The sequence below is a fragment of the Kineothrix alysoides genome (assembly GCF_000732725.1).
In the GTDB taxonomy this organism is placed as follows: Bacteria; Bacillota; Clostridia; order Lachnospirales; family Lachnospiraceae; genus Kineothrix; species Kineothrix alysoides.
The window spans coordinates 115344-346029 of the sequence record NZ_JPNB01000002.1 but is presented as its reverse complement, the minus strand read 5'-3'; the positions used below and the strand labels follow the sequence as shown (position 1 = coordinate 346029).

Annotated in this window: 222 protein-coding genes, 2 pseudogenes and 2 other annotated features (2 of these 226 only partly in view); of the genes and pseudogenes, 203 read left to right on the top strand and 21 right to left on the bottom strand. The window is 41.3% G+C overall.

Annotation, left to right across the window (positions count from 1 at the left end; translation table 11 throughout):
- The 26 genes and pseudogenes from CC90_RS0112610 to CC90_RS23745 all read left to right on the top strand — a co-directional run.
- A protein-coding gene (locus CC90_RS0112610) for a DUF6145 family protein (protein WP_031391126.1) crosses the window boundary here: on the top strand, positions 1–268 show its 3' portion. 107 nt of this gene lie to the left of the window's left edge; 268 of the gene's 375 nt are visible here — the last part of the coding sequence; its start codon lies beyond the left edge, outside the window; it ends in the stop codon at positions 266–268.
- Positions 252–1022 carry a type III pantothenate kinase gene (locus tag CC90_RS0112605; RefSeq protein ID WP_031391125.1) on the top strand — a complete coding sequence of 257 codons (771 nt, stop codon included), beginning with the start codon at positions 252–254 and terminating at the stop codon, positions 1020–1022. The genes CC90_RS0112610 and CC90_RS0112605 overlap by 17 nt, the downstream gene beginning before the upstream one ends.
- Before the next feature lie 47 nt (positions 1023–1069).
- On the top strand, positions 1070–2047 hold the full coding sequence (gene dusB / locus CC90_RS0112600; RefSeq protein WP_031391124.1) for a tRNA dihydrouridine synthase DusB: 978 nt from the start codon (positions 1070–1072) through the stop codon (positions 2045–2047).
- Between the two features lie 165 nt (positions 2048–2212).
- On the top strand, positions 2213–3031 hold the full coding sequence (locus tag CC90_RS0112595; protein ID WP_132038486.1) for a hypothetical protein: 819 nt from the start codon (positions 2213–2215) through the stop codon (positions 3029–3031).
- 109 nt (positions 3032–3140) lie between these two features.
- A complete protein-coding gene (greA, locus tag CC90_RS0112590; protein WP_031391122.1) occupies positions 3141–3626 on the top strand; it encodes a transcription elongation factor GreA in 486 nt (161 codons plus the stop codon).
- A gap of 48 nt (positions 3627–3674) precedes the next feature.
- A pseudogene (lysS, locus tag CC90_RS0112585) lies at positions 3675–5165 on the top strand (lysine--tRNA ligase); the annotation flags it as partial.
- A gap of 498 nt (positions 5166–5663) precedes the next feature.
- Positions 5664–6041 carry a TnpV protein gene (locus tag CC90_RS0112575; RefSeq protein WP_031391120.1) on the top strand — a complete coding sequence of 126 codons (378 nt, stop codon included), beginning with the start codon at positions 5664–5666 and terminating at the stop codon, positions 6039–6041.
- A gap of 169 nt (positions 6042–6210) precedes the next feature.
- Complete coding sequence (locus CC90_RS0112570; protein WP_031391119.1) at positions 6211–6543, top strand: nucleotidyltransferase family protein; 333 nt, start codon at positions 6211–6213, stop codon at positions 6541–6543.
- Positions 6524–6937: a HepT-like ribonuclease domain-containing protein gene (locus tag CC90_RS0112565; protein WP_031391118.1), complete on the top strand. Its 414-nt coding sequence runs from the start codon at positions 6524–6526 to the stop codon at positions 6935–6937. The genes CC90_RS0112570 and CC90_RS0112565 overlap by 20 nt, the downstream gene beginning before the upstream one ends.
- A gap of 644 nt (positions 6938–7581) precedes the next feature.
- Positions 7582–7776 (top strand): MazG-like family protein, encoded by a 195-nt coding sequence (locus CC90_RS0112560; protein ID WP_334291782.1) that lies wholly within the window; start codon positions 7582–7584, stop codon positions 7774–7776.
- 6 nt (positions 7777–7782) lie between these two features.
- Positions 7783–8379: a class I SAM-dependent methyltransferase gene (locus CC90_RS0112555; protein WP_031391116.1), complete on the top strand. Its 597-nt coding sequence runs from the start codon at positions 7783–7785 to the stop codon at positions 8377–8379.
- Positions 8340–9509, top strand: a complete 1170-nt coding sequence (locus tag CC90_RS24410; protein WP_031391115.1) for an HNH endonuclease domain-containing protein — start codon at positions 8340–8342, stop codon at positions 9507–9509. The genes CC90_RS0112555 and CC90_RS24410 overlap by 40 nt, the downstream gene beginning before the upstream one ends.
- Positions 9510–9524: 15 nt before the next feature.
- Positions 9525–12536: pseudogene (locus CC90_RS22380) on the top strand (DUF3427 domain-containing protein).
- Positions 12533–12934: a (deoxy)nucleoside triphosphate pyrophosphohydrolase gene (locus tag CC90_RS0112540; RefSeq protein WP_031391114.1), complete on the top strand. Its 402-nt coding sequence runs from the start codon at positions 12533–12535 to the stop codon at positions 12932–12934. Before CC90_RS22380 ends, CC90_RS0112540 begins: the two are co-directional and overlap by 4 nt.
- Positions 12935–13082: 148 nt before the next feature.
- Positions 13083–13991, top strand: coding sequence for an AraC family transcriptional regulator (locus CC90_RS0112535; RefSeq protein WP_031391113.1), 909 nt, complete (start codon positions 13083–13085; stop codon positions 13989–13991).
- A 58-nt stretch (positions 13992–14049) separates the two neighbouring features.
- Positions 14050–14523: a pyridoxamine 5'-phosphate oxidase family protein gene (locus tag CC90_RS0112530; RefSeq protein WP_031391112.1), complete on the top strand. Its 474-nt coding sequence runs from the start codon at positions 14050–14052 to the stop codon at positions 14521–14523.
- 522 nt (positions 14524–15045) lie between these two features.
- Positions 15046–15651, top strand: a complete 606-nt coding sequence (locus CC90_RS0112525; protein ID WP_031391111.1) for a class I SAM-dependent methyltransferase — start codon at positions 15046–15048, stop codon at positions 15649–15651.
- A 54-nt stretch (positions 15652–15705) separates the two neighbouring features.
- Entirely contained in the window at positions 15706–16071 is a 366-nt protein-coding gene (locus CC90_RS0112520) for a class Ib ribonucleoside-diphosphate reductase assembly flavoprotein NrdI (protein WP_035315701.1), read from the top strand.
- Positions 16071–16757, top strand: a complete 687-nt coding sequence (locus CC90_RS0112515; protein WP_031391109.1) for a DUF6796 family protein — start codon at positions 16071–16073, stop codon at positions 16755–16757. The genes CC90_RS0112520 and CC90_RS0112515 overlap by 1 nt, the downstream gene beginning before the upstream one ends.
- Positions 16758–16993: 236 nt before the next feature.
- Positions 16994–17317 carry a PadR family transcriptional regulator gene (locus tag CC90_RS0112510; RefSeq protein WP_330373228.1) on the top strand — a complete coding sequence of 108 codons (324 nt, stop codon included), beginning with the start codon at positions 16994–16996 and terminating at the stop codon, positions 17315–17317.
- Positions 17314–17943: a DUF2812 domain-containing protein gene (locus CC90_RS0112505; RefSeq protein ID WP_035315699.1), complete on the top strand. Its 630-nt coding sequence runs from the start codon at positions 17314–17316 to the stop codon at positions 17941–17943. Before CC90_RS0112510 ends, CC90_RS0112505 begins: the two co-directional genes overlap by 4 nt.
- A 4-nt stretch (positions 17944–17947) precedes the next feature.
- Entirely contained in the window at positions 17948–19222 is a 1275-nt protein-coding gene (locus CC90_RS0112500) for an erythromycin esterase family protein (RefSeq protein ID WP_051869536.1), read from the top strand.
- A gap of 267 nt (positions 19223–19489) precedes the next feature.
- Complete coding sequence (locus CC90_RS23200; protein ID WP_031391105.1) at positions 19490–20179, top strand: YARHG domain-containing protein; 690 nt, start codon at positions 19490–19492, stop codon at positions 20177–20179.
- Between the two features lie 10 nt (positions 20180–20189).
- Complete coding sequence (locus CC90_RS0112485) at positions 20190–21539, top strand: zinc-ribbon domain-containing protein (protein ID WP_031391104.1); 1350 nt, start codon at positions 20190–20192, stop codon at positions 21537–21539.
- 20 nt (positions 21540–21559) lie between these two features.
- Positions 21560–22360 carry a YIP1 family protein gene (locus tag CC90_RS0112480; RefSeq protein WP_132038487.1) on the top strand — a complete coding sequence of 267 codons (801 nt, stop codon included), beginning with the start codon at positions 21560–21562 and terminating at the stop codon, positions 22358–22360.
- A 21-nt stretch (positions 22361–22381) separates the two neighbouring features.
- Positions 22382–23482 carry an N-acetylmuramoyl-L-alanine amidase gene (locus CC90_RS23745; RefSeq protein WP_035315697.1) on the top strand — a complete coding sequence of 367 codons (1101 nt, stop codon included), beginning with the start codon at positions 22382–22384 and terminating at the stop codon, positions 23480–23482.
- Between the two features lie 152 nt (positions 23483–23634).
- Here CC90_RS23745 and CC90_RS0112470 read toward each other — a convergent pair whose 3' ends face one another.
- Entirely contained in the window at positions 23635–24510 is an 876-nt protein-coding gene (locus tag CC90_RS0112470; RefSeq protein ID WP_031391101.1) for a LysR family transcriptional regulator, read from the bottom strand.
- A gap of 154 nt (positions 24511–24664) precedes the next feature.
- Here CC90_RS0112470 and CC90_RS0112465 point away from each other — a divergent pair, with 154 nt between their 5' ends.
- From CC90_RS0112465 to CC90_RS0112415, 11 genes are all read left to right on the top strand, one after another.
- Positions 24665–25561 carry an alpha/beta hydrolase gene (locus CC90_RS0112465; RefSeq protein ID WP_051869534.1) on the top strand — a complete coding sequence of 299 codons (897 nt, stop codon included), beginning with the start codon at positions 24665–24667 and terminating at the stop codon, positions 25559–25561.
- Between the two features lie 42 nt (positions 25562–25603).
- Positions 25604–26071, top strand: coding sequence for a DUF2798 domain-containing protein (locus CC90_RS0112460; protein WP_031391099.1), 468 nt, complete (start codon positions 25604–25606; stop codon positions 26069–26071).
- A gap of 251 nt (positions 26072–26322) precedes the next feature.
- Positions 26323–27366, top strand: coding sequence for an amidohydrolase family protein (locus tag CC90_RS0112455; RefSeq protein ID WP_031391098.1), 1044 nt, complete (start codon positions 26323–26325; stop codon positions 27364–27366).
- A gap of 13 nt (positions 27367–27379) precedes the next feature.
- The gene (locus CC90_RS0112450) at positions 27380–28666 is read left to right on the top strand and encodes an alpha/beta hydrolase family protein (RefSeq protein WP_051869530.1); all 1287 of its coding nucleotides are present in this window, start codon (positions 27380–27382) and stop codon (positions 28664–28666) included.
- Between the two features lie 32 nt (positions 28667–28698).
- Positions 28699–29481, top strand: coding sequence for an SDR family NAD(P)-dependent oxidoreductase (locus CC90_RS23190; protein WP_081906068.1), 783 nt, complete (start codon positions 28699–28701; stop codon positions 29479–29481).
- A gap of 44 nt (positions 29482–29525) precedes the next feature.
- Positions 29526–31202 (top strand): ABC transporter substrate-binding protein, encoded by a 1677-nt coding sequence (locus tag CC90_RS0112440; protein ID WP_031391095.1) that lies wholly within the window; start codon positions 29526–29528, stop codon positions 31200–31202.
- Between the two features lie 90 nt (positions 31203–31292).
- Positions 31293–32243 (top strand): ABC transporter permease, encoded by a 951-nt coding sequence (locus CC90_RS0112435; RefSeq protein ID WP_031391094.1) that lies wholly within the window; start codon positions 31293–31295, stop codon positions 32241–32243.
- Positions 32243–33100 (top strand): ABC transporter permease, encoded by an 858-nt coding sequence (locus CC90_RS0112430; RefSeq protein WP_031391093.1) that lies wholly within the window; start codon positions 32243–32245, stop codon positions 33098–33100. Before CC90_RS0112435 ends, CC90_RS0112430 begins: the two co-directional genes overlap by 1 nt.
- Before the next feature lie 13 nt (positions 33101–33113).
- Positions 33114–34103, top strand: a complete 990-nt coding sequence (locus CC90_RS0112425; RefSeq protein WP_031391092.1) for an ABC transporter ATP-binding protein — start codon at positions 33114–33116, stop codon at positions 34101–34103.
- Positions 34094–35044 (top strand): ABC transporter ATP-binding protein, encoded by a 951-nt coding sequence (locus CC90_RS0112420; RefSeq protein WP_031391091.1) that lies wholly within the window; start codon positions 34094–34096, stop codon positions 35042–35044. Before CC90_RS0112425 ends, CC90_RS0112420 begins: the two co-directional genes overlap by 10 nt.
- A 661-nt stretch (positions 35045–35705) precedes the next feature.
- Positions 35706–37862, top strand: coding sequence for a methyl-accepting chemotaxis protein (locus tag CC90_RS0112415; protein ID WP_031391090.1), 2157 nt, complete (start codon positions 35706–35708; stop codon positions 37860–37862).
- A 686-nt stretch (positions 37863–38548) separates the two neighbouring features.
- Here the strand turns inward: CC90_RS0112415 and CC90_RS0112410 are convergent.
- On the bottom strand, positions 38549–39763 hold the full coding sequence (locus tag CC90_RS0112410) for an IS256 family transposase (protein ID WP_031390389.1): 1215 nt from the start codon (positions 39761–39763) through the stop codon (positions 38549–38551).
- 103 nt (positions 39764–39866) lie between these two features.
- Entirely contained in the window at positions 39867–40445 is a 579-nt protein-coding gene (locus CC90_RS23185; RefSeq protein ID WP_051869526.1) for a PadR family transcriptional regulator, read from the bottom strand.
- A gap of 316 nt (positions 40446–40761) precedes the next feature.
- Between CC90_RS23185 and CC90_RS0112400 the strand changes: the two genes are divergently transcribed.
- The 4 genes from CC90_RS0112400 (at position 40762) to CC90_RS0112385 (ending at position 45003) form a co-directional block, all read left to right on the top strand.
- Complete coding sequence (locus CC90_RS0112400) at positions 40762–42180, top strand: extracellular solute-binding protein (protein ID WP_031391088.1); 1419 nt, start codon at positions 40762–40764, stop codon at positions 42178–42180.
- Positions 42181–42317: 137 nt separating this feature from the next.
- Positions 42318–43214, top strand: a complete 897-nt coding sequence (locus tag CC90_RS0112395; RefSeq protein ID WP_031391087.1) for a carbohydrate ABC transporter permease — start codon at positions 42318–42320, stop codon at positions 43212–43214.
- 1 nt (position 43215) lies between these two features.
- Positions 43216–44091, top strand: coding sequence for a carbohydrate ABC transporter permease (locus tag CC90_RS0112390; protein ID WP_081905992.1), 876 nt, complete (start codon positions 43216–43218; stop codon positions 44089–44091).
- Positions 44092–44622: 531 nt separating this feature from the next.
- The gene (locus CC90_RS0112385) at positions 44623–45003 is read left to right on the top strand and encodes a phosphatase PAP2 family protein (protein ID WP_242843302.1); all 381 of its coding nucleotides are present in this window, start codon (positions 44623–44625) and stop codon (positions 45001–45003) included.
- Between the two features lie 163 nt (positions 45004–45166).
- Here CC90_RS0112385 and CC90_RS0112380 read toward each other — a convergent pair whose 3' ends face one another.
- Entirely contained in the window at positions 45167–46162 is a 996-nt protein-coding gene (locus CC90_RS0112380) for a YeiH family protein (RefSeq protein ID WP_031391084.1), read from the bottom strand.
- A gap of 675 nt (positions 46163–46837) precedes the next feature.
- Here CC90_RS0112380 and CC90_RS0112375 point away from each other — a divergent pair.
- Positions 46838–47716: a LysR family transcriptional regulator gene (locus CC90_RS0112375; RefSeq protein ID WP_031391083.1), complete on the top strand. Its 879-nt coding sequence runs from the start codon at positions 46838–46840 to the stop codon at positions 47714–47716.
- Positions 47717–47847: 131 nt separating this feature from the next.
- Here the strand turns inward: CC90_RS0112375 and CC90_RS0112370 are convergent, their stop codons facing one another.
- The gene (locus CC90_RS0112370) at positions 47848–48588 is read right to left on the bottom strand and encodes a hypothetical protein (protein ID WP_031391082.1); all 741 of its coding nucleotides are present in this window, start codon (positions 48586–48588) and stop codon (positions 47848–47850) included.
- Positions 48589–48837: 249 nt separating this feature from the next.
- On the opposite strand from CC90_RS0112370, the gene CC90_RS0112365 reads away from it, so the two are divergent.
- From CC90_RS0112365 to CC90_RS0112345, 5 genes are all read left to right on the top strand, one after another.
- Positions 48838–49206, top strand: coding sequence for a hypothetical protein (locus tag CC90_RS0112365; RefSeq protein WP_031391081.1), 369 nt, complete (start codon positions 48838–48840; stop codon positions 49204–49206).
- A complete protein-coding gene (locus CC90_RS0112360) occupies positions 49196–49993 on the top strand; it encodes a class I SAM-dependent methyltransferase (protein WP_051869524.1) in 798 nt (265 codons plus the stop codon). The genes CC90_RS0112365 and CC90_RS0112360 overlap by 11 nt, the downstream gene beginning before the upstream one ends.
- A 100-nt stretch (positions 49994–50093) precedes the next feature.
- Positions 50094–50684, top strand: a complete 591-nt coding sequence (locus CC90_RS0112355) for a TetR/AcrR family transcriptional regulator (protein ID WP_031391079.1) — start codon at positions 50094–50096, stop codon at positions 50682–50684.
- A 525-nt stretch (positions 50685–51209) separates the two neighbouring features.
- Entirely contained in the window at positions 51210–53789 is a 2580-nt protein-coding gene (locus CC90_RS23180) for an EAL domain-containing protein (RefSeq protein ID WP_051869522.1), read from the top strand.
- A gap of 547 nt (positions 53790–54336) precedes the next feature.
- The gene (locus tag CC90_RS0112345; RefSeq protein ID WP_031391077.1) at positions 54337–56193 is read left to right on the top strand and encodes a methyl-accepting chemotaxis protein; all 1857 of its coding nucleotides are present in this window, start codon (positions 54337–54339) and stop codon (positions 56191–56193) included.
- A gap of 135 nt (positions 56194–56328) precedes the next feature.
- On the opposite strand, the gene CC90_RS0112340 is transcribed toward CC90_RS0112345, so the two are convergent.
- Both CC90_RS0112340 and motA read right to left on the bottom strand, forming a co-directional pair.
- The gene (locus tag CC90_RS0112340; protein WP_035315691.1) at positions 56329–57204 is read right to left on the bottom strand and encodes an OmpA family protein; all 876 of its coding nucleotides are present in this window, start codon (positions 57202–57204) and stop codon (positions 56329–56331) included.
- 47 nt (positions 57205–57251) lie between these two features.
- Positions 57252–58037, bottom strand: a complete 786-nt coding sequence (gene motA, locus CC90_RS0112335; protein WP_031391075.1) for a flagellar motor stator protein MotA — start codon at positions 58035–58037, stop codon at positions 57252–57254.
- 237 nt (positions 58038–58274) lie between these two features.
- Between motA and asnB the strand changes: the two genes are divergently transcribed.
- The 18 genes from asnB (at position 58275) to CC90_RS0112245 (ending at position 76719) form a co-directional block, all read left to right on the top strand.
- Complete coding sequence (gene asnB, locus CC90_RS0112330; protein WP_031391074.1) at positions 58275–60128, top strand: asparagine synthase (glutamine-hydrolyzing); 1854 nt, start codon at positions 58275–58277, stop codon at positions 60126–60128.
- Positions 60129–60196: 68 nt separating this feature from the next.
- Positions 60197–61105 carry a dipicolinate synthase subunit DpsA gene (locus tag CC90_RS0112325; protein ID WP_051869519.1) on the top strand — a complete coding sequence of 303 codons (909 nt, stop codon included), beginning with the start codon at positions 60197–60199 and terminating at the stop codon, positions 61103–61105.
- On the top strand, positions 61102–61686 hold the full coding sequence (locus CC90_RS0112320) for a dipicolinate synthase subunit B (RefSeq protein WP_031391072.1): 585 nt from the start codon (positions 61102–61104) through the stop codon (positions 61684–61686). Before CC90_RS0112325 ends, CC90_RS0112320 begins: the two co-directional genes overlap by 4 nt.
- A 69-nt stretch (positions 61687–61755) precedes the next feature.
- The gene (flgM, locus tag CC90_RS0112315) at positions 61756–62031 is read left to right on the top strand and encodes a flagellar biosynthesis anti-sigma factor FlgM (RefSeq protein WP_031391071.1); all 276 of its coding nucleotides are present in this window, start codon (positions 61756–61758) and stop codon (positions 62029–62031) included.
- A 4-nt stretch (positions 62032–62035) separates the two neighbouring features.
- Positions 62036–62554, top strand: a complete 519-nt coding sequence (locus CC90_RS0112310; protein WP_242843301.1) for a flagellar protein FlgN — start codon at positions 62036–62038, stop codon at positions 62552–62554.
- A gap of 22 nt (positions 62555–62576) precedes the next feature.
- Positions 62577–64202 carry a flagellar hook-associated protein FlgK gene (gene flgK, locus CC90_RS0112305; protein WP_031391069.1) on the top strand — a complete coding sequence of 542 codons (1626 nt, stop codon included), beginning with the start codon at positions 62577–62579 and terminating at the stop codon, positions 64200–64202.
- 11 nt (positions 64203–64213) lie between these two features.
- Entirely contained in the window at positions 64214–66058 is a 1845-nt protein-coding gene (gene flgK / locus CC90_RS22370; protein WP_035315689.1) for a flagellar hook-associated protein FlgK, read from the top strand.
- Positions 66059–66080: 22 nt separating this feature from the next.
- Entirely contained in the window at positions 66081–67643 is a 1563-nt protein-coding gene (locus CC90_RS23175; protein WP_051869516.1) for a flagellin N-terminal helical domain-containing protein, read from the top strand.
- A gap of 89 nt (positions 67644–67732) precedes the next feature.
- Entirely contained in the window at positions 67733–68188 is a 456-nt protein-coding gene (gene fliW, locus CC90_RS0112290; RefSeq protein ID WP_031391066.1) for a flagellar assembly protein FliW, read from the top strand.
- Positions 68189–68407 carry a carbon storage regulator CsrA gene (gene csrA / locus CC90_RS0112285; protein ID WP_031391065.1) on the top strand — a complete coding sequence of 73 codons (219 nt, stop codon included), beginning with the start codon at positions 68189–68191 and terminating at the stop codon, positions 68405–68407.
- Between the two features lie 302 nt (positions 68408–68709).
- Complete coding sequence (locus tag CC90_RS0112280) at positions 68710–69120, top strand: flagellar protein FlaG (RefSeq protein ID WP_031391064.1); 411 nt, start codon at positions 68710–68712, stop codon at positions 69118–69120.
- Between the two features lie 12 nt (positions 69121–69132).
- Positions 69133–71139, top strand: a complete 2007-nt coding sequence (gene fliD, locus CC90_RS0112275) for a flagellar filament capping protein FliD (protein ID WP_031391063.1) — start codon at positions 69133–69135, stop codon at positions 71137–71139.
- A 6-nt stretch (positions 71140–71145) separates the two neighbouring features.
- Positions 71146–71532, top strand: a complete 387-nt coding sequence (gene fliS, locus CC90_RS0112270; protein WP_031391062.1) for a flagellar export chaperone FliS — start codon at positions 71146–71148, stop codon at positions 71530–71532.
- Complete coding sequence (locus CC90_RS0112265; RefSeq protein WP_031391061.1) at positions 71529–72002, top strand: hypothetical protein; 474 nt, start codon at positions 71529–71531, stop codon at positions 72000–72002. The genes fliS and CC90_RS0112265 overlap by 4 nt, the downstream gene beginning before the upstream one ends.
- A 178-nt stretch (positions 72003–72180) precedes the next feature.
- Positions 72181–73008, top strand: a complete 828-nt coding sequence (locus CC90_RS0112260) for a flagellin N-terminal helical domain-containing protein (RefSeq protein ID WP_031391060.1) — start codon at positions 72181–72183, stop codon at positions 73006–73008.
- A gap of 81 nt (positions 73009–73089) precedes the next feature.
- Entirely contained in the window at positions 73090–74889 is a 1800-nt protein-coding gene (locus CC90_RS23170; RefSeq protein WP_165919335.1) for a CgeB family protein, read from the top strand.
- The gene (locus CC90_RS0112250; protein WP_031391058.1) at positions 74870–75553 is read left to right on the top strand and encodes a glycosyltransferase family protein; all 684 of its coding nucleotides are present in this window, start codon (positions 74870–74872) and stop codon (positions 75551–75553) included. The genes CC90_RS23170 and CC90_RS0112250 overlap by 20 nt, the downstream gene beginning before the upstream one ends.
- Entirely contained in the window at positions 75550–76719 is a 1170-nt protein-coding gene (locus tag CC90_RS0112245) for a CgeB family protein (RefSeq protein WP_031391057.1), read from the top strand. Before CC90_RS0112250 ends, CC90_RS0112245 begins: the two co-directional genes overlap by 4 nt.
- Before the next feature lie 6 nt (positions 76720–76725).
- Here CC90_RS0112245 and CC90_RS0112240 read toward each other — a convergent pair whose 3' ends face one another.
- The gene (locus CC90_RS0112240) at positions 76726–77604 is read right to left on the bottom strand and encodes an alpha-1,2-fucosyltransferase (protein ID WP_031391056.1); all 879 of its coding nucleotides are present in this window, start codon (positions 77602–77604) and stop codon (positions 76726–76728) included.
- 173 nt (positions 77605–77777) lie between these two features.
- On the opposite strand from CC90_RS0112240, the gene CC90_RS0112235 reads away from it, so the two are divergent.
- A complete protein-coding gene (locus CC90_RS0112235) occupies positions 77778–78956 on the top strand; it encodes a glycosyltransferase family protein (RefSeq protein WP_051869512.1) in 1179 nt (392 codons plus the stop codon).
- Positions 78957–79065: 109 nt separating this feature from the next.
- Here CC90_RS0112235 and CC90_RS0112230 read toward each other — a convergent pair whose 3' ends face one another.
- Positions 79066–80241, bottom strand: a complete 1176-nt coding sequence (locus CC90_RS0112230) for an IS110 family RNA-guided transposase (RefSeq protein ID WP_031391054.1) — start codon at positions 80239–80241, stop codon at positions 79066–79068.
- 282 nt (positions 80242–80523) lie between these two features.
- On the opposite strand from CC90_RS0112230, the gene CC90_RS0112225 reads away from it, so the two are divergent.
- Genes CC90_RS0112225 through fliB form a run of 3 tightly spaced genes read left to right on the top strand, consistent with a single transcriptional unit; the run spans position 80524 to position 85139 of the window.
- Positions 80524–83010: a glycosyltransferase family protein gene (locus tag CC90_RS0112225; protein ID WP_081905990.1), complete on the top strand. Its 2487-nt coding sequence runs from the start codon at positions 80524–80526 to the stop codon at positions 83008–83010.
- Between the two features lie 49 nt (positions 83011–83059).
- Complete coding sequence (locus CC90_RS0112220; RefSeq protein WP_051869510.1) at positions 83060–83962, top strand: class I SAM-dependent methyltransferase; 903 nt, start codon at positions 83060–83062, stop codon at positions 83960–83962.
- A gap of 4 nt (positions 83963–83966) precedes the next feature.
- Positions 83967–85139, top strand: a complete 1173-nt coding sequence (fliB, locus tag CC90_RS0112215) for a flagellin lysine-N-methylase (RefSeq protein WP_031391051.1) — start codon at positions 83967–83969, stop codon at positions 85137–85139.
- Between the two features lie 13 nt (positions 85140–85152).
- Here fliB and CC90_RS0112210 read toward each other — a convergent pair whose 3' ends face one another.
- Positions 85153–86229, bottom strand: a complete 1077-nt coding sequence (locus CC90_RS0112210; RefSeq protein ID WP_031391050.1) for a tetratricopeptide repeat-containing glycosyltransferase family 2 protein — start codon at positions 86227–86229, stop codon at positions 85153–85155.
- Positions 86230–86401: 172 nt separating this feature from the next.
- On the opposite strand from CC90_RS0112210, the gene CC90_RS0112205 reads away from it, so the two are divergent.
- The 20 genes from CC90_RS0112205 (at position 86402) to CC90_RS0112095 (ending at position 108330) form a co-directional block, all read left to right on the top strand.
- The gene (locus tag CC90_RS0112205) at positions 86402–86644 is read left to right on the top strand and encodes a glycosyltransferase family 2 protein (protein ID WP_031391049.1); all 243 of its coding nucleotides are present in this window, start codon (positions 86402–86404) and stop codon (positions 86642–86644) included.
- A 263-nt stretch (positions 86645–86907) separates the two neighbouring features.
- Positions 86908–87072 carry a hypothetical protein gene (locus tag CC90_RS24225; RefSeq protein WP_157837552.1) on the top strand — a complete coding sequence of 55 codons (165 nt, stop codon included), beginning with the start codon at positions 86908–86910 and terminating at the stop codon, positions 87070–87072.
- Positions 87073–87691: 619 nt separating this feature from the next.
- Positions 87692–90184, top strand: a complete 2493-nt coding sequence (locus CC90_RS25005; RefSeq protein WP_330373226.1) for an NHL repeat-containing protein — start codon at positions 87692–87694, stop codon at positions 90182–90184.
- Positions 90185–90329: 145 nt separating this feature from the next.
- Positions 90330–91196 carry an aldo/keto reductase family protein gene (locus tag CC90_RS0112185; protein ID WP_031391047.1) on the top strand — a complete coding sequence of 289 codons (867 nt, stop codon included), beginning with the start codon at positions 90330–90332 and terminating at the stop codon, positions 91194–91196.
- Between the two features lie 22 nt (positions 91197–91218).
- A complete protein-coding gene (locus CC90_RS23165) occupies positions 91219–93318 on the top strand; it encodes a Coenzyme F420 hydrogenase/dehydrogenase, beta subunit C-terminal domain (protein WP_051869508.1) in 2100 nt (699 codons plus the stop codon).
- A 3-nt stretch (positions 93319–93321) separates the two neighbouring features.
- Positions 93322–94407 (top strand): polysaccharide pyruvyl transferase family protein, encoded by a 1086-nt coding sequence (locus CC90_RS0112175; RefSeq protein ID WP_031391045.1) that lies wholly within the window; start codon positions 93322–93324, stop codon positions 94405–94407.
- Positions 94408–94822: 415 nt separating this feature from the next.
- Positions 94823–95917 carry a radical SAM protein gene (locus CC90_RS0112165; protein ID WP_031391044.1) on the top strand — a complete coding sequence of 365 codons (1095 nt, stop codon included), beginning with the start codon at positions 94823–94825 and terminating at the stop codon, positions 95915–95917.
- 328 nt (positions 95918–96245) lie between these two features.
- Complete coding sequence (locus CC90_RS0112155; RefSeq protein ID WP_031391043.1) at positions 96246–96755, top strand: hypothetical protein; 510 nt, start codon at positions 96246–96248, stop codon at positions 96753–96755.
- Positions 96749–97267: a glycosyltransferase family 2 protein gene (locus tag CC90_RS22365; RefSeq protein WP_051869506.1), complete on the top strand. Its 519-nt coding sequence runs from the start codon at positions 96749–96751 to the stop codon at positions 97265–97267. The genes CC90_RS0112155 and CC90_RS22365 overlap by 7 nt, the downstream gene beginning before the upstream one ends.
- Complete coding sequence (locus tag CC90_RS23160; RefSeq protein ID WP_031391041.1) at positions 97216–97911, top strand: hypothetical protein; 696 nt, start codon at positions 97216–97218, stop codon at positions 97909–97911. The genes CC90_RS22365 and CC90_RS23160 overlap by 52 nt, the downstream gene beginning before the upstream one ends.
- A gap of 40 nt (positions 97912–97951) precedes the next feature.
- Entirely contained in the window at positions 97952–99034 is a 1083-nt protein-coding gene (locus tag CC90_RS23155) for an FkbM family methyltransferase (RefSeq protein WP_051869505.1), read from the top strand.
- 53 nt (positions 99035–99087) lie between these two features.
- On the top strand, positions 99088–100650 hold the full coding sequence (locus CC90_RS0112135) for a glycoside hydrolase family 99-like domain-containing protein (RefSeq protein WP_051869503.1): 1563 nt from the start codon (positions 99088–99090) through the stop codon (positions 100648–100650).
- 1 nt (position 100651) lies between these two features.
- On the top strand, positions 100652–101806 hold the full coding sequence (locus CC90_RS0112130; protein ID WP_031391038.1) for a glycosyltransferase family 2 protein: 1155 nt from the start codon (positions 100652–100654) through the stop codon (positions 101804–101806).
- 55 nt (positions 101807–101861) lie between these two features.
- Positions 101862–102899: an FkbM family methyltransferase gene (locus tag CC90_RS23735; protein ID WP_081905986.1), complete on the top strand. Its 1038-nt coding sequence runs from the start codon at positions 101862–101864 to the stop codon at positions 102897–102899.
- Positions 102900–102935: 36 nt separating this feature from the next.
- The gene (locus CC90_RS23150; protein WP_051869501.1) at positions 102936–104114 is read left to right on the top strand and encodes a glycosyltransferase family 2 protein; all 1179 of its coding nucleotides are present in this window, start codon (positions 102936–102938) and stop codon (positions 104112–104114) included.
- Between the two features lie 17 nt (positions 104115–104131).
- Positions 104132–105184, top strand: coding sequence for a DUF4422 domain-containing protein (locus CC90_RS0112115; protein ID WP_031391035.1), 1053 nt, complete (start codon positions 104132–104134; stop codon positions 105182–105184).
- Between the two features lie 39 nt (positions 105185–105223).
- Positions 105224–105904 (top strand): ribulose-phosphate 3-epimerase, encoded by a 681-nt coding sequence (locus tag CC90_RS0112110; protein WP_031391034.1) that lies wholly within the window; start codon positions 105224–105226, stop codon positions 105902–105904.
- Entirely contained in the window at positions 105904–106602 is a 699-nt protein-coding gene (locus CC90_RS0112105; RefSeq protein ID WP_031391033.1) for an IspD/TarI family cytidylyltransferase, read from the top strand. The genes CC90_RS0112110 and CC90_RS0112105 overlap by 1 nt, the downstream gene beginning before the upstream one ends.
- Entirely contained in the window at positions 106599–107651 is a 1053-nt protein-coding gene (locus tag CC90_RS0112100; RefSeq protein WP_330373225.1) for a galactitol-1-phosphate 5-dehydrogenase, read from the top strand. Before CC90_RS0112105 ends, CC90_RS0112100 begins: the two co-directional genes overlap by 4 nt.
- A 316-nt stretch (positions 107652–107967) precedes the next feature.
- Entirely contained in the window at positions 107968–108330 is a 363-nt protein-coding gene (locus tag CC90_RS0112095) for a hypothetical protein (protein WP_031391031.1), read from the top strand.
- A gap of 462 nt (positions 108331–108792) precedes the next feature.
- Here CC90_RS0112095 and CC90_RS0112090 read toward each other — a convergent pair whose 3' ends face one another.
- Positions 108793–109482 (bottom strand): hypothetical protein, encoded by a 690-nt coding sequence (locus CC90_RS0112090; RefSeq protein WP_031391030.1) that lies wholly within the window; start codon positions 109480–109482, stop codon positions 108793–108795.
- A gap of 225 nt (positions 109483–109707) precedes the next feature.
- On the opposite strand from CC90_RS0112090, the gene CC90_RS0112085 reads away from it, so the two are divergent.
- The 15 genes from CC90_RS0112085 to glf all read left to right on the top strand — a co-directional run bounded on the left by CC90_RS0112085 (position 109708) and on the right by glf (position 130342).
- On the top strand, positions 109708–111885 hold the full coding sequence (locus CC90_RS0112085) for a sugar nucleotide-binding protein (RefSeq protein ID WP_031391029.1): 2178 nt from the start codon (positions 109708–109710) through the stop codon (positions 111883–111885).
- Between the two features lie 85 nt (positions 111886–111970).
- Entirely contained in the window at positions 111971–112900 is a 930-nt protein-coding gene (locus CC90_RS0112080) for a hypothetical protein (protein WP_031391028.1), read from the top strand.
- Positions 112897–114723 carry a DUF2194 domain-containing protein gene (locus CC90_RS0112075; RefSeq protein WP_031391027.1) on the top strand — a complete coding sequence of 609 codons (1827 nt, stop codon included), beginning with the start codon at positions 112897–112899 and terminating at the stop codon, positions 114721–114723. The genes CC90_RS0112080 and CC90_RS0112075 overlap by 4 nt, the downstream gene beginning before the upstream one ends.
- Positions 114724–114743: 20 nt before the next feature.
- Complete coding sequence (gene pelF / locus CC90_RS0112070; protein ID WP_031391026.1) at positions 114744–116228, top strand: GT4 family glycosyltransferase PelF; 1485 nt, start codon at positions 114744–114746, stop codon at positions 116226–116228.
- Between the two features lie 23 nt (positions 116229–116251).
- The gene (gene pelG / locus CC90_RS0112065; protein WP_035315685.1) at positions 116252–117727 is read left to right on the top strand and encodes an exopolysaccharide Pel transporter PelG; all 1476 of its coding nucleotides are present in this window, start codon (positions 116252–116254) and stop codon (positions 117725–117727) included.
- Between the two features lie 14 nt (positions 117728–117741).
- Positions 117742–118224, top strand: a complete 483-nt coding sequence (locus tag CC90_RS0112060; RefSeq protein ID WP_031391024.1) for a DUF2304 domain-containing protein — start codon at positions 117742–117744, stop codon at positions 118222–118224.
- Positions 118221–119453 (top strand): glycosyltransferase, encoded by a 1233-nt coding sequence (locus CC90_RS0112055; protein ID WP_031391023.1) that lies wholly within the window; start codon positions 118221–118223, stop codon positions 119451–119453. Before CC90_RS0112060 ends, CC90_RS0112055 begins: the two co-directional genes overlap by 4 nt.
- A gap of 31 nt (positions 119454–119484) precedes the next feature.
- Complete coding sequence (locus CC90_RS0112050) at positions 119485–120228, top strand: glycosyltransferase family 2 protein (protein ID WP_031391022.1); 744 nt, start codon at positions 119485–119487, stop codon at positions 120226–120228.
- Between the two features lie 40 nt (positions 120229–120268).
- Positions 120269–121636, top strand: coding sequence for a DUF4832 domain-containing protein (locus CC90_RS0112045; protein ID WP_031391021.1), 1368 nt, complete (start codon positions 120269–120271; stop codon positions 121634–121636).
- A gap of 177 nt (positions 121637–121813) precedes the next feature.
- The gene (locus CC90_RS0112040) at positions 121814–123766 is read left to right on the top strand and encodes a leucine-rich repeat protein (protein ID WP_031391020.1); all 1953 of its coding nucleotides are present in this window, start codon (positions 121814–121816) and stop codon (positions 123764–123766) included.
- Positions 123767–123778: 12 nt separating this feature from the next.
- The gene (locus CC90_RS0112035; RefSeq protein ID WP_051869499.1) at positions 123779–125224 is read left to right on the top strand and encodes a flippase; all 1446 of its coding nucleotides are present in this window, start codon (positions 123779–123781) and stop codon (positions 125222–125224) included.
- Positions 125225–125286: 62 nt separating this feature from the next.
- A complete protein-coding gene (locus CC90_RS0112030; protein WP_031391018.1) occupies positions 125287–127617 on the top strand; it encodes a hypothetical protein in 2331 nt (776 codons plus the stop codon).
- 33 nt (positions 127618–127650) lie between these two features.
- Positions 127651–128637, top strand: a complete 987-nt coding sequence (locus tag CC90_RS0112025; protein ID WP_051869497.1) for a glycosyltransferase family 8 protein — start codon at positions 127651–127653, stop codon at positions 128635–128637.
- A gap of 207 nt (positions 128638–128844) precedes the next feature.
- On the top strand, positions 128845–129183 hold the full coding sequence (locus CC90_RS0112020; protein WP_031391016.1) for a hypothetical protein: 339 nt from the start codon (positions 128845–128847) through the stop codon (positions 129181–129183).
- Between the two features lie 31 nt (positions 129184–129214).
- Positions 129215–130342, top strand: coding sequence for a UDP-galactopyranose mutase (gene glf, locus CC90_RS0112015; RefSeq protein WP_031391015.1), 1128 nt, complete (start codon positions 129215–129217; stop codon positions 130340–130342).
- Positions 130343–130442: 100 nt separating this feature from the next.
- On the opposite strand, the gene CC90_RS0112010 is transcribed toward glf, so the two are convergent.
- On the bottom strand, positions 130443–131468 hold the full coding sequence (locus CC90_RS0112010) for a LacI family DNA-binding transcriptional regulator (protein WP_031391014.1): 1026 nt from the start codon (positions 131466–131468) through the stop codon (positions 130443–130445).
- 241 nt (positions 131469–131709) lie between these two features.
- Here CC90_RS0112010 and CC90_RS0112005 point away from each other — a divergent pair, with 241 nt between their 5' ends.
- From CC90_RS0112005 to CC90_RS0111980, 5 genes are all read left to right on the top strand, one after another.
- Positions 131710–133029, top strand: a complete 1320-nt coding sequence (locus CC90_RS0112005; RefSeq protein ID WP_031391013.1) for an extracellular solute-binding protein — start codon at positions 131710–131712, stop codon at positions 133027–133029.
- A gap of 67 nt (positions 133030–133096) precedes the next feature.
- Entirely contained in the window at positions 133097–133984 is an 888-nt protein-coding gene (locus CC90_RS0112000; RefSeq protein ID WP_031391012.1) for a carbohydrate ABC transporter permease, read from the top strand.
- A gap of 51 nt (positions 133985–134035) precedes the next feature.
- Complete coding sequence (locus tag CC90_RS0111995; protein WP_031391011.1) at positions 134036–134890, top strand: sugar ABC transporter permease; 855 nt, start codon at positions 134036–134038, stop codon at positions 134888–134890.
- Positions 134891–134908: 18 nt separating this feature from the next.
- Positions 134909–136582, top strand: a complete 1674-nt coding sequence (locus tag CC90_RS0111990) for a glycoside hydrolase family 13 protein (protein ID WP_051869495.1) — start codon at positions 134909–134911, stop codon at positions 136580–136582.
- A 343-nt stretch (positions 136583–136925) separates the two neighbouring features.
- Entirely contained in the window at positions 136926–138560 is a 1635-nt protein-coding gene (locus tag CC90_RS0111980; protein ID WP_031391009.1) for an acyl-CoA carboxylase subunit beta, read from the top strand.
- An 80-nt stretch (positions 138561–138640) separates the two neighbouring features.
- Here the strand turns inward: CC90_RS0111980 and fliD (CC90_RS0111975) are convergent, their stop codons facing one another.
- The gene (fliD, locus tag CC90_RS0111975) at positions 138641–139957 is read right to left on the bottom strand and encodes a flagellar filament capping protein FliD (RefSeq protein WP_031391008.1); all 1317 of its coding nucleotides are present in this window, start codon (positions 139955–139957) and stop codon (positions 138641–138643) included.
- A gap of 398 nt (positions 139958–140355) precedes the next feature.
- Between fliD (CC90_RS0111975) and rpmG the strand changes: the two genes are divergently transcribed.
- The 29 genes from rpmG (at position 140356) to CC90_RS0111830 (ending at position 172096) form a co-directional block, all read left to right on the top strand.
- The gene (rpmG, locus tag CC90_RS0111970) at positions 140356–140505 is read left to right on the top strand and encodes a 50S ribosomal protein L33 (protein ID WP_031391007.1); all 150 of its coding nucleotides are present in this window, start codon (positions 140356–140358) and stop codon (positions 140503–140505) included.
- A 30-nt stretch (positions 140506–140535) separates the two neighbouring features.
- Positions 140536–140745 carry a preprotein translocase subunit SecE gene (gene secE / locus CC90_RS0111965; protein ID WP_031391006.1) on the top strand — a complete coding sequence of 70 codons (210 nt, stop codon included), beginning with the start codon at positions 140536–140538 and terminating at the stop codon, positions 140743–140745.
- Positions 140746–140760: 15 nt separating this feature from the next.
- Positions 140761–141276, top strand: coding sequence for a transcription termination/antitermination protein NusG (nusG, locus tag CC90_RS0111960; protein ID WP_031391005.1), 516 nt, complete (start codon positions 140761–140763; stop codon positions 141274–141276).
- Positions 141277–141431: 155 nt separating this feature from the next.
- Positions 141432–141857 (top strand): 50S ribosomal protein L11, encoded by a 426-nt coding sequence (gene rplK, locus CC90_RS0111955; RefSeq protein WP_031391004.1) that lies wholly within the window; start codon positions 141432–141434, stop codon positions 141855–141857.
- Between the two features lie 59 nt (positions 141858–141916).
- A complete protein-coding gene (gene rplA / locus CC90_RS0111950) occupies positions 141917–142606 on the top strand; it encodes a 50S ribosomal protein L1 (protein ID WP_031391003.1) in 690 nt (229 codons plus the stop codon).
- A gap of 316 nt (positions 142607–142922) precedes the next feature.
- A complete protein-coding gene (locus CC90_RS0111945) occupies positions 142923–144188 on the top strand; it encodes a CapA family protein (RefSeq protein WP_031391002.1) in 1266 nt (421 codons plus the stop codon).
- A gap of 176 nt (positions 144189–144364) precedes the next feature.
- Positions 144365–144517, top strand: a sequence feature (ribosomal protein L10 leader region).
- A 60-nt stretch (positions 144518–144577) separates the two neighbouring features.
- The gene (gene rplJ / locus CC90_RS0111940) at positions 144578–145234 is read left to right on the top strand and encodes a 50S ribosomal protein L10 (protein ID WP_031391001.1); all 657 of its coding nucleotides are present in this window, start codon (positions 144578–144580) and stop codon (positions 145232–145234) included.
- A 63-nt stretch (positions 145235–145297) separates the two neighbouring features.
- A complete protein-coding gene (gene rplL / locus CC90_RS0111935) occupies positions 145298–145675 on the top strand; it encodes a 50S ribosomal protein L7/L12 (protein ID WP_031391000.1) in 378 nt (125 codons plus the stop codon).
- A 234-nt stretch (positions 145676–145909) separates the two neighbouring features.
- A complete protein-coding gene (rpoB, locus tag CC90_RS0111930; protein ID WP_031390999.1) occupies positions 145910–149779 on the top strand; it encodes a DNA-directed RNA polymerase subunit beta in 3870 nt (1289 codons plus the stop codon).
- Between the two features lie 80 nt (positions 149780–149859).
- A complete protein-coding gene (gene rpoC / locus CC90_RS0111925; RefSeq protein WP_031390998.1) occupies positions 149860–153516 on the top strand; it encodes a DNA-directed RNA polymerase subunit beta' in 3657 nt (1218 codons plus the stop codon).
- A gap of 181 nt (positions 153517–153697) precedes the next feature.
- On the top strand, positions 153698–154117 hold the full coding sequence (rpsL, locus tag CC90_RS0111920) for a 30S ribosomal protein S12 (RefSeq protein WP_031390997.1): 420 nt from the start codon (positions 153698–153700) through the stop codon (positions 154115–154117).
- Positions 154118–154283: 166 nt separating this feature from the next.
- Positions 154284–154754 (top strand): 30S ribosomal protein S7, encoded by a 471-nt coding sequence (gene rpsG / locus CC90_RS0111915; RefSeq protein WP_031390996.1) that lies wholly within the window; start codon positions 154284–154286, stop codon positions 154752–154754.
- A 14-nt stretch (positions 154755–154768) separates the two neighbouring features.
- Positions 154769–156886: an elongation factor G gene (fusA, locus tag CC90_RS0111910; RefSeq protein ID WP_031390995.1), complete on the top strand. Its 2118-nt coding sequence runs from the start codon at positions 154769–154771 to the stop codon at positions 156884–156886.
- A 229-nt stretch (positions 156887–157115) separates the two neighbouring features.
- Positions 157116–158309 carry an elongation factor Tu gene (gene tuf, locus CC90_RS0111905; RefSeq protein WP_031390994.1) on the top strand — a complete coding sequence of 398 codons (1194 nt, stop codon included), beginning with the start codon at positions 157116–157118 and terminating at the stop codon, positions 158307–158309.
- 202 nt (positions 158310–158511) lie between these two features.
- The gene (locus tag CC90_RS0111895; RefSeq protein ID WP_031390993.1) at positions 158512–159273 is read left to right on the top strand and encodes a class I SAM-dependent methyltransferase; all 762 of its coding nucleotides are present in this window, start codon (positions 158512–158514) and stop codon (positions 159271–159273) included.
- Positions 159274–159398: 125 nt separating this feature from the next.
- Positions 159399–159878, top strand: coding sequence for an MGMT family protein (locus CC90_RS0111890; RefSeq protein WP_031390992.1), 480 nt, complete (start codon positions 159399–159401; stop codon positions 159876–159878).
- A gap of 90 nt (positions 159879–159968) precedes the next feature.
- Complete coding sequence (locus CC90_RS0111885; RefSeq protein ID WP_051869493.1) at positions 159969–160439, top strand: GNAT family N-acetyltransferase; 471 nt, start codon at positions 159969–159971, stop codon at positions 160437–160439.
- Positions 160440–160504: 65 nt separating this feature from the next.
- Entirely contained in the window at positions 160505–160828 is a 324-nt protein-coding gene (locus CC90_RS0111880) for a hypothetical protein (RefSeq protein WP_031390990.1), read from the top strand.
- 6 nt (positions 160829–160834) lie between these two features.
- Positions 160835–161416 carry an acyl-CoA thioester hydrolase/BAAT C-terminal domain-containing protein gene (locus tag CC90_RS0111875; RefSeq protein ID WP_081905982.1) on the top strand — a complete coding sequence of 194 codons (582 nt, stop codon included), beginning with the start codon at positions 160835–160837 and terminating at the stop codon, positions 161414–161416.
- A 244-nt stretch (positions 161417–161660) separates the two neighbouring features.
- Positions 161661–161840: a hypothetical protein gene (locus CC90_RS24405; RefSeq protein ID WP_165919310.1), complete on the top strand. Its 180-nt coding sequence runs from the start codon at positions 161661–161663 to the stop codon at positions 161838–161840.
- Positions 161779–162576 (top strand): DUF3788 domain-containing protein, encoded by a 798-nt coding sequence (locus CC90_RS23145; protein ID WP_051869491.1) that lies wholly within the window; start codon positions 161779–161781, stop codon positions 162574–162576. Before CC90_RS24405 ends, CC90_RS23145 begins: the two co-directional genes overlap by 62 nt.
- 116 nt (positions 162577–162692) lie before the next feature.
- Positions 162693–163175 (top strand): RNA polymerase sigma factor, encoded by a 483-nt coding sequence (locus CC90_RS0111865; protein ID WP_031390987.1) that lies wholly within the window; start codon positions 162693–162695, stop codon positions 163173–163175.
- On the top strand, positions 163172–163876 hold the full coding sequence (locus CC90_RS0111860; RefSeq protein WP_031390986.1) for a hypothetical protein: 705 nt from the start codon (positions 163172–163174) through the stop codon (positions 163874–163876). The genes CC90_RS0111865 and CC90_RS0111860 overlap by 4 nt, the downstream gene beginning before the upstream one ends.
- A 16-nt stretch (positions 163877–163892) precedes the next feature.
- A complete protein-coding gene (locus CC90_RS0111855; RefSeq protein ID WP_031390985.1) occupies positions 163893–164600 on the top strand; it encodes an ABC transporter ATP-binding protein in 708 nt (235 codons plus the stop codon).
- Entirely contained in the window at positions 164593–165804 is a 1212-nt protein-coding gene (locus CC90_RS0111850) for an ABC transporter permease (RefSeq protein ID WP_031390984.1), read from the top strand. Before CC90_RS0111855 ends, CC90_RS0111850 begins: the two co-directional genes overlap by 8 nt.
- A gap of 98 nt (positions 165805–165902) precedes the next feature.
- Entirely contained in the window at positions 165903–167369 is a 1467-nt protein-coding gene (locus CC90_RS0111845; RefSeq protein ID WP_031390983.1) for an extracellular solute-binding protein, read from the top strand.
- Positions 167370–167385: 16 nt separating this feature from the next.
- Positions 167386–170394: an EAL domain-containing protein gene (locus CC90_RS0111840; protein WP_035315681.1), complete on the top strand. Its 3009-nt coding sequence runs from the start codon at positions 167386–167388 to the stop codon at positions 170392–170394.
- A 29-nt stretch (positions 170395–170423) separates the two neighbouring features.
- Positions 170424–171005: a DNA-3-methyladenine glycosylase I gene (locus CC90_RS0111835; RefSeq protein ID WP_031390981.1), complete on the top strand. Its 582-nt coding sequence runs from the start codon at positions 170424–170426 to the stop codon at positions 171003–171005.
- A gap of 155 nt (positions 171006–171160) precedes the next feature.
- Positions 171161–172096, top strand: coding sequence for a hypothetical protein (locus tag CC90_RS0111830; RefSeq protein ID WP_031390980.1), 936 nt, complete (start codon positions 171161–171163; stop codon positions 172094–172096).
- On the opposite strand, the gene CC90_RS0111825 is transcribed toward CC90_RS0111830, so the two are convergent.
- Entirely contained in the window at positions 172089–173309 is a 1221-nt protein-coding gene (locus CC90_RS0111825) for a chloride channel protein (RefSeq protein WP_031390979.1), read from the bottom strand. The two genes, CC90_RS0111830 and CC90_RS0111825, sit on opposite strands and share 8 nt — an antisense overlap.
- Before the next feature lie 393 nt (positions 173310–173702).
- Between CC90_RS0111825 and CC90_RS0111820 the strand changes: the two genes are divergently transcribed.
- Positions 173703–174176: a MarR family winged helix-turn-helix transcriptional regulator gene (locus CC90_RS0111820; RefSeq protein ID WP_198528780.1), complete on the top strand. Its 474-nt coding sequence runs from the start codon at positions 173703–173705 to the stop codon at positions 174174–174176.
- The gene (locus CC90_RS0111815; protein WP_031390977.1) at positions 174173–174697 is read left to right on the top strand and encodes a flavodoxin domain-containing protein; all 525 of its coding nucleotides are present in this window, start codon (positions 174173–174175) and stop codon (positions 174695–174697) included. Before CC90_RS0111820 ends, CC90_RS0111815 begins: the two co-directional genes overlap by 4 nt.
- Before the next feature lie 191 nt (positions 174698–174888).
- Here CC90_RS0111815 and CC90_RS0111810 read toward each other — a convergent pair whose 3' ends face one another.
- On the bottom strand, positions 174889–175383 hold the full coding sequence (locus CC90_RS0111810; protein ID WP_031390976.1) for an HD domain-containing protein: 495 nt from the start codon (positions 175381–175383) through the stop codon (positions 174889–174891).
- Between the two features lie 305 nt (positions 175384–175688).
- On the opposite strand from CC90_RS0111810, the gene CC90_RS0111805 reads away from it, so the two are divergent.
- The 6 genes from CC90_RS0111805 (at position 175689) to CC90_RS24400 (ending at position 180816) form a co-directional block, all read left to right on the top strand.
- Complete coding sequence (locus tag CC90_RS0111805) at positions 175689–176129, top strand: YaiI/YqxD family protein (RefSeq protein WP_031390975.1); 441 nt, start codon at positions 175689–175691, stop codon at positions 176127–176129.
- 131 nt (positions 176130–176260) lie between these two features.
- The gene (locus CC90_RS0111800; protein ID WP_031390974.1) at positions 176261–177112 is read left to right on the top strand and encodes a DUF5685 family protein; all 852 of its coding nucleotides are present in this window, start codon (positions 176261–176263) and stop codon (positions 177110–177112) included.
- Positions 177109–177822 carry a J domain-containing protein gene (locus tag CC90_RS0111795; RefSeq protein WP_031390973.1) on the top strand — a complete coding sequence of 238 codons (714 nt, stop codon included), beginning with the start codon at positions 177109–177111 and terminating at the stop codon, positions 177820–177822. Before CC90_RS0111800 ends, CC90_RS0111795 begins: the two co-directional genes overlap by 4 nt.
- A 14-nt stretch (positions 177823–177836) precedes the next feature.
- Positions 177837–179717, top strand: coding sequence for an ABC-F family ATP-binding cassette domain-containing protein (locus CC90_RS0111790; protein WP_031390972.1), 1881 nt, complete (start codon positions 177837–177839; stop codon positions 179715–179717).
- Between the two features lie 80 nt (positions 179718–179797).
- Positions 179798–180268, top strand: a complete 471-nt coding sequence (locus tag CC90_RS0111785) for a DUF2752 domain-containing protein (RefSeq protein WP_051869489.1) — start codon at positions 179798–179800, stop codon at positions 180266–180268.
- A 62-nt stretch (positions 180269–180330) separates the two neighbouring features.
- Positions 180331–180816 (top strand): hypothetical protein, encoded by a 486-nt coding sequence (locus CC90_RS24400; protein WP_051869485.1) that lies wholly within the window; start codon positions 180331–180333, stop codon positions 180814–180816.
- Positions 180817–180875: 59 nt separating this feature from the next.
- On the opposite strand, the gene CC90_RS0111775 is transcribed toward CC90_RS24400, so the two are convergent.
- Positions 180876–181742, bottom strand: a complete 867-nt coding sequence (locus CC90_RS0111775; protein ID WP_031390969.1) for a class I SAM-dependent methyltransferase — start codon at positions 181740–181742, stop codon at positions 180876–180878.
- Positions 181743–182120: 378 nt separating this feature from the next.
- Between CC90_RS0111775 and CC90_RS0111770 the strand changes: the two genes are divergently transcribed.
- From CC90_RS0111770 to CC90_RS0111760, 3 genes are all read left to right on the top strand, one after another.
- Positions 182121–183086: an ABC transporter permease gene (locus CC90_RS0111770; RefSeq protein WP_031390968.1), complete on the top strand. Its 966-nt coding sequence runs from the start codon at positions 182121–182123 to the stop codon at positions 183084–183086.
- Between the two features lie 14 nt (positions 183087–183100).
- Positions 183101–184039: a carbohydrate ABC transporter permease gene (locus tag CC90_RS0111765; RefSeq protein ID WP_242843300.1), complete on the top strand. Its 939-nt coding sequence runs from the start codon at positions 183101–183103 to the stop codon at positions 184037–184039.
- Between the two features lie 74 nt (positions 184040–184113).
- Positions 184114–185742, top strand: coding sequence for an ABC transporter substrate-binding protein (locus CC90_RS0111760; protein ID WP_031390966.1), 1629 nt, complete (start codon positions 184114–184116; stop codon positions 185740–185742).
- 104 nt (positions 185743–185846) lie between these two features.
- On the opposite strand, the gene CC90_RS0111755 is transcribed toward CC90_RS0111760, so the two are convergent.
- The 3 genes from CC90_RS0111755 to CC90_RS0111745 form a co-directional block, all read right to left on the bottom strand.
- The gene (locus tag CC90_RS0111755; protein WP_031390965.1) at positions 185847–186101 is read right to left on the bottom strand and encodes a CD3324 family protein; all 255 of its coding nucleotides are present in this window, start codon (positions 186099–186101) and stop codon (positions 185847–185849) included.
- Complete coding sequence (locus tag CC90_RS0111750) at positions 186091–186294, bottom strand: hypothetical protein (protein ID WP_031390964.1); 204 nt, start codon at positions 186292–186294, stop codon at positions 186091–186093. The genes CC90_RS0111755 and CC90_RS0111750 overlap by 11 nt, the downstream gene beginning before the upstream one ends.
- Before the next feature lie 214 nt (positions 186295–186508).
- Positions 186509–187837 (bottom strand): MATE family efflux transporter, encoded by a 1329-nt coding sequence (locus tag CC90_RS0111745; protein WP_051869481.1) that lies wholly within the window; start codon positions 187835–187837, stop codon positions 186509–186511.
- Between the two features lie 120 nt (positions 187838–187957).
- On the opposite strand from CC90_RS0111745, the gene CC90_RS0111740 reads away from it, so the two are divergent.
- From CC90_RS0111740 to rhaD, 6 genes are all read left to right on the top strand, one after another.
- On the top strand, positions 187958–188782 hold the full coding sequence (locus CC90_RS0111740) for a MerR family transcriptional regulator (RefSeq protein WP_031390962.1): 825 nt from the start codon (positions 187958–187960) through the stop codon (positions 188780–188782).
- A gap of 298 nt (positions 188783–189080) precedes the next feature.
- The gene (locus CC90_RS0111730) at positions 189081–189830 is read left to right on the top strand and encodes a polysaccharide deacetylase family protein (protein ID WP_051869478.1); all 750 of its coding nucleotides are present in this window, start codon (positions 189081–189083) and stop codon (positions 189828–189830) included.
- A gap of 193 nt (positions 189831–190023) precedes the next feature.
- Entirely contained in the window at positions 190024–190986 is a 963-nt protein-coding gene (locus CC90_RS0111725; protein WP_031390960.1) for an AraC family transcriptional regulator, read from the top strand.
- A 107-nt stretch (positions 190987–191093) separates the two neighbouring features.
- On the top strand, positions 191094–192494 hold the full coding sequence (gene rhaB, locus CC90_RS0111720) for a rhamnulokinase (protein WP_031390959.1): 1401 nt from the start codon (positions 191094–191096) through the stop codon (positions 192492–192494).
- A gap of 141 nt (positions 192495–192635) precedes the next feature.
- Positions 192636–193892: an L-rhamnose isomerase gene (locus tag CC90_RS0111715; protein ID WP_031390958.1), complete on the top strand. Its 1257-nt coding sequence runs from the start codon at positions 192636–192638 to the stop codon at positions 193890–193892.
- A 216-nt stretch (positions 193893–194108) separates the two neighbouring features.
- Entirely contained in the window at positions 194109–194933 is an 825-nt protein-coding gene (rhaD, locus tag CC90_RS0111710; RefSeq protein ID WP_031390957.1) for a rhamnulose-1-phosphate aldolase, read from the top strand.
- Between the two features lie 302 nt (positions 194934–195235).
- Here the strand turns inward: rhaD and CC90_RS0111705 are convergent, their stop codons facing one another.
- The gene (locus tag CC90_RS0111705; RefSeq protein WP_165919309.1) at positions 195236–196468 is read right to left on the bottom strand and encodes a GNAT family N-acetyltransferase; all 1233 of its coding nucleotides are present in this window, start codon (positions 196466–196468) and stop codon (positions 195236–195238) included.
- A gap of 449 nt (positions 196469–196917) precedes the next feature.
- Here CC90_RS0111705 and rpsJ point away from each other — a divergent pair, with 449 nt between their 5' ends.
- The 34 genes from rpsJ (at position 196918) to CC90_RS0111530 (ending at position 216672) form a co-directional block, all read left to right on the top strand.
- Positions 196918–197235 (top strand): 30S ribosomal protein S10, encoded by a 318-nt coding sequence (gene rpsJ / locus CC90_RS0111695; RefSeq protein WP_031390955.1) that lies wholly within the window; start codon positions 196918–196920, stop codon positions 197233–197235.
- 91 nt (positions 197236–197326) lie between these two features.
- On the top strand, positions 197327–198010 hold the full coding sequence (rplC, locus tag CC90_RS0111690; protein ID WP_031390954.1) for a 50S ribosomal protein L3: 684 nt from the start codon (positions 197327–197329) through the stop codon (positions 198008–198010).
- Positions 198011–198041: 31 nt separating this feature from the next.
- Positions 198042–198698 (top strand): 50S ribosomal protein L4, encoded by a 657-nt coding sequence (rplD, locus tag CC90_RS0111685; RefSeq protein ID WP_031390953.1) that lies wholly within the window; start codon positions 198042–198044, stop codon positions 198696–198698.
- On the top strand, positions 198698–198997 hold the full coding sequence (rplW, locus tag CC90_RS0111680; protein WP_031390952.1) for a 50S ribosomal protein L23: 300 nt from the start codon (positions 198698–198700) through the stop codon (positions 198995–198997). Before rplD ends, rplW begins: the two co-directional genes overlap by 1 nt.
- A 227-nt stretch (positions 198998–199224) precedes the next feature.
- A complete protein-coding gene (rplB, locus tag CC90_RS0111675) occupies positions 199225–200067 on the top strand; it encodes a 50S ribosomal protein L2 (protein ID WP_031390951.1) in 843 nt (280 codons plus the stop codon).
- 40 nt (positions 200068–200107) lie between these two features.
- Positions 200108–200389, top strand: coding sequence for a 30S ribosomal protein S19 (gene rpsS / locus CC90_RS0111670; RefSeq protein WP_031390950.1), 282 nt, complete (start codon positions 200108–200110; stop codon positions 200387–200389).
- Positions 200390–200405: 16 nt separating this feature from the next.
- The gene (gene rplV / locus CC90_RS0111665; RefSeq protein WP_035315677.1) at positions 200406–200810 is read left to right on the top strand and encodes a 50S ribosomal protein L22; all 405 of its coding nucleotides are present in this window, start codon (positions 200406–200408) and stop codon (positions 200808–200810) included.
- A gap of 12 nt (positions 200811–200822) precedes the next feature.
- Entirely contained in the window at positions 200823–201500 is a 678-nt protein-coding gene (gene rpsC, locus CC90_RS0111660) for a 30S ribosomal protein S3 (protein WP_031390948.1), read from the top strand.
- Positions 201500–201940 (top strand): 50S ribosomal protein L16, encoded by a 441-nt coding sequence (gene rplP / locus CC90_RS0111655; RefSeq protein WP_031390947.1) that lies wholly within the window; start codon positions 201500–201502, stop codon positions 201938–201940. Before rpsC ends, rplP begins: the two co-directional genes overlap by 1 nt.
- Complete coding sequence (gene rpmC, locus CC90_RS0111650) at positions 201927–202136, top strand: 50S ribosomal protein L29 (RefSeq protein WP_031390946.1); 210 nt, start codon at positions 201927–201929, stop codon at positions 202134–202136. Before rplP ends, rpmC begins: the two co-directional genes overlap by 14 nt.
- A 37-nt stretch (positions 202137–202173) precedes the next feature.
- Positions 202174–202428, top strand: a complete 255-nt coding sequence (gene rpsQ / locus CC90_RS0111645; protein ID WP_031390945.1) for a 30S ribosomal protein S17 — start codon at positions 202174–202176, stop codon at positions 202426–202428.
- A gap of 51 nt (positions 202429–202479) precedes the next feature.
- On the top strand, positions 202480–202848 hold the full coding sequence (gene rplN / locus CC90_RS0111640) for a 50S ribosomal protein L14 (RefSeq protein ID WP_031390944.1): 369 nt from the start codon (positions 202480–202482) through the stop codon (positions 202846–202848).
- Positions 202849–202859: 11 nt separating this feature from the next.
- Positions 202860–203192, top strand: coding sequence for a 50S ribosomal protein L24 (gene rplX, locus CC90_RS0111635; RefSeq protein ID WP_031390943.1), 333 nt, complete (start codon positions 202860–202862; stop codon positions 203190–203192).
- Positions 203193–203216: 24 nt separating this feature from the next.
- On the top strand, positions 203217–203756 hold the full coding sequence (gene rplE / locus CC90_RS0111630) for a 50S ribosomal protein L5 (protein WP_031390942.1): 540 nt from the start codon (positions 203217–203219) through the stop codon (positions 203754–203756).
- A 13-nt stretch (positions 203757–203769) separates the two neighbouring features.
- Positions 203770–203955 (top strand): type Z 30S ribosomal protein S14, encoded by a 186-nt coding sequence (locus CC90_RS0111625; protein WP_031390941.1) that lies wholly within the window; start codon positions 203770–203772, stop codon positions 203953–203955.
- 16 nt (positions 203956–203971) lie between these two features.
- Positions 203972–204373: a 30S ribosomal protein S8 gene (gene rpsH, locus CC90_RS0111620; protein ID WP_031390940.1), complete on the top strand. Its 402-nt coding sequence runs from the start codon at positions 203972–203974 to the stop codon at positions 204371–204373.
- A 102-nt stretch (positions 204374–204475) separates the two neighbouring features.
- Entirely contained in the window at positions 204476–205018 is a 543-nt protein-coding gene (rplF, locus tag CC90_RS0111615; RefSeq protein WP_031390939.1) for a 50S ribosomal protein L6, read from the top strand.
- A gap of 17 nt (positions 205019–205035) precedes the next feature.
- Positions 205036–205404, top strand: a complete 369-nt coding sequence (gene rplR / locus CC90_RS0111610) for a 50S ribosomal protein L18 (RefSeq protein ID WP_031390938.1) — start codon at positions 205036–205038, stop codon at positions 205402–205404.
- A gap of 18 nt (positions 205405–205422) precedes the next feature.
- Positions 205423–205932 carry a 30S ribosomal protein S5 gene (gene rpsE / locus CC90_RS0111605; protein ID WP_031390937.1) on the top strand — a complete coding sequence of 170 codons (510 nt, stop codon included), beginning with the start codon at positions 205423–205425 and terminating at the stop codon, positions 205930–205932.
- Between the two features lie 55 nt (positions 205933–205987).
- Positions 205988–206185, top strand: a complete 198-nt coding sequence (gene rpmD / locus CC90_RS0111600; RefSeq protein WP_031390936.1) for a 50S ribosomal protein L30 — start codon at positions 205988–205990, stop codon at positions 206183–206185.
- Positions 206186–206206: 21 nt separating this feature from the next.
- A complete protein-coding gene (gene rplO / locus CC90_RS0111595; protein ID WP_031390935.1) occupies positions 206207–206647 on the top strand; it encodes a 50S ribosomal protein L15 in 441 nt (146 codons plus the stop codon).
- Positions 206647–207960 carry a preprotein translocase subunit SecY gene (gene secY / locus CC90_RS0111590; protein WP_031390934.1) on the top strand — a complete coding sequence of 438 codons (1314 nt, stop codon included), beginning with the start codon at positions 206647–206649 and terminating at the stop codon, positions 207958–207960. The genes rplO and secY overlap by 1 nt, the downstream gene beginning before the upstream one ends.
- A gap of 221 nt (positions 207961–208181) precedes the next feature.
- Positions 208182–208826 carry an adenylate kinase gene (locus CC90_RS0111585; protein WP_031390933.1) on the top strand — a complete coding sequence of 215 codons (645 nt, stop codon included), beginning with the start codon at positions 208182–208184 and terminating at the stop codon, positions 208824–208826.
- 36 nt (positions 208827–208862) lie between these two features.
- Complete coding sequence (gene map, locus CC90_RS0111580; protein ID WP_031390932.1) at positions 208863–209615, top strand: type I methionyl aminopeptidase; 753 nt, start codon at positions 208863–208865, stop codon at positions 209613–209615.
- 42 nt (positions 209616–209657) lie between these two features.
- Positions 209658–209924 carry a KOW domain-containing RNA-binding protein gene (locus CC90_RS0111575; protein WP_242843299.1) on the top strand — a complete coding sequence of 89 codons (267 nt, stop codon included), beginning with the start codon at positions 209658–209660 and terminating at the stop codon, positions 209922–209924.
- Positions 209906–210124 carry a translation initiation factor IF-1 gene (infA, locus tag CC90_RS0111570; RefSeq protein ID WP_022122604.1) on the top strand — a complete coding sequence of 73 codons (219 nt, stop codon included), beginning with the start codon at positions 209906–209908 and terminating at the stop codon, positions 210122–210124. The genes CC90_RS0111575 and infA overlap by 19 nt, the downstream gene beginning before the upstream one ends.
- 177 nt (positions 210125–210301) lie before the next feature.
- On the top strand, positions 210302–210415 hold the full coding sequence (gene rpmJ, locus CC90_RS0111565) for a 50S ribosomal protein L36 (RefSeq protein WP_031271335.1): 114 nt from the start codon (positions 210302–210304) through the stop codon (positions 210413–210415).
- A 409-nt stretch (positions 210416–210824) separates the two neighbouring features.
- A complete protein-coding gene (gene rpsM, locus CC90_RS0111560; protein ID WP_031390930.1) occupies positions 210825–211193 on the top strand; it encodes a 30S ribosomal protein S13 in 369 nt (122 codons plus the stop codon).
- Between the two features lie 101 nt (positions 211194–211294).
- Positions 211295–211690, top strand: coding sequence for a 30S ribosomal protein S11 (rpsK, locus tag CC90_RS0111555; RefSeq protein ID WP_031390929.1), 396 nt, complete (start codon positions 211295–211297; stop codon positions 211688–211690).
- Between the two features lie 178 nt (positions 211691–211868).
- On the top strand, positions 211869–212462 hold the full coding sequence (gene rpsD / locus CC90_RS0111550) for a 30S ribosomal protein S4 (RefSeq protein ID WP_031390928.1): 594 nt from the start codon (positions 211869–211871) through the stop codon (positions 212460–212462).
- A gap of 101 nt (positions 212463–212563) precedes the next feature.
- Positions 212564–213520: a DNA-directed RNA polymerase subunit alpha gene (locus CC90_RS0111545; protein WP_031390927.1), complete on the top strand. Its 957-nt coding sequence runs from the start codon at positions 212564–212566 to the stop codon at positions 213518–213520.
- A 194-nt stretch (positions 213521–213714) separates the two neighbouring features.
- A complete protein-coding gene (locus CC90_RS0111540) occupies positions 213715–214320 on the top strand; it encodes a bL17 family ribosomal protein (protein ID WP_031390926.1) in 606 nt (201 codons plus the stop codon).
- Positions 214321–214578: 258 nt separating this feature from the next.
- The gene (locus CC90_RS0111535) at positions 214579–215571 is read left to right on the top strand and encodes an aldose 1-epimerase family protein (protein ID WP_031390925.1); all 993 of its coding nucleotides are present in this window, start codon (positions 214579–214581) and stop codon (positions 215569–215571) included.
- A 174-nt stretch (positions 215572–215745) separates the two neighbouring features.
- Positions 215746–216672, top strand: coding sequence for a DUF7916 family protein (locus tag CC90_RS0111530; protein WP_031390924.1), 927 nt, complete (start codon positions 215746–215748; stop codon positions 216670–216672).
- A gap of 2 nt (positions 216673–216674) precedes the next feature.
- On the opposite strand, the gene CC90_RS22355 is transcribed toward CC90_RS0111530, so the two are convergent.
- Positions 216675–217652 carry a M15 family metallopeptidase gene (locus CC90_RS22355; protein ID WP_035315670.1) on the bottom strand — a complete coding sequence of 326 codons (978 nt, stop codon included), beginning with the start codon at positions 217650–217652 and terminating at the stop codon, positions 216675–216677.
- A 171-nt stretch (positions 217653–217823) separates the two neighbouring features.
- Here CC90_RS22355 and CC90_RS0111520 point away from each other — a divergent pair, with 171 nt between their 5' ends.
- The 14 genes from CC90_RS0111520 to CC90_RS0111450 all read left to right on the top strand — a co-directional run.
- Positions 217824–218669 carry an energy-coupling factor transporter ATPase gene (locus CC90_RS0111520; RefSeq protein WP_031390922.1) on the top strand — a complete coding sequence of 282 codons (846 nt, stop codon included), beginning with the start codon at positions 217824–217826 and terminating at the stop codon, positions 218667–218669.
- Between the two features lie 60 nt (positions 218670–218729).
- Positions 218730–219578, top strand: coding sequence for an energy-coupling factor transporter ATPase (locus CC90_RS0111515; RefSeq protein WP_031390921.1), 849 nt, complete (start codon positions 218730–218732; stop codon positions 219576–219578).
- A 47-nt stretch (positions 219579–219625) separates the two neighbouring features.
- Positions 219626–220432, top strand: a complete 807-nt coding sequence (locus tag CC90_RS0111510) for an energy-coupling factor transporter transmembrane component T family protein (protein ID WP_031390920.1) — start codon at positions 219626–219628, stop codon at positions 220430–220432.
- Complete coding sequence (gene truA / locus CC90_RS0111505) at positions 220429–221166, top strand: tRNA pseudouridine(38-40) synthase TruA (RefSeq protein ID WP_031390919.1); 738 nt, start codon at positions 220429–220431, stop codon at positions 221164–221166. Before CC90_RS0111510 ends, truA begins: the two co-directional genes overlap by 4 nt.
- Before the next feature lie 387 nt (positions 221167–221553).
- Positions 221554–221982, top strand: a complete 429-nt coding sequence (rplM, locus tag CC90_RS0111500; RefSeq protein WP_031390918.1) for a 50S ribosomal protein L13 — start codon at positions 221554–221556, stop codon at positions 221980–221982.
- Between the two features lie 28 nt (positions 221983–222010).
- Complete coding sequence (gene rpsI / locus CC90_RS0111495) at positions 222011–222406, top strand: 30S ribosomal protein S9 (protein WP_031390917.1); 396 nt, start codon at positions 222011–222013, stop codon at positions 222404–222406.
- 715 nt (positions 222407–223121) lie between these two features.
- The gene (locus CC90_RS0111485; protein WP_031390915.1) at positions 223122–223388 is read left to right on the top strand and encodes a CD3324 family protein; all 267 of its coding nucleotides are present in this window, start codon (positions 223122–223124) and stop codon (positions 223386–223388) included.
- A 241-nt stretch (positions 223389–223629) separates the two neighbouring features.
- Positions 223630–224241 (top strand): DUF1062 domain-containing protein, encoded by a 612-nt coding sequence (locus CC90_RS0111480; RefSeq protein ID WP_051869477.1) that lies wholly within the window; start codon positions 223630–223632, stop codon positions 224239–224241.
- Positions 224242–224763: 522 nt separating this feature from the next.
- On the top strand, positions 224764–226089 hold the full coding sequence (aspS, locus tag CC90_RS0111475; protein ID WP_031390913.1) for an aspartate--tRNA(Asn) ligase: 1326 nt from the start codon (positions 224764–224766) through the stop codon (positions 226087–226089).
- Between the two features lie 709 nt (positions 226090–226798).
- Positions 226799–227809 carry a ribosome small subunit-dependent GTPase A gene (gene rsgA / locus CC90_RS0111470; protein ID WP_108702641.1) on the top strand — a complete coding sequence of 337 codons (1011 nt, stop codon included), beginning with the start codon at positions 226799–226801 and terminating at the stop codon, positions 227807–227809.
- The gene (locus CC90_RS24215; protein ID WP_031390911.1) at positions 227810–228148 is read left to right on the top strand and encodes a hypothetical protein; all 339 of its coding nucleotides are present in this window, start codon (positions 227810–227812) and stop codon (positions 228146–228148) included.
- A gap of 107 nt (positions 228149–228255) precedes the next feature.
- Entirely contained in the window at positions 228256–228669 is a 414-nt protein-coding gene (locus CC90_RS24210; RefSeq protein WP_157837550.1) for a GNAT family N-acetyltransferase, read from the top strand.
- Between the two features lie 121 nt (positions 228670–228790).
- On the top strand, positions 228791–229402 hold the full coding sequence (locus CC90_RS0111455; protein WP_031390909.1) for a GNAT family N-acetyltransferase: 612 nt from the start codon (positions 228791–228793) through the stop codon (positions 229400–229402).
- 156 nt (positions 229403–229558) lie between these two features.
- Positions 229559–229802, top strand: a binding site (T-box leader).
- A gap of 61 nt (positions 229803–229863) precedes the next feature.
- On the top strand, positions 229864–230686 hold the start of the coding sequence (locus tag CC90_RS0111450; protein WP_031390908.1) for an alanine--tRNA ligase. 956 nt of this gene lie beyond the right edge of the window; 823 of the gene's 1779 nt are visible here — the first part of the coding sequence; the start codon lies at positions 229864–229866; the stop codon falls past the right edge of the window.

Genomic DNA, 230686 nt, shown 5'->3' with positions numbered 1-230686 from the left:
TATTATCTGTGTGCTTTTTACCGAAGAGGTAGGAGGGATTTTCACGGTGGTATTCGAAGAGGACGGCACGGTTTCTCTGGAAACGAATTTTGCAGACGACGACTTTCTGTATGATGAGATAAGCAGCGGGCTGATGGTGAGTAAGATAAGAGGCAGCAGGCAGGAGTTATTCGAATCGTTAAGTCTGTACTACCGTATTTTTGTTCTGCATGAGAAGCCCGATTTGGAAGAAGACTATGGAGGAAAGAAACATGATACTTGTAATTGACGCAGGAAACACGAATATAACTTTTGGAGTATATAACGGTAAGGAGCTTGCGACTACTTTCCGCATGACCACGAGGATGGAGCGTACTTCGGATGAATATGGCATGAGCATCACGGAGCTTCTTAGAATTAACAATATAGGCAAAGAAGATTTGGAGGGAACGATCATAGCCAGTGTCGTTCCCAATATCATGCACGCGCTGATTGGCGGAGTATCCAGATATCTGGGAACAGTACCGGTTATCGTGGGCCCGGGAGTGAAGACCGGAATCAAGATCATTACCGAGAATCCGCGGGAAATAGGACCGGACCGGATTGTGGATGCGGTAGCGGCATATGAAATTTACGGCGGGCCGGTGCTTGTGGTGGACTTCGGTACGGCAACCACCTACGACCTCGTGACGGAGGATGGCTGTTTTGCGGCGGGAATCACGGCGCCGGGTATTCGTATCAGTGCGAAAGCCTTGTGGGAGCATACGGCAAAGCTGCCCGAGGTAGAAATTAAAAAGCCCAAGTCCATTCTGGCGCAGGAAACCATATCCAGTATGCAGGCCGGACTGGTATACGGGCAAATCGGACAGACGGAATATATCGTGGGTCAGGTCAAGAAGGAAAGCGGATTTGATAACTTGAAAACGGTGGCGACAGGAGGGCTTGGCCGGTTGATCTCAGAGGAGGCGGAGAGCATCGATATTTACTGCAGCACGCTTACTTTGGACGGACTGAGGATAATCTATGATAAGAACAGGAAGTAGGTTAAAGGAAGGGCATCTTACCGGCAAAGCGGACATGGGGTATAAAAATGGAAAGTAAATTAAGACCCCTGCGGATAGGAGATGCCATACTGGAAAATAATATCATATTAGCTCCCATGGCAGGCGTTACCGACCTGCCGTTTCGATTGCTATGCAAGGAACAGGGAGCCGGGCTCATATGTATGGAAATGGTCAGTGCCAAAGCGATTATGTATAATAATAAGAATACGGAGGAGCTTCTTGCAATCCACCCGGAGGAGCGTCCCGTTTCCTTACAGCTTTTCGGTTCCGATCCGTACATTATAAGCGAAATGGCGAAACGAATCGAGGAGCGGCCGTTTGCCGTGCTGGACATCAATATGGGATGTCCGATGCCTAAGATTGTAAATAACGGTGAGGGCTCGGCTCTCATGAAAGACTCGTCACTGGTAGAAAAAATCGTAGCGGAGACGGTAAAAGCAATTAAAAAGCCGGTTACCGTAAAAATAAGAAAAGGCTTTGACGAGGAGCATGTGAATGCGGTGGAAATCGCCAAGGCAGCGGAGGCGGCAGGAGCCGCAGCGGTAACGGTGCACGGACGGACGAGAGAGCAATATTATGCGGGAAAGGCAGATTGGGATATTATCGCTAAGGTAAAGGAAAGTGTCCGCATTCCAGTCATCGGAAACGGCGATGTGACTGACGGAGAATCGGCTGCGAGATTGATGGAGCAAACAGGCTGCGATGGTGTGATGGTAGGTCGTGCAGTCAGAGGAAATCCTTGGATTTTCAGGGAAATTAAGACGTATTTGCAAACCGGAGAGAAGATTGCTTCTCCTGAGGCTGCACAGGTAAAGGAAATGATTTTACGCCATGCAAAGCTTCAGCTTAAATACAAGGGAGAATATATAGGCATCCGTGAGATGCGCAAGCACGTTGCCTGGTATGTCACCGGATTTCCCTATGCTGCGAGATTCAGACAGAAGGTGAATGAGATGGAAACTTTCGACGATCTGATGAAAGGCGTAGAGGCCATTTTTATGTAACCGGAAAAGCACGCTTTAGCTATGATGGGAAATTATGAACGGTAAAGCTGTGAACAGTAACAATTCACCGACAAATGTAATAAGGGTAAGTTGGCTCTCATATGCTGTTTAAAAGCATGAAACGCCGCGATGAGAATTTAGTAAGGGCGTTTGACTGGGACAGATATGGAATCGGATAGGAAGACAATCGTGTATTTCCATTTGGAAAGAGGACAGAATGCGAAGAAGCATTTCTGGAACACCTTCCGGATGTCTTGCGTAAATATAGATATGGGAGAGGAGTACGAACTTTTATTTTACAAGGTGCCGGAATTCTACGGAGGAGGACAGCCTTGGGATAAGCAAAGGCTCCTCGAAGTATTGAGTGCGCAGTTGGAGCAAACGGAGGCTTGGGATTATTATTTGCAGCCGGATTTAAGCAGCCTGTTGGAAATAAAAGAAAAGCTTCCGCCGGAAATTTTACTCCATAAGGTTGTGAAGCAAAATTTATGCTGGGAGTATCTGTTCCTGATTGGATGGAATGCGGCGGACGACGAGTTTGGCGAGGAGGGCTCCTTTCAGAGAATCGATGCGATGGAGGAGCAGAAAAATATCTTCGCTGTATTGCTGCAAAAATATCTGCCCCGTATCAATCATTTTACGGTAGTTACCGACCGGCCGGAGATGTACATGGATTTTACGGATTATGTATATGAGGAATACGGAATCCCCGCAGCTTACGTAAACAAGCTGGAAAAACGCCTCGGCAAGAACAAAAAGACGGTGATTCTGGATGGAAGGCGACGATATGTTCCTCCCTATGCCGCTATTCCTGAAGAAGCATCATACATTGACTTTTGGTCGGAGAACGAAAAGCGGAGGGTGCTGGAGACGAAGCGAAAGGATGTAAGGTATCTGTCAACAGTGAAATTCCTTGACACTCTCGCAAAAAATGGGTACAATACTAGAGTTAATCAGACCCATATTCAGGCAGAGAATAAGTAAAAATTGGTGGAAAACGAGTAAAGAACATTCGTAACGAGTAAAAAACATTCATAACGAGTAAAGAAAGCTCGTAACGAGTAAAGAACACTCGTAGGAAGGGTGACCCAAAATGGAAGAGAAGAAGAATATTTTGACTTATGAAGGTCTCAAAAAATATGAAGATGAGCTTCATGATTTAAAAGTAGTTAAAAGACAAGAAGTAGCGCAGAAAATTAAGGAAGCCAGAGAACAGGGCGATTTATCGGAAAATGCGGAATACGATGCGGCGAAAGACGAGCAGCGCGATATCGAAGCCAGAATCGAAGAATTGGAAAAAATCTTGAAAAATGCCGAGGTTGTAGTAGAAGACGAAGTGGATCTGGATAAGATTAACATCGGCTGTAAAGTAAGGATTATGGATATGGAATATAAAGAAGAATTGGAATATAAAATCGTAGGTTCCACCGAGGCGAACAGCCTTAAGGGGAAAATATCTAACGAATCGCCGGTAGGGAAGGCATTGATCGGTGCAAAGGCAGGGGCATTAGTCAGCGTAGAAACGCAGGTCGGCGTATTGAAATATAAAGTGCTCGAGATTCAGCGCTCCAGCAATTAAAAAATGTAGGGGCTGACAGGGAAAGTCGGGAGAAAAGGAGTGTCGGTAGTGGAAGAAACACAGAACGTACAAGGACAGCAGCAGGAACAGGATATTAACCAGCTATTGAAGGTAAGAAGAGAGAAGCTTGCGGTGTTGCAGGAAAGCGGAAAGGATCCTTTCCAGATCATGAAATATGATGTGACCCATCATAGCCTTGAGGTGAAAAATAATTTCGATGCATTGGAAGGCAAGATAGTATTCATAGCAGGACGCATTATGTCCAAACGAGTTATGGGAAAAGCTTCGTTTTGCAATGTGCAGGATTTACAAGGCAATATCCAGTCATATGTAGCCAGAGACAGCATCGGGGAAGAGCCTTATGCGGATTTCAAGAAATATGATGTGGGCGATATTGTCGGTATAGAGGGTGAGGTTTTCAAAACCAAAACAGGAGAAATATCCATACATGCGGCCAAAATTACGTTACTTTCCAAGAGTCTTCAGATACTCCCGGAAAAATATCACGGACTTGTAAATACGGATATCCGTTACCGTCAAAGATATACGGACCTCATCATGAACGAGGACGTAAAAAATACCTTCGTAAAGAGGTCTCAGATTATCAGCTCCATTCGCCGCTATTTGGACAGCCAGGGCTTTCTTGAAGTAGAGACACCTATGCTCGTGGCTAATGCAGGCGGTGCGGCTGCCAGACCTTTTGAAACCCATTACAATGCGCTGGATGAAGAAGTGAAGCTTAGAATCTCCTTGGAACTTTATTTAAAGAGGCTGATTGTCGGCGGAATGGAAAGAGTGTATGAAATTGGAAGGGTATTCCGCAACGAGGGCCTTGATACAAGACACAATCCCGAATTTACATTGATGGAGCTGTATCAGGCATATACCGATTATAACGGAATGATGGATCTGAGTGAGAATCTATACCGCCATGTGGCGAAAGAGGTTCTTGGAACGACGAAGATACAGTACGGCGATGTGGAAATCGATTTAGGCAAGCCGTTTGAAAGAATTACGATGGTGGATGCTGTGAAGAAATATACAGGTATCGACTTTGATCAGATAGAGACCACGGAGGAAGCCCGGAAGATAGCGGATGAAAAGGGCGTTCACTATGAGAAGAGACATAAAAAGGGCGATATTTTAAGCTTGTTCTTCGAGGACTTCGTAGAAGAGCATCTGGTACAGCCTACTTTCGTTATGGATCATCCGATAGAAATATCGCCGCTCACCAAGAAAAAGCCGGACAAGCCGGAATATACGGAGCGTTTTGAGCTGTTCATTACCTGCCGCGAGATGGCAAATGCATATTCTGAGCTGAACGACCCTATCGATCAGCGTGAGCGCTTTATCGCGCAGGAAGAGCTGATAGCTCAGGGAGATGAAGAAGCGAACAGTATCGACGAGGACTTCCTGAACGCCCTCGAAGTCGGAATGCCGCCTACAGGCGGAATCGGATTCGGTATTGACCGCATGGTTATGCTGCTTACGGATTCGCCGGCGATTAGGGATGTTTTGTTGTTCCCGACGATGAAAACATTGGACAAATAAAGTCAGTAAAATCAAGGGTTTGAGGACTTTCTGATTGTATTTTACAACATTTTTGCAACAAATTTGCAACGCATCATACGTGATAATATGACTTATCGGAAGGAAATCAAGCGGCTGCAAAGCAGACATTTGATTTCACCTGATAAGTCAGCGACAAACTGAAAGTTTGGAGCATTATGAGAAGAAGTTTTATGCTTCTCATAATACGGGATATTAGTGGAAAGTAAGGGTTATAGGTTTTCACTAGTATACCGAAAGGAATCGAAGATTCTTAATAGTATGGCAGTTGCTTTGATAAGTGGTACTTTATGGACATTTCCTGAAAGGGAAGTGTCCTTTTGTTATGGTCAAAACAAATGGAATGGGAGTAAGGAACTTGTAAACCCGCATGAAATCTGGCAAGATTTATCTTTTTGAAAAACCAAAAAATTATATGGAGAAAAAGACGGTAAGATGTGCGGACTTAGAAGAAAAGGAGCCATAAATATGAGTAGAGAACCACTGATAAAAATGGAATATATGAAAGGAAAAGACGGGATGTTATATCCGAATCTACAGATATCGGAGAATAAGGAATACGATCAAAGGAGTATCGGAGTGTTTGGGAAAGGATGGAAGGATTATATGCTGGAGTATTATCCTCATAGGCTGTCGGAACTGATTGCACAAGGTAAAATCAACGAAACAATCTACAAGGTGGAAGAGGAAGCAGAAGAAAAGAAAGAAAAGCTGATACAAGATCTCCTGCGTATACAGCCGATGCCGAAAGCAGAGAGTATATTGGAGAGAGCAGCACATATGAAGATGATAACCATGCAGGCAGAAGAAATTATTCTGCATGAAGTGTCGCATCAATTCCGATAAAAAGCGGTAAAGCGTATAGAGCACCCAAAGGAGAGGCTTCTTAAAAGTATTTTTCCGCTTTTAATTTAAAAAGAGCAGATTATGATTCTATGTTGAATGTAATTGAAACAAGAAAGGGGGAATGCTATAATAAAGGTGAAAAAGGATGATAAAGAAAGGTGGGAAGAAGATGAACAAGATTTATGCAGAGCATGAAATAAGCGGTATCGTTGGACCAATCTTAAAAGCATATGATGTGAATCGTGCATGGCTGTTCGGTTCTTACGCCCGTGGAGATGCATCCGAAGAGAGCGATATAGATTTGCGGATTGAAGGCGGACAGATAAAGGGAATGTTTGGCTTGGGCAGGCTGTACGATGAATTGACAAGCGCATTGAAAAAGCCAGTGGATTTGGTGACGACAGAGGCGCTGAGCCATAAAGCAAATGTGCATAGAGTAAGTAGGTTCCGTTCCAATATTGAGGAGGAAGAAAAGCTGATATATGAGAAACAGGAATATTGATATTCTAGAACATATAAGAGATTACTGTATTGATATCGGTAATACAATGCAGAGGTTTGGAAATGAAAAGGCGGTATTTGAAACAGATATGGACTATCGCAATTCGGTATGCATGAGTCTGCTTCAGATAGGAGAACTGACGGGGCACTTGACGGAGGAGTTCAGGGATAGCACAAAAGAAAGAATGTACTGGCCAGCCATCAAGGGTATGCGGAATCTTTTCGCACATAACTATGGAGCGGTGGACATTGATAAGGTATGGGACACAACAATTTCCGATATTCCACAGCTATTCGCTTTTTGTGAAGAAAATATTCAAAGGTGTCGGGTTATGATGCAGGAGGAAGTGCTTCCGGAGCGGGAAGATGACTTGGAGGAAGATCAGGAGCGTTAAAGAATATTTATTGGAGCATCATGAGAAAAATCTCATGGTGCTCTTACATTTTCAAGAAATATTAAAATAACATTTTCTAATCAAGCAATAAACCAACAAAAAATTCTGAAAAATCTACATTATATATCTGCTTCGAGGCAAGGAAGTTACTTATGCGTATATCAGTTTCTATCTTGGAATAGGTACTGCTGACATATTACTGCCCATAAGGTGTAGTTTAGTTACTAATTCTGATTGAGAATAACTGAATTTCTCTCTTAAGTTCAGTAAATGTTCACCTATTTTTATATCCTGAAAGAGTGAAAGCATAAATAATAACTGTGCGAAAATAAATTCTATTAGGAAATGAGTGGAATTTAAAAACACATTTTTGTGATAGATCAGAAATACTTGAAATTTGTTGAAAATGTTCGTATATAATAATATACTAAAAAAGTACATATTGCAGCTTTTGTGGATGTTTAATATGGAATATGTTACTACAGCAGAAAAGTGGCACATTTCTTGAGAAGCACTTCTTGCAGTATCACAAAGGAGTTATGAATTATGACAGATGAAACAATAAAACAGATAATATAATTTCGTGATGATCGAAACTAGAAGTAGCTGAATTACTGGAAGTCTTCCAATGGAGTGGTGAAGATGTGAACTGTATAGGGAAAATGGACAAGATAAAAGAAGAACTTGCGGATGCTGTGAATTATTGTATGCTTATGGCAGATGCCTGTGGATTAGACCTTGATAAAATTGTTCAGAAGAAGGTTAATAGAAACAATGAGAAGTATCCCGTAGATATTTCTAAGGATAGTAAAGAAAAATACGATCAGTTTAGAAGGTGATGGAGTATGGATAAAACTCTTCAGTATTACAACAGCAAAGCAAATGAATTTGTGAATAACACCGTAGATGTGATATTTTCGGATATGCAGGATCAGTTTCTTGAGTTTTTACCGACTGATGGAATGATTCTTGATTTTGGTTGTGGTTCTGGTAGAGATACAAAGTATTTCATAGACAAGGGCTACAAGGTTGACGCTATTGATGGGTCAGAAGAACTTTGTAAAATTGCAAGTGGATTTTCTGGAATAAAAGTTAAATATATGCTGTTTCAAGAATTGAATGAGAAAGAGAAATATGATGGAATATGGGCGTGTTCATCCATATTACATCTTTCAAAATCTGAGCTTACGGATGTGTTTAGGAAAATGATTAAGGCGTTAAAAAGAAATGGCATTATTTATACATCTTTTAAATATGGGAATTTTGAAGGAGTGAGAAACGGAAGATTTTTTAGTGATTTTACAGAAGAATCTTTTCAAGAATATGTTGTGGACTTAGAAGGTATTGATATAGAAAAACAATGGATGACAGCAGATGCAAGACCAGGCAGGGGTGAAGATAAATGGCTCAACTTGATACTGAGAAAATTGGATATCAATTAAATATGGATGGCAAATATTATAACAGCCTTGATATAGAAGCATTCTCTCATATGATGAAGAATCCGTCATACTGTTATAAATTTTATTGGCTTGAAGCAGTCGTTTCTCTTATTTCTGAAGATATAAAAGAGACCAACTTTAATGAGATTATTGATGAAATGATTGCCAATGCATGGTATTCAGTTTTAGAATTCCATATTCATCTCAGTGGTATAATAGATGGTCAGGTCAAAGATGGATTGGAAAGAGCTGTTCTAACTTTACAGGAATTAAGTGGGCTTCCGGGAAATGCATCAAAAGTTGAAATAAAGAATAAGATTAAAGAGTATGATAAAGAACTAAAAACTTATAAGGAACAACTTACCAATATGGTTCCGTATAGAGCACTTGCAGGATTTTTTGATAAATGTGAGGAACGTGCAGATTGGGAGAGTGCTCGTAGAATGGTTGCCTATATTGAAAGAGTCAATCAGGTGACATTATTGCCATATACACTTGGTACAGGAAGTAAGCTTAAGAAAGAAGTCTATTTTAATGAATTCTGGATAAAGATGATACAAGATCATACGGTTTCAATTCTTGGATGGATTCAGTATGAAAAAGTTAAGTGGCTTCAAAATAATAATCCTGAAGTTCCGGGACTTGTTTATAAACTTGCGCCAATGGATGAAAAGATGCGCAAACTAAACAACGTAAGAAAACTGTGGGAAGTAGTTTTGGACAATCGGCCTATCGTAGATGTATTTGAAAATTTGCCTATTGTTAAAGGTAATTATGACGTGGATCATTTTATTCCGTGGTCTTTTGTAATGAATGATGAACTATGGAATTTAATGCCGATGGATTCCTCACTAAATTCATCAAAAAGTAATAAACTTCCAAAATGGGATCCGTTTTTCAAACGATTCGCAGGTAACCAGTTTATTCTGTATGGCATGATTCATGATGACAGAAAGCCAGAGTTCAGAAGGAAGTACGAGGCTTGCTATCGAGACAATCTGCATTCCATATGGGCAAATCAGGAGCTCTATAGAAAAGGAAATTCAGAAGAGGAATTTTATAATATACTAGAAAAAAACATGCAGCCGGTCTATGATTCGGCAAGAAGACAAGGGTACCAGATTTGGTAAAAGGGGACTAGATACATGACAAATGAAAAATTAGCTGAAATAAGGAATGGTTTTGAAACGGCATACATAGATGGAACATTTTCGTCTAATCTGGCTTACAAGCCACAGTTTGTTTCAAACAATCATAGAGAAGGAAAGAAAGTACTCTCATCCATTGAGGATGAGCTTTTGGCATGCAATCAGTTCCAGATCAGTGTGGCATTTATTACAATGAGCGGAATTACACCTTTGCTTCAGACTCTTAGGGTACTTGAGAAGAAAAACATTCATGGAGAGATTCTCACTACTAATTATTTGAATTTTAGTGAGCCTAAAGCATTAGAAAAATTAAATAGGCTAAAGAATATTACGCTTAAGATGTACGATGTAGAAGCTGCTGATGAAGGTTTTCATACTAAGGGATACATTTTTAAGAAGGAAGAAATCTATCGGATTATAATCGGTAGTTCTAATATTACAAGTGCAGCATTGACAAGTAATCGGGAGTGGAATACAAAACTAGTATCGACTGAGCAGGGAGAGATGGCACAGGAGATTATTGCGGAATTTAAAGAACTTTGGAAATCTAGGTATGCACTGGGATTTGATGAATTTTATGAGGTTTATTTAGAACAATACAAAACGATCAAGCGTCAGCGTGAGATTGCAAAGTTAGATGAGATTACATCTATTGAAAAATATCGATTAAAACCAAACAGTATGCAGGTTGGATTTATTACAAATCTAAGAAAAATATTAGAGTCTGGTGAGAAAAAAGCTCTTCTGATTTCAGCAACGGGAACAGGTAAAACTTATGCTTCAGCCTTTGCCATGCGTGAGCTTGGCTTTAAGAGGGTGTTGTTTTTAGTTCATAGAGGACAGCTTGCACGTCAGACAAAGAAATCCTACGAAAAGGTATTTGCAAAGTCAGTATCGATGGGATTAGTTGGGGCAGGATATCATGAATACGATTGTGATTATGTGTTTGCAACAGTTCAAACATTAAATAGAGATGAGTATTTATTAGAATATGCTTCGGAAGAATTTGATTGTATTATTTTGGATGAAGCTCATCATACATCTGCAGATACTTATCAGAAGGTAATGAATTATTTTAAACCCAAGCTTTGGCTTGGTATGACGGCAACACCTGATAAGAGAGATGATAATATTGAGAGTAAAAATATCTACGAAATTTTCAATTATCAGATTGCATATGAGATCCGTCTTCAGCAAGCTATGGAAGAAAATATGCTTTGCCCATTCCATTATTTTGGAATCAGCGATATTTCAATGATAAGTGATAAGCAGATGAAAGCAAAGAATATTTCAGAAAGAGATTTTAACAAGATAACCGGTGATGAACGTGTACGGCATATTATCGACCAATCGAATTATTACGGGTATAGTGGAGATAGAGTAAAGGGTTTAATATTCTGTAGCCGGATAGATGAATCTGAAAGACTTTCTGAAAAATTTAATCACATTATGAATCCGGCAACTGGGAAATTATATAGAACAATTGCGCTGAATGGCAATGCTTCGGAGGGCGAACGCCAAGAAGCATTTGAAAGATTAGCAATGGATGAAGATAAAGTTTGTGATAAGATAGAACCATTGGATTTTATTTTTTCTGTTGAAATTTTGAATGAAGGTGTAGATATTGTTGAGGTCAATCAGGTAATTATGCTTCGCCCTACGCAGTCACCAATTGTATTTATTCAGCAGTTAGGAAGAGGTCTTAGAAAAGCGGAGGGAAAAGAATATGTTGTAATTTTGGATTTTATTGGTAATTACAATAATAATTTTATGATACCAATTGCTTTATCAGGAGATCGTTCTTATAATCCAGACACCATTCGTAAATATGTTATTAGTGGTAATAGTACAATTCCTGGAGCTTCTACGATTCATTTCGATGAGATTTCTAAAGATAAGATTTTTTCGTCCATTGATAAGATTAAGGGGATGAAATCGATTATCAAAGAAAGCTATATTTCTCTGAAAAATTGATTGGGCAGAGTGCCTTATCTTTTCGACTTTTATGAAAATGGAGAAATAGATCCACTTGTAATTATCCGGGAATATAAAACCTACCAAAGTTTCTTGGAGTCTGTAGAGAAGGAAATATATATGGGAAAGGTAACGAAGCAGGAACTGGTTACCTTAGAATATCTATCAAAGACAATTCTTAGCGGATCAAGGCCATATGAGCTTGAAATATTAAAGCATTTTTTAAATAGTGAAGTAATCTATGTAGACCAGATGAAACAAGAGTTTCAAGAGGTATACGGTTATGAGGTTGACCTGATGTCTTTTGAAAATGCGATAGAAGTTCTGAAGGGAAAATTTGTAAGCAAAGAAGATGAGTACAAAAAGTATTGTCATATTGACATTATAGATTACGATGAAAAGAGAACATTACAAAGGCTTAAGAGTTTTGCGGAACGTCTTCAGCATATTGAGTTTAACAAACAGATCAATGATATTATTGAAGTAGGACTTAAAAGATATAGGGAAAAGTATTCCATTAACCAAGTTGAGAATATTCCATTTGTTTTGTATGAAAAATATTCCAGACGTGATGTGAGTCTTTTGATGAATTGTGGTAAGGATCTATCATCAACAATGTATGGAATGAAGCGAATAGATGACGATGTATTTATTTTTGTGACTTATCATAAAGAAGAAAGCTCTGATGATAAGAATTATGTAGATGGGAAGCCTGATTATGCAGATGCTTTTGAAGATAATATGATTTTTAGATGGGATTCTCAGATGGGACGAGGAATTGATAGTTCCTATGTTGCGGATGTATTGACAGCACCACGAAAACATCTTTTTGTCAAGAAAAGTGATGCAGAAGCCTATTTCTATTATATGGGACAGTTTAACGTAATAGAAGTAGAGCCAGCTCGTAAGAAAGATAATAACGGAAAAGAACGTGATATAGTGAAATTCCAGATGAAGATGCATCATACAGTTAGAGAAGATTTGTTACGTTATTTGCAGAGTAAGATTAAGAAAGAGAAAGTGAAGGCAGGATGAAAATAGTTAGAGTAGTGGCTGCAGTGATTAAATCTGCTAATGAAAAGGGAGAACCAATAATTTTTGCTACACAGCGTGGTTATGGAGAATTCAAAGGTGGCTGGGAATTTCCGGGTGGCAAGATTGAAGAGGGGGAAACGCCTCATGAGGCTCTAAAAAGAGAAATAAAGGAAGAACTAGATACAGAGATATCAGTAGGAGACTTGATTGATACGATAGAATATGATTATCCTAAATTTCATCTCTCGATGGATTGTTTTTGGGCAGAGATAATCGCTGGTGATTTAGTGCTTAAAGAACATGATGCAGCAAAGTGGCTGATAAAAGAAGACTTGGATTCTGTGGAATGGCTTCCGGCGGATATTTCATTAATACATTCTATTGAGAAAAAAATGTAAATACTACGATAAGTGGATGATAATAAGCTTATTTGTTTTCCACGCCACTACTGCCTCCGTAAAATCTTTTTCTGCCCAAAAAGAGCAGACACGGTCAAGCATTTGTTTTTCGTCCGTGGTATACTATTTTTGTAGAGAGGAAAATTATATGCATGCATGGGAAGCCATACAGAAAACGCTGAACCACATCGAGAAGCATATTGGCGAGGAAATGCAAATCGAAGAACTGGCAGAAATTGCCTCACTTTCACTGTTTTATTATCAGCGATTATTTACACGACTGGTAAAAACATCGGTCCGAGATTATATTAAGTTGCGTCGATTGGCAAGAGCTGTCGTTCCGTTGCGTGATAAGAAAAAAAATATTATCGATATTGCAATGGAATACGGTTTTGGCAGTCACGAAACGTTTACGCGAGCTTTTAAGGAAACATATGGCATTACCCCATCGCAGTACCGAGATAAACCTGTTAGCTTACAGAATTTTGACAAACCTGATTTACTGCTTGGCTACATCATAATAGATGAGGGCGTGCCGCTGATTAGTGAAGGCTTGGTTCTGGAAATGAACCGCAGATTTCTTGATGAGCCGATTCGTTTTCTTGGTGTGATAGGATATTACCCATTCAAATATGGTAAAATGGTTGGCGAAAGAACCGGTGTCGATACGGTTAGTGAGATTTGGGACAGATTTTTCAGGGAACTTCCTGATATTCCGCATATTTCCAAAGGACGTTTGATCGGTGTTTCTTATCACGGCGATGCCCCCGACGGTTATTCGAGTTATTTTATTGGTGCAGAAGTCGAGAAAGATAAGGAAAGCCATAACTTTGCCAATTGGGAACTGCCTGTACGAGAATATGTAGTCTGTGGCTTTGAGGCAGAGAATAACGGACAGATGATGATTGGTATGGGAAAAGCGATGAAATATACTAGATTTTGGCTGAAAGAACACGACTTGATTGCCGATGGATTTTTTCCCGAGATGTATTATCAAAGAACGTCCGGTATCGCTTATGTAGAGCTGTGGATTCCGTTTAAGAAACGGGAAAAATGATAAAGTTAATAAATTAATAAAATTAATAAATTAATAAATTAATTAGGAGGAAAAATAAATGAGTATGTATGAAGAGGGATTAAAATTAATGGAGGAGAAATTCGGCAACGGCAAGGATAACAATATCTCGCTGGCGACAATTGCGCTTGAGTCGAGTGCCGACGGAAAACCTTGCCCTAACGTTCGAGTTGTGGATGCTTATTATGAAGATGGTACATTTTATGCTGTTACATATGGAAAATCAAACAAAATGCAGGAAATTGCACAAAACTCGGAAGTTTCGATTGCGGCTTGTCATGAGATGTTTACTGCTTGTGGTGTAGGTGAAAATCTTGGTTGGGTGCTTGCCCCCCAAAATGCTGAAATAAGAAACAAGCTTCGCAAAGCGTTTTCCGATTGGTACGACATGGCCAATAATGAAAAGGATGAAAATTGTGTTTTTTTAGCAATTCACCTCACAAAGGGAATTTTAAATATAAACCATTGGGAAAAACTATATCACATGGATTTTATCAATAAATATTGCGATTAAGACAGAATTTGAGCATTGATAACCCGGCGTTATAAGCATTAAATTCTACAATCCTGGTAGTAATGGCAATCAGCAATAACTAAGATTATCGATCAAAACTAAATAAGCACGCATAATCCCCCCTAAACGGCAAGACGTCCCGTTTAGGGATTTTTATATACAATCAAATTTTCAAGGAGTGTTCCAACTGCAAGAAATTAAATTATTGCCTGCCATAGACGGTGAAAGTCTGTTAGATTTTGATGTTGAGCCGCCAAAGTTTATCATAGCAAGGCTTCTTCCAATCGGTCTGCACATACTTTCGTGAAGTGCTAAAATCGGCAAAGGCATTGCCGAATCTACAGATATCGGAGAATAAGGAGTAGGAGTACAACAAAAGGAGAGGATTCTTATGGTACTTTCTTCACTTTTGATTAGAAAGAGTAGATTATGATATCTATGTTCCTTTTCTATGATTTACATGGATAAGTATTGGTGGTATAATAGTTAGCGACAACTAACCAACTTTGAGGAGATGAAAATATGTTTAATCGAATTATTCAAAATACAAGAAAGCCGGAAGGGATTTTTGGCAGAATGATATTAAAAGGTATGAACACCGGGCATGAGAAATTGGCTGCATGGGGGCTTTCGCATCTGGCGTTGCGCACAGGTTCTCATATATTGGATGTGGGCTGCGGAGGCGGAGCAAATATTGCCAAAATGCTTAAAGATGTACCTGAAAGTATCGTGGACGGCTTGGATTATTCGGCAGAAAGCATTGCTTTCAGTCAAAAGACCAACGCTGCTCATCTTGGAAAGCGATGTGAAATCCATCAAGGGGATGCTGCAGATTTGCCTTATCCCGCTCAGACTCTCGATTATGTGACTGCTTTTGAAACCATCTACTTTTGGCCGGATTTGGACGCTGCTTTTAAAGAGATCAGGCGCGTGTTAAAAGCGGGGGGTGAGTTGTTAATCTGCTGCGAGGCGGATGATCCACTTGATACTACATGGACGGATCGGATAGAGGGAATGACTGTACATAGGGGAGAGGATTTGAAGGAGCATCTTTTGCGTACGGGCTATCAAAAGGTGGAATTATATCACAATGAAAAAGGATGGATGTGTCTGACCGCCGTTCGCTGACTATTATTATAAGGTAATTAACTGTAACCATTACATTTATTAAGAGGTATTATAATGCGAATAATTTATGACAGTAAAACAGGCTTGGGGAAAAAGTTTGCCGAAAAGTTGCCGTATTCGGTGCAGCCTGTTTCCGAGCCGCTTTTGGGGCCGTGTATTTTGATTACGAGAAATGAAGGGCTGGGTCTGATTCCTAAGCCCACACAGAGATTTTTGAAGCAGTACAGTGCACTTGTCAGAGGTGTTGTCATTAACGGTAACAAGCGTTTTGGAAGATTCTATTGTGCCGCGGGACCTAAAATTGAAAGACACTATCGTGTGCCTGTAATACGGAACATAGAAGGCGAAGGAATAGACACCGATGTACAAGTTGTAGTGGAATTTCTTCAAGAGCTGGAGTCGGTGAAAGGAGATATGTAATGGATTGGATATTAGTTTCGTTGATTGCGGGTCTTATCAGTGCAATATGCTGGCTGATTGGAGATATCTTTTTGGTTGGTTTTGATCTTGAGGAAGAAAAATATAATGAATTTCTGAAAAACACAAACATTAAAAATAAAAAAACAACGATTCTGATGCTTTCGGGTTCCGTCCCGCGTTTGCGTTTTGGCGCGTTAATTGCTAACTTTTCTATTCCTCTTATGGTAACCTCTGTTTTTGCTCTTTACAAGCTGGCAAGTCCTTCTCTGTGGACTGCCGCAGCTGTTGCACTACTGGGACTAGGTTTTTCTATTTCGCCGGTGGCGCATGTCGCTTTTTATTACGTGGGAACATTATCTAAGGGCCTTTATAAGGATTATCGGGAAGGGCGGCCTATGAGCAAATCTTGTGAGGAATTGGTCAACGAATATGTACGCTTTATGGATATTACATGGTGGGCGGCCATTGGGATCACGGCTTTGGGCTGGATTCTGTATACTTCTTTAATTTTACTGGGAAAAACCTCATTCTCACCGCTATTCGGCTTGCTTACACCTCTGATCGTAAGTCCTATGGCAGGACTGCTGAGTGCAAAGTTTAAGCTTGGAAGGCCTTATTTGAATGGAGCCGGCTTCAATGTAGGCCTGACTGCATTTTTCTTATCTGCTCTCATCTGGTATGTGTAATATCTTCCTGCTGTCAAAGGAGATAAGGGATTAGCCAGACTCCTGATACAATAAAAAACGAGCCGGATGTTATAGCCACAAAGCGCAGAAACGTATGAAACGTAGCAATTTCATACGTCTCTGCGCTTTGTAGTTTTGTATTCTAAATATACCCTTGACAATATATAAGAAAAGATATACAGTGTAATTATACAGTTGAACTATATATTGAAACTGTATATGATTGGAGCGATTATATGATAATAAAACGAAATAAACTTCTCCCTTTGACAGAGACTACCTTTTATATACTGTTAGCCCTGCGAACGCCGGGGCATGGATATCAAATCATGCAGACGGTGGAAGACTTGAGTGGCGGCGAGGTGCGCATTGCAGCGGGAACAATGTATGGAGCATTGGAAAACCTATCGAAGCAAAAACTTATTACAGCTATGCCAAGTGATGATCCACGGCGAAAAATATATCAGATTACCGACTATGGCAAAGAGATATTAGCACTTGATATCCGGCGCTTAAATCAGATGATCTGCGCCGCGGAAAGTGAGGGGATAAAAGTATGAAAAAATATCGAATGTTCTTTCGATTTGAAAAGGAAGAAGCCTGGCTGAATGAACTGGCGGCCGAAGGCTGGTGTTTTATGGGACGCACCTTTTGGGGAAACTATATTTTTGAAAAAGACGAACCGAATCCCTCAGACAATATCCGTATTGATTTTCGACAGTTTAATAAAAAGGATGATTTTAGGGAATATATCCAGCTTTTTAGCGATAACGGCTGGAGTCATATCTATGGGACCAAATACTCGGGATGGCAATACTTTGCACCCATAAAGGCAGATGCTCCCGAAGATATTTTCTCAGATAATGCAAGCAAAGCTGGACGATATCATCGCTTGTGTGCATTTTGGCTCTCTTTATTTGTGGTATATACTTCCTTGTTTGCAGTCAATATTTTTAATAATGCAGATGATCCTACCACAATTTTTCGGCCGAAGGAACTCTATTACACCCCCGGCCTTTGGGAAATGACCGGTTCGAGTTTTTGGAGAGCGTTCCTCTTTGAAACACCTTTTGCACTTGGGAGAGGTTTCGCGGGACTGTTTGAAATCGTAGTACTCGGCCTTTGTTTGTACTTCGTTGTACGCTCTTACATCGAGGGTAAAAAAACGAAATTGGAAAGAGGGTGAGAACATGAAAATTATAGAACGACTTGTTACTGTGGTATTCTCTATTCTTCTTATTGGCACGTTTACGGGATGCGGCAAAGAAAGCAACACCCCTGATTATACATTGCTGCAACCTTATATCATCGATGTGGAGGAGGCAGAATTACCTAATAGTGGCATTATTTCCCTGGGAGAAGCAACCCACGGTAACAAGGATTTCACGGTGCTGAAACTTGAGGTGTTTCGCCAACTTGTGGAGCAAAGCGATATACGGGCTTTTGCCTTAGAAGGTGATTTCGGCGGCTGCCAAAAGGTAAATCAGTATATCCGAACCGGCGATGGCAGTGCAGCCGAAGCTGCAGCTGAAATTGGTTTTGCAATTTACAGAACAGAAGAAATGACAGCATTGCTTGATTGGATGCGGGAATATAATACGGGGAAACAAGAGAAAGATCAAATTAGGTTTTATGGATATGATATGCAGCGATACGATAATAACAAGGAAGAATTGGTTGTTCTCTTGGGGCAAGTACTTCCAAAACTCGCAGTAGAGTATGAAGACGTCCTTTCTGGTATTTCAGATGATACCATGTTTGATCTTGACAAATCTACCGTAGAAAAAGCAATCCCACAGTTGGAAGTGCTTGATGGTAAATTGGAATCGCAAAAGGACACTATAGTTGCGGAGATTGGCGAAAAAGAATATGACATGTGCCGGGCTCTTTCTGCTTGTTTGCTGCAAAATACCCGCTTGCGCACAGCTAACAATTATGGAACACTCAGAGATGGTTATATGGCAGAACACGTAGCGTGGATTTATGAATATGAGATGAAATATTTTGGTGCCGAAGGAATTTTCATTACCGGGCATAACGGACATATCGGAAAAAGCACGGCTACTGTCGGAACGAAAAAATCAATGGGACAGATTTTGAATGAACGGTTTGGAGAAACCTATTATGCGGTAGGTACGGAGTTTGGTTCCAGTCGTTTTCTTGCACCGGACAGCAGCGGCGAACGACGAGAGTTTAGCATAGAAAATAAAGGCGACGGCCGCCTGGCTGTTTTGCTGGCGCAATCAGAGAAGGCTTCCCTATTTCTCGATTTGGATGCCGCTGCGCAGGATAATACTCTTTTCGCTTATTTGGAAAGACCGCAGTCAATGAGTTCCATAGGGGAGTATTTTTCTGACATACATTCATTGTCAGAGAAAGGTTATACACAGCGCCTATCCCCGCTGAAAAGCTATAACGCATTGATTTATGTGCGGGCAGCATCACCATCAACAATGCTGGAATGAAAATACAAAGCTGACTTTTGTATTTGCAACTTCGATAAATGCTTCTTTCAGAAGAACAAAAGACTCCTTCGTGGAGAAAAGTACCAATAAAATAGTAATGAAAAAATCTCCTGCATAAAGCAAGAAAGATAAAGGATTCCTATTGTCGATGAGCGAAATAGCAATAGAAGTAATTCGGACAATCCTTTATTTAAAGTGAAAAAATGTCTGTTATTGTAGATTTTTAGAATAATAGGCTGTATAATAATACAAAAAGGGGGAAAAGAAATGTATTGTGAAAAATGTGGAACCATTATAGAATCAAATAATCAACCGTGCCCACGTTGTGGTTATTCCGGACAACCAATAGAGGCTACTTCTTATACACATCAAGCATCGTCTGACAAGTCACCGGTAAATTTTCAAATCCCTGATCAGAAAAAATGGAATCCTTTAGTAAATATTATAGCTGGAATCTTGATAGCAGTGTTTTTATTAGCGACAGTAGGGATTATTTTGCTTACAGAGGTAAAATTTACTGCGTATGAACAAGGTTCCGGCACCGCAAATAAGGCGGAAACAACTATTGGAAAGGAAGTAATAGCAGATTTTGTGAAAGAAGTAAATGTTGTATTGGGCGTAAACACCAATTCAAACACAGAACAGATGGAAAATGAAATCAGTGGAGAGGCAGATACAGAATTCATTTTTCAGGATAGCAATTCACGCTTTTTAGAGGAAGACGAGATTCGCGCCTTGTCTAAAGAGAATATTAGATATGCCAGAAATGAAATTTATGCTCGCCTTGGAAGAGAATTTTCAGATGAGCAGCTACAGGAGTATTTCAACGAGAAATCATGGTATGCTCCAAAGTACTCAGTAAAAGAATTTGACAGCTTGGGAGATAGTGTATTCAACGAGTATGAATTATACAATAAAAATCTAATTTCGAAGATAGAAAAAGAGATGGGGTATTAGGGGGATAAATATGTTTTGTGAAAAGTGTGGAACAAAAATTGACGATAACTCTCTGTATTGTGAGAATTGTGGAGCAAAGATAGAGCATGACGAAAGAGAAAAAAATGAAGTAAAAATAGATGCAGCTATTGAATCAGAGGTTCATCCGGACATAGGGAATAATGCAGAATCAGAAGCAGCATATAATCCGGTGACTCAAATCAATATGGAACAACCTAATATTGCGCAGCCATATGTGACACGGCCGCCGGTTTATAAAGCACCGATGGAAAAGGGAAAGAAAGTATTTATTGCTGAGATTATCTTGCTTGTAATATTAGCAGTGGTATTTTACAAAGTAGGTGAGAAACAATATAGTCCGGAAACAGCGGCAGATAATTACTTTAAAGCAGAGGCAGCAGGAGATTGGGAACAGCTTTATGAAATGATGGATTTACCGGATTCTCCATTAATGACAGCAGAATTATTTGCAAATACAATGCAAAGTACTAAAGTAAGAGATATTACAAACTATACTGTTGAAGCAGGGAGTGATTTATTCGGTGGAGATAAAGATATCGTAAAAGATTTCACTTGTGAATTCGTAGTCAAGGGGAAGAGCGGAACGAGTACAGAAAATATAAGTGTAGTGAAGCAGCAGGAAAAGAAATGGCTGATTTTTGATGAATGGAAAGTTTCACCCAGTGATAATGTAGTAGATAATTTTGCGGTTTATATCCCTTTTGACGCAAAGGCTACTATTGCAGGCATAGATTTGAATGAACTTGATTCCGATCCTCAGAAAGAAGGAAGAAGATTAAAATATATACTTCCTCAAATGTTTGAAGGCAAATACGAAATCAGGGTTAGTGCTCCATATAGAGCGGAATATGCAGATAGTATAGATGTGACCCCTTATAACAATACATACTATGCGGATAATATGCTGTTAGAGAGTAACATACTAGAAACAGTGGAACCGATATGTACAGAATTCTTGGAAAAATATTATGAAAATTCTCTGATAGAGGGAAATAGTTATGATCAATTTGTAGAATCAGTAAAACACATTATTTCAGAAAATTATGAAGGAAGTTATAATTATGAAAATGCAGCAAATTTACTGAACAATAATGAAAAAGTGACGAAGATGAATATCAAGTCTATTACATATAGCTACAATTACAAGGGGCAGACTGATGATGGTAATTTGACAATTGCTGTGAATGCTGATGTAAATTATAGTATAGATGGTTATAGAATTAATAGAGACTGGTGGACAGAAAAGGAAACAAAGGAACCTTTCTCAGACAGATCAGATGAAGCATATGGAAGTTTTGTACTTGAATTAGTAGATGGACAGTGGAAAATACTGGAGTAAATATGATGGAGGGAAAAAAGATGGCATTTTGTAAGTACTGTGGAAAACAACTTAATGAAGGAGTAACTTGTAATTGCAAGGAGATATCACAGGATAATGTGGTAAATCAGCAACAGGTATCTGCTAATGAACAACAACAGGGAGGATATCAGGGACAACCCCAGATGGATTCTCAGAAGCCTAATCCTCAGGTGGAAATGGCAAAAGCTCATGCCAATGAGGCGAAGAATGTATTTATTAATGCAATTAAAAATCCTTATACAGCAATGGAAGATATTTCGGCACAGAATAGATACATACCTGGAATTATCATTGGAGTAGTACATTTATTACTTTTGTTTTTAGGTACAACGATAAATATTCCATTACTTGGCGATTTGCTTGAATCTGGTGGTCGTGTGGGAATTGCTTTTTACTTTGTAATAGCCGTAGCAGTGCCTTTGATAATATTTGCATTTGTGGGTAGTTTACTTGGAAAGAAGAGTGATAGCGATGCATCTTTCTTAAATTCGTTAGGCGTATTTGGAACCGCGACAGTCCCCGGAAGTATTATATTTGCAGCATGTTTTATCATGGGACTGATTTCACCTCCAGTAGCGGCTCTTTTGCTTTTGGGGGTGTACTTGGCATGGATACTTACAAGTATCGAGGCAATGAATGTAGTAGCCAAGGGAAATAAGAATATTAATCTTTGGATTGTAATAGGAGTACACCTTGTTTGTATTACTTTATTAGTACTGGTAGGAAAGAGTATAGTTCAGAAGTTGCTGGACGACGCAATGTCTTCATTGGGTGTCTGGGGCAGCCTTTTGGGGCTGTAATTTAAAGTAAGGATTAGGTAGATGAAAAATATTATATTTATAGTGGCAATCAGCCTATGTACCGTTTTGTGCACAGGCTGTACGGTCGATAAAAATGCTGGTGTTGATAGTGAGATAGGAGTATCCGAAGAAGCAGACCAAACGGATCAAATTATTAAAGGAACAATACCATCCGAAGAAACAATGCAATCTGAAGAAACAATACCATCGAAAGAGATAATCCAATCCGAAGAAAATACTTCGGAAGGAACGGCAGGAGATTCTAATTTAACTGAAGAGACGACAGAAGTCGAGGTAATACAGGTATATACAACGGATAGTATTAACATAAGGACAAGTCCGTCGATAGGAGAGAATATTTATAAAACAGTACCCCGCGGCACTGCATTAGGAAAAATGGAAGATATAGAAGATGGCTGGAGCCGGGTATTGCTGGATGGAAATGAATATTATGCCAAAGCCGAGTATTTGCATGAGAAGACGGCACCTTCCATTACGGGAGGACACTTAATTGCAATAGATGCAGGTCATCAGAGTAAAGGGAATAGTGAAAAAGAACCTATCGGACCGGGCTCCGGCGAGATGAAAGCGAAAGTATCCGGCGGTACTAGCGGAGTATCTACTGGACTGGCAGAATATGAGCTAAATTTGGAAGTAGCGCTCAAGCTAAAAGAAGAACTGATAAATAAAGGTTATGACGTATATATGATACGAGAAACGAATGACGTAAATATCAGTAATTCAGAAAGAGCACAAATGGCATATGATGCCGGTGCTGAGATATTAATTCGAATTCATGCGAATGGATCTGAGAATTCAAGCGTAAATGGAGCAATGACGATTTGCCAAACAGCTAATAGCCCTTATGTATCGCTTTACGATCAAAGCAAAAAACTTTCTACATGCATACTTGATGCAATGGTAGATAGTACAGGGTGTAAAAAAGAATCTGTATGGGAAACGGATACAATGAGTGGGATTAATTGGAGTTTGGTGCCGGTTACTATTGTAGAAATGGGCTATATGACTAATCCGGATGAGGACCAGAAAATGGCAACGGATGAGTACCAGTATTTGATTGCAGAAGGCATTGCAAATGGAGTTGATGAATATTTTCGATAATAATTATTTTGAGAATAGGAAAAATCTGATATAATTAAAAATAAAGCTGTCAGGAGGCAAAACTTCCCGGCAGCTTTATTTTGTACTCAGTACAAATCTTGCAGCAGTTGGACTTGATAAGTATCAGAAAAGCCCAAAATACACGAAAAGCTTTACATTGCGGTCAGACAATTGATAAAATGCCGGGCGGCAATTGAAAGCTCATGATTTTTTTTATAGCAAAGGCTGATTTTTGTACAGACCTGCGGATAGATATCGACTAAAACGGTATTGGCATTTGATAAAAATACCGCCGGACGTTTCATTAATAATGCGCAGCCTGCTCCTTTGCTGACCATATCAATTAAGTTCTCACCTCTATGACCTGTAAATACAATTTCAGGTTCAAATCCGGCTTTTTTACATTCACTGACGCATAGATCATACATGAGTGAATGTTCAGGTAAAAGAATAAATTTTTCGTTCTTCAATTGTTCCAAAGCTATGCTGTCTGATTTTGACAAAGGATGGTCTAATGGAAGAACCGCGACCATCGAATCAATGGAATAAGGGATGCGTACAAATTCGTTATCTGAATAATCTGTTTCACGTATAAATGCTAAATCACATTTATTATTTCGAAGCATTTCTTTTAACTCGTGCGTTTCTGCTTCAATCACATTTAAACTAAAACTAGTATTCTTGTTTTTAAATTTAATCAATAAATCGGTAATATTGTATTGAACCATTGAAGGGATAGAACCAATATTCAAGTTACTATTTATATTCTTTAGTTCATTGTAAAACGCTGTTTCATATTCATATCGGATCTGAACCATTTTATTTGCGTAAGGAAGAAACAATTGTCCGTATCGATTTAATGAAACCTTGCGTGTGGTTCTATCGAAAAGTGTTACACCAAGGTCTTTTTCTAATTGTTGTATATGCCGTGTTAAAGAAGATTGTGAAATGAATAGTTGATCTGCGGCTTCCAAATAGTTTCCGACCTCAGCTAAAATAACAAAATCCTTGATATAGTCAAGATCCATAAATACCTCCACGCTAATTTTTTAAAACACTAAAATCATTTATGCTGATTATGGATAAATTGTAGGCGAAGATGAATTGATTGTCAACAATAAGTAAATTAAAATCAACATAACAGGAATCCTGATAACGTGGGATATCTATTCGGAGGGTAAAATGATTGTTGAAAAGAAAAAAGTTTGGAATGATAAACGCAGAGCGAGTTATACGATGTATTTACTTGATAATTCGGCTGAAGTAGATTCGGGAAGGATGCATCCGGCTGTTGTAATATGTGGAGGCGGTGGGTTTATGAGAATTACTGAGCGTGAGAAACAGCCGGTGGCGATGTATTTTCTTAGCAAAGGGTATCAGGTTTTTACGCTTGATTACATCACGAAAGCTACGGGGCTTGCCTGCTACCCGGAGCCCGTTACAGATCTTGCAAAGCTAATGTTGATCATTAGAACAAATTCAGAAAAATGGAAAATAAATCAGGATAGTATAACTGTAATAGGCTTTTCTGCGGGAGGGCAGATTTGTGCATCTCTTGCAACTCAATGGAATGATAATTTGATTTTGAACAAAGTTGATCCAGGTATTGAGCCTGAGAAGATAAGGCCGAATGCAGTAGTTCTTTGTTATCCTATGCTTGATTATTTATATCAAATAGAAAGAAGCATGAGTGAACCGGAGATCAATCCTTTCTCACCAAGCATAGGGATGAAAAAAAAAGATTTTCTTGAAATGTTTTTGGAAGCCGGTGTTGGAGTTAATGCTACTGAAGAGCAGTATAAAAGAGCAAGTCCATACTATTATGTTTCTGAAAAAACACCGCCAACATTTTTGTGGCATACATCAAAGGATGAACTCGTTTATGCAGAGCAATCGCTTAGATTTGCTGAAAGGTTAAGTGCTTTTCATATACCTTATGAAATTCACGTGTTTGAAGAGGGATTTCATGGGCTTGCACTGGCGAATGAGAACTCTACATGTAATCAGGAACTGATCAATGAGGATGTCACGATTTGGGCAGATCTGGCCCTGAAATTTTTAAAAAGACATAATTGTTAAATGCAAAAAATAAATCAAATTAAGGTTATTATGGAGGAAAAGATGCCAAAAACAAAATCACAGGATTTTATATTTACAATTATTATGGTATTTACGATGGTTTATTGTATGACCTGCTACAATATGGCGTTAGAATTTGGATTAAGTTATGAAACATTTGCTAATGCAATAAAAGGAATGTGGTTTGAAGCGATCGTAGCATTTTTTGCACAAAAATACATAGCAGGGCCACTTGCAAGAAAATTGACATCAAGAGTGTTTACGCCCGGAGTAGATAAACCAATTTTCATATTGGTGGCAATGGCTTGTTTTACTGTTTGCATTATGGCGCCAATCATGACATTATCAGTAGCATTTTATCATCATGGATTTGTAAAAGAAATTATTATATTGTGGTTGCAAAAATTACTGGTAAATTTTCCATTTGCTTTGATCATACAGGTTTTCTACGTGGGACCCCTTGTAAGACTGATTTTTCGGACAATTTTTATGGAGAAGAAAATCTCATAGCTATTTATTTTTCCACAAAAATTTATTTATGCGAATACTGCATAAAATATAGTTTAAAGCGGTTTGATTGTGGAATATGTATAAAGTATAATTCGAAATATAGAATTAATTATTAAAATATACAAGCGCTACAAGACGCGTAAAGAAAATAATTCGTCAAGTTATCATATTACAATATCACAAAGTGGTAAATGATAATGCGAATATACATTTCTGTGCGTGCGCTATAAAAAGCACGTTAGGAGAGAAAAATGATTATTGATGCAAATATGTATTGGTTTCCGGAAGAGCTTTTTGATGATGAAGAGTTGATGAAACAATTTTTAGATGAAATTCCGGGCGAATATGGATGGTATGGTTATTCAGAAGAAATTGCAGAAAAAAATGGTTTAAAGCAGATCGTCTTAGAGAAGCCAAAAGGATTTCAAAATTTGAATTACGCACAACATGATTATATATTAGAAAATCAGTTAAATGATCTAGATATTGCAGGTGTTGAAAAAGCAGTTTTAAAAGTTCCCTGTTGCCAGGAATGGATGGGACTTTCGATGAGTCGTTATTTCAATGATAAAATGTATGAACATGCAAAAAAGAGTAATGGACGATTAATACCGCTTGCCATTGTTCCTCCCTACCCGACTCAGGAAAACATAGATGAACTTGTAAGATGCCATGATAAGCTTCATATAAATGCCCTTCAAATGTCGGCACATTATGGGGACGTTTATTTGGATGATGAAAGGTTCGGATTGTTTTTTGAAAAAGTAAATGAATTAGATATGACAGTGTATATACACCACACACCGGTACCCGTGGAATATAATTCTTTTTATGAATTTAATAATGTCAGACGCTCCTATGGCAGATGTGTAGACCAGGGACTTGCAATCAGCAGAGAACTATTTAGCGGATTTTTTGTGAAGTATCCTAATATCAAGTTTGTGCATTCTATGCTCGGAGGCGGATTTTTTGCAATCAGCAATATGCTGTTTCCAAAGAAGACAAAGACAGAAACAGTAAATCGATTTGAAACTGACAACGAAAAAGTTGAAGAACAATTTAAGAATAACATATATTTCGAAATGTCTCATGCACAGCCATGGGGAAAGGTACAATTGGAATGTGCAATAAAAATACTGGGGGCAGATCATGTGATCTTCGGTACATCTTATCCTGTGCGCAGAGAATGGCTGCTGGGAGGAGTTGAATTTGTGAATAACCTTGACATTTCTGAATTTGAAAAGGGACTAGTCTTAGGGAAAAATGCCCAGAAACTTTATAAAATTGAAGAATAACAGGAGGGATAAAATGTATCGTTTAAATTCAAAAGGGATTTATTATAGAGACATTGTAGAAGATGTGGAGGAGCAGCTTGTTGAGATGGGCTTTGGTGCACTCGGTATGTACTACTCAGCGAAAAAGAAAAATGAACTTAGTAATATTGCGGTTTTATTGATGCATTGTGACCAGAATTATATGTCACAAAATATGGGACCGCAACTTGCAAGTCAGGGATTTCAAGTATTGGCATGTGACTCTGAATTTGGTGAAATAGAAAATAAATTCAGAACATTAAATAAAGCAATGAATTTTTTGAAGAGCCTCCCGGGTGTTAAAAAGGTTATTTTAATGGGACATAGTGGAGGAGCAACTCTGATGACAGCTTACCAGAGTATTGCTGAGAACGGCGCTCAAATTTATCGTGGCAATGAAAAAATTTATGCAACTACAATACAGGAAGAGCTGATTCCGGCAGATGGAATTATGCTGATCGACGCAAACTATGGAAATGGAGTCATGACATTATTAAGCCTGGATCCTGCGGTCATTGAAGAGGGAAATGGTATGAGGCTTGACCCGGAATTGGATATCTTTAATCCTGCAAATGGTTATGATCCGGAAGGGGCGCATTATACGGAAGCATTTATTAAGAAATATTTTAAGGCGCAGGCAGATAGAAATAGACGTCTCATTAAGCTTGCATTAAACAGACTTGAGTTAATTAATGCCGGCAAGGGAAATTATGCAGACGACGAGCCATTTATTATTACTGCGGGCAATCAACCAAAACCGAACAACAGATTGATTCCGGAAGATTTGCACTTCTTAAGTCATACTAAAAAACCGTATGATCTGTTACACGGAGATGGTACGGTGACAAATGAAATCATTCATTGTGTAAGAACGCCGGAAATAGATTTTTGTTTTTCGAAATTTTATAACATGGGTGCTAATGCTACTACAGTAAAAGGTTTTTTGAGCTCTCAGGCAATTGATGCAACGGATGAGTTCTTAGTAAAAGAAGATGATATTGTCGGGATCGATTGGAATTCCTGTTATGCATCTCCTATATCGAATATTAAGCACATAAATGTGCCGCTTTTAACAATAGGCTTGACGGGAAGTTATGAATATCTTGCAGCTGAGATGATATTTGAAAATGCTCAAATGAGAGATAAAACAATTGCGTTTATTCATGGAGCAGGACATACGTTTACACCAAATTATTTGGCGCAAAAAAAACATGGAAGTTTTGGAGATACAGAGAAAGTGCTATATGACTATATGGGTACTTGGATGAGAAGATTCATGTGAATGAACTTCGCATAAAGGAGGAAATAAATATAATGTTAACATTAGAAGGAAGAACTTGTGTTTTTGCAGGAGCAACGGGCGGAGACGGTATAATGTCTGCCAGGGAACTCTGTAAATATGGAATGAATGTTATTATGCTGACACATCAAATGGCACAGGCACAGGCGTTAATGAATGAAATCAATGAAATGAATTATAAAGGGAAGTGCCTGATTGTACAAGATGGCAAATGTCAGACACCGCCTAAGTCGGATGAAGAGATTTTTAAAGACATTTATAATACATTTGGTTCCATTGATGTCATTATCTGCAATACCGGAGATGATGGTGTTGAAGACAGCATTGATTCTGTAGATACACAAACTTTATTGAAGAGCATAGATCATTTGGTGGGCGGGAGCTATACACTTTTAAAAAGCGGATTACCATACCTTCGAAAAAGCAGAGCGGCAAGGGTAATATTTATGACCACCGTAGAAGGAGTTAAGGGGGGGATTCTTGAGAGCTTTTCAAACGCTGTAGCGAAAGGTGCTGTGGCATCATTAACTAAAAATTGTGCAGCGAGACTGGCTGGTGAAGGTATCAACGTAAACTGTATAGTTAAAGGACCAATAGAACGAATAAAACCGGAAGGTATAAGAGATAAGGATTTACCGCCAATCAAAGACACAACGAAATTTTTGACAAATGTGCCTGCAGGCAGAATGGGAACAGCGGAAGATCTTGCACAAGCTATTTGCTATCTCGCAAGCGAAGAAATTGGATTCACAACAGGAACTTTTCTTGATTTAAGTGGTGGAATGAATCTATTATAGTGGGATTTTAACCCGTATGGGGTAAAATACAAAAGGAGGGTAATATGAAAGGAAAAAAAATCGCGGCATTATTATTATGCGCAACAATGACGGCTTCACTTGTTACAGGATGCGGAAGTTCCGCAGGTGATCAGGCAGTAAAAACAGAGGCACAGGACGCTGCAGCCGAATCTGAATCGGCGGCACTGGCGGATGCGGATGTTGCACCGACAGCAGATACTTCAAGAAAAACAACAGCAGAAAGCGATGAACGGTACGACAAAATTTCTATAGGCATGATCAGTGATCCGAAGGATCTCGCACCAACATCCATGAATGGTGATAATAGTAAATTGTTTATTTACTATAATTTCTATGAACCACTTTTTGATTTCAGAAACAATGAGTATATCCCGATATTAGCAAAAGGATATACAGAAGTTGACGATCTTCACTGGGATGTAGAAATATATGACTACATTTATGATACAGCGGGAAATCATATCACAGCAGATGACGTAGTTTTTTCTTTGAATCTTTTGGTTGATTCAGGCAATGCATTTAAATTCGACAGTTTTAAAAGTGTAGAAAAAGTGGATGATTATACCGTTCGATTTACATGGACAGCACCCATTGATTCCCTTGGCGCTTTGGAATGGCCATGGTGCAGAACATGTATTGTTTCTCAAAAAGCATATGAAGAAGGTAATTTTACGGATGCACCTGTGGCAACGGGGCCATATAAAGTTTCAGAATTTGTATCAGGTTCTCGTTGTGTATTGGAAGCTAATGATGATTATTGGCAAAAAGATGAATTACGTGATCCGGAACATTTAGCTAATGTTCAGACGATAGAATACAATATAATTGCAGAAACATCCCAACATGTAATAGCGCTTAGCACAGGACAGATCCAGTACTCTGAATATATCCCTGCTGAAAACCTTGCCGATTTTGCGGAGGGTGGTCAGTATGCAGAAGGAAATGATGTTTATGTAACGCAGGGCAGCGGTCTGTATATGCTGATGTGTAACAATTATGAAGGTAAACTGACCGCTGATGTTAACCTTAGAAAAGCGATTTATTATGCGCTTGACAATGAAGCGATCTCTGCCGCGACAGGAAATACGGTGGCAGCCAAAGCATTGGGCACATCATTCTTTAGTGATTATTATTCTTCATGGGAAGAAAATCCGGATAATTATATGGCATCTTGCGACCTTGAAAAAGCGAAAGAATATTTATCAAAGTCCGGATATAACGGCGAAACGTTAACATTGCTCGCACCTAGTGATGAGACAATAAAGACGATGATGACAATGATTCAGGCTTTATTATTACAGGCAGGTATTAATGTAGAAATCGTAGCAGAAGAAGCGGCTCTTGCACAGACTGATATGCTTGACTATACCAAATGGGATATTTTGATCAGTCAGATTGGCGGAGGTTCACAGGTCGGGGAGTGGAATCGTCCTATGAACAATACTGAATTTGGAACAGGATATAATATGTCATTTATTGCAGATGATACATTACAGGAAAAATTGCTAAATGTTAAATCACTTGCCGGACATACTGAAGAAAACGAAACAGATTTCGTCAATTACATTTTAGAAAATGGTTATTACTATGCATTATGCTCACCTGCTACGAATTCAGTGTATAGTGAGGATTTTGCAACACTGGTTTATCGTGAAAGTGAATTTCTTCGGGCAGGTTCATGTGACTACTATCTTGATTAGCTTTATGTAAAATAACAGTATCCAGTCTTTAATAATACTGAAGAATTGGATACTGCTATTTTAAGGTATGCCATTGGAATGGAGAAAAGTATGGGAAGATATATATTAAAGCGATTGTTATGGATGATGGTGATCGTATTTGGAACTGCATTGGTGATTTTTACAATCCTTTATTTTACACCGGGGGATCCGGCAGTTGTTATTGCCGGTGGAAATGCAAAGGCGGAAGATGTGGCAAATTTACGTCATTTATTAGGACTTGACAAATCGTACTTTGGGCAGTTAAGAGAATTTATGTACAACACATTTATTAAGTTTGATTTAGGCACATCGTGGGTATATGATAAACCTGTTTTGCATGAATTGGTTATCAGACTTCCAAGAACCTTGATCATTGGTTTATCAGCAATGGCATTGAATTTAACCCTTGGATTATTAATGGGCATTTTTGCTGCAACACATGAAGGAAAATGGTATGATTCGCTTACCATGGGGATAGCAATGATTTTTATTTCATGCCCTGATTTTTGGGTGGCGTTAATAATGATTCTATTATTCTCATCGCAATTGGGGTGGCTGCCATCCTATGGAATTGGTGGACCGCAATATTATATTATGCCGATAATTTGTAGTGCACTTGGTGGTATAGCAGTTAACGCAAGGCAAACACGTGCCAGTATTTTAGGAGTCTTTCGCGAGGACTATATAACAACAGCAAGGGCAAAAGGGCAGAAGGAAGGCAGAGTAATATACGGACATATGCTTCCTAATGCACTAATGCCGATTATTACGTCAATAGGGAATGGGTTTGCACGTGTAGTTGCCGGGTCGGCAGTTATTGAAAGCGTATTCTCAATTCCAGGTGTTGGTCTTTACTTGCTTACGGCAATTAATAGTCGTGATTATCCGGTAGTCCGCGCATGTGTTCTGTTTTTTGCAGTATTTACAGCACTTTCAATGTTGTTGGTCGACCTTGTTTATGCATTTGTAGATCCTAGAATTAAAGCGCAGTATTCTAATGCGAGAAGGAGGATGAAATAATGAGAAAAGAAAAAAGGTCCTCTCTTTTTGCAGAGACTATGAGTAGAATCTGGTCGAATCCAGGAGCAAAAGTTGGAATTATAATATTAGTTATAATTGTTTCAGCGTGTATATTCGCACCATTTATAGCATCATATGGATTAAATGAAATGGATTTGAAAAATATGTTTAAGGGACCAAGTGCGAAGCATATAATGGGCACCGATGGAATGGGACGTGATCTGTTCAGCCGGCTATTATACGGAGGACGGTATTCATTGGCGCTGGGTATATGTGCAGCTGTTGTAGGTTCGGTGATCGGAATAATTATTGGAAGCGTAGCAGGTTATTTAGGGGGACAAGCCGAAACGATAATCATGCGCTTCATGGACATCTGGTCATCATTGCCAAGTATGCTTTTATGCATTTTAATTTCTGCTGTGCTAGGAGCAGGTTTCTTTAATACAGTACTCGCACTTTCAATTGGAAATGTTCCAATTGGTGTACGCCTGATTCGCGGACAGATTCTTTCCGAACGTTCAAAGGAGTACCTCGAAGCTGCTGAATCAATTAATTGTTCTAAGATCAGTATTATGTTTCGTCATTTATTGCCAAATGTTATTTCTCCTGTAATCGTAGATGCAACTATGGGAATCGGAATGACTATTACGATGGCAGCAGCGCTTTCGTATATTGGACTTGGCGTTCAGCCGCCCACTCCGGAATGGGGAGCAATGCTGGCTGATGCACGTACTCATATTTTAAACTATCCATACTTAATTATGTTCCCGGGATTATTTATTGCATTAACGGTATTAGCGATTAATTTAATCGGTGATGGGTTGAGAGATGCAATGGATCCAAAATTAAGAAAGTAAGAGGGAATAAAAAATGAATGATGAAAAAAAAATCCTATCCGTACGGGATCTGGAAGTAGTATATACATCAGGCAAAAAAGTAGTTCAGGCAGTAAACAAAGTTTCATTCGATATGAACAAGGGTGAAACGTTAGCGCTTGTCGGAGAAACCGGAGCAGGAAAAACAACAATTGCCAAATCAATTTTGGGCATTCTTCCTAACCCGCCTGCCAAACTTATTGGGGGAGAGATATGGCTTGAAGGAGAAGAGCTCATTAGTATGCCGGATGCAAAGAAATTGAAAATCAAAGGTGAAAAAATCGCAATGATTTTTCAAGACCCGATGACAGCATTAAATCCCTTAATGACTGTTGGTGATCAGATTACAGAGGGCTTGCTCTTGCATAATGATTACACGAAAGAAGAAGCAATAGAAAAAGCAGAGGAAATGCTGGAATTAGTTGGAATACCTAAGGCACGTTATGTGGAATATCCGTTTGAGTTTTCAGGAGGTATGAAACAGCGGGTTGTTATTGCGATGGCATTAGCGTGCAATCCTATATTGTTATTAGCGGATGAACCTACCACGGCGCTTGATGTTACGATTCAGGCACAGGTCTTGGATTTGATTAAAACCTTAAGAGTAAAGCATAATACATCAATGATTTTAATTACGCATGACCTTGGTGTTGTTGCAGAAACAAGTGATAATGTTGCGGTTGTTTATGCAGGTAAGATCATTGAGTATGCCACAAAAAAAGATTTATTTTTATCGCCGTCCCACCCATATACGATTGGACTATTTAATTCACTGCCAAGCATGACACAGGGACAGAAAAGATTAAACCCGATAATCGGTTCACCGCCTGATCCCACATGCCTGCCAATGGGATGCTCTTTTGCACCAAGATGTCCTTTTGTTACAGAGGAATGCAGTAAAGAGGAAATCCCATTTGCTGAAATAGCGGAAGGACATTTTTGCCGGTGCTGTAACTTAAAACAGGAGGAGAAAACATGTCATTAATTGAAGTGCAAAATTTAAAAAAGTACTTTAAAGTTCCAACTGGGCTTAATCACGCAGTAGACGATGTTTCTTTCAAGATTGAAAAAGGCGAAACGCTAGGTGTTGTTGGAGAATCAGGATGTGGAAAAAGCACGTTGGGAAGAACCATGATAAGATTGCAGGATGCAACGGGTGGTAAGATCTTATTAAATGGAAATGATATTACAAATGCAAAGGGAAATGAATTAAGGCGGGTACGAGAGAAAATGCAGATTGTATTTCAGGATCCATATTCAAGCCTTAATCCGAGAATTCGTATCGAATCTACGATTATGGAACCCTTAAGACATTCTAAACTTTACAAAACAAAAGCTGAATTAAAAGATCAGACGCATAGATTAATGGAATTAGTGGGTGTAGATGAGAGGCTAAGACAATCCTATCCCCATGAATTAGATGGGGGCCGTCGTCAAAGAGTGGGTATCGCCAGGGCATTAGCGCTGAATCCGGATTTTATTGTTTGTGATGAACCCGTATCGGCATTAGATGTCTCGATTCAGGCGCAAGTATTGAATTTACTTATGGATCTGCAGGAAAAAACAGGAATTGCATATATGTTTGTGACGCATGATCTTTCTGTAGTAAGACATATTTCCAATACAATTTGTGTCATGTACCTGGGACAGCTTGTAGAGAAGGCATCCACAGAAGATTTGTTTCTAAATACACTTCACCCTTATACGCAAGCTTTGCTGTCAGCTATTCCATCTACAGATATTTATCACCCCATGCAGCGGGTTCAGCTAAAGGGAGAAATCACCTCGCCGATTAATCCGGAGCAGGGCTGCAGATTTTTAGCGAGGTGTCCCTACGCGATTAAGGACTGTAAACAACCTCAAAAGCTGGAAGAGATTGAAAAAAACCATTATGTAGCTTGCTGCAGAGTAAGAGAAATTAATTAAGAGAAGATGGATTGATTCAGTAGAGCCTTAAAACCATCTTAAAACCGCCTGAATTTTTCGGAGATTCATGAAGACAGATGTTAGAAACAGAAAATTTCTTGCGGAGTCACACGAAGCAAACTTTTATTAAATTTAAGCGGCAACAATTGTGAGGAACAACCCTGGATTGCAGAAGTTATCAGGCACTTCGTTATTAGTAGAAATACTAATACGGGGAGCCTTTTTGCGTTCTCGAAACGTGTTTTGGAAATCAATACTTGGAGAAAAATAAAATTCCAAGAAAAAGATATGGACCAATCCAGATAAGTACATGGAAGACGAGTATCTTTGAGAATTCTTGCAGTTCTTGCTGCAATTTGGTTTTTGGCTGTGTTTGGAGTTACTACGGTTGCGTATCTTTTCAACACGTTTTAGCAACTCTCTATCATCCTAATAAAATTTTTGGAGTATATAAATGCAAATGATTCTCCTTGACAAAGCGGGTAGGGAATGATAGTTTTAAGTTGAACGTTAAACCTAATTAAATATTTTATTCGTATAATAATCTATAGAATAATGGGGATTCTACGGGGATTATTCTGAAAGGAAAAGAAAAAATGAAAAAATAATAAGTTTAACGTTAAACGTATTGGGGTTAAGGGAAGGAGTTTAACAGAGGCATATGAGAAAAGAGAAGAAAGAAAATGTAAGAAAGAGCAAAAAATACGACAAAGTAAATTGTGAAAAGAGCTTTCGCAGAGGAATCTTAAGAAATCTGATTATTGGCTTTATTATTCCGGTGGGATTTATCATGTTGCTGGGAACGGTATCGTACAGACTGGCCTTGACAACGATTGTGCATAACTACAAAGACTCTGCTACAGAAACGATGAGTGCAATCGGAAAGTATTTTGACTTGACGATGAGCACATTGTCTGAAAAAGCAAAGGAATTGGGAAACAATTCTCAGATTGTTTCGTATTATACAAAGGATCAGGTACATGGTGGGGACAGTAATACAATGTACCGGGAGATTAAATCTGATTTAATGGCTATAAAGACTGCGGTACCATCTATTAGTGCAGTACATATTATTGGAGAAGGAACGGCAGCAAAGACGAAAGAAGTTTCCTCAGATGAAAATAGCGGACAGAGTAAGGTTGGTTACAAAACTTTTGTTACAAAGCATTTTTCAACAGACGGAGAACTGACGGCAGATAGCTATCAAACCTTTATGCAAAGTGAAGAGGGGCAGATATGGACATCCGGCAAAAAGGAAGCATGGTATGGGGAACATGTTTATCTCGATGAACTTCTTTCAAAGTCATCAGATTCCTATGCGGTCTCTTATGTACGAAAATTGAGTAAAGGAAACGGATTTTTTATTATTGATTTAAATATGGATACCGTACGGTCTGTTCTGGAAGAAATGGATTTGGGAGAAGGCAGTATTGTCAGCTTTATTACACCGGATAGAAGAGAGATTACTTGTAATGATATAAATACTCAGGTTGTTTTTAAGGATATGGAGTGTTTCCAAAGGGCTTTGGAGGATCAAGCTGATAGTGGCTATCTGGAAACAGAATGGAATAATGAAACTCAATTGTTTGCTTATTCTAAAATCGGGACAACAGGCGCAATGGTATGCAGTATGATTCCGGAACAAAACATAACAGGCCAGGTACAGCAGATTAAACAGATTACAATTATGATTACGATTGCAACAGCGTTATTTTCTCTGATTATTGGATTAACGTTAGCGCTTGGAATTGGAAATCGTATCAATACCATGGTAGGAATTTCTGAAAAAGCTTCGGCAGGCAATATGACGGTTATTTTCCGGGATAAGAAAAAGGACGAGCTTGGCAGATTGGCATATGCTCTGACCCATATGGTAGAGCAGGTCAGACAGTTGATCGGACAGGTTACAGAATTTGGAGACAGAGTACACACGATTGCAATAGAGGTATCTGATCAGGCGGAAGATATTCTGGGAGGATCAAAAGGAATTGCACTGGCAATTGATGAGATTGGACAAGGGAATCAGTTACAGGCAGGCGATACCCAAAAGTGTGTAACACAGATGGAATTATTGTCTTCCAGGATAGAGGATGTAACAGGATATATCTCCAATACGATGGAAAATACAAGGGAAACCGATAAGACAGTAAATAAAGGAATGGATATTGTGGAAGAACTGCGTACAAAAGGAAAAGAGACAACACAGATCACCAGACAGGTAATGGATGGCATGGAGGAACTAGGCAGACAGTCACGCAGTATCTATGAAGTTGTGGAATTTATCAATGAAATTGCGGATGAGACTAATCTGCTATCGCTAAATGCCTCTGTAGAAGCGGCACGTGCAGGGGAAGCAGGCAGAGGCTTTGCTGTTGTAGCCGATGAAATCAGAAAGCTTGCAGATCAGTCGGTAGAGGCGGTGGAACGAATCCGCAGAATTATTGATGGAGTACAAAGACAGACGGAAAGTACGACATCAGCTGCGAATCAAGCACAGAAAATTGTGCTCGCGCAGGAAGGTGCACTGGAAAATACGATAGTAGTCTTTAGAGAGATACAGGAAAAAGTTAATATTCTGACAAATAACATGAAGGATATTACAGCAGAGACCAAAGTAATGGAACAGTCCAAAACAGATACTATGATCGCAGTGGAAAGTATCTCGGCCATTTCGCAGCAGACAGCGGCTACCACACAGGAGGTCAATGCAACGGTAGTATTGCAGACAGAAAACATTAATTCGATGGCGAATAAGGCGAAAGAACTGGAAAACGATATTCAGAAATTGTCAGATGCAATTGGATATTTCCGGATCTGATGAAAGTGTTAAGTGGTTTTAGAGGAGAGATGCTTTAGGCAGGTGGATAAAAGATAGGCTTCCTTTGAAGGAACAAGAAGAATACGCAGAAGAGACGTGGATAATAGTCTGGTAGAGCTTTAAAGTATCGGATGAGCCATTCAGAGTAATGCATGAAATCTGCTAATCCTAACCTTGCAAGGCAGCTGAGTTATCCGATTTAGACTGAAGGAGAACTTGAAAAAAGAATATTATCTGACTTGAATTATCAGGTGTAGAAGAGAATCTGTAGTAGTATGATTTGTTCAATAAGCTACTACAGATTTTTTATGTTTATTCGACAGTGGGGGGATAAACACTTTTTATATTTTTTGGAGGGCGTAAATTTTCCTGTGTCTCAAATGACATCAAGTATCTGGAATTGAATTAGATATGTAAAATTCTTGTTAGTTATAGGTGAACTTTTGTGTCGAATTTATTTTCTTATTTTAGTCTGTGCAGATAAAGAAATTTTATACATTTCTACATGAAAAGTAATCGATAATTGAAAAGCAACTTTTCGTGGACGCTGCCCACACCCGACCTCCGAAATAAAAATGAAAAATCTGTTTATCTTGGAATATTCTGGTTAAACTATAATTATCGGTGAAATAAGATATATGTGGATCGGCAGGTAGCTTTGCGGGCAGCCTGCCGATTTTTTCTATTTACAGATATTCGCTAATCCGATCACCATACAAGATAAGAAGCTGACTTAAGACTAAGTCCCAGTTACGATAACGTTGCGTCCACTTCTTCTTTACATTCTGAGTCGCCAGGTACAACATTTTTTCCAAGGAAGTATCATTGGGAAAAACACTTTTTGTCTTGGTTACCTTACGAAACTGTCGATTTACTCCTTCTATGATATTTGTCGTATACATTATCCTGCGGATATCTTCGCTGAACTGAAAAAAGGGGCTTACAACATCCCAATTCTGTTCCCAACTTGCGATTGCATACGGATATTTTTTACCCCAGATTTCTTTCGCTCCTTCTAATTCAGAAAGGGCTGCTTCTTCGGTGGGTGCCTTGTATACTGCTTTAAAGTCAGACGCAAACTTCTTGATGTCTTTATAGGATACATATTTGAAGGAATTGCGCAGCATGTGGATGATACACCGTTGTACTTGTGCCTGCGGATAGGCCGCGGCGATTGCTTCCTTGAATCCGTTAAGTCCATCTACACAAAAGAAGAGCACTTCTTGGACACCACGATTCTTTAAATCATTTAACATACCCAGCCAGAACTTAGAGGATTCATTTGCCCCGATGTTGATGCTCAGGATGTCTTTATTCCCATCTAAACTTACGCCTAATACCACATAAGCTGCTCGATTCAAAATTCGTCCATCCTCACGGATTTTGTAATGGATCGCATCCATGAAGACAAAGGGATAGATTGGCTCCAAGGGACGGGACTGCCATTCTTTTACTTCGGGCAGAAGCTTATCCGTAATCTTGCTGACCATTTCGGCTGACACTTGAATTCCATACAAGTCTTCAATCTGATCATGGATATCGCGGGTGGTCATGCCTCTGGCATAGAGGGAAATGACTTTTTCCTCAATCCCCGAAATATCCCGTTGGTACTTAGGAACAATCTGGGGTTCGAATTCCCCATTTCTATCTCGGGGAATATCCAGTTGTACTTCTCCATACTGACTCTTTACGGTTTTGGGAGAATATCCATTGCGCTTGTTGTCCGAGTCCATATGCTCCTTATTATTTTTTTCATAGCCAATTGAAGCATTCATTTCCGATTCTAATAGCTCCTGCAGCATATCTTTAAAACTGTCCTTAAATAGGGCATAGATATCACTGGGACTATTAATGTCGTTATCAGCAATAATTTGTTGTAATTGGTCCTTTGCAATAGCCATATAAAAAGCTCCTTCCTGAAAAAGAATTATTTATCTAATTCTTTCCAGAGAGAAGCCATTTATTTCCAAAGACACAACTTATTTTACACTACCATTTTTTGTATTAATCCTTGACGAGCAACGCAGACGGCTTGATATGTTCCTGAATATATGCAATTGTCTGCTCACACCAATCTAACTCCGTCTGGCGGTGCATCAGCCCCCGGTTAACGGTCGTCCGCCTGTAATACCAAAAAGGGTTTTTCTCAGACTTGCTGTCGACATAGGCGCTTAAGTCTTCCAGTTCCTGAAGAAAAGTTGCTACCGAAAGCCGATAATTCTCCATGTGCGCCAAAATAACATCTACCGATGTGTTATGACCGTAGAATAGCTTTAGCATTAGCTCCGAAGCCCTCTGTTTTCCATTTGTAACCGGCTTCTTCAACCACTTCTCTAATTCATGAAAACCGGCGTCGGTCAGCATGTATCGCTTGCTTTCTCCTCCCTTTTCCGTCTTTACTACTTCATAGGTCGCCAATCCGTCGGCGACAATATTCTTGAGTGTAGGATAGATTTGCTTGTAATCAATTTCCAGAAAATAACCTGCGCCTCCGTTAATAGAATTCTTAATCTGATAGCCGGACATCGGTTCGATGCTTAGAATTCCAAGAATAGCATAATAACTGTTATTAACTCTCGCCATGCTGATTCACATCCTCTCTAATCTTTAACTCAATTCTAAAAGTTTTATATGTTAAAGTCAAGAATGTTTCTAGAAAGGAACGGGGAAGTCATTGAAAATCAAATAATGTTGAAAAAACAAAAAATAAAATATTAGAAAATAATTGACAAGATGAAATAAATATGGTAATTTTTATATGAAAATCATTGTATGAAATTCATTGCATGAAATTCATATATAGAATATCAATTAGTTTTTATAAAAAAATCTTCTGGGAAATGGCATTTTTATCATAACGATATGTACATAAATGCAAAAAAAATTGGGAGGTAAAAAGATGAAAAGAAAAGTATTAACCCTTATCGCAGCTGCTTCAATGCTCATTGCATCATTGTCAGGTTGCGGTACGACAGACACGGGGACAGCACAGGAGGCAGCAGTTGCAGCAACGGATACTCCGGCAGCAGACAAAGAGGAGGCACAAGCAGACAGCAGTTCTTCAGATGCTTATCAGGGAGAGCTTACAGTCATGCATTTTTCAACGGAAGAGGAAGCAAAGGGCAATCCCGGCGCTGATGGTTTCCGCAAGATGGTTGCGGAATGGGAAGAAAGCCATCCGGATATTACATTAAGCCAAAATATCTTGGCTAACACAGAGTATAAGACACAAATAGCTACTCTTGCGGCAAACGATGATCTTCCGGATATTTATGTGCTTCAGGGAATGGACGCCGTACGATGGGGTGCAGACGGACTTGCGCTCGATTTGACGGATGTCGTGGTAAATTCACCGGATAATGTAAAGTATAAGAAAGAGCTGTTCAATGCATTTACGAGCGACGGAAAGATTTATGGAATTCCGGCATTGACAGGAGGCACTTGTACGGCAATTATTTACGATTCTAAGTTATGGGCAGAAGCAGGCTTTGATACATTTCCGACGACATGGGAAGATGTTGTAAAGGCAAAGGACTTTTTTGACAAAAAAGGCATCACGGTAATGGGCTTTGCAAATAAGGACCAGTGGCAGGCTAACTCAACATTCCTGACATGCATAGGCAACCGGTTTACAGGTATGGACTGGTTCAGCTCACTTGTTGCTAACGATGGTGCTATGTTTACAGATCAGAGCTTTGTGGATGCGTTGACATTCATGCAGAATATTTTCGCTTCAGGCATCTTCAATGAAGATTTCAACGCAATCGACCACTACACGGCTCGCGAATATTACATCTCCGGTGACTGCGCGGCTTACATAGGCGGAAATTGGGATATGACCTATATTGGTGCAACTTTGGAAGAATCCAATCCGGAGTTATTTGCAAATTCGAAACTGGCAGTATTCCCGCAGCCGGAAGGCGCAACAGGAGATACAGACACACAGGCAAACGGTTTAGGCTATGCTCTTGCCATCAACCCGAAAGTAGCTGAGGATCCTGCTAAATTAGCGGCAGCTATTGATTTTATATACAAAACGACGGGAGCAGACTTTGCTAATTATGTATCCAGCAATTATGCAGTGAGCGGTTTGACTGCTCCTGATAGCGTGGATTTGAGCAAGTTTAATCAGCTGACACAGGATTTGTATAACTTTACATATGTGGATTATAAGTCATCTCAAATATACGATTCCTTTATTTCCGGCGCACTTTGGGGGGCCCTGAATACGGATCTACAATCAATGTTAAACGGAGACATTACACCTGAGGCAGTTGCGGAAAATGCGCAGGCGGCCTATGAGGAAGTAATGAAATAAGAACAGCTTAATATGCAGCTTCTTGCATCAGGCAAGTATAAGCCTTATCTGAGGTGTGTTGGGATAAGGCTTATATAAAGCTTAGGAAGTTTGCTAACAGATGTGTGCAGAAAGTAATGATTCAAGGAGGGGCACTTATGTTAAATGCGATAAGGCCAAAGAATAGAGTGATTTTTGGTTACCTATTCTTTCCCATATTGTTATATATTTTTTCTGTTTTTGTTCCGCTTGCGGCGGCGGCTTATTACAGCTTGTTTGAGTGGAAGGGTGGGCCGAAAAAAACTTTTATCGGAATTGATAATTATTTAACCTTAATCAAGGACTCCATTTTTTGGCAGTCTTTTGGCCATAACGTATTTTTAGTGGCTGCCTGTGTTGTAGGGCAGATTGGTCTGGCTTTTGTCATCGTACTGGTCATTAATTCGCGGCTGGTCAAGTGTAAGGGTCTTCATCAGACCTTAAGCTTTTTTCCGAGCACAATCTCTGCGGTGTATATCGGCTTTATCTGGATGATGGTATTTGACTATAAACGTGGATTGATTAACTGGTTTTTGACCTTTATCGGAAAGGAGAGTGCAGTCAAGGTATGGCTGAATGAACCGCAAACGATCATGATTGTCGTTGCTATCCCGCTCATCTGGCAATATATCGGCTATTATATGGTGATCATTCTATCTGCGATTTCCTCCGTGGACAAAGAAATTTTTGAGGTTTCAGAAATTGACGGTGCTAATGCCATTCAGAGGGCAATCCATATCGTATTTCCCCTGATTAAAAGAACACTCCTTGTCTGCGTGACTTTGTGTGTTGCGGGTAATATGAAAGTGTTCGACCATATCTATGCAATGACGCTGGGTGGACCCGGCAATGAATCCAATGTTATGGCGCTTTATAGCTATCAGATGTCATTTCAGAGATCGAATATGGGCTATGGAAGCACAATCTCGATCGGTATATTTATTACGAGCCTGCTCCTGATTGGAGGCGTTCAGCTTCTAGTAAAAGCATATACAAAAGAATCGGAGGATTATTAGGATGAACGATAAATTATCTCATTCCGGCAGAGCTGTCGGGCAGACGGTGAAGACAGGCGTTTTGGCCGCATTCTTAAATACGGTGCTGATTATATTTTCTTTCAGTTGCATTTTTCCGTTGATCTGGATGTTTTATTCATCTTTAAAGTCGGTGACTGAATTCAATAAGGATATTATTGGTTTTCCTACTCAAATCAGCGTTCAAAATTATATTAATTTACTGACCAACTCGGACTACAGAATTCTTCCCTCCATTATTAACAGTGTCAGAACCACAGTAATTTCAGTGATTTTTGTCGTTGTTCTGGGATTTATTGTTGGCTATATTTTATCGAGAATTCCTTTCAGGGGGAATAGGCTGCTATATGTTCTGTTCCTGATGGGAATGCTGATTCCGATTCATTCCCTGCTTGTTCCAATCTACGTAATATTTAAACGCGTTGGAATATCAGACCACTGGTATACTTTGATTTTGCCGTATGTTGCGTTTGGACTTTCACTGGCAATTTTTTTGGTGGACGGATTTTTAAAGTCAATTCCGACAGCGTTGGAAGAGGCTGCGGCAATCGACGGAAGCAGCTTTACCAGAACGCTGTTTCAAATCATTTTTCCTATTTGCAAACCGATTCTTACGACTGTTGGCATTATTACAACCTTCCAATGCTGGAATGAATTCTCGTTTGCGCTGGTGTTGCTGAAAAATCCAAAGCTGCAGACGGTATCACTGGCACTGACACAGTTTTCCGGTCAGTTTTCAACCGATTATCCAAGAATTATGGCCGGTATGCTGCTTACCATGTTACCCATTCTCATATTCTATTTCGTATTCAGTAAACAGATTATCAAAGGTATGGTTGCCGGCGCCGTTAAAGGCTAGGTGCTTATCAAAAATTCCAGAGTTGAGAAAGGGAAATGGATACTGTTACCGGAAAGCAAGGGTGTCTATTTTTTAAAAGTGTTGAAGTTGAATATAAAATAATATAAAATGTAGTAAAGCAGAAAGCGGAACACTTGCAGCAAATCTGGCATTTGTTCTTTTTGCTTTTTTATTGCTTGTTATACGAAATGGTGTGAATTCACTACAGTTTTCTGTACTCCATCACATCAAAGAAAGCATATAAATAAATAGAATATAACGCAGATAGGTTTAGAAATCGTTCATATCTTCTCCATCTGCTGTTTATATTTCTTTTTTAAGATAAAGAGAAAAAGAAAAGAGGCAGATGGTATGATGGAAGCACTCATTCACTTAGATAGCAGCATCCTATTATTTATACAAGATTTTATAAGAAACGATATTTTAACTCCATTTTTTATCTTTATTACAACCTTGGGAAATAGTGGATTTATATGGATATCAATTTCTGTCCTTCTCTTAATTTTCCCTCGAACGAGGAAAATAGGCTGTATGGGAATTTGTGCGCTGATTATGTCACTTATTATCAATAATATGATACTGAAAAATTTAGTGGAGAGAAGCAGACCTTACGATGCAATAACCGCATTGGTGCCTCTTATTCATAAACCGGCAGATTTTTCATTTCCGTCCGGCCATACGGCCAGTGCATTTGCGGCAGGCTGCATATTTTATAGAAAACTGCCGAAGAAAATCGGGATACCAACTCTTATACTGGCGTTTTTGATTGCAATATCGCGATTGTATTTGGGGGTTCATTATCCTAGTGATGTGATTGCGGGAATGTTTAGCGGGATAGCTATTAGTTTTATGGCGGAAATGGTAATTAATGCATCGACAGTAACGCAAAAGAAGATAAAAGAAGGCGTATAGTTTTAACCGGAAAAGCAGCGGTAATCGTTAACAAAAATTAAAAGAGCAAAATAGACAAGAGGTGTCTTGCGGGAACTTCCAATCCGATAGGCAGACATATCCCGACCGGGAGGCTGCAACTTTAATTTATGCTATTAACAATTCAGCAGAGAGGATATTGTTGCTATAGCAGGGGAAGAAACCATAACTGCACAATCAAAGATGTTGCAGCTAGTACTGCCCAGCAGCTTAAACCCAGTACAATTGGCTTCCATCCGTTTTTTACAAGGGATGGAAGGTTTGTATTAAGACCAATTGCTGCCATAGCCATAACGATAACATATTTCCCGACCTTTGCTAAAAAAAATCCTGCTTCTGTAGGCAATGGCAAAAAGGTGCTGATTACGGAAGCTGCTATAAAGCCTAATACAAACCATGGAAAAATAGAGGAAATCCGATACTTTGCGCCGCCTGTATGTGAATCCCGCTTTACGGTAAGCAGTGCTAATACTAATGTAACGGGAATGATCATCAAGGTTCGGGTCAGCTTCACGATTACAGCGAGGTTCCCCGCCTCATTGCTGAATGAATAGCTGGCAGCGACTACAGAGGATGTGTCATTGATGGCGGTGCCGGCCCATAATCCAAAATGATAATCGGTCATATGAAGAACATGTCCCAGGAAAGGGAAGAGGAAAGCGGCTATAACATTAAAGAAAAATATGGTCGAGATAGAACGCGCCACATCCTCCTCCCTGGCACGAATGACCGGAGCGGCAGCAGCAATCGCAGAACCTCCGCAAATTGCAGTGCCTACGCCGATTAGAATATTCGTATCCCTATCAATCTTTAACAGTCTGCCAAAGTAAAAAGCAGCCAGAAAGGTTGCGGTCAAAGTAAAGACCATTAAAAAAAGCGTCTGTCTGCCTGTTTGAAAAACCTGAAACAAATTCATGTCAAATCCCAGCAGAATAATAGAATATTGCAGCAGTTTCTTAGAGGTATAGCTCACGCCCTCCTGAAATCCCGCAGGCCTTTTCCAAAAGGACAGCATCAAACCGAACAGAATGCCCAGTACAGGGCTTCCGATAATAGGAAAATGATTGCCGATCAGCCAGGCAGGAAGGGCAATGATAGCAGAAAGTGCTATTCCGGGTAATTTGTTTTTTATTCTGCGCATTTTAATATTTGTATGGTGTATTTATAATGAAATACATCAATACGCTCCTTTCCTTTCCACTTTGTTATAATCAATAGTAACACGGTGGACTTTTTATATTTTGTTTTGTAGGTTTACTTCTGGACGGGCAAAATCTTCATGATTTACCAATATGATAGCAATATGACTTCAGCGGTAATACCATGCCTTAAAAAACGATTGATTTCAAGCGAGGGAAACGATTGTATCATTCACTTCATAGTTTGCAAGATTTACTATATACCTTGACTTGATATTAGTAAAACAATATAATTTTATTATAACGATAAGTAAATACTAATGAGCAATGAGCAATGAGCAATGAGCAATGAGCAATGAGCAATGAGCAATGAGCAATGAGCAATGAGCAATGAGCAATGAGCAATGAGCAATGAGCAATGAGCAATGAGCAATGAGCAATGAGCAATGAGCAATGAGCAATGAGCAATGAGCAATGAGCAATGAGCAATGAGCAATGAGCAATGAGCAATGAGCAATGAGCAATGAGCAATGAGCAATGAGCAATGAGCAATGAGCAATGAGCAATGAGCAATGAGCAATGAGCAATGAGCAATGAGCAATGAACAATGAACAATGAACAATGAACAATGAACAATGAACCATAAATTATCAATTAACAATCAGGAGGCAGGATAAATGACATTCCGGCATTTTCAGATTTTTATTGAGGTCTGCGACACAATGAACATGACCGCAGCAGCCGGCAAACTGTATATGTCACAATCTGCAGTCAGTCAGGCTATTGCAGAAATGGAACGGCATTATAATGTGCGTTTATTTGAACGTTTATCCAAAAAGCTGTATCTTACCCAAGCAGGAGAACAGCTTATGGGCTATGCCCGCCATATTATACGAATGAATTTCGATGCGGAGCAGAATATGCGCGATTTAAGTCAAAACGAAGTTGTGCGTATAGGTGCCAGCGTAACGATTGGGGCATGCGTACTGCCTAAGCTCGCAGCAAAAATTATGCGAACATATCCTCAGCTAACATTGCAGGTCGAAATAGGAAATACAGAGCAGGTGAAGAAATTACTTTTTCAAGATAAGCTGGACATAGGCCTTGTGGAAGGTGATGTGGACTCGGAGGACTTGATAAATTCTCCGTTTATGAGAGACACCTTGGTATTGATCTGTGCAAAAAGCCATCCTTTTGCCGCGCGCAGCAGTATCAATTCACGGGAAATGGAGCAGGAAAACTTTATTTTGAGGGAAGTCGGAAGCGGAACGCGCAAGATTTTTGAAGACAAGATGAAGGAGAAGCAGCTTCGCTGGAATTCCACATGGACATGCAGCAATGCAGACGCGATCAAAGCGGCAGTCGCTGAAGGAATCGGCATTTCCGTCATATCGGAACGCTATATCACAGGTGAAGCAGAGGCAGGAACGCTATGTCCTGTCAATATCGATGATCTTGTATTCGAACGCCATTTTAAAGTGATTTATCATAAAAATAAGTATTTAACCCATTCGATGAATTGTGTTATAGATGCCTGCTATCAAAATACAAATTAGTTGTTATTGCAGGATATGGCAGAAATCCACTTCAAAGATTTGGCGATAAGTCTGTGGACCCTAAGTCGTTTCCATGGTGGTATTATACACACTTTTAATATAGAATTAGTTATTTTTATATGGCTCCAAGTCTATGAATATATCAGCCGGATATTTTTCATAGACTTTTTAATTGTTTCATTATAGTAATTTGCAAACCAAAAGTATTTTTGCGCAATATCTCTATGGTATCTTGCGTTTAAGTGTGAAATTATGTTCGATTTTATGCTTTCTAAAAAGTAATTATAATCTAAGGAGTCGTTAAACTCTTGGTGCTGCGATAAAAAATCAAGATAATATATGCCGTTCTTATCACAACAAATTAAGGCCTTAAGATGCTTTGCCTCCTGCTCAAGGGTACTTGCTTTACCGGGTAAATCGAGGCCTCTCCTGAAGGCAGGAGGATCAATGACTATTCTTGGGTAAACGGCAGTTTTATTTTCTATTTCGTAGGATTTCACCATTGCAGGACCTAAGCAAACATTTTTATCGTGATACATTTGTCCGCAGCTGACGCCTCCTCTGACATATATACCATGTATCAATAAATCATTGCAAATGTAAACCAAATCCATAAGCACATGGAAAAGCGCGCCGCCAATATCAAGACTGCTGGAATATGAAATTACGATGCTGTCGGAAAAGACAGACACTTCTTTAAAGACCCCGTACTCTGCCAAAGACCCATAATAATTATCATCTCTTATACCTGCGATATAGTTCAATATGTTCTTTATTTTTTCCTGATATTCAATATTATCCTTTGTAGACTCAATCATATTCTTAAACCCGAGAATATTCAAAAATGCGATAAAGCGTTCTTCATAAACCATTATATTCACCTTCTGACTATCAATTTTTATAGTTAACCGGAAATCTAATCAATACTAAAACAAAAATATAATTTTACTTTGCTATATTATAGCATTGAAACTTATATTTTTAAAATCTTATAAAGAACTTAGACTGATACCCGGCAGAAGAAAGGGGATTTGAGCGGGTCACATTTCATTTGACATTAAAAAAATATAATATATACTATAAATAATAAAATAATTGTTTAGTTCATATAAGGGGATGCGATGAAAAAAATCAACTCAAATGGGTATGGGGGGAAGGTAATAGGAGCAGGCCTGACGTTGTCCTTTGTAATACCAATGCTCTCTAGTCTTGTTCCGAAAAACTGGACAGAATTGCTATGGCTTTCAAAAATATCATTTATTACTGGGATAGCGGTATTGGTGCTATTTTCTATATGGCTGATGATTGAATTCAAGCAAGACAAATTTTGGAATCGCCATTATAAAGACAATGTGAGTATAAAGCTGTCGCTGCCGGAAGGAATTTATGAATGCCAGTCGTGCGGCAATCGACAGATTAAAAAGAATGATAAGAGCTGCAATATATGCGGTATTAAATTCAAAGAAGGCGGTGAATTAAATGCAGAATGAGAAGTTAAAAATACCTGAAATTTCAGAGACATTATTTATTCCATTAGCGGCCCGGGCTCATGAAACATTACGAGTGAACGGTGTGATTCGTGATGAAAAGGCGGTGGAATTTTTAAGTCGAGCGGATACATCGAATTTCATAGTGGATGGCGGAAGCATATCCACTCTTGGGATTTTGGCGCGCACAAAGATCATAGATGATGAAATCTCTAAAATATTGTCTTCTGTTTCAAAAGCTGTTATCGTCAATTTGGGGGCAGGGCTGGATACAAGATATAATAGAATTTCATGCGAAGAAGTAGAATGGTACGACTTGGATTTGCCGGAGACAATAGAGTTAAGAAAGCAATTTGTAGGGGAAACGGATATTCATTTTATCGCAGAATCTATTTTGGATGAAAGCTGGACGGATGGGATTAGAACTGGAGAAGGCAATGCGGTAATAATCATAGCAGAAGGCTTGCTCATGTATTTTGGGGAAAAAGATGTGCAAAAAGTTCTCCAAAAGATAGCAGAAGCCTTTCCCAAGGCCGATATATTTTTTGATGTAGTCCATCCTTTTTTTATGAATAAGGGAATCAGCAGCAAGTTCTTATGGGGAATAGACAGGGTAAAAGATTTAGAAAAGCTGGACTCTCGTATCGAATTGGTAAAGTCGTGGAGCATGGGAAGTCTGTTGAAGGAGCGTCAGCCGTGGCTTCTTAGGATATTAAACATTCTGCCCTCCACGAGAAAACGCAGCCAGATTATTCACCTTAAAGTAAAAGAAAGAGATTCCATAGAGTAAGAGAAAGAGATTCCATAAAGTAAAGCAAATAGATTCTATCAAGTAAAAAAAAGATTCCATTAAGTGAAAAAAATTGCAAATAAAAAGGAGAGGATGAGATATGCCGCGCTTTAGTGAGAAGGAAAAAGAGAGGATTAAGCAAAAGCTTTTAACGGAAGGAGAACATTTATTTACGGCATACGGGCTAAAGAAAGTAACCATTGATGATTTAGTAGCTGCTGCTAATATTGCCAAGGCATCTTTCTATAAATTTTATGACGGAAAGGAATACCTTTATCTCGATATCGTTGAAACGGCTCAGGCAGATATCTTTACCAGTCTGGAAAAGGTACTGGATGAGAATAAAGCATATTCTGCCGGAGAACGGGTAAAGCAGGTCTTTTTAAAAATGTATGAGCTTATGCTGAAATATCCGATTTTATCCCAGATAAATGCTGCAAATATCGAAATGATATCGAGAAAGGTATCCGAGCAGCGTTTGGCAGAGTTTACAGAACAGAATGTGGATGCGGTGAACGTGCTGGTACGGCATGGAATTCCATTTGTATATGATACGAAGACAGTTTCGACAGTTTTTGGAGCGTTATATGGTGCATGGATCAGCCTGCCGGATGAAGGTGATAGAAGGAAGAAACAAGTAATAGATATAATGTTGAGTGGGATTATTGAGCAGATAGTAGTGAGTGAATAAAGGCTTCTCCCTGTTATCGGCGGTTTGGAAAATATACTAAAAGATCTCAATTTGCTGAATTATTTTGTGAGTCCATAACACTTTATTTTATACCGGAAGTGGGACCGTATTGTAACGTGTTCCACTGTCAATATTGTGCCGATAATAATTATTATTTCTATAAATACAACTACTAATTTTGTACGAAGTTTTGGTTTTATTATTTACAGTGTGTTGCCATTGCATCGTATGTTTCTTCCGGAGAATAACCTTTGTATATTATTAGATGGATATTTCGGACTAAAATATTTTATGAAATTTTCTTTTGATAATTCATATAAAAATTAATTAATTTATAAGTATTGCATAAATATGATATAAATATAGTGGAAATATTGTAAAAATACGAAAATTATTATGCTTTTACTTTCTTCTGCGAGAGAGTATAATAGAAAACACAGTAACAATAAGAAAAAACGAAATGATATTCTTTTACGTGGAAGCCGCTTCTATTAAAAAGAGGATATGGATATAGGGGAGTTTCATATGACAAAAGAGGAAAAAAAGCTGGTGCGGAGATATGCGATCGGAGCCGTTTTATTAATGGCAGCTCTGGTAGTACTGATTTACTATTTGTTTTTTTATAGGGAGGATACCCCTTTTTCTGTTATGGAGTATTCTTCTGTTAAGCATGTACTCTTTATCAGCTCTTACAGCGAGAGCTTTGAGACCTTAGACCCACAGAAGGCAGGAATCAGAGAGGCGTTTGCGGGCAACAATATTGAGCTCAATATCGAATATATGGATATGAAGAGATTTAATAATAAGGAAAATGAAGATTTATTTTACCAAAATCTTAAGTATAAGTTACAGCATTGTCAGAAATATGATGCGATACTGCTTGGAGATGACGCCGCTTTAGAATTTGCGCAGACCTATCAGCAGGAGCTGTTTGCGGGAATCCCTATGGTATTTTTTTGTATCAACAATGTGGAACATGCGGTAAGAGCCGGGGAGAATCCTTATATTACCGGCGCGGTGGAAGAAATGTATCTGAAGGATACCTTTAATTTGGCAATTAAGTTTCAGCCTGAAGCGACAAAGATAGTTGCCATTTATGACAGTACATTAACCGGACAAGGGGATGAAAAGCAGTTTTATTCCGTGGAGGATGATTTCCCCGGATATGAATTCTCGGGAATTAATTCCTCCGAATATACGCTGGAGGAATTTGGAGAAGAGCTGGGGAGGATTACTCAGGACAGCATCGTTATATATATGAGCCGTTTTGAAGACAAGGATGGCAACCTGTATACCATTCCGGAAAGTGTGCAGTATATTGTGGAGCATACCAAGGTGCCGATATATCGGGCTTCCATTGCAGGAGTCGGAGAGGGGCTGCTTGGCGGTAAAATAGTTTCTTACGAGAAGTCAGGCTATTTAGCCGGTTCCATAGTGCTGGATATTCTGAATGGGGCGGATGTCGCCGACATTCCCGTTGTGACCAGAGGCGAGAGCCAGTATCGTTTCGACTATCAGGTCTTGAGAAAGTATAACATCGATTTTTCGCTTATACCCAAGGATGCCATTATTGTGAACAAGTCCCAGACAGTTTTTGAAAAATACAGAGAGATACTTCTTCCTGTTCTTTTATTCCTTGCAGTCTGTTTGTGCATCCTGCTGGTTTCAATAGTGGATAATATAAAGCGCCGCCGTCTGATGTGGGAGGTGCAGAAATCTCATGACGAATTGAAGGAGACCTACAACAAATTAATCATTACCGAAGAAAAACTAAAGCAGCAATATGAAGAAAATAAGAACTATACAAAATACCTCGAGGCGAAGGAGGAATACATTATTTATCAGGCGGAGCATGATTACCTGACGGACCTTCCCAACAGGCGCGCCGCAATGGAAATGCTGAGTCGGCTGATTGCGGCAAAGGAGGAATGTACGGTCATCGTTATGGACATCGATGATTTCAAGGAGACTAACGACACTTATGGACATGCCTGCGGCGATGAGATTTTAATGGAGACTGCCAGACGTCTGATTAGGCTTATGGATGATAATCTTTTATATGCTTCGCGGTTAGGCGGGGATGAATTCCTTCTAATCATAAGAGGAACTCGGGAGGAGCCTGACAGTAAATTGTTATGCCGGATTAAGCAGATTACTGCAACGCCCATTACTTTTGACGAAAAGAAGCATTATATTAGAATAAGCGTGGGAATCGCTTATTTTAAAAGGGATGCGGCGAGTGCCAGCGAAATAGTTTCCAATGCCGATTACGCGATGTATGCTTCTAAGAAATTGGGAACGAATGAATGGGTTTATTATGATGCCAGCATGAAGGATGAAGCGCTTAGACGCAAGGGTATTAAAAACATTTTAAGTGAAGCTTGCAGAAACGACGGTTTTTATGTTCTATACCAGCCGCAGGTCGATGCAGCTACAGGTATGCTGGATGGATATGAGGCCCTGACGAGACTGAAGGGGCATGCAATTTCCCCCGCTCAGTTCATCGCGATAGCCGAAGAGTCCGAGATTATCGTAACTCTGGGGCGCATTGTGACGAAGAAGGTAATCGAGCAGATGGTAACATGGAGGGAGCACGGCATGGAGCTAAGGCCGGTGGCGATTAACTTTTCCAGCAAGCAGATTCAGGATGGCGGCTATGTCAGCTATTTGAAAGATTTACTGGAGGAGCACGACATCTCGTCCGATTTGATTGAAATTGAAATTACAGAAAGTATTTTCCTTAATAATAACGAGAAGGCTATGAAGCTATTCGAAGATTTTTCTTCTATCGGCGTCAGACTGGCGCTGGATGATTTTGGTACGGGATATTCATCCATTAACTATCTGACATACATACCGGTGGAAAAGATAAAACTGGATAAGTCTCTGGTTGATATTTTCCTAACGGAGGGAAAAGACGCTTTTATCGAAAATATCATTCGATTGGCGCATTGCCTCGGTTTGAAGATCACAGTAGAAGGAGTAGAGGAAAAGCATCAGAGAGACAGAGTACGGGATTTGGAAGGGGATTATATTCAAGGCTATTATTTCAGTAAACCGATTAGTGGAGAAGAAGTGGAGCTTTTGAAAAATCCCATAAAATAAAAGTCTATAAGGTAATGAGGACATTTGTCGATTCAAAATGCTGTATAGTTACGAGGGTAAGTTTATCTTACCCTCGTTTTTGAATTGAGGATATCAATTCCTTCGCTGCTCAGATTTCTTGTATTATCAGGATCATTAATGATATTGCGGACCAACTGCCCTTACTAAATGTGGCAATTGAAATTCCCGAACTGAAGATAAAGGGAATCGCTTTGCAGTTGAAGAGAACAAGGAAATGGCAGTAAAGACAGCAAGGATTTAGAAGAAAATGGAAGCTGTAATATGAAGTAAATGAAAGAAAATATCACAAATGAGAAAAAATATCACAGACTATTGTTAACTGATATTGATTATTGTTTAGAAATGTGTTATTACATTAATTAAGTAAATAACAAAGAAATGTCTGACAATATCAAAGCAAAAGAGAAGGGATTCGGGCCACCGCTCAGCTTTAAACACCGCGAAGTCAAATTGACCGAAGGCTGAACTGTAACGGATTTTGCCATCATTGTACTTTCTTTGCATACAAAAGAAAGAGAGAAACTCTATGAAACTTTTTAAAATGGACACAATAAACAAGAAAATTTGTGTTTTTATCATTGCCATCGTTCTCGTCGCTCTGGCGAGCGTTTCCTCCGTCAATTATGTTATTGCAAAAAGAGAGCTCACCCGCTCTAACGAAATTATTCTGAAAAATGTGATAGAATCCTCCTTATTCGAAATTAACAAGAATTATAACTATGCTGCGGAAGGCAGCGAATGGATGACGCAGGAGGAGGCACAGGCGGCTTCTATAGACGCTATCAGTGAGATGCATGGCAGCACAACAGGTACATTATCCGGTGAGACTGCAGCTTCGGATGCGGTATCCGGCGCAACCACAGCTTCGGATGCAGAGGGAGCAGCGGATGCGGTATCCTCTGCCACTGAAAGTACACAAAATAAATATCATACGTTGGATTTGGGGGAGGGCGGATATTTCTTTATCGTCAATTCTGCCGGAGACGTAATCTTCCACCCATTTTTAAACGGCAACATCATTGATTTGACGTCGAAGGACGGAAGGTCAATTATCCAGGAGATAATTCAGACTGCGAAAAGTGGAGGCGGCATGCTGGAGTATGAACTGAGCGGAGATGTCAGCAATGTTTCCGGGGAGAAGACAGTGTATACACAGTATTTCCCATATTGGGACTGGACAGTTACGGCAGTAATCTATAACGGCGATTTATTCAGGGGCACACAGATTATACTCGATTACAATATTGCGGCCCTGGCGATCATATTGATACTGTCCTTATGTGCAGGAATACCCCTTACCCGCAGGATAACCCGGCCGATTAAAGTGATTTCCGGAATTTTACATAAAGTATCTAAAGGTGACCTGACTGTAGAGAAAATCGACATCAGGACGAAAGACGAGACAAAACTCCTGGCAGATTCCGTAAATGCCCTGATCGATAAACTGAATCTTATCGTGAAATCCATCATTGCCTCTGGGGACGTGATGCATCAGTTTTCCGGTGAGCTGAAGGAATCTGCGGACAGCATGGTGCAAATGACAGATGAGGTTTCCAAGTCCATAAGCCAGATGACGGAGCTTAGTGAGACTCAGACGCATAATACTGTAAAAAGCGTGGAAAATGTCAATCTGCTGGGTGAAGATATTAAAGAGACGGCTGCCGCCAGCGAAAAAATGGAGAAAGCGGCTGAAAAGACGATGAAGTTAAAAGAGCATGGACTTGCTTCTGTAAAAGGACTAAAGGAAGCCAGCGATGAAAATAATATCAACTCCAGGAAAATGGAGCAGGTCATCGGACAAATATACGAGCACTCTGAGAGGATAAGTGAAATTGTAAGCATCATTTCCGGTGTGGCGGGCCAAACCAACCTTCTGGCCTTGAATGCGAATATAGAGGCGGCAAGAGCGGGAGAAGCAGGAAAAGGCTTTGCTGTGGTTGCAGGAGAAGTACGTATTCTCGCTACGGAGACGGCAAAGGCCGCAGAGAACATTAAAGCCAAGGTAGATGAAATGATGAAGCAATCCGGTGAGGCAGTGAATTTCGTTAAAATAAACAGACAGGGTGTTGAAAATATTAACGGCACAGTGTCTGAGACGGAAGATGTTTTTAATAAAATATCTGAAGAACTGCAGGATTTGCTGGAGGATATCGAGAAAATTGCGCAGCGCAGCTATGAGACGAACCAGAAAAAGGATTACATACTGGATATGCTGGGCAGCATCGCTCAGACTTCCGAGGAAAATGTTTCCGCTATGGAGGAAATCTCCTCTGCTGCACAAGAGCAGTCGACGACGGTAACCGAAATAACTAATAACATTTCCAAATTAAATGAAATGTCGGAAGAATTAAATGAGTTAATCAATACTTTCCAAACCAAATAGTATTGTTCACTCTCTTGACCACATTCTTACGTAGCTTAGCAAGTGTTAAGCTGCTGTGTGGACAGTAAAACGCATATAACTACACAAAAACGGGGAAGGAATTCAAAAGGATTCCTTCCCCGAAGTCATATCATCTTAATTCGTATTATCAATCGACTGAATATCCCCGATCTGTTCTTCCAAACTATCATATCTCTGGCTCAGAATAATAATGTCGATACGCCTGTTCTTTGCTCTGCCTTCCTCCGTAGAGTTATCAGCCACCGGCTTGAATTCCGCATACCCTACCGCAACCATCTTAGCCGGCGATATGCCGCCGCTGTCGCGGAAAAGCTTTACAACGCTGGCCGCTCTGGCTGTAGACAATTCCCAGTTGGAGGGATAAACAGCCGTATGGATAGGACGGTCATCCGTATGCCCTTCAATACGGATATAATTATCAAGTGAACTGATGGTACTTGCTATTTTGAGCAAAGTATCCTCATTTTCCTGCTTGAGGTTCGCGCTTCCGGAATCGAAGAGGATCGCATTATCGAGGCTGATGACAAGTCCTCTCTCATCGATTCGGCTGGAAATTGAGGTGTCTATATTTTCCTGTTGGAACATATCTTCAAGCTGTGCCTGAACGTCCTCAAGGTTGTCAACTTCCTGCTGTCCGAGCAGCTCATAAAGAGCTTCTCTTGCACCTTCGCTATTCGAAGTTCCATCCATAGTGCCGTCGCCGACTCCTTCACTGTCTCCGTCTCCGGTGGAAGGCTCCGTAATAGGGGTACCGGGATAAAGATTAATAATAGATTCACCGTCGTTGGATAGCATGCCGCCTCCGCCGTCTTCGACAATGTTCTGGCGAAAGGCCTCTGCCAGTGCTTCCGATTTCCCCTGATCCATCTTACTTGCGGCAAACAAAACTATGAAAATGGCCAATAATAAAGTCATCAAGTCGGAATAGGGGAGGAGCCATGCTTCTCCTGCTTCTTCTTCATGATGTTTTTTCTTCCCTTTTCTTGCCATATGAATAATCCTTTCTTACCAATCTGCGTGCTTCTTGCCGCAGGACATTAATATTGCTTCAGACTTTCAAGAACTTCGTTCTGCTGTGACTCAGGAAGTGTGGAAAGGAGCTTCTCCTGAACCATCAAGGGAGAATCGCCCTTTTGGATGGATAAGAGTCCTTCGATAATCATGCTCTTTATCAATACTTCCTCCGCGCTCTTAACCTTCAGCTTCTTAGCGAAAGGATGCCATAAAACATAACCGGTAAAAATACCGAGAATCGTTGCAATAAATGCTGCGGCGATGGCTTCGGCCACGGCCTCAGTGTTGTCGATATTAGCCATAGCGGCAATCAGTCCGAATACGGCGCCCAAAACGCCCAGAGTAGGAGCATATGTACCGGCGGATGTAAAGATTCCGGCATTTGTCTCATGTCTCGCCTCCATCGATTCAATCTCGGTACCGAGAACATCCATAATATATTCATCGCCCATACCGTCGATAACCATACGAAGTCCCTTTCTTAAGAAAGGATCTTCAATCTCGCTGGCCCTGTTTTCCAGGGATAACAGACCTTCCTTTCTCGCTTCGTTAGCCAGAGCCACCATCTGCTTAATTAATTCGGCGATATCGGTGCTTTGCTGATTCGTGAAAATAATCTTAAAAAGTGCACCTATAGATTTAAGATTTTTTAGCGGATAAGAGTTCAGTATAGTAGCGACTGTACCGACGATAATAACAAAAAAAGCTGCAGGATTAAGAAAGATAGTAGGACTGAGATGCTTGAAATACATGGCACCTATGATGGCTGTGAGTCCTACAATTAACCCCAAAATTGTTGTAATATCCATAACCTTTTCTCCTTACGTGTTGTCCTTAATTAATTATGTAATTATACTCATTCACTTCACATTATATCATGTACTTCTGAAAAAAATAGTAATTTTTATTCGAAATTTGAATTTTTTTATATTTTTTCTTTGCATAATATCGATAAGGGTCGAAAAAGGCAATCGTCGGTGGCATTTTTCCTTTGGGAACATATGATAATGAAGAATAGTGTCGCATTGTTGGAAGGAGAAATGAGGATGTGCGGTATCGGAGGATTTTTTGATTCTGAAAATGATTATAAGCTTCGGCTTGAGTATTACAGAAATGTTCTGGAGGGAATGAACTACATACAAAAACACCGGGGGCCCGACGAGCAGGGAATTTTTCTGGATTCCCACATAGGGATGGCTCATGTACGGCTTTCCATCATAGACCTTGAAGGGGGAAAACAGCCTTTTCATTACATGGTAGACGGGCATACATGGACGATTGTATACAACGGAGAGCTCTATAATACCGAAGAGCTTAGAAACGAGCTGGCCGCAGGGGGTTGGACATTTCAATCAAAAAGCGACACGGAAGTCATTCTCGTGAGCTACTTGGAATACGGACCGGAATTTGTAAAAAGACTAAACGGCATATTTGCTTTTGCCATATGGGAACCGGTTGCCGGGCAGCTCTATTTATATAGAGACAGAGGCGGAGTGAAACCGCTTTTTTATAAAAAAGAAGGAACGGGTGTCATTTTTTCCTCGGAGATAAAAGGAATCCTATCCTATCCGGGAGTAGAGCCGGTCCTAGACAAAAAAGGAATGAACGAAATCTTTGGCATAGGGCCGGCTAAAACCTATGGCGTCGGCGTTTTTGAGGGAATCGATGAGGTTCTCCCCGGACATTATATCCGTTTCGGCAAGGACGGCTTAACACAAAAATGCTACTGGTCTTTGTCCAGCCGGCCCCATGAGGACAGCTATGACGAGACGGTAGAAAAGACTGCGGAGCTGGTAACCGACGCTATAAGACGGCAAATGGTATCGGATGTTCCTATCTGCACCTTCCTGTCAGGGGGCTTGGACAGCAGCCTGGTATCGGCAGTATGCGCAGGCGTGCTAAAGAAAAAGGGTGAACGGCTGAACACCTTTTCCTTTGATTTCGTAGGTAACGGCGAATATTTTGAGGCTTCCGCCTTTCAGCCTACGCAGGATCGCCCCTATGCAGAGCAGATGGTGAAATATCTGGATACAAAGCACAGATATCTGGAATGCACCACGCTGGATCAGGCGGAACTTTTGAAGCAGTCTGTGGATGCCAGGGATCTTCCCGCCATGGCGGATGTGGATTCCTCTTTGCATTATTTCTGCTCACAAGTGAGCAAATATAACAAGGTGGCGCTTACCGGAGAATGTGCCGATGAAATCTTCGGCGGCTATCCGTGGTTTCATAAGGAGGAATGCTTCAAAGCACATACCTTCCCGTGGACGATGGATCTGGAGGCGAGGAAGGCCCTCCTCAAAGATGAGTTTATCGAATATTTAAATATGGATGAATATGTGTCTGAGGTTTATGAAAAGTCTGTGGCGGAGACGCCGAGACTTGCGGAAGATTCCGCGGAAGAAGCCAGGCGGCGCGAAATCGCATATCTCAATCAGAAATGGTTTATGCAGACTCTTCTTGACCGCATGGACCGGGCCAGCATGTATTCCGGTCTCGAGGCGAGAGTTCCTTTTGCAGATCACCGGATAATAGAATATGTATGGAATATTCCCTGGGATATGAAATGCCGCGGCGGTGTAGTGAAAGGTCTTCTGCGGGAGTGCGGAAGGGGATATTTGCCGGAGGAAATATTATACCGCAAGAAGTCGCCCTATCCCAAGACCTACGACAAACAATATGAGCGGCTGCTTGCAAAAGAGCTGATAAAAATCGTACAGGATAGCTCGTCTCCGGTGTTAGAGTTCATCGATTCCGAAAAACTTCAGAAGTTTCTCACGGCTTCTTCGGATTACGGAAAACCGTGGTACGGGCAATTGATGGCAGGGCCGCAGATGCTGGCGTATATGTATCAGATTAATTATTGGATGGAGAAATATCGTGTTACATTGAAATGGTAAGGAGAAGTGTGAAACTTCACTATATTGTTTGTGCCGCACAGCGGCATGTTTGAAAGGTTGAAAGAAGCATGGATGCAAAAATGATGGAAACGGTATTAGTAATCGGCGGAGACAGACGGCTTTCATTTTTGGCGGAGGAACTGACCGGGTATTTTGGAAAGGTCGTCTTGTGCGTGGAAACAGAAGACAGAGGGGGAAGGAGCAGTGTGAATAAACATATTAATATAGAAGCTTGCGATGCGGATTCTGTCGCAGAAATAATGAGGCAGGCGGATATAATCGTCGGGCCGGTACCTTTTTCCAGAGACGGAGTCCATATTTTTTCACAGGGGAAAGAGAAGGTCCGGATAGAGGAATTCTGCAAGGGACTTCGGGAAAAACAGATTTTGTTTGGAGGGAATCTTCCGGCGAAGGTGATAAGCGAAGCTGAAAAAAAGGGTGTTTTTTGCCGGGATTTCTTACGGATGGAAGAAGTAGAGCAGGAGAATGCACTCACCACAGCAGAAGGCGCTGTGGCAGAGGCCATTGGGCTTAGTGTGAACAATATCCACTCCGGCAAATCCATGGTATTAGGATATGGGAAATGTGGGAAAGCAATTGCAGGGCTGTTAAAGGAGTGGGGCATCGATACGACGATTGCTGCGAGGAGTGAAACTGCATTGGCGCAAGCCGGAGAGGAGGGGTATCATACCGTACTCATGAAGGATATGTCAGATGTAATCTCCGACATGTTGTTTATCTTCAATACGGTACCGGCCAGGGTGCTTAAGGAAGAGGAAATCAGCGTTCTTAAAGAGGATGCGGTTATCATAGACATCGCATCAGCCCCCGGAGGGACGGATTTTGCAGCATGCGAACGCGCTGGAATAAAGGCGGTGCTGTCGCTTGGCATTCCCGGAAGATATTCCCCGAAGACCAGTGCGGAAATATTATTAAGAGCGATTCTTGAGGAAAGGGAGAAGATGGTGGAACTATGAAATTAGATGGAAAAAATGTCGGATTTGCTATTACAGGATCTTTTTGTACGTTCGATAAAATACTAAAGGAAATAGAAAATGTAAAAAAAGAGGGCGCTAATGTCGTCCCGATACTTTCCTTTCATGCCTCTTCCATGGATACCCGTTTCGGTAAAACGGCAGATTTTAAAGAAAAGCTTAAGGATATTACCGGAAACGAGCCAATAGTCACCATCGAGGAAGCGGAGCCCCTGGGCCCCGGAAACCTTCTGGATATTCTCATAGTGGCGCCATGTACCGGAAACACACTCGCCAAACTTGCAGCAGGAATTACGGATACTCCGGTCCTGATGGCGGCCAAATCTCACATGAGAAACAATAAGCCCCTTGTAATCTCCGTCTCCACCAACGACGCGCTGGGCTTAAATTTTTCTAATATCGGAGTGCTGATGAATGCGAAAGGAATCTATTTTGTACCTTTTGCACAGGATAATCCCGCACAGAAGCCAAAATCTATGATCGCGAAGACAGAGCTGATCGTATCCACGCTGGAAAATGCAATGGAAGGGAAACAAATTCAAATAAATTTTGTTCTCCTATAAAGTTATTAAAAAAAAAACCGATACTAATAATAAGAAATCAGTAAAAAAACACGGAAGGAGGAGTGAGCGATGCGTATAGAAGCTTATTCACAGGTTCAGCAGATATATAAAAAGGCAAAAGTTGATAAGAGCCAGAAGACAGCGAGTGCAAGCGTATCCGATCAGCTTTCTATTTCCAGCGTTGGAAAAGAGTATCAGGCTGCGAAACAGGCGATAGCGGGCATTGCCGATGTCAGAGAAGACTTAACTGCTCCTCTCAAAAAGAGTATTCAGTCAGGTACTTATGAGGTGAGCACGGAGAAATTTGCTGATAAGCTATTACAGAAATATGAAGAAATGAGGTAGTCCCGTGGCAAGTTTGATGGAGAACCTGATAGATATATTAGGTAAATTGTGTGAAGAGTATGAAAACTTGCTGGGGCTATCCAAAAACAAGACGCCGGTTATCATAGCCGGTGATTTAAAAGAGTTATCAAAAATCACGGATGAAGAACAAATCGTTGTAAGCAGAATTAATCATTTGGATCATGACAGACAAGAAGTGGTCCGTGATATTGCCAACGTAGTAAACAGGGATGTTGAAGATTTGAAGCTTGCTAACATTATTCAAATGCTTGAACCAAGGCCGGTAGAGAGTCAGAAGCTGGCGGAAGTCTATGATAGGCTGAAGGACGTCGTCCACAAGGTGCAGAGAGTGAATTCCCAGAACAGAGAATTGCTGTCCAGCGCACTGGAGATGGTAGAGTTCGAGATAAACATGGTTCAGGCAACGAAGGCGGCTCCTGCAACTGCCAATTACAACAAGGGTGCGTATAACGCCGGAAGTGTAATCGGAGTAGACAGAAGTGAATTCGATACAAAACAATAATCCCTTAGAGAGGTAATATCATATGTCACTATTTGGAAGCTTATACGTCGGTGCATCCGGATTACAAACAAGTCAAAACGCGCTCAATACGACGGCGCATAATATGGCTAACGTTGATACCACAGGATATACGAGACAGCAGATCCTGTTCGGAACGAGAAGCTATAATATTCTCTCAGTCAACGCCTCCTCTGTTGCATATCAGCAGACCGGTCTGGGCGTATATTATTCCCAAACAAGACAAGTAAGAGATGAATTTTTAGATAAAACATATCGTAAAGAATCCGGACGCAGTGCGTTCTATGAGACGAACACGCAGGTCATCGAGGAAGTGGAGGACTTGTTTGGAGAATTTCAGGGCGCGGAGTTCTCGGAGGCTTTGGAGAATCTCTGGACTGCTATTGAAGAGCTGGCGAAGGATCCTTGCAAGGCTACGAATCAGAACCTGTTCGTGACCCGCTCCAAGGAATTTTTGCAGAGGGCACTGCTTGTTTATCAAGGGCTCAGCGATCAACAGGACAACCTGAACACTCAGGTGAAGGCCGATGTGGAGACCCTTAACAAGTACGGTGAGCAGTTGGTCGAGATCAACAAACAAATAATGAAAATAGAGACCGGCGGCACTGAGAATGCCAACGATCTAAGAGATAAACGAAATCAGATACTGGATGAGATGGCAAAGCTTGGAGATATCAGTTACTCCGAGGATATATACGGTGTAGTGACCGTGAGGTTCGAAGGCGTCGATTTCATAAGGTCGGATTCGATAAATAAAATAGAACTGTATCAGGATAAGACTACCGGATTTTATACCCCTTACTGGTCACAGCTTGCTAACTATAAGACGGTAAATGGAGAAAAGGTTCTGGATCTGGAGGCATCCAGAGTATACGACCCGACCCAGACCATATCCTCCGATATGAATACGGATATAGGTTCCATGAGAGCATTATTGCTGGCAAGAGGTGAAAAACGCGCGACTTACCAAGAGGTTGATCCGGCCACTGTGGATATAGAGAATTATAACACTAATATTTCGCAGTCGTTGCTCATGAACATTCAGGCTGAGTTTGACTATTTGATAAAATCAGTTACTACTAAAATTAATGAAGTGCTTAAAAATGCAGCCGAAGAAGCGACACTCAGCGATCCCAGCAGCACCTACCTGAGAGATGAAGACGGTAAACCGTATCAGTTGTTCGAAATGATTGCGAACGATGACGCGGTAGGCTTTACTGTTGGCAATATTGTCATCAATGAGGACCTTGTAGCAGAACCAGCCCTGCTTTCCTTCCGTTTGAAGGACGGAACAGAGGATAAGGCAACGATGCAGAAGCTTTTGGATGTGCTTTCGGATGAGTCCTATACGCTCAACCCGAACTTGAAGACGAAGACTAATCTCATGAAGTATTATTCAAGCTTAATTTCGCAGGTAAGCAACACCGGGGAAGCGAACAAGGAAATTGCAGCGGCACAGGTCAACACGGTAAATGAAGCTTTTGCCGCGAGAGAACAGGTTGTAGGAGTATTCTCCGACGAAGAGATGGAATTTATGATCAAGTTCCAGAATGCTTATAACGCGTCGAGCAGATACATTAATGTAATTAATGAAATGATAGAGCATATTATAAGTACATTGGGAAGGTAAGGTGAATTAAGATGCCATCACAATTTTTTGGATTGACAATCACATCCTCGGGATTACGGGCAGCGAATGCAGCTCTTAATACGGCGGCAAATAACGTTTCCAACGTAAACACAGACGGCTACAGCAGACAGACGGTGACGCAGGAAGCTTCCAATGCCCTTCGCGTGTTCGCTACATACGGCTGTGCCGGAGCGGGCGTTGATACGGTAGCTATTGAGCGTATGCGGGACAGCTATTACGATATGAGATTCCGCAATAATAACACTACCCTCGGCGAATACGATGTAAAGAAATATTACACGGATACCTTGCAGCAATATTTGGACGATGACGGAACCTCGGGCTTCGGTAAAATTTATAGTTCTTTCTGGTCAGCATTACAGTCTGTTTCCACCAATTCCAGCAGTACGGACAGCAAGGCACAGTTCATTGCAGCGGCAGAAAGCATGGCGGACTATTTCAACAATACGGCGGGAAACTTAAAAGAACTGCAAAAGGACGTCAACTCAGAGATCAAGATCAGGGTCGATAGAATCAATGCTATCTCTACAGAAATTGCTACACTGAACAAGCAGATCAACGTTATTGAGATGACGGGAGCTGCAGCCAACGAACTACGGGATAAGAGAGATCTTATGTTGGACGAGCTGTCAGAAATCGTAGATATCAAGACGAAAGAGATTGAAGTTACCGATGCCAATGACCCTACCAGGAAAACAGGCGGAACACGCTTTATGGTGTACATCGCCGGCGGACAGATGTTAGTGGACGGCAACGACTACCATACGTTAGAATGTGTTTCCAGAGCAGACAATGAAAAAATAAATATGACGGATGCGGATGGATTGTACGATATTTACTGGGATAACGGCAATGTATTCAATCTGAATAATGCATCTATGGGAGGCGGGTTAAAGGGCCTTGTGGCGATGCGCGACGGCAATAACAATCAGGCATTTTCCGGCACAGTAACCAATGTGGGAAGAACTGCTGACGGTTCTAATGCGGAAGTGAAGATTAAGGTGACCCAGGAATATCTGACGGATATGAATAAATGCAATCTTTCCGATACAGGAGGAAGCATTGTCATCGGAAACACGATTTATTACTACAAGTCATGGACTTTTGATGATACTACCTCTACCTATACGCTTGAGATGGATGACGCGAAGTGCGATACGATAATCGATGCCTCTAAGATTGCGAAGGAAGCGGAAATAGGTGCGGATATCAGCTATCAAGGAATTCCTTATTATCTGTCTCAGCTGAATGAGTTCGTCCGAGCATTTGCTGCTCAGGTAAACGAAGTTTTTACCAGCGGATATGACGCGGAGGGCAATAAGGGAGTAATGTTTTTTACAGCAGGGAAAGCGGTAACGGGAGCCAATAAGAACGACACCCAATACGAAGAAAGCGATTTTAATGATGATGACGGATATTATGAATTGACGGCATTTAATTTTCAAGTAAATAAAGCGCTGTCGGCGAAAGCTGATCTGCTCGGAACGAGAAGCAGCGCAGAGGTCGGTGTGGAGGAATGCGGCAAGATTACTGAATTGATTTCAATTCTGGGAGACAAGACCAAGTTCAGCTTCCGTAATTCCACAGCCAGCGAATTTCTGCAGTGTATTCTTTCCGACGTAGCCTTAAATGCCAGCAATGCGGAGACTTTTTACAATACATATTATGGAATCGCAGTAACGATCGATAACCAACGAACCGCTATTTCGGGTGTGGATGAGGACGAAGAAGCGACGAATATGGTAAGATTTCAGAACGCATATACGCTTTCCGCTAAGATGATGCAGATATTGACAGAAGTATACGACCGCTTAATTCTTGAGACTGGCGTGTGATGATAGGAGGATTGAATCCGATATGAGAATGACAAATAAAATTATGCAGAATAATTCGCTGTATAATATCAATAATAATAAAGTGCTTCAGGATAAGCTGAGCACACAGATGTCCACGCTGAAGAAAATAACACGGCCCTCTGATGATCCGGTTATCGCTATCCGTGCGCTGAGACTTCGGAGCGACGTGTCCCAGATTAAACAGTATTATGAAAAGAATGCACCGGATGCAAAAAGCTGGCTTGAGGTTACTGCAGATGCGCTGAATACTACTACCGACGTTATTAACGATATATTACAGCAGTGTACCAAGGGAAGTAATAAGGATTTGGGTGTGGATCAGCTGGATATTATAGTTACCCAGCTAAAATCGCTGAAAGAAGAGTTTTATGCAACGGGAAATGTGGATTATGCGGGACGTTATGTCTTTACAGGGTACCGTACCGATACGACCCTGACTTATACGGAAAATAAGACGGAGAAGTTCAAAATAACGGAACAGCTTAATGTTTCGGCTGCCGATACGATTAATTATACGAATATCGGTAAGTTGAAAGGCGCGTCTTCGACGAGTTATGATCCGTCTGACCCTCCCCTGGAGGAAGCTGTTGATATAAAAAATAATGACATTTACCGTATACGGTTGTCTTATGATAATTTAACAGGAGGGACGGATGCAGCTGGTGATGCAGTAATACCCGCTATAACGAAATATGATGCGGTATCGGATACATATATAGATGTGTTCGCAGCTCCGATTGAGCAAGTATCATCGACATCGGTTCCCAGTCCCTACGATTATATTACTGATCCTGCGAATTCCGGTAAAGTGGTATTTGTGCCGGAGACCGGTGAGATTCTTATGGGAAAAGATGCGTATGATGACTTTGTATCGGTAGGGAATAATACGGAAATTCGTGTAACTTATGAGAAGGACTCCTGGAAAGAAGGAGATTTACGTCCTCAGCATTATTTTGCATGTGAATATACAGACACAACCGGAGCAAAGATAAATTATAACAATGATTATTTGACAGAAGAGGGGGCATCTCAGGTTATTAAGTACGACGTAGGATATAATCAGACGATTCGCATTAATACTACGGCTGATGAAGTGTTTACCTTAGATGTGGACAGAAATATTGACGATTTGGAAAGCGCTCTCGCCGCCTTGAAGCAAATTAACGAAGCTAAGACAAATATTGGGAAGATGCTCACTGGTTATGCCGAGGGAACTACAGAATATAATAATTTAAAGGCTACGGCAGATGCTGCGGATAAGGCGTATACATATATCCGTGAAAATATACAGAAAACATTTGAAGGTTTGATAACTAAAATGAACGGAACACTGGATAATACCAGTGTTGCCATTACGGATAATGGTACGAGGGGAAGCCGTCTCGATTTAATATCGAACCGCCTGATGACTCAAAAGACCACATTCCAGACGCTGCAGTCCTCTAATGAAGATGTTGATATCGCAGAGGTGACGATACAGCTTACGAGCATGAACAATTCCTATCAGTCGGCGCTTTTGGCAACCAGTAAAATCATGCAGAATTCATTGATGAATTATATTTAAAGGCATTTGGAGAAGAAGGTTTATGAAATGAAACGCATACAAAAAGTGGTGCTTACTATGGCGGCATTTACAGAGTATAAGGAGAAGGTATGATAATACAAACAAAAGCATTTGGTGAGATTACAATAGATGAAGAAAAGGTTATTACATTTCCGAAAGGGATTGTAGGTTTTTCTGAGTTGACGAAGTTTACGATGATTCACGACAAAGAGACGGGAGCCGGATCGATTCATTGGCTTCAATCTTTGCAGGAACCGGCGTTCGCGATGCCGGTCATGGATCCGCTGGTGGTAAAGCCGGATTATAATCCGGAAGTGGAGGAAGAGTGGATTAAGCCTCTCGGTGAACTTGATTTGGAGGAGTTATTGGTGCTTGTAACCGTCACTGTGCCTCAGGACTTAACCCAGATGACTGTGAACTTAAAAGGTCCCATCGTTATTAATACTGGGGAAAGAAAAGCATGTCAGGTAATTATAGAGGGAGATGAATATCAGGTTAAATATCCTATCTATGACATCCTTCAGGCAAAGAAAGCGGGTGAATAGATGCTAGCCTTATCCAGAAAGAAAAATGAAGCTTTGATTATTAATAATAACATTGAGATTACTATTTTAGAAATAAAGGGTGAGCAGGTAAAGATAGGAATTACAGCACCTAAGGAAGTTCCTATATACCGTAAAGAAGTGTATGTGCAGATACAGAATGAGAACAAAGCATCTGTAGATGTGGAAAGTCTGGATGCGCTAAAAAAATTTTTAGTATAGCTATATAAAATCAGAAAAGCATATTTTCTGATTTTTATAAAAGGTTTTTGCTTCTAAGCGTTGAAGCAAAGACCTTTTTGTACATAACCGATTTATTTTGCAGTCAGTACGTGAATATACTAATTCAAGTTTTATGATTCTCGGTTTAGGAATCAATATAAATCAAAAAATATTGTGGTATTAGAAAAAAGGGGTAAATTATTGTAAAATTCATCCGATATAATTAATAAGCATATGGAATAGGCTTTTTGAGGAATTTAAAAGATGTTATATAATACGACTATCACACGGAGGTGATTATAATGGCCATGGATTCATTAGGAAGTATCAGGAATATTCAGACACAAGTAACGCAGAAGCCGGTTGTAGAAAACACGGAGGTTTCCTCTCCCGATGCATCAGTAAATGTCAGCGTGTCTGCGGCACCCGCAGCCAAGACAGAAAATAAGGATGCACAAAATACAGGCGCGGATAACAGAGATATGCGTCAGGCAGAAAATGACAAAATCAAGAAAGCCGTAGAACAGCTCAATAAGAAGATGCCGCATTCTGAAGCCATATTTGGTATTCATGATGAGACGAACAGAGTAATGATTAAGATTGTGGATAGGGATACAAAGGAAGTAATCAGAGAATTCCCGCCGGAGGAGACTTTGGATATGATTGCGAAGGTGTGGGAGTTGGCAGGTATTTTGGTAGATGAGAAGAGATAGGAGGAAGTTGATATGCCTATAAGAATTACGGGTATGAATTCTGGATTGGATACAGAGTCTATTATTACAGAATTGATGAAGGTCCAGCAGACGAAAGTCGATAAGGTGAAAAAGCAACAGACTAAGCTACAGTGGAAGCAGGACGCGTGGAAGACATTGAATACAAAGGTTCATTCCTTTTTTACCGGTACTCTTAATAATATGCGAACCGCTTCGGATTACAGTAAGAAGACGACAGATATTTCCAATTCGTCGGTAGCGAGTGTAGTGACCAGCGACAGCGCTATGAATGCGACACAGAAGATGACGATTAAAGAGACGGCAGCATCTGGTTATTTAACCGGCGGACAGTTGAATGGAAGCTATACGAAGAGCAGTAAATTGACGGACTTGGGAATTGAAGAGGGCAGCTCTTTCAGCGTTACCGTAAATGGGAAGACGACGGACGTAACCGTTACTTCCGGTATGACGATAAATCAGCTCTTGTCAAATCTTCAAAGTGCAGGTGTGGATGCAAATTTCGATGAAAAAAATCAGAGATTCTTTATAAGCTCTAAAAAGAGTGGAGTAGATAACGACTTTTCTCTTACTGCATCAAACAGTAAGGGGACGGCCGCTTTGGAAAAGCTGCAGATTCTTTCTTATGACACCGCCAGCTTGGCGGAATATAAAAAATATAAGGATATGGACGGGGATATAACTGCGACACAGGCAGCAATCGATGCTGAGGTAACGCAGCGCTTGACGGCATATTTGAGCCAGCGGACGACTCTGACAGAGACATTGAATAAACAGCAGGAGCAGATTACGACTGCGGAGAATAGTTATAGAAGCAAATATAGTGAAGAGATAAGTGCGCAGAGCTCAGGCGGCTTAGATTCGTTGATTACCGCCAAGAAAGCGGAAATCGAGAGTCTGAAAGAGTCAGGAACCGAAGCTGATCTTAAGATTGCGACGGATGAACTTTCTGAGCTGCAGGAAAAAAAGACATATGTGGATGCATATGAAAAGTCTAAGACGAGCCTCGCATCAACACAAACATCGCTTGATGCAATAGCAGATTATGTTGATGAAGACGGTAATGCCAAAAGTACACTCATTACCGAAGCGACATCCAAGATTGAAGCGAAGATACAGACTGCCAAAGACTTGATTGAAGGCGGTATGACGGGTAGCGATGCGGTAAGAATCTCAGGAAGTGACGCTGTTATTACGTTAAATGGAATGGAGTATAAATCCACCAGCAATGTATTTGAAGTAAATGGACTTACGATAACGGTATTGGGCAATAAAGGCGACGAGGTAACTTTGACAACCAGGCAGGATACCGACGGCATTTATGATATGATCAAGAAATTTATTAAGGAATATAACTCTTTAATAAATGAGATGGATAAGCTTTATAATGCCGAGTCATCCAAGGGGTACGAACCTCTTACAAGCGATGAGAAGGATGAAATGTCTGATTCTGAAGTGGAAGAATGGGAGACTAAGATTAAAGATTCTATTCTGCGTGGAGACTCTAATCTTTCAACTATTGCCTCCGGCCTGAAGAGCATTATGCTCGGAGGAGTGGAAGTAAATGGTTCCAAAGTATATCTGGCGAACTTCGGTATTGAGACATTAGGTTATTTTAGTTCGGCAGATAATGAAAAAAATGCTTATCATATTTCTGGGGATGCGGATGACAGTAGTGTGAGCACGAATGAAGACAAGCTGAAAGCGGCCATTGCATCGGATCCGGATTCGGTTATTGAATTCTTTTCCGGATTGTCTCAGAAGCTTTATACTAATTTAAATAGTCTTACATCCAGTACAGACTTCAGAAGCTTTGGGTCGATTTATGATGACAAGAAGATGAAAGAGGATTACAATAATTATACGACTAAGATTAAGCAGATGGAAGAAAAGCTTAAGGCTATGGAAGATAAATATTATAATCAATTTTCAGCCATGGAGACAGCTTTGGCGAAGCTTCAATCCAATCAGAGTGCTGTAACAAGTTTATTAGGAGGTTGATAAGACATGGCGTTGCCAAACGGATATGCACAATATAACAACAATCAGGTGCTGACTGCTTCACCGGCAGAATTAACACTTATGCTGTATAACGGAGCAATCAAGTTCTGTAATATCGCTATTGCGGCGATAGAGAAGAAAGAAATAGAAAAAGCACATATAAACATAGTGAAGGTGGAGAAGATTGTCGAGTATATGCGGATAACTCTGGACATGAAATATCCGATCGCACAAGACTTTGATAATATATATGCTTACTTAGACAGACGTTTGGTGGAAGCAAATGTTAAGAAGGATATTGGAATATTAGAAGAAGTATGCGAGCACTTTCGTTCGGTAAGGGATACGTGGAAAGAAGTGATGCGTCTGAATAAGGAAAAAGGAGCTGTATGATAGAAAATTATCTTCAAGTTCTGGAACAAAGCATGCATAAGAAAACGGATATTTTATCCCGTATACAAGAAATAAATCTAAACCAGGAACAAATTCTGAAAAATGAAGGTTCTGTGGAAGATTTTGGTGCAACAATTGATGAAAAGGAGAAGCTGATAGAAGAACTTTCGAAGCTGGACGAAGGATTCGAGACATTATATCGGCATATTGAGGAGCAGCTAGTAGGGGGCAGGGAACAGTATAAGAGCCAGATAGCTAAGCTGCAGCAATTAATTGTAGAGGTAACAGAAAAAAGTGTGGCAATTCAGGCACAGGAAACGCGGAATTATAAACTTGCCCAAAACTATTTTACTGTGGGCAGGAAGACCTTGCAGAAGAATAGAACGACCTCTAAAGCTGCATTGGATTACTACAAGAGTATGAGTAATTCCCAAATTGTCCAGCCTCAGTTTATGGATAAAAAAAAATAAAAAATAATAAAAAAAACAAAATTAGCTATAAAGTATCTCGAATTCGAGCCGATATATATTACAAGTAAAACAATTACTTACAAAATTTAATGTTTACAGAGGAAGCGTACGGTCCGAAGAAAGCATTACAAAAAACAAGTGGCAAGGAAGCCACTACATATTCAAGGAGGAATATACTATGGTAGTACAACACAATCTTACAGCAATGAACTCTAACAGAATGTTAGGTATCACAACTAATGCACAGGCTAAATCAACTGAGAAGTTATCTTCCGGTTACAAGATTAACCGTGCAGCAGATGATGCAGCAGGACTTTCCATCTCTGAAAAAATGAGACGTCAGATCAGAGGTCTTACACAGGCTTCTACAAACGCTCAGGATGGTGTTTCCTTAGCACAGACCGCAGAAGGTGCTCTTGCAGAAGTTCAGGATATGCTTCAGAGAATGAATGAGCTTTCTGTAAAATCAGCTAATGGTACTTACACAACGACTCAGAGAGGATATATCTCTGATGAAATCAACCAATTAACATCAGAAATTGATAGAATCGCTACTACAACGAAGTTCAATGATCAGCTTTTATTCTCTGCAGATAAAACATTCGGTTTGCAGATTGGTGCTGAGAATAGTGAGCAGTTATCGCTTCAAACAAAGGCTATGAGAGCAACGGATTTAGGGCTTACTTCAGGAACAGGGCTGTCTTGGTCTTCTGATACAACTGGTGCAACTGCAGGAACTTATATAACAACAGTAAAGGATGCTCTTGAAAAGGTCGCATCTCAGAGATCGTCCCTCGGTGCATATCAGAATCGTTTGGAGCATACTATCAGCAACTTGGATAATATCGTTGAGAATACTACAGCAGCAGAGTCCAGAGTTCGTGATACGGATATGGCTACAGAGATGGTTAAATACTCTAACAACAATATCCTTGCTCAGGCAGGTCAGGCAATGCTTGCTCAGGCTAATCAGACTAATCAGGGTGTATTGTCCTTGTTACAGTAATATTTGTTGCCTTACCAGGAGGATTGACACTTGTCAATCCTCTTTTCTTTACCTAAAAACAACAATTCGGAGAATATGGATATGATAGAAGTATTATTTTTAGAATGGGACAGCTTCGGGCAAGAGTATATAATAGCAGAGTTGAAAAGGTGTAATTGCAATATTACCATGTATACATGGGACACCAAAGAAGAAAACATGAGAGAGAATGAACGTCTTAGGAATGCCCTTGAGAGCTCATTAAAGGAAAAAACATATCACTTCGTATTCTCGCTCAACTTTTACCCAGTTGCGGCTAATGCCTGCTATAACTGCGGGACAAAGTATGTATCGTGGGTATACGATTCGCCTTTTTTATTGCTTTATTCTAAATATCTTTCCTGTGCCACTAATTATGTATTTCTTTTTGATTATTCTTTGTATAAGGAGTTTTGCGACCAGGGAATAAAGACCGTCTATTATCTGCCTATGGCAGCCCCGGTAGAGTATTATGACAGTATAGATAATAGGAATGATCAAGAGGTTTATTCGAGCGATATTTCTTTTGTAGGATCTACTTATCAGGAAGACAATCAGGACTTCATGAAGCTGCTGGAGGGAGTTGATGATTATGCTAAAGGGTATTTGCAAGGGATTATGAATATGCAGCATGAGATACAAGAGGTTTTTTTCCTGGAGGAATTGTTGGATGAAATAATATTGCAGAAGCTGCGTGCTGTATGCCCAATAAAAAGGGGAGAGGATGAATGGGAGACGGATGCATGGATATATGCGAATTATTTTTTTGCCAGGCATATGACCGGTAAGGAACGGATGAATGCACTAAAGCTTTTGGCTCAAAATCATCAGATGACCTTATACACGCCCGATTATACTCTTCACATTCCTGGGGTAAACAATAAGGGGACTGTAGATTATGTGAAGGAGATGCCCCTCGTATTCAAAAACAGCAAGATTAATTTAAATATGACACTGAGGAGTATACATACAGGAATTCCATTAAGGGCAATGGATATTATGGGGTGCGGTGGTTTTCTTCTAACAAATTATCAAGAAGATTTCTTGAATTTCTTTATTCCGGGAGAGGACTATGTTTATTATACAAATGAAGAAGACTTGCTTGAAAAAGTGGCTTATTATCTGGAGCATGAAGAAGAAAGAGAACGGATAGCTTGGAATGGCTATAATAAGGTTAAAAAATCACATACATATTATCACCGTATCCTTACGATATTGGCGATAATTTTCAAAGAAGGAGAAATAGAGATTTTTGATACGATGCAGCAGTTAGAAGATTTGAGAACAAAGAATGGAAACATATGCTGGCATCAAGAGTTATGCCGTTATACGAATAATCCTGATGAAGTAAAGGCGGATACGATAGATAGTCTTTTTTTCCTGATGGGGCAAGAAAAAGAACTTTTTTTTCAGTTGAAGGAGCAGTTGATAAACTATATAAATCAGTTACTGTGCCAAAGATCCATGGAGGCATGGGCAGAAGTGATTATTTGGTACAACCGGAATTTCTCCAAGGAACTGAGAGCTGTTTTCTGGGAATTTGATTATTTATATACTTTTATAAATATATATATTAAAGAATTGACACAATATTTCGAATCTGGAAAAGAACCGAGTGTACTTCAACATAGTAGTATAGAGGATTTATGCCGGCTTTATTTGGAAACTGTATTTTATCTTCGAAGGATAGAGTACGGAATAGGACAGGAAGATGAGAAATGGGTAATAGATAATATTCAAACAGAGAAATTATCAGTGATTGCTTTGATGCATATATTACATGCGGCACAGATACGGGATAAAGAAAAGCTAGAAGAAGAGATACAGAAGCTGGGGGAGAGATATGGGAATAAACGAAAATAAGATATGCTTTATTATTTGTGTGAATGATACTCTCTTTTTTGACGAATGTATTAAATATATTAATTGGTTGGAAAAGCCGGAAGGGATAGAAATAGAGCTTGTAGAAGTAAGAGAGGCAGCCTCTATGACTTCCGGCTATAATGAGGGGATGCGTTGCAATGATGCGAAATATAAGGTATATATGCATCAAGATGTTTTTATTATTAATAAATACTTTATTTATGATGTTCTGCAGATATTTAAGAAGGATTTCCGGATTGGCATGATTGGATTAGTAGGATGCCTCAATATGCCAAAGGACGGTATTATGTGGCATGGGGAAAGAGTGAGCAGAGGAAATGGAAATGTATTATGGGAAAAATATAGATATGAACTTGATAAGGATGGTTACTGGAGCGTAGATGCAGTAGATGGATTGCTTATGGTGACACAGTATGACTTGCCATGGAGGGAAGATTTATTTGATGGATGGGATTATTATGATATATCTCAATGCTTTGAAATGAAAAGAAAAGGATATTCGATTGTGGTACCCTTACAGAATCAAGATTGGTATATTCATGATGACAAAGGGATAATCAGCCTATGGAATTATGATAAATATAGACAGATGTTTTTGGCGGAATATGGAGAAGAGATAGTGGAAAGGAATGAAGGAAGATGACAATACTGGTAATAGGATGGGAGAGTTTTGGACTGGCATATATTGTAGAAACCTTCATTGAAGCGGGATATATTGTTGACTTTTTTAACTATCCTATTCGTATGGAAGATATGCGTCATAATCCTCAGATGGGTGAAAAACTGGTAAAGAAGATTGCAGAGGATAAATATGATTTTGTATTTTCCACTAATTATTTTCCCGTAGTATCTCTGGCTTGCAATGCGTGCAGAATAAAATATGTGTCTTGGACTTATGATAGCCCGAACGTGGCGCTATATTCCCGAACGATATCCTATCCTTATAATTATGCCTTTATATTTGACAAAGAGACCTATCTTGATCTGAAAAGAAGAGGGGCTGAAACCGTATATTATCTTCCTATGGCGGCTCCGGTGGAAATATATGATGGGATGATACCGACCGAAGAGCAAAAAACAAAGTATACAACAGATATAGCATTTGTTGGTTCCACTTATAATGAGAAAAAAAATCAGTTATATAATTTAACAGAAGGAGTAAGTGAGTTTGCCAAGGGATATATGGATGGAATTATTCAGGCGCAAAAAAGGATATATGGTAAATTTATAATAGATAAGATGTTGACCCCAGTAATTCCTGAATTAGAGAGTGCGTGCCCTGTACCGCTATATCCGGATGATACACGTACTCAAGAGTGGTATTATGCAAGATATATATTGGCAAGAAAAATCACAGCAATAGAGCGTGAAGAAGTTTTGAATATGCTGGCAGAGAGATATCAGGTGCATTTATATACACACTCGCAGACCCCGGAACTGATAAATGTAATAAACCAAGGAAGTGCAAATAATATGCGAGAGGCCATATTAGTTTACAAGTGTGCTAAAATTAATCTTAACGTTACGCTCAGGAGTATAGTGACAGGAATTCCGCTCCGGATAATGGAAATCATGGGAAGCGGAGGTTTTGTGCTTAGCAACTATCAGGAGGATGTTTTGGAACATTTTGTTCCAGGGGAAGATATTGTATTATATAGTGACTATGAGGACTTAATGCGTAAAGCGGATTATTATCTTACTCATGAGGAAGAGCGTAAGCAGATTGCCCGCAATGGCTATGAGAAGGTAAAAAAATATCATACATATCAAAAGCGTATTGAAGAAATTTTACAGATTATTAATGATTAGAAACGATCATCTTGGCGGTTCAGTACAAAACTTTAAACGTGTATTCAACAGGGCTGCAAGATAGCAGAAAGCGCTGTTGGACATAAGTAATCCGCTGCACATACTCATTAGCTGCAAATCGATATAGTTGGAGTCTTGTGTATTTCCTTCTACAAATACTAAATTTTTTGCCAGTGTTAATCCTAAAGAATCTGAATTAGTACGACACCAAGTAATATCGTCGGAAAAAATAAAAAAAACGGCGTCAGGATGTTCTTTTGTTAACTTTTCCATTGATTGAAAATAATATGTATCGGACAGCGCCCAACCAATACTCACATAGTCGCCCCGACGTATATGAATGCCAATCGATAGAGAAGATAAGATATGTGAAGCATAAGCATTATTTTTTTCGTCAATTATTATTGGAAAGGACAACTCTCTTTCTAATATATGGCGGTAGGTTCGGAACCACTTTGTATTAATCCAATATCCGTGATAATAAATTACCTCACCTGGGAATTTTGTTATTTCTGGGTGGAACTCGTTAGAAGGGACTTGAAATATTTTGCCATCAAAGGGATTGTGCTCTTGATAGTTAATTGTTTCTGCAATCATTTGTACGTTAAGTCCCAGATTTTTAAAGGATTGAGCAATGCTGATTCCTTCTTTTTTGTTTTTAATAAATTCCAGCCAAACATCAGGATCAAAACTCTTACTCAAAAGATTAGCTTGTATACCAAATACTTTTTCCAGTTCATATCCGTTATGCACATTATTTACGAAAAAGAAAGAATCATCAATGAACCAGGGCTCGTCCGAAGGATTATATAATTCTGCAAAGCGCACAAATATATATTGAAATACTTGATTGGCAAGACCGCCATTTAAATATTGAATTTTCATAACCTCTCCTTTAACTCATAATGGCATATAATTTTCTTCATTATATCATAATAGTAAAGTGTTGAGAAAAAATCATTGATTTAACAACATGGCATTTATTTTTTAGTGATTATTAAAGATTCTTATGCAACCGATATATTATAATATAAAATGACAATAGAAATCGGAGGAATATGGTGCGGATTTTATTTATAGAATGGAAAAGTCTGGGTCAGATTGACATAACAGCAGAATTTAAGAGGCGAGGATATATTGTAGATTTTTATTCTTTTCCAAGAGAAACGGAGAATACAAGACTGAATATGGAGTTAGGAGAAAAGCTCATCAGGACGATTGCAGGAAAAAACTATGATTTTATTTTTTCTTTTAACTATTTTCCTGTTGTCGCTATAGCATCTAATGCTTGCATGGTAAAGTATGTGTCATGGACGTTTGATAGTCCCTTTATACAATTGTATTCCAATACCATATTTTTTCCTTATAATTATATCTTCGTATTTGATAAAGCTGTGTGTTTGGATTTATGGGCGCATGGAGCTAATTCGGTATATTATCTACCTATGGCGGCTCCAGTAGAGAGATATGACGGCTATATAATAAATGATGAGCTGCGCAAATTTTATGGTACACAGCTTTCTTTTATTGGTTCCACATATAGCGAACAGAAGAATTGTTTCTATGAAAGGTTGTCGGGATTAAAAGAATATACAAAAGGGTATCTGGACGGTTGCATTCAAGTACAAAAAAAAGTCTATGGTAAGTTTATTCTTGAAAGTATGTTGACACCGGAAATTATGGAAGATTTACAAAGAGTTTGCCCAACAGTAGTTAATCAAGACGGATTTGAACGGCTTGCATGGGTTTATGCACATTATTTTCTGGCCAGACATGTTACTGCTCTGGAGAGGCAGGAAATACTTGGACTGCTTTCGGAAAGATTTCATGTCGATTTTTATACGTACGAACAGACTCCCCGTCTTCCTAAAGTTAATAACAGGGGAACAGCGGAAGTCATGCAAGAAGGTCCAGTGATTTATAAATGCTCCAAAATCAATTTAAATGTTTCTTTAAAAAGTATTATTTCCGGCATTCCTCTTAGAGCGTTTGATATTATGGGATGTGGGGGATTTTTGCTATCAAATTATCAGGAGGATTTTCTGGAGTATTTTATTCCCGGACAAGATTATGTGTACTATGAAGATTACGATGATTTATTAAACAAAGCTGATTATTATTTAGTCCATGAAAAGGAAAGGGAAGAAATCGCAAGAAATGGATATGAAAAAGTGAAGAAGTATCATACCTATAAAGAAAGAGTAGATACAATATTAGAGGTGACAAACTATAAATAGTCAAGGGGTTTTTAAAAAGATTCTTTAGTGATAAAAAAGGATATAGCAAACAAGTCATCTGAAAACACCGTATTTCAGATGGGATAATGATGTTCTTATGATACAGCTGCTATTGGAGCTTCTGAGCGTTAAAGTCTACCCCTTGCCTCTCCAATGCATGGATGACTCTAACAAGTTTCTTTGCCACATGAGTGATAGCAACCCTGTGGGGCTTGCCTTCTCCCCGTTTTTTCGCATAGTAGGCGGCGAATGTCATATCAAAGCGGATTAAAGGAAGGCAGCAATTGATGAGGACATACCGGAGCCCCGGTGAGCCATGTTTTACCATCCGTCCTCCGTGTGATTCTGTTCCGGAATCGTTTACACCTGGTTCGATCCCTGCAAATGCGAGCATCTGGGCTGGTGTTGAAAAGTTCGATATATCTCCATATTCCGAATAGATAACGGCGGCAGATATAGTCCCGATGCCAGGAACAGACATATAGTGAGGATGTACTTCCTCGATCAGCTTGTTGATTTCTGTTTCAAGCGTGTCAATCTCTTTTACGAGAGACTGGTACAGGGTGAGCAGGCTGTTCCGTTCCACATCAAAAATAGAGTTGTTTACACCGACCGTATTGGCGGCAAGCTCCTTTAACCGAAGGAACTGTTGGGGAGAAAAATTACCCCTTGATAAAGAGCGGAGCTTCTCATAGGATGCGGAATTCATTCTTGCCATCTTTTCGGCGGAACCGTAGTTTTCAAGCAGATACAGAGCGGTCTTAGAGAAACGCTCATGAAAGAAGGGCTTGAATTCGGGGAAGGTGTGATCCAGCACATTGGTAATCTTTACAAGATAAAAAGAACGCTGTCGAACTAGTCTGTCACGCAAACGAGTTAATGACTTTAAGGAATAAGCGTGGTAAAATCCTTTTGAGTGGGGTTTGTACTCGACAGTCATTAACCACCGGGCTATTGATTCGCAGTCAACAGAGTCGGTCTTGGTTCGCCTTAGAGATGTGGATTTCTTGTATTCCTTGATGAGAACTGGATTAATTTCCATGAAGCTGTGGTTGGCATTTTCAAGGAAGAGTTCAAGATTGAGGGCATAGTGGGCTGTTGATTCAAACCCTATCTTTATGTCCTGAGGATTGGAGAGAGAATGAAAAATAGTGAGTAGCTGTTCAAAGCCTGCCTTATCATTTTTAATAGAAAACTTTGAAACAACCTTTTGATCCGTTGCTGAAATAATACAGCAATCATGTTTGTACTTGGAAATATCAATTCCAATAAAGTACATCGACATAGAGTTATACCTCCTGATATGTATTTTGGCACTGTTGTCTTCCACAGAGAATCCGGCTGTGTAATCACGTAAATAGAAACGTCAGGCGTTAACAAACTGATCAACAGTAATAGACGAAAAGCTGTGGTCTGAGTCACCTCGGAACAGTCAAAGCTGTAAATATATAGGTACAGATCCACAGTGCCTTATCAAATATATCAGAGATGGATTAAAATGCCCAGAGAATCTGGGAGAAAGGAAAAATCCAATTACCATCTGAGATAATTGGATTATACGTGATTTATGAATAGAGGGCGTTTGGTAACCGTTATTATAGTTGTACATAATGAAAAGCCGGAACTTGAAATTTGTCTTGACTCCATAAGGAGATTTGGAGATGTGGACAATTTGCAGGTTGTGATTATAGACAATGCCTCCATAGACGGAACTGCTGAGTGGCTTTCTTTACAGAGAGATATAGCCTATGCTACGATAGAGGAAGGTCTTACTGGATATGCAAAAGTAATTAATACTGCTATTGATTTATTCAGCATAAAAGGTGATTTTTTACTTATGTTCCCTCAATTTGTCATAACGCCGGGTTGTATTTCCAGAATGCTGCAAGGGTTATATTCCAAAGCGGAGATAGGAGCAGTGGGACCGGCATTTTGCGGGGATAAGTCTTTTGACGGACATAGTGCGGTGGATTATCAAACGGCTGTTTTGCTTGCAGGGGAAAATAATGAGCTTGTGATGAAGCAAGTAGTAGGCCTGGCGGAATATGCTGTTTTAATAAGAGGAGATGTGGTGAATAAAGTGGGGAGATTTGATGAACAGTTTCTCCTTGCAGAGAGCGTAATTCAAGATTATCTTTTCAGGGTTATGACAAAAAAGTTTACGTTGATAAATATTCCTAATGCCATAGCCTATTGCATGCTCCCAGATAAAATATCCGAAAAATATAAGGGACTTATGGCAGAAAAGGATAGAAATAACATAAAAGATAAATGGGGTATGAATTATTTCAATACAACATATAATCCTAATTTGATTCAGATGATGACACATAACACCGATAGTGAGTTAACCATATTAGAAGTAGGATGCGATTGCGGTGCAACTCTTGTAGAAATAAAGAACCGGTATCCTAATGCCGGGATATACGGATATGAAATAAATCCCCGGGCGGCTAAGATAGCCTCTTTCGTAGCGAAGGTGGAAGTAGGAAATCTGGAGGAACAGGCATTTCCATACGAAAAATCAATGTTTGATTACATCATCTTTGGAGATGTGCTTGAGCACCTAAAGGATCCGGCGTCAGTTATAAAATATTGTAGTGATTATTTAAAGGACGATGGGTGCATTATTGCAAGTATACCGAATTTGATGCATGTATCGGTTATAAGAGATTTGGTTGCAGGCAATTTTACTTATTCCGACACAGGCTTGCTTGATAAAACACATATCCATATGTTTACTTACAATGAGATTATCCGTATGTTTGAAGCGTGTAATTATAATATAGATGAGATTGTCAGCGATTGCTTGGACTTAAAAAGAGAGGACAAGCTGTATATACAGCGTTTGATAGACTTAGAGCCAAATGCAGAGTTTTTTATGTTTGAAACATTTCAGTATGTGATCCGGGCAAGCAAAAGAAGGGATAAACAAAAAAAGATAGTAATAATAGAGGATGAGAACGATATTCTCAATTATACTGCACGTCAATTGGTAAAGGCATATAAAGGTATCGGATACAAAGTATATGAAATGTTTGTAGCTCAGATAATAGAGAACCCGGATAATTTTATGCATATATTGCGAACGGGGGTTGAAAAAGCAATTATTTTTAATAATAGAGGATGGTTGCTGAAAATAAATGGAAAAAACATATGGGATGTTTGTGAGGTTCCCTGCATCAATTATATGCTGGACCATCCGTTTTATTATTTTGATACGCTGGATAAAGCTCCTCAATATGGAATTGCCGCTTATGTGGATAGGAATCATGTGGATTATGCAGAAAGATTCAATAAGAAAGTTCAAAAAAATATTTTCCTTCCGTTGGCAGGAGAGGATGTAAGTAATGGATTTTGCAAGAAGATTGCAGACAGAAATACCAAGGTTTTATTTACTGGCAGCTATAAATATCGTGAGGAATTTGATCAGTTTGGTGTCTGGCAGAAGGTGCTCATTGAAGAACTGATAAAGCATCCATATAAGACTTTGGAATGGGCAATTGAAGAAAAAATTGCGTTGGAACAGCCGGCGGCAGATGATATGTACATAAAGCATGTAATTGAAGAAAATAGAATGGTAGATATATATTTAAAATTTTATTTTAGAAAGGAAGTAGTAGCCAGACTGATCTATGCAGGAATTGATGTAGAGATATGCGGAGAAGGCTGGGAAAATTCGGAATACTATGACAATCCGCATCTTATATGTCATGGGGTGATGACGCAGGATGAATGTTTAAAGAAAATGCTGGACAGCAAAATTGTACTCAATACTATGCCTTGGTTCAAGGATGGAATCCATGACAGGGTAATAAATGCCATGCTTGCAGGTGCACTTTGTGTTACGGATGACAGTAAATATCTAAGTGAGGAATTTGAACGAAATAAAGATTATATTAGTTATAATCTACAACATATGGAAGAAGTGCCGGAAATTATTAATAGAATATTGGAAAATCCCGACGCAGCGCAGAAGATTGCAGACGCTGCCCGGAAAAAAGCTGGTGAAAAACATACATGGTATGCAAGGATAAGAGATATGGAAAAATGAATTACTACAAGATAAAATTGCACAAGGAAGAGAGAAAAGGATAGATATAATGAGGGAAAATGAGGAGCTTAAAATTAAAAATAACTTAGAAGATACATGGACAGTTTGCAGAGTATGTGGAAAAGCAGACGTGAATAAAGCTTATCGAGCGAAAGAAATGATGTTCGGAACAAAAGAAGAATTCGATTATTTTGTATGTAGTAATTGTCAATGTATGCAGATATCTTCCATTCCAGAAGATCTCGGGAAATATTATGAAGGTAATTATTATAGTCTTCAATTAAAAGAAGAGGTCGGAAGCTTTCCGGAACAAGCTTTGTTTGGTCCCCGGTTGCTTGATGTGGGCTGCGGTACAGGCGCATATCTCAGATTGCTGGCAAAGGAGCTTGGATATAGCAATTTATATGGCTGTGATCCTTTTATTCCTCATGATATTCAATATGGAGATAGGATCTTTATTAAAAAATGTGAAATAACTGAAATGGAAGGGACCTATGATATCATTAAATTTGGGGATTCTTTTGAGCATATGTCAAATCCTCTGGAAGTTCTGAAAAGTGTAAGAAAGTTGTTGGGAAGAAATGGAAAATGTATTATTACGCTTCCGGTATTTCCTAATGCTGCCTTTGATACTTTCGGCGTTAGCTGGTATCAGTTGGATGCTCCCAGACATCTATTTCTCCATTCTAAGAAAAGTATGGAATATTTATGCTGTCAGGCAGGTCTTAAGATAGAGAGTGTTGAGTATAACTCAAATTGTGGGCAATATATGCGCAGCTATCTTTATGAACAGGGAATTCCTTTTATGGAGCAGTCACGAGATGTTTTAAGCAGCTATTTTGAGAAAAGTGATGTTGAATTTTTTGAAGATTGTGCGGCAAAGGCGAACGAGAAAGAATATGGGGATCATGCAACTTTTACAATTGTAAGTAATGATACGGAAGGGGAATAAGGAGATGCATGTATTAAAACCCAGTTTTTATGACGATTTTACTTGTATAGGTAAGGACTGTTTATTTACGTGCTGTCAGGGATGGAGTGTTCCCATAGAAGAGGATGTTTATCAACGGCTTGTTACAGATTCATCTCAATTATCTGAATTGGCCAAAAGCCATATTGTTTATAATAAGGAATTAGAAAGGTATCAATTTAAGTTCATAGAAGGTATGTGTCCATTTTGTAATAAGGACCAGCTATGCAATATGGTAATAGAAGAAGGGGAGGAAATATTAGGAAGTACATGCCGTACATTTCCAAGACATTCTACAATTATAGGCCAAACGGAGGAAAAATATTTAACGTTGGCTTGCCCGGCAGTTGTGGAATTCTTATTCTCCATTCAAGGGCCATTATCTTTTGTTATGGAGGAAGATGATAAAGGAGAAAAAGGTGATACGGGAGAACTTTATGAAATTATAGAGTTAGATGTGGAAATCAGAAATTGTGTAATAGATATATTGCAGAATAGAAACTTTCCTCTGTGGTTCAGACAATTTGTTTGTGTATACAGTATGGATAGAATAAAGGAAATTCATAGGGAAGGAAATAGAGGGTTGATTATTAAAGAATTGTCACATATATGGTCACCTTTTTATTTAGAAGAACTTCTCAAGGAAGTTGGTTCGATACAGGAAGATAAGAACAACGGATTCAAGCAATTATGCCAATTATTTTCTGACTTTCAGGATGTAGCGATGATTTTGGCAAACGAGGATATGAGAGGGAGCAGAGGCAAGGTAGAGGAGCTGATAAAGTGTAATCATAACTGTTCATGGGAAAATTATGAAAAGGCGTATGTGCTATGGGAGCAGAGAGAGGCTGCTAATTTTGATATTCTAATGGAGCATGCCACGGTATGCAGCTGGTTCTGGTATGCACTGAAAGAAATGAATCGGTATTATCTGCTGGATAATAGTTATATTATTATTTTGGAACAGTTGCTTATAAAGCATCTGACAATATTATACTATTGCCTTCATCAGGAGATATCCAAGGAGATGCAAGAATTTATTATTTCTTTATGTGCAAGGATGATCAGCCATAGAAGGGCTGATATGGAACAAGTGATTAAACGCATGAAGAAAGAGGGAAGAATATCGGTGGCCCATGTATTACTATTATTGAAATAAGTCATAAAATTTGCTATTTAAGAATGTCTAGCCTGTGAAGAGCAGGGGGATAACTGCCACATTTCTGATAATATTTCATTGCCTCAGAAATATGTCCCATGCATTCATGGATGACTCCTATGTTATAGAATGCTTTGTAACTGTTGACTCCTTCTATGGCATAGCGCTGTATAGAGACAGCGTGATCAAATGCGGCGATGGCTTGTTCGAACATAGCATTGTTCATATAAATAAGGCCCATAAGAAAGGCAAAATCAGAACGTTTGGAAAAGATGGGATATAATCCATCCAATTGTAAGGCGGCTTTATATTTTTTTAAATATAGCAGGCAATATCCATAGGATTCTACGAGCGTCTGGACATACTCTTCCCGTTCGTCGACATCCATAGATAAAGCTTTCTCAAAGTAAGGCAGAGCATTTTCATAATCAGAGATTCCAAAGTAAGATTGTCCCAGTTGAAAGTATAAATAGGGATTGCCGCCTTGATTGCTTAAGGATTGCTTCAGCATTGTAATGTTACGGTCCGCTTTTGCCGCTCTAATTTCATCAGTGCTATAGCCTACATGATAGAAGCAAAGAGGGAGTGAAGTAAAAGAAAGTACATTCCCTTCCCGGGAGACAAGCTGTTCATGTATAGAGCCTTGGTAATAGGTATAGCCTCTGTGAAAGAAGCGGGCAATATGTTCATGTATAATATCGGAAGAACTTTCTGCTAAATTGCCGGTGGTATGCGAAGAAATATTACGAAGGCAAATCATTCCCACCTGCTTGGGAGAAATTAAATTAGGAAGGTTTCTAACTGTTTCTTCAGTTAGTGAAGAATTTTCTAAGTATTCGTCACAATCAACAATCAGTACATAATCGTTATGAGCTTGGGCTATAGAATAATTCCTGGCAGCGCTGAAATCATCGATCCAGTCAAAATGGAATATATTTGGTGTATAGGAAAGCGCAATTTCAATAGTACGATCGGTAGAGCCGGTATCCACAACGATTATTTCCCAATCATATTTTATAAGGCGACTTAAACACTCCCCAATATATTTTTCCTCATTTTTAGAAATGAGACATACAGATATTGGCAGCATAGAATTCCTCCATTTTCTGTGTTCAAAAAGTAATGATGATATGTGACGTTTGAACAGATTATAACATAAAAAGCATAAAGAAAAAAGGTACAGAGTACTGCAAGCAGCAAATAGAAGGGACAAATAAAGCAGGAACCATGTAAATGCAAATAGGGTGTAAGCAGAAGGACAAATGACAATTATAATAGTAGCACATAATCAAATAGATAAGCTGAAAATCAATTTGAAGACAATTTATTTGTTAGAGAGTATGGAAAACTTATCGGTAATTGTTATAGACGATGCATCTTCAGATGGAATGGGAGAATGGGTTGAAGGGCAGCAGGATATATCATATGCTTTTATGGAAGAATTTACTGGTTATGCTGCAATTATTAATGAAGCAGTAGAAGCCTTAGTGTTGATGAAGAATTAATGCTTCTTCAGCCTGAAGATATTATTACTCCGGGATGTTTGCGGAGAACGAGAACTGTGCTTTATGAAACAGAAAAAACAATGACAGTAGTTATCCCTTAGTGAAAAATTTGATAGTTATAGTGAGGCGGTAAATAAGGCTAAAGGGTACGGAGAAGAAGGACTCGGAGGGGTACTGATTTATATTATGGGATGTTTATGCTTCGAAAGGGAGTGCTGAAAGAAATCGGCTTTTTAAATAGTCAATTTATGATGTAGAACTCTATGATATGGGATGGAAAGGCGGAAATTATGTGGGGAGGAGCATGGTGGTATCATACTTACAAAAACACTCTCGAAAAGCAGTATCCACTGGTGCATGCTACAAAAGTTGATGCAAGAAGGAAAAACGGAGAAAAATCGTTAAGGATATTATCAATAACAAGATAAAAAGATTTTTAGTGAAGTATCTATCATCACATCACTTTTTCCAGATGGCATTCTTTGCATGGGTACGGCTCTTTTATATCATAATTGTGCAGATAGAACGTCAGCAGTGTGGAATGTTGCGGTAGGCAATCGTTCCGGTGGAATTAGATTTCGCATTGATTATCCGAGGATAAAGCTCATGACATTGAACAAAGCCGGTTGGAGTAGTGGTTATATAAGGAAAAGTTGATGTAATACTAAAATGGATGGAAGCGTCAAGCGGGATGAAAGAATTTTCGGCTATATGGAATGGTTTTTGTAATGAGCGATCTTTCTTAAATTGAGGACATCGTAAAGGCGGTTAAATAAAATTGTATTAATAGCCATACATTATATCCAACCGAATACCCATATTTTTGTAATATGTACAAATCATATATTGTAATATTTTTATGAAATCTGCCGATATATAAAGTAAGTTAAAATAGAACGCAGGCAAGGATAGCCATATAAAAATTGCATGGAGGCATAAGGCGGAATGAAGAAAAGATAAAGGCCATTCATGTCATCATTCACATGAATGGCCTTTTTTGTGAAAAAGGTGATTTATAAACGTTATCATATATTCAGAAGGTGGAAAATGAAGAGATATAAGAAGAAGGAAATGTTAGAGTCCGTCAAGACGCTTGAAAAAGCTAATGATATCATCGGCAGAAACAGCAAAGAGGATCAAAGTAATTTATTAGATGTGCTTACACAATGTCAGGAATCTGCCATTCTTCTCGGAACTTATATCGATTCGTTAGGAGCCAAATATTCCCATCTTGTCAAAATACTTGAAGATTATTGCGAAAATATTTATCAAATGAGCACCTTGCTATCGGATGATTATCAGTGCAGAGAATTATCAAAGGAAATTCAAAAGCAATTGACACAACTGAATAATGGAATTCGATATGATCTGCCAGAATATAGGAAAGAGGTTGTATTTCTTCCATATAAGGCTTCCATGTGGGATTCGTTGGAAAGCATTTGGAAGGCGTCTGATGAAGACGAGGATTGTGATGCTTATGTAATACCCATTCCTTATTTTGATAAGAATCAGGACGGGAGTTTTGGTGAGATTCACTATGAAGGAGATCAGTATCCGGATTATGTGCCTATTACGAATTATGAACAATATGATTTTGAAGAACGTAAGCCGGATATGATATTCATCCATAATCCCTACGATGGAGGTAATTATGTAACAAGCGTGCATCCCTTTTTTTATTCGAAGAACTTGAAACAATATACAGATATGCTTGTGTATATACCATATTTTATTTTGGATGAGATAAAGCCGGAGAATAAAAGCGAGATAGAGGGTATGAAGCATTTCTGTATGACATCCGGGGTGTTTAATGCGGATAAGGTAATTGTACAGTCGGAGAATATGCGGCAGATTTATATTGATGTACTGACTGAAGCAACAAAGAACACAAAAGAAGCAAGGAAGTATTGGGAAGAAAAAATATTGGGATTAGGTTCACCCAAGGTGGATAAGGTTATGAGTACGAAAAAAGATGACCTGATAATACCAGAAGAGTGGATAAAGATTATACAGAAGCCCGATGGAAGATGGAAAAAAATTATCTTTTATAATACGAGTATTGAGGCACTATTACAAAGCGGCCGACGGATGCTGAGAAAAATGGAATCAGTGCTTGCTGCATTTAAGGAAAACAAAGACGAAGTAGCATTACTTTGGCGGCCGCATCCGTTAATCGAGAACACATTGGCCTCTATGAGGCCACAACTTTGGAACGAATATAAGATAATCAGGGATAAGTATATCAGTGAAGCTTGGGGAATTTATGATAATACAGCAGATCTGGATAGGGCAATTGCGGTAGGTGATGCATATTATGGAGATGCCAGCAGCTTGGTGCAACTTTGTAGAAAAGTTGGAAAACCTGTTATGCTGCAAAATGTTACTGTAGATAATGAGAAAGACAATTCGGCTGTGCTGATTGCGGAAGACTGTATTCAAATAGATAGAAAACTTTTATTTGTAGCGAGAGATATAAATATCATCTTTTCCTTAGACATGGATAATGGAAAGATAAATCTGATAGATTCGATTCCGGAAGAAGATTTCATTGCAAATCGATTATCTGCAAAGATAGTTAGATGGGAGCAACAATTACTATTTGTGCCTTTTAATGCAAAAAAAATATGGATATACCGTCAAGATATTAAAGAATGGAAGAGCTTAGTACTGATGCCGGTAAATAATGAGGATATTTCTCTGAAGATGTTTCAGGCAATCGCCTACCAAGATAAAGTTTTTTTGATTGGAAGCAATTATCCAGCAATTGTTTGCGTAGATATGGAGAAAGAAACGCTGACATATTTTGATAGAATTTATGATTGTCTGAAAGATAAACGGAAAGAGCTGGAGGATTGTTATGTACGCTGTGATTGTGTCCAAATAAACGATTGCTTTTATATGGCATCAGCACTAGATAATAAGGTTTTAAAATTTGATATGAGCAACTGCCAATATTTCTGGATAGAGGTGGGAAGTGATAGGAATCGATATTCAGGAATTGCATGGGATGGTAGCAACTTTTGGTTGGCTCCACGACAGAATACGGCAATCGTCAAATGGGATGGAACAAATAAAGTAACAGAATATTTGCTGCCTCAGGAATTTGCGGCACAATGTATGCATTTTTTGGGAGTTGTATATGATGGAACGAAGATTATAATGCCTGGAGGAATAGATGGATCTAAAACTATAAAATTTAAAAATGGTTGTGCGGACAAATTTGAGATTCTGTCGGAACAATATTCATTTTATAAGAGAATCAATGATGGTTACATCGTTAGTCAGACAACTGAAGGAGAGTTAACAGTGCTGGATAGAGATGGGAGAGGACTGGATTATTTATGTGCAGTGGACATAGAAGCGCTGGATAGTTATAAACGTGAGCAAAAAGTGGATATTATTGATATTATACAAAAAAAGTTGTGTATTGAGAATCATATTATTAGCATGCATGATTTGTGTAGTACGGTGGATGTCAAAGGAAAAGAAAAGCAGATAAATGAAATATGCGGTGGGAAAATATGGAGAGAAATGGCATAAATATAGAGGCATCTCAGTTTAGTTTTTTATGATAAAGCCAAATTTAATATTTAAAATATAAAAATACAAGTGTAACAGGCAAGAAAACATAGGACAGCATTGTGGAAAAAGAATGCAGAGGATTTAAGCTATGGAGTATAAGCGTATGGAAGAATTAAAATTAAATAATGGAATGAGTATACCGCTATTGGGAATTGGTGCAACTGGCATCTGGGGGGAAGGAAAAGAGCCGCAAACAGTTAAACTGATTCAAAGGCAATATGAGATATATTGCTATGCTTTAAAATCGAGAAAGTGCAGATTGTTTGATACATCTAGTGCGTATGGTTTGAATGAGGAAGTATTAGGTAAAGCGATAAATGATATAGGCATAAATAGAAATGAAGTTATATTAATGTCTAAAATCTCTAATAGTCAGCAAAGAGAAGGAAACGTGCGAAAAGCATTAGAAGAAACTTTAAAAAAGTTAAATACAGATTATTTGGACGTATACTTGATTCATTGGCCGCAAACAGGAACATTTATAAATACTTACCTTCAAATGGAAAAAATGTATAAGGAAGGCTTAGTCAAATCAATAGGTGTTTGCAATTTTAATATCCATCATTTAGAAGAATTACGACAACAAGCATCAATTATTCCGTCTGTAAATCAATTTGAGATTCATCCCTTGTTTACACAGGATAATTTGATTAATTATTGTCAGGCAAATAATATTCTGCCTATTGCATATTCACCTATAGGCAGAATGCACGACGTGCTAATAAATGCAAAGCCAGTATATGAGTTATCGAGAAAATATGGGAAAACACCAGTTCAGATAATTTTACGCTGGCATTATCAATTGTACCATGTTGCTATTCCTCGAACTTTAGATAAAAATCATTTTGATGATATATTTAGCGTTGATGAATTTTTTCTGGAAGAGAGGGAGGTTTCATGGATTAGCAGTATAAATGAAAATATTAGATTACGTTATAACCCGGACACATGTGATTTTTCAAGATTATAATTCAAATTAGGAGATAATTAGTATGATAGATAAAATAGAAAAATCTAAATGTACTGGTTGTAAAATGTGTGCAGACATATGCAGCCAAAATGCGATTTCTTTTCAAACGGATCAAAAGGGATTTTGGTATCCTAAAGTAGATATGGAAAAATGTATAAAGTGTAAATTGTGTATTCAAAAATGTCCATCTCTAAATCAGGATGATGTGAGAATGATGAATCGGCCTTCAGTATATTCTGCGTGGAGCAGAGAGGGGGAGGTGCGTCATGAAAGTACATCGGGTGGAATCTTTTATGAAATTGCTAAAATCTTTATTGAGAAGGGGGGCGTTGTTTGTGGCGCGCGATATGGGGAAAAATGGAAGTCGGCAGAGCATTTTTTGGCATATGATTTAGACGGGTTAAAGCAGCTGCAAGGATCGAAATATTTTCAGAGTGATACAGAAGGCATATATCGAGCAATTAAAAAAGAAATACAAAAAGGTAAAGAAATTTTATTTTGCGGTACACCATGTCAAAATGCTGCTTTATCGTTATATTTAGGGGAAGATTTCCCTAATATTTATTACATGGATTTTATTTGCCGCAGCATTAATTCCCCTCTGGCATTTGAAAAATATGTTTCGGAGTTAGAAGAACTTTATGGCGCTAGAGCGGTGAAAGTACATTTAAAAAACAAGAAAAATGGATGGCAGAGTTTGGCATCCCAGATATGCTTTGCAAATGGAATGGAATCCCTTCAAGATAGGCATCATGACTGGTGGGTGAGAGGTTTTATTAATTACGATTTATATACAAGAGAATCTTGCTATGAATGTCTGTATAGAACACTTCCCAGAAAAGCCGCAGATATTACTATTGGGGATTTCTGGGGAATTGAAGGCGAGAGCGATTATGATATGTTTCAGGGAATCTCTGCAGTATTATTGAACTCAGCGAAGGGAGTTGAATTATTTGAGCATACTAAGAAATACTTGTATGCGAAAAAGAAAACAATTGAAGATGTATTACCAGGAAATGTGGCAATATTTGAGAATCCGCGAAGAACGTCAAAAGGAGATGAATTTTTTGAATTGATAAAGGAATATCCCTTTAGTAAGGCTGTTAGTTTATGTATAGGCGTTACTAAAAGAAGTACTCATAAAAATTATTTTAAAATAGGAAAAAGAATACTTAAAGAATTAAAGGAAATAAAAGATTTAGGTCAGGTATCAAGAGTAAAATATTTATATTACAATTATTTATGTAAAAATATTGTTCGAAAGGGAGAGGCAAAATTAATCCCTTATAAAAATGCAATTATTGATTTACATCCATCAGCCAGGATCTATTTACATGGAGATAAGAATTTTGAAGTTGGTATTAATAAATTAAAAGGATCCAAAGCAGAGACATATATTCGAATGAATAGGGATGCTGTTTGGAATTCTTATCATGGCGGAGCATTGTTTTACAATGCAACATTAGAAATCAAGGAAAATGCAGTGTTTAACTCGGGTTTTTTTACTGCAAACGGGGGCAGTAGCATTATTGCAGATAAAAAAATAACATTTGGAGAAGATGTAATGTTAGGAAGAAATGTATTGGTTTATGACAGTGACTTCCATCAGTTACGAAATGACGATGGAGAACAGATTAATTTTGCAAGTGAGGTGGTAATAGAAAACCACGTCTGGTTGACTTCTAACATTACTATACTGAAAGGTGTTACTATTGGTCAGGATAGCTTGATCTCTGCACAAACGGTAGTTAATAAAAGCGTTCCGCCACATTCGATTATAGCTGGAAAGGCGAATGGAACGTGTGTAAAAGACTCTGTAAATTGGAGCAGGGAAAGGTGTTCAAAATATAAAGATTTATTGGACAATTCAAAGATTGTGTTATATGGATATGGTGTGCTGGGAAAAAAGTTCTGGGAAAAGCATAAAGAAAAAATAGAATATGTTGTTGATAACTTTTCAGAAAAGGATGGAATTTATACGTTTGAAAATTTTTATAAAAAATATCCGGAGTTGGGAGAAAACTATATATGGGTTATTGCTGCTCCGAATTATTTTTCAGAAATCTATTGGCAAATAAGAAAGTCTTACTCAGAAATAATGATAATAGAAGCAGAATTATAAATTTTGAAATATAAGGATGGAAATATTGTGAAAAAAATAGGTATTTTAACTTTTCATTATGCAGACAACTATGGAGCAGTTTTACAAGCATATGCATTAAGACGAGTTATAAATGTATTGCCTGATTGTGTGGCTGAGATTATCAATTTTGTTCCAAAGGAATTTACATATTCATTATACAAAAATGATATAAAATCAAGGCAATTATTATGTGGAAAAAGGAAGAAATTTGAAGATTTTCTGCAAAAAACATGTGGGATCAGCAGTCCGATGATTTCTAAAGTTGAGGGAAATCAATATGATTATTATTGTGTTGGAAGTGATCAGGTATGGAATATAATGCTTGGGGATGTGGAGTTCTTTTTGCCACACCTTGATGAGAACGCAATAAGAATATCATATGCGGCAAGCATTGGGATGAGCTCAGAAAAAGTATATGAATATAAAGATTTATTTGAAAAGCATGTATCTAAATTCAAAGAAATTTCACTAAGAGAACAAGCGCATGTAGATTTTATTCAGACAGTCTGTCATAAGGAGTGCCAATGTGTGTTAGATCCAACGTTACTTTTAAAGACAGAAGACTATTCTGCTATAATTACGGAAGATCATGTAAAGAATAAACCATTTATTTTATTTTTTTGGTTATTTCACGATGATAATTTGATGAAGGGAATTGAATTTGTAAACACTTTGTCAAGAAAGTATGGTTTGCCTATTGTACACACGGTTGCGGATGCTAAATCATATATGTTTAATATGGATTATGGAAATGTGTTTTATGAAGGGGTAGATTATTTTTTATGGTATATAAAAAATGCAAGTTTTGTTGTGACAAACTCTTATCATGCTACATTGTTTTCTATGCAGTTCAAAACTCCATTTTATACTTTTTTAGTTGATAAGATGAGTAGCAGAATGAATACACTGAGCAAAAAATTTGGAATTTGTGATCGAATGGTAAATAGCTATATTAATCCGGGTAAATTAGATGATAACATAGATTTTGGATATATCGAAGAAAGATTAATAGTGGAGAGGGATAAGTCAATTGATTTTTTAAAAGCTGCATTAGATGTTAAAATATAAATGGAGATTATGAATGAATATATTTTTCAAAGTTCAGGGTCTTATATTCAGAGATGATGATTATATAGATATTACGAAAAGATATCAATACGAAGATTTGATTATCATGAAATACTTAAAAATAAAATGAGATTCTCCAACCGCTTATCAGGAACGGAAAAAAGCCGGAGGAGTTTGAAAAGAGCACAAGGAAATTAATTTTAGAATGAATCAGGGAAATTTTCGCCCAAGAAAGTTGTTTATATGATATTATAACTCTATATTTTTTTCGGATTTGAGTAGATTAGTTTTTTGACAATTTAATCCTGTAACAAATCAGTAAGGAATTAAATTTTTTATCAAAAGTGCCTGTATTTATACGAGTTACAGCGTTTTCTAAACACCTGATTTAATCTTCTATGAAAGGAAAAATAAGATGTATTTTATAAGAACATGTGGAATAGATGGAGTAAGGGTATTAGAGGTTGCTAAAGCAAAGTTTACAGATGCTGAATTTGAGTTTGTCGACATGGATATGAATAAATGGGGAACTTATGTTTTTGGAGTCAGAGTTATCTCGTTTTATGAAATGCTAAGGAAATTTGAAGATGGAGATAAAGTGGTTATTCCGGCTCGATATTTGGGAAGAGAAATTTTAGATGAATTGCAAATAGGAAAAATAAGTGGAAACTTATTATTAGTTTGTGATGGGGAAAATATCATTTCGTTAGAAAAATTTTATTATTTAGAATATTTAGAATATCATACAAATGATCACTGTAATTTAAATTGTAGAGGATGTTCTCATTTCTGTCCATTAGTAAAAGAAGAAATATTTACAGATTATGAATTATTCGAAAGGGATATATATAGGCTTAAAGAATTAATTCCATATATTAAACAAATAAGAATAATGGGAGGAGAACCATTTCTTAATCCTCAATTGGGAAAGTTTGTAAGCATCACAAGAAATAAATATAAGGAATCAGATATAAGAATTGTTACAAATGGAATTTTGGTTGAGAATCTTTCCGATGAACTATGGGAGATTATAAAAGAAAATAATGTTAAAATTGATATTTCCGCATATCCTGCATTAATTAAAAGAATAGATTACATTGTTGATGAAATATTAAAACATGGAGTTAAGGTAGGCCTAATACGTAACGTCTCTTATTTTAATCAAATAATGCATGAAAAAAGAGAACTCCCGTTTGATAATACGAGTAACTGTATTTGTAATAATATACATGATGGACATATTGCTTCTTGTCCTATGGCTTTTTATGGAAAATACTTTAATGAATATTTTCATACAAATATTCCATTTGAATCAGGACAGATTGATTTGTTTAAGATAAAAAGTGGAAAAGAATTAATGGAAAAGCTAAATACTCCTTTTGCATTTTGTAATTACTGCAATGAGCATAATGTTGGAATTAATTTATCGTTAAACAAAAAGAAATGGATTTCGCAAAATGGAGTTACGAATTTTAAAATTTCAGATTGGTGCGAAGCAGGAAAAATATAATTCCATTTTTAGAGAATGATTCAAATAAGATGACAATATTTAGAGAAATGCATATTTGGATAATATTTCAACAAAGAGATTAAAATAATATAAAATAAATTATCTGAACAAATTACGATAATGAGATAAAAAAAGCAGTTTGACGAAAATGAATTGAATGAAAAGTTTGGAATTTGTAGTCGCATGGCAGATTGCTATATCCATTCTGGAAAGCTAGATGATAATATGGATTTTGAATGTATTGAAGGTAAATTAGGAGTAGAGAAAGACAAGTCAGCTATTTTTTAAAATCAGCATTAAGTATTAAAGAACAAAGTGGAGAACATAAATGAATAACGACTGTGAAAGAGAAAAAACAAATATGTTTCCAAAGATACAGGAACCTATATTTAAGGACAATAATTATATAGATATTGCTGAAAGATATCAATACCAATATCCAATTATCATGAAATATTTAAAAAATAAAATCGATGGATGGAATATTGGAGACTTTTTATATGAACAGGGAGCGCAGAAAATAGCATTGTATGCCATCACAGAGTTCACGGAACTTGTTGCTGAAGATTTGGAAAAGTGTGACAAATCGATAAAGATAGTGGCTATCTGTGATAAGAATAATCAGAATCATCGGAATGGATTTCATCAGAATGAGGTAATTGGTATTGATAAGCTGGTGGAGGAATATGAATCAAAGAAAATTGATAAAATATTAATTTGTAGCATTTTTCATGCAAATGAGATATTCTACGACTTAATGGAACGAAAAATCAAACTGGAAGATATGATTACTGTGAGCACCGCAATATTTAATGGGGGAGGAGAATGCAAATGTTAAGTGTAATTGTTCCCGTTTATAATGCTGAAAGGCATTTGAAAAAATGTATCAACAGTATCACTTGTCAGACATATTCCGATATGGAAATTATTCTTGTAGATGACGGGTCAACGGATGCTTCGGGAGAAATTTGTGATGAATTTTTAAAAGTCGATTCAAGAATAAAAGTTATACATATTGAAAATTCCGGAGCAATTACCGCGAGAAAAAAAGGAGTTGAATCAGCAGGGGGAGAGGTCGTGACTTTTGTGGACAGCGATGACTGGATTGAACCTGATATGTATGAAAGTCTGATGACGGTATATATCCAATATAAACCAGACATTGTATCTTCTGGATTTTATACTGGAGAGATGAAGGATAAATCAATAGAAGACAATTTTGAAGAAGGCTTTTATTGTACCAATCAGATTAAAGAAATAATTATTCCTAAAATGATGTTTAATGGGTATGCTAATACATGGGAATTACGGCGGCTCTTTGGAATAAGATTTTTAAAAAAGAATTATTGAAAAGAATAATTGAAGAGGTAGACAATGAAATTTCATTAGGTGATGATGCGAGTGTGGTTTATCCTGCTGTGATACAAGCAAATAGTATGTATATTATACGTAGATCTTGGTATCATTATATTCAAAATGAAGATTCTATGTGCCATAGCTGCACTTTTGAAGAGTTTGCAGAAGTTTCTTTGCTAAAGGCAGAATTTGAACGAAGATTTAAAGAATATAATGTCTGGGATACGATGCAGCTACAGCTTGAACGATATATCAGGGGTGTAATGTCCATTGTAGTAAGAGGTGTTTATGGCATAGAATTAACGAATACACCCTATTTATTTCCTTTCGAGTTGATTCCTGCAAAATGTAAGGTGATTTTATATGGTGCTGGTATTGTCGGAAAGTCATATTGGGACTGTTTAAGGACTCAGAAATATGCGGAAGTGGCAGCTTGGGTAGATGGAAAACATAATAAAATAGAATATTATGGGGGAGTACGCATTGAAAGTCCGACAATCCTTGCAGAGGTTGAGTTTGATTTTGTCGTGATTGCTGTTTTCGATCAGAAGCTTGCAGAAGAGATAGAAGAGCATTTATTGGAACAAAAAATCCCTAAAAAGAAAATAGTCTGGACAACTCCGGAATACATTGGATAATAGATTTTATAAATAATTAAGAGGAGAAGTACAAAAAGATATGTTAAGAATTTTTATATGGGGAACAGGAAAAATAGCAGAAGATCTATTGGAACAATACAATGTATATGATGAATATGAGCTTTTGGGGTTTATTGATAATAATCTCCAAAAGCAAGGAAAAGCTTTTGGAGATAAGGAAATTTTTTCGCCTAGTGTTTTGTATGATGTTAAACCAGATAAGATTGTGATTTTATCTGATTATTATGATGAAATAAGCCGGCAGATTATTCATATGTTTCCGGATATGCAGAATTTAATTGAAAATAAAAATTATTTTTATAAAAAAAGCATATTAAGGCGATATGATAATGTTGATGATATAGAAATAAAAACAGTGTTAAAATACATAAAGGAAAATGAGTTACAGGTATTTAATTATGATTTTGCAGACAAGTATAAATATTTAAAAGTGGATATAACATATGATAATAATTGCGGGATGTATTATGTTTATCATCAGGGAAAAAAGCTATACTTTGCCAAAGTGTTAGATACGGAGTTAAAAGTGAAAGAGTATTATAAATCGCTGCTGGTAGAACAGGATGAGGCATCTCCGCATAGATATTTAACACCGCAATTTGACGTAAATGAGGGAGATGTTGTTGTAGATATTGGTGTGGCAGAGGGAAATTTTTCTCTTGAAATTATAGAGAAGGCCTCGAAGGTTTATATAATTGAAACAGATAATGGGTGGATAGAAGCTTTAAAGGAAACTTTTAAAGACTATCAGGAAAAAGTTGTGATTATTCAAAAGTATGTCACATCAATAAATGAAAATAAAAATGCAACACTTGACTCATTAATAAAAGAGCCGGTTAATTTTATAAAAATGGATATTGAGGGAAATGAATGGGATGCATTATTAGGGGCTGAAAATCTGATTAGGAATTCTGAAAAATTAAAATGTGCGGTATGTTCATATCACGCGGATTTTGATGAGGTTTTAATTAGAGATGTTTTGGGAAGATATGGACTGGAATGCTCAGTGACACCGGGATACATGTGGTTTCCGGCAGCGGGAAGAAAAGCATATATTTCACTGAAGCTGTGCAGAGGGCTTGTTCTAGGGATTAAGCGCTAAGTTTTCATTTTCTTCCAGATAAAAAATTAAGTATATATGGCGGTGAAGAGAAAATGGATGAGGTTAAACAACTCAAAGTATTAGCAATGTATTTACCACAATTTCACAGAATACCAGAGAATGATTTATGGTGGGGAGAAGGCTTTACAGAATGGATAGCCGTGAAAAAAGCGGAAAAGTTTTACGATGGACATAATCAGCCGCGGGTGCCGCTAAATATCAATTATTATAATCTGCTTGAAAAAGATACGATGAGATGGCAGGCAGATCTCATGAAAAAATATGGTGTGGATGGTATGTGTATATATCATTACTGGTTTAAGGATGGCAGGAGGATTTTGGAAAAACCGGCGGAAAATCTTTTGAAATGGCGAACTATTGATATGCCGTTTTGCTTCTGCTGGGCGAATGAGACATGGGCCAGATCATGGAGCAAATTAAGAAATAAAAATGTGTGGATGAATACCAGTGAGGAAAACACCGGGCACGAGGATGATAATGGGATACTGCTGGAACAGGTCTATGGAAATAAGGGGCAGTGGGAAGAACATTTTAATTATCTGAAACAATTTTTTCATGATGAAAGATATATTCGCATCCAAGGGAAACCGCTATTTGTGATATATCGGACGGCAAATATACCATGCTTGATTGAAATGCTGGAATGCTGGAACGAACTGGCAGAAAAGGACGGACTGCAAGGAATTTATATAATAGGTGCCGGGTGTAATGGAAATACAAGAGATTGCGTGGACGCAGAGCTTTATCACGAACCGGTGTGGAGCAAAGACAGGATTTCATTATCTCATATAAAAAACAACCATGGCATTGACATATGGCAATATGATGAAATCTGGAATCATATATTGCAGGTTAACCCTGCCTCAAAGACTTATGTTGGAGGTTTTGTGGGATATGATGATACTCCAAGAAGGGGGGCGGAAGGGAATATAATAGAGGGTGAGACGCCTGAAAAATTTGCACATTATCTAACGAAGCTCATGGCAAAGAATGCGGCATTGGGAAATGACTTTGTTTTTCTTAATGCGTGGAACGAATGGGGAGAAGGGATGTATCTTGAGCCGGATAGCCGGAATGGAGAAAAGTTTTTGGAGGCAGTGCGATATGCCAAGAAAAATTATTTGACATATGTAGAAGAGTTTTTGTTAAAGGATACTGAGAAGAATAATGAAAAGGATAGTACAGCAGGAATGGGCGTGGAGGAGTTGAGGACATGCTGGGATAGGGAACTTCATTATTTAAAAGTATTAGACTACTGGATGCTGCTTAGGGATAATAATATTTCTGTTTTAAGGTGGCTGGAAAAGGGTGGATATAAATCAGTTGCCATTTACGGCTATGGGGTGTTGGGCAAACATCTATATAATGAACTGTCAGCGGGCAATATAGAGATAGAATATATTATAGACAAACAGAAGGGCAAATTACATGTGGATACTACAATATACCTTCCTTCGGAGGCATTACCACAAACAGCGCTCATCATAGTTACTGCTACCTATGAATCTAATGAGATCTATCGTAAACTAAAAGAAAAGGGAATGAAAAAAATTATTTCATTAGAAACGATATTATATGAAAGTGGGTTAAATTGAAGTGGAGCAAACATTAATTAGTGTAATTGTACCGCTATATCATGGTGAAAAGTATATATCTAAAATAGTCCCACAGATAGAAACAGCAAAAAAAGTGGCAGGGAATTTAACTGATATAGAGTTGATTTTTATTAATGATTACCCAGATGGGAAAATAGCGGAAGACTTTGCCGGGCATGAGGTGGAGATTAAGCTATTTAACCTTAAGGAAAATAGAGGTATTCATGGAGCAAGAGTGGAGGGGCTGGGCAGAAGCAGGGGGGAGTATGTTTTATTTTTAGACCAGGACGACAAAATATTACCGGAGTATTTTTCCTGTCAGCTATATAAAATAGGAAAGTGTGATGCTGTAGTTTGTAAGCTCATACATGAAAACAAACAGTTCTATGACATGAGAATGCCATTTGAAAGTGTAATAAATAAAGATTATATGTTTTCTGTAAGAAATTCAATTATCTCTCCCGGACAAGTATTGATTAGAAAAGACGCAATTTCGGAAGTATGGAAAAATGCAACATTAAGCAATAATGGCGCAGACGATTGGCTGTTATGGATTTGCATGATGGCAGAAGGGAAGAGATTCGCCTTAAATAATGAGATATTATTTGAACATGTGGTGGAAGGAAACAATGCATCCATAAATACCAATTATATGATTAATTCAGAAAGAGAAGTTTTTGAGATAGTTTCTGAGAATGGACTTCTCTCAAAGGATGAGTTGAACTGCTTGAGCATTACAGTAAAAAATGTAGTAGATGAACACATAAAAGCATTATGTAAATTTCAAAAAATGTTTTTTCTATATAATGAATGGATGAAGCTGCAGGAACAGGATATCTATATTTCAGATTATCTGAAACAACTTGAATATAACGATATAGCAATATATGCAGATAGTTATATTGGAAAAAGGTTATATCATAATTTGAAAAAAGATGGATTGAACATTTCTTTCTTTATCGATATGAATGCAAAGTATTTAAGGGAGGATATTCCAATATATACATTGGACGAAGAGTTGCCAGAAGTGGATATTATCATTATTTCTTTAGTTGAAGAAGAGAACAGCATTATGGAAAGGCTATCTTACAAAACAGAAGCAAAAGTATTGAGTATTACTGAGCTGATAAGGCAGATGAAAGCCCGGATAAGATAGAGGGATAAGAGGAATTAATGGTTCGGTAAAGTATATTAGAGGAGATGAATGGAAGATGGCAATTAATTTTCAGGATAGCATAGGAAAAATATACAAGCATCTTGGTGATGACGAATCGAGGCGGCTATATGTAGACAGATTATCATATAGTTTAACAAATGATACTTATTACCTAAAACAAATGTTTAAGAGAACAGATTTGTACCGTAAGATATATGATATTTTAAAGAGTGATGATTCGGAAAAATATATTTTTGGAATTGGACTGAATGGAAAGACTTTTGCAGATATCTACGAGGAGTTTCACTTCAAGGGATTTGTTGACAATTATGTGCATGAAGAGCATGAAAACCTGCCGGTTATTTCTGCAGAAGAATACATAGAAAAATATGCAAATGCATCAATATATATTTCTTCAACAAAATATACTGACGAAATGCATCAACAATTGGCAGATGCTGGTGTAAATGAAGAAAAAATAAAAGATATAGGTAAGCTGGTGGTAGATGTTTGGAATCGGCAACAATATTTTGATCTTCCCTATTTGAAGAACGATAAGGAAGAACCGGAAGTGTTTGTAGACGGAGGGTGCTTTGACGGCAGCAGTTCTGTGAGTTTTTCCAAGTGGGCGGGAGAAGCGCCTGCGTTTATATATGCATTTGAGCCGGATTCGGAGAATATAAAAATATGTAATGAGGTGCTGAGTTCGGTTGGAAGTATAAACCATCTGTTGTTTTCAAAGGGTCTGTGGAGTAGTGAATGTGATTTGAGGTTTTCAAGAAGAGATAATGGAATCGGTTCAAGGGTGGAAAGCGATGGAGAAATAGTAGTTCCGGTTACGAGTTTGGATAGTATAATTAATGATAAGGTCACCTTTTTGAAGCTTGATGTTGAAGGGGCGGAGTATGAGGCGTTAAAGGGCAGTGAAAAACTGATTAAGAAATATAAACCCAAGCTGGCGGTGTGTATTTACCATAAGAAGCAAGATGTGTGGGAAATACCAGAATTGATTTTATCAATGAATGAAGAATATAAGTTATATGTGCGGCATTATTCGTTTTCTGATGCAGAAACAGTTATATATGCAATTTAAAACGATAAATATTGTTAAATGATTTGGAGAAGCACTATGATATCAGTAATTGTGCCAATTTATAATATAAAGACATACTTAAGAAAATGTATAGAAAGTATATTAAATCAGACAATGCAGGATCTAGATATTGTGCTTGTAGATGATGGCTCAACAGATGGATGTTATGAAATATGTGATGAATTTTCCGAGATGGATGATAGAATTATTGTTATTCACAAAGAGAATGGTGGCCTTGTCAGTGCCAGAAAAGCCGGGATTCGGAGTGCTAAGGGAAGTTTAATAACATGGGTAGACGGCGATGACTGGATTGAACCGGACTATATTGAGAAAATGCATGAAGCAATGATAAAGACAGATGCAGATATCGTGGCAGCAGATTTGTTTTTTGATATCGGAAATAATTCGAAAGTTGTTAGAAATGGAATTGCTTATGGTTGTTATGCCCCTGTAGATATTGTAGGCAATATGTTGTATTCCGGAACATTTTATGAATATGGAATTAATCCTCACATCTACACCAAAATTATGAAAAAGGAATTGATATGTCCAAGGCAGCTTGAGGTTGATGAACGAATTATTGCGGGGGAAGATGCGGCTGTCGTATATCCATGTATTTTAGCTGCAAAGAAAGTTAGCATAGCAGATATATGTGGTTATCATTATATTCAGCATCCGGGTGCAATTACAAAAACCACTTCCCCAGATGAGCTATTTCGTAATCAAATATTTATTGAGTACATGCGGAATGTATTTATCAAATATAATATTTCTGATATGATGGAAATACAATTGAACCAGTATATCAAATATTATATGATTTTGCGGAACATACAGGCGTTTGATACAGAAAAAGATAAAGTGCTGATACCATATGGAGGCGTTCCGGTGGGAAGCAATGTTGTTCTTTATGGCGCTGGAGGTGTAGGACAGCAGATCTATAAATACTTGTATGGAAATAATAAGGTTGAAATAACTGGATGGTTAGATAAAAATTTCGAAGAATATCAGCAGCAAAAGTATGATGTTAAAATGCCGGAAGACATTGTTAAATGGGATTATGATTTTGTGCTTATAGCAAATACAGACAGTAAAGTATCCAATACTATAAAGAATGATTTAATTGCATTAGGAGTTGAGCAAGAGAAAATCTTATGGTTTTCAGAAAACTTTTTGGAGCCGGATAAGGAGTTCGAGATTAAGTTTTTTAAGTAAGGAATGGAGAGCGTTATATGGAAGATATGTTGATTTTTGGAGCAAAGAGTCTGGCGCTTGGAGCGTGTATTGCGTTGAATGAGTTATATCCGCAATATAATATCAAAGGATTTGTTGTGAGCAGCCTTTCGGGAAATCCGACCAAATTACATAATCTTCCTGTCATAGAACTTAATAGCGTAGAAGATAAGAGAACTTTAATCTATATAGCAACGCCGGAGGATGTGCAGGGAAGTATAGTTAAGTCTTTGAAAGAGCAGGGATTCGATAATTATATTTGTATGGATTCGGAAAAAGAGTCTGAGTTGATGGGACGATATTATGATGCTGTTAATAGATTTCCGTCTTTGGAGAAGTGTGGAGATATTGGAAATATTCATGGATATATTGCGAAATATTATAAGGACAAGCCTCTTATCAAAGAATATAGAATGCCTATGTGGCTAAAGCCAATACAAGTGGGTGCAGTTTTAACAAATGTAAGAGTAGCTGGAATGACAGATGATACAGGAGATAATATTTCAGGGAAGAATGGAAATTATTGTGAATTAACGGCGCTGTATTGGATTTGGAAAAATGTAATTCCCAAGGACAATAAAAAAGACTCATATTATGGTCTTTTTCATTATAGAAGGGTATTGGATGTTAAGAAGGAAGAACTTTACAGATTAAAGGATAACGGGATAGATGTGATATTGCCTTATCCGACTATCTGTGACCCCCATATTTCTGAGCATCATGAAAGATATGTGAATAGTTCTGATTGGAAGGCAATGTTGCAGGCATTAGCGGAATTACAACCGGATTACTTTAGCGCATTTATGAAAATTTTAGAACAGGAGTACTTATACAATTACAATATTCTTATAGCAAGAAAAGAGGTAATATCCGATTATTGTGCATGGTTATTTCCTATATTGGAACGTACAGAACAATTGAGTGTTCCGAAGGGAAGCGAGCGTTCTGACCGATATATAGGATATCTTGGAGAAAATTTACTTACTTTATATTTTATGTACCATAAAGAGCACTTACATATTGTACATACAGGGAGGATTATGTTGGTGTAGCATAAGTAGCCCAATAATACAGAGAGGAAAAAGGTGACAATGAGCATAGAACTAACCGCATCAATGATGTGTGCAAATTACGGAAATCTGGAAAAAGAAGTTCGAGACTTGGAGGAAGGGGGCATCGACTCATTCCATATAGATATCATGGATGGCCGTTATGTGCCAAACTATGCCATGTCTTTAAATGATATGGCGTACATTGCTTCGGTAGCAAAGAAGCCGTTAGACGTCCATTTAATGATAGAACATCCGAACAACAATATACATATTTTTCTTGATCATCTGCGCAAGGGGGACACCGTATATATTCATCCGGAAGCAGAATATCATCCTTCTACGACCTTACAGAAGATTATTGCTGCCGGTATGATACCAGGAGTAGCGATTAACCCCGGGACAAGTATAGAGACGATATATGAAATGCTCCGCATTGTCAAGAGGGTTCTTGTTATGTCTGTAAATCCTGGAAATGCAGGGCAGATGTATTTGCCCTATGTGGGAAAGAAGCTTTCCAAACTATTGTTGTTAAAAGAAGAAATGAATTTTCAGGTTTACTGGGATGGAGCCTGCAGCAAGGATAAGATCATTAAATACGCACCGGAGGGAGTGGATGGATTCGTACTCGGTACCACTCTTTTATTTAACAAAGGTAGATCATACGGGGAAATAATTCGGGAAATTCGTGGGTATGGCGAGTCCACAGGAGACGGAATCTGATGAATATTGCTTTAATATTGGCAGGCGGGACAGGTACGAGAATAGGCGGTGAGATTCCCAAGCAATACGTAGAAATTGCAGGAAAGCCTGTTATTTGTTATTGCCTTAAAACCTTTGCCCTGCATCCGAGAGTTGATGCAATACAAATTGTAGCCGACATTTCATGGCATGCTTATCTCAAACAGTGGATTGAGGATGAAGCGGTACTGGAGAAATGGAAGGGCTTTTCAAGACCGGGGAAAAACCGGCAGTTCTCTATATTGAATGCGTTGGAGGATGCTTGCCAATATGCGTCAGAAGAGGATTGGGTTATAGTACATGATGCGGCAAGACCGTTTTTGACAAATGATTTTATTACGGAAAGTCTGATAAAAGCGAATGGTCATGATGGAGTGCTTCCGGTATTGCCGATGAAAGATACTGTATATTTCAGCCAAAATGGCAGCAGTGTTTCTTCTTTGCTGAATCGAAACAATATTTTTGCCGGGCAGGCACCGGAGGTATTCAAGTTTGGAAAATACTATGAGGCTAACAAGTCCCTGGTGCCGGATGAGATACTGAAAATCAACGGTTCTACTGAACCAGCTATTCTTGCAGGAATGGATATTGTGATGATAGACGGCGATGAAGAAAACTTTAAGATAACGACAAAAAAGGATTTGGAACGATTTAGGCAAAAGATAGAAGGAATGAAATGATGAAAGCTTATGTTTTGCGCGATATAGGTGAACTACGATATGAGGAGATAGCGAGTCCTGAGATAAAATCGAAAGAGGTTCTGGTGGAGGTCAGAGCCGCTGGGATTTGCGGCTCTGATATCCCAAGGATATATAAGACGGGAACCTATTCCTATCCTTTGATTCCGGGACATGAATTTTCTGGGACTGTAATGGAAATAGGAGCGGAAGCAGACCACAGATGGAAAGGAAAGAGAGTTGGGGTATTTCCCCTGATTCCCTGCATGACTTGTGAGCCTTGTAAAAAGGGTCACTATGAGTTATGCAGAAAATATAGCTATTTAGGATCGCGCGTGGATGGTGGTTTCGCGGAATATGTTGCGGTACCGGAACAGAATTTGATTGAGTTGCCGGATAATGTTTCCTTTGAAGCTGCGGCTATGCTGGAGCCTATGGCGGTAGCGGTACACGCAATACGCAGTATGCAGCCAAAGGTGGGTGAGACGGTTGCAGTGTGCGGCCTGGGAACAATAGGAATACTTTTAACCATGTTTTTAAAGGATATGGGGGTCAACAGCATAATGGTTATCGGGAATAAGGATTTCCAGCAGGATATGCTTCGAAAGCATGGAGTTCTCGGGGAATACTATTGTGATAACCGGACGGCGGATATACATTCGTGGATAATGGATAAAACGGCGGGGCGGGGTGTGGATGTGTTTTTTGAATGTGTCGGAAAAAATGAAACGGTTTGCAAGACGATTCAATGCGCTGCCCCCGGGGGAAGAGTGCAGTTGGTTGGTAATCCAGCATCCGACATAAGCTTTGAGAAAGATACATATTGGAAGATTTTACGTAATCAGCTTACAATAAGAGGGAGCTGGAATTCGTCTTTTTCCCATAAGACCGACGACGACTGGCATTATGTATTGGAGCGTCTTGAACGCCATGAAATATTTCCGGAAGAGTATATCACACAAAGAATTCTCTTTGACGAATTAGAGAAAGGTTTGCGCATTATGAGGGATAAGACCGAGGAATATGTAAAAGTGATGGTTGTTAGACCGTAAATGGTTCATCAAAGGAGAAGTGATTTTCATCCAATCGATTCTATCATCGAGGTAGTGGTACTTCAATCTATTGTCATATTGTTCTTTGTATAGTATTAATTTGAGCTGAACGGATTGTAAACGGCTAAAGAACAGCAGGAAAATGCCCTAATCGTTAATGCTGAAATTAAGAGCTGGCAAAATAAAAAATAATGGTCGAAAATGAATATATTTGTAATACTAATATGTAATAGAAAACTGAATTAAAATGAATGTAGTAAATAAAACTTTACGAGTCGTTTTAATAATTCACACAAACACGAAAGGATGAATAACTATGGAACAATTAAGAGAAGAGCAAAAAGAAGCATTACAAGTAACCAAGGATTATTTAGTAAAATTAATCGCTGGGATGGAAAGCCTTGTCCCCGAACTAAAGGGTAAGAAAAAGGACGATACCGATGATTTCCTGAAGCAATGCCTGGACGGCTTGAACTGGGTAATACAGGTTTATAACAGAACTTCGGACTTAATTAATGAAGGTAAGGTTCGCATTGTGAAGGAGGAAGTAAACAACAGTATTTTAAGCTTCAACGAGGCGATGCAAAGCAAGGATGACAAGAAGATAGCCTTATCCTTAGAAAAGGATATTATCGTATTTCTACAAAATTTGTCGAAAGCGATTGAGAAAGTGCTGTAAAAGCTCTCTTATTTATAACTTTTATGTCGAAATTTATAACTTAAAATAAAAAATGTGAAAAAATGACAAAAAAAATAAAAAAAGTATTTACTTTTTAGAAAATGTGTAGTATAATTACAATCGTGAGAAGGTAATAAATGGTAATTTGCTTATGCATAAAGCATATCTTTCGATACTAAGCTGCAAAGTGTAAAAGGGGAATTTATACAAGATTAGTATGAAATTGTATATTTTGCATAAGCTAATTATAAGTCCCATAGGAACTGTAAAGTTTCCTATGGGATTTTTCATATTTTTATAACTGGCACTTTGTCAGTACTTGAGATTCGGTTCATTTTGGGAATCCTGCCCTTTTACTTTCATAATACTAATATACAGAAGTTATTATTTACTATATAGGTGATATCAGTTAAATGATATCACCTATATAGTAAATGAAAATATCAAAAACAAAGAAGTTTCTTATTTTTTGGGAGAAGTCCTTTTAATGCTCTTTGTAATATTCTGACCTTCACGAGTTATTTTCTTACTCACGCCGGCAATGTCCTTCAATACAGCCGAGACGAAGTGTCCTTGCTGTCCTTCAGAACCTAATCCCGGAACATTCTTTGGCTTTTGGCGCTGCTTGGGTGGTACCGATGCTTTAGCGGAAGATGCAACGGAAGAAACATTTTGCTGCTTTTGTGTATGATGCTGTAATTGCCTGTGAAAGGCAACAGTAGTTTTTTGTGATGGAGCCTTGTCAGACTCCCGCGAAGTCTCTGCAGCAGATGCTTCCACATTTCCGGTTAAAGTATCAGCGTCAACATCTGATGCTTCATCAGCCACTCGTGTTTCTGTTGCCTGCGCTCGCGTTGCCATCTCTGACCTCAACGCCTCATTCTCTTTCCGAAGTTCTCCCGCATCCCCGGAAAGCACCGCAATTTGTGACAAAAGTACTCTTTTCTCATCGAGGGCATTCTGTAAAGCTTCTTTATTTTTAATAATTTCATTTTGTAAAAGACTTAGTTTAACATTTTCTTCGGAAGTGCTGTTTTTAATTTGAGTTTTCAGTGCGATAATAGAGGCATTTAAGCTTTCATTTTCTTCGCGAAGAGCATTTAAGGTTATATCTGCTTCGGAAATGTTATAGCCGAATAAGCTTTTTTTCATAATGTTTTATTCCTTTGTTTTAAGTCTTTTTAATAATATTAGCCCAAGCAGATTGCGTTGTCAATGTCGGATGGATTTTGACATTATTCGAGTCTTAGTATATGCGGAGAACGTGCCTTTATATACTAAATATAGGATTTTCACTTGAATACGTACAAGTGATGTATTATAGTTATATTCAAGACTTAATTCGTGTTCATAAAAAGCGGGAGAAAAAATTATAGTATGGGTAGCATATTGATCGTAGGTGGCTACGGAACCTTTACGGAGGAATTGATCAACAAATTCTATAAAGAAAAATGGCATATTTATACGCTTACGAATAGTCAGAAGCTTGTGAAGCCTGCACATGTATTTGAGCAGTATACCTTTGCTTATGACAGTGCCAGCGTGGAAGAGGTCATAACAAGCTGCCGTCCGGATGCAATTTTGTTCATGGGGGCCTATGATCCGCTTTATCGATGGGAGGACGACCACGTGCAGGAGGAGTCACTGAACTATATTGCCGGACTGAGTAATCTCCTCATGGCGGCGGCGTCCTTCGGTGTACGACATTTTGTTTATGTGTCTTCGGACAGGGTATATGAGGATGAATATGCGGTGGATATCAGGGAGGAGATGCCGGCTTCGCCGAATAGCTTTCAGGGAATGACGATTTCCCAAGGGGAGAATCTGGCAATGCACTTTAATGCGACGACGCAGATGGAAGTAACTGTTCTGCGTATTGCCCGTATGTATGGTATTCCGGTGGATCGAGAATCCTGTACCGATATTTATTCCAAGATGTGTATGAAGGCGTTAGTATCCGGCAGATTGTACGTGAACGCGAAGAAGGTACTGTCTGCGTTGTATGTGAAGGATGGCGTGGAAGCGGTATACCTGTTAATCGATGCGCCGGAGAGAAAATATAAGCTTTACCATGTTTCTTCCAGGGAGGAAGTAACGGAGGACAAGGTGGCTGAGCTCATCCGGGAAAAATATTCACACCCTGTGGAAATCGTGGACCGTACCATAGGCCTGCGCCAGCGGGTCATTTTATCCAATGAAAGATTTTGCTCGGAATTCTCCTTTCAGGTGCGGACCGGGTACGAAGAAATGATTCCTATGATTATCGCTCATATGAAGCGCCATAAGAATCTTTTTTTACATGGTGACGAGCAATATGGGGGCAAGAGACTTCGGGACCGGATGCTTCGCCTGCTGAAAAAGGCAGTTCCGTTTTTGGAGACTGTAGTCTTTTTCTTTCCTGTCTATATATTGAACAACAGGGTAGCAGATAGCATTTATTTCGGACAGATTAACTTCTACTTATTATATGTGCTTCTTTTCGCAGTGGTACACGGCAGGCGGCAGGCGATTTTATCCGCTTTGCTCAGCGTAATCGGATACTGCTTCGGGCAGATGTATACGACGTCCGGATTTTCATTATTAATAGATATCAATACTTACATATGGACCGCTCAGATTTTCGTTGTTGGCCTGACAGTGGGACATCTGAAGGATAAGTTCCGCGAGACGGAGGAGGATAAGAACGAGAGAATCGACTTTCTTGCGGACAGACTGAGTGATATTACAGTAATTAATTCCAGCAATACGAAGCTTAAGAACTATTTTGCAGAAAAGTTGATCAGCAGTGCGGAAGGTGTTGGACGTATTTACGAAATCACTTCGAGGCTTGAGCGGGCCAAGATGGGCGAGGTGCTGTTTTCCGCTCTCGATACTTTATCGGAGATTATGGAGACGAAGGATGTTTCTATCTATCTCGTTTCCAACGAGAGCTATTGCCGTCTGGCCTCCGCTTCCAGCGAGAAGGCCCGCTCTCTGGGCAAATCGTTGGCAATGGCCGATTACGCGGCAATGTTTGACGTGCTGATAAAGAAGCAGGTTTATATTAACCGGTCGTTAGACACAGAACTTCCTATGATGGGAAGCGCACTTTTTGACGATAAAGGTAATATGAGAATCATCGTACTGCTTTGGAATATTCCCTATGAGCAGATGACCTTGTACCAAGCAAATCTCCTATCGGTAGTAGGTGCCCTCGTATACGCTGTAGTGGTGCGCGATGCGGATTATATGGATGCTCTGGTATACCGCAGATTTCTCCCCGGAACCGGTATCCTTCAGCAGGAGGCTTTCGAGTCGATGTTAGATATTTATCGGAATGCGGGGGAGAAGGGATATGCGCAGTCCAGCGTTTTCTATATCCAAGCGGAAGGCATGCCGCTTACGGAGCTTAACGATAAACTCCGCTTGCTGCTGCGCGAAACGGATTATGTGGGTATGGTACAGGGCGGCAATATTGGGGTGCTCCTGACCAACACGAATAAGAACGAGTCGGCATATGTAAAGGCACGTCTGGAAGAGAACGGAATCGCTACTTATCAGGAGAAAAAGATATAATTTCTGGTTATATGGGGGTACTATGACGACGCAGGCTAAATAACAATAGAACTATAAAATAGGGGAAGGAAATGGTTGCTTTTATATGGATACGACAGGACTTTGGCCGGTTATGGCAATTTGCATAGGGAATGTACTCGTGGCATTTGGCATATTCGTCTGGGCCTGCTTCCAGAAAAAGGGTAGGCGCGGCACAGGTTTTTTGATTGCGTGGTTCATTTTTATCGTTCCTTTTTTCGGGCTGCTGTATTTGCTGCTTAGCCGTTTTATTGGATTTCTGAACCGTAGGAAGAACGTGGATATGAGCGATGTAAGCTTCAGTCAGGAACGGGAGAAGCTTATTCTGCCGCCGGATATAGAGACAGAGATGAATTATGTGCCGATTCAGGATGCCATGGCGGTTTCGGATACGCTCAGCCTTCGCCGCCTGATTCTTGATGCGCTTAGAAACGATGCGAAGAGAACAGTGGCCAGCATTGCGGTAGCCATGAACAGTAAGGATACGGAGACTTCCCACTATGCGGCTTCGGTCATTCTCGATGCGCTGTCGGAGTTTCGTTCCACTGCCCAGAATATGATCGAGCATACCCAGAAGCTTCCTGAGGACGTAGAGATGAACCTTCTTACCTTCAATTATATCCATGATGTCCTGAAGATGAAAATCATGACGAATATGGAGCAGGAGGCTTATATTTACACGCTGGATAATGTCGCGGAGAATCTTTTTACCCATAATCTATGGTATATGAGTGCGACTCATTATCTTTGGATGGCGGATTGGTTTATTACTATTAAGGAATATAATATGGCGGATAAATGGGTATCCAGAGCCGTACAGTACAGACCTAATATGCTGGATACTTTTAAGGCGAGACTGCATTTATATTATAACCAGCGCAATCAAGCTGCTTTTTTTAATTGCCTGGACGAGTTTGGCGAGAGCGATGTGGCAGCAGATGAAGAGATTCTGAATCTGTTTCGGCTGTACGGTAACCAGAAGGATAGAAGCTTATGATTTCAAAAGGAAATTATTTTGTAATTTTTATATTGCTGTTTATGGTCTTTTTCATGTTCATGTTTGCCGGTGTTTCGTCCCATGTATTGTCGGATGCGTCAGAAAATATCAGGGCAGAGGACAAGGCAGAGGTAAGTTATGAGGATAGGGAGGTCTTTTCTGCGGAACAGAAGAAAAGGGCGGCTATCCTTTCATCGGATGGGGAAACTGCTGCGGCCAAGCTTCTTGAAGAGTGGTGTATATACAATAAGTACTCCTATCAGCTTTATACCTCGTGGGTACCGGAGGAGGAAATTGATACTTATGATTTGCTGTTATTTAGCGATTATAAACTGACGGCAGAGGACAGCGACATTCTTTACTCCTATGCGAATCTGGGAAAGACTATGATTTTCACAAAGCTTCCGGATTACAGTGCAATCGTTGCAGACCCGCAGTTCGCCGCTTTTTTCGGTATCAAAGCGGGAGTGGAAGAGGAGATGGAAGCGGATGGAATCAAGATATTCTCTGATTTTATGTTAAGTAAGGAGAGGGTGTATAAGGAGGGCGACTACTTCGGTGAGGAGGACGATACGCGAATCGATGTGCCGTATTATTCTCTGGCGTCGGGCTATGAAGTGTATGCGGTAGGTATCCTGGACAATCAGAAGGAGCTTGGAATTGAAGATAAAGAGCTGCCGCCTCTTCTTTGGAAGACTACGACTGAAAAGTCTTTCGTCTTCGCAGTGAATAGCGATGTTTTTAACGGAGTGCCCTTGCTAGGCATCCTTACCGGCTTTATGGCACAGGAGGGAGACGTCTTTCTCTATCCTATTGTCAATGCGCAGACGATTTCTGTGCTGAATTATCCGTATTTTTCCGGAGAGAACGATGAGACGATGCAGAAGCTGTACAGCCGCAGTTCAGAGGCAGTAGCCAGAGATCTGCTTTGGTCAGGCATCGTCCAGATATTGAAAAATTATGGCAGCTCCTATAGCTTTTTTGCCTCCCCGAAACTGGATTATGCTGCGCAGGACAAGGACCGTGCAGATTACCTTAGCTTTTACCTGAGGGAAATAAGTAAGCTTCCGGGAGACATGGGCCTATCCTTTGACCATGTATCGGATACGGGCCTTGCCAAAGTACAAGAAGATAATGAGCAGTTCCTGGAGGAAAACTTACCGGAATACGGCCTTACGGCTTTGTACGCGGCGGACTTTAAGCCCGAGGAGATAGCCGGGAATGCGGACTATGAACACTTGAGAGATATAAGGCTGATTATGTCGGGATACGAAGAGGGGGATTCCCTGATAGACTTTTTGGATGACGGAGTCCTCTCCGTAAAATTCAATCAGGACGGCTACCAGCATGAAACGATGGACGATCTGCGTATGATCTGTGTGGAAAATGCCCTCGGAATGTGCAATATGGAAGTAGATATCGGACGGGTATTTTACCCCGAAAGCGATGAGGACGAATGGAACAATCTAAGCCTGGAATGGTCTAAGGGAGATACGTATTTCAAAGATTTTTCCAAGCTGGACATGGTGTCCGTATATGAAATGGAAAAGCGTATCAGACGTTTTATGGCGCTGGATTATATTTATGAAAGGGAAGAAAAGGGCATAACGGTTCGGATGAAGAATTTCGAAGAAGAGGCTTATTTTGTGCTTTGTACCTATAATAACAGCGTGGAATCCGCAGAGAATGCTGATGTGGAGAAGCTTTCCGATACGGCCTGGCTGATCAGGGCCCTGGCACCGGAGGTAAGGATTTATCTGACGGAGGAAAATGTCTTGGAAAAGCCGAAAAATAACAAGACAGTTCCCAGTAACCCGCAGTAAGACTGGCAGGAGGATTGGATATGATTGTGTGCATGATAGCAGAGGGCTGTTATCCTTATGTTGTCGGCGGTGTATCCAGTTGGATACATAGCATCATTCGGTTATTTCCGAATATAGAATTTAAATTGATTACAATTGTTGCAGACCGCAGTGTAAGCGGGAAATTTGCCTACCAGCTTCCGGATAATCTGACGGAAATCCACGAGGTGTATCTTCAGGATGTGGACTGGGTGGGACACAGTAAGGCGGGGAAGAAGCGGTTCCATCTAAGCAGTGAGGAGACTGAGGCCCTGCGCGGCCTGGTCATCGGCGAGGATGTGGACTGGATAAGAGTGTTTTCTATGTTTAACAGAAAGAACATTTCCATTGACCGTATATTGATGAGCCCGGAATTTTTAGAGATTGCGAAGGAATATTATTCCATGAAATTTTCGGATATAACCTTTTCTGACTTTTTATGGACATTGCGCTCTATTTACCTGCCGCTTTTTTTCGCGTTAAAGTGTAAACCGCCCAAGGCTGATATTTACCATTGCGTGGCGACAGGCTATGCGGGAATCATCGGCAGCAAGGCATTGTCCATGTATCCCGATTCCAAGCTGCTCGTCAGCGAGCACGGTATTTACACAAGGGAGAGGGAAGAGGAAATTATTAAGGCAAAATGGGTGCAGGGAGTTTATAAGACGATTTGGATCGAGCAGTTTCGTAAAATGTCTCAATGCGCGTATTACTATGCGGATTTGGTGACTTCGCTTTTTGAGCATGCGCGCACCTTGCAGATAGAGCTGGGATGCCCTGCAGGAAAGGCTATCGTGACGCCCAACGGCATCGATGCGGAGCGGTTTTCGGCAGTTCCCGGGAAGGACCCGGAGGACCCTTATATCAATGTCGGTGCAATTCTTCGTGTGACACCGATTAAGGATGTAAAGACGATGATTAACGCATTCTATTACGCACATGAAAAGGAACCGCTGCTAAAGCTTTGGATTATGGGACCGGACGATGAGAATCCGGAATATGCACAGGACTGCAAAGATCTTGTAAAGGCTTTGCAGGCGGAAAATATCGAATTTACAGGAAGCATTCAGACGACGGATTATATAGGGCGGATGGATATGACGATTCTTACCAGCATCAGCGAGGGACAGCCGCTTACGATTCTGGAGGGCTTTGCGGCGAAGAAGCCTTGCATCGCCACTAACGTAGGCAACTGCTACGGCTTGGTTTACGGGGAAGATGATTCCTTCGGAGAGGCAGGTATTGTGGTACCTGTTATGAATATTTCCGAAATCACTCGTGCAATTTTAAGGCTGGCATGGCATCCTGATATGGCCCACCGGATGGGCGAGAATGGTTATAAACGCCTGATGCGCAAATATAAAAGCGTCTATATGGAGGAAGCTTACCGTAAGATATATCGAACGCTTGGTTCGGTGGAATATACGGAGGAGATATTCGTCCCCCCGTCGATTGCAGAGAGCCCTTCGGGAAAAAGAGAAAGATAATGGCAGAAAGGAAAACGTAGCGTATGGCTGGTCTTGGCATTCAGTTAAATAAAATATTCGATAAGCGGTCGGTAACAGCTGCACTTTATGGGATAGGCTTTAGCTTCGTATATACGATTGCACCTATGCTGGTGGTCATCGGCTGTTTGTTCGCAATGTATAAGGTTCTGGGCTTCGATACGGTAGGGTATCTGGAAAGGGAGACATTTTCCAGCAGTATTCTCTACATATTTATCTTTTCCCTTTTGACCTCTGCCCCTTTTAACTCGGTGCTGTCGAAGTTCCAGACGGATAGGATCTATGAGCAGCGGTATGAGGACATCAGACCCTGCATTTATGTGGGAACAATCACAAACCTGACCTTTTCTTCTATGGTGGCGATTCCCTTCTATATTTATGAAACCATAGTGGGCGGTGTGCCTGTATACTATGTGTTTACTACTTATATGGGATTTTTGGGACTTTCGCTGACCTTTTCGACGATGGTGTATAACTCGATTTTAAAGCAGTATAAGAAAATATCCTTATATTTTATATGCGGTATGGGTGTTAGCTTTGTTCTGTCCGTTATTTTTCGTTTCGGATGGGGATTTTCTATTACGTATAGCATGCTGCTTTCGCTGACCATAGGCTTTTTGCTGATTGCATCCCTGGAGCTTGCCAATGTGCTGCAATATTTTCCTGCTAACAGCCGAAACTATAAAGCAGTGCTTCGTTATTACAGAATATACTGGAAGCTGATTGCTTCTAATTTCCTGTATACGCTTGGGCTGTTTATTCATAATTTCGTATTCTGGGCTCAACCGTGGCATATGGTTGTCCGTAATACCTATGTCAGCAACCAACCCTATGACATGGCATCCTGTCTTGCTATGTTCACTAATATTTCTGCCAGCGTGCTGTTCATCTCAAGAGTGGAGATGCACTTTCATGAAAGATATAAGGATTATACGGAGGCCGTTATAGGCGGCAAGCTGGACAGCATTCAGAAGGCGAAAAAGCGGATGTTCCGGGGGCTTTCCTCGCAGCTTCTTTCCCTTGTGCATATTCAGTTCATCGTGTCAGTTATTATCTATTTGGTTGCGATTGTGGTACTCCCCTTTATGGGATTCTCGGGAATGGTCATGGAAATATATCCCCAGCTTGCAGTGGGATATTTTATTTCCTTTTTGATGTATTCGGAGCTTTTATTTTTGTATTACTTCGATGATCTGACCGGAGCGATGCTGAACGGTGTTATATTTGCGGGAGTGGCGCTTATAGGCTCCATATTTTCCGCCGGACTGCCGGCCATCTGGTATGGTGCGGGATTTACGGCAGCAGCATTTGCGGCGTTTACTTTTTCTTATTTAAGACTTCGTTACGTGGAGAAAAACTTGGATAATCACATTTTCTGCAGGGGAACGGTATTGAAGCAGGTGGCTTCGGATATGCCGGAAGAAGATGTTTATAATATATATAGAGGAAAAACGGATTTGAAAAAAACAAAGGCACAATGACAAGGAGGGCACATATGTCTATTACACTTCGAATTTTTGTATGTTTTACGGGTATTGTTCTGATTTATATGGCACGCAGGGCCAGTATCGTCCGTAAGATGACGGAGAAGCAGAGTTTGTTCTGGATTAGCGGGGGAGTTATCATCATTTTATTCGGGCTGATTCCCCGGCTGGTTTATTTTATTTCCGATTTGTTTGCGGTGGAATATCCGCCTTCTATTATATTTGCACTGGCTGTCGTTCTGGCGGCTTATGGGATATTCAACTGCTATAATTCTATCGCGGAGCTGTCCTCCAGAGTGCAGGAGCTGGCGATGCAGGTTTCTCTGCTGAATGAGGAGAACAGTCATTTGAAGGTGCTGATAGAAAGGGACGTGGATTTGGTACATCTGCACGGAACCGCCAGGGCCGATGTGGACATTGGGGAACAAAAGAGTTCTGTAGAGCCGATGAATTCTGAAGAACCGACGAATTCCGGCACGGAGCAGACAGAATGAGAAAACGTATATTGTTTATTATCAACACAATGGGACGGGCCGGGGCAGAGACTGCTTTGATCGAGCTTCTTAATAAGCTTGATTCTATGAAGGAATATGAGCTTTTCCTCTACGCGGTCATTCCTTACGGAGAGTTGTTCGACAAGGTGCCTGTGGGTGTTCACATTTTGAATAAGCATACAGGGAATGGTTCGGTTCTCTCTTTTAAAGGTCATGTGTACATTAGTATAGAGGTGTTCCGTTCGTTCTTCTATAAGCTGACCGGTTTTCGCTTGCTTCCTTACATGTGGCGCAATATTCGCATGCAGAAAAAGACGGGAAGGAAGCTGCAATATGACAAGCTCTTTTGGAGGCTGTTAGCTGATGGGCGCTCTGCGATAGCGGGTGACTATGATTTAGCGGTGGCTTACATAGAGGGAGCATCGGCCTATTGCCTTGCGGACAAGGTAAATGCGAAACATAAAGCCGCCTTTATCCACATTGATTATGAAAAGGCTGGTTATACTTTAGATATGGATAAGGATTGCTATAAGGAAGCGGAGAAAATTTTCGTCGTATCCAAAGAGGTAGGAGAAAAGTTCTGCAAGGTCTATCCACAGTACCGGAATAAGATTCGGCTGTTTCGCAACCTTTTGGATATCCGGGGAATTAGGAAAAAAGCTCAGGAGAATACAGGTTTTACAGATGACTTTCAGGGAGTGCGCCTTGTTACCGTAGGACGGCTCCATTACCAGAAGGGCTATGATATCGCGGTGGAAGCGTTAGCCAAGCTGCGAGCGCAGGGCTATGACGCGCGCTGGTATGTAATCGGAGAGGGCATGGAGCGAAAGCCCTTGGAGCAGTTGATTCGAAAGTTCGGGCTGGAGGATGATTTTTTTCTCCTTGGGGTGAAGGAAAACCCCTATCCTTATATAAAACAGGCAGATATTTACGTCCATGCTACCCGCTATGAGGGGAAAAGCATTGCTATAGAGGAAGCACAGATTCTTGGAAAGGCCATTGTTGCGTCGGACTGTACCGGCAACCGGGAGCAGATCGAGCATGGCTACGACGGTATGCTTCTGACTTTGGAGGCGGATAATCTGGCGGAGGGACTGAAAACAGTAATCGATGATCCGGAGCTTAGAAGAAGCTATGAGAAGCATGTACTTGAGAAAAAGCTGGAATTTCCCGAGGACTTGGAAGAACTGCTTTCGATGCTTGAGGAGAAATGCGCGGTTTTGCCGTAAGGCCAAACTGTTACGAAGGAGGGATTGCTTTATGAATAACGTATTGATCATTGTTCCCGCATTTAACGAGGAAGCGAATATGACGGCTTTGTTCGATCAGCTTTGTAAGCCGGAAATACGCAGCTTCGCCGATATTCTTGTAATCAATGACGCATCCAGGGATATGACGGGGAATATTGCAAAGTCGTACCACGTATCTCTGGTTACCCATGTGTTTAATTTGGGATACGGCTCTGCGCTTCAAGTAGGGTATAAATATGCAGTGCGCCGGGGCTATGAGTATGTCATACAGCTGGATGCTGATGGGCAGCACAATATTTCCAATATTGCCCATATCTATCAATGCCTGACGACGCCTGACGGCGGCGGGAGCCTGCCGGACATCGTCATAGGCTCGCGGTTTGTGGAGGGAAGTGAATCCTTTCATATTTCCGGAATAAAGAGGATGTCCATCAATATGTTTTCATGGCTGATCAAGAGGATGACGGGCAAGAAGATTACGGACCCGACGTCCGGTTTACAGGGACTGAATAGAAAGGCATTCACTTATTATTCTATTTACGGTAACTTTGATTATTTTTATCCGGATGCCAATATGATAATACAGATGCTTCTTTTGGGCTACCGGGTGGAGGAGACTGCCGCCGTCATGCACGAAAGGACGGCAGGAGTGAGCATGCATACCGGCCTTATGAAACAGTTGACCTATATGATGATTATGCCTCTTAGCATTTGGACGGTTTTCATTCGAGTAAGAAGAGGATTACAGAAGTAAGAAGATGTAGAAGTAAGATGATGCAGAAGGGAATTTTCTTATGGAATACAAGGATAAGGTTACGAAATTGAAATGGATTCCGCTTCCCCGAACGGAGAAGGCGGAGGCTTTGCACAATCCATACTGTGGATTTTATTCCATCTACCGTTTTTTTGCTGACAGCAAAATAGAGGCTGTAGAGGGAATTCCTATCGAAGAGGTGCGAGTGGAGCCTTCGAGGCAGCTTTGCCTTGTGGAGATCAACCTTCTGCACTTTAATGAGACTAAGCTGACGGGGGAAGCTTTAGAAGTAGTGCGCATGATTTTTGAACGTTTTGCGAAGCTGGAAAAGCAAATGGTGGTGCGCTTCCTATACGATTGGGAGGGCAAGGGGATATTGAGCGAGCCGAAGGACATTTCTGTTATCATGAACCATATGAGCCAGCTTGCTCCGCTGCTGAAGGAATATACGAAGCATATTTACATTCTTCAAGGTCTCTTTATCGGAAGCTGGGGAGAGATGCACAATTCCCGTTACTTAAGCGAACGTCACATTGCCAGGCTGGCCAGACAGTTATATGAATGTTCGGGGGAAAGCACTCAGATAGCGCTGAGATGTCCCAACTTTTGGCGGACTCTTTTCAAGACCTACCAGCCGTTAGAATGGGTTAACGCGTTCACTGATATTCAGAAGGCGCGGTTTTCCTTATTTAACGACGGCATCATGGCTTCGGACACAGATTTTGGAACCTATGGAAATGTGGGAATGAAAGATTCCAAGTCCTACAGCGAAAAGTGGGTACGAAAAGATGAACTGGAATTCCAGAACCAGCTGTGCCGGTATGTCTCCAATGGAGGCGAGGTCATTAACGAAGGTCCGGGCAACGATGTGGGACCGGCGCTGGAGGGGCTTAGGAAAATGAGGATTTCTTACCTTCACAGTGATTATGATGAAAAGGTACTGAATAAATGGAAGTCTTCTAAGTCAGGGGTAAGTGAGGCTCCGTGGAGGGAGAAAACGGCCTTCGAATACATAGAAGCACATTTGGGATACCGGTTTTCTCTGGAAGAAGCGTCCCTGTCCCTTGTTCCGGATAAAAGCGGAAGGCTTAAGACTGCGGTTAAGATAGTCAATCGGGGCTTCGCTCCCTGCTATCATAAATACGAAGTGAAGTTCGTGATTCGTGACGCTTCGTTTTCCGGGATATACGAATACGAGGTAGATACGGACACTCGCATGTGGATGCCGCAAGAGCTTGTGAGCCTGGAAGCGTTGATTCCTCCGGAGCAGTTTAACCGGAGCAGCTATATTTTATGTATGGGAATTTATGACCCGCGGATGGATAGGGTGATTCAAATAGCCAATACTTTCTCGACGCCGGATCATATGGGGAATTATAAGCTGGGTAATTTTACTGTGGGTTTTTAGGTTACTGTTCATACAGTAGCCTAACACTTGCTGTTAAGCTACGTAAGAACGTGATTTAAGAGATGATTTCTGCTTCGCGGAGCGAATTTAAATGCAGAAATCATGTGTTGCTGAGAACGGAGTGAACAGTAACGTTTTTAGGGAGTTTAGTTCCCGTGTAAAAGTAAAGGAAAAGTTATGTCGGATTTATTACTGAATGTTATCTTAATCGCAAAAAGAAATACTTCGTTAAGCTTTGTCCGGGCGTTGCAAAGTGTCCTCCGCCAGACCTATGCACCTATTAAGGTGCTGGTGGTGGATGCCAATGAGCCCGACAGTTTGTACAGTCTGGGGATGCAGGAGGATTTGATTGATTTTCCGGAGGTAGAGTATGTACGGCTGGACCCCTCTCTTTCGATTGCCGCTATACGCAATCAGATGCTTAGGAGTGCAGAGGGAGAGTATATCGCCTACTTGAGCAGCAATGATATATGGCTTCAGGGTAAGGCGGCATTGCAGATAGCCGGGCTGGAAGCGTCTACGGATGCGGCGGCCTCCTGCAGCGGCGGGATACTCATGGATGAGCGGGGAGCGGAACTGGAAGTAGAGCCTTTGCTGGAACATCCGGAGGAGGATTCCTCGCTATGGCTGATGAACAATCCTGCGAGGAGTCCGGGGCAGGTCATTTACAGAAGAGCGGTGGTGCTGGAAGAGGGTGGCTTTGATGAGCAGTTTGTCAACTTTTGTGACGGAGATATGCTGCTTCGGCTAAGCCGCAGGAAAAAGGTTCTGTTTCCTGCCGATTCCTTGTGTGAATGCCGGATTACGTCTGTCGACGAAGACTACGACTGGAATGATTTTACGGATGGACAAAAGATTCTGTATAAATATACGGAGATTTTTGTGGTAAATAGGCGTATGGCTCAGAATTTTTATGGGCGTATGCTCTTTCTTGCCAGAATTAATTATATGTGGCTGAACTATTTCATCTATATTTATATGTACTTTGTCAAGTCGCCGGCACGCTCGGTCTGGATGTTTTTCAAAAAGACAGCAAAGAATATTTATTATACGGTGAAATGGAATAGGCGCGCTGTCTCTATGCTGTTCGGGAAGCTTCGTTTGAACCGGGATATCCGCATGATTCAAAAAGGGAAGCTGGAAAAGGTAAAAGCGCTGAAGGTTCCTTATGAGCCGGAGGCGGATAAAGAAATACCGCTTGAGTTTTCCTCCGCCCGTGAATATAATGAGAAGAAGTCTCTCGATTTTTGCTTCAATAAAAAGCTTAAAAGTATCGTCATTCCCGAATATGTGACAGTAATTAAGAAAGGCATGTTCTATGGCTGTGACAACCTGGTCAGCGTGGAAATACCTAATACAGTACTGGAAATTCAGTCCTACGCTTTTTATCAATGCCAAAATCTGCGCCATGTCACCTTTAAAGAAGGAAGTCGTCTGGGTAAAATAGGAAACTATGCCTTTACGGGCTGCCGCCTGTTAAAAACGATGAGCCTGCCTTCCAATATTGTGCAAATCGGCAGATATGCCTTTGCCGAATGCTGTTCTCTAAGGCAGCTATCCTTTACCTACCTGCATCGCGGGGAGGAAAGGGCGAACCATTTATATCCCACCGCAATAAGCAAGCTTCCCCGCTATGCGTTTTTGGGATGTACCGGCTTGCTGTCGGTGGAATTCGGTGTGAACAGCATATTGGAGACGATAGAAAATGGTGTTTTTCTAGGCTGCTTAGGACTGCAGAATGTGGTTCTGACCGGAAGGGTAAAAGCGGTGGGAAGCTATGTCTTCGCCTATTGCAGGGAGTTGGAGACGGTGGCCATTCCACAGATCGATGCGCTGAAAAGCATAGGAAAGTGTGCGTTCATGCACTGTGAGTCGCTGGATTATTTTCTGTTTCCGAACCAAATCGAGCGGATTCCTATACGGACTTTTTATGGCTGCCAAAGCTTAAAGCTCGTCAAGATACCTAAGAAGGTGCTTTCCATTAATCACCAGGCTTTTGCGAAATGTACCTCGCTTACTAATGCAATTATAATGTCAGGAGATACCTCTATCTCGCCTACGGCCTTCGACAGGCATACGCAGGTGCGGATTCCCGAAATCGAAGGGAATGAGGCTGCTTCTGCCGGCTAAAGGATGTTATCAATGGGTTCACAAGTGAAGAAAAATTATATATACAATGTAATATACCGGCTGTCCATCTGTATTCTGCCGTTGATTGTCACTCCCTATGTGGCTCGTGTGCTGGGGGCGGGACAGGTGGGACTTTATGCCTTTTCCAGTACGGTAGCCTGCTATTTTATTATGTTCGGCAAGCTGGGATTGGATAATTACGGGAATCGCAGCATCGCATCCTGCAGGGATGATATAGAGAAGAGGAGCAAAGTGTTTTGGGGAATCTACGCCATGCAGGCGGTTACCTCTATCATTTCCATTCTCCTTTTCATCCTTCTCATCGTGACGGTTTTTAAAGCGGACAGCGTCGTATATTGGATGCAGCTTATGTATGTGTGCTCCATACTCTTTGACGTTAGCTGGTTCTTTTATGGCATGGAGCGGTTTCGCATCACGATGATTCGGAGCCTGATTTCCAGAACGCTCATTATCATCGGCGTTTTCATATTCGTACATTCGGAAAAGGATTTATGGATTTATACATGTGTGATGAGTGCCTGCTTTTTGTTAGAGCAGCTCCTGCTCGTTCCTTATTTGTACCGGCAGATAAAATGGGTGAGCCTTAAAAAAGAGGATATCACCTGCCATATCGTGCCGAATTTAAAGCTGTTTGTTCCATTGCTGGCACTAAGCAGCTATCATTGGATGGATAAAATCATGCTGGGCGTGATGACGAAGAGTACAGCAATTGTAGCATTTTATACTTATGCCGAGAATATCATTAATCTGCCCAAGGGAATAATGTCCGCTCTGGATACCGTAATGCTTCCGAGAATTTCCAATCTGGTGGCGAACGAGCGGATTGAAGAGGGCATGCGGAAGATGAGGAATGCCATTCGGTTTAACAGCTTTGTGAGTTGTGCACTGTGCTTCGGAATCGCCGGAGTCTCTCCGGTATTCATTCCGTGGTTTTTCGGAGAAGAGTATGTGCCGGCAATCGTGCTGACGATGGAGCTTGCTATGGTCATGATTCCGATGAGCTTGGCGGAGATGGTGCAGACTCAATATTTGATTCCGTTTAAGCGGGAAAATATTTATATCCGTTCGGTAACGCTGGGAGCGGTTACGGATATTGTTCTTAACCTTCTGCTGATTCCGTCCTTTGGCGCTTCGGGTGCGGTAATAGGCACCCTGTGTGCGGAAGTGTTGGTATGTGTTTATCAGATGCACTATATTAAGGACGTCTACCGGCTGGGTCAGCTCGTTAAGATGCTTTTGCCCTTTATGGTCTGCGGGGGGCTGGAGTTTGCGGTGACTTATTTCATGTGCGGACTGAATATTAATCCATTTCTGCTGCTTCCCATGCAGATTCTTGCGGGAGGCGCGGTATACCTGCTTGGCTGCGGCATCTATGTGATATTTATAAGCAAAGAGTACCGGAGTGTGAAGGATATGATCTATAGCCTGAAAGCATAGGGCATAGCCGGTTGTCAGAAAGCCATCGGCTGAATAATAAGGAATTGATAATAAAGGAGGGGATGCAGAAGGTGATCGTCGATACTAATGCTTATATATCGTCTATGATAATGGTTTTGCTAAGCTGTGCGGCTCGTGATTTCCTGATTCCGCTTTTCGTATGGAAAAATCATCTTAAGAACAAAAGCTATGCGTACCGTTTCTGGTTCTGCGTGATTACGCAGGCCAGCCTTCAGATTAATCTCGTACTCCTTCTTGGTTTTTTGGATATATGCAGCAGAGGAACGGTAATCGGCTGCAATATCGTTATTTATCTTCTGATTCTCTGGAACTTTTCGGATAAAAAGCTTTTCCGCCGTCTTAAGGGATGGTCCGACGCTTTCTGGGAAGCATACAGGAACGACAGGTTGGTCAGCTATCTTCTGCGTGAAGCTGCCGGATGGTGGAAGACGTTTATAAGAACGGCAGGCGGCTGGAGGATTTGGCGCTATATGCGGACGCACTGGCTGGAAATTCTCCTTATGGCAGGATTGATCGTATATAATATATGGTTTTTGACTTACAACGTTATGCGGTATCATTGCTATCAGTTCTCCGACATACCGGTACACCAGTCTTGGATTTATGAGCTGGAACAGGGCAATTTGTTTTCTGACGGAATCTATCCCTTCGGAATGCATGCCATGACATACATCATACGGGTGCTGTTTGGCCTGAACCTGCGTGAGATACTGCTCTATGCAGGAGCCTATCAGACGGTTCTGCTCTTCATCGGATTATTTATTCTGGCGAAGGAAATTTTCTATGGGAAATACACTCCGGTTACAGTAGTCGTGATTATCAGCTTGATGCTGAATCAGGGCCGCTACGCAGCTTCCCTTCCGCAGGAGGCAGGGATGTATGCGGTAGTAGGAATCGCTTATTTCATGATCAGGTATTTGCACGGAGATAGAAAAAAGTTCGTAATTGAAGGAGATTCCCGTTTTCGCAGAGTATTCCGTGCGGGCTGCTATATCAATCGAAGATATATCCGCTCTGAGGAGATTCTCTTAATGCTCTGCATAGGTCTGGTCATTGCATATCATTTTTATACGGCAATTGCTGCAATCTTCCTCGTGGCGGCGATAGGTATCGCCTATATTCCGAAGATATTTAAAAAGCAGTATTTTATTCCCTTATTGTTCTGCGGTATCATGGGAGCGTTCATCGCAGTGCTTCCCATGGGGGCTTGTCTGGCAAAAGGAATCCCGTTTCAGGAATCCATGGCTTGGGCTACCAGCGTTATGACAGGAGAGGAATGGGTGGGCAGCGATCCCGATTACCAATCGGAGCTGGCACAAGCGCTTGATAGGGGCGATATAGGAGGCTCCTTGGACGCCGATCAGGAGGCAGAGGAGGAAACGCAAAAGGTGGAGGTAGATTACTCCTCCATGACACCGATTGAAATTCTCCGGTTTTATTCCAATGCGCTGATAAATTTCGGTATTCTTGCCATGTTCGGTTATGCTGCAATTCGGCTGATGTTCCTTTGCATGCTGTCTGGAGCTGTCTGCGCAGTGCTCTTCATGCTGCGTAAGAAGACGAGATGCTATGGACACGATTACATGGCGATGATTATTAACATGATTATCCTCTGTACAATGGGAGCAGCTCAGCAATTAGGGCTGATGGAGCTGATAGCGGCAGCGAGAGCCTCTACTTTTGCGGAACCCTTCATCGGATTCATTTATATGCTCCCGGTAGATTTTGCTTTTCGTGTCTTGGGGGGCTGGAAGAATAAGTATTATCAGGCCGTTTTAAATGTGATTTCGGCAGCGGTCTGCATAGGGACGACTTATATGATCATTACCTTGGGCTGGTACCATTCCTTTTTCGAGATCAACCAGGCGTATTATAACGAGTCGGAATATCTGCTTAGAAATATAAAGAAGTCCTATGAAAAAAATACCTTTACCATCGTATCGCCCACGGACGAATATTATGATGTGTTGGATTACGGCCGGCATACCCAGCTTTCAGAGTTTATCAACATGGTAAATGGGAAGCAGGAGGCATTTACCTTCCCTACGGAGTATGTTTTCTTCTTCATAGAAAAAAAGGTCTTGCAGGACTACTTTTACGGGCCGGTAAACGTCGATTTGAAATATGCAGCGATGGACTTCGTATATTTCGCCAATACACAGGATTATTATTTCGAAAGGGCGACGATAGAGTCTCAGGCATATTACTGGGCGCTGAAATTTAAACAGATATATCCCCGCAACTTCAAGGTGTATTACGAGGATGATATTTATGTCGCTTATATCATGAAACAGAATCCTTACAGTCCTTATGACCTGCAGGTAGATTATTTGTCGGATTATACGGATGAGATAGAGACGAACGGGTGGTAAAAATGGGCGAAACATGGGAAGGAAACAAAAAATATGACAGATGAAAAAAAATTATGCGTCGCATATGCGGCCGATGATAACTATGCAAAATATCTGGGAATTTCCATGCTGTCCTTATTTCGCTCGAATGAGGAATTTGAGGAAATAGAAGTTTTTGTGCTGGACTGCGGAATTTTAAAGGAAAATAAGAACAAGCTGGAATCCATTTCCGGGCAGTATGACAGAACAATCATCTTCATTTCCATGGAGGAGGCGGTATCCGGCCTGGACCTGCGCATGGGAGCCAGAAAAATATCTGTCGCGTCCTATGCGAGGCTGTTTCTCGCATCTATTCTGCCAAAGAGTTGTACGAGGGTGTTGTATTTGGACTGCGACACTATCGTGCGGGGGAAGGTAGATGAATTCTGGAATGCGGATATGGAGGAATATTTGGTAGCCGGAGTGAGGGATACGGTGGACAGCTTTTTCCTGAAAAAAATAGGGCTGGATGAGGACGAGTATTATGTAAATGCCGGAATTTTGCTGATAGATCTGGAGGGCTGGAGAAAAGAGGAACTGGAGCAGCGCTTTATAGCATTCATCCGGAAGTTTGAGGGTAATGTGCCGCATCACGATCAAGGCACCATCAACGGCGTATGCAGAGCGCGGAAGCTGGCAGTAAAGCCAGGCTTCAATGCGACGTCGAATATTTATTCCTTTTCGGCAAAGACCATACGGCGTATTTATTTCATGGACAATTTCTACTCTCAGGAAGAACTTGACAAGGCGAAGAGCGATCCGGCGATTCTTCATTTTACTACCGGTTTGGTAGGAAGGCCGTGGGAGGAGAACTGCATTCATCCGATGAAGGAGGAATATCTTAAAGCGGCAGCGCTCTCCCCGTGGAAGGAGGATTCGCTTCTGCCGGACAGCAGGAAATTTTCTGTAAAAGCGTTCTCGTGGTTTTACCGTCATATGCCTCTGCTTCTCTCTGAGGCGGCGTACCGGTCCGTCTGCTGGCTGACTCATATGAGAGAGTAGGCATAAATCATTGGTAAGACCGGGTAAAAGAGTATAAATATACAATTATTAAATTTTTATAACATATTTTGCAAACCGATGACCAAAAAACGTATATATGTTATAATGAAAAAGCCTTAAAGGGTGTATACATGTATGCCAATAGGGCAAAATAGATGAAGGAACGAACATAAAAACACGAACAAAAAGACAGGAGGATGTTTAGGTATGATAAAAGCAGAAATTTTGAAAAAAGAAATTTTGTCACAGTACAAGAGTGTACGGCAGTTTGCAATTGAAATGCAGATTCCGTATAGCACTTTGGTCACGGCTCTGGATAGAGGAATTGAAGGAATGGCATATGGAACAGTAATTAAGATGTGCGATAAGCTGAATCTTAATCCGGTAGATTTTTCCTCTCTCGAAAAAGGGGCGGTGCTCGGTGAGAAGATTCTGGAGAATCGTGTTATGCAGTATTATGTGAAGCTGAATAAGACGGGGCGCAAGAAGGTTCTCGAGCTGATGGAGGACTACGTGCAGTTAGATAAATATCAGATGAAAGAGTAAAAGGCTTCAGCTTGGCCTGTGAGGAAATTTTATGCATTACGATTACTTGGTAGTAGGCGCCGGCCTATTCGGGGCTGTATTCGCCTGTGAGATGAAAAAGCATGGGAAAACGTGTCTGGTCATCGATAAGAGGGAGCATATTGCCGGAAACATTTATACGGAAAAGGTACTGGGGATTAATGTTCATAAATACGGAGCCCATATTTTTCACACATCCGATAAAAGAGTGTGGGATTATGTAAACCAATACGCCGAATTTAACAGGTTTGTGAATTCGCCGGTGGCAGTATATAAGGATGAATTATACAACCTTCCGTTTAACATGAATACGTTCAGCAAGATGTGGGGAGTACGGACGCCAGCGCAGGCTAAGGAGAAAATCGAATCCCAGATTGCCGGCTTGGACATTGGACAGCCTTCGAATCTGGAGGAACAGGCTTTATCGCTGGTAGGACAAGATGTGTATGAAAAGCTGATCAAGGGCTATACCGAAAAGCAATGGGGCAAGGACTGCAAGGATTTGCCGGCATTTATTATCAAGAGACTTCCTCTTAGGTTTACCTTCGACAACAACTATTTTAACGATTTATATCAGGGAATTCCTGTGGGCGGCTATACGGCAATTATAGAAAAGCTCCTAGAGGGAATCGATGTTCGTACCGGTACGCAGTATAGGGCATTTCTGAAAGAAAATGAGTTATCGAAGGAGGTTTCTTTTGGGAAGGTACTTTATACGGGCATGATCGATGAGTATTATGATTATTGTCTGGGCACGTTGGAATACCGTTCCCTGCGTTTTGAAGAAGAGGCACTTTCCGATTGTGATAATTATCAGGGAAATGCGGTAGTCAATTATACAGAAAGGGAGGTTCCGTATACGAGAATTATCGAGCACAAGCATTTCGAGTTCGGTACTCAGCAAGGAACCGTCATTACAAGGGAGTATCCAGCGGAGTGGAAGCCGCAGGATGAGCCCTATTATCCGGTAAACGATGCGAGAAACGATGAGCTGTTCAGACGATATGAAGAGCTGGCTCGCCAGGAAGAAAGCGTGTTATTCGGAGGCCGTTTGGGACAGTATAAATATTATGACATGGATAAGGTAATCGTTCAGGCGCTTTCTATGGCAGAGGAACAACTGCAAGACAGCAGAGCTTGAATGTGAGATAGCAATAAAGTTCAAAAAAGGGATAATTATCGGAAGAAATACTCCGGTAATTATTTTTTTGAGTATAAAAGCAATTGACGGAGCCGGTTGCTCATTGCTTTCGTAAGGGCTGCGTGGACTGCCCCTGTATTACGATAGGAAGGGTGGTATAGCTTTGCACCAGTAAAGAAGGATTCTTCAGTTTTCTTAAGATGGTGGCTCCTGCCTGTACTCCCATATCGTAGACGTTGATGTCGATTACCGTAGGCTTGGGAGATAGGATGCCGGAATAGGGATACGTGTCGAAAACAAGCAGGGCAACTTCTTCGGGGACCTTAAGCTTCAGTTTTTCCACCGCTTTTATTACACCCAGCGCAATGGTATTGTTTTCACAGACGATTGCTTGTGGAGGACGATGGGAGATGAGCATGGAACAGGCGGCCTCACAGCTCTCGGGAATGGAAGAATCGGTATAACCGATATGTATGTCGGGAATATGGTAGCCGTATTCGTACATCCCGCCGATAAAGCCTTTTTGCCGCTGCATGGAAATATAGTCAGTTTTTCTGCCTCCTATAAAGGCAACATCCTTGTAGCCGCAGGAAATCATATGCTTTGCCGCAAATTGTCCGGCAAGGCCGTGATTGGTATCGATCCAGCAAAGGCTGCTTTCGAAGCCGGGGTGCCCTATGATGATGTGAGGGTAGTTCTGCTGCGTTATCGATTTGGAAAGCTCCTTAGTCACTGCAGAGCCATGTATGATCAGGCCGTCGGCGCATTTTCCTTCAATCACATTATGTACGCTTTCACCGGGATAGGCTTCGTCAGAGATGTCGACCAGAGCCAAAGTGTAATTATGCTTGGTCAGCTCCTTGTGCACGCCGCACATAATGTCGAACATATGCGGATTGCGGTACGCCTCGTCCTTGCCGAGAGAGGTGAGGTATACGATATTCCGGGTGGACTTTCTGGCGAAGCTGACGGCCCTGGCATTGGGAGTATAGTTTAATTTGGCGATAGCTGCATTGACGCGGGCGGTGGTTTCCGGAGAAATGGTGGTCCAGTGGTTCAGCACCTTGGAGACAGTAGATGTGGAAATACCGGCTTCTTTAGCGACGTCATTGATCGTGACTGGCATAGGATACACGCTCCTTTAAAATTATTTACAAAATTAATGTTATAGTATAGCGTTTTCCTAACAAAGTCAAACAAATTACACAAAAAACTATTGTGGACAAAAGGATAAAATGGTAGAAATAACTTAAACAATTGTTGAAATACATAGCAAATAAAATGTGTTTAGGAAAATTTTCCAAGAAAATATATTTTCAGGCACAACGAAATCAAAGGTAATTGATGTATAAGAAGGGAGCAGCAAAATGAAAAAGAGAATTAGTTTAATCATGTGCGGTCTGCTTACAGCGGGCGCATTATTCGGCTGCGGAAGCGCGGCTCAGACGCAGACCACTGCAGTGGATGACAGTACGGAGACTAGCGGAGCGGAAGCAGTATCTTCGACCGATGAAAGCACAGAGGCGGCGGAGGCAGAAGAGCAGGCGAGTGCAGAACCGACAGAAATCAAGATTTGGCACGATGCAGATGAGGCAATTATGCAGACGATTGCGGACAATGTAAATGAGGCATTGGCGGATAAACAGATTACCGTCAGCTTCGAGAAAAAGACCGGACTTACCGATCAGCTTAAGCTGTATGGAAATGATGCAGCAAACGGCCCCGATATGTATTTCTACGCTCACGACTCGCTTGGCACTTTCATCGAAATGGGCATCCTCTCTCCCATTGGAGATATGGCGGATGCAAGCGTTATGGGAGATTTGCTTCCGATGACGGTAGAAGCGGGTATCTATGGCGATGAGCAGTATCTTATGCCGGTTTACTTTGAAACACTGCTATTCTTGTATAACAAAGAATTGTGGAATGGAGATGTGCCGTCTTCAACAGAGGATCTGTATAAGTACATGAGTGCGAATACGGATGCGGCAGCAGGTACCTATGCGGTTGTCAATCAACATTCCACCGCGTACAACGTAGCACCTTTTATCAATGCCTTCGGCGGATATATCATAGACAAAGATGGCAATCCCGGACTGAATGTTCAGGAGACGAAGGACGCTATCGAGTATAACAAGAAATTTGCTGCGTTACAGGCGGACGGAGATTATAATACGGTAACTACTCTGTTCAATGAGAAAAAAGCGGCAGCAATTATCGGAGGCCCCTGGCTCATCTCGGGAATCAAAGACGCGGGCATCGATTTGGGAATAAAATCACTTTCCGATTTCACTTTACCGAACGGAAAGGGCCTGGCGCCTTATTCCGGCGTTCAGGGAATCGGCGTATTGAAGCATGCGGCGGAGAATAAGAAGGGGGCAGTAGCTGAGGTGCTGCGGGCGGTAGCAGCTCCGGAAGTAGGAATTGCCCTTGCCAACAATTTCAATTGTGCTCCTGCGAATGTCAAGGCCTATGAGGATGCAGATGTGGCCTCCAACGAAATGATTATGGCGATGAAGACCACGGCGGACACGGCGCAGCCTATGCCTAACATTCCTCAGATGAGCGTGATGTGGGATCCGGCAGAAAAACTTCTTGCGGCGGTGAACAAATCCGGTGAGGATGTGAATACGGCGGCTGAGGAATTCGAGAAGCAGGCGGAGACCGCGATTGCAGATATGCAGTAAGAAATGAGGTTACTGTTCAGCCGAAGGCTGCATAGTAACGAAATGAGGAAGAAATAGAGGATTAAATATGAGAAGAAGTAATAAAATGCTGCCCTGGCTCTACAGCCTGCCTGCTCTTATGCTGGTGGGGATGATCATCGTATTTCCGATTTTATACACGGGATACATTTCGCTTACCAATATGAACCTGTTTCATTGGTTCGATTTCGAAATCATAGGCCTTTCGAATTACGCAAGGGCCTTGCTTAAGCTGGATGCAGGATTTCTATCCGCTCTGCTTACGACGATTTTGTGGACAGTGGTAAACATCGTGCTTCAGGTCTTGCTGGCTTACTTCATTGCATTGGCGCTCAATGCGCAGGGGCTGAAGCTCAGCCGCCTTTACAAAACGCTTCTCATGTTTCCGTGGGCGATGCCGGCATATGTTTCCATACTTCTTTGGAGAGTAGGAATGTACAATACGGAATTTGGACTGCTGAATAAGCTTCTGGCAGCCATGGGACTGGAAAAGGTAAACTTTTTATCCGAAAATGTGCCGGCATTTATATCCTGCCTCGCCTTGAATCTGTGGATGGCGCTGCCGTTTATGATCATGATGATAGACGGCGCGCTGCAAAGTATCGACAAGAGCTATTACGAAAGCGCTCAGTTAGATGGTGCGGGATTTCTGGCCAAGAATATTTATATAACAGTTCCGGCGCTTAGGGGAATCATTGCACCGGCGGTCATCATGACCACGTTTACGACCTTTAAGCAATTCGACATCGTGTATCTTCTGACGATGCAAAAGGGGGCGCTGTCGGGGGCGACCTTGCAGACGATTATTACGTATGCCCACCAAAATGCGTTTGTATCGAATAACTATGGTTTATCTTCGGCGGTTTCTATCATAATCTTCATGCTGATTATATGTTTTTCGATGGGAACGAACAAGGGACTGAAAGAAGAGGACTAGAGGGCTGCTATGAAGCCGCAGGCTGAATAGTAATAGTAAAGGAGCTTGGTTATGAAGAGAACGAACCGCAGGAAAATAAAGACAAAATTAAAGCTGGCTGTATTGAATTTATTGCTGATTACATTATGCTTTCTGGGACTGGTACCGATTTTATACGCGCTTTCCCTATCCTTAAGCGGAAGCGGCGGCGCGCTGTCGGCCGGGCTTACCCTTTGGCCGGAGAAGGTGACCATAGAAAATTACATAAAAATTATTACAGAGGAGCCGTTTTTTATATGGCTGTCCAACTCGGTGATTTTAAGCGCAGCGACCATGGTAGTTGCCATCGGTTTTGCAGTCGTGGCCTCTTATGCTTTTTCCAGGTTCCGGTTCAAGGGACGGAAGGGGATTTTAAAGCTATTGCTTGTGCTGAACGCATTTCCCCAAATTCTCTCCATGTTCGCCATATTCCGTTTGTTTAAAACAATGGAGATGCTGGATTCAAAAATAGGACTTGTTATTGTCTATGCCGGAAGCATGTGCATATTCAGTATTTGGAATATGAAGGGATATTTCGATACCATACCGGTGGAAATAGAGGAGGCATCGAAAATAGACGGAGCGGGAGATTTTCAGCTTTTGTGGAAAATTGTACTGCCGCTTGCAAGGCCTGCAGTCATTGTGACAGCAGTCATGGTGCTTATATTTGTGTGGAATGAGTATTTATTTGCCACCACCTTTTTATTGAACGAAAAAAGCTATACGCTGGCAGGCGGCTTGTATCAGCTCCAGTCCAACGACTACAGCAGGAGCTGGCCATTGTTCTCGGCAGCCTCCATTATGGTGTCGGTGCCGATTCTCGCAGTATTCTTCTGCATTCAGAAATACATGGTGTCGGGGCTTACGGCCGGCGGAGTAAAAGGATGAAAGGAGTAAGTTTACAAAATGAATAAAAGTGCGGTTTTGCATATACCGCTTTCGCAGTATGCCTTTGCTTCCGGTGAGAGGGAGCTGACGGTCAGGATACGTGCCGGAAGGAAAGACCTTACGAAATGTACCCTTTATTATGCCGACAGGGCGTGCAAAAGCGTTCCGATAGAGTTTCAAGGCATACCCATGCAGGCTGCATATTCGGACGAATTATTCGATTATTACGAGAGTGTGATCAAAAGCCCGTATAGCCGGATATGTTATTTCTTTAAATTGGAGAAAGAGGAAGAGTGGACTTATTACTATGCCGACGAATTCAAAAGGGAAATACCGGATATCAAAGTGAACGGACTTTTGATAGATACAAGGAGCGAATATTACCAGTATCCGTTTTTGCTCAAATCGGAGATACTTAAGGAACCGGAATGGTTCAAAAATGCGTTTGTTTATAATATTTTCCCCGATAGCTTTGCAACAGGGAATGAATATATAGAAAAGGCGCCAAAGGAAATCGAAGCGCCCGATAAGTTAAAATGCAAATCCAAGCTGGGCGGAACGCTCAGAGGAATTATGGAAAATCTGGATTATATAAAAGGCATGGGCTTTGACTGTTTATATCTGAACCCGATTTTTCTGGCAGGAGAAAGCCACAAATATGACATCAGGGATTACTTTAAAATCGATCCATGTTTCGGAACGGGTGACGACTTTCGGATGTTGGTGGAGGCGGTGCATGAACGGAATATGTATATAGTGATCGATGGGGTGTTCAACCATTGCAGCTGGGATTTTTTCGCTTTCCGGGATGTGGTGCGGAAAGGGAAGGATTCTCGCTATTGGAAATGGTTCTACTGTCTGGAGGAACCGGTCGTCCGCCCGGAAGGGGAGAAAGAAGAGCCGGGATACGCCTGCTTTGCCTATGAAAGAAAAATGCCGAAGCTGAATACGGCTAACCCGGAGGTCAGAGAATATTTTTGCAATGTCTGCAGTTATTGGATGGAGGAATATGGGATAGACGGATGGCGGCTGGATGTGGCTAACGAGGTGGATAAAGATTTTTGGCGCGGGTTTAGAAGTCAGACGAAGAAGATAAATGGTAATGCGGTCTTAATCGGAGAGGTGTGGGAGAATTCCGAGGTCTGGCTCAGAGGAGATATGTTCGATTCCACTATGAATTATGATTTCAGACGGCATTGCAGAGATTTCTTTGCTCTGAAGAAAATAGAGTCCGGGACCTTTGCAGACCGGATAACTGCCATGTATCTTCGGTATCCGAAGGAAGTGAGCGAGGGACAGCTCAATATTCTTGACAGTCACGATGTTCCCCGTTTCCTGTCCTTGTGCGGAGGAAATGTGAGGCTATGGAAGATGTCAGTATGTTTTTTGATGATGATGCCCGGAGTGCCCTGTCTTTTCTATGGCGATGAGAAAGGGATAGAAGGAATTAGAGAAGAGCAGTACAGACAAGCTATGCCGTGGGAAAGCCATGAGGTTACAGTGGAAAAAACCGGTCTTGAAGAGATGATTGCCGAGCTGGCAGCAATTCGAAAAAAATATATAAAGCCGGAGGATGGATTTCATATTTATGCGGAAGAGAAACGGCTTGTGCTGCATAGAGGAGAAGTGGTAAAGGTTATTTTTGATAGAGAGGAAGAGACATACGCCATACAATTGCGTAATCTATCATAGATGAAGAACACCAAAGGGGCTGAACTGATCTCCATAAGTTGGACTGCAAAATCTAACTTATAGGAGGTCAGTTTTTATGTCAAGTATTGTTTTGGGGCTGATTTTGCGGTTAAAAAGAAAGCCGTTCAGGCACATGTCCCCTCCTTTGCCTGAGTCATCGTCCTTTCCGGATTCAACCGGGTTTCACCTTGTATATTTTTTCAGAGTACATATTAATTTAAAAAGTTCTTGAAAAAATAAAAAATAATGCTATAATATTCCTAAATACTTTGAGTATCAAAATATTATAAAATCAAATAATAAGAGATTCAATGAAATTCGATGAAAAAAGGAGTATTACACGATGGGCAACAGAAGTTGGGACGAAGCGATAAAGGATTTAGAGGAACGCCGCGAGAAGGCTGCGCTGGGCGGCGGAACTGCGAAAATCGAGAAACAGCACCAAAGCGGCAAGCTCACGGCGAGAGAAAGAATAGAAATACTTTTGGATAAAGGCACCTTTGTGGAGGTGGATGGCTTTGTGGAATCCAGAATCGATGATTTCGACCTGGATAAAAGAAGGGTTCCGGGAGACGGTGTAGTGACGGGCTACGGAGAAGTCGGCGGGCGTCTGGTGTTTATTGCCAGCGAAGACTTCACGGTAATCGGAGGAACTCTGGGAGAGTACCATTCTTATAAGATTTGTCACATTCAGGATATGGCAATGCAGATGAAAGCCCCGATTATCTGCATCAATGACAGCGGCGGAGCGAGAATCGAAGAGGGAATCTCATCACTTAGCGGATATAGCGGCATATTTTTACGCCATACGAAGGCTTCAGGGGTGATTCCTCAGATTTCTGTCATTTTAGGCCCCTGCTCCGGCGGTGCATGCTATGCGCCTGCAATCTGTGACTTTATTTTTATGGTAAGCGATATTTCCAAGATGTTCATTACGGGGCCTAACGTAGTAAAGACGGTTATTAACGAAGAGGTATCCGTAGATGAGCTGGGTGGAGCACAAGTGCACGCGAAAAAGAGCGGAGTCGCACATTTTGTTTATGAATCCGAGGGCGACTGCCTTATGGGAGTGAGAAAGCTTCTCTTTTATCTGCCGTCAAACAACAAGGAAACGGCTCCTGTCGTAAAAAATATAAAGGAGCGCCCCTCGGTTCTATTCAGCGTGAATAAAGTAATCGAGAAGTTCGGAAGTCTCGGAAAGGCCTTATCTCAGGGAGAAAAGGACAAAATGAGCCGCATCAGGGAAATTGTGCCGGATAATTCCAGACGCGCTTACGATGTGAAGGAAGTACTGGAATGCATCGTAGATGAAGGAAGCTTTTTCGAGGTGCAAAAGGATTTTGCAGCCAATGCGGTAGTCGGTTGGGCTCGCATGGACGGAGAGGTCGTAGGCTTCGTAGCGAATCAGCCCAATATAATGGGTGGTTCATTAGATTATCATGCGTCCGATAAGATTGCACGTTTTATCCGTTTCTGCGACTGTTTCAATATTCCTTTGATAACCTTGGTTGACGTTCCTGCATTCCTGCCCGGTACGGAGCAGGAGCACAACGGAATCATAAGGCATGGAGCGAAGGTGTTGTATTCTTACGCAGAGGCTACGGTGCCGAAGATATCTATTATTATGCGCAAGGCCTATGGAGGGGCGTACATAGCTATGAACTCCAAGGAAATGGGCGCAGACATGGTATTCGCATGGCCCATCGCGGAAATTGCGGTTATGGGCGCGGATGGAGCTGTAAATATTGCGTTCAAACGTAAGATAAAAGAAGCGCAGGACCCTCAGGCGATGCGTGAGCAGTGCAAGCAGGAATACGAAGACCGGTTCTTAAATCCCTATGTGGCAGCAGCCAGGGGCTATGTAAACGAAGTGATTAAGCCGGAGGAAACGAGAGAGAAGATATTAAAGGCATTAAAAGCGCTAAAAAGCAAATCGGTGGAAACCCCTTACAAAAAGCATGGGAATATACCGTTATAAATTTCTAAAAAGGATGCGGCAGGGAATCGAAAATCGAACTCCTTACCGCATCCTCTATTATTATGTAATAGGAAATACTTTTAACAATAGTAATTAAATAACATTCCGCTATAAGCGCTGGTAATATAAGGCGTGGCATAATTCTTGCCGGGATTCTTATATGCGACAATAGTCTTATTCGCGTAATTCATAGGATTAAGTGATATCTGGTCGGTCTTGCGAATCAAAGAATTAGCGAAATTCTTAATCGAAGAAAAATCCTCCTTGGCGTAGCTGGATAAAACTGCCGATGCCAATTCGTCTTTATCTATATTAATCGTTCCGTTGTCCTGAACCTTAAGGCCGATAACGTCGAAACTGCTCTGGTAGCGGTCGGTAATTCCTTTCATCTCGCCTAACAAACGGCGGCTGCCGGAAAAATTATCCGTATAGCCTGACATATCCGCTATAAAAGAATTATAGCTCTTTAAAAGAGCATTGACATTTTCTGTCAGGGATTCTACATCCGTCTTTAAACCGATGGTAGCTGCCTGCCCCTCCATGCTGCTGATGCCTTTTAAGGTAACTTCATAAAGACCATCGACAGTGAAGGTATTGGACGTGGAAGTACGGGTCATTCCATTCAATAAAAACTCTGCATTGGAAGCCGGGCGCGCAAGATAATCCAAACCGAAATAAGAAACAGAACCGGAATTCTTGCTTGTATGGTCGTCCGAAACTGTGAAAATAGAAGCGTCGGCATCCTTCAGTCCCTCGGAAACAGAACTTAAGCGCAGCGAGCTGTTGCCTCTGCCATCCTCAATGACATCTGCCCTCAGCCCGATATCCGCATTGGTTATCAACCTTGAAAGACGCCTTTGTACCTCACGGTTAGTTTCATTTTCTTTTATATTATACTGGAACTCGTAGTTCAAATCGTTTATACTTATATCGAAAGAATAGGTATCCGGAGAAAGCTTCGTCTTTGTGTCCGGAAGGAACACTCCGATATTGAACTGGCCGGAGGCTAAGGAATTGACCTCAATATTATAGGAAGGAACATCCTGACCGTCGGGTGCTTCGGTTTGCTCTCCGATGAAGGAAACAACAACCATATCCTCGTTGCTGGAATAAGCGGCTTTTTTATTCAGAATCTTCTCTTCATCCAAGCCGCCTAAGGAGGCGATGGAGCTTCGGAGCGATCGGGCATCCTCCTTGATTCCTACCGCAAAGGTCTTGGCTTCCTTGCTGGTATCGAGCTTGTACAGAGGGGCATCTTTATTTAATTTGACAATGGAGTTGTATATATTCCGAAGTTCGCTTTTCTTGTGTGCATCGAAACGCGAATTCTTGTTAGGTGCATAAGCTGTCAGGTAATTATTATGAATATTGCTTAAGACAGCACCATTATATGCCATAATGTCCCCCTCCTTTCTCTCGATGAGATAACTCTACCTTATTATATTATGAAAGCCTAAAACATATCAATATACATAATATACAAATATAATCGGCGATTCGGTTACTGTTCACTCCGTTCTCAGTAATGCATGATTTCTGCATGTAAGTTCGCTCTGCGAAGCAGAAAGCACCTCTTGAATCACGTTCTTACGCGTCTGTGCCATGATACATATATCGGATAAAAAATATAAATATTAATAACAGTTTCATATAAAAACAAATTAAAAAAATAAATTAAAAAATTAGGACAAAAACCTCTCTAAACAGTTGACGATGCGGGCTTCTTGTGTTATAGTTATCCAACGAGATTAGTTTTAGGTCTTTTTTTTATGCTCAAAAATTGGAGGAAAAATATATGCGTACAAGAATTACATTGGCATGTACAGAATGCAAGCAGCGTAACTACAATACAACAAAAGATAAGAAAGCACATCCGGATAGAATGGAGACAAAAAAGTATTGTAGATTCTGCAAGACTCATACTATGCACAAAGAAACTAAATAATTGGTCCGTAATTTTTGAAAGGAGTACAATATGGGAGATTCCGCAAATACAGATAAAGCACCGAAGACGGATTTTTTCAAAGGTGTAAAAACTGAATTTAAGAAAATTACATGGCCGGATAAGGATGCACTTCTCAAACAGTCTACAGCAGTTGTCTGCGCCTCGGTTGTAGTAGGAGTAATTATTGCCGTACTTGATTTTATCATTCAGTATGGTGTGGATTTCATGACGACGTTGTAGAGTGAGGGTGGATAAATGTCAGAGGCAAATTGGTATGTAGTGCATACCTATTCCGGGTATGAGAATAAAGTCAAAGCCAATATTGAGAAGACAATCGAGAACAGACATCTGGAGGAAGAGATTCTGGAGGTCCGTGTACCTATGCAGGACGTCGTAGAGATGAAGAACGGCGCTAAGAAGAATGTCCAGAAAAAGATGTTCCCGGGTTATGTTCTTATTAATATGGTAATGAACGACGACACTTGGTATGTTGTCAGGAATACGAGAGGTGTTACAGGCTTTGTAGGTCCGGGAAGCAAACCGGTACCGCTTACGGAAGCAGAAATGAAGCCTCTTGGCATTCGAATGGAAAATATCTCTGTGGATTTTGCAGAGGGAGATATGATTGCAGTCGTCGCCGGAGTTTGGAAGGACACGGTGGGCGTCGTACAGAGGATCGATTACGGCAAACAGACGGCTACGATCAATGTAGAACTTTTTGGCAGGGAGACCCCGGTCGAGATTGGCTTTGCAGAAGTAAGAAGGATGTAAGAGATATTTTGTCGGAATTTCTTTTCCGATTGAAATATAAATCAGTAACATGAAAAGTCTTGGGGATTTTTCCAGGGCAGTGGGAGCATCATCCCGCCGGCTTTTGCCGAACGGAGGATGAAGCGCCAGACCACAATATTTTAGGAGGTGCCAAAATGGCAAAGAAAGTAGAAGGATATATTAAGTTACAGATTCCTGCCGGAAAAGCAACACCGGCTCCACCGGTTGGTCCTGCACTCGGACAGCACGGTGTCAACATCGTTGAATTTACCAAACAGTTCAACGCGAGAACAGCGGATAAGGGAGATACAATCATCCCCGTTGTTATTACAGTATATGCAGATAGAAGTTTCAGTTTTGTTACAAAGACTCCGCCTGCAGCAGTACTTCTTAAGAAAGCATGCAACCTTAAGTCCGGTTCGGCAGTGCCTAACAAGACGAAGGTGGCAACGATTTCCAAAGACAAAGTAAAAGAAATCGCTGAGCTGAAATTGCCTGATTTGAATGCAGCTTCTCTCGAAGCAGCTATGAGCATGATCGCAGGTACGGCAAGAAGTATGGGCATTACAGTAGAAGATTAATAACAAGTAAAAGTGGGAGGCAATGATGATTGCCGATTGAACCATAGGAGGAATTGACAATGAAACATGGAAAAAAATATAATGAGGCTGCAAAGCAGGTAGACCGTTCCATTCAGTACGAAGCAGCGGATGCGATTGCTCTTGCAAAAAAGACAGCTACCGCAAAATTCGATGAGACCATCGAAGTTCATATCAGAACCGGTTGCGATGGACGTCATGCAGAACAGCAGATTCGTGGTGCCGTTGTATTACCTAACGGTACGGGTAAAGAAGTAAAAGTATTGGTATTCGCAAAAGGAGATAAGGCTTCCGAAGCAGAAGCGGCAGGAGCTGATTTTGTAGGCGGCGATGAGCTTATCCCCAGAATCCAGAACGAAGGCTGGTTAGAGTTCGACGTTGTTGTTGCTACCCCTGACATGATGGGCGTTGTAGGACGTCTCGGTAAGGTTCTCGGACCGAAGGGCTTAATGCCTAACCCGAAAGCGGGAACAGTAACGATGGACGTAACCAAAGCCATTAATGATATCAAGGCAGGTAAGATCGAGTACAGATTGGACAAATCCAATATCATACACGTACCTGTTGGCAAGGCTTCCTTTACGGAAGAGCAGCTGTCACAGAACTTTGGCGCATTGATGGAAGCTATTGTAAAAGCAAAACCGTCAGCATTGAAGGGACAGTATTTAAGAAGCATTACGCTTTCTTCCACTATGGGACCGGGCGTAAAGGTTAGCGTAGCGAAGTTCTAATATACGTTGCTTATAGAGTTTGCAAGGGCTGCCGCACTAAGTGATTAGTGTGACAGCCTTTTTATATCATAGGAAAGACCTTGCTGCTTTAACGTGTGAAGGTATTGCCTCCTATGATATAAACACTCGTGTTGCCCTTCGGGCCAACGATGCGCAGCTACGCGCGCGGAACAAAAGCTGTGCAGCCAAAGTATTTGGCCGCGAGAGTGTACGAAGCACACTTTTGTCCGATAAAAATAAGTACTTGTTCTATAAAAGGAATTAATTGTGTTATAATTATATTATTGTCATAAAAATCAACAGGAGCTTGTAATAAATGAAGAAAACCCGGAGAAGAAAAATACATTTCCTGAATATTCTGTTAACCTTCTGGTTAACTTTTGCCGGAGTGGTTATTGTCGGTGTTGCAGGAATATTGATATATAATTCCGTTGTGGGAAAAGCGGACGCAGTAGCACTTTCACCCTCCGGCCTGTCGGAGGTCGTTTCGCATATGTTTTCGGAGAAAATACCGGAGGAAGAAGCGGAGGCGAGGGAGGAAGCATTGAATATAAGCGGACGATACGGAGAAATTTTGTCGGATAAAGAGTACATGGCTCTGAATAATATTTATGCTAAGGAGGCCGCTTCGGCAGAAGAGGTGACATTGTCCTTCGGCGGAGATATACTGTTCGATCCAAGTTACAGCGTTATGGTAAAGCTGCTGCAGAGGAAAAATGGAATCTATGACAGCATATCGGCAAAGCTGCTGGAGGAAATGAAGAGTGCGGATATTTTAATGCTGAACAATGAGTTCCCTTATTCCGACAGAGGAACGCCCACACCGGAGAAGCAGTTTACCTTTCGGGCAAGGCCTGAATCCGTAAGCCTTTTGGATGATATGGGGGTGGATATCGTATCGCTTGCCAATAATCATGCGTATGATTATGGAGAAGCAGCGCTTCTGGATTCCCTGGATATCTTAAAAGAGGCTGGGATGCCATATGTGGGAGCGGGCCGCAATCTGGAGGAGGCAGCAAAACCTGTCTACTTCATTATAAATGATATAAAAATAGCCTATCTGTCTGCCACTCAGATCGAGAGGCTGGATAATCCAGATACTAAAGGAGCTACGGATAATTCTGCGGGAGTATTCCGGTGTTGGAATCCCGAAGGCCTTTTGGAAGCGGTAAAGGCGGCAAAGGAAAACAGCGATTTCGTGGTAGTATATATTCATTGGGGAACGGAGAATACGGAGCAGTTAGATTGGGCCCAACTGGATCAGGCACCGAAGATCGTGGAAGCGGGAGCGGATTTAATTATTGGAGATCATCCCCATTGCCTTCAGCCCATTCAATATGTGGATGGAGTTCCGGTGGTATACAGTCTTGGAAATTTTTGGTTCAACTCCAAGCAAGTGGATACTTGTCTGGTAAAGGCCGCCATCAATGAGAATGGATTAAAAAGTCTTAAGTTCATCCCCGCCCTGCAAAAGGATTGCCAAACTTCTTTGTTAGAAGGGGCGGAAAAGGAAAGGGTGCTTTCCTATATGCGAGCCATTTCTCCGGGTGTGAATATCGACGAAGAAGGATATATTAATTAAATAGGATTTTCTGAAGAAGTATGCTTGAGTGAAAAGTGATCTTCAATTTTTAGACGAAGATTCAAGCGAAGAGTGGAAAACGAAGATTGCGCAGATTGAAAAAAAGACTGGCTGAAAAAGTTGAAAAGATTGATAAAAGTGCTTGACAATATAAGCATAAGTATATTATATTGATAAAGGTCGTTTTGACCGTGCCGAAGACAGTAGGTGCCGGATGTGAACAGTTTCTGTTCCTGCGGCGTAAGTGTATCGCCTACCGAGGAGAAGAGTTGATGCTGTAATGTGACTTTAAACCTTTCTGTCTTCAGAGAGGTTTTTTATATGTATATAAACTCCTATCGGCAACAAGAGGGCTAAGGCCCTTACAAATCTATAAGGAGGTAAAAAAAGTGGCAAAAGTTGAATTGAAACAACCCGTCGTAGAAGAAATTTCCGCAAGCATTAAAGATGCGCAGTCAGTAGTGCTCGTAGATTACCGCGGACTTACGGTAGAGCAGGACACAAGACTTCGCAAGCAGCTTCGCGAAGAGGGAATTACTTACAAGGTTTACAAGAACACGATGATGAATTTCGCGTTTAAGGGAACGGACTTCGAAGCACTCGCTCCGTATCTGGAGGGCCCCAGTGCAATTGCTATCTCTACAAGCGATGCTACGGCACCGGCAAGAGTATTGTGCAAGTTTGCGAAGGAAGCAACCAAGCTCGAGATCAAAGGCGGTATAGTTGAAGGCTCTGCATACGACGCGAACGGCATTGCCGAAATCGCTAAAGTTCCTTCAAGAGAAGAGCTGCTCTCCAAGTTACTTGGAAGCATCCAGTCTCCTATCACGAACTTTGCTCGTGTCATGAACCAGCTGGCAGAAAAAGGCGGCGCATCCGCATGCGATACACCGGCAGCAGAAGAAGCAGCTCCGGCAGTAGAAACAACAGAGGAAGCGACACCGGCTGAAGAAGCAGCACCTGCAGCAGAGGAAGCGACACCGGCTGAAGAAGCAGCACCGGCTGAAGAAGCAGCAGCTCCGGTTGAAGAAGCTCCTGCTGAATAAGAAATAAATTCAGAAAACAAAAATGAAAAGAAACTTACAAAATTATAATGGAGGTAAATGAAAATGGCAAAATTAACAGCTCAGGAACTTATTGACGCTATTAAAGAGTTAACAGTATTAGAATTAAATGATTTGGTAAAAGCTTGTGAAGAAGAATTCGGTGTGTCCGCAGCAGCAGGTGTTGTAGTTGCAGCAGCAGGTGCAGGCGAAGCAGCAGCAGAAGAAGAGAAGACAGAATTTGATGTTGAGCTTACAGAAGTAGGCCCTAACAAGGTTAAGGTCATCAAGGTTGTACGTGAAGCTACAGGCCTTGGCTTGAAAGAAGCTAAAGACTTAGTTGACACTGCTCCGAAGATGGTAAAAGAAGCTACATCCAAGCAGGATGCAGAAGACATCAAAGCGAAACTGGAAGCAGAAGGCGCTAAAGTTACAATTAAATAATTGTATTTTACCAGAAGATATACAGCGGTATCCGAAAGTCGGATACCGCCGTTTTTATATAATATAATAGGAAGTTCTGAGGATTTTTTATTATATTATATAAAAAGTCCATTTGTCTTAATTTTTTGAAAAATTTCTTGACTATACAAAATTCTTGTAGTAGAATGGATGATGCACTATTGTGTTAAGGTGTGGATACTTTTAGTAAATTATAAAGAACGGGGTGAAATGTCAATGGAAAAGAACAGAATACGTCCTATTGCCTCAGGCAAGAACATACGTATGAGTTATTCACGGCAAAAAGAGGTTTTGGAGATGCCCAATCTTATAGAAGTTCAGAAGGACTCCTATAAATGGTTTCTCTCAGAAGGCTTAAAAGAAGTCTTTGACGATATATCTCCAATTGCGGATTATAGCGGACACTTAAGTCTGGAATTCGTCAGCTTCGAATTGTGTGAAGATGATGTTAAATATTCTATTGAAAAGTGCAAAGAAAGAGATTCAACTTATGCGGCGCCGTTAAAGGTTAAGGTTCGTCTTTATAATAAAGAGAAGGAAGAAATCAGTGAACATGAGATTTTCATGGGAGATCTTCCCTTAATGACTGAGACGGGAACCTTCGTTATCAACGGGGCGGAGCGTGTTATCGTTAGCCAGTTGGTACGTTCTCCGGGCATCTATTATGCCATCGGACACGATAAGATCGGTAAGCGTCTGTTTTCTTCCACCGTTATTCCTAACCGTGGTGCATGGCTGGAATACGAGACTGATTCCAATGATGTTTTTTATGTACGTGTAGATAGAACAAGAAAAGTGCCGATTACTGTATTGATCAGAGCGATGGGAGTCGGTACCAACGATGAGATAAGAGAGCTTTTCGGTGATGAACCTAAAATCGAAGCAAGCTTTGGCAAGGACACTGCTGAGAACTATCAGGAGGGTCTGTTAGAGTTATATAAGAAGATTCGTCCGGGAGAGCCTTTAAGCGTAGAAAGTGCGGAGAGTTTGATTACCGCAATGTTTTTTGACCCCAGAAGATATGATTTGGCGAAGGTTGGAAGATATAAATTCAACAAAAAATTAGCATTAAAAAATAGAATCAGACATCACATTCTTGCTGAGGATGTGGTGGATGTGACCACCGGTGAAGTTTTGGCGACTGCCGGTACGAAAGCGACGGCACAGCTTGCCGACGCTATTCAGAATGCAGCGGTTCCTTATGTATATATTCAGACGGAAGAGAAGAATGTTAAAGTTCTTTCCAATATGATGGTGGATATTACGAATTTCGTGGACTGCAATCCCAGAGAGCTTGGCATTAGCGAGTTGGTATACTATCCTGTTTTAGAGCAGATTCTTGAAGAATATGGCGAAAATCCGGAAGCTCTTGCCGATGCGCTTAAGAAGAATGTACACGAGCTTGTACCGAAGCATATTACGAAAGAGGATATTATTGCCTCTATTAATTATAATATCCATTTGGAATATGGTATCGGTAACGATGACGATATCGATCATTTGGGCAACAGACGTATCAGAGCGGTAGGAGAACTGCTCCAGAACCAGTATAGAATCGGTTTGTCCAGACTGGAACGAGTTGTTCGTGAGAGAATGACGACTCACGATGCGGAAGAAGTATCTCCGCAAGTGCTCATTAATATTAAGCCGGTGCAGGCTGCTGTGAAGGAATTCTTCGGTTCCTCCCAGTTGTCCCAGTTCATGGATCAGAACAACCCGTTAGGCGAGCTCACTCATAAGAGACGTCTTTCAGCGTTGGGTCCTGGTGGTTTGTCCAGAGATCGTGCCGGATTCGAGGTCCGCGACGTTCATTATTCCCATTATGGAAGAATGTGCCCCATCGAGACACCGGAAGGTCCTAACATCGGTCTGATCAACTCTCTCGCTACTTATGCGAGAATTAATGAATATGGTTTTGTGGAGGCTCCTTATCGTATTATCGATAGATCCGACGCAGAGAATCCGCGTGTAACGGATGCAGTCGTTTATATGACGGCGGATGAAGAAGATAATTATCATGTAGCTCAGGCCAACGAAGCGTTGGACGAGAAGGGATATTTCATAAGAAATACTGTCTCCGGCCGTTATAAAGACGAGACGTCCGAATATCCCAAGGCTATGTATGAGTATATGGACGTATCGCCTAAGATGGTATTTTCAGTTGCTACGGCTCTCATTCCTTTCTTGGAGAACGACGATGCGAACCGTGCGCTCATGGGATCCAACATGCAGCGTCAGGCTGTGCCTCTTTTGACTACCGAGGCCCCTGCCGTAGGAACGGGTATGGAACCGAAGGCAGCGGTTGACTCCGGCGTTTGTATCGTTGCGAGAAAATCGGGTACCGTGGATTATGTATCTTCCAGACTCATTAAGATGACTTACGATGATGGTGAGAGAGATGAATACCGTCTTACGAAGTTCTCCAGAAGTAACCAATCCAACTGCTACAATCAGAAGCCTATCGTATTTAAGGGCAACCATGTGGAAAAAGGTCAGGTGATTGCAGACGGCCCTTCCACGGCGGACGGCGAGTTAGCACTTGGCAAGAATCCCTTGATCGGCTTCATGACTTGGGAAGGCTATAATTATGAAGATGCTGTTCTTCTGAGCGAAAGACTTGTGCAGGAGGACGTTTATACCTCTGTTCATATCGAGGAATACGAAGCGGAAGCCCGCGACACCAAATTGGGACCGGAAGAAATTACGAGAGACGTACCGGGCGTGGGCGATGATGCGCTGAAGGACCTGGATGACAGAGGAATTATCAGGATCGGTGCGGAGGTTCGTGCCGGAGATATTCTCGTAGGTAAGGTTACTCCTAAGGGAGAGACGGAGCTTACGGCGGAAGAACGGTTGCTTCGCGCGATTTTTGGCGAAAAGGCGAGAGAAGTAAGGGATACCTCCCTTAAGGTGCCTCACGGCGAATATGGTATTGTCGTAGATGCCAAGGTGTTCACCAGAGAGAACGGCGACGAGCTGTCTCTCGGCGTAAATCAGGCGGTGCGCATTTATATCGCTCAGAAGAGAAAGATTTCCGTAGGTGATAAGATGGCAGGACGTCACGGTAACAAAGGTGTTGTTTCCCGTGTGCTTCCGGCAGAGGATATGCCTTATCTGCCCAATGGACGCCCTCTTGACATCGTACTCAATCCTTTGGGCGTGCCTTCCCGTATGAACATTGGACAGGTACTTGAAATTCACCTTTCACTTGCAGCGAAGGCGCTTGGCTTCAACGTTGCGACTCCGGTATTCGACGGCGCTAACGAGAACGATATTATGGATACGCTTGATCTTGCCAACGATTATGTAAATATGACGTGGGAAGATTTCGAGAAAAAATATAAAAATGATCTGCTCCCTGAGGTAATGGAATATTTATCCGAGAACAGAGACCATAGAGCGCTTTGGAAGGGAGTTCCGATTTCCAGAGATGGTAAAGTAAGGTTGCGCGACGGAAGGACCGGCGAATATTTTGACAGCTCGGTAACCATCGGTCACATGCATTACCTGAAGCTTCACCACTTGGTAGATGACAAGATTCATGCCCGTTCTACGGGACCTTATTCTCTGGTAACGCAACAGCCTCTCGGTGGTAAAGCGCAGTTCGGCGGACAGAGATTCGGTGAAATGGAAGTTTGGGCTTTGGAAGCATATGGTGCATCCTATACACTTCAGGAGATTCTTACTGTAAAATCCGATGATGTCGTAGGACGTGTAAAAACCTACGAAGCCATCATTAAAGGCGATAATATACCTGAACCCGGTATACCTGAATCCTTCAAGGTACTCTTGAAAGAATTGCAATCTCTCGGACTCGATGTTCGCGTACTCCGTGAGGATCAGAGTGAGGTCGAGATTATGGAGACCATCGATTACGGCGATACGGATTACCGTTACGAAATCGAAGGAGATTCCAAGGGCTATAATTATGAGAAGGAGCCATTGGAGTCCATGGGATATCAGAAGCAGGAATTCGATGAGGACAGCGGAGAGCTGGTAAGCTCCGACGACGAGGAAGAACTGGATGATGATATGGATTTGGAGTTACAGGAAGAAGCTGAATTTGTAGAGTCTTTTGGTGAGTAAGATTATTGCCGAATGGCATCAATTGTTGCTATGAAGCCGTAGGCTCATCAGTAACATAATATCTGGAAGGAGTACCCAAAATGTCAGAAACAAAACAGGAAATGTATCAGCCGATGACATTCGATGCGATTAAGATTGGTTTAGCATCGCCTGAGAAAATCAGAGAGTGGTCGAGGGGAGAAGTATTAAAGCCGGAGACCATCAATTACAGAACATTGAAGCCGGAAAAAGAAGGTTTGTTTTGTGAGAAGATTTTTGGCCCCAGCAAAGACTGGGAATGTCATTGTGGTAAATATAAAAAAATCAGATATAAGGGTGTTGTCTGCGACCGCTGCGGTGTAGAGGTAACGAAGGCCAGCGTACGCAGGGAGCGTATGGGCCACATTGAGCTGGCGGCCCCGGTATCTCACATTTGGTATTTTAAGGGAATCCCCAGCCGTATGGGCTTGATTCTCGATTTATCCCCGAGAGTGCTTGAAAAAGTTTTGTATTTCGCTTCTTATATTGTACTGGATGCAGGCGAGACCGATTTGGAATACAAGCAGGTGTTGTCTGAAAGAGAATATCAGGATTCAAGAGAGACATGGGGAAATAAATTTCGTGTAGGTATGGGAGCAGAGGCAATCAAAGAGCTGCTTCAGGCAATCGACCTCGAAACGGAATCGGTAGAATTAACAACCGGCTTAAAAGAATCCACAGGACAGAAGAGAGCCAGAATCATTAAGAGACTGGAGGTAGTTGAAGCCTTCAGAGAATCCGGAAATCGCCCGGAGTGGATGATTATGGATGCGGTTCCGGTAATTCCTCCTGATTTACGTCCTATGGTACAGCTGGACGGCGGACGCTTTGCGACCTCCGACCTAAATGACTTATATAGAAGAATTATTAATAGAAATAACCGTCTGAAGAGACTCCTTGAGCTGGGCGCTCCTGACATCATTGTGCGCAACGAGAAGAGAATGCTTCAGGAGGCTGTAGATGCACTTATCGATAACGGCCGCCGCGGACGGCCGGTAACGGGGCCGGGCAACAGAGCCCTCAAGTCTCTTTCCGATATGTTAAAGGGTAAGTCCGGACGTTTCCGTCAGAACCTGCTTGGAAAACGTGTCGATTACTCGGGACGTTCCGTTATCGTCGTAGGGCCGGAGCTTAAGATTTATCAGTGCGGTCTTCCGAAGGAGATGGCGATTGAGCTTTTCAAACCTTTTGTTATGAAAGAGCTGGTTGGGAGAGGTATTTCACAGAATATTAAAAACGCGAAGAAGCTGGTAGAGAGACTGGATTCGCAGGTATGGGATGTCTTGGAGGAAGTAATCAAAGAGCATCCGGTTATGCTTAACCGTGCTCCTACGTTGCACAGACTGGGAATTCAGGCATTTGAGCCCATTCTCGTAGAGGGTAAGGCAATCAAGCTTCATCCCCTCGTATGTACAGCGTTTAATGCCGACTTCGACGGTGACCAGATGGCTGTACACCTTCCGCTTTCTGTAGAAGCGCAGGCAGAGTGCCGTTTCCTTCTGCTTTCGCCCAACAACTTGTTAAAGCCGTCAGACGGCGGGCCGGTAGCTGTTCCTTCTCAGGATATGGTACTCGGCATCTACTATCTGACACAAGAACGACCTGGTGCGGTAGGAGAAGGCAAGTTCTATAAGAACGTAAACGAAGCTATCCTTGCTTATGAAAACGGCTTCTGTACCTTGCATTCAAGAATCAACGTAAAGGTGACGAAGAAGAATGAAAACGGCGAAGAAGTGAGCGAAAATGTGGAATCTACATTAGGACGCTTCTTATTCAACGAAATCCTTCCTCAGGATTTAGGCTTCGTGGACAGAACGGTTCCTGAGAACTTTCTGAAGCTGGAAGTGGATTTCCATGTAGGCAAAAAGCAGTTAAAGCAGATCCTTGAAAAAGTTATTAATACTCACGGTGCTTCCAAGACGGCAGAGGTACTGGACTTAATTAAATCCACCGGATATAAATACTCCACCAAGGCGGCAATGACCGTTTCCATTTCCGATATGACAGTGCCGGAGCAGAAGCAGGAAATGTTGAATGAGGCTCAGTTGACGGTAGATAAGATTTCTCAGAATTTCAGAAGAGGCCTTATTACGGAGGAAGAGAGATACCGTGCCGTTGTAGAAACATGGAACGAGACGGATAAAGAGCTGACAGAGGTTCTTTTGTCTGGACTGGATAAGTACAACAACATCTTCATGATGGCTGACTCCGGTGCCCGTGGTTCCAATCAGCAGATTAAGCAGCTGGCAGGTATGCGCGGACTTATGGCGGATACTACCGGCAGAACCATCGAGCTTCCTATTAAATCCAACTTCCGTGAAGGTCTTGACGTTTTGGAGTACTTCATGTCCGCACACGGCGCCCGTAAGGGACTGTCGGATACGGCACTCCGTACCGCTGACTCAGGATACCTGACAAGGCGTATGGTCGATGTTTCTCAGGAACTCATCATCCGCGAAGTAGACTGCTGTGAAGGCAGAGAAGAGCTTCCGGGAATGGTCGTAAAGGCTTTTATGGATGGAAAAGAAACAATCGAGGGATTGAAGGACAGAATCAATGGCAGATATGCCTGCGAGACTGTAAAAGACAGAGAAGGCAATTTGATCGTAAAGAGAAACCATATGATAACTCCCAGTCGTGCTGCTAAGATTATGAGTGTCGGCGTGAATGAAAAGGGCGAACCTTTGGAAGCGATCAAGATTCGTACGATTCTTACCTGCCGTTCACACAATGGAATATGTGCGAAGTGCTACGGAGCAAACATGGCAACGGGCGAGGCGGTACAGGTAGGTGAAGCTGTCGGAATCATCGCGGCACAGTCGATCGGTGAACCCGGTACACAGCTTACCATGCGTACCTTCCATACCGGCGGCGTTGCGGGCGATGATATCACACAGGGTCTTCCCCGTGTTGAGGAGCTTTTCGAAGCGAGAAAGCCCAAGGGACTTGCAATTATTGCAGAATTTGGCGGCATAGCGACTATTAAGGATACGAAGAAGAAGCGCGAAATTATCATTACAAACGAGGAAACGGGCGAGACTAAGACTTATCTGATTCCTTATGGCTCCAGAATAAAGATTTTGGACGGAACGGTGCTTGAGGCCGGCGACGAGCTGACAGAAGGAAGCGTGAATCCTCATGATTTGCTGAAGATTAAGGGAGTACGCCCGGTTCAGGATTATATGCTTCGTGAGGTACAGCGCGTATACCGTCTTCAGGGTGTTGATATCAGCGATAAGCATATCGAGGTCATCGTGCGCCAGATGCTCAAGAAGATACGTATCGAGAATAATGGCGATGCGGAATACTTGCCGGGAACTCTGGTGGATATCTTGGACTTCGAGGATATGAACGATAAGCTGATAGAAGAAGGCAAGGAACCGGCGGAGGGCAAGCAGGTAATGCTCGGTATTACGAAGGCGTCTCTGGCTACCAATTCCTTCCTTTCCGCTGCTTCTTTCCAGGAGACCACGAAGGTTCTTACGGAAGCGGCAATTAAAGGAAAAGTAGATCCGCTGATCGGTCTTAAAGAAAATGTTATCATCGGTAAGCTGATTCCTGCAGGAACGGGTATGAAGAGATACCGCAGTACCTCGCTGGATACTGACAACAATCTGATGGGTACAATTTCCTTCGATGAAGATGGACTTTTCGATGAAGAAATGACTTTCGGTGACTTATATACCGAAGAGGAGAACTTCGAAGAAGCAGAAGTCTAAGCTCAGAGGAAAAACGCTTCGAAATATAAAAAAAAATATTGACAACGCATCTGCGACCACTTATACTATCAAGGTGTGCATGCAGATGCGTTTTCTTTTTTTGCGCATTTTAACAAATACCGAAACGAATCGAATGCGGCACAAGAAACTATTAAGTTTATACCATAGGAGGTGAAACAGAATGCCAACATTTAACCAGTTAGTAAGAAAAGGACGTCAGACATCAGAAAAGAAGTCAACAGCACCTGCTCTCCAGAAGGGTTACAACTCTCTTCACAAGAAAGCAATCGAAACTTCTTCTCCTCAGAAAAGAGGTGTTTGTACCGCTGTTAAGACAGCAACTCCTAAGAAACCTAACTCAGCCCTTAGAAAAATCGCCAGAGTTCGTCTTTCTAACGGAATCGAAGTAACGAGCTACATTCCGGGAGAAGGCCACAATCTGCAGGAGCACAGCGTTGTTCTTATAAGAGGTGGTAGAGTAAAGGACTTACCGGGTACAAGATACCATGTAATCAGAGGTACGCTCGATACTGCGGGAGTCGCTAATAGAAGACAGGCTCGTTCCAAATATGGAGCAAAGAGACCTAAGGCTGGTAAATAATTAGGATCTAGTACTACAGCATAACTAATTTGTGTTGGAATTCTGTTATTGATATATCAATATAAGCATAATGACAGCACGAACACATTAGTAGGTGAGTACCGTTGAATTATCAATCCATTTATTAATATATTAATAAGTGGAGACTAATAAGGAGGGAAGAATCGTGCCACGTAAAGGACATATTCAAAAAAGAGATGTATTAGCAGATCCTTTATACGATAATAAGGTAGTAACCAAGCTTATCAATAATATCATGTTAGATGGTAAGAAGGGTGTTGCTCAGAAAATCGTATATGGAGCATTTGCAACAGTAGAAGAAAAGGCAGGCAAGCCGGCTCTCGAGGTTTTTGAGGAAGCTATGAATAACATTATGCCTGTTCTCGAGGTAAAGGCCAGACGTATCGGTGGTGCTACTTATCAGGTTCCGATCGAGGTAAGAGTAGACAGACGTCAGGCTTTGGCTCTTCGTTGGCTGACATCCTATTCTCGTAAAAGAGGCGAGAAGACGATGCAGGAAAGATTAGCAAATGAAATTCTTGATGCTTCTAACAACACCGGAGCATCCGTTAAGAAAAAAGAAGATATGCACAAAATGGCAGAAGCTAATAAGGCGTTTGCGCATTATAGATTCTAAAGGAGGAATAACCCTTGGCTGGAAGAGAATATCCATTAGAGAGAACCAGGAACATCGGTATTATGGCTCATATTGATGCGGGTAAGACGACTCTTACGGAACGTATCTTGTTTTATACCGGTGTTAATTATAAGATTGGTGATACTCACGAAGGTACTGCTACCATGGACTGGATGGAGCAGGAACAGGAAAGAGGTATTACAATAACATCAGCCGCAACAACTTGTCATTGGACATTGCAGGAAGGCACGCAAGCGAAGCCGGGAGCAATGGAACATCGTATCAATATTATCGATACGCCAGGACACGTTGACTTTACGGTAGAGGTTGAGCGTTCACTCCGTGTACTCGATGGCGCAGTAGGCGTATTTTGTGCAAAGGGTGGTGTAGAGCCTCAATCTGAAAACGTATGGCGTCAGGCTGACACTTATAATGTACCGAGAATGGCATTCATCAATAAGATGGACATTTTAGGTGCGAACTTCTATGGAGCGGTAGATCAGATCAAGTCAAGACTTGGCAAGAACGCTATCTGCATCCAATTACCGATAGGTAAAGAAGACGATTTCAAAGGAATCATCGATTTGTTTGAAATGAAAGCATATATTTATAACGACGAAAAGGGCGAAGACATTTCTATCATAGATATTCCGGATGATATGAAAGATGACGCTGAGCTCTATCGCTCGGAATTAGTAGAAAAAATCAGCGAGTTGGATGACGACTTGATGATGATGTATTTGGAAGGCGAAGAGCCGACCAATGAGCAGTTGAAGGCAGCTCTGAGAAAAGGAACTTGTGAATGTACTGCAATACCCGTATGCTGTGGTACTGCTTACAGAAACAAGGGCGTTCAGAAGCTTTTAAATGCGGTCTTGGAGTTCATGCCCGCTCCCACCGATATCCCTTCTATTAAGGGTGTCGATTTGGACGGCAATGAAGTGGAAAGACACTCTTCCGATGAAGAGCCTTTCTCCGCGTTGGCATTCAAGATTATGGCTGACCCGTTTGTAGGTAAGCTGGCATTCTTCAGAGTTTATTCTGGTACGGTGAACTCAGGTTCTTACGTGCTGAATGCAACAAAGGATAAAAAAGAACGTGTTGGACGTATCCTTCAGATGCACGCGAACAAAAGGGCGGAGTTGGATAAGGTTTACTCCGGCGACATCGCTGCAGCGGTAGGATTTAAAGTTACAACAACCGGCGATACTATCTGTGATGAGCAGAATCCGGTAATTCTCGAATCCATGGAATTCCCCGAACCCGTTATCGAGCTGGCAATCGAGCCTAAGACGAAAGCTGGACAGGGTAAAATGGGCGAAGCTTTGGCGAAGCTTGCGGAAGAAGATCCTACATTCCGCGCTCACACCAATCCGGAGACCGGACAGACGATTATTGCAGGTATGGGCGAGCTCCATCTGGAAATCATCGTAGACAGACTTCTTCGAGAATTCAAGGTAGAAGCTAACGTAGGCGCTCCTCAGGTTTCCTACAAAGAGACGTTTACAAAGTCTGTGGATCAGGATTACAAGTACGCAAAACAGTCCGGCGGTCGTGGACAGTACGGACATTGTAAGGTTAAATTCGAGCCTATGGATCCTAACGGCGAGGAAATTTTCAAATTCGAATCTACAGTTGTGGGTGGTGCTATTCCGAAGGAATACATCCCGGCAGTAGGCGAAGGTATTGAAGAAGCTTCCAAGTCAGGTATTCTCGGCGGATTCCCCGTACTCGGTGTACACGCTAATGTTTATGACGGTTCCTACCACGAAGTCGACTCTTCCGAAATGGCATTCCATATTGCTGGTTCCATGGCATTCAAGGAAGCTATGAAGAAAGCGAACCCGGTACTTTTGGAGCCTATCATGAAGGTAGAAGTTACGATGCCTGAAGATTATATGGGAGATGTTATCGGCGATATTAATTCCCGCCGCGGACGTATAGAAGGTATGGATGACATCGGAGGCGGAAAGCTGGTAAGAGGTTATGTTCCGCTTGCTGAAATGTTCGGCTATGCTACAGACTTACGTTCCAAGACACAGGGACGCGGTAACTATTCCATGTTCTTTGAGAAATACGAGCAGGTGCCGAAGAGCGTACAGGAAAAGGTTCTGGTAGCTAAGTCAAAATAAAAGCGAAGAAACCTTATCCTGCAGAAAAGGTTCTGGCAGCTAAGTCAAAATAAAAGCGGCGAAACCTTATCTTGCGGAAAATGTCCTTGCGGCTGAGGTAAAATAATAAAGTTGCGGGATATAAATAATGCTTGAAAAACTTGGTATTATTTAATATAATCAAAGATAACCGAGTTAATCGAAAAAAATAAAATTATATTGTTAAACAAATTAAAGGAGGACTTTAGAAATGGCTAAAGCTAAATTTGAAAGAAACAAACCCCATTGTAATATTGGAACCATTGGTCATGTTGATCATGGTAAAACAACGTTAACAGCAGCAATCACAAAGACGTTGAATGTAAGACTGGGTACAGGCCAGGCTGTTGCATTCGATATGATCGATAAGGCTCCGGAAGAAAGAGAACGTGGTATCACGATTTCTACTTCTCACGTTGAGTATGAGTCGGAGAAGAGACACTATGCACACGTTGACTGCCCCGGACATGCTGACTATGTAAAGAACATGATCACCGGTGCTGCTCAGATGGATGGTGCTATCCTTGTTGTTGCGGCAACTGATGGTGTTATGGCTCAGACGAAAGAGCACATCTTACTTTCCCGTCAGGTAGGTGTTCCTTATATCGTAGTATTCATGAACAAATGTGACATGGTTGACGACGCTGAATTGCTTGAGTTAGTTGAGATGGAAGTTAGAGACTTATTGTCCGAGTACGAATTCCCGGGCGATGACACACCGGTTATTCAGGGATCCGCTTTGAAGGCTCTCGAAGATCCGAGCGGCGAGTGGGGCGACAAGATTCTTGAGCTTATGGACGCTGTTGACAACTATATTCCGGATCCGGTTCGCGATACAGATAAGCCTTTCCTTATGCCTGTCGAAGACGTATTCACGATTACTGGCCGTGGTACGGTTGCTACAGGACGTGTTGAGCGTGGTACTCTTCACATCAACGAAGAAGTTGAAATCGTTGGTATCAAAGAAGAATCCAGAAAATCTGTTGTTACAGGTATCGAGATGTTCCGTAAGATGCTTGACGAAGCTCAGGCTGGTGATAACATCGGTGCGTTACTTCGTGGTGTTCAGAGAACAGACATCGAAAGAGGTCAGGTTCTTTCCAAACCCGGTTCTGTAAAATGCCACAAGAAATTTACAGCTCAGGTTTACGTTTTGACAAAAGACGAAGGTGGACGTCATACTCCTTTCTTCAATAACTATAGACCTCAGTTCTACTTCAGAACAACTGACGTAACTGGTGTATGCGATCTTCCGGCAGGAACAGAAATGTGCATGCCTGGTGATAACGTAGAGATGACGATTGAATTGATTCATCCCATCGCTATGGAGCAGGGTCTTACCTTCGCTATCCGTGAAGGTGGACGTACGGTTGGTTCAGGCCGTGTTGCTACAATCATGGAGTAATCAGTAAAAAATATTGATTTTATGGGCTTTCCGATATTTCTCGGAAAGCCTTTTTTTTATTATTTATTGAAAAAAAGTGATAAATCTTTTGACATATTCACGGCATAGTGATAATGTGATTAGAAAGTATTAGGATTGGTGACATAGTAAACCAAGTTGAAAATGCTAGTCATGGTGATTTTAAATTAAGGAGGCAATCTCTATGTATCAGAATATAGATGAGTTTTATAATAACGAGTGCCTGGAGGAAGAAAGACTAAATTCCGGAATTGGACAAATTGAATATATAACAACTATGAAATACATGAAAAGTTTATGTCCTCCAAATAGCAATATACTTGATGCTTGTGCCGGAGCAGGAAAATATGCTTTTCAACTTGCTCAATTAGGACATAATGTTACTGCTGGAGATTTAGTAGAAATAAATGTGGAAAAAATTAAAGAGCAAAATAAGAAAGTAAATTCATTGATTGAAATATATCAAGGCAGTATATTGGATTTATCAAGATTTAAAGAAGAAAGTTTTGATGTTGTACTTAATTTGGGCGCATATTATCATTTATTAGATTCAGTTGACAGAAAAAAATCAATACAAGAATGTCTCAAAGTTTTAAGAAAGGGAGGCTTATATTTCATGTCATATATCAACCGTTTTGCCAATTACATAGGCCATGCCGATGAAATGAATCGTGATTTTGGTATGTTTGAAAATTTTTTAGAAAGCGGTACTGTGGATAATGTGTTCTTTTGTTCTACACCGGAAATGGTTGAAAGTGATATTCAAGAGTCAGGCTTAAGAATTTTACACAACATAGGGACAGATGGTTGTATTTATAATGGTGATATTATAAATTCAATGAGTGATGACACATTCGAAAGATATATGAAAGTACACTTATCTAATTGTGAAGTAAAAAGTATTCTTGGCTGTAGTTCACACGGATTAGTTATATGTACTAAATAAGCATAATGCCATGGCGGGCAATAGGAAAAAATGATATAATTGGAACGTTAAAACAAAAGTTTTTGAAACCGTCTCATTGCATGAATTGTTTAACTGTTATATTCTTTATGCAGGAGGTAACAGATATGGCAAACGAAGATATGAAAGATTTTAATGCAATGTTGTATGACAACAAGGATATGCCAAAGATTCAGACTATAACAGATCAGAAAAGTATTGAAAAATATGGCGGAAATACAATGTACTTTGCTCCGCCAATTGACTATGACAAGATAATGAAATCAGTTCCCCGTGGTAAAGTAATTACTATCAGTCAAATCCGTGCATACTTTGCCAAATTAAACGGAGCAGATTTCACGGAGCCTATAACTGCCGGAGTTTTTGTATCTATTGCGGCATGGGCGAGTTATCAGCGTTCCGCGAACGAAACGCCATATTGGAGAACACTAAAAGCCAATGGCGAGTTAAATTCTAAGTATCCGGGCGGAATTGAAACTCAAAAAGAAAGGCTGGAAGAAGAAGGACATAGTATAATTCAAAAGGGCAGGAAGAATATCAAATATTATGTAAAGGATTATGAGGACGCATTGTTTGAATTAGTATAGGAAAATAGGTTTATGAGAAAGAGGGACTGAAGTGTAATCAAGTGTTACTGCGGATTGGTGGCATAATAAGAATTTCCAGAGGTATAAATTATGGAGCAGATAGTTAAGATTGAAATGGCAGCTCAAGGCGATGTTCAAGATTGTATAGAAGCTTTAATGGAATCTGAGTTGGGAAGAAAATATTTTCGTGATTATGAAAAGTCTGAGAAAACAATAACCTCGGCGTTTAAAGACAAAGAACTTTACGCGGCAAGAAATGATAAGGGAGAGTGCCTGGGCTTTGTCTGGTTCCTGCCGAACGGAGCCTTTCACAGTTTTCCATATTTACATATCATAGCGGTTAAGGAAAAATATAGAGGCTGTGGTATAGGTACAAATCTATTAAGGTTTTACGAGGAACTTGCTGGCTCGTATGCAAAAAAGGCATTTTTGATTGTGGATGATTTTAATCCAAAGGCAAAAAAACTGTATGAACGTGAGGGATATCACGAGGTTGGAGTTTTACCTGATTTGTATATTAAGGGAATTCATGGCTTTCTGATGATGAAAACATTTGAATGATGGTTTGAAATAGTTTGACTCTGGTTTGGCATGTCAGAAGACAAATGTTCATGGAGAAAATGAGGATGAGTAAAAGGAAAGAACCGGCGGAAAAGTTCTTAACAATAAAACCTGCTCAAAAGTTTAACATACAAAATGATGGATTTATCGGTTGTCTATATAAGCCTCAGGACAATTCCTTTGAAGGTAAAGTGATAATTATGTCTGGTGGCAGTGACGGTTATTTCTCATTAACTTGTCTTATTGCAGAACAGTTTGTAAAACGGGGCCTTACGGCGCTGGCACTTGCATATTGGAATCAGCCCGGTATTCCGGATGCTTTTGAAAAAATACCTGTAGAATATGTAGAAAGAGCAGCATTATGGCTCAAAAATCATAATTATATATAAGTCGGGATGTGGGGCATTTCGAAAGGATCAGAGTATGCTTTGATCTCAGGAAGCATGCTGCAGAATTTAATTTCGTGCGTAGTAGCAGTGTGTCCGATTAATATTTGCGGACAAGGTATAAGTAAGGGTAAATCAATAAGACTATTGGATTGTTCTGCATGGAGTTTTCGGGGAAAGGAAATCCCTTATGCAAATCTTCAATATAACAAACGACAGATTATAAAGGATATGCTGAAACGAGGAAGTATTTGCATGCGTTCTTGCTATAATAATGCAATCGTCTCGGCTCCGGAAGATACATATATTAAGATTGAGAACATCAACGGACCCATTCTTTTCTTGTCAGCGGATAATGATGATATGTGGCCGGCAAAAGAAGCATCCGAATGGATGATGGAGCGCTTGAATAAGAAACAATTTCCCTATCAACATAAACATTATAATTATAAATATGCGAGCCATTTTCTTATCCCTTATAAGTTGAGAACGGTGAAGATATTCGCTATAGAACGAAAATATCCGGAAGAGTGTATGGAAAGTAATATGAAGTCTTTAGAGGATACCCTGATATTTTTGAATGAATGGTGAAATTCCGCTATAGTTTTCTCACGCTCTTTAGCTTTTATATAACAATGGTAATAGTTAATATACTAGACAATATAGTTCGGATCAACTGGACGGTTATTCATTTTTATATGTAATGTCACAATTGTGCAATATTCTGATAAAATGGCATTTGCGGACTATGAGGGATAGTGTCGGTATGTTTATTGTGAAAGAAAAATTACAAATAAATGGGTTGGAGCATACAAGAATCTAAAGAGCTGGAATTATGAATGATATTATAATAAGCATAGCTAGTAGTGCAGCAGTCGCTGGAATTGCAAGTTTAATCGGTTATTTGCTGATGAAAAAAATAAAAAATACAAAAGACATAGGGGGTAAAGACGTTGGACTATACAGCAGATTTTCTTCTGGAATTACTGGGTACAGATTGTTACAAGATGTATGAGCGGGTAAATAACTTCATTATGGATAGTTACAATGTTAATCAGATGTGGGATAAAGGCGGAAAATATGGAGATATTTGTCTGCGCTACAGCCGCAGCGGGAAAAGCCTTTGTACCTTATATTTTCGCCGGGAACAATTAGGTATCTGGATTATACTCGGCAAGGAAGAGAGAGGTAAGTTTGAAGAGAAAAGAAATCAGTTTTCTCATGAGTTGCAGGAAAGGTATGATATGACCGAAATATACCATGATGGCAAATGGCTGATGTTTGATGTGGAGGATGATTATTTATATAATGAAATTACTTTGCTGATGATGATTAAAAAAGCTCCCAACAGAAAACTTACTATGTGTGGTTATTGCTGCGATATGTGCAAGGCATATGCAGCCAATATAAAGAAAAGCGATGAACGGCAAAGCTTATCCGAATACTGGAACAAGTACTATAATTTAGATATATCACCTGAAAATATTAGCTGTGACGGTTGCAGGTGTATGAAGGCCGATGCGCATAGAATAGACAGTGCTTGCCCGGTACGTGCCTGTATTTTTCATAAGAAATTAAATGATTGTTCAGAGTGTGCGAAATATCCATGCGACATATTTTTATCCAAAAAAGGATTGAGTTATGAGGAAGCCTATGAAATAGAGAAGTTAGATCTTTCGAGCTATTATGATTTTCTAGGAGCATTTGATAACAAATCGAGATTGGACAGAATAACGAATAGAGGAAAGTAAAGGAAAACCCAAGGAGCAGCCGAATTCTGGGTTTTCCTTATTTTTGTATAGAATTACCGCACATCTGTCACCCGTCACCCGTTAAATACTATGAAAGGAGGTTCCTAAGAGAGTCCATGGACATAGAAGAACAATATGACAAGATATACCGCTACTGCTATTTTAAGCTGCTGCAGCAGCATATAGCAGAGGATATCACTCAAGAAACCTTCTTGCGCTTTCTGGAGAGCGCGACATATCGAAATACCGGACAGGTTCTGCAGTATCTTTATACGGTGGCGAGGAATCTCTGTATTGACGAATACAGACGAAAAGCCTATGAACTATTGCCCGGGGATGAAGAGGGTCATCACAGAAGAATACATGATAGGACAGAGCCTGACATGGAGGAGAAGCTGCTTACTTCTATTGTGGTAAGAGAGGCGTTGGAAGACCTTTGTGAGGAAGATCGGGAGCTGATGCTTCTCAGATATGTGAACGAAGTCCCGGTGTCTGTAATCAGCAGACTGCTTGGAATCTCTCGGTTTGCAGTTTACCGCAGGACACAAGCAATCTTGAAATCGCTGCAGGATAAGCTTGGAAAGGAGGATTTTCAATGAAGAAAGAATTAAAAAGGGCATTGTACGGTGCGTTTGAAGCGCCGGAATCACAGCGAAAGAACGCCTTTTTAAAGAATATAAGGCAGCCGGGAATCGGATATTTTAAATTTGTGCTGCTACAGGCTTCCTATATCAGAAAATGGGTATGGGGATTATCTGTTACGATTTTTGCAGCGGCGCTCATAGGTGGCGGCTTTATGGAGAGAGATGTGGTATGGGTGCTTTCTGCGCTGATGCCCTATCTGGCAGCAGCCTCGATAGCGGAAAGTGTGCGTTCGGAGATGTATGGTATGGCAGAGCTGGAAATGGCATCAAGATTCCCGTTAAAAAGTGTGATGCTGGCCCGTATGGGGATATTAGGAGTCTTTCATTTGACACTGCTTGGCCTGCTTGTCCCGTTCGAGCATATGTACGGTGTTTTTACAGCGTTTCAGACCGGAGTATATTTACTGGTGCCTTATCTTCTTACCAATGCCGGGGGGTTATGGCTGGTACGCAAAATTCGCAGCAGGGAGGCTTCCTATGTTTGCATGGGATATGCAATTATTATCAGCGCTTTTCCCATCGTGAGCAAATATACGATAACATTGCTGTATCAGCCGGAAGTATTTGGCTGGTGGCTGGTTTTATTGGCAATTCTCTGTGTAGCTACCGCAGTGGAATATAGAAAGACAGTAATAAGAGCAGAAGAATTGATTTAAAAGAAAGGAGTGTTTTATGGAACTTATAATAGACAGGCTGTCCAAGCAATACGGAAGCAGGATTGCGGTGGATAGAGTTACACTTAAATTACAAAAAGGAGTATATGGGCTGCTGGGAGCTAATGGTGCGGGAAAGACTACGCTGATGCGGTTGATATGCGGCATTTTAAAGCCTACGGGCGGGAGTGTTTCTTTGGACGGAGAAGATGTTTCAAGCGAGGAATACCGCTCACGGCTGGGGTACCTTCCGCAGGACTTCGGATATTATCCGGATTTTACGGGAACAGATTTCTTGCTGTACATGGCAGCTTTGAAAGGTCTTGACCGGACGCAGGCAAAGAGGAAGGCAGCGGAATTGCTTAAGCTGGTAGCCTTGCAGGATGCAGGGAAAAAGAAGATTAAGACCTATTCCGGGGGCATGAAGCAGCGGCTGGGAATTGCCCAAGCTCTGCTCGGAGAGCCACAGCTTTTGATTCTGGACGAGCCCACTGCGGGGCTTGACCCGAAGGAAAGAGTAAGGTTCCGGGATTTGATCGCGCAGCTTGGGAAGGATAATATTGTTTTGCTCTCCACTCATATCGTGTCCGATATCGAGCATATCGCGGATAGTATTTTGATGATGAAGAACGGACAACTCATTTTTCAGGGAACATGGGATGAGAATAGCGGAGATTTGGAGCAGTTTTATTTAGAACAGTTTGAGGAGGGGCAAGATCATGGCTAATTTTGGAGTATTATATGGATATGAGCTCAAGAAGATAGTAAGGCGTAAAATCGTGTGGATCACCGCGGCTTTTATGTTGTTTATTGTTATAATTACCGTGATAGTATCCCGACTTGCAGGAAGTTCCTATGTGGATGGTTATAAAATCGATACGCATTATCATATGTTCCAGGTTGATAAGGAGTATCAGCAAAGGCTGAGCGGAAGAGCGATTGACCAAAGTTTATTAGAAGAGATGAAGGACGGATATGATAAGATCCCTTCCGATGCGGAGGCATATGTGCTGACGGGGGAGTATCAGATATATGCACGGCCATACAGCGAAATATTTAATATTGTCAGAAACATGACAAATATGACATTTAACGAAATGTGGCAGTGGACGGCAGACGAGGGTGATTTATATGAAAGACGGCAAAGGATGTTGGAAGAAGCAAGAGAAGACGACCTTCTGTCGCAGGATGAAAAGGCATTTTGGCAGGAGAAAGAAGATAAGGTGGAATGGCCGGTAGTGTTTGTATATAAGGATGGATACCATCAGCTTTTTGACTCAATGAATACAATAGGCCTGATGATGCTCATCGTAATCACAATCTGTCTTTCCGGAGTTTTTGCAGAGGAGCATAGCAAAAGGACGGATCAGTTGATTTTATGCAGCAGATATGGAAGGCATAAGGCTTACTGGGCTAAGATTTTAGCAGGAATCAGCTTTTCTCTTTTTTCGTCGGTTATGTATACAGTGATAGCCTTCAGCGCGGCCTTGGCGGCCTATGGCGCCGATGGATTTTCCGGCGCATTTCAACTGATGTACGCCAATTATTCTTATCCGTTAAGCGTGGGAGCGGCAATTTTGATTTCCTATGGCATGATGATAATTGCAGGGATTCTGACAGGTATATTCGTGATGATGCTGTCTGAGTTGCTGCATAGCAGCATCGGTACGCTTGCACTGGTAGTTGGAATGATTATTTTGTTGCTGTTTTTTAATATACCGGAGCATTATAGGGCAGCGTCCCAGCTTTTAAGCTATATCCCCAGTGAATTTGTTGCTGTATGGAGTATTTTCAGTCTGCGGACAGTATCGCTTGCAGGAAGAATCTTTACAGCATGGCAGATAGTTCCCGCTTTGTATATCCTGGCAGGCGGAGTATTTGCCGCAGTTGGAAAAAGGGCCTATGTACGCTATCAGGTAAGCGGACGGTAAGAAATAGGCGGCAGCGTAATAAAATCAGGCTTTTTACTTCATTTTCTCCTTTTGCTGTAGTATAATAAGGCAAATGAACCGTGGGAGGAAATTTACGGATGAAAAAATCTGTGGTTAAGATTATTGCCACTGTGATGGGAGCAGCGATTCTGCTTGCCGGATGTGCCGGAGGGGCGGAGGAGGATCAGGCGGTATTGGATTCTGACAATCCGGTTTCGATTGAGATATGGCATTATTACAACGGGCCTCAGAAGCTGGCCTTCGATAGCCTTGTGACCCGGTTTAATGAGACGGTGGGACAAGAGCAAGGCATTGTCGTAGAGGCGTTTGGCCAGGGGAATGTGAACGAGCTTTTTGAAAAGGTACATGACGCTGTGGATAAAAAGGTAGGAGCCAGCGAGGTGCCAACTATTTTTGCAGCCTATACAGATACGGTGTACGATTTGGACAAGCGGGGACTGGTTGCTGATTTGAGCGGGTATTTTACCGAAGAGGAACTGGCAGGATACGTGGATGCCTATATTGAGGAAGGAAGGCTTGGTGAGGCGGAGGGCCTTAAGATTATTCCGATTGCAAAGGCAACAGAAATTATGATGATCAATAAAACCGATTGGGATAAATTTGCGGCAGCTACCGGAGTTTCTATGACGGAGCTTGAAACTATCGAAGGCGTAGTGAAGGCCTCCGAGGCTTATTATAGCTGGACGGATGGGCAGACGCCGGATATTCCGGGCGACGGTAAGGCTATGTACGGGCGGGATGCTATGGCAAACTATATTATTCTCGGTTATTATCAGTTGACCGGTAATTCCCTTTTTACCCATGAGGGAGGAACGATTTCCTTTGAACCGGACGAGTCGGCTTTCCGCAGGCTATGGGATAACTATTATATTCCTTATATCAACGGCTGGTTCGGTGCTTACGGACGCTTTCGTTCGGATGATGCCAAGACCGGAGATTTGATTGCGCTAGTGGGATCTACTTCGGGAGCGACTTATTTTCCGGAGCAGGTTACATTGGAGGATGAATCCAGCTATCCAATCGAGGCGGCAGTCTTCCCGGCTCCCTGCTTTGAGGGAACGGGGCTTAGCGCCATTCAGCAGGGGGCGGGAATGGCGGTTCTTTCGTCGAATCCTCGGAACGAGCTGGCAGCGGCGACCTTCTTAAAATGGTTTGTAGAGGAGAAGCAAAACATTGATTTCGCAATTTCCTCGGCTTATCTGCCGGTAAAGAAAGCTGCAAACGACATGTCCTTAATCGAAGGTGCAGAGGGCTTTAAAAATCTGCCTGCGTCGTTGAAGGATGCTCTTTCCGTGTCTGTGGATGTGGTCAACGAATATGATTTGTACTTTGAGAAGGCGTTTTCCGGTTCCTCCGATGCCAGGGAAGTAATTGAGTATTCTCTTTCAGATCGTGCCAAGGCCGACCGCGAGCAGGTTCTCGTATTGATGGAAGGCGGAATGTCCGTAGAGGACGCAACGGCACAATTTGCTACGGATGAAAATTTCCAGAGTTGGTATGAAGAATTGATAAGTACTGTCCGCGCGAAAATCGATGGGAATTGACAGGAAGAGGACGTAAATGGAACAAAAGAAAATAAAAGATAGATCCCGCAAGTCCGGGCAATCGATTATGAAACGCATTTTGATACCGGTAATCGTTGCCTTGTTCGTGCAGGCGGGACTTTTTTCCATCAATATCATTTGGGGCGGTACCCTTGAAAAGCTGAATCACAATGCCTTTGATATTCTGAATGGAGAAGTGAATAACCGCCGTAACTATCTTCAAAGCGAGATGCTGTCGCGCTGGTCCAACTTGGATCCGGCGGCAGAGAATATCCGGGGAATATTCAATGAAGAACCGATTCAGATAGGTGAGGCAGGCACCTCGCTCAGAAATGAGATTCTGAGACAAAGTGCGCCGGAGTTGATTAGTTTGCTGCGCCGTAATTTGGTGACGGGGGCTTTTCTTATTCTTACAGATGGAGAAGGGTATGATAAGACCGGGCAGATGCAAAAGCACGGCCTGTACATCCGCGATATGGACCCGGCAACCAATTCGGCCAATAACTCTGATTTACTGCTTTTGTATGCTCCGGTACGTATTTCCAAAGAGTTGGGGATACCATTGGATTCCAACTGGCAGTGCTATATAAGCTTTGCCCCTGACGATTTGGCTGGCTGGAATTATTATAGCAAGCCTTATGAGGCTGCTCTGGAGTATCCGGAAATCAAGGAAAAAGACTTGGGATATTGGAGCCCGGTTTTTCGCGCGACGGGAGACAGCCTGGATACGATTACCTATTCAATGCCTCTGAGGGACCAGAATGGAGTGGTGTGCGCGATACTGGGAGTAGAGCTTTCCATCGATTACCTGAGTAAGCAGATGCCGTATCAGGAATTGGATGCAGAGAAACAAGGAATGTACTTTGTCGGCGTCGCAACAGGAGAAGGGTTGACCTTCCATACGCAGCTTTCCACCGGACCGGCCTTTAAGCACCGTTTTGGAATGGCAAAGCAGATGAGTTTTATGCAGGAAGATGAATATGCGGATGCATATCGGGTAATCGATGATACTTCCGGCCATGAGAGAGATGTCTACGGATGTATACAATACTTCAATCTTTATAATACCAATACGCCCTTTGAGAATGAGAGATGGGCATTGATTGGAATGCTGGATGATGAACAGCTTCTGGGCTTTTCGCGGGGAGTATCCGGTTCAATCTGGCTGACTTGGGGAATCTCTCTCGGGTTGGGCCTTACTGCCGCTTGGGCTGCCGGTTTGATGGTAGCACATCCTATTACCAGACTTCTCAGGCAGCTTCGTGAGAGTGACCCCAGCCGCCCTCTTGCGCTCGGCAAGCTGAAGATTTCGGAAATTGACGAGCTGTCAGGGGCTATTGAGACGCTTAGCTCGCGGGTAGCGAGGGAGGCCAGCCGCCTTTCTCAGATTATCGATATGGCGGGAGTGGAAATAGGTGCCTTTGAGACGCAGCCGGATTCGGATCGTGTATTTTGTACGGGACGTTTTTTCGAGATGCTGGGATTCAATAGTGAGCTGGCTGCAGACGGAACTGTCGATAAGCAGGAATTCGGCGAGTGGATGGAGACCTTGAACAGGCAAGTGGAGGATAGAACGGAGGACGGGAGCACGAAGATTCTCCGGATAGGGTATCCGCCGGAAGCGCCGAGATGGGTGAGGCTTCACGTAGTTTCCTCCAATAAACATATCACAGGAGTAGTCAGCGATGTCACACAAGAAATTTTAAAGAGGCGCAAGATTGAGCGTGAGAGGGATTATGATTTGCTGACAGACCTGCTCAACAGGCGGGCGTTCAGCGTGGAGCTTAAAAAGCGTTTCAACAATCCGCAAGAGCTTGGCATTGCGGCGATGGTAATGCTGGATTTGGATAATCTGAAGTTCATCAACGATACTTATGGACATGACAGCGGAGATGCTTACATCCGCAGTACGGCGGAGGCGTTGCGGCGTTATTCGCCGAAGCAGACGCTTGTTGCCCGTATGTCAGGGGATGAGTTCTATGTGCTTTTTTCGGGCTATTCCTCGAGGGAGGAGGTGCAGGAGATTATTCATGTGCTGGAGGAGGGCGTCCGGCAGACCATATTTTTCCTGCCGGACAATACCAGTATCAATATCCGTGCCTCTGCGGGAATCGCTTGGTATCCCGACCATGCCACTTCCTATGACAAGCTTCTTAAATACGCCGATTTCGCAATGTATCAGGTGAAGAATACTACGAAGGGCGAGTTCGGCGAGTTCGATATGGAGCATTATAAAAGAGACTCTTATTTATTGCAGAATCAGGAGGAAATTAACCGTCTTATAGATAAGGAGAAGGTAACGTTCCATTTTCAGCCTATCGTGGATGCGAGAAATGGAGAGGTATTCGGATATGAAGCTTTAATGCGTCCTACTTTGGAGAGTATCAAGTCTCCGATGGAGGTGCTGATGTTAGCGAAGTCGCAGTCTAAGCTCTATGCGATAGAGCGGCTGACCTGGCGGCAGAGCCTTGCAGCATTCGAGAAGCTGACGGATGCAGCGTCTTCTATCCGTATATTTGTGAATTCCATTGCCAGTCAGCAGTTAAATGCCAAGGACGAGAAGTATATTCAGGAGAGGTTTTCGCATTTGCTTTCCAGGGTGATTATTGAGATTACAGAAGAGGAACGGTCCACCGAAATGGCAACTCGCAGAAAGCTGGAGTGGGCTGCGCAGTGGAACTGCCAGATTGCTCTGGATGATTTTGGTACCGGATATAATTCCGATGCAGCCTTGTTAGCGATTGAGCCTAATTTTGTAAAGCTGGATATTTCCATTGTGCGCAACATCGATAACGATGCGAACCGGCGCAAGCTTTTACAGAATCTGCTGTCGTATACCGAAGGCCGCGGCATATATGTGATTGCGGAAGGAGTGGAGACCTATGAAGAGCTTCGCACTCTTATCGGCTTAGGGGTTGATTACTTGCAGGGATATTATATTGCCAGACCGCAGCCGCAGCCTGCGCCTATTCCGGAGCAGACTGTTCAGGATATTCAGGATATTTATGCGGCAATTTCACAATAGGGGCATAAGAGTCAAAAGGAAGGCCATGTATGGATAAATGTAATTGGTGCAAGGACGGCGGGATCAATGAAGAGTACCATGATAGGGAATGGGGGATTCCGCTGCATGATGATAGGAAGCACTTCGAATTTCTGATGATGGAGGTCATGCAGTGCGGGTTGAACTGGACGATGATGCTTAAGAAGAGAAAAACCTTCTGTAAGTGCTTCGATAATTTTGATTATGAGAAAATTGCTTTGTATGGGGATGCGGATATAGAAAGAATCATGGGGACGGAGGATATGATAAAGTCTGTCCGAAAAATCCGTGCAGTTATCGATAATGCAAGGGCATATAAGAAGATAATCGATGAATTCAGTTCCTTTGATCGATTTCTGTGGGGGTATAGCGGGTATAAGAGTATTGTTTATGAGAATCATAGAATTGTACCGGTCGCGAGCAATGATTTATCGGATGCAGTAAGCAAAGAGCTGAAAAAGAGAGGATTTAAATATCTCGGTTCCACTACGGTGTATTCTCATTTGCAGGCTTGTGGGATTATTAATGATCATGATGTTCACTGCTTTAGATATCAGCAGGTTATAGATGAGTATCCGGTAGAGTTCAGGTGATGGAGGTGCTGGATGAAGATATGCAGTCCCAGAGACTGAAGGTTATAGCTATTAATGCGGAGCAGTAATAGGAAATCCGTCGCTTTTTTACAACAAAAGGCGGCGGATATCTTTTATTATGGAGTAAAGTATAAATTATCCGAAGGAGAAACAATATGAAAAAATTGAGCGTTGGCGCATTTCAGGAAATTAAGAAATGGGTCTACAGAAATGCGAGGCCTCTGGACTTCGCATTATGGCAATACTGGTTTGAAAATGGAAGCAAGGAGGCTGTTCTTTTAGTCTTGTCCAGCTATCAGAACAGTGACGGCGGCTTTGGCAATACGATTGACCCGGATAGCTGGAACCCGGATTCCACCCCGTACAATGCACAAATCGTCATCAGACTGCTCCGGCAGATGGAATTCCTCGATATGGAGCATCCGTTTTATCGCGGAATCTTCCGTTATTTGGAGAATACGGAGCATAGGGCAGATTACGGATGGATTTTTACCATTCCGTCTAATGATAATTATCCACATGGCGTCTGGTGGGATTATAATCCGAAGGACAATGAGTTCCAAAGTACAGGAACGACAGCGAGCTTATGCGGTTTCATCCTTCGGTATGGAGAAAAAGAATCAGGCTTGTACCAAATGGCGAAAAAGTATACGAACTCGTTGATTGAGCGGTTAGGGGGAACAGAGCAATTGGGGGATATGGGAGTAGGAGGTTACTGCGAGCTGCTGGAGGATATAGAGGCCGCAGGGCTTACGGAAGACTTTGACTTTGCATATTTATGTGAAAAGGTTTCCTGTGCAGTACGGCAAAAGATAGAGACGGAAAAGGATAATTTCATGGCAAATCCGCTGGAATTCGTCTGGTCTCCCGAGAGTAAGTATTATGAGGAAAATAAAGAAGAAGTAGAGAAAGCACTGGATGCTATCATTGACCAGCGCCCCGAAAACGGTGTCTGGGATATTCCGTGGGAGTGGTATAACGGCGGCAAGTATCCCGAGGCGTTCGCGATCAGTGAGAACTGGTGGAAGTCCGGCAAAGCAATTGAAAAGTTGCTGCAGTTAAAAAGCTTCGGGCGGCTGGACATTAGATAGCCTCACTTTTTTCTTTTTTGATTTTCTTTTTTTGAAGCGGGTAAATGGACAGGTTGCCGTTGCAGGCATAAGAGAGTCCGCACACCGCGATAAAGTAAGGCAGCAGTTCAGGGCCGAAGACCTCCATGCCTATCAGAATGGGCGCGAACAAAGTATTGCTGGCGCTGCCGAATACTGCTGCGTAGCCTAAGGCGGCAGTGAAAGCGACGGGGAGACCGAGCAGTGATGCGAGAAATGCACCAAGAGTAGCACCGATGGAAAATAAAGGAGTGACCTCGCCTCCCTGAAAGCCTACCGATAAAGTAAGTATCGTAAAAAGAAATTTCAAAGCGAAATCCCAAGAATAAACGCCTTCGTTAAGGCTCATGGAAATCAAGTTGGTGCCCAGACCTGAGTACCTCCCTTGAAAACAAAGCAGTGAAAGGAGGCCTATTGCGGTACCGGCGATTAGAATACGCAGAAGAGGATTTTTCCCCTTTTCTGAAAAAAATCTTTTTATCCTATGCAGAAGATAAGAAAAAAGCCATCCTATTATCCCGAATAATACGCCGAGGAGAAGCAGCTTGAAAAGCAGGGAGGGTGAAAACGGAAAGCCCTTTGCCAGAGTGTGGGAGAATTTTTCAAGGCCCAGTACACCGGAAATATAGCTTGCGGTAAATGCCGCAGTCAAAGCCGGCAGCAGGGCCTTGTATTCCAATACGCCCACGGTCAGCACCTCGAGAGCGAAAAAGGTAGCCGCGAGGGGAGTTCTGAATAGGCCGGAAAAACCGGCTGCCATTCCCGTAATCAATAATATTTTCTCTCCGTTTTCTATAGAAAGCCGTCTGCCGAGCGAATGGCCGAGGGTTCCTCCTATCTGAACGGCAACTCCTTCCCTTCCGGCACTTCCACCGAAGAGATGAGTGAGCCATGTTCCCATAATAACGAAGGGGACCAGACGCAGAGGTATCGCTTCCTTTGAGCCGTGTCCGGCTTCGAAGAGCAAAGTCATTCCTTTACTGCTCCTGCCTCCGAATTTCTGATAGCTCCATAGGATGAGGACACCGATGGCGCCGAGAAAAGGGAGCAGAAAGTAAACATATTCATCTCTAATATTCCCAATATAAAGCAGAACCCTGCCGAACAAGGCAGCGATAGATCCGGCAGCTATGCCCAGGGGAACTGCAAGCCCTATAAAAATCAATTGATTTCTTACTCTTTTCCAATAATTCATATTAATATCATCTCCAAATAATATTATAAGGGAAGCCGCATTTTTTTCAAGAGAAATATGTGATTGTAGTTGTTATACTATCAGAAAAGACGATGAAACATGCTTTCTGCTTAAAGGATTGACAAATATATATTTATGTAATATATTACATAATATAAAGAAAAACCAAAAAATAAAAAAGTTAAAAAATAGGAGAGCCGGAAAATAGGAGAGCCGGAAAATAGGAGAGCCGGAAAATAGGAGAACCGGAAAATAGGAGGACCGGAAAATAGGAGGACCGGAAAATAGGAGGACCGGAAAATAAAAAACCCGGGGAATCGAGAAAATCAAGAAAAAAAAGATTATAAAAACGGAATATGTGCCCCAATTGCATACTTTAAGGAGTTAAATACTATGAGTATAGATAGAGATAAATTATTGGAAGGCCTTGATGATGAGAGGGCCCTGTTCGGTTTGTTCTTCGCATTCGGGAACCGTTTGCAGGCAGCGGGGGACACTTTTTATGAAGAAATTACATGTAAGCAGTTTTTCCTTCTCATCTGTCTTTCTGTATTTCAAGGGACACCGCCCATGATCAATGAACTTGCAGATGTGATGGGCAGCTCGCATCAGAATGTGAAGCAGCTTGTAAATAAGCTGGAGAAGGCCGGGTTCGTTACCACTTTTTACGATAAGGAGGATAGAAGAAAAGTGAGGGTGGCAGCGACGGAGAAAATAGGAATATTGAGCGACAGATACCGTGAACAGGAAGAGAAATTTATGACGGGACTTTATGATGGAGTCACGAAGGAAGAAGTGAAGCTTACATATAAGGTGATGACAAAAATTGAAAAAAATCTTATGCGAATAGGGAGGAGAGATAAATGAAGCGAGTTGTAGTGTATAACAGTAAGACGGGGTTTAGCGAAAAATACGGAAAGTGGATAGCGGAGGAGCTTGCATGCAAAGCGGTAAGCTACAAGGAGATAACGCAGCAGCGTTTAAAGGAGAATGATGTAATTATCTATGGTGCAGGGATTATGGCAGGAAAGATAAGCGGATGGGAGAAAGTAAAGAAAATGCCGGAACTGAACGGCAAAAAGCTGATCTTATATGCGGTTGGCGGCATGCCTATGAAGGCGGAGGAGGCTATTCTTACAGTAAAAGATAATAATCTAACCAAGGAAGAGCAAAAGGAAATTCCCTTTTTTTATTTAGAAGGAGGGATTAACTTTGAAAAGATGGGATTCATCCCAAGAATCATGCTAAAGACTATGTATAAAGTGATGAAAAAGAAGAAGGAAAAGACACAGCAGGATATGGAAATGATTAGCTTGTTTGAAAAGTCCAGCGATAATTCCTCGAAGGAAAACATAAAGCCCCTTATTATCTGTGCTAAGCAGATATAAAGGAATAAAGAACAAATGTGTGCTTCGAATACTTTGTGACGAAAGACTTTGGCAGCACAGCGTTTTTTGCGCATACAACTGCGCATCTATTTGTTTTATAGGAGCACTTTCCTGTTACATAAAAAGAAGTGTGTTTGCCAAAGCCATATAGGCCTTCGGCAAAACACACTTTTTAACATTTAAAGAGATTACTATGCAGGGGTTATAACAACCCTATCCTGTCTTGCCAGTGCTATATTCAGTCTGCACGCCTCTGTAACTGCACACACCTTATCAGTAAGGCTGATAAGCCACGCTTCTTTGCTTTGGGGCAAAGGCCCTAGAGGAAACATATGTGACAAAATAGCCTGACGTTCTTTTTCATGGAGCTTGAAACGCTCTCCACTCGTTCTAGCAGCGACCTTCGGATGATGAAAAGCCTGAAATGTGCCCTTAGGCAATTTTTCCTTAAAGTCATACAGGCAAAAATCATGCAGCAGACCTGCTCGTGCCGCAACGCTGGTATCCCAGCCGAATCTGGAAGCCATTAACCATGAAAGATAAGAGACATTCAAGCTGTGCATCAAACGGGTAGTCCCGAAATGCTGTCTGTACATGGTAAGCTTTTTGAATTCGCTATCGCCCAGTATGCTCTGTATGAGCTCTAAAAACTCCGCTTCAATCTCATCCGATACTGTAATGTCCATCGGCAATCACATCCTTTCCGTTTATCACACATTGAGTATGGTTGATACTTTAAGTATGAGGGCCATGAAAAGATAAGTCAATATAAAAGTCGGAAAAAGTCGAAGATTATGTTACTGAGAACAGAGTGAACAGTAACAAGATTATTGACGCAGCGCAGGCGATGTGGCATGATAGGAAAAACACTTCTGCTGACTTTCGGGTAAGCGATACACGGCTGCACACGAGGAACAAAAGCTGCGTGGCCAAAGCACATTTTTATTTTGGCAGTTTTTAGGAAAATAAAGAGAAAGATGGGGATAATAATATGAAGATTCTTGTGGATGCCGATGCCTGCCCGGTAGTGGCAATTGTGGAAAGAGTGGCGAAAGAGAAAAATATTCGGGTAATTTTAGTTTGTGACAATGCCCATGTTCTCCGCTCGGAATATTCCGAGGTGGTAATTGTGGACAGAGGAGCAGATGCGGCAGATTTCAAGCTGTTTTCCTTAAGTGAAAAGGGAGACGTCATTGTAACGCAGGATTACGGTGTGGCGGTCATGGCATTGGGAAAGGGCGTAAGGGCCATTCACCAAAGCGGAAAGTGGTATACCAACGAGAATATTGACACTATGCTTATGGAACGTCATATCGCCAAATCCGAGAGGCGCAAATCGGGAAAAAGCCATTTAAAGGGACCGAAGAAGAGAACGGAGGAGGACGATGTGAAGTTTGAGGAATCTTTTCGGAGAATGCTTGAAACCAGATAAAACGGACTCTTTTTTAATAAATTGTTTATAGCAGTTTTATTGATATATACGGCTTAAAACGGTAGGATAATAGAGTATTGATAGAAGAATAAAAATGTTGGTTACTATATGTAATATTAAGAGGTGATACGATGTTCGGATATATAATCATCAACAAAGGAGATATGAAATTCAAGGAATTTGATGTCTATCAAGCCTATTACTGCGGTTTATGCAAAGTATTAAAGGAAAAATACGGTTTGACCGGGCAGATGACTCTGTCCTATGATATGACCTTTATCATCATGCTGCTCTCCGGCTTATACGAATCACAGACAGAGACGGATTACTGCAAATGCGTTGCACATCCTTTCGAAAGGCATATGACGAAGATAAATGAGTACACAGAATACGCAGCGGATATGAACATTTTGCTGTCCTATTACAAATGCAAGGACGACTGGATGGATAATAAGAAATACGGCAAACTGCTATATGCCCAGTTGCTTAAGAAGGGCTATCATCACCTGGAGCAGAAGTATGGATTCAAAATTCGCCGTATCGAAGCATTGATGGAGCAGATTACCCGGAAGGAGATAGGCGGCTGCATAGATATTGATGAGATGTCCCGCCTGTTTGGGGAGGTTATGGCCGAAATCATGGTATATAAGGAGGATGAATGGAAAGAGACTCTCTATAGAATGGGATTATATCTGGGAAAATTCATCTATTTGTGCGATGCGTATGAGGATATAGAAAAAGACTTAAAGGAAGGAAATTATAACCCCTTTTACCAGTTATATAAACATCCTGATTTCGAAGAGCAATGCAGAAGCATTCTCGTCATGATGATGGCAGAATGCTCCAAGGAATTTGAGAAGCTGCCGATTTTGGATTATATCGAAATCCTTAGGAATATCATTTATTCGGGTGTATGGTACCGCTACGAAAAAATACACTCGGAAAGAGAAACGAGAGAAAAGGGGCAGGCGCAGGAACAATGATAAATCCTTATGAAATACTGGGAGTATCCCCGGATGCTACCGAAGAAGAGATAAAAAAAGCATACAGAGCGCTGAGCAGAAAATACCATCCCGACGCTAATGTCAACAGTCCGAATAAGGTGCAGGCGGAGGAAAAGTTCAAGACTATTCAGGAGGCCTACAGCCAGATCATGAAGGAGCGTACGGAGGGCTATGGAAGTGACTCAGGCTATGGAGGTTACGGAAGCGGTGGCTATGGCAGCGGCGGCTATTATGGCGGTTTCGGTGGCTTTGGCGGGTTTGGAGGCTTCGGAGACAGCACTAGCACGGGTTATGAAGAGGATGGTCATTTGCGTGCTGCAGGCAATTATATAAGAAACGGATATTATAAAGAAGCGAGAACTGTACTTGACGGCATGGACGAAAAGGGTGCAAGATGGTATTATTATAGTGCACTTGCCCATGCGGGGCTGGGAAATAACGTAGCGGCGATGGAGCATGCTAAACGGGCAGCAGTCATGGAACCGGGGAATCCGGATTACAGTAATCTGGCATACCGGTTTGAAAATGGCGGCACTCAGTATCAGCAAAGACAGTATGCTTATGGAAATCCCTATATGGGGCACGGAAATATATGCGTCAAGCTGTGCATCGCTAATATAATATGTAATATTTGCTGCGGAAGCGGCGGAATGTGCTGCGGAGGCGGAATACCGTATGGGGGATATTAGGAGTTATAACATTTATGAATATACTTACAGTTGAAAATATAGTGAAATCCTACGGCGAACGGAAACTGTTCGACCATACTTCCTTTTATTTGCAGGAGGGGGAGAAAGTGGGAGTTATCGGCATCAACGGAACAGGCAAGTCTACCTTGCTGAAGATGATGGCGGGACTGGAGGAACCGGATGAAGGGAATGTCATTCGGGCTAATCATGTCATCTGCACTTATCTGTCCCAACACCCTAACTTCGATGAAGAGGAAACTGCCTTACAGGCCGTACTGAAGGAGACGAAGGAGAAACTCCGTGCGGAAGGCGTGGGCGAGGAGGCCTGGGCGAAGGAAAGCGATGCAAAGGCCATGCTGATGCGGATTGGAATCGCAGATATAACGGCAAAATGCGGAACTCTTTCCGGCGGGCAGCGAAAAAGGCTGGCATTAGCGGCGGCTCTGCTTTCTCCGGCGGATATCCTCATCTTGGATGAGCCTACCAATCATCTGGACAACGAGATGGCAGACTGGTTGGAGGATATGCTGAAAAAGAGAAGCGGAGCTATCGTTATGGTAACTCACGACCGCTATTTTCTTGACAGTGTATCGAATAGAATCGTAGAAATTGATAAAGGACAGATATATTCCTATCAAGCGAATTATTCCGGCTATTTAGAGCTAAAGGCAATGCGCGAGGAGGAATCTTTCGCAGGAGAGAGGAAGCGGCAGTCGATTCTGCGTACAGAGCTGGAATGGGTGAAGCGTGGAGCGAGGGCTCGTTCTACCAAGCAAAAAGCGAGGCTGGAGAGATACGAGGAGCTGAAGCAGGTGCAGGCTCCTTCTTGTGATGCGAAGGTAGAGATGAGTTCGGTAGCCTCGAGGCTTGGAAAAACCACAGTCGAAATCAGCCATGTCAGCAAGCGCTACGGGGAAAAGGTTTTGATCGATGATTTTTCCTATCTTTTCCTGAAAGAAGACAGAATTGGTTTTATTGGAGAGAACGGATGCGGTAAGACTACTCTTATGAAGATACTGACGGGACAGTGTGAGCCGGATTCAGGCAGCGTGGAGATAGGACAGACTGTAAAAATCGGTTACTACGCCCAAGAGATAGCAGCTCTGGAGATGCCGCAGGATAAGAAGGCCATCGATTATATCAGGGACGTAGCGGAATATGTGAAGACCGAGGACGGAAGTATTACAGCCTCCCAAATGCTGGAGCGCTTTTTGTTTTCAGGAAGCGAGCAGTATACCTTGATCGGCAAGCTGTCGGGAGGGGAGAAGCGCAGGCTGGCGTTGTTGAAAGTGCTTATGAGTGCGCCTAATGTATTGATTCTGGACGAGCCCACCAACGATTTGGACATTGCCACACTGGCGGTGCTGGAGGACTATCTGGACCGTTTTCCCGGAATCGTTATAACCGTTTCGCACGACAGATACTTTTTAGATCGAACGGTGCGCAGGATTTTTGCCTTCGAAGGAGATGGAAAGCTGCGCCAATATGAAGGCGGATATACGGATTATTCGAATAAGAAGGAAGCGATGAATGCTGTTGCGGCGCAGGAATCCGACGGAAGCGTTGGCGGGAAGGTCGTAAAGAGCAGCGTCATAAATAACAGCGCCATAAATGGCGCGGAGGAAAAAAGTGGGAAAAAGAGCTGGAAGGTGCAGTCATCTAAGCTTAAGTTTACCTACAAAGAGCAGCAGGACTACGAAACGATAGAGGATGAAATCGCGAAGCTGGAGGAATATCTTGAGGTATTGGAAGAAAGGATTCTCAGGGCTTCCACAGATTTCATAAAGTTAAATGAGCTGACAAAGGAAAAAGAAGAAACCGAGCAGAGGCTGGAAGAGAGGATGGACCGCTGGATGTATCTTGAGGAGTTGAAAGGCAGGATAGAAAGCCAGTGACAAGGTGCGGGACAGAAAAGAAAGCCGGTAATATATCGCAGGAGAAGAATAAGGTAAGGAGTTATTAAGCGGGAGGGAGCATGAAACGGAGGATAAAGGAGATAAGTAAGCGGATAGGGGAGGATTTGTGGAATGCGAAGGAAGCCCTTCTCGCTTTTACGGCTTACTATATTATTGTACACGCCATATATCATGCTTTTTGCCCGCTGGTTATACTGACGGGCCTTCCTTGTGCGGGCTGCGGAATGACGCGGGCCGTATTTTTCATATTGACAGGGCAGTTCGTACGCTCATGGAATCTCAATCCGATGGCGCTTCCTGTCATATTATTTATCGGCTACTGCGCCGTATACCGTTATATCCTCGGAAAAAGGATAAAGGGCTGGAAGCGCGGGTTGATAATTCTTGGGATTGCTATGCTTGCGGTATATGTATACCGGATGTGCACCGTGTTTCCCGAAAGGCCGCCGTATGTCTATACGGGAGGCAGTTTTTTGGAAAGATATGTTCCCGGATACAGAGAAATCTTGCATAGGTTATTAGGTATATGATAAAATGAATACTGTATATAGTGAAGAAAAAAGTATACATAAATGAGGGAGGAAATCACACGATGGATAACAACAATCTGTACCCAAATGACGGGACGCAGCAAGGCGGAGTATTTACCGGAACCGGACCGGAACCGTATGGAAACAGCAATCAGAATCAGGGTTATGCCTACGGTCAGCAGGGCGGATACGAAGAGCAGGGACAGGGCTATGGCCAGCAGAATAGCTATGGGAACAGCGGCCAGAATCAAGGTTACGGCTACGGTCAGCAGGGCGGGCAAGGATACCAATATCCATCGCAGGGCGGTTATCAGCAAGAGCTGGAGGAGCCCATGAGTGTGGGCGAATGGTTAGTTTCGCTGCTTTTAGCTATGTTCGTACCTTGCGTGGGCATCGTTCTGGTTTTTGTATGGGCATTCAGCAAGACGGAAAAGAAAAGTAAATCCAACTTTTTTAAGGCTTACCTGATTATTGCAGGCGTTGTACTGGCGGTTTATATACTTATTATGGTAGTTGTGATGATTGCTTTAAGTGTTCAAGGCATATAACAGCGAGCAGTACGCAGTTGCGCATCGGTTTGTCTTCCTATGAGATGGCAAAGGAACGCTTATGCATTCCTTTGCCATCTTCCGGAAGCACCGCAGGGAAGAATGAGGCCGCTGTCCGTTACCGGAAGGCCAATTTCTTCGGCCGCTACGTGTCCGCCGAGCTTGGAAGCTACGGCTAGTTGGATCATATAAGAAAGAACTGCAGGCTGCAGCCCGGTAGTATAAGAATTAACTAAATAAAAAAGAGCATCCTTAGAGAGTATTTTTGCCGTCAGTTCGATGAAGGGAAAGATGCTCTCTTCTATTTTCCATATTTCGCCCTTTGGTCCGCGGCCATAGGAGGGCGGGTCCATAATGATGGCATCATAGGTGCTGCCCCGGCGAACCTCCCGCTCTACGAATTTGACGCAGTCATCCACCAGCCAGCGGATAGGAGCATCGGAAAGGCCGGAGGCAGCAGCATTTTCCTTCGCCCAGTTCACCATACCTTTGGAAGCATCCACGTGCGTGACCTGAGCTCCTGCTTTTGCTGCAGCGAGAGTGGCGCCTCCGGTGTAAGCGAACAGATTGAGCACCTTGATGGGCCTGTCCGCTTGTGCGATCAAGGAGGAGAACCAGTCCCAGTTCACCGCCTGCTCGGGAAAAAGTCCGGTATGCTTGAAGCTGAACGGTTTCAAATGAAAAGTAAGATTACGGTATTTTATACTCCATTCGTTAGGAAGATGGAAGAACTCCCATTCGCCGCCACCTTTAGCGCTGCGGTGGTAATGGCCGTTCTTTTTTTTCCATCCGGCATTCTTTTTCTCTGTATTCCATATGACCTGAGGGTCCGGGCGGACCAAGAGATAATCGCCCCACTTTTCCAATTTTTCCCCTGAAGAGGTATCTATTACTTCATAATCTTTCCACTGATCTGCAATCCACATATTCCATAACTCCTTATAAAAATTTACTTTAAATATACACCAATGGCACTTCTTTGGCAACAAATTATACATCAGGCACTGTCTGAACTGGAAATATGGTTACATTGGTTCACACAGTAGCTTAACACTTGCTGTTAAGCTGCGTAAGAACGCGATTTGTGAGATGATTTCTGTTTCACGAAGCAAATTTAAATGCAGAAATCATGCGTTACTGAGAACGGAGTGAACAGTAACGAAATATGTGAACAATAATATACAAAAAAGGGCAACATAAGAAATGGTAAGAACGAAGGCTTTTGTGTATGATTTACTTAAGAAATCACAAGACACAAAATGATTTCAGACTTGAAGATAAGGACAAACGAGAGGAGAGATAGAATGTCACGAGTATCTGTTGCGAAGAAGGCAAATACGACGGTTTCAGCAAGAAGAAAGAAGACATTTATGTTGCTTACCATGGTGGCGCCCGGAGCTATTTGGCTGATACTGCTTCGCTACCTGCCGATGTTCGGCATCGTGATGGCATTTCAGGATTATAAGATATACACGAAAGCGCCGTCGTTAATTAATAATATAATGAATAGTAATTTTGTGGGGATAAAGAATTTTAAGTTTCTGTTTATGACCAAGGATTCATGGGTTATGATTCGGAATACTTTAGGCTACAATACAGTCTTCATCATATTAGGACTGCTGATTTCTGTAACCTTTGCGGTTATATTGAATGAGGTTACCAAGAAGTTCGTTGCGAAAACATATCAGACATTGATGTTCTTCCCTTACTTTTTGAGCTGGGTAGTAGCGAGCTACTTTGTCCAGGCGTTTCTGGATCCCACAAACGGACTTTTAACACATGCGATGCAGACGTGGGGAATGCAGCCAATCGACTTTTATAACAGCACAAAACCTTGGCCATACATATTGACGATAGCTTACATATGGAAGAGTACCGGATATTCGGTTGTCTTGTATCTGGCGGCTATTACAGGTATCGACGCGACGCAGTACGAGGCAGCCAGCATCGACGGAGCGTCAAAGCTGCAGCAGGTTTTTTATGTGACGCTGCCTCATTTGAAAACAATGATTATTATACTCTTCATACTGGCGGTAGGTAAGATTTTCAACGCCGATTTCGGATTGTTCTATCAGGTGCCGATGAGTTCCGGACCGCTTATGCCGGTAACGCAGGTAATCGATACTTATGTATACCGCGCGATGATTGCGACACAGAATTACAGTATGACGACGGCGGCCGGACTTTTGCAGAATGTTGTCGGATTTATATGCATCATGGTTGCTAACAGTATTGTAAGTAAATTTGACAAGGACAGCAGCTTGTTCTAATGGAGGGAATCAAAGTGAGTAAAAATGCACAGATGGCTTTAGGCTACAAGAAAAAAAGGCCCTTTAACGCAGTGAGTGTTCCGGCAGAAATCGTTATCAACATCGTTATGACATTGTTCTGTGCGGCATGCGTTATTCCATTCATCTTCGTTGTAATTATTTCGTTCACGGCGGAAGAAAGCATTAGACAGATTGGATATTCATTTACTCCGGTGTCATGGGGAGTAGAGGCTTATAAATACATAATGAAACTGGGAGACCAGTTATGGTTGTCCTATTTCAACAGCTTTTTCATTACGATAGTAGGTACGATACTCAGCGTATTAATTTGCGTTCTGTATTCGTATGCACTCTTCCGCAGAGATTTTAAGTATAGAAGCTTTTTCTCCTTTTTCAGCTTTTTCACTATGCTCTTCGGAGGCGGATTGGTACCGACTTACATGGTATGTAAGCAGATGTTGGGACTCAGCGATAACTATGCGGCGCTCATCGTACCGCTTTTGGTAAATCCGTTTAATATTATCGTTATGAGAACGTTTTTCCAAAGTTCTGTTCCTGAGGAACTGATTGAGGCAGCGGCTATCGACGGCAGCGGGGAATACAATACGTTATTCCGCATTATCGTACCGATTGCGAAGCCCGGTATTGCGACCATCGCATTGCTGAATGCTCTGGCATACTGGAACGAATGGTTCATCGCATTGCTGTATGTAAGAGAAAGAGCAAAGATTCCGCTTCAATATTTACTTATGCAAATGCAGAGGAACGTGGAATATCTGGCAAAGAACAGCGCCAACATGGGAGCGGATGCAGTTGCGGCTGCCAGCAAACTGCCTACGCAGAGCCTTAGAATGGCCTTGGTAGTATTAATTGTAGTTCCCATCGCCTTTGCTTATCCGTTCTTCCAAAGATACATCATCGCGGGTCTTACGATAGGCTCCGTAAAGGGCTGATGCCCATCCACACGGTAGGTCTGGCAATAACGCCACTTACATAAAAACTATAAATTATTTTTAGGGAGGTAAGCATGAAGAAAAAATTATTATCACTCGTACTTTGCATCGCAATGTCTGCTACAATGTTAGCAGGATGCGGCAGCACCGGCAGCACGGAAACCGCTACCGAGTCAACAGAAACAACGGAAACAGCAGAAGCGCCTGCTGCGGAAGAAACAACAGAGGCTCCTGCAGAAGCAGCAACTCTGGATACTTCCACACCTGTTACTTTGAAATGGTATCTCCATGGAAGCACCGTAAACGACGATAAGGCGGTTATGGCGAAAGTAAACGAATACCTTGGTGAGAAATTGAATGTTACTCTTGAGCCTATTTGGGGAACATGGGGCGATTTCGATGAAGGCTCTACGCTTGCAATCAACGGCGGCGACGATGTAGATATTTACTTTACATGCTCTTGGTCTGCAGATGAGTACAACTCTTTTGCGAAAAAAGGTGCTTGGGTACGTCTTGATGATCCGGAAACCAATTTACTTGCAAACTACGGCAGCGACATCTGGAATATTACTCCGGAAGTTCTGAAAACTGGTGCTGAAATCGAAGGTTCCGACGGATACGGCGTTTATGCTCTTCCGGGATTCAAAGATTTTGGAACACAGAACACATGGGATATTAACGTAACCTTATTAGAGAAATACGGCTATACTTTAGACGATATCAGAAATACCGATTACTATGGTTTCGGCGATATTCTTAAGACCGTTAAAGAAGGCGAAGGCGCTGACTTCTATCCGTTGCTCGTTGAAGGCGCGGTTCTGGAAAGAATGGTAGATAACTCCATCATCGTAAATGGCGACGCTGGAAGCCTTAACGTATTATCTTATTACATTGATCCTACGGACGTTTCCAAAGATCTCGGAAGCAAGATTGTTAACAAATTTGCTACAGAAGAATATAAGAAATTCGTAGAGCAGACTCGTGAATATTATCTGGCAGGTTATATCGATCCCGGATGTGCAAACAAGCAGACGGCAAACGATTTACGTACAGCTACTCAGTTGGATGGTAAATATTTAATCGGTACGCAGTCTTACGCTTTGGGATACGAGGTACAGGCAAGTGCGGAACGTGGTATTGATGTCGCATTCGTTCCTTGTACACCTCCTTACGTAGATAAGACATCTACACAGGGCGCTATGATGGCTATTTCCACAGCTTCCAAGAATCCTGAAAGAGCAATGGCATTCCTTAACCTGTTGAACACAGATCCTTATTTAATGACATTGTTAGAGTATGGTGTTGAAGGTACTCACTATAACTTAAATGATGACGGACTCGTAGTATTTACGAAAGAACATGATAACTATCAGCCTTGGAGAAACGGTATGGGTAACGTTACTCTGCTTCCTCCTCAGGAAGGTGAAGGCAAAGACTTCTTTACGAAGGTATTCATCCCTTACTATGAAGGCGCAAAAGCTATTCCTGCATTCGGATATCAGTTTGACCCTACCAGCGTTGAAACAGAACTCGCTACTTTGGCAAACGTAGGTGAGCAGTATGCGTTAGCATTGAGCGTAGGTTCAGTTGATCCTGCAACCGCATTACCTGAGTTCCTTGACAAGCTGGAAGCAGCTGGAATGAGCAAGGTAGTAGATGAAGCAAATGTACAGTTGGATGCTTATTTTGCAAATGAGCAATAAGAATAAAAATTGAAATCTTGGTATGATTATGCCGGGGTGAGATAGATATACGGAGTGCCGCAGCCTGACGGGAATGTTAGGCTGCGGCATCTTTGCTTGTAATATTAGTATATAATTTTTCTGATGGAATCTATTGATAGATTATATTCTTTTGCCAGTTCTTCCAAGGTGCCTCCCTGCATATACTTTTCACGGATTTGCGCGTTGCGCTGCTTATAGTAGCTGCGTGCTCCGGAAGATTCTCCCCATTGCTTTTTGGATTCTGTGTTGGGTATATACAAGGTTTCACCCGAGACATAGGTCTGTAGTTCTTTAAGAAGTTTGTCAGGCAAAATATCCTGTGCATTTTTATACTTCATTTAGAAACTTCTCAAAATCCTTAAATTCCCGGATTGTTCCGCCGCCGTTTTCAATTATTGCTCTCATTTCTGATTCATATTTGTCTGAGGAGCTGACAAAGGCGCTCAAGTTATCTGGGTCGTAGGCTGCCATAAGTTCCATCTTCTCAAAACCAAAGTCTGCACAGACGTTATTCAATTCTTCTTGAAGCATTATCCCCCACATATAAACTTTGACAGCGTCTCTTTCTTGAGCATAATGGCGGATTCTCAGCCATGTGTAAGACAGTTCGGCGTACCAGTCCGCCAAGTCCTGAAAATTATGTTCTTTCCTTTGAGCCTCTGGGAGTTCATAAGTAAGGGGATTTTCTGAAAGAAACTTTTGCGTTGTGAGGATTAATTCATAATAATCAATAAAGAACGAGGAATTAAGTCATACTTCGTTTCATGGTTCTCCTTACCAATGTCTGGGAAATAATAAAATGGCACAATTCGCCGGCCAAAAAGGTGAGATAGATCCCCTTAGCATGGAATACGAATACGGAAAGCAGTAAAAAAATCTGAACAAAGCCGAGACATCGTAAAAACGAAAGCAACGTTGCATAGATGTTGCGTTCCATGGTCTGGAAATAGAGGATATTCATTAAAGTGATTCCTATAAAAATATATGCAAATGGATATTGACTGAGCATATACGCGGTTAGACTCGTTAAAGCAGTATTGCCGGTATGGAACAGCGGGGCAATATTTTCTCCAAAGATTACACAAATAGCAACTAATATGACGGAGGCGGTAATATTGGTAATGACTCCAAGATGGTACACATAGGAAAAGCCTTTCTTCTCATTTTGACCGTGATAAAGACTCATGAGGGGCTGCACGCCCTGCGCCACGCCCATTACAACCATATTAATAATCGAACATACATAGCCCACGATGGAATATGCGGATACGCCAAGCGTTCCTGTAATCTGCACTACAGCAAGATTATAGGAAAAGGTAAAGGCCGGCACGCTGAATTCCATCAGAGAGGAAGCCATACCGTTACTCAATACTCTTTTTATCTCCCCCAAATGGAAGATCGGCTTGCGAATGCGCAGAGATCCTTTGTTAAAGATAAAATGGCTGATATAAAAAAGAAATTCGATACCCATGCCGATGCCGTTTGTAATTGCTGCCACCTCAATTCCATAATGAAGGACGAGGATAAAAATAATGTCGAGAGCTGCGTTGATGACAGCACCAAAGACAGAACCAAGCATAGCTATTTTAGGGTTATTGTCATTGCGCACAAAAACAGAAAGACCGAATGTGACCATTTGTATAAGAGAAAAGGGGGCCGACCATTTGAGGTAGGCAACTGCAGGAACTAACAATTCTTCGTTTGCACCCAAGAAGATAGAAATCCGTTCCCGAAAGAAGAAGCCCGTTAATGCCAGCACGATACCTATCATAACGGCCAAGGCCAGACATTGGCAGAATATATTGTTCGCCTTTTCTGCCTCCCCCTGCCCTTTGTGAAAAGAGTATACATTTGCACCGCCTACGGCTATAAGCATAGCCAGAGCGATGACCAGCATGCTGAACGGGAAAACAATATTGATGGCGCCGAGTGCGACCTCGCCGATACCCTGTCCGACGATAACGCCGTCCAGGATAACATATAGTGCCTGAACGAGCATCCCGATTACCGATGGGATTACATATCGAGAAAATTGCTTATTGATGTGTTTCATGTCTAAAATTTTATTTAACATACACTCCTCCAAAAAAACATTGATTAGTTCAACTGGCTATTATAAACTGTACATATACTGTACAGTCAAGTTATGAATCAAAAAAATAAAAAAATTTATAAAGCGGAAGAAGAATAGAAGATGGAAAAGTATCGTATGAAAATAAGTGAATTTGCCCATGTAACCGGGATTACACGAAGGACTCTTTTGTTTTATGATAGTATAGGACTTCTTTCTCCTACCGAGATCGATAGAAATAACGGCTATCGTTACTATACCTATCCTCAGATCGATATTGCTAATGTGATTACCGTTTTGAGGGAAATAGGCATGCCCTTAAAACAAATTAAGGAATATCTAAGTAACCGTTCACCTGAAAATTTGATAGATATGCTGCAAGCGCAAAAAGCTGTGGTTCAAGAAAAGATTCAAACGTTAGAACAGATTAACGATATGCTGGATACCCGAATTAGTTTAACAAAAAAGGGAATGAGCGTGAGAAATGATATTGACTCTATTGAAGTTAGGGAATATGATGCCGTACCGCTTTTGCTGGGACCAAAGCTTCCGGAGACCAGTCATGTACTGGATGGCTGGTACTATCTTGTGGAATTTTATGATTTCTGTAACGATAATCAGATCATTCGCGGCTTGCCTGCCGGTTCGATTATTTCCCATTCGGATTTATTGAAAAGAAATTTTTCTCATCCTTCCCGGTATTATTATTGCCCTTTATCCGGGGGCAGTTATCCGAGCAATTCAGAAAAGCCCAAAGGCTTATATGTAATTGGACGGGAGTATGGTGAATATTCACAAAGCGCCGCCCTATATGACAGGGTTCTAAATTATATAAAAGAAGCGGGTTTGAAAGTATGCGGCGATGCATATGAGGAGTACTTGTTCGATGAGACCTCTACCATCGATTCCACAAAATATCTTTTGCAGATAGAGATTCACGTACAATAAAGATAATACCTTTACTCCAAATTCAATTCAACAATTTCTCCGTTTTTAAGGTGATCACCATTACAAATAGCTTGGATAATCATTCCATGCAGCCTGAAGTACAACCCGGCTGCGAAAATTTTTGCCATCATATTTCTTTTCAAAATTCGATTGATTGCACCGCCTGCTCATATAACTTTGAAAATCAGCAGAGGGTAAAAGGAGCCCGGTTCAGGGTTTGCTTTTAAAAATCAGCTTACGACTTTTACCTTATGTATGTAGAAAAATTTCTGGATTTGTTATAATATGGATATAAGGGATGCTGAAAATCAGTCACATGGGAGCAGCTCCAATACTGATAAAAGAGTTTGAAAATGGTGGTGAAAACATTATGTGGAATGAAAAAAGGAAAGCCGTTACCTTCAGCTATGATGACGGCGTAACGCAGGACAAGCAACTTACAGAGCTATTCAATTACTATCGGGCAAAATGTACTTTCAATCTAAACAGCGGAATACAAAGCTACGCGTCCTTATGGGATAACAACGGTCTGACTATTCATCGCATGAATGCCTTGGACCTCCCCGAATTATACAAAGGCCACGAAATTGCAGTACACTGTCTGACCCATGCTGACCTGACCAAATGCGATGAAGATACCATTTATAACGAAGTCTTCGTGGATAAACAGAATTTAGAAAGAATATTTGGCCGGAGCATGAATGGAATGGCGTATCCCTTCGGCACTTACAACGATGCGGTAGTAGAAGTTCTGAAAAAGTGTGGCATTCAATATTCAAGAACAGTAGAAAGCTCAAAAACCTTTGATATTCCGCAGGACCTTCTTAGACTAAAGCCCACCTGCCACCACGATGATATGGATATAATGACGTTAATCGACGATTTCCTGAACCTCCAGCCGGAAATACCACAGCTTTTTTATATCTGGGGCCATAGCTACGAATTCGACGTTAACAATAACTGGGACCAGATAGAGAAAATCTTAGATAAGCTTGCGGGAAAAGAAGAAATCTTCTATGGAACCAATTCTCAGGTATTGTTGTATTAAGTAAAATCTATTGATTCAAAAGACAATATAATCTAGTCTTATAAGAGTGCAGCCCTATCATGGAGCAGAAATATATGAAATATCACAAGCTATGGGCTGGACGACACCTTGCATTAAGATTTAATGAACTTCATTTTTCCAAGTTTTTTAAAATATTAACGAGTTCACCCTTTCTGAATAGGATGTAAGAACTATGACAAAAGAACTTCTATCCCAATTAAAGAAAATCACCTCGGAAGAAATACGTCTTCTTTCGGGAGCCTCGGAAATCGAAAAAGAGCTGTATATGTCTTCTGAAACTGATACTATCGATTCGAAGAAGCTGTTAGAGGCGGGCAAGCTGATTCAGGTGCGCACTCATACGAGGTTTGTGCATTTTCCTAAGCACAAGCACAATTATATCGAGGTAATCTATATGTGCTCCGGTTCCACTCACCATGATGTAAACGATGAGGATGTGCGGCTTGCGCAGGGTGAGTTGCTGTTTCTGAATCAGAGTGCCACGCAGGAGATATATCCGGCAGGAGAGGATGATGTTGCGGTCAACTTCATCATTCTTCCCGAATTTTTCGATTCCGCCCTGAGGATGATGGAGGAGGAGCGGAATCTGCTTCGGGACTTTATTATCGACGCCCTGCGAGGGGAAAGCGGTGCTTTCGGCTATCTGCACTTCAAGGTCGCGGACATTCTTCCAATACAGAATCTGGTGGAAAACCTGATCTGGACAATCGTAAACAAGCAGTCTAACAAACGGAGTATCAATCAGGCCACCATGGGCCTTTTGTTCCTTCAATTGATGAACCACATGGATAAACTGGAGACTGACGAAAGCAGCGGGCAGCAGAAGCTGATCATTACGGTCTTAAGCTATATCGAGGAACACTATAGAGACGGGGAACTGACGCAGCTGGCAAACAGCCTGCATTATGATTTGTACTGGCTGTCCAAGGAAATAAAGAAGCGCACGGGCAAGACCTATACGGAGTTAGTTCAGACAAAGCGGTTGAATCAGGCGGCTTATCTTCTCAGCACCACATCCATGTCAGTCATGGATGCGGCCATGATAGTGGGATATGATAACATCAGCTATTTTCATAGAATCTTTCAAAGGCAATTTGGAGTTACTCCGAGAACCTATAGGATAAATGGAAAATAAGGACACTTTTTTGAACAAAAGGTGTTCTTTTTTATTGCAGAAAAAGCAGATAAGATAAAGTCATAATTCATGTTCTTATTTTATGGAAGAAAGGAACTGTATGACAAATGAACCAATATTATCTGGCGATTGACATAGGCGCCTCCAGCGGGCGGCATATATTGGGCCACAAGGAAGGGGAAAGGATGCTTTTAGAAGAAATCCATCGCTTCCCGAACGGCATGACAGAAAAGGACGGAGAGCTGATCTGGGATGTGGACAGCTTATTTGCAGAAATTAAAGCGGGAATGGAGAAGTGTGCCGCACAGGGCAAGATTCCGGTAAGCGTTGGAATCGATACGTGGGCGGTAGACTTCGTTCTTTTGGATGAAGAAAATAAACGAATCGGTAATGCGGTAGCTTACCGTGACGGAAGAACGAAGGGGATGGACGAAGAGGTTTATCGAATCATATCGGAGAAGGCGCTTTATAAAAGGACGGGAATCCAGAAGCAGATATTCAATACAATATATCAGCTTATGTCGCTGAAAAAGAGGCAGCCGCAGCAGCTTGCAAAGGCGAGAAAGCTGCTGATGATCCCCGACTACTTTCACTATCTGCTTACAGGAACGGCATCAGCGGAATATACCAATGCAACTACCACGCAGCTGGTAAGTCCCAAGACGAAGACCTGGGATATAGAGTTGATAAAAAAGCTTGGCTACCCCGAAGAAATATTTCAAAAGATCCGGACTCCCGGTACCGTGTTAGGGAGCTTGACAGAGGAAATCCAAAAGGAGCTGGGGTACGATTGCCGAGTAATCCTTCCTGCCACTCATGATACCGGCTCGGCAGTGATGGCGGTGCCAAGCGGCAAGAAGGATATTCTCTATATCAGCTCCGGAACTTGGTCGTTAATGGGAACTGAGCTAATGCATGCGGATTGCTCTGAAGAGAGCGAACTGCACAATCTTACGAATGAGGGCGGCTATAGCTTCCGCTTTCGTTATCTGAAAAACATAATGGGTCTTTGGATGATTCAGTCGGTGAAAAAAGAAATAGGGCAGGATATGGACTACGGGACGATCTGCAGGCTCGCCTCCGAGGAAACAATAGCTTCCCTTGTTGATTGCAACGAAGAGCGTTTTCTCGCACCGGCAAGTATGGCGGCGGAGGTGAAATATGCCTGCCGGGACTCGGGGCAGGAGATACCGGAGGGAATCGAACAGACCGCGGCAGTAATTTACAACAGTCTGGCTAAATGCTATGAGAGGACTATTGGGGAAATCGAAGAAATCACGGGAAAGCAGTATGATAGGATTTACATTGTGGGCGGCGGTGCGAATGCGGAATATTTGAATGCTCTCACTGCTAAAGCTACCAATCGTACCGTAATCGCAGGACCAATAGAAGCCACCGCTATCGGCAACATCGCGGCCCAAATGATAGCCGGAGGAGAGCTGCGGGATCTGAAAGAGGCGAGGGAGTGCATCTATCGTTCGTTTCCGATAGAGGTCTATGAACCATAAAGCAGTTTCTGGCACATAGAATAGATGATTATAAAAGACATAACTTTGAGCTCATCAAAGCGGACATGAGTATAAATATGGAAGATAGACTTACAGAAATGAAAGAAATAAAAACATAAATAACAGAAAGGACAATACATAATGACAAGTAAGGAAAGATATGAATCAGCAAAAGAGATGTACAAGGAAATCGGCATAGATACCGATGCGGCCATTGCAAAGCTAAAAGAAGTTCCGGTATCCCTCCACTGCTGGCAGGGCGACGACGTTACCGGCTTTGACCATGAGGGGCCGCTGACCGGAGGAATACAGGCTACCGGCAACTATCCCGGAAAAGCGAGAACGCCGCAGGAACTTATGGACGACATGGATCAGGCACTTCGTCTGATGCCCGGTAAAAAGAAGCTGAACCTCCATGCCTGCTATGCTGTTTTTGAAAAGGGCGAATATGCGGACCGCGATAAGCTGGAACCGAGACATTTTGCGAAATGGGTGGAGTTTGCAAGGGAAAGAAATATGGGCATCGATTTCAATCCTACCTTCTTCTCTCATGAGAAGGTGAAGGATGGCTTGACCTTATCCAGCCCCGACGAAGCTACAAGGAAATTCTGGATTGACCATGGAAAAGCATGTATCCGTATTTCGGAATATTTTGCTAAGGAGACCGGCGTACCCTGCGTCATGAACATATGGATCGGAGACGGCTATAAGGACGTGCCGGCTGATCGCATGGGACCGAGACTGCGTTATAAAGACTCCATTGAGCAGATTTTATCGGAGCAATATGACAAGAAGCTTGTGAAGCCCTGTGTGGAATCCAAGGTGTTCGGAATTGGTGTGGAATCCTATACTGTAGGCTCCGGGGAGTTCACATTGAGCTTTGCTGCTTCCCACGAAGGCTGCCTGCCGTTAATGGATAACGGACATTATCATCCGACGGAGGTAGTATCTGACAAGATTCCCGCGCTATTATGCTATTATCCTGAAATTGCCCTGCATATTACGAGACCGGTTCGATGGGACAGCGACCATGTAGTGCTGTTCGATGATGAGACCAGGGAGATGGCGAAGGAAATTGTCCGCTGTGAAGGTCTTGACCGTGTATACATGGCCCTCGATTATTTCGATGCAGGCATTAACCGCGTTGCAGCGTGGACCGTAGGTTTCAGAAGCTGGCAGAAAGCACTGTTAAGCGCATTATGTACGCCTAACGAAGCGCTGAGGAGGCTTCAGGAGGAAAGCCGTCTGACAGAGCTTATGATAATGCAGGAGGAACTGAAAACCTATCCTCTCGGAGACATATGGGCGGAGTATTGCAGGCAATGTGGTGTACCGGAGGATAAGAGCTGGTTTGAGGACATACAAAAATATGAAGCTGAAGTATTGATGTACCGTTAGAATAATTATGGAAGCCGGGGCGTGTCTGAAAACTGCTTATGTGGCACCACTACGCCCGCAAAATCATGTCTTGTCTTCCTCAAAGTGGAGCATAAGATTTGATACAAGCAGTTGTCTGACATGCTCGAGTGTATATAAAGGACGATGAACGTAAAACACGTATATTAAAGCAGTGGGCATAAGAACGATAAATATTATATATGCGGAGGAATGAATATGAAATTTTTAGATGCAGAATTTGTACGAGGATTTATCCGTATGGCAAATGACGGATGGGAACAGGGCTGGCATGAAAGAAATGGTGGAAATCTTTCCTATCGTGTCAAGCCTGAAGAAGTAGTTAGGATAAAGGGAAATTTTCAGATAGGGGAATGGCAGCCTATAGGCACTAGTGTACCGGGGCTTGCGGAAGAATATTTTCTTGTAACGGGAAGCGGAAAATATTTTAGAAATGTTATTTTAAGACCGGAAGATTCCATTTGCATGATTGAACTGGACGATAAAGGAGAAAATTATCGTATTGTATGGGGACTTGTAAATGGCGGCAGGCCTACCTCTGAACTGCCCTCCCACCTAATGAACCACGAGGTGAAGAAGATTGCAACAAAGGGTAGATACCATGTAATCTACCATGCGCACACCGCCAATATAATCGCATTGACCTTTGTACTTCCCCTACGGGATGAGGTATTTACAAGAGAATTGTGGGAGATGGCGACAGAATGCCCGGTAGTATTTCCCGACGGAATTGGTGTTGTGCCGTGGATGGTTCCGGGAGGAAGGGATATCGCGGTAGCAACAAGCAGACTAATGAGGGAATACGATGTGGCTATATGGGCCCACCATGGAATGTTCGCAGCAGGCGAGAATTTCGATTTGACCTTTGGACTGATGCACACAGTGGAAAAGTCCGCCCAGATTCTGGTAAAGATGTTATCCATGAGGCCAGACAAATTGCAGACGATTCAACCAGATGAATTCAGAAGTCTTGCTAAGGACTTTAAGGTTACTTTATCGGAGAAATTTTTGTATGAAAAATAAATTTGAACAAAAGTGTGTTTTTTTATCGTATTTAACGGGGGGATGTTACTGCAAATGGTTTTGATAGTTATATTAAAGTGAGCCCCCAATTTACGAACTTGGTGAGATAATTTCCAGTGGGTGTATATAGGGCATAATCTGGACGGTACACTGTATTACGTATTTACTAATGGAAGAGATGACCATAGTATTAATTTTGTGACACAGAGAAATATGATCAACAAATCAGTGGGAGACATGAGAAAGGCTGCTGCAAATAAAATTATTTCGCAGCAGCCTTCATGAAAACCAAAAATAAAAAATTAGAAGTAGGTAGCAATATGCACCGCCTTTTTATAGAATACCTTAGAAATATCCGCCATATCCCCATATACAGATACCCCTTCCCACAGCGGAACGGTACTCGTATCATACCCTCCCGCAATCAATGCAGAGAACGCCGATATAGGAAGTACAATATCAGGTGTTCCTTTGCCCATTGCAAGCTCCTCGCATATTCCGTTTCGGAAGTTTATCGTGAATACGCCATTGTTCTGCGGAATAAAAGGATCTGAGATTTCTAACGACAGTCCCCCATCTCCAATATATTGTGCATCCTGCAGCGCCTTTTTTACATCGATAACACGAACCATACCATTGGGAATCGAATCGCAGCTCACTGCGCCCATAGACCATTCCGGCAGTACCTGCTCAAGAGGCATGTCCACAGGAAGAGAAAAGCGGATATGGCGATAGTCGGCCGCATAGCTTTTTGCAAGAGTCAAAAGCCCTTGCAGTCCTTCGTTATTAATATAGAAGAGACGGCTGCATTCAATCAATCTATGCTCCGGGGAAGTATCACACTTAAAGGTCATAAGACCGAGCGCCTCCCCCTTATCAGAACGGTATACATAAGTAAATACCTGATCTTTAAAAGGACTTGCAGTCTCGATAAAACGGTAGTCGTAATCAGCATCCTCCACCATCATGTTATACTTTTCCAGCCATTTCCTATATATATAAAGAATATCCTTCATGGCATCGGCTTTCGTAGCCTCCTCCAGCAGATAACAGGTACCGGACGTCGGATAAGCCGGAATATGAGGAAGAGAGATACGATACAAGTGCCGTTTACAACATATTTCATAACCAAATTTCCTATAATAAGCGGTGGAGAAGGGATATAAGTAGGAAAAAGCGGCGCCCTGTTCATACATATAAGGAAGAGCAGAGGCAAAGCAGGCACGAATACCGCCTCTTTTCCGGTATTGGGGCAGAGTAGCTACTCCGCCGATACCGTTCATCTTTTCCTTGTGGCCGTCGAAACGAATCTCGAAAGGCTGTACGATGAAGCAGCTCATCATAGTCGTATCGTCGTCCTCGAAGGCGGCAAACCTTTCCAGACAATGCTCCTGTTCTCTGCTTTCGGGAGCGTCTATGTATTTCTGATATAATTTCATAGGTGTTTCTTCATTACTATAAGAAGAATCGAAAGAAACAGAGAACAATTCTTCTGTGCGTTTTACTTCTTCCGGCTTGATTTTTCTGACTATCAAAGTATTACCTCCATAAAACCTTTTATTGTTTACTTCTATTATATAATATTCTATAATGCTGAGTAGGTATTTTTTTGCGAAAAATGGCCTTAGAATGGTCATTTTAAAAAAATTTAAAAAAATATAAAAAAACACTTGAAACATGAGGAAACATCATGTATACTACTTATTGCTGTGGCATGATAGCAATGAAGCGTGAGGTTGCTGCCGAAAGGCAGGTTTTCCGTGGAGCGAATGTCAAGAGAGCCGGATATAATGGCTTAGGAAACTGACGACAAGTCACTGTACAGATAATATGGTCTACGTAGAAGATAATCTTCTGACAGCAACGTAGAAACGACGTGTGAGATAGTTCGAGAGTGAGAAACTTTAGGACACACACGGGAGAGTGTACAGTCACCGCTTGTCGTACTTAATTTAAAAAGTGCGAAAAGGAGGCGACTTTTTTTATGGCAAGTCAAGTAATGAGAATCACATTAAAAGCTTACGATCATCACCTGGTTGATGCATCTGCCAAAAAAATCATTGAAACAGTTAAGAAAAACGGATCACAGGTAAGCGGACCGGTACCCCTTCCTACAAAAAAGGAAATAGTTACTATTCTGAGAGCGGTTCACAAATACAAGGATTCCAGAGAGCAGTTCGAACAAAGAACTCACAAGAGACTGATCGATATCATTACCCCGACACCCAAGACAGTTGATGCGCTGCAGAGACTCGAGATGCCGGCTGGTGTATATATTGACATCAAGATGAAAAACAAGTAATTTTCATCGAAAGTAAACAAACAAGACCCCTACTAGTATGCAAAGTTCCGATAAAGAACTAGGCCGCTGTAGAATAAATGGAGGTAAAGAAATGAAAAAAGCTATTTTAGCTACGAAAGTCGGAATGACTCAAATCTTCGATGAGAACGGTTCCCTGATTCCGGTAACGGTACTTCAGGCAGGACCTTGCGTTGTAACACAGATCAAGACAGAAGAGAACGACGGTTACAAAGCAGTACAGGTTGGCTTTGCTGACAAGAAAGAAAGAATCGTTAATAAAGACAAGAGCGGTAAAAAAGAAGTGGTTCACAGACATGGCGTGAATAAAGCGATGAAAGGTCACTTTGACAAGGCTGGCGTCTCCGGCAAGAGATACGTAAGAGAATTCAAGTTTGAGAATTCTGAGGAATACGCACTCGGTAATGAAATCAAAGCGGACATTTTTGCAGTAGGAGATAAAGTAGATACATCTGCGATCTCAAAAGGTAAAGGATTCCAGGGTGCGATCAAGAGACACGGACAGCACAGAGGACCTATGACACACGGTTCCAAATTCCATCGTCACCAAGGTTCCAACGGCGCATGTTCTTCCCCGAGCCGCGTGTTCAAAGGAAAAGGAATGCCCGGACATATGGGCTGCGTAAGAGTTACGGTTCAGAATCTTGAGATAGTAAGAGTAGATGCAGACAAGAACCTGCTTTTAGTAAAAGGTGCAGTTCCGGGACCTAAGAAAGCTTTAGTGACAATAAAAGAAACCGTTAAGGTTGAAGCATAAGCCTGAAACGGGTGAAAGGAGGACCATTCAGATGGCAAACGTATCTGTTTATAATATGGAAGGCAAAGAAGTTGGTAAAATCGACTTAAACGATGCGGTATTCGGCGTTCAGGTCAATGAACATCTGGTACACATGGCAGTCGTACAACAGCTTGCAAATAATCGTCAGGGAACACAGAAAGCAAAGACACGCGCAGAAGTTTCCGGCGGCGGAAGAAAACCTTGGAGACAGAAGGGAACAGGTCATGCAAGGCAAGGTTCCACAAGAGCTCCCCAGTGGACCGGAGGCGGTGTAGTATTCGCACCTGTTCCGAGAGACTATTCTTTCAAGATGAATAAGAAAGAGAAGCAGGCAGCACTTAAATCTGCACTTACGAGCAGAGTGGAAGGCAACAAGTTGATCGTTGTAGATGAATTGAAACTGGACGGAATCAAGACAAAAGAGTTCAAAAAAGTTCTCGACAACTTAGGCGTAAGCAAAGCTTTGGTGATTACTGGAACAATCGATAACAACGTGATCTGTTCGGCAAGAAACATCCCTGCGATTGCGACCTCTTATGTGGCAATTGACAAAGCAGGAGAGATCAAAGATGTTCTGAGCACGATTAATGTTTACGACATTATGAAATATGGTACCGTAGTTCTTACAAAAGAAGCGGTAGCTAACATTGAGGAGGTGTACGCATAATGGCAGCAATTCAATATTATGATGTAATCCTCAAACCGGTTGTAACCGAGAAGAGTATGGCTGGTATGAGCGAAAAGAAATACACGTTTTTGGTTCATACAGAAGCGAATAAGACACAGATTAAAGAAGCTGTTGAGAAAATGTTCGAAGGAACAAAGGTTAAGAAAGTTAACACCATGAATTTGGATGGTAAGACGAAGAGGCGCGGAAACACTTACGGAAAAACTTCCAAAGTGAAGAAAGCGATTGTTCAGTTGACGGAAGACAGCAAGGAAATCGAAATATTCGCAGGACTTTAAGAATAGAGCGTTCTGAGAGTTTTTGGAGAAATGACAGTAAGCAACATTAAAACAAAGAAGTAACGTAAAAGTATGCGATAGGCATTTGGGAACTAACGAGTTCCCACACCGCGTTACTCGCACGAACGCCGCAGGAGCGTCCGGTATGGATGGTGACATTCAGCCGCTCGACATGCGCCGTCCATGCTCAGCCTACCGCGCGACTCATTAGTAAAGGAGAAAAAATCATGGGAATTAAGACATACAACCCATATACACCTTCCAGAAGAAATATGACCGGTTCTGATTTCGCTGAGATTACAAAGACAACTCCTGAAAAGTCTCTTTGTGTTTCTTTGAAAAAGAATGCAGGCCGTAATAATCAAGGTAAAATCACAGTAAGACATCACGGTGGTGGTTCCAGAAGAAAATACAGAATTATCGACTTTAAGAGAAACAAAGACGGTATTCCTGCAACGGTTATAGGCATCGAATACGATCCTAACAGAACGGCAAATATCGCACTTATCTGCTATGCAGACGGTGAAAAAGCGTATATCATCGCTCCGGAAGGATTGAAGGACGGCATGACCGTAATGAACGGCACCCAGGCCGAGATAAAAGCAGGTAACTGCCTGCCCTTATCAGAAATTCCTGTCGGTACGCAGATTCACAACATCGAATTATATCCGGGCAAAGGCGGACAGCTCGTTCGTTCTGCCGGAAACAGCGCACAGTTAATGGCTAAAGAAGGCAAATACGCAACACTGCGTCTTCCTTCAGGCGAAATGAGAATGGTGCCGATTAACTGCAGAGCGACCGTCGGCGTTGTAGGAAATGTTGACCATAGCCTTATTAATATCGGTAAAGCAGGACGTAAGCGTAACATGGGTATCCGCCCTACGGTTCGCGGTTCTGTTATGAACCCTAACGACCATCCGCACGGTGGTGGTGAAGGCAAGACCGGTATCGGACGTCCGGGACCGTCTACACCTTGGGGCAAACCTGCACTCGGATTAAAGACGCGTAAGAAGAAAAAAGCATCCAACAAGCTGATTGTAAGAAGAAGAGATGGCAGGAGCATAAAGTAATAAAGACTACTTTATGCCGTTAAAATAAGGAGGAAGAATAATGGCTAGATCACTTAAAAAGGGACCATTTGCAGACGAGAGTTTACTGAGAAAAGTAGATGCTATGAATGCAGCAGGACAAAAACAAGTTATTAAGACTTGGTCTCGTCGTTCTACAATTTTCCCTTCATTTGTGGGACATACAATTGCAGTTCATGACGGAAGAAAGCATGTTCCCGTATATGTAACGGAAGACATGGTTGGCCACAAGCTCGGTGAGTTTGTTGCGACCAGAACCTATAGAGGTCACGGTAAGGACGAAAAGAAATCAAGAGTAAGATAAGAAGGAGGTAATATCCATGGCAAAAGGACATAGATCCCAAATTAAAAGAGAGAGAAATGCGCAGAAAGATATCAGACCTTCAGCTAAGTTATCTTACGCTAGAATATCTGTTCAGAAAGCATGTTTCGTACTCGATGCTATCAGAGGCAAAGACGTGAACACGGCGCTCGCTATTTTGGACTACAATCCCAGATATGCATCAGGCGTTGTTAAGAAATTATTGGAATCAGCTATTGCTAATGCTGAATATAAGCACAGTCAGGATCCGACAAAATACCCGAATCCGGAGAATCTTTATGTAGCGGAATGCTTCGCTAATAAAGGCCCTACAATGAAAAGAGTAAAACCGAGAGCACAGGGAAGAGCTTACAGAATCGAAAAGAGAATGAGCCACATCACTGTTGTGCTCGATGCAAAGTAGAAAGGAGTAAACATGGGACAGAAAGTTAATCCTCACGGCTTAAGAGTCGGCATTATAAAAGAATGGGATTCCAAATGGTATGCTGATGCTGAATTTTCAGACTTCTTAGTGGAAGATTACAACATCAGAAAATTCCTTAAAAAGAAATTATACAGTGCCGGAATCTCCAAGATTGAGATCGAAAGAGCATCCGACCGAGTAAAGGTTATTATCTATACTGCAAAACCGGGCGTTGTCATCGGCAAAGGCGGTGCAGAAATCGAAATAACCAAACAAGAACTCTCCAAGCTGACAAACAAGAAGGTTTTGGTAGACATTAAAGAAATTAAGAGACCCGACAAAGATGCACAGCTTGTTGCAGAGAACATTGCGCAGCAGCTTGTGAATCGTATATCCTTCAGACGTGCAATGAAATCTTGCATGGGAAGAACCATGAAATCAGGAGCACTTGGAATCAAGACCTCTTGTTCCGGACGTCTTGGCGGTGCAGATATGGCTCGTACAGAGTTCTACAGCGAAGGAACTATTCCGCTTCAGACTTTGAGAGCAGATATCGATTACGGCTTTGCGGAAGCGGATACAACTTACGGTAAAGTTGGTGTTAAAGTATGGATTTACAAAGGTGAGGTACTTCCTACTAAGAACAAAAACGAAGAAAAGGTATCTTCGGAGGAAGGGAGCGATAAATAATGTTAATGCCTAAAAGAGTAAAACGTCGTAAACAGTTCCGTGGTTCTATGGCAGGAAAAGCAACCCGCGGCAACAAGATCACTTACGGTGAATATGGTATCGTAGCATTAGATCCATGTTGGATTAAATCTAACCAGATCGAAGCAGCCCGTGTCGCTATGACCCGTCATATCAAACGTGGTGGTAAAGTTTGGATCAAGATTTTCCCCGATAAACCAGTAACAGCGAAACCAGCAGAAACACGTATGGGTTCCGGAAAAGGTTCCCTGGAATACTGGGTAGCGGTTGTTAAGCCCGGACGTGTAATGTTTGAAATCTCCGGAGTACCCGAAGATGTAGCGAAAGAAGCATTACGTCTTGCGACACATAAGCTTCCATGTAGATGTAAAATTGTTTCTAAAGCAGACTTGGAAGGCGGTGTATCAAATGAAAACCAATAAGTATGTAGAAGATTTAAATACGAAATCAGCTACAGATTTAGCACAGGAATTAGTAGCTGCTAAAAAAGAACTTTTCAATTTGAGATTCCAGAACGCAACAAATCAGTTAGACAACACAGCTAGAATCAAAGATGTGAGAAAGAATATTGCCAGAATTCAGACTGTTATTACACAGAAAGAAAAAGCTGCAAAGTAATATAGGTTGGTTGACAGATTAGAAAGGAGAATCAATAGTGGAAAGAAATAATAGAAAGACACGCACTGGCAAGGTTACCAGTAACAAAATGGAAAAAACAATTGTTGTTGCCATTGAAGACCATGTAAAGCATCCTCTTTACAGCAAAATCGTAAAGAGAACTTATAAATTGAAAGCGCACGATGAGAATAACGACTGTAACATCGGCGATACAGTAAAAGTAATGGAAACAAGGCCGTTGTCAAAGGACAAAAGATGGAGACTTGTAGAAATTATCGAAAGAGCAAAATAAAACAATTTCGCTTCGGCGAGGTTTGGGAATAGTTTTGGAAGGAGAATTAGCATGATTCAGCAAGAAAGCAGACTTAGAGTTGCTGATAATACCGGTGCAAAAGAACTTCTGTGCATCAGAGTTATGGGCGGATCTACTAGAAGATATGCGCATATCGGCGATATCATCGTTGCCAGCGTAAAAGATGCAACACCCGGTGGCGTTGTGAAAAAAGGTGATGTGGTAAAGGCTGTAGTTGTTCGTACTGTAAAAGGCGCTCGTCGTAAAGACGGTTCTTATATTAGATTTGACGAGAACGCTGCTGTTATTATCAAAGATGACAAGACTCCGAGAGGAACCCGTATTTTTGGACCAGTAGCAAGAGAGCTTCGTGAGAAACAGTTTATGAAAATTGTTTCTTTGGCTCCTGAAGTATTATAGGAGGTGTCTGAATGTCAACAGTGAAAATTAAAAAGGGCGATACAGTAAAAGTAATCGCCGGTAAAGACAATGGTAAAGAAGGTAAAGTCGTTTTAGTAGATGCGAAGAACGGCAAAGTGTTAGTAGAAGGCGTAAATATGATTACAAAGCATACAAAGCCCTCTGCGGGCAATCAGAACGGTGGAATCGTTCAAAAGGAAGCGCCTATTGATTTGTCCAACGTAATGTATGTTCACAAAGGCAAGACGACCAGAATTGGTATCCAGAGGACTGCAGATGATAAGCGTCCTGGTAAGACCAAAGCGGTTCGCGTAGCTAAATCAACGGGCGAAGTTATTGATTAATTCTAAGGAAGGAGGTCTAGACGCGTGAGCAGACTTAAAGAAATGTATAAAAATGAGATCGTAGATGCTATGGTCAAAAAGTTTGGATATAAAAACGTTATGGAAGTGCCGAAGCTCGATAAGATCGTTATCAACATGGGCGTAGGCGAAGCGAAAGAGAATGCGAAGATTTTGGAATCAGCTGTAAAGGATCTTGAGACGGTTACAGGTCAGAAGGCAGTCCTTACAAAAGCGAAAAATTCCATTGCTAACTTCAAAATCAGAGAAGGGATGCCTATCGGATGTAAAGTTACACTTCGCGGTGAGAAGATGTATGAATTCCTCGATCGTTTGGTAAACCTTGCATTACCTCGTGTACGTGACTTCAGGGGCGTTAGCGCTAACGCATTTGACGGACGCGGCAATTATGCGCTCGGCATTAAAGAGCAGCTTATTTTCCCCGAAATCGAATACGATAAGGTGGATAAAGTAAGAGGTATGGACATTATCTTTGTTACAACGGCAAAGACAGATGAAGAATCCCGTGAATTATTAACATTATTCAATATGCCATTCGCAAAATAGAGGAGGTAAATTCATGGCTAAGACAGCAATGAAGATTAAACAGCAGCGTAAGCCGAAGTTCTCCACGAGAGAATACAATCGCTGCAAAATTTGTGGTCGTCCACATGCTTATTTGAGAAAATACGGAATTTGCAGAATTTGCTTCCGTGAATTAGCATACAAGGGACAAATCCCGGGCGTGAAAAAAGCAAGCTGGTAAAAAGGAGGCAAACTAAATGACGATGAGTGATCCTATTGCAGATATGCTTACGAGAATCCGTAATGCAAATACTGCAAAACATGATACGGTAGATGTTCCGTCTTCTAAGATGAAGTTAGCTATTGCGCAGATTCTTTTAGAGGAAGGCTACATTAAGAAATTTGATATAATTGAGGATGGAAACTTCAAAACAATCCGTATTGCATTAAAATACGGCGCTGACAAAAACGAAAAGATTATCGCAGGCATTAAGAGAATCTCTAAGCCGGGTCTTCGTGTATATGCCAACAAGCAAGAGCTTCCTAAAGTTCTTGGAGGACTTGGTATCGCTATCATTTCCACAAACCAAGGCGTAATTACCGATAAAAAAGCGAGAGAGCTTCAAGTAGGCGGAGAAGTTTTAGCATTCGTATGGTAAAAAAATCAATAAATTGATTAAAAATTCGACAAGTCGAATTTTGGAAGAACGCTTGCGTTCTTCCGGAAACACTGAAATAAGACAATAATAGGAGGTACGGGCATGTCACGTATAGGAAGAATGCCAATCGCGGTTCCGGCAGACGTAACTGTGGATATCGCAGAAAATAATAAAGTGACTGTAAAAGGTCCTAAAGGAACACTTGAAAGAGTGCTTCCGTCTGAAATGGAAATTAAAATGGAGGGTGCTGAAATCGTTGTAACGAGACCCAACGATTTGAAGAAAATGAAATCTCTCCACGGACTTACAAGAACTTTGATCAACAACATGGTAGTAGGTGTTACGGCTGGCTATGAAAAGAAGCTGGAAGTAAACGGTGTTGGTTACAAAGCAGCAAAGAACGGCAATAAATTAGTTTTATCTTTAGGATATTCTCATCCGGTAGAGATGGAAGATCCCGAAGGCATCGAAGCAGTAGTTGAAGGACAGAACGTCATTATTGTTAAAGGAATCGATAAAGAAAAAGTTGGCCAATTCGCAGCTGAAATCAGAGATAAGAGAAGACCGGAGCCTTATAAGGGCAAGGGTATCAAATATGCTGATGAAACTATCAGACGTAAAGTTGGTAAGACTGGTAAGAAATAGATAAGGAGAGTATGATAATGGTTAGTAGAGAATCTAGACAAAAAGTTCGTGTAAAAAAACACATGAAAATTCGTAACCGTTTCAGCGGCACAGCCGGAAGACCGCGGTTAGCTGTTTTCAGAAGTAATAATCATATGTATGCTCAAATTATCGACGATACAGTTGGAAATACTTTAGTAGCAGCTTCCACCCTTGAAAAAGATGTGAAGGCCGAGCTTGAGAAAACCAATAACGTTGATGCAGCAGCATATTTAGGAACAGTCATTGCTAAAAGAGCATTGGAAAAAGGTATTACAACAGTAGTCTTTGATAGAGGCGGCTTTATATACCATGGAAAAGTAGCAGCATTAGCTGAAGCAGCCAGAGAAGCTGGCTTAGAATTCTAGGAAGGGAGAGAAAATCACATGAGACATACAATCATTGATGCAAGTCAGCTTGAATTGAATGAAAAAGTAGTTTCCATCAAGAGAGTAACTAAGGTTGTAAAAGGTGGTCGTAACTTCCGATTCACTGCTTTAGTTGTTGTAGGCGACGGAAACGGACACGTAGGCGCAGGACTTGGAAAAGCAACAGAAATTCCTGAAGCTATCCGTAAGGGAAAAGAAGATGCAACGAAGAATCTGGTTTTTGTTGCGCTCGATGAAAATAATAGTATTACACATGATTTCCTCGGAAAATTCGGTTCTGCAACCGTTCTTTTGAAAAAGGCTCCGGATGGTACCGGTGTTATTGCAGGCGGTCCGGTACGTAACGTATGCGAACTCGCAGGAATTAAAAACATCCGTACGAAATCTTTGGGATCCAGTAACAAACAGAACGTTGTTCACGCTACAGTTGCAGGATTGAGCCAATTGAAGACTCCGGAAGAAATCGCAAAGAAACGCGGTAAATCTGTAGAAGAGATTTTGGCATAGCAGCGTGAGCCATTACTTTGAGGTTCATGTTAGTTATTGAAAGGAGAAATAGGAAATGGCAGCAAAGAAAGATACAAAAACTTTGAGAATAACATTAGTGAAATCTCCTATCGGAGCTGTGCCTAAGAATAGGGCAACGGTTGAAGCAATGGGACTTCGCAAGCTTAATAAGACAATCGAACTGCCCGACAACGAAGCTACGAGAGGACAGATCAGACAGATAGCTCATTTAGTAAAGGTAGAAGAAGTATAAAAAGATAAGGAGGTGTCAGGAATGGAATTATCTAATTTAAGACCGGCAGAAGGTTCTAAACATAGTGATAATTTTAGAAGAGGTCGCGGACACGGTTCAGGTAACGGAAAGACAGCCGGAAAAGGACACAAAGGTCAGAAAGCTCGTTCAGGAGCTCCCAGACCGGGCTTTGAAGGTGGTCAGATGCCGTTATACAGACGTATTCCTAAGAGAGGTTTTAAGAACATTAACTCTAAGGATATCGTAGGTATTAACCTGAGCGTTCTGGAAGTATTTGATAATGGCGCGACGGTCGATGTGGAAGCGTTGATCGAAAGGGGCATTGTTAAAAATCCCAGAGACGGTGTTAAGATCCTCGGAAACGGAGAATTTACTAAGAAGCTCACGGTTAAAGCTAATGCCTTCAGCGCGTCGGCAAAAGAAAAAATTGAGTCTCTTGGTGGAACAGCAGAGGTGATGTAATGTTTGCAACCTTAAAGAACGCATTTAAAATCAAAGAGATCAGAGATAGAGTATTTTTTACCTTCCTGATGCTGGTTGTGATCCGTCTCGGATCACAGCTTCCCGCACCGGGGGTAAACAGACATTATTTTGCTAATTGGTTTGCGGCACAGACAGGAGATGCATTTAGTTTCCTGGATGCTTTTACAGGCGGTTCATTTCTCAATATGTCCATCTTAGCATTAAACATTACCCCATATATTACATCCTCCATCATTATGCAGCTTTTGACGATTGCGATTCCGAAGCTGGAAGAAATGCAGAGGGATGGGGAAGATGGACGGAAGAAAATCGTAGCGATTACTCGTTATGTGACAGTAGGACTTGCTCTGTTTGAATCTGCAGCTATGGCGATCGGATTCGGAAGACAAGGTTTGCTGGAGACTTACAATGCGATAAATGTAATTACTGTTATTGCAGCGCTCACTGCGGGCAGTGCGTTTCTTATGTGGATTGGCGAGAGAATTACAGAAAACGGTGTGGGAAACGGTATCTCTATCGTGCTCGTTATCAATATCATTTCTCGTCTGCCGCATGACATCAATAAATTATTCGAGCAATTTGTATACGGCAAATCCACAGCGTTAGCAGTAGTGGCGGCACTCATTATCATAGGCGTTATCGTCGGCATGGTAGTTTTGGTCGTTATCTTGAACGGCGGTATGCGCAAGATTCCGGTACAATATGCGAAAAAAGTACAGGGAAGGAAAATGGTTGGAGGTCAGACCACCAATATTCCTTTGAAAGTGAATACGTCGGGCGTTATTCCGATTATCTTCGCTTCCTCCCTCATGCAGCTCCCAGTCGTTATCGGTTCCTTTTTGGGTTATAAGGGAACGGGCATATGGGCAGAAATATTAAAGGGACTTACGTCATCTCATTGGTGCAATCCGAAAGAGCCGGTTTATACCATCGGGCTTTTGGTATATGTTTTACTCGTAATTTTCTTTGCATATTTCTATACATCCATTACCTTTAATCCGTTGGAGATAGCCGACAGGATGAAAAAGCAGGGCGGTTTTATTCCAGGTATCAGACCCGGTAAGCCTACCAGCGATTATTTGACAAAGATATTGAATTACATTATTTTTATAGGCGCTCTTGGACTGACTCTTGTAGCAGTAATTCCTTTCGTATTCAACGGCGTGTTCAACGCCAGCGTATCATTCGGAGGAACGAGTCTTATCATTATCGTAAGCGTTGTGCTCGAGACGATAAAGCAGATTGAGTCAAAGATGTTAGTTCGTAACTACAAAGGTTTTTTGAACGATTAGGATTTAGCGGAAATTCTTTTAGAATCATAACAGGAAGGCAAGGGGAAGGGCCTGTGGCCCGCTCCCATGCTTCTTCCGAAATCAGAAATTGATTGACTTCTGATTTTGAGATGGGCACCCGCCTCGCAGCGTGTGTCCGTTTGTTCAACATAAGAGCAATTCGCGCAGCGTGTTGCTCGTTGTTTTAGTATGGACTTTTGCTAAGAAAGGACGATATAACGATGAAAATTATTATGTTAGGTGCTCCGGGGGCCGGAAAAGGAACACAGGCGCAAATGATTGCGGATAAATACAGCGTTCCCCATATTTCTACCGGTGATATTTTCAGAGCAAATATTAAAAACGGTACAGAACTTGGCATGGAAGCAAAAAAATACATGGATCAGGGATTGCTTGTTCCCGATGAACTGACTGTGAAGATATTGCTCGACAGAGTAGCCGCAGACGACTGCGAAAACGGCTATATATTAGATGGCTTCCCGAGGACGATTCCACAGGCGCAGGTGCTTGATAAGGCCCTTACCGAGTTAAATGACGGAATCGATTATGCTATCGACGTGGATGTACCCGATGAAAATATTGTAAAGAGAATGTCCGGCAGACGTGCTTGCCTTGCGTGCGGAGCTACATATCATATAGAACATGTTCCTCCGAAAAAGGAAGGGATTTGTGATAGATGCGGAAAAGAATTGGTTCTGCGTGATGATGATAAACCGGAGACCGTCTTGAACCGCCTTAAGGTTTATCATGAACAAACACAGCCTTTGATCGACTTCTACAGCAAGAAGGGCGTGCTTAGGACAGTGGATGGTACCAAGCCCATGCAGGACGTATTCGACACCATCGTCCGCACACTGGAGGCGTAATGCATCGAAGGGCATTGAGAAAGGCACGGTTATCATATGGCAGTATCAATTAAATCTGACAGGGAAATAGAACTGATGCGCGAAGCGGGCAAGATACTCGCAGAGGTTCATGCGCGCCTCGGAGACGCGATTGAACCGGGGATGTCAACACTTGATATTGACAGACTGGGAGAAAAGCTAATCAGAAGCTACGGTTGTATTCCTAATTTCTTGAATTATAACGGCTATCCGGCATCCATATGTGTGTCCGTTAATGATGAAGTGGTTCATGGGATTCCCCATAAGGATCATATATTGCGGGACGGAGACATTGTGAGTCTGGATGCGGGCTTAATCTATAAAGGGTATCATTCGGACGCGGCGAGGACACACGCCGTCGGCCTGATAGACGACAAAGCCAGGAAACTGATAGAAGTGACGAAGCAAAGTTTCTTTGAAGGGATTAAAATGGCAAAATCCGGCAATCATTTGTATGATATATCAAATACGATCGACCGTTATGTTTCCTCCTTCGGATACGGCATCGTCAGGGATTTGGTGGGTCATGGTATCGGAACCAAGCTGCACGAAGAACCGCAGATACCGAATTTTGCCCAGCGACGAAAGGGGCTTAGGCTTCAGGCTGGTATGACCTTGGCGGTAGAACCCATGATCAATATGGGAGACTGGGAAGTGGAATGGTTGGATGACGACTGGACGGTAGTTACCGCAGACGGCTCTTTGTCCGCTCATTATGAGAATACGATTCTCATCACTGACGGCGAGCCGGAAATACTTACTTTGCTGTAAAGAGGTCAGGCGTATGCAGGTAACGGCAGAATGGAGATTTTTATGATAGGAATGTTTGCGACATCGAAAGCAGGCCATGATAAAGATACGGTATATATCATAGTACAGGAAGATACCGAATATGTATATTTAGCGGATGGAAAATATAAAGATACGGAACATCCGAAAAAGAAAAATAAAAAGCATATTCAGATTATCAAGAAAGAATCCGATGATATTTTAAAAGAGAAGCTGATAAAGAAACAGCCCATATATAATGAAGAAATAAGGAAAGCGATAGGAGGTATCGTATGTCAAAAGCAGATGTAATTGAAATTGAAGGAACAGTAATCGAAAAATTGCCAAACACCATGTTTCAGGTAGAATTAGAAAACGGACACAAGGTGCTTGCTCATATAAGCGGTAAGTTAAGGCAGAACTTCATTCGTATCTTACCCGGAGATAAAGTGACTTTAGAGTTATCTCCTTATGATTTGTCCAAGGGACGTATTATTTGGAGAGATAAGTAAAAGGCAAATCGGATGTAACATATTGGATTACAGTAAATCGCATTATGATTCTGTCTAAGGGACGTGTTATCTGGAGAGACAGGCAGGAAAATGGGTAAAAGTTGCGAAAACACCCTTGCATTTGCATTGTTTCCATGATATAATGTAAAACGGTCTTTTTTGAAAGGAGGGTTTAACATGAAGGTTAGATCATCAGTAAAACCAATTTGCGAAAAGTGCAAAATTATTAAAAGAAAAGGAAGAATCAGAGTAATCTGTGAGAATCCCAAGCACAAACAAAGACAAGGATAATCCCTGCGCTAACAGTAATTTTATGAATAGCAGAGGATCCTTGTCCAATTATGATATGCGGCTGCAGCGCGGATTATTCTTATGAGTGTTATTTACTCTTATGAGTGCTATTTACTCATTGATAAGAAGTGCTGATAAATATAAATCGATTATAATTGAGCGTAGGAGCCTACGGAGGTTACTTGTTGATACCAAGGCCAGTTGCTTAGGAGGCAGGTTTTGGAAAGGTCGGATTCGATTCCGGTTGGATGTGCGTCACGCCATCTCAATCAACTTAGTAGTAGCATGAACTATTTTCATGCAGAGAAAAATATGCGAAAGCATTGCATCCCCGCGGAACATATAATTTACAAGCGGAATGAGTAAAGGACACTCAAGAGATGCTACGAAGAAAATGGAGGAAATGTAAATGGCTCGTATTGCAGGTGTTGACCTACCCAGAGAAAAACGTGTGGAGATTGGACTCACATATATCTATGGTATAGGAAGAGTAAGTGCAAACAAGATTCTTGAAGCGGCAAAGGTTAATCCTGATACCCGCGTAAGAGAATTGACAGATGAAGAAGTAAAGAGACTCAGCGAAGAAATTGATGCTAACTACGCAGTAGAAGGTGATCTCAGAAGAGAAATCGCTTTAAACATCAAGAGACTTCAGGAGATCGGATGTTACAGAGGAATCCGTCATAGAAAAGGTCTTCCGGTTCGCGGTCAGAAAACTAAGACCAACGCAAGAACAAGAAAAGGCCCCAAACGTACGGTGGCTAATAAGAAGAAATAATTTTAGACGAAGTACAGTACGTTTTACGTACGGTGGCTGATAAGAAGAAATAAAGCAATAGTAACAGAGAATGAAAAGTTGAGAAAGTAGGTTAGTTTAAAATGGCAAAGAAAGTTACAAAAAAAGTGACAAAAAAGCGTGTCAAGAAAAACGTTGAACATGGACAGGCACATATCCAGTCTTCTTTTAACAATACAATTGTTACATTGACGGACAATGACGGAAATGCTCTTAGCTGGGCAAGTGCTGGTGGTCTTGGCTTTAGAGGTTCAAGGAAATCTACTCCGTATGCAGCTCAGATGGCGGCTGAAACCGCTACTAAAGCTGCGCTTGTACATGGCTTGAAAACCGTTGACGTTATGGTTAAAGGACCAGGTTCAGGACGTGAGGCAGCTATCCGCGCACTTCAGGCATGCGGACTCGAAGTAACGAGCATCAGAGACGTAACTCCGGTTCCTCACAACGGATGCCGTCCTCCTAAGCGCCGCCGCGTATAATAGCGGAGGTTACTATGCAGCCATAGGCTTCACATAGTGACAAATAGCGTATGAAATACTTCGAAGCAGTATTTCGCGCTTGATAGCAGGTTGGAAGAATGCGTAACACTCTTATGAGAGCTTACGTTGTAAACAATAGTGAAAGGCAGATGAGCCTTTATTTAGAAAGGAGCCTCAAATGGCAGTTAATAGAGTACCAGTTTTAAAAAGATGCAGAGCTCTCGGACTTGAGCCCGCTTATTTAGGATATGACAAGAAATCGAATAGAGCTGTAAGAGCAGGCAAGAAGATGAGCGAGTATGGTCTTCAGTTAAGAGAGAAGCAGAAAGCAAAATTTATCTATGGCGTTCTTGAGAAACCCTTTAGAAATTACTATGAAAAAGCAGACAGAATGATGAAGGGTCTGGCTGGTGAAAACCTTATGGTCATTCTCGAAAGCAGACTCGATAACGTAGTATTCAGAATGGGCCTTGCAAGAACAAGAAGAGAAGCGAGACAGGTCGTAGACCACAAGCACTTCCTCGTAAACGGAAAGCCCGTAAATATTCCTTCTTATTTAGTAAAAGCCGGAGATGTAATTGAAGTAAGAGAAAAATCCAAATCCTTGCAGAGATATAAAGATATCCTTGAAGTTACGGCAGGAAGACTTACTCCTGAATGGATGGATGTAGATCAGGAAGCTATGAAGGGATCCATCAAACAGCTTCCCGCAAGAGAGATGATCGATGTTCCGGTTAATGAAATGCTTATAGTCGAGTTATATTCTAAGTAAAATAAGATTTCATTATGGCAAAAAGTTAGGCAGATGAGGAGAATTCTTCTTATCTGCTTAAACGACTTAGATATAATTGTTCGTAAAGGAGGGTATTTGCAGTGTTTGATTTTGAGAGACCCAATATTGAGGTTGCAGAAATCTCTGAAGATAAAAAGTATGGTAAATTCGTAGTTGAACCTTTGGAGAGAGGTTACGGTATTACGCTTGGCAATTCTTTAAGAAGAATCATGCTTTCTTCTTTACCGGGTACTGCGGTAAGTCAGGTAAAGATTGAAGGTGTTTTGCACGAATTCAGTTCCATTCCGGGTGTAAAGGAAGATGTTACCGAAATTATTATGAATGTCAAAAGTCTCGCTATTAGAAATAATAGTGATACAAATGAACCTAAGACGGCATACATCGAGTATGACGGCGAAGGTGTCGTAAAGGCTTCCGATATTCAGGTGGATCAGGATATCGAAATCTTAAATCCCGATTTGGTAATCGCTACTTTGAGCGGAAAAGATACAAAGTTGTATATGGAACTTACCATTACTAAAGGCAGAGGTTACGTAGGTGCCGATAAGAATAAGGTAGAGGATCTGCCTATCGGTGTGATTGCGATCGATTCTATTTACACACCCGTTGAAAGAGTAAATGTAACGATTGAGAACACTCGTGTAGGTCAGATTACGGATTACGACAAGCTGACCCTCGACGTGTATACGAACGGAACCTTAGTTCCCGACGAAGCAGTTAGTCTGGCTGCAAAAGTACTCAGCGAACATTTGAGCCTTTTCATCGATTTATCCGAGAATGCTAAGACCGCAGAGGTTATGGTAGAGAAGGAAGACGATGAAAAAGAAAAAGTATTGGAAATGAGCATCGATGAGCTGGAGCTGTCAGTTCGTTCTTACAATTGCTTAAAGAGGGCTGGTATTAATACGGTTGAAGAATTGACCAATAAGACATCCGAGGATATGATGAAGGTTCGTAACTTAGGACGTAAATCCTTGGAAGAGGTTTTAGCTAAATTAAAAGAACTAGGATTACAGCTTAATCCCAGTGATGAGTGACTGATTTAAAATTTAAATTCAAATGATGAATTTATATTTTGAATAGATATTCGTGAAAACGCATGTGTAGTAAGTCCAAAGTGCGTATGTGTGCGGGCTCATGATATGGAATCCACATTCGGTAAATAAGTCCAAAGTGCATGGCCGGATGTGCCATAGGGAATTATCCCGATTAAGAGAAAGGAGCCGTAAAAATGGCAAAATACAGAAAGCTTGGCAGAACATCTGACCAGAGAAAAGCATTACTTAGAAATCAGGTGACAAATTTGTTGTATAATGGAAGAATTGTTACCACGCAGGCAAAAGCGAAAGAAGTTCAGAAGATTGCTGAAGGACTTATCGCACTTGCTGCAAAAGAAAAAGATAATTTCGAGACTGTAAAGGTTACTGCAAAGGTTGCACGTAAGGATAAAGACGGCAAGAGAGTAAAGCAGATTGTTGATAAGGACACGAAGAAGGTTCTTTCTGAGACACACCGTGACAAAGACGGCAAAATCTTAAGAATCGAAAATGGTGTTACCGTAACGGTTTATGACGAAGTAGAAAAAGAAATCAAAAAAGATCTTGCTTCCAGGCTGCATGCAAGAAGACAGATGTTAAAGGTATTATATCCGATAACTGAGGTTCCTTCAACAGCAGCAGGCAAAAAGAAAGCAACGAAGGAAGTTGATTTAGTCGCAAAGCTTTTCGACGAATATGGACCGAAATACGCAACCCGTAAGGGCGGTTATACAAGAATTGTTAAAATCGGACAGCGTAAAGGCGATGCTGCGATGGAAGTTGTTCTTGAGTTAGTATAATTTCATAGAACTTAAAGCGAGATTAAGATATAGAGGGATTGCGAAAGCAGTCCCTTTATTGTGCATTATTGCAAGCGATTAAAAGCGGATTCCCAATTTGTATCGGGTTTTATATCGGGTTTAAATCAAAATAAATCGCGCAACATAAATGTAATGTTGTATAATGGTATTAAATATAATAATGGCTTAAAAGAAGTAAAAAGCGTCCTATGCTCCTATGCTTCAGATTGAGCGATATGATATGATGGAGAAAAATAGATGGGAAAAGAATGGTTGAAAAAAGTTGGAAGCATGCAGCAAGAGGCCTATATTCACAAGATAGAATATGCGGAAGGTAGAGCCGGAGGATTGAAGGCTTATCAGGTTAAGTCCGGCCCTCTTATGTTCACGGCGGCACAGGATAAATGTCTGGATATTACGGAATTATCTTGGAGGGGAATCAATTTCAACTTCATAAGCAAGCCGGGACTGCAGAATGGACAAGCTTATGACTATAATGGCTTTGACGGACAGAGAAGCATCATGGGAGGAATGTTCTTCACTTGCGGTACAGATAACGTAGGGACGCCCGGAATCGAGCCGCAGAATATGTTTCCTATGCACGGAAGCTTGCGCTCCACGCCAGCGGAACACGTTTGTGCCGATTGCTTATGGGAAGATGATGAATATAAGATCAGACTGTCGGGAGAAATGAGGCAAGCGGCACTATTCGGAGGGAACATCGTCTTAAGACGTACTATTGAGACCAATTACGGCAGCAAGGAGATATTGATTAGGGATGAGTTTGAGAATCAGGCATATGAAACCAGTCCTTTTATGCTGCTCTATCATTTTAATATCGGATATCCTTTGCTGGATGAGGGAACAAGGATACAAATTCCTTCAACTAAGACTTGTCTTTTAGGTGAAGATAAGGAGACGCAGCGTCCCTGGAATAAGGTTACAGCGCCTGTGGATAGGCTCCCGGAGGAGGTTTTTTACCACATGTTGAAATTAGATGAGGAGGGAATTGCGAGCGCATCTGCATATAATGAAAATATTGGTGCCGGACTGGAAATTAGCTTTCAGACGAAACATCTGCCTCGGTTTACCCAGTGGAAATCCATGGCTTCCGGAGATTATGTTATGGGTTTCGAACCTTGCAATTGCCACGTCAAGGGCCGGGAATGGGAAAGGGAGAACGGTACTCTCCCCGTAATTGAGGCAGGAGAGAAGAAGGTGGTAGAATTGAAACTTCATATTATGGAATAATGTAGAATGACGCAGGCAAGCATGGAATAATGGAAGATAAAATTAGGTAAGCATGGAATAATAGGGAGCGGTGCAGGCAAGCTTATAATAATGAAATAGGAATATTGGAATAGCGAACAAGTGATACATGAGAGTTCAAAATAGCGGAGAACGACGCGGGAAAGGAAGAAGGATATGGCAAAAAGAATGTTGGATTGTACAGCTTCAGATTTTTCAAGATTTACAAAGGAAGATTATTTAAGCTCCATTGCAGGAAGTGAGGGGCGGGTTGTAGCGTGCGAATGTATCGGAATCACTATGCCGGTGCTTGCAGATGTGACCAACGCAGAATTCGTAGCAGCCATGGGAGCAGATATATTGCTTCTCAATATGTTCGATGTCACTAAACCAGTGATATGCGGACTTCCGAAGGTGGATCAGGAAGAATCGGTTCGGGAGTTAAAGCGCCTTACCGGAAGGATGATAGGAATCAATCTGGAACCCGTGGAGGATGCCATCGCGAAAGGAAACAAAGGAACGCTGTGGGAAATGTCCGAAGGACGCAAAGCGACGGTGGATAACGCGAGTAGAGCGTGTGATTTAGGCGTGGATATGGTTCTGCTTACGGGTAATCCGGGCAATGGCGTGAGCAATAAGGCGATTACTGATTCTCTGAGAGCGATGTCCTCTGAATTGGGAAATAAACTGATCCTGGCGGCAGGAAAAATGCACGCTTCAGGGATTATCGGAGAAGGCGGAGAGAACATCATTTCAAGAGATGACATAAAAGAATTTATAGAAGCGGGAGCGGATATTATCCTTCTGCCTGCTCCGGGAACAGTTCCCGGAATCACTATGGAATATGTAAGGGGGCTGGTCTCCTATGCTCACAGCTTAGGAGCATTGACGATAACAGCAATCGGGACATCCCAAGAGGGAGCCGATATCGAGACAATTAAGCAGATTGCGCTGATGTGCAAGATGACGGGAACGGACATCCACCATATCGGCGATTCGGGCTATCCGGGAATGGCAGCACCGGAAAACATAATGGCATATTCGGTGGCCATTCGGGGAGTGCGGCATACGTATCACAGAATGGCGGTGTCGATTAACCGGTAAAGTTATTCCGGAACTTTCTGGAAGTGCTGATAATCTTTGAGAGAGTTCCAATTACCGCCCCACGTAAATCCGTGTTCTGTAAAAAGCTTGTAGCATAAATCGTTTTCATCAATTTTATAAGCGAATTCTTTGGAACGGTCTGCATATGTCTCGCTTCCCTGAGGTGAGATATATGTAGTGCCGTCATTTTTATATACTACGTAAGGATTGTAAAAAGGATTGATATCGATGGCGAGGCCCAGAGCATGCTTTGAAAGGCTCGTAGTGCCGTCTACCAATCGGTAATTGAAGCAAGAGGTATTGTTATCCAACATGGATAGCACATCATCTCCGCTGTATTCATCGATCAAGGATATCTGCTCTATTTGATATTCATTTCGATACAGTTCGTAAAAGATTTCTACAAGATCCTGCGCGATTGCTTTGTTGCAAATTAATTCGCCGGTCCGTTCGATACCCTTGAAATTATAATACAGTACGCTCACATAGCGCAGATCGTCATAGCTAACTTGTATTTTCTCTGAAGAGGATACAATATTTATGGCTGTAACTGCAGTACTATCTTTATCGGATTCAGTAATAGGATAAGAAATTCCTGTAATTTTCTTCTTGATTTCATCGGAAAGGGGTTCGTAATAAAAGCCCTGTTCATATACATTTCTATCGGGATTCGTGTCCATTTCCTCTTCTTTCACGCCGGATTCGGGCGTTATCTCGCCTGCCTCATTCTCACTACTATCTATATGGTCAATGGGCTGTCCGTTAGAACTGCCTTCTTTGCGAGTGTTTTCCCGCCCGCTCTCACTGTCTGTGACTTTGGCAGGTGTAGCTGGCTCTTTTGTCTTGTAGGCAATTTCCGGATTCTTAGCCGCATATTCGGCCAGTGTCTCAGAGTGGGAGCAGGCGCGTATGAAGATAGAGCTAAAGACGATGATAACAACTATTAAAATAAGAGGTTTCGATATTTTCTTAAAGTCCATAATAATTTCCTTTTAATATATTATCGTGCAAAAGCAGTATATCACATTTTTATGAGATTGTCGTGCAGGAAAGGCTAAATAATGAGCGCAATATCTTGTAATTATCAATATTTTCTAGTACAATAAAAAACGTGACTGAATGTAAACTAATCTAAGGGTTTAGGATAACAAATGGGAATTATAGAAGCCAAAAAATTAATTTTTGAATATATCAGGCGGGATGAGGACGGCAATGTGGAGGGAATCACCCGTGCGGTGGATGAAGTGGATCTGGATGTGAAGCAAGGAGACTTTGTCGCTATTCTTGGACACAACGGTTCCGGTAAATCTACACTGGCAAAGCATATGAATGCGATTCTCTATCCTACGGTGGGAACAGTCTGGGTTGACGGCAAGGATACGACTAATGAGGAATATCTTTGGGATATCAGACAGAATGCGGGAATGGTTTTTCAAAATCCGGACAACCAGATTATCGGTCAGGTGGTAGAAGAGGATGTGGGTTTCGGACCGGAAAATATGGGTGTCCCTACGAAGGAAATATGGGAACGGGTGGAAGAGAGTCTGAAAGCAGTAGGAATGTATAAATATAGAAAGCATTCGCCTAACAAGCTGTCGGGAGGACAGAAGCAAAGGGTATCGATTGCAGGAGTCATCGCGATGCATCCTAAGTGCATTATATTGGATGAGCCGACGGCGATGCTCGATCCCAATGGCCGCAAGGAGGTAATCCGGGCGGTCCGCGCACTAAATCAAGCGGAGGGCATTACAGTAATACTTATTACCCATTATATGGAAGAGATTATTTATGCGGATAGAGCAGTAGTTATGGATAAAGGGCATATCGCCATGCAAGGCACACCGAGAGAAATTTTTTCTCAAGTGGAAAAGCTGAAGGAGCTGCGTCTGGATGTACCGCAAGTTACCTTGTTAGCTTACGAGCTGAAAAAAAGCGGAATAAATCTTCCGAATGGAATTTTAACCTGCGAAGAGCTTATGCACGAGCTTAAACTGTAGTACTTAAGCTGCAAGGAAGAGAGATAACGCGTGAAAAAGGCGCGAACGAGGTAGAAACAGATGGCAATCATTTTGGACCATGTAAGCTATGTATATGAAAAAGGGACAACGATGGAGATAGCGGCCTTAAAGGATATTAATCTCGTAATACCCGACGGACAGTTTATAGGGCTTATAGGGCATACGGGTTCCGGCAAGTCCACGCTGGTACAGCATTTGAACGGACTTATGAATCCAACATCGGGACATATCTATTATAACGGGGAAGATATAGGGGATGCTGGTTTTAATAAGAAGAAATTGAGGAGTGATGTGGGGCTTGTGTTCCAGTATCCTGAGCATCAGCTTTTTGAAATAGATGTTTTTACGGATGTGTGCTTCGGCCCCAAGAATATGGGGCTTACGGAAAAAGAAGTACAGCTGCGCGCTTATGAGGCATTAAAGCAGGTGGGACTGGAGGATGAATATTTTTACCAGTCTCCCTTTGACTTGTCAGGAGGACAGAAACGAAGGGTTGCCATTGCCGGTGTGCTTGCAATGAAGCCTGAGGTGCTCATTCTGGATGAGCCTACGGCAGGCCTGGACCCGAAGGGACGGGATGAGATACTGGATCAGATAGCAAAGCTTCGTGAGGAGACGGGAATAACTGTAGTTCTCGTTTCCCATAGCATGGAGGATGTGGCGAAATATGTGGACCGCATCATTGTAATGAACCAGGGCAGCATTATGTACGACGATGAGCCGAGAAACGTGTTTGGCCACTACAAGGAGCTGGAGGAAGTCGGACTGGCAGCGCCTCAGGTAACCTATATTATGCAGGCATTTCGGGAAAAGGGATATTTAGTGAATACGGATGTGATTACGATTGAAGAAGCCAGAGATGAAATTTTGCGGGTGCTTAATAGGTAAGAGATATAACTGATTCATATTTTTAAATTTCCCAAATAGGAGAAAACATGCTAAGAGATATTACATTAGGACAATATTATCATGCTGATTCGGTAATACATAGGCTTGACCCTCGAGTGAAGCTGGTTACTACGCTGCTGTTTATTGTTTCCTTATTTATAGTAGATAATTTTATAGGTTATGCCATTGCGGGTGCGTTTCTCATATGGCTTATAAAAGTGTCCAAGGTTCCATTCCGATTTATCGTCAGAGGTATGAAAGCAATTGTGTTCTTGCTTATTTTGGCGGTAGTGTTCAATCTCTTTTTGACGCCGGGAGAGGTGCTGTTTACCTTTTGGAAGCTGACGATAACGAAGGAAGGTATACGAACGGCAGTATTTATGGCAATCAGGTTGACCTTTCTGATTGTAGGCTCTTCCCTGATGACGCTTACCACTACACCGAACCAGCTGACAGACGGCATGGAAAAGCTGTTGTCCCCGCTTAAAAAGCTGCATGTACCGGTACATGAGATTTCCATGATGATGGCAATTGCACTCCGGTTTATTCCTATTTTATTAGAGGAGACCGATAAGATAATGAAGGCTCAAATTGCAAGAGGTGCAGATTTTGAAAGCGGCAATTTGATTAAAAAGGCGAAAAGCCTCGTACCGCTTCTGGTACCTCTTTTCCTTTCCGCTTTTCGCCGTGCCAACGATTTGGCGATGGCGATGGAAGCGAGATGTTATAGGGGAGGAGACAACCGCACGAAGATGAAGCCTCTTGTGTACCATAGGCAAGATGCAGTCGCTTATGCGGCGGCGTGGTCATATGTAGCTTTGTGTGTTTATTTTGGGAGAATTTTTACATTATGAAGCGTGTGATGTTGACGGTCGCTTATGACGGTACCGCGTACAGCGGTTTTCAAGTGCAGGAGAATGCGAGAACAATTGAAGGAGAGCTAAATAGGTGCTTATCCGGGCTCCTTTCGGAGGATATTAAGGTAATCGGAGCGAGCAGGACGGATGCAGGAGTCCATGCGCTCTGTAACGTGGCGGTGTTCGATACGAATGTCAGAATGCCCGGAGAGAAGATTTCTTATGCGCTGAACCAACGGCTGCCGGAGGATATCCGTATACGCAGATCCGAAGAGGTAGAGGCGGATTTTCATCCCCGTCACTGCGAGAGTCGGAAAACGTATGAGTATAGAATCATCAATTCCCAGTTCCCGCTGCCGACAAAAAGGCTTTATACCTATTTTACTTATAATCCTCTCGATGCAGGCAGGATGCAGACTGCAGCGGCCTATCTCGTCGGCAGGCACGATTTCAAAAGTTTTTGCAGCGTAGCCAGTCAGGCGGAAACCACGGTAAGGACGATATATGATCTTCAGGTAGAGCAGGAAAATGAGGAAATCATAATTCGTGTGACTGGAAATGGCTTCCTATATAATATGGTAAGGATTATTGCGGGAACGCTCATGGAGATAGGAAAAGGGCGACGGGAGCCGGAATGTGTGCCGGATATTATAAATGCGCTGGATAGAACGGCTGCAGGGCCAACGGCTCCGGCTTGTGGACTTATGTTAACTAATTATGAGTTCCTTTAATAATCACTTGCTTGCGGCAAATGCAGTTTGACAAGCAGCGCTGAACATAGAGTTTGCATCAATAAAGTAAACTTTAGACAAACGGCATAAAATCGGGAAAATTTGTTGAAATTAAGGTTGACACACGCGGATGCGTATAATATAATAGTTCAATGTGACAATGTTTAATAATGTAATGCCAAAGCCCCGGCAGCGCATTATAAATATAATGGCGAAGGAACTCGCGATGCGTGTTTCTTGCGAGAAGAAAGCTTGTCGGTAAGCGAACCGAAGGTGTGGCCGGACATCCGCACCATGGTCAGATTACAGACGGTAACAATGAAAAGAGCATAGTTTGATTTGTGAAAATCAAACAGAGAAAATTGATTTAAGGTTGGAGGTAACATAATGAAAACTTTTATGGCTAGTCCGGCTACTATCGAGAGAAAATGGTATGTAGTTGACGCTACTGATATGACACTCGGACGTTTGGCATCTGAAGTTGCTAAAGTTTTAAGAGGTAAGAACAAACCGATTTTTACACCTCATATCGATACAGGTGATTATGTAATTGTAATTAATGCGGCAAAAATAAAAGTAACAGGTAAGAAATTAGATCAGAAAATTTACTATCATCACTCCGATTATGTAGGCGGTATGAAAGAGACTACATTGAAGGAAATGTTAGCAAAGAAACCTGAAAGAGTTATAGAACTTGCTGTGAAAGGCATGCTTCCCAAGGGACCTTTAGGAAGAGATATGTACAGAAAACTTCATGTATACGCAGGCGCAGAGCATAATCAGATAGCTCAGAAACCTGAAGTATTAACATTTTAATTAAGAGGACTGAAAGGAGAAGATTAAAATGGCTAAGACAGCAAATTGCTACGGAACTGGCAGAAGAAAAAAATCGGTTGCAAGAGTATATTTAATACCCGGCAAAGGTAATATCATTATAAATAAGAGAGATATCAATGACTATTTTGGATTAGAGACATTAAAGGTTATCGTTCGTCAGCCTCTTACCGCTACGGATACATTGGACAAATTCGATGTAAAGGTTACCGTACACGGCGGCGGATACACAGGTCAGGCAGGAGCTATCAGACACGGCATTGCAAGAGCATTGCTTCAGGTTGATGCAGATTTCAGACCGGTACTCAAGAAAGCAGGCTATTTAACGAGAGACCCTCGTATGAAAGAAAGAAAGAAATACGGTCTCAAAGCCGCAAGACGCGCACCGCAGTTTTCAAAACGTTAGGATTATCTGCGAACAAAACGCATATCAGAAAGCCCGGAATGCTTGCATTCAAGGGCTTTTTTATATGCGTTTTTGTTCATTGGAACGCAAGAATAACCATCAATTTATTTGTTCATTTTAAAATTCTTCATTGTACTATATGAAATAACTCCTATATTGATTAACATAATAGTACCATTTATTCTGATAATCCAATCAGAAAGAGGAGTAAAAAAAATATTTATTCCCATTATGAGTAATGTGGCTATAAAAATTATTAAGCTTATTATTTGTACTTTTTTCATATTAGTCTCTTTTCTTTTTGAATTCCTATCTACTTTACTCGTTATCGTTTGATTTTATCGTATTTTCAGATAGAATGACAGCAATCTTATCGTATATATGGTATGCAATATACAATATCTAACGCAGAGCCTCCGGCTAATTATAATTAACTCTGGCAAACCATCATAAATGCTATCACGAATAATCAATGAATACTATGAAATTATAAATATATATAGTATAATATTGCGTAGAGTAGTACCTTGATATTATGATGATTGAAAGATATTGGAGGAATAGATAAGTATCAATTGCTCGAATATTTTTGTGGGAGGATTATTTTTATGAGAAAATTAGTTATGTTTGCATAGCACTAGCTATTGCAATTTTATAATATGAAATTTGTTATAGCTATTGCTAACCTAAAGAACTAATAATTTAGGAGGCAAATATGGGCTATAGAAAAGCAGAAGAAATTCTGCCAATGGAAATAATAGAGTTGATACAAAGATATGTAGATGGAGAAAGTATTTATATTCCCAGGAAAGAAAATCAAAGAAAAGAATGGGGAGGCAAAACTTTTATACGCCAGGAGTTGGAAGACAGAAACTTTCAGATATTTACGGACTTTCAAAATGGGTATAAAGTTCAAGAGTTATCAATTAAGTATTTTTTATCTGAAAAAAGCATTCAACGCATTTTGCGTAAAATGAAATGAATACTGTCATGTTTGAGCTGATTCAAAGAAATTTGCATTGGCTCATTTTTTTTTGGAAAAATATTTAAGGTAGGAATTAAATGTAACATCTCCTAAAATGAAATAAGAAATTAATACAGGAGGAACATTTTTATGACTACACCCGTTTGTTTTGCATAGCAAAGGCTATTGCAAATAAAAATCCAATGATTATGTAATAGCACTTTGCAAATCCATTGATACATTCTAAGGGAGATGCAAAATGAGCTATTTAAGAAAAATAGAATATACAATAATACCGGAAGAACCTTTTAAAATTTTAAGAAATTGTTCGGGATGTGGCTGCAAGACACTGTTCCATAATACAAATCGTTTTCGCGTAAATGCAAATGGAAATAAAATAGATGTATGGTTGATTTATCAATGTATAAAATGTAAACATACGAATAACTTAACAATCTATGAAAGATGTAAGCCGGAGTCTATATTGCAGCAAGAATATGAGGGATATTTAAGTAATTCCGGTAAATTAGCATTTGAATATGGAACGGACAGCAAATTTTTTACTCGAAATAAAGCAGAAGTTGATTGGTCTAATATAAAATATATAATTAATAGACAAAATGGTATGATAGCCGGAAACGATCAATTTTTTCAGAAAGGTGATTTACTGGTAATCCACAATAGTTATTCGCTCAAAATACGAACTGATAAGGTGGTATCAGAGATTTTAAATCTTTCGAGGTCCAGAATAAAAGAATTGGAAAAATCCGGCGCTATTACTGTGACAGAAGAAAGGCAAGAACATAAAATCATTATTAAAATAGAAAAAGAGATAATAACGAAAGAACCATTTGAAGTAAAAATGTTATAGCCAGGACAATATTTCAAGAAAGAGCTTTAATGAGCTATCTAATGTTACCTGGGGGTTCAACTTTGAGGGCCAATGCAAAACGGTGCAAACTATCGACGCACCAAAGTCCTAAATAATAATACAAATAAATATCTTTAATACTATCGGGTATTGAGAATCTCATTTTTTACACCTCTTTTTTTGATTGACGATAAATTAATAATATGCTATATTATCTCATAATAATAAATGGAGGCAGCCATAATGAATCAGTATCAACAATTTGAATTGTTGAATAGGGACGACGATTTATAGCGCTTGTAACTGTGATGTATGAATCATAGGTGCAAGCGCTAAAGGTGTTGTGCCTATGTGGAAAGAGATACTAAGAGCCACATTGGTAAATTAATTTTACTTTGTGTGGCTCTTTTTTTGAACCATACAGGTAACTGAAAGGTTGTGATTGTATGGGACATATAGATTATGTCCTCATGGATTGATAAGAATTTTTTTGACAAAATTAAATTCAGGAGGAATTATAAGATGATAAAAATAGAAGGAAAATTAGAAAAAGTAGTTGTGGAAGCGGATGAGCTGAAAAATCATATAGGTAATATAGTGCAAATACATGGCAGCATATATAAAATCAGAAAAATGAGTGATTTTGCATTTGTATTATTAAGAACGAAAAGAGAAATTGTTCAGTGCATATATACAAAGGAAATTTCGGAATTTCCATTAGAAGAATTGGAGGAAGAAAGCTGTGTTATAGTATCTGCATATGTTCAGGAAGAAAGCAGGTCAAAAACAGGATATGATCTTAAAATTAAAAATATTAACGTATTGTCGGCTCCCGAAGCATCGAGTCCAATTGTAATCAATAATAAGTTTGTAGATACTTCAATTGAAAAATTACTTGATTTTAGGCCGATTACATTAAGAAATGAAAAAGAGCGGGCGATATTTAAAATTCAGGAAGGAATAGTGGATGGAATACGAGAGTTCTTAAAAAAAGAAAGATTCACAGAAATTCGTACTCCTAAAATTGTTTATGCCGGTGCGGAAGGTGGTGCTAACATATTCCGGCTTGAGTATTTCGGGAGAAATGCTTATCTGGCGCAGAGCCCGCAGTTCTATAAACAAATGATGGTCGGAGTATATGAGAGAGTGTTTGAAATAGCACCGGTTTATCGGGCTGAGAAGCATGATACTTCCAGACATCTGAATGAGTACACAAGTGTAGACTTTGAAATGGGGTATATTAACAGCTTTGAGGAAATCATGCAAACAGAGACAATGATGTTGAGATATACGTTTCAATATCTCGAGAAAAATTATGAACCTGAAATAAAGCTGTTAAAAATAAACCTGCCGTTTGTTCATGAGATTCCGGCGGTTAAATTTACAGAGGCGAAAGAACTGATTGCAAAAGAGTATCATAAGGAAATAACTGATTTTGATGATTTTGAACCGGAAGAAGAAAAACTACTTTGCAGGTGGATAAAAGAAAGAACCGGAAGTGATTTCGTTTTTGTAACAGGATATCCGAGTAAAAAACGGCCTTTTTATGCGATGGAGAATAAAGAAAACCGGGAAGAAACCTTAAGCTTTGACCTTTTGTTCAGAGGATTAGAAATTACTACGGGCGGTCAAAGAATACACTCCTATCGGGAGCAGATTGAAAAGATGAAAAGGAGAGACATGGATATAGAACAATTTGAAAGCTATCTCATGATGCATAAATATGGCATGCCTCCGCATGGGGGATTGGGACTGGGGTTGGAACGTTTCACCAGTAAATTATTAGAACAGGAAAATGTACGATTTTCAACATTATTCCCCAGAGACATCAATCGGTTAGTCCCATAGGGCAGAATACTATTTGATGAAAATATGTTTGACTTTCCGGCGTGAAAAAGGCTCTGCAGATAAGAGACACCTATAAGAAAGATAATCTAAATAAAAGATACAAACTCAGGGAATGCTTATGTTTCCTGAGTTTTCTTTATATGTATCGTATCTGTCGTTTACTTCGATGATTGAGGAAGTTGCCAATAGGAAGCTGTCTATACAGTTGGTAGAACAGAGAATTAATTTGAGATACCGGAGCAGTTGGTGGAGAATATTAAGGCAGTGGAAGATAAGCGAAATAATTTGATAGAAGGAGTTTAACTGAAGGGATTTGGCAGGAGTAATTTATCTATTGACTCAGCAAATAATATATGGTATCTTGAGAATAATTGGAAGTTATATATCCAAAATAAAGCAGAAGCGATTTCGAAAGGAGAAAGAAGTATGGCAAAATTGATTGTAAACGAGGTAGTAGCAGACTAATTGAATATTGGGCATGTATAAGAGTAATTTCTTGAAATGCCACTTTTAAACTCTTATGAATAGCTTAACTCTGTTAAACACATGATAGGATGTGTTTTTTTTGTACTTTTTTTTCATGGATTCAACCGCAGTTATAGCTTTTAAGGGCTGTTACTGTGGCTTTTTTTATGCCCTCCTCAATTGTCGGATAATGCTATTTAACAGCAGGCTTAATAGCAATATGTAGGAAAGAGAGGCATCTTATTTGAAAGAAAAAATGGAAGGCTTTGTGACGGCAGTACACAGGGACCGTTATGAAGTGCGTGTAGACGGTGAAGATTTTTATGCAAGATTAAAAACAGGAGTCTATTACTCGGAGGAAAGAGCGGAGGAGTTTCCCACAGTGGGGGATAATGTTGAATTAGTATATAATCCAATGGGAGACAGCCTGATTGTTAAAACAAAAAATAGAACATCTAAGTTTTCGAGAAAGGATCCGGATAACGGAAGAGGAGAGCAAATTATTGCTGCAAATTTTGATTATGTTTTTATTATGATGTCACTTAATTTTGACTTTAATCTTAAACGTCTGGAGAGATATATAACCGTTTCATGGCAAAGCGGGGCACAGCCGGTCATTGTACTTACAAAGGCAGATATTGCAGAAGATTTGGAGCAAAAAGTGGAAATGGTCAGTCGGATAGCGATAGGTGCAGACATTCACCCGGTTAGTTCAATTACCGGTGAAGGAATGGAGCAGCTGAAAAAGTACTTTGAACCAGATAAGACAATTGTATTTTTGGGTTCCTCAGGAGTTGGAAAATCTACCTTAACCAATTATTTGCTTGGAGAAGAAATTATGGAGACAGCGGGAATTAGAGAAGAGGACTCCAAAGGACATCATACGACAACCCATCGTCAATTATTTGTACTGAATAATGGCACAAAGATTATTGATACGCCGGGAATGCGGGAGCTGGGTATGTGGATTGTTGATGACGGAATGGAGCATAGCTTTTCTGATATTACCAATCTGACCATGCAGTGTAAATACAGCGATTGTACGCATAGGGGTGAACCATGCTGTGCGGTTGCAAGTGCATTGGAAAATGGGACATTAACATATGCCAGGTGGAAAAACTATTTAAAGATTCAGAAAGAATCTAATTTTCAAGCAGTAAAAGAAAGCAGAAGTAAATCAAGAGAGATTAAAAAGACGAATAAGAAAATGGTGAGGAATTCATCAAAAGTAAATAGCAGAAAGGAGGAATGGTAAATGTTGATGGAAAGAGTGAATGAAAAACATGTGGAAGAGGCGTTAGTATTAGCTTTAGAGGAATATAATGCGCAGCGCAATAAGACAAAAGCATTACCGGAAATTGACTTCAAAGACCGGCTTAGAGAGTTGCTTTCAAATTTATTTCGAAGGAAATATGGAGTTGTTGCAAAAGAAGAAGGAAAAGTAGTAGGATACTTGGCATTTGAAGGTCCATGGGATGGATTTTTCGGAAATTGCAAGGGAGCCTTTCGCCGCTTGGCGGAAGTGCTTTTTCCGGCGGCAATAGAGGAAAGCTTTCATCACAATTATTGTCGGCGGCAACTGAACTATTGGTAAGGGAAGAGGAGGTTACGAGCTTTGCCCTAAGCCGGTATGCAAATGATACAGAAGTAGGTAAATCGCTTGCGTTAAATGGTTTTGGAATACGATGCAGCGATTCTATTATGAAATTGCAGGAATGTAAACCGAGAAAGCTTTATAATTCCAATATTACTTTTATGGAGCTTAGAAATGATGAAAAAAGATTGATTCTTGATTTGAGGCTTGGATTAACAAAGCATTTACTAGAACCTCCAGTCTATTTTCCAACACACATCGGAAATTACATGGAATGGTTTTCAAAAGAAAATATTCGTGTATTTGCAGCAGGCATTAGTGGAGAGATAATAGGCTTTATTTCGACACAAGATGAAGGAGAGACATTTATCAGTGAAACTGCCTGTATGAAAAATATCTGCGGAGCTTTTGTAAAAAAAGAATTTCGAGGTAAGAATGTGGCGGATGATTTGTTGTTTTATGTCTGCGGCGTATATGAAAGAGAAGAACAGAATATCTTGGCGTGGATTGCGAGACTTTGAACCCAACAGCACTGCGTTTTTGGGGGAAACATTTTGATAACTATACCTATAGTTATCACCGCAGAATTGATGAAAGAGTTATTGGATATGATTCTTATTTGGAAAAGGAGTGGGGCATAAGATGAAAAATTTAATTATAAGACCGGAAACCAAGGATGATTATTTTAATGCAGAATATATGACTAAGAAAGCCTTCTGGAATCTGCATCGTCCAGGGTGTGATGAGCATTATCTGGTTCATTTGCTTAGAGGCAGTGAAGATTACATTGAAGAACTAAGCCGGGTTGCGGAATTAGATGATAAAATCGTAGGAGGGATTTATTATTCCAAAGCATATGTCCTGGATGGGGATAAGAAAGTAGATGTGCTGACCTTCGGACCGTTATGTGTAGAACCGGACTATCAAAACAAAGGCATCGGAGGGGCATTATTAGCGGTAACGATAAAAGAAGCAAGAGAAAGAGGGCATAAGGGAATTATTATTTTTGGTGAACCGGGATATTATCCAAAGCATGGATTTAAGACTTGTGACCAATTTGGAATTACCACGAAAGAAGGGAAGAATTTTGATGCGTTCATGGGGTATGAAATAGTGCCGGATGCTTTCCGTGAAATCCATGGACGGTTTTATGAATCAGAAGTATTTGAACAATTAGATGCGGATAGAGTGGAAGAGTTTGATATGGAATTTCCATATATGGAGAAATTAAAGCTGCCGGGACAATGGTCGTGAAATGTGTTTGCAGCAATGTATTGCAACTCCGGACGATTCAAAGAAAATTGTCCGATGATGAAGATGCATTGTAATCCTGCAATTTCGAAAAATGGAGTAGTATTATTCAATTGACAAACGTAGTTTCAACGTGATACGATACACCTAACTTAAAATGAAAAGGCTTTGATGAGGAATAGTAAGTATTAGAGATTTCGCAGAGAGAAGATGGACGGTGTGAATCTTCATTGATCTAATATGGAAGCAGCCTCTGAGCTGTGAACCGAACGGTATAATCTTAGTAGGCTTCACCGGAATTCCACCGTTATTCAGGAAACAATATCGGAGATATCCCGTATTGAGTGAGTGCAGAGAAATCTGAAATTAGGTGGTAACACGGACATGATAGTTCGCCCTAAGTTGACAATAAGTCAGCTTAGGGCTTTTTATTTTGGGTAAATAAACGGAAAGGAGAGATATAAATGACAGCAAATGAATTGAGAAGAATGTATGTGAATTTTTTTGAAGAAAGGGGGCACAAAGAAATTGCATCGGCTTCCCTGTTGCCGGAAAATGATCCGACAGTTTTATTTACTACTGCAGGAATGCATCCGCTGGTGCCTTATTTACTGGGCGAAAGCCATCCTCAGGGAAGACGCCTTACCGATATCCAAAAGTGTGTAAGAACCGGAGATATTGAGGAGGTCGGTGACGATACGCATTTAACGTTTTTCGAAATGATGGGGAATTGGTCATTAGGAGATTATTTCAAAGAAGAAGCTATATCGATGAGCTTTGATTTCTTGACAAATGTTTTGAACATTCCGGTAGAACGGCTTGCAGTAACTGTGTTTGAAGGGGATTCATTGGTACCGAAGGATATCGAGACCGGAACCATATGGAAGAACAAAGGGCTGAAAGAGGAACAAATATTTTACTATGGCAGAGATGAAAACTGGTGGGGACCGGCTGGGCAGACGGGACCATGCGGTCCGGATACGGAAATATTTTACGATATGGGAAGACCAAGGTGCAGCGCTGATTGCGGGCCGTCTTGTAAATGCGGGAAATATGTCGAGATATGGAACAATGTATTTATGCAGTTTAAGAAAGAGGCGGATGGGAGCTTTAAAGAATTAGAACAGAAAAATGTGGATACAGGTATGGGATTTGAAAGAGTTTTGACAATATTTAACGGAAAAACAAATGTTTATGATACGGAATTATTTGTACCTGTTATGACTTGCCTGAATAATCTGATATGCGGACTGAAGAAAGAAATGTCCGTGAGGGATAAGCGAATCA

What these genes read in the sequence shown, in the direction of transcription:
- CC90_RS0112605 (WP_031391125.1), top strand. Translation starts at nt 252, where the DNA reads ATGATACTTGTAATTGACGCAGGAAACACGAATATAACTTTTGGAGTA.
- dusB (WP_031391124.1), top strand. Translation starts at nt 1,070, where the DNA reads ATGGAAAGTAAATTAAGACCCCTGCGGATAGGAGATGCCATACTGGAA.
- CC90_RS0112595 (WP_132038486.1), top strand. Translation starts at nt 2,213, where the DNA reads ATGGAATCGGATAGGAAGACAATCGTGTATTTCCATTTGGAAAGAGGA.
- greA (WP_031391122.1), top strand. Translation starts at nt 3,141, where the DNA reads ATGGAAGAGAAGAAGAATATTTTGACTTATGAAGGTCTCAAAAAATAT.
- CC90_RS0112575 (WP_031391120.1), top strand. Translation starts at nt 5,664, where the DNA reads ATGAGTAGAGAACCACTGATAAAAATGGAATATATGAAAGGAAAAGAC.
- CC90_RS0112570 (WP_031391119.1), top strand. Translation starts at nt 6,211, where the DNA reads ATGAACAAGATTTATGCAGAGCATGAAATAAGCGGTATCGTTGGACCA.
- CC90_RS0112565 (WP_031391118.1), top strand. Translation starts at nt 6,524, where the DNA reads ATGAGAAACAGGAATATTGATATTCTAGAACATATAAGAGATTACTGT.
- CC90_RS0112555 (WP_031391116.1), top strand. Translation starts at nt 7,783, where the DNA reads ATGGATAAAACTCTTCAGTATTACAACAGCAAAGCAAATGAATTTGTG.
- CC90_RS24410 (WP_031391115.1), top strand. Translation starts at nt 8,340, where the DNA reads ATGGCTCAACTTGATACTGAGAAAATTGGATATCAATTAAATATGGAT.
- CC90_RS0112540 (WP_031391114.1), top strand. Translation starts at nt 12,533, where the DNA reads ATGAAAATAGTTAGAGTAGTGGCTGCAGTGATTAAATCTGCTAATGAA.
- CC90_RS0112535 (WP_031391113.1), top strand. Translation starts at nt 13,083, where the DNA reads ATGCATGCATGGGAAGCCATACAGAAAACGCTGAACCACATCGAGAAG.
- CC90_RS0112530 (WP_031391112.1), top strand. Translation starts at nt 14,050, where the DNA reads ATGAGTATGTATGAAGAGGGATTAAAATTAATGGAGGAGAAATTCGGC.
- CC90_RS0112525 (WP_031391111.1), top strand. Translation starts at nt 15,046, where the DNA reads ATGTTTAATCGAATTATTCAAAATACAAGAAAGCCGGAAGGGATTTTT.
- CC90_RS0112520 (WP_035315701.1), top strand. Translation starts at nt 15,706, where the DNA reads ATGCGAATAATTTATGACAGTAAAACAGGCTTGGGGAAAAAGTTTGCC.
- CC90_RS0112515 (WP_031391109.1), top strand. Translation starts at nt 16,071, where the DNA reads ATGGATTGGATATTAGTTTCGTTGATTGCGGGTCTTATCAGTGCAATA.
- CC90_RS0112510 (WP_330373228.1), top strand. Translation starts at nt 16,994, where the DNA reads ATGATAATAAAACGAAATAAACTTCTCCCTTTGACAGAGACTACCTTT.
- CC90_RS0112505 (WP_035315699.1), top strand. Translation starts at nt 17,314, where the DNA reads ATGAAAAAATATCGAATGTTCTTTCGATTTGAAAAGGAAGAAGCCTGG.
- CC90_RS0112500 (WP_051869536.1), top strand. Translation starts at nt 17,948, where the DNA reads ATGAAAATTATAGAACGACTTGTTACTGTGGTATTCTCTATTCTTCTT.
- CC90_RS23200 (WP_031391105.1), top strand. Translation starts at nt 19,490, where the DNA reads ATGTATTGTGAAAAATGTGGAACCATTATAGAATCAAATAATCAACCG.
- CC90_RS0112485 (WP_031391104.1), top strand. Translation starts at nt 20,190, where the DNA reads ATGTTTTGTGAAAAGTGTGGAACAAAAATTGACGATAACTCTCTGTAT.
- CC90_RS0112480 (WP_132038487.1), top strand. Translation starts at nt 21,560, where the DNA reads ATGGCATTTTGTAAGTACTGTGGAAAACAACTTAATGAAGGAGTAACT.
- CC90_RS23745 (WP_035315697.1), top strand. Translation starts at nt 22,382, where the DNA reads ATGAAAAATATTATATTTATAGTGGCAATCAGCCTATGTACCGTTTTG.
- CC90_RS0112470 (WP_031391101.1), bottom strand. Translation starts at nt 24,510, where the DNA reads ATGGATCTTGACTATATCAAGGATTTTGTTATTTTAGCTGAGGTCGGA.
- CC90_RS0112465 (WP_051869534.1), top strand. Translation starts at nt 24,665, where the DNA reads ATGATTGTTGAAAAGAAAAAAGTTTGGAATGATAAACGCAGAGCGAGT.
- CC90_RS0112460 (WP_031391099.1), top strand. Translation starts at nt 25,604, where the DNA reads ATGCCAAAAACAAAATCACAGGATTTTATATTTACAATTATTATGGTA.
- CC90_RS0112455 (WP_031391098.1), top strand. Translation starts at nt 26,323, where the DNA reads ATGATTATTGATGCAAATATGTATTGGTTTCCGGAAGAGCTTTTTGAT.
- CC90_RS0112450 (WP_051869530.1), top strand. Translation starts at nt 27,380, where the DNA reads ATGTATCGTTTAAATTCAAAAGGGATTTATTATAGAGACATTGTAGAA.
- CC90_RS23190 (WP_081906068.1), top strand. Translation starts at nt 28,699, where the DNA reads ATGTTAACATTAGAAGGAAGAACTTGTGTTTTTGCAGGAGCAACGGGC.
- CC90_RS0112440 (WP_031391095.1), top strand. Translation starts at nt 29,526, where the DNA reads ATGAAAGGAAAAAAAATCGCGGCATTATTATTATGCGCAACAATGACG.
- CC90_RS0112435 (WP_031391094.1), top strand. Translation starts at nt 31,293, where the DNA reads ATGGGAAGATATATATTAAAGCGATTGTTATGGATGATGGTGATCGTA.
- CC90_RS0112430 (WP_031391093.1), top strand. Translation starts at nt 32,243, where the DNA reads ATGAGAAAAGAAAAAAGGTCCTCTCTTTTTGCAGAGACTATGAGTAGA.
- CC90_RS0112425 (WP_031391092.1), top strand. Translation starts at nt 33,114, where the DNA reads ATGAATGATGAAAAAAAAATCCTATCCGTACGGGATCTGGAAGTAGTA.
- CC90_RS0112420 (WP_031391091.1), top strand. Translation starts at nt 34,094, where the DNA reads ATGTCATTAATTGAAGTGCAAAATTTAAAAAAGTACTTTAAAGTTCCA.
- CC90_RS0112415 (WP_031391090.1), top strand. Translation starts at nt 35,706, where the DNA reads ATGAGAAAAGAGAAGAAAGAAAATGTAAGAAAGAGCAAAAAATACGAC.
- CC90_RS0112410 (WP_031390389.1), bottom strand. Translation starts at nt 39,763, where the DNA reads ATGGCTATTGCAAAGGACCAATTACAACAAATTATTGCTGATAACGAC.
- CC90_RS23185 (WP_051869526.1), bottom strand. Translation starts at nt 40,445, where the DNA reads ATGGCGAGAGTTAATAACAGTTATTATGCTATTCTTGGAATTCTAAGC.
- CC90_RS0112400 (WP_031391088.1), top strand. Translation starts at nt 40,762, where the DNA reads ATGAAAAGAAAAGTATTAACCCTTATCGCAGCTGCTTCAATGCTCATT.
- CC90_RS0112395 (WP_031391087.1), top strand. Translation starts at nt 42,318, where the DNA reads ATGTTAAATGCGATAAGGCCAAAGAATAGAGTGATTTTTGGTTACCTA.
- CC90_RS0112390 (WP_081905992.1), top strand. Translation starts at nt 43,216, where the DNA reads ATGAACGATAAATTATCTCATTCCGGCAGAGCTGTCGGGCAGACGGTG.
- CC90_RS0112385 (WP_242843302.1), top strand. Translation starts at nt 44,623, where the DNA reads ATGGGAATTTGTGCGCTGATTATGTCACTTATTATCAATAATATGATA.
- CC90_RS0112380 (WP_031391084.1), bottom strand. Translation starts at nt 46,162, where the DNA reads ATGCGCAGAATAAAAAACAAATTACCCGGAATAGCACTTTCTGCTATC.
- CC90_RS0112375 (WP_031391083.1), top strand. Translation starts at nt 46,838, where the DNA reads ATGACATTCCGGCATTTTCAGATTTTTATTGAGGTCTGCGACACAATG.
- CC90_RS0112370 (WP_031391082.1), bottom strand. Translation starts at nt 48,588, where the DNA reads ATGGTTTATGAAGAACGCTTTATCGCATTTTTGAATATTCTCGGGTTT.
- CC90_RS0112365 (WP_031391081.1), top strand. Translation starts at nt 48,838, where the DNA reads ATGAAAAAAATCAACTCAAATGGGTATGGGGGGAAGGTAATAGGAGCA.
- CC90_RS0112360 (WP_051869524.1), top strand. Translation starts at nt 49,196, where the DNA reads ATGCAGAATGAGAAGTTAAAAATACCTGAAATTTCAGAGACATTATTT.
- CC90_RS0112355 (WP_031391079.1), top strand. Translation starts at nt 50,094, where the DNA reads ATGCCGCGCTTTAGTGAGAAGGAAAAAGAGAGGATTAAGCAAAAGCTT.
- CC90_RS23180 (WP_051869522.1), top strand. Translation starts at nt 51,210, where the DNA reads ATGACAAAAGAGGAAAAAAAGCTGGTGCGGAGATATGCGATCGGAGCC.
- CC90_RS0112345 (WP_031391077.1), top strand. Translation starts at nt 54,337, where the DNA reads ATGAAACTTTTTAAAATGGACACAATAAACAAGAAAATTTGTGTTTTT.
- CC90_RS0112340 (WP_035315691.1), bottom strand. Translation starts at nt 57,204, where the DNA reads ATGGCAAGAAAAGGGAAGAAAAAACATCATGAAGAAGAAGCAGGAGAA.
- motA (WP_031391075.1), bottom strand. Translation starts at nt 58,037, where the DNA reads ATGGATATTACAACAATTTTGGGGTTAATTGTAGGACTCACAGCCATC.
- asnB (WP_031391074.1), top strand. Translation starts at nt 58,275, where the DNA reads ATGTGCGGTATCGGAGGATTTTTTGATTCTGAAAATGATTATAAGCTT.
- CC90_RS0112325 (WP_051869519.1), top strand. Translation starts at nt 60,197, where the DNA reads ATGGATGCAAAAATGATGGAAACGGTATTAGTAATCGGCGGAGACAGA.
- CC90_RS0112320 (WP_031391072.1), top strand. Translation starts at nt 61,102, where the DNA reads ATGAAATTAGATGGAAAAAATGTCGGATTTGCTATTACAGGATCTTTT.
- flgM (WP_031391071.1), top strand. Translation starts at nt 61,756, where the DNA reads ATGCGTATAGAAGCTTATTCACAGGTTCAGCAGATATATAAAAAGGCA.
- flgK (WP_031391069.1), top strand. Translation starts at nt 62,577, where the DNA reads ATGTCACTATTTGGAAGCTTATACGTCGGTGCATCCGGATTACAAACA.
- flgK (WP_035315689.1), top strand. Translation starts at nt 64,214, where the DNA reads ATGCCATCACAATTTTTTGGATTGACAATCACATCCTCGGGATTACGG.
- CC90_RS23175 (WP_051869516.1), top strand. Translation starts at nt 66,081, where the DNA reads ATGAGAATGACAAATAAAATTATGCAGAATAATTCGCTGTATAATATC.
- fliW (WP_031391066.1), top strand. Translation starts at nt 67,733, where the DNA reads ATGATAATACAAACAAAAGCATTTGGTGAGATTACAATAGATGAAGAA.
- csrA (WP_031391065.1), top strand. Translation starts at nt 68,189, where the DNA reads ATGCTAGCCTTATCCAGAAAGAAAAATGAAGCTTTGATTATTAATAAT.
- CC90_RS0112280 (WP_031391064.1), top strand. Translation starts at nt 68,710, where the DNA reads ATGGCCATGGATTCATTAGGAAGTATCAGGAATATTCAGACACAAGTA.
- fliD (WP_031391063.1), top strand. Translation starts at nt 69,133, where the DNA reads ATGCCTATAAGAATTACGGGTATGAATTCTGGATTGGATACAGAGTCT.
- fliS (WP_031391062.1), top strand. Translation starts at nt 71,146, where the DNA reads ATGGCGTTGCCAAACGGATATGCACAATATAACAACAATCAGGTGCTG.
- CC90_RS0112265 (WP_031391061.1), top strand. Translation starts at nt 71,529, where the DNA reads ATGATAGAAAATTATCTTCAAGTTCTGGAACAAAGCATGCATAAGAAA.
- CC90_RS0112260 (WP_031391060.1), top strand. Translation starts at nt 72,181, where the DNA reads ATGGTAGTACAACACAATCTTACAGCAATGAACTCTAACAGAATGTTA.
- CC90_RS23170 (WP_165919335.1), top strand. Translation starts at nt 73,090, where the DNA reads ATGATAGAAGTATTATTTTTAGAATGGGACAGCTTCGGGCAAGAGTAT.
- CC90_RS0112250 (WP_031391058.1), top strand. Translation starts at nt 74,870, where the DNA reads ATGGGAATAAACGAAAATAAGATATGCTTTATTATTTGTGTGAATGAT.
- CC90_RS0112245 (WP_031391057.1), top strand. Translation starts at nt 75,550, where the DNA reads ATGACAATACTGGTAATAGGATGGGAGAGTTTTGGACTGGCATATATT.
- CC90_RS0112240 (WP_031391056.1), bottom strand. Translation starts at nt 77,604, where the DNA reads ATGAAAATTCAATATTTAAATGGCGGTCTTGCCAATCAAGTATTTCAA.
- CC90_RS0112235 (WP_051869512.1), top strand. Translation starts at nt 77,778, where the DNA reads ATGGTGCGGATTTTATTTATAGAATGGAAAAGTCTGGGTCAGATTGAC.
- CC90_RS0112230 (WP_031391054.1), bottom strand. Translation starts at nt 80,241, where the DNA reads ATGTCGATGTACTTTATTGGAATTGATATTTCCAAGTACAAACATGAT.
- CC90_RS0112225 (WP_081905990.1), top strand. Translation starts at nt 80,524, where the DNA reads ATGAATAGAGGGCGTTTGGTAACCGTTATTATAGTTGTACATAATGAA.
- CC90_RS0112220 (WP_051869510.1), top strand. Translation starts at nt 83,060, where the DNA reads ATGAGGGAAAATGAGGAGCTTAAAATTAAAAATAACTTAGAAGATACA.
- fliB (WP_031391051.1), top strand. Translation starts at nt 83,967, where the DNA reads ATGCATGTATTAAAACCCAGTTTTTATGACGATTTTACTTGTATAGGT.
- CC90_RS0112210 (WP_031391050.1), bottom strand. Translation starts at nt 86,229, where the DNA reads ATGCTGCCAATATCTGTATGTCTCATTTCTAAAAATGAGGAAAAATAT.
- CC90_RS0112205 (WP_031391049.1), top strand. Translation starts at nt 86,402, where the DNA reads ATGACAATTATAATAGTAGCACATAATCAAATAGATAAGCTGAAAATC.
- CC90_RS24225 (WP_157837552.1), top strand. Translation starts at nt 86,908, where the DNA reads ATGATATGGGATGGAAAGGCGGAAATTATGTGGGGAGGAGCATGGTGG.
- CC90_RS25005 (WP_330373226.1), top strand. Translation starts at nt 87,692, where the DNA reads ATGAAGAGATATAAGAAGAAGGAAATGTTAGAGTCCGTCAAGACGCTT.
- CC90_RS0112185 (WP_031391047.1), top strand. Translation starts at nt 90,330, where the DNA reads ATGGAAGAATTAAAATTAAATAATGGAATGAGTATACCGCTATTGGGA.
- CC90_RS23165 (WP_051869508.1), top strand. Translation starts at nt 91,219, where the DNA reads ATGATAGATAAAATAGAAAAATCTAAATGTACTGGTTGTAAAATGTGT.
- CC90_RS0112165 (WP_031391044.1), top strand. Translation starts at nt 94,823, where the DNA reads ATGTATTTTATAAGAACATGTGGAATAGATGGAGTAAGGGTATTAGAG.
- CC90_RS0112155 (WP_031391043.1), top strand. Translation starts at nt 96,246, where the DNA reads ATGAATAACGACTGTGAAAGAGAAAAAACAAATATGTTTCCAAAGATA.
- CC90_RS22365 (WP_051869506.1), top strand. Translation starts at nt 96,749, where the DNA reads ATGTTAAGTGTAATTGTTCCCGTTTATAATGCTGAAAGGCATTTGAAA.
- CC90_RS23160 (WP_031391041.1), top strand. Translation starts at nt 97,216, where the DNA reads ATGGGAATTACGGCGGCTCTTTGGAATAAGATTTTTAAAAAAGAATTA.
- CC90_RS23155 (WP_051869505.1), top strand. Translation starts at nt 97,952, where the DNA reads ATGTTAAGAATTTTTATATGGGGAACAGGAAAAATAGCAGAAGATCTA.
- CC90_RS0112135 (WP_051869503.1), top strand. Translation starts at nt 99,088, where the DNA reads ATGGATGAGGTTAAACAACTCAAAGTATTAGCAATGTATTTACCACAA.
- CC90_RS23735 (WP_081905986.1), top strand. Translation starts at nt 101,862, where the DNA reads ATGGCAATTAATTTTCAGGATAGCATAGGAAAAATATACAAGCATCTT.
- CC90_RS23150 (WP_051869501.1), top strand. Translation starts at nt 102,936, where the DNA reads ATGATATCAGTAATTGTGCCAATTTATAATATAAAGACATACTTAAGA.
- CC90_RS0112115 (WP_031391035.1), top strand. Translation starts at nt 104,132, where the DNA reads ATGGAAGATATGTTGATTTTTGGAGCAAAGAGTCTGGCGCTTGGAGCG.
- CC90_RS0112110 (WP_031391034.1), top strand. Translation starts at nt 105,224, where the DNA reads ATGAGCATAGAACTAACCGCATCAATGATGTGTGCAAATTACGGAAAT.
- CC90_RS0112105 (WP_031391033.1), top strand. Translation starts at nt 105,904, where the DNA reads ATGAATATTGCTTTAATATTGGCAGGCGGGACAGGTACGAGAATAGGC.
- CC90_RS0112100 (WP_330373225.1), top strand. Translation starts at nt 106,599, where the DNA reads ATGATGAAAGCTTATGTTTTGCGCGATATAGGTGAACTACGATATGAG.
- CC90_RS0112095 (WP_031391031.1), top strand. Translation starts at nt 107,968, where the DNA reads ATGGAACAATTAAGAGAAGAGCAAAAAGAAGCATTACAAGTAACCAAG.
- CC90_RS0112090 (WP_031391030.1), bottom strand. Translation starts at nt 109,482, where the DNA reads ATGAAAAAAAGCTTATTCGGCTATAACATTTCCGAAGCAGATATAACC.
- CC90_RS0112085 (WP_031391029.1), top strand. Translation starts at nt 109,708, where the DNA reads ATGGGTAGCATATTGATCGTAGGTGGCTACGGAACCTTTACGGAGGAA.
- CC90_RS0112080 (WP_031391028.1), top strand. Translation starts at nt 111,971, where the DNA reads ATGGATACGACAGGACTTTGGCCGGTTATGGCAATTTGCATAGGGAAT.
- CC90_RS0112075 (WP_031391027.1), top strand. Translation starts at nt 112,897, where the DNA reads ATGATTTCAAAAGGAAATTATTTTGTAATTTTTATATTGCTGTTTATG.
- pelF (WP_031391026.1), top strand. Translation starts at nt 114,744, where the DNA reads ATGATTGTGTGCATGATAGCAGAGGGCTGTTATCCTTATGTTGTCGGC.
- pelG (WP_035315685.1), top strand. Translation starts at nt 116,252, where the DNA reads ATGGCTGGTCTTGGCATTCAGTTAAATAAAATATTCGATAAGCGGTCG.
- CC90_RS0112060 (WP_031391024.1), top strand. Translation starts at nt 117,742, where the DNA reads ATGTCTATTACACTTCGAATTTTTGTATGTTTTACGGGTATTGTTCTG.
- CC90_RS0112055 (WP_031391023.1), top strand. Translation starts at nt 118,221, where the DNA reads ATGAGAAAACGTATATTGTTTATTATCAACACAATGGGACGGGCCGGG.
- CC90_RS0112050 (WP_031391022.1), top strand. Translation starts at nt 119,485, where the DNA reads ATGAATAACGTATTGATCATTGTTCCCGCATTTAACGAGGAAGCGAAT.
- CC90_RS0112045 (WP_031391021.1), top strand. Translation starts at nt 120,269, where the DNA reads ATGGAATACAAGGATAAGGTTACGAAATTGAAATGGATTCCGCTTCCC.
- CC90_RS0112040 (WP_031391020.1), top strand. Translation starts at nt 121,814, where the DNA reads ATGTCGGATTTATTACTGAATGTTATCTTAATCGCAAAAAGAAATACT.
- CC90_RS0112035 (WP_051869499.1), top strand. Translation starts at nt 123,779, where the DNA reads ATGGGTTCACAAGTGAAGAAAAATTATATATACAATGTAATATACCGG.
- CC90_RS0112030 (WP_031391018.1), top strand. Translation starts at nt 125,287, where the DNA reads ATGCAGAAGGTGATCGTCGATACTAATGCTTATATATCGTCTATGATA.
- CC90_RS0112025 (WP_051869497.1), top strand. Translation starts at nt 127,651, where the DNA reads ATGACAGATGAAAAAAAATTATGCGTCGCATATGCGGCCGATGATAAC.
- CC90_RS0112020 (WP_031391016.1), top strand. Translation starts at nt 128,845, where the DNA reads ATGATAAAAGCAGAAATTTTGAAAAAAGAAATTTTGTCACAGTACAAG.
- glf (WP_031391015.1), top strand. Translation starts at nt 129,215, where the DNA reads ATGCATTACGATTACTTGGTAGTAGGCGCCGGCCTATTCGGGGCTGTA.
- CC90_RS0112010 (WP_031391014.1), bottom strand. Translation starts at nt 131,468, where the DNA reads ATGCCAGTCACGATCAATGACGTCGCTAAAGAAGCCGGTATTTCCACA.
- CC90_RS0112005 (WP_031391013.1), top strand. Translation starts at nt 131,710, where the DNA reads ATGAAAAAGAGAATTAGTTTAATCATGTGCGGTCTGCTTACAGCGGGC.
- CC90_RS0112000 (WP_031391012.1), top strand. Translation starts at nt 133,097, where the DNA reads ATGAGAAGAAGTAATAAAATGCTGCCCTGGCTCTACAGCCTGCCTGCT.
- CC90_RS0111995 (WP_031391011.1), top strand. Translation starts at nt 134,036, where the DNA reads ATGAAGAGAACGAACCGCAGGAAAATAAAGACAAAATTAAAGCTGGCT.
- CC90_RS0111990 (WP_051869495.1), top strand. Translation starts at nt 134,909, where the DNA reads ATGAATAAAAGTGCGGTTTTGCATATACCGCTTTCGCAGTATGCCTTT.
- CC90_RS0111980 (WP_031391009.1), top strand. Translation starts at nt 136,926, where the DNA reads ATGGGCAACAGAAGTTGGGACGAAGCGATAAAGGATTTAGAGGAACGC.
- fliD (WP_031391008.1), bottom strand. Translation starts at nt 139,957, where the DNA reads ATGGCATATAATGGTGCTGTCTTAAGCAATATTCATAATAATTACCTG.
- rpmG (WP_031391007.1), top strand. Translation starts at nt 140,356, where the DNA reads ATGCGTACAAGAATTACATTGGCATGTACAGAATGCAAGCAGCGTAAC.
- secE (WP_031391006.1), top strand. Translation starts at nt 140,536, where the DNA reads ATGGGAGATTCCGCAAATACAGATAAAGCACCGAAGACGGATTTTTTC.
- nusG (WP_031391005.1), top strand. Translation starts at nt 140,761, where the DNA reads ATGTCAGAGGCAAATTGGTATGTAGTGCATACCTATTCCGGGTATGAG.
- rplK (WP_031391004.1), top strand. Translation starts at nt 141,432, where the DNA reads ATGGCAAAGAAAGTAGAAGGATATATTAAGTTACAGATTCCTGCCGGA.
- rplA (WP_031391003.1), top strand. Translation starts at nt 141,917, where the DNA reads ATGAAACATGGAAAAAAATATAATGAGGCTGCAAAGCAGGTAGACCGT.
- CC90_RS0111945 (WP_031391002.1), top strand. Translation starts at nt 142,923, where the DNA reads ATGAAGAAAACCCGGAGAAGAAAAATACATTTCCTGAATATTCTGTTA.
- rplL (WP_031391000.1), top strand. Translation starts at nt 145,298, where the DNA reads ATGGCAAAATTAACAGCTCAGGAACTTATTGACGCTATTAAAGAGTTA.
- rpoB (WP_031390999.1), top strand. Translation starts at nt 145,910, where the DNA reads ATGGAAAAGAACAGAATACGTCCTATTGCCTCAGGCAAGAACATACGT.
- rpoC (WP_031390998.1), top strand. Translation starts at nt 149,860, where the DNA reads ATGTCAGAAACAAAACAGGAAATGTATCAGCCGATGACATTCGATGCG.
- rpsL (WP_031390997.1), top strand. Translation starts at nt 153,698, where the DNA reads ATGCCAACATTTAACCAGTTAGTAAGAAAAGGACGTCAGACATCAGAA.
- tuf (WP_031390994.1), top strand. Translation starts at nt 157,116, where the DNA reads ATGGCTAAAGCTAAATTTGAAAGAAACAAACCCCATTGTAATATTGGA.
- CC90_RS0111895 (WP_031390993.1), top strand. Translation starts at nt 158,512, where the DNA reads ATGTATCAGAATATAGATGAGTTTTATAATAACGAGTGCCTGGAGGAA.
- CC90_RS0111890 (WP_031390992.1), top strand. Translation starts at nt 159,399, where the DNA reads ATGGCAAACGAAGATATGAAAGATTTTAATGCAATGTTGTATGACAAC.
- CC90_RS0111885 (WP_051869493.1), top strand. Translation starts at nt 159,969, where the DNA reads ATGGAGCAGATAGTTAAGATTGAAATGGCAGCTCAAGGCGATGTTCAA.
- CC90_RS0111880 (WP_031390990.1), top strand. Translation starts at nt 160,505, where the DNA reads ATGAGTAAAAGGAAAGAACCGGCGGAAAAGTTCTTAACAATAAAACCT.
- CC90_RS0111875 (WP_081905982.1), top strand. Translation starts at nt 160,835, where the DNA reads ATGTGGGGCATTTCGAAAGGATCAGAGTATGCTTTGATCTCAGGAAGC.
- CC90_RS24405 (WP_165919310.1), top strand. Translation starts at nt 161,661, where the DNA reads ATGAATGATATTATAATAAGCATAGCTAGTAGTGCAGCAGTCGCTGGA.
- CC90_RS0111865 (WP_031390987.1), top strand. Translation starts at nt 162,693, where the DNA reads ATGGACATAGAAGAACAATATGACAAGATATACCGCTACTGCTATTTT.
- CC90_RS0111860 (WP_031390986.1), top strand. Translation starts at nt 163,172, where the DNA reads ATGAAGAAAGAATTAAAAAGGGCATTGTACGGTGCGTTTGAAGCGCCG.
- CC90_RS0111855 (WP_031390985.1), top strand. Translation starts at nt 163,893, where the DNA reads ATGGAACTTATAATAGACAGGCTGTCCAAGCAATACGGAAGCAGGATT.
- CC90_RS0111850 (WP_031390984.1), top strand. Translation starts at nt 164,593, where the DNA reads ATGGCTAATTTTGGAGTATTATATGGATATGAGCTCAAGAAGATAGTA.
- CC90_RS0111845 (WP_031390983.1), top strand. Translation starts at nt 165,903, where the DNA reads ATGAAAAAATCTGTGGTTAAGATTATTGCCACTGTGATGGGAGCAGCG.
- CC90_RS0111840 (WP_035315681.1), top strand. Translation starts at nt 167,386, where the DNA reads ATGGAACAAAAGAAAATAAAAGATAGATCCCGCAAGTCCGGGCAATCG.
- CC90_RS0111835 (WP_031390981.1), top strand. Translation starts at nt 170,424, where the DNA reads ATGGATAAATGTAATTGGTGCAAGGACGGCGGGATCAATGAAGAGTAC.
- CC90_RS0111830 (WP_031390980.1), top strand. Translation starts at nt 171,161, where the DNA reads ATGAAAAAATTGAGCGTTGGCGCATTTCAGGAAATTAAGAAATGGGTC.
- CC90_RS0111825 (WP_031390979.1), bottom strand. Translation starts at nt 173,309, where the DNA reads ATGAATTATTGGAAAAGAGTAAGAAATCAATTGATTTTTATAGGGCTT.
- CC90_RS0111820 (WP_198528780.1), top strand. Translation starts at nt 173,703, where the DNA reads ATGAGTATAGATAGAGATAAATTATTGGAAGGCCTTGATGATGAGAGG.
- CC90_RS0111815 (WP_031390977.1), top strand. Translation starts at nt 174,173, where the DNA reads ATGAAGCGAGTTGTAGTGTATAACAGTAAGACGGGGTTTAGCGAAAAA.
- CC90_RS0111810 (WP_031390976.1), bottom strand. Translation starts at nt 175,383, where the DNA reads ATGGACATTACAGTATCGGATGAGATTGAAGCGGAGTTTTTAGAGCTC.
- CC90_RS0111805 (WP_031390975.1), top strand. Translation starts at nt 175,689, where the DNA reads ATGAAGATTCTTGTGGATGCCGATGCCTGCCCGGTAGTGGCAATTGTG.
- CC90_RS0111800 (WP_031390974.1), top strand. Translation starts at nt 176,261, where the DNA reads ATGTTCGGATATATAATCATCAACAAAGGAGATATGAAATTCAAGGAA.
- CC90_RS0111795 (WP_031390973.1), top strand. Translation starts at nt 177,109, where the DNA reads ATGATAAATCCTTATGAAATACTGGGAGTATCCCCGGATGCTACCGAA.
- CC90_RS0111790 (WP_031390972.1), top strand. Translation starts at nt 177,837, where the DNA reads ATGAATATACTTACAGTTGAAAATATAGTGAAATCCTACGGCGAACGG.
- CC90_RS0111785 (WP_051869489.1), top strand. Translation starts at nt 179,798, where the DNA reads ATGAAACGGAGGATAAAGGAGATAAGTAAGCGGATAGGGGAGGATTTG.
- CC90_RS24400 (WP_051869485.1), top strand. Translation starts at nt 180,331, where the DNA reads ATGGATAACAACAATCTGTACCCAAATGACGGGACGCAGCAAGGCGGA.
- CC90_RS0111775 (WP_031390969.1), bottom strand. Translation starts at nt 181,742, where the DNA reads ATGTGGATTGCAGATCAGTGGAAAGATTATGAAGTAATAGATACCTCT.
- CC90_RS0111770 (WP_031390968.1), top strand. Translation starts at nt 182,121, where the DNA reads ATGTCACGAGTATCTGTTGCGAAGAAGGCAAATACGACGGTTTCAGCA.
- CC90_RS0111760 (WP_031390966.1), top strand. Translation starts at nt 184,114, where the DNA reads ATGAAGAAAAAATTATTATCACTCGTACTTTGCATCGCAATGTCTGCT.
- CC90_RS0111755 (WP_031390965.1), bottom strand. Translation starts at nt 186,101, where the DNA reads ATGAAGTATAAAAATGCACAGGATATTTTGCCTGACAAACTTCTTAAA.
- CC90_RS0111750 (WP_031390964.1), bottom strand. Translation starts at nt 186,294, where the DNA reads ATGCTTCAAGAAGAATTGAATAACGTCTGTGCAGACTTTGGTTTTGAG.
- CC90_RS0111745 (WP_051869481.1), bottom strand. Translation starts at nt 187,837, where the DNA reads ATGTTAAATAAAATTTTAGACATGAAACACATCAATAAGCAATTTTCT.
- CC90_RS0111740 (WP_031390962.1), top strand. Translation starts at nt 187,958, where the DNA reads ATGGAAAAGTATCGTATGAAAATAAGTGAATTTGCCCATGTAACCGGG.
- CC90_RS0111730 (WP_051869478.1), top strand. Translation starts at nt 189,081, where the DNA reads ATGCTGAAAATCAGTCACATGGGAGCAGCTCCAATACTGATAAAAGAG.
- CC90_RS0111725 (WP_031390960.1), top strand. Translation starts at nt 190,024, where the DNA reads ATGACAAAAGAACTTCTATCCCAATTAAAGAAAATCACCTCGGAAGAA.
- rhaB (WP_031390959.1), top strand. Translation starts at nt 191,094, where the DNA reads ATGAACCAATATTATCTGGCGATTGACATAGGCGCCTCCAGCGGGCGG.
- CC90_RS0111715 (WP_031390958.1), top strand. Translation starts at nt 192,636, where the DNA reads ATGACAAGTAAGGAAAGATATGAATCAGCAAAAGAGATGTACAAGGAA.
- rhaD (WP_031390957.1), top strand. Translation starts at nt 194,109, where the DNA reads ATGAAATTTTTAGATGCAGAATTTGTACGAGGATTTATCCGTATGGCA.
- rpsJ (WP_031390955.1), top strand. Translation starts at nt 196,918, where the DNA reads ATGGCAAGTCAAGTAATGAGAATCACATTAAAAGCTTACGATCATCAC.
- rplC (WP_031390954.1), top strand. Translation starts at nt 197,327, where the DNA reads ATGAAAAAAGCTATTTTAGCTACGAAAGTCGGAATGACTCAAATCTTC.
- rplD (WP_031390953.1), top strand. Translation starts at nt 198,042, where the DNA reads ATGGCAAACGTATCTGTTTATAATATGGAAGGCAAAGAAGTTGGTAAA.
- rplW (WP_031390952.1), top strand. Translation starts at nt 198,698, where the DNA reads ATGGCAGCAATTCAATATTATGATGTAATCCTCAAACCGGTTGTAACC.
- rplB (WP_031390951.1), top strand. Translation starts at nt 199,225, where the DNA reads ATGGGAATTAAGACATACAACCCATATACACCTTCCAGAAGAAATATG.
- rpsS (WP_031390950.1), top strand. Translation starts at nt 200,108, where the DNA reads ATGGCTAGATCACTTAAAAAGGGACCATTTGCAGACGAGAGTTTACTG.
- rplV (WP_035315677.1), top strand. Translation starts at nt 200,406, where the DNA reads ATGGCAAAAGGACATAGATCCCAAATTAAAAGAGAGAGAAATGCGCAG.
- rpsC (WP_031390948.1), top strand. Translation starts at nt 200,823, where the DNA reads ATGGGACAGAAAGTTAATCCTCACGGCTTAAGAGTCGGCATTATAAAA.
- rplP (WP_031390947.1), top strand. Translation starts at nt 201,500, where the DNA reads ATGTTAATGCCTAAAAGAGTAAAACGTCGTAAACAGTTCCGTGGTTCT.
- rpmC (WP_031390946.1), top strand. Translation starts at nt 201,927, where the DNA reads ATGAAAACCAATAAGTATGTAGAAGATTTAAATACGAAATCAGCTACA.
- rplN (WP_031390944.1), top strand. Translation starts at nt 202,480, where the DNA reads ATGATTCAGCAAGAAAGCAGACTTAGAGTTGCTGATAATACCGGTGCA.
- rplX (WP_031390943.1), top strand. Translation starts at nt 202,860, where the DNA reads ATGTCAACAGTGAAAATTAAAAAGGGCGATACAGTAAAAGTAATCGCC.
- CC90_RS0111625 (WP_031390941.1), top strand. Translation starts at nt 203,770, where the DNA reads ATGGCTAAGACAGCAATGAAGATTAAACAGCAGCGTAAGCCGAAGTTC.
- rpsH (WP_031390940.1), top strand. Translation starts at nt 203,972, where the DNA reads ATGACGATGAGTGATCCTATTGCAGATATGCTTACGAGAATCCGTAAT.
- rplF (WP_031390939.1), top strand. Translation starts at nt 204,476, where the DNA reads ATGTCACGTATAGGAAGAATGCCAATCGCGGTTCCGGCAGACGTAACT.
- rplR (WP_031390938.1), top strand. Translation starts at nt 205,036, where the DNA reads ATGGTTAGTAGAGAATCTAGACAAAAAGTTCGTGTAAAAAAACACATG.
- rpsE (WP_031390937.1), top strand. Translation starts at nt 205,423, where the DNA reads ATGAGACATACAATCATTGATGCAAGTCAGCTTGAATTGAATGAAAAA.
- rpmD (WP_031390936.1), top strand. Translation starts at nt 205,988, where the DNA reads ATGGCAGCAAAGAAAGATACAAAAACTTTGAGAATAACATTAGTGAAA.
- rplO (WP_031390935.1), top strand. Translation starts at nt 206,207, where the DNA reads ATGGAATTATCTAATTTAAGACCGGCAGAAGGTTCTAAACATAGTGAT.
- secY (WP_031390934.1), top strand. Translation starts at nt 206,647, where the DNA reads ATGTTTGCAACCTTAAAGAACGCATTTAAAATCAAAGAGATCAGAGAT.
- CC90_RS0111585 (WP_031390933.1), top strand. Translation starts at nt 208,182, where the DNA reads ATGAAAATTATTATGTTAGGTGCTCCGGGGGCCGGAAAAGGAACACAG.
- map (WP_031390932.1), top strand. Translation starts at nt 208,863, where the DNA reads ATGGCAGTATCAATTAAATCTGACAGGGAAATAGAACTGATGCGCGAA.
- CC90_RS0111575 (WP_242843299.1), top strand. Translation starts at nt 209,658, where the DNA reads ATGATAGGAATGTTTGCGACATCGAAAGCAGGCCATGATAAAGATACG.
- infA (WP_022122604.1), top strand. Translation starts at nt 209,906, where the DNA reads ATGTCAAAAGCAGATGTAATTGAAATTGAAGGAACAGTAATCGAAAAA.
- rpmJ (WP_031271335.1), top strand. Translation starts at nt 210,302, where the DNA reads ATGAAGGTTAGATCATCAGTAAAACCAATTTGCGAAAAGTGCAAAATT.
- rpsM (WP_031390930.1), top strand. Translation starts at nt 210,825, where the DNA reads ATGGCTCGTATTGCAGGTGTTGACCTACCCAGAGAAAAACGTGTGGAG.
- rpsK (WP_031390929.1), top strand. Translation starts at nt 211,295, where the DNA reads ATGGCAAAGAAAGTTACAAAAAAAGTGACAAAAAAGCGTGTCAAGAAA.
- rpsD (WP_031390928.1), top strand. Translation starts at nt 211,869, where the DNA reads ATGGCAGTTAATAGAGTACCAGTTTTAAAAAGATGCAGAGCTCTCGGA.
- CC90_RS0111540 (WP_031390926.1), top strand. Translation starts at nt 213,715, where the DNA reads ATGGCAAAATACAGAAAGCTTGGCAGAACATCTGACCAGAGAAAAGCA.
- CC90_RS0111535 (WP_031390925.1), top strand. Translation starts at nt 214,579, where the DNA reads ATGGGAAAAGAATGGTTGAAAAAAGTTGGAAGCATGCAGCAAGAGGCC.
- CC90_RS0111530 (WP_031390924.1), top strand. Translation starts at nt 215,746, where the DNA reads ATGGCAAAAAGAATGTTGGATTGTACAGCTTCAGATTTTTCAAGATTT.
- CC90_RS22355 (WP_035315670.1), bottom strand. Translation starts at nt 217,652, where the DNA reads ATGGACTTTAAGAAAATATCGAAACCTCTTATTTTAATAGTTGTTATC.
- CC90_RS0111520 (WP_031390922.1), top strand. Translation starts at nt 217,824, where the DNA reads ATGGGAATTATAGAAGCCAAAAAATTAATTTTTGAATATATCAGGCGG.
- CC90_RS0111515 (WP_031390921.1), top strand. Translation starts at nt 218,730, where the DNA reads ATGGCAATCATTTTGGACCATGTAAGCTATGTATATGAAAAAGGGACA.
- CC90_RS0111510 (WP_031390920.1), top strand. Translation starts at nt 219,626, where the DNA reads ATGCTAAGAGATATTACATTAGGACAATATTATCATGCTGATTCGGTA.
- truA (WP_031390919.1), top strand. Translation starts at nt 220,429, where the DNA reads ATGAAGCGTGTGATGTTGACGGTCGCTTATGACGGTACCGCGTACAGC.
- rplM (WP_031390918.1), top strand. Translation starts at nt 221,554, where the DNA reads ATGAAAACTTTTATGGCTAGTCCGGCTACTATCGAGAGAAAATGGTAT.
- rpsI (WP_031390917.1), top strand. Translation starts at nt 222,011, where the DNA reads ATGGCTAAGACAGCAAATTGCTACGGAACTGGCAGAAGAAAAAAATCG.
- CC90_RS0111485 (WP_031390915.1), top strand. Translation starts at nt 223,122, where the DNA reads ATGGGCTATAGAAAAGCAGAAGAAATTCTGCCAATGGAAATAATAGAG.
- CC90_RS0111480 (WP_051869477.1), top strand. Translation starts at nt 223,630, where the DNA reads ATGAGCTATTTAAGAAAAATAGAATATACAATAATACCGGAAGAACCT.
- aspS (WP_031390913.1), top strand. Translation starts at nt 224,764, where the DNA reads ATGATAAAAATAGAAGGAAAATTAGAAAAAGTAGTTGTGGAAGCGGAT.
- CC90_RS24215 (WP_031390911.1), top strand. Translation starts at nt 227,810, where the DNA reads ATGTTGATGGAAAGAGTGAATGAAAAACATGTGGAAGAGGCGTTAGTA.
- CC90_RS24210 (WP_157837550.1), top strand. Translation starts at nt 228,256, where the DNA reads ATGAAATTGCAGGAATGTAAACCGAGAAAGCTTTATAATTCCAATATT.
- CC90_RS0111455 (WP_031390909.1), top strand. Translation starts at nt 228,791, where the DNA reads ATGAAAAATTTAATTATAAGACCGGAAACCAAGGATGATTATTTTAAT.